This is a genomic window from Pseudomonas siliginis (assembly GCF_019145195.1).
GTDB lineage: Bacteria > Pseudomonadota > Gammaproteobacteria > Pseudomonadales > Pseudomonadaceae > Aquipseudomonas > Aquipseudomonas siliginis.
In genome coordinates this window covers 56853-285025 of the sequence record NZ_JAHSTW010000009.1, presented here as the reverse complement: position 1 = coordinate 285025, position 228173 = coordinate 56853, and the positions used below count along the sequence as shown (strand labels likewise).

Annotated in this window: 204 protein-coding genes, 4 tRNA genes and 3 pseudogenes (2 of these 211 cut by a window edge); 117 read left to right on the top strand and 94 right to left on the bottom strand. The window is 60.0% G+C overall.

Annotation, left to right across the window (positions count from 1 at the left end; translation table 11 throughout):
- Positions 1 to 152: the end of an anti-sigma factor antagonist RssC gene (gene rssC / locus KVG87_RS19330; RefSeq protein ID WP_003226553.1), read on the top strand. 331 nt of this gene lie to the left of the window's left edge; the window shows 152 of its 483 coding nt (coding positions 332–483); the start codon falls outside the window, past its left edge; it ends in the stop codon at positions 150 to 152.
- A gap of 214 nt (positions 153 to 366) precedes the next feature.
- Here the strand turns inward: rssC and tal are convergent, their stop codons facing one another.
- On the bottom strand, positions 367 to 1293 hold the full coding sequence (gene tal, locus KVG87_RS19325) for a transaldolase (protein ID WP_016775468.1): 927 nt from the start codon (positions 1291 to 1293) through the stop codon (positions 367 to 369).
- Positions 1294 to 1495: 202 nt separating this feature from the next.
- On the bottom strand, positions 1496 to 2452 hold the full coding sequence (locus tag KVG87_RS19320; protein WP_217852124.1) for a glycosyl hydrolase family 5: 957 nt from the start codon (positions 2450 to 2452) through the stop codon (positions 1496 to 1498).
- A 289-nt stretch (positions 2453 to 2741) separates the two neighbouring features.
- On the opposite strand from KVG87_RS19320, the gene KVG87_RS19315 reads away from it, so the two are divergent.
- From KVG87_RS19315 to KVG87_RS19280, 8 genes are all read left to right on the top strand, one after another.
- A complete protein-coding gene (locus KVG87_RS19315) occupies positions 2742 to 3182 on the top strand; it encodes a low molecular weight protein-tyrosine-phosphatase (RefSeq protein WP_123441997.1) in 441 nt (146 codons plus the stop codon).
- A 39-nt stretch (positions 3183 to 3221) separates the two neighbouring features.
- Entirely contained in the window at positions 3222 to 5444 is a 2223-nt protein-coding gene (locus KVG87_RS19310; RefSeq protein ID WP_110603456.1) for a polysaccharide biosynthesis tyrosine autokinase, read from the top strand.
- 40 nt (positions 5445 to 5484) lie between these two features.
- A complete protein-coding gene (locus KVG87_RS19305; protein ID WP_217852122.1) occupies positions 5485 to 6567 on the top strand; it encodes a glycosyltransferase in 1083 nt (360 codons plus the stop codon).
- A 15-nt stretch (positions 6568 to 6582) separates the two neighbouring features.
- A complete protein-coding gene (locus KVG87_RS19300) occupies positions 6583 to 7695 on the top strand; it encodes a polysaccharide pyruvyl transferase family protein (protein WP_056791471.1) in 1113 nt (370 codons plus the stop codon).
- Positions 7692 to 8924, top strand: a complete 1233-nt coding sequence (locus tag KVG87_RS19295; RefSeq protein WP_217852120.1) for an oligosaccharide flippase family protein — start codon at positions 7692 to 7694, stop codon at positions 8922 to 8924. The genes KVG87_RS19300 and KVG87_RS19295 overlap by 4 nt, the downstream gene beginning before the upstream one ends.
- A complete protein-coding gene (locus KVG87_RS19290; RefSeq protein WP_024013616.1) occupies positions 8915 to 10018 on the top strand; it encodes a hypothetical protein in 1104 nt (367 codons plus the stop codon). Before KVG87_RS19295 ends, KVG87_RS19290 begins: the two co-directional genes overlap by 10 nt.
- A gap of 12 nt (positions 10019 to 10030) precedes the next feature.
- Positions 10031 to 11077: an acyltransferase family protein gene (locus KVG87_RS19285; protein ID WP_136493871.1), complete on the top strand. Its 1047-nt coding sequence runs from the start codon at positions 10031 to 10033 to the stop codon at positions 11075 to 11077.
- A gap of 109 nt (positions 11078 to 11186) precedes the next feature.
- Complete coding sequence (locus KVG87_RS19280; RefSeq protein WP_217852118.1) at positions 11187 to 12320, top strand: SGNH/GDSL hydrolase family protein; 1134 nt, start codon at positions 11187 to 11189, stop codon at positions 12318 to 12320.
- 114 nt (positions 12321 to 12434) lie between these two features.
- Here the strand turns inward: KVG87_RS19280 and KVG87_RS19275 are convergent, their stop codons facing one another.
- On the bottom strand, positions 12435 to 12848 hold the full coding sequence (locus KVG87_RS19275) for a mannose-1-phosphate guanylyltransferase (RefSeq protein ID WP_016770593.1): 414 nt from the start codon (positions 12846 to 12848) through the stop codon (positions 12435 to 12437).
- A 31-nt stretch (positions 12849 to 12879) separates the two neighbouring features.
- The gene (gene galU / locus KVG87_RS19270) at positions 12880 to 13713 is read right to left on the bottom strand and encodes a UTP--glucose-1-phosphate uridylyltransferase GalU (RefSeq protein WP_024013613.1); all 834 of its coding nucleotides are present in this window, start codon (positions 13711 to 13713) and stop codon (positions 12880 to 12882) included.
- A 387-nt stretch (positions 13714 to 14100) separates the two neighbouring features.
- On the opposite strand from galU, the gene galE reads away from it, so the two are divergent.
- From galE to KVG87_RS19240, 6 genes are all read left to right on the top strand, one after another.
- Entirely contained in the window at positions 14101 to 15117 is a 1017-nt protein-coding gene (galE, locus tag KVG87_RS19265) for a UDP-glucose 4-epimerase GalE (protein ID WP_217852116.1), read from the top strand.
- A 230-nt stretch (positions 15118 to 15347) separates the two neighbouring features.
- Positions 15348 to 15584 (top strand): hypothetical protein, encoded by a 237-nt coding sequence (locus tag KVG87_RS19260; RefSeq protein WP_016775457.1) that lies wholly within the window; start codon positions 15348 to 15350, stop codon positions 15582 to 15584.
- Positions 15585 to 15675: 91 nt separating this feature from the next.
- Positions 15676 to 16791: a polysaccharide biosynthesis/export family protein gene (locus KVG87_RS19255; RefSeq protein ID WP_172667912.1), complete on the top strand. Its 1116-nt coding sequence runs from the start codon at positions 15676 to 15678 to the stop codon at positions 16789 to 16791.
- Between the two features lie 12 nt (positions 16792 to 16803).
- Positions 16804 to 17469: a YjbF family lipoprotein gene (locus tag KVG87_RS19250; protein WP_217852114.1), complete on the top strand. Its 666-nt coding sequence runs from the start codon at positions 16804 to 16806 to the stop codon at positions 17467 to 17469.
- Entirely contained in the window at positions 17466 to 18227 is a 762-nt protein-coding gene (locus tag KVG87_RS19245; protein WP_217852112.1) for a capsule biosynthesis GfcC family protein, read from the top strand. Before KVG87_RS19250 ends, KVG87_RS19245 begins: the two co-directional genes overlap by 4 nt.
- A complete protein-coding gene (locus tag KVG87_RS19240; protein ID WP_024013608.1) occupies positions 18224 to 20302 on the top strand; it encodes a YjbH domain-containing protein in 2079 nt (692 codons plus the stop codon). Before KVG87_RS19245 ends, KVG87_RS19240 begins: the two co-directional genes overlap by 4 nt.
- A 474-nt stretch (positions 20303 to 20776) precedes the next feature.
- On the opposite strand, the gene KVG87_RS19235 is transcribed toward KVG87_RS19240, so the two are convergent.
- The 3 genes from KVG87_RS19235 to KVG87_RS19225 all read right to left on the bottom strand — a co-directional run bounded on the left by KVG87_RS19235 (position 20777) and on the right by KVG87_RS19225 (position 24240).
- Complete coding sequence (locus tag KVG87_RS19235) at positions 20777 to 22171, bottom strand: undecaprenyl-phosphate glucose phosphotransferase (RefSeq protein WP_217852110.1); 1395 nt, start codon at positions 22169 to 22171, stop codon at positions 20777 to 20779.
- 391 nt (positions 22172 to 22562) lie between these two features.
- Positions 22563 to 23222, bottom strand: a complete 660-nt coding sequence (locus KVG87_RS19230; protein ID WP_041477289.1) for a winged helix-turn-helix domain-containing protein — start codon at positions 23220 to 23222, stop codon at positions 22563 to 22565.
- 277 nt (positions 23223 to 23499) lie between these two features.
- On the bottom strand, positions 23500 to 24240 hold the full coding sequence (locus tag KVG87_RS19225) for a winged helix-turn-helix domain-containing protein (RefSeq protein ID WP_217852107.1): 741 nt from the start codon (positions 24238 to 24240) through the stop codon (positions 23500 to 23502).
- 491 nt (positions 24241 to 24731) lie between these two features.
- Between KVG87_RS19225 and KVG87_RS19220 the strand changes: the two genes are divergently transcribed.
- Positions 24732 to 25565 (top strand): undecaprenyl-diphosphate phosphatase, encoded by an 834-nt coding sequence (locus KVG87_RS19220; protein ID WP_016775449.1) that lies wholly within the window; start codon positions 24732 to 24734, stop codon positions 25563 to 25565.
- On the opposite strand, the gene KVG87_RS19215 is transcribed toward KVG87_RS19220, so the two are convergent.
- Both KVG87_RS19215 and dusA read right to left on the bottom strand, forming a co-directional pair.
- A complete protein-coding gene (locus tag KVG87_RS19215) occupies positions 25566 to 25985 on the bottom strand; it encodes a DUF2388 domain-containing protein (protein ID WP_225930939.1) in 420 nt (139 codons plus the stop codon). It abuts the gene before it with no gap.
- Positions 25986 to 26012: 27 nt separating this feature from the next.
- The gene (gene dusA, locus KVG87_RS19210) at positions 26013 to 26999 is read right to left on the bottom strand and encodes a tRNA dihydrouridine(20/20a) synthase DusA (protein WP_130929004.1); all 987 of its coding nucleotides are present in this window, start codon (positions 26997 to 26999) and stop codon (positions 26013 to 26015) included.
- A 649-nt stretch (positions 27000 to 27648) separates the two neighbouring features.
- Here dusA and lepB point away from each other — a divergent pair.
- From lepB to rimA, 4 genes and pseudogenes are all read left to right on the top strand, one after another.
- Positions 27649 to 28446 (top strand): signal peptidase I, encoded by a 798-nt coding sequence (gene lepB, locus KVG87_RS19205; RefSeq protein WP_217852105.1) that lies wholly within the window; start codon positions 27649 to 27651, stop codon positions 28444 to 28446.
- A gap of 630 nt (positions 28447 to 29076) precedes the next feature.
- A pseudogene (locus KVG87_RS26300) lies at positions 29077 to 30153 on the top strand (methyl-accepting chemotaxis protein); the annotation flags it as partial.
- The gene (locus tag KVG87_RS26295) at positions 30139 to 31011 is read left to right on the top strand and encodes a methyl-accepting chemotaxis protein (RefSeq protein ID WP_370695147.1); all 873 of its coding nucleotides are present in this window, start codon (positions 30139 to 30141) and stop codon (positions 31009 to 31011) included. The pseudogene KVG87_RS26300 and the gene KVG87_RS26295, both read left to right, overlap by 15 nt.
- A gap of 142 nt (positions 31012 to 31153) precedes the next feature.
- On the top strand, positions 31154 to 31963 hold the full coding sequence (gene rimA, locus KVG87_RS19195; RefSeq protein ID WP_217852101.1) for a S6 modification regulatory phosphodiesterase RimA: 810 nt from the start codon (positions 31154 to 31156) through the stop codon (positions 31961 to 31963).
- Between the two features lie 58 nt (positions 31964 to 32021).
- Here rimA and KVG87_RS19190 read toward each other — a convergent pair whose 3' ends face one another.
- From KVG87_RS19190 to KVG87_RS19155, 8 genes are all read right to left on the bottom strand, one after another.
- A complete protein-coding gene (locus tag KVG87_RS19190; RefSeq protein WP_217852099.1) occupies positions 32022 to 32441 on the bottom strand; it encodes a DUF6691 family protein in 420 nt (139 codons plus the stop codon).
- Between the two features lie 2 nt (positions 32442 to 32443).
- Positions 32444 to 32878, bottom strand: a complete 435-nt coding sequence (locus tag KVG87_RS19185) for a YeeE/YedE family protein (protein ID WP_217852097.1) — start codon at positions 32876 to 32878, stop codon at positions 32444 to 32446.
- Positions 32879 to 33068: 190 nt separating this feature from the next.
- Positions 33069 to 33854, bottom strand: a complete 786-nt coding sequence (locus tag KVG87_RS19180) for a transporter substrate-binding domain-containing protein (protein ID WP_217852095.1) — start codon at positions 33852 to 33854, stop codon at positions 33069 to 33071.
- 58 nt (positions 33855 to 33912) lie between these two features.
- Positions 33913 to 34782, bottom strand: a complete 870-nt coding sequence (copD, locus tag KVG87_RS19175) for a copper homeostasis membrane protein CopD (protein ID WP_217852093.1) — start codon at positions 34780 to 34782, stop codon at positions 33913 to 33915.
- 3 nt (positions 34783 to 34785) lie between these two features.
- Entirely contained in the window at positions 34786 to 35160 is a 375-nt protein-coding gene (gene copC / locus KVG87_RS19170; protein WP_217852091.1) for a copper homeostasis periplasmic binding protein CopC, read from the bottom strand.
- A 32-nt stretch (positions 35161 to 35192) separates the two neighbouring features.
- Positions 35193 to 36062, bottom strand: coding sequence for a copper resistance protein B (locus tag KVG87_RS19165; RefSeq protein ID WP_302467810.1), 870 nt, complete (start codon positions 36060 to 36062; stop codon positions 35193 to 35195).
- An 11-nt stretch (positions 36063 to 36073) separates the two neighbouring features.
- Positions 36074 to 37771 (bottom strand): copper resistance system multicopper oxidase, encoded by a 1698-nt coding sequence (locus KVG87_RS19160; protein WP_217852087.1) that lies wholly within the window; start codon positions 37769 to 37771, stop codon positions 36074 to 36076.
- A gap of 102 nt (positions 37772 to 37873) precedes the next feature.
- Positions 37874 to 38344: a hypothetical protein gene (locus KVG87_RS19155; protein ID WP_041477268.1), complete on the bottom strand. Its 471-nt coding sequence runs from the start codon at positions 38342 to 38344 to the stop codon at positions 37874 to 37876.
- A gap of 164 nt (positions 38345 to 38508) precedes the next feature.
- Between KVG87_RS19155 and KVG87_RS19150 the strand changes: the two genes are divergently transcribed.
- Positions 38509 to 39177, top strand: coding sequence for a ribonuclease T2 family protein (locus KVG87_RS19150; protein WP_217852085.1), 669 nt, complete (start codon positions 38509 to 38511; stop codon positions 39175 to 39177).
- Between the two features lie 177 nt (positions 39178 to 39354).
- Here KVG87_RS19150 and KVG87_RS19145 read toward each other — a convergent pair whose 3' ends face one another.
- On the bottom strand, positions 39355 to 40212 hold the full coding sequence (locus tag KVG87_RS19145; RefSeq protein WP_217852083.1) for a LysR substrate-binding domain-containing protein: 858 nt from the start codon (positions 40210 to 40212) through the stop codon (positions 39355 to 39357).
- A 109-nt stretch (positions 40213 to 40321) separates the two neighbouring features.
- On the opposite strand from KVG87_RS19145, the gene KVG87_RS19140 reads away from it, so the two are divergent.
- From KVG87_RS19140 to KVG87_RS19130, 3 genes are all read left to right on the top strand, one after another.
- Positions 40322 to 41029: a haloacid dehalogenase type II gene (locus tag KVG87_RS19140; protein ID WP_217852081.1), complete on the top strand. Its 708-nt coding sequence runs from the start codon at positions 40322 to 40324 to the stop codon at positions 41027 to 41029.
- An 11-nt stretch (positions 41030 to 41040) separates the two neighbouring features.
- A complete protein-coding gene (locus KVG87_RS19135) occupies positions 41041 to 41814 on the top strand; it encodes an aldolase (protein ID WP_217852079.1) in 774 nt (257 codons plus the stop codon).
- Positions 41815 to 41988: 174 nt separating this feature from the next.
- A complete protein-coding gene (locus KVG87_RS19130; RefSeq protein ID WP_217852077.1) occupies positions 41989 to 43557 on the top strand; it encodes a sensor domain-containing diguanylate cyclase in 1569 nt (522 codons plus the stop codon).
- Between the two features lie 159 nt (positions 43558 to 43716).
- On the opposite strand, the gene KVG87_RS19125 is transcribed toward KVG87_RS19130, so the two are convergent.
- Entirely contained in the window at positions 43717 to 44070 is a 354-nt protein-coding gene (locus tag KVG87_RS19125; protein WP_041477257.1) for a hypothetical protein, read from the bottom strand.
- A 189-nt stretch (positions 44071 to 44259) separates the two neighbouring features.
- Here KVG87_RS19125 and KVG87_RS19120 point away from each other — a divergent pair, with 189 nt between their 5' ends.
- From KVG87_RS19120 to KVG87_RS19060, 13 genes are all read left to right on the top strand, one after another.
- Entirely contained in the window at positions 44260 to 44700 is a 441-nt protein-coding gene (locus KVG87_RS19120; protein ID WP_016775423.1) for a carboxymuconolactone decarboxylase family protein, read from the top strand.
- 113 nt (positions 44701 to 44813) lie between these two features.
- Positions 44814 to 44984, top strand: a complete 171-nt coding sequence (locus KVG87_RS19115) for a hypothetical protein (RefSeq protein WP_217852075.1) — start codon at positions 44814 to 44816, stop codon at positions 44982 to 44984.
- Between the two features lie 617 nt (positions 44985 to 45601).
- Positions 45602 to 45979, top strand: coding sequence for a c-type cytochrome (locus tag KVG87_RS19110; RefSeq protein ID WP_076563620.1), 378 nt, complete (start codon positions 45602 to 45604; stop codon positions 45977 to 45979).
- Between the two features lie 82 nt (positions 45980 to 46061).
- The gene (locus KVG87_RS19105; RefSeq protein ID WP_217852073.1) at positions 46062 to 47240 is read left to right on the top strand and encodes a 4-hydroxybenzoate 3-monooxygenase; all 1179 of its coding nucleotides are present in this window, start codon (positions 46062 to 46064) and stop codon (positions 47238 to 47240) included.
- 45 nt (positions 47241 to 47285) lie between these two features.
- Positions 47286 to 47999 (top strand): glutamine amidotransferase-related protein, encoded by a 714-nt coding sequence (locus KVG87_RS19100; RefSeq protein WP_071173006.1) that lies wholly within the window; start codon positions 47286 to 47288, stop codon positions 47997 to 47999.
- An 87-nt stretch (positions 48000 to 48086) separates the two neighbouring features.
- Entirely contained in the window at positions 48087 to 48689 is a 603-nt protein-coding gene (locus KVG87_RS19095) for a LysE family translocator (RefSeq protein ID WP_076567678.1), read from the top strand.
- 31 nt (positions 48690 to 48720) lie between these two features.
- Positions 48721 to 49533 (top strand): glutamate racemase, encoded by an 813-nt coding sequence (murI, locus tag KVG87_RS19090; RefSeq protein ID WP_076563617.1) that lies wholly within the window; start codon positions 48721 to 48723, stop codon positions 49531 to 49533.
- 91 nt (positions 49534 to 49624) lie between these two features.
- The gene (locus KVG87_RS19085) at positions 49625 to 50236 is read left to right on the top strand and encodes a glutathione S-transferase family protein (RefSeq protein ID WP_110646935.1); all 612 of its coding nucleotides are present in this window, start codon (positions 49625 to 49627) and stop codon (positions 50234 to 50236) included.
- A 156-nt stretch (positions 50237 to 50392) separates the two neighbouring features.
- Positions 50393 to 51916, top strand: coding sequence for an anthranilate synthase component I family protein (locus KVG87_RS19080; RefSeq protein WP_217852071.1), 1524 nt, complete (start codon positions 50393 to 50395; stop codon positions 51914 to 51916).
- Positions 51897 to 52502, top strand: a complete 606-nt coding sequence (locus tag KVG87_RS19075; protein ID WP_217852069.1) for an anthranilate synthase component II — start codon at positions 51897 to 51899, stop codon at positions 52500 to 52502. The genes KVG87_RS19080 and KVG87_RS19075 overlap by 20 nt, the downstream gene beginning before the upstream one ends.
- A gap of 85 nt (positions 52503 to 52587) precedes the next feature.
- Entirely contained in the window at positions 52588 to 53079 is a 492-nt protein-coding gene (locus tag KVG87_RS19070; protein ID WP_217852067.1) for a sigma-70 family RNA polymerase sigma factor, read from the top strand.
- Positions 53080 to 53119: 40 nt separating this feature from the next.
- Positions 53120 to 54097, top strand: a complete 978-nt coding sequence (locus KVG87_RS19065) for a FecR family protein (RefSeq protein WP_217852065.1) — start codon at positions 53120 to 53122, stop codon at positions 54095 to 54097.
- A gap of 98 nt (positions 54098 to 54195) precedes the next feature.
- On the top strand, positions 54196 to 56622 hold the full coding sequence (locus KVG87_RS19060) for a TonB-dependent siderophore receptor (protein ID WP_217852063.1): 2427 nt from the start codon (positions 54196 to 54198) through the stop codon (positions 56620 to 56622).
- Between the two features lie 85 nt (positions 56623 to 56707).
- Here KVG87_RS19060 and KVG87_RS19055 read toward each other — a convergent pair whose 3' ends face one another.
- The gene (locus KVG87_RS19055) at positions 56708 to 57859 is read right to left on the bottom strand and encodes an MFS transporter (protein WP_041477246.1); all 1152 of its coding nucleotides are present in this window, start codon (positions 57857 to 57859) and stop codon (positions 56708 to 56710) included.
- Between the two features lie 244 nt (positions 57860 to 58103).
- On the opposite strand from KVG87_RS19055, the gene KVG87_RS19050 reads away from it, so the two are divergent.
- The gene (locus KVG87_RS19050; RefSeq protein ID WP_217852061.1) at positions 58104 to 59084 is read left to right on the top strand and encodes a diaminopimelate epimerase; all 981 of its coding nucleotides are present in this window, start codon (positions 58104 to 58106) and stop codon (positions 59082 to 59084) included.
- 128 nt (positions 59085 to 59212) lie between these two features.
- Here KVG87_RS19050 and codA read toward each other — a convergent pair whose 3' ends face one another.
- The 4 genes from codA to KVG87_RS19030 all read right to left on the bottom strand — a co-directional run bounded on the left by codA (position 59213) and on the right by KVG87_RS19030 (position 63614).
- Entirely contained in the window at positions 59213 to 60448 is a 1236-nt protein-coding gene (gene codA, locus KVG87_RS19045) for a cytosine deaminase (RefSeq protein ID WP_071172997.1), read from the bottom strand.
- A 13-nt stretch (positions 60449 to 60461) separates the two neighbouring features.
- Positions 60462 to 61733: a cytosine permease gene (gene codB / locus KVG87_RS19040; protein WP_217852059.1), complete on the bottom strand. Its 1272-nt coding sequence runs from the start codon at positions 61731 to 61733 to the stop codon at positions 60462 to 60464.
- Between the two features lie 359 nt (positions 61734 to 62092).
- Positions 62093 to 62449 carry a 6-carboxytetrahydropterin synthase QueD gene (gene queD / locus KVG87_RS19035; RefSeq protein ID WP_007915588.1) on the bottom strand — a complete coding sequence of 119 codons (357 nt, stop codon included), beginning with the start codon at positions 62447 to 62449 and terminating at the stop codon, positions 62093 to 62095.
- A gap of 85 nt (positions 62450 to 62534) precedes the next feature.
- Complete coding sequence (locus KVG87_RS19030; protein ID WP_217852057.1) at positions 62535 to 63614, bottom strand: patatin-like phospholipase family protein; 1080 nt, start codon at positions 63612 to 63614, stop codon at positions 62535 to 62537.
- A gap of 291 nt (positions 63615 to 63905) precedes the next feature.
- On the opposite strand from KVG87_RS19030, the gene KVG87_RS19025 reads away from it, so the two are divergent.
- From KVG87_RS19025 to KVG87_RS19010, 4 genes are read left to right on the top strand one after another with little or no spacing between them, the layout of a single operon-like run.
- The gene (locus KVG87_RS19025; protein ID WP_016775414.1) at positions 63906 to 64214 is read left to right on the top strand and encodes a PepSY domain-containing protein; all 309 of its coding nucleotides are present in this window, start codon (positions 63906 to 63908) and stop codon (positions 64212 to 64214) included.
- A complete protein-coding gene (locus tag KVG87_RS19020; RefSeq protein ID WP_016775413.1) occupies positions 64214 to 64525 on the top strand; it encodes a PepSY domain-containing protein in 312 nt (103 codons plus the stop codon). The genes KVG87_RS19025 and KVG87_RS19020 overlap by 1 nt, the downstream gene beginning before the upstream one ends.
- A 3-nt stretch (positions 64526 to 64528) precedes the next feature.
- Positions 64529 to 65197: a response regulator transcription factor gene (locus tag KVG87_RS19015; RefSeq protein ID WP_016775412.1), complete on the top strand. Its 669-nt coding sequence runs from the start codon at positions 64529 to 64531 to the stop codon at positions 65195 to 65197.
- On the top strand, positions 65194 to 66507 hold the full coding sequence (locus KVG87_RS19010) for a sensor histidine kinase (protein ID WP_217852054.1): 1314 nt from the start codon (positions 65194 to 65196) through the stop codon (positions 66505 to 66507). Before KVG87_RS19015 ends, KVG87_RS19010 begins: the two co-directional genes overlap by 4 nt.
- Before the next feature lie 131 nt (positions 66508 to 66638).
- On the opposite strand, the gene KVG87_RS26290 is transcribed toward KVG87_RS19010, so the two are convergent.
- Both KVG87_RS26290 and KVG87_RS26285 read right to left on the bottom strand, forming a co-directional pair.
- On the bottom strand, positions 66639 to 67394 hold the full coding sequence (locus KVG87_RS26290) for a methyl-accepting chemotaxis protein (RefSeq protein WP_371699990.1): 756 nt from the start codon (positions 67392 to 67394) through the stop codon (positions 66639 to 66641).
- 102 nt (positions 67395 to 67496) lie between these two features.
- A pseudogene (locus KVG87_RS26285) lies at positions 67497 to 67643 on the bottom strand (HAMP domain-containing protein); the annotation flags it as partial.
- A gap of 1553 nt (positions 67644 to 69196) precedes the next feature.
- Between KVG87_RS26285 and KVG87_RS19000 the strand changes: the two are divergent.
- The gene (locus tag KVG87_RS19000) at positions 69197 to 70513 is read left to right on the top strand and encodes a Na+/H+ antiporter family protein (RefSeq protein ID WP_056791374.1); all 1317 of its coding nucleotides are present in this window, start codon (positions 69197 to 69199) and stop codon (positions 70511 to 70513) included.
- Between the two features lie 200 nt (positions 70514 to 70713).
- Complete coding sequence (ctpM, locus tag KVG87_RS26410; RefSeq protein WP_217852050.1) at positions 70714 to 72396, top strand: methyl-accepting chemotaxis protein CtpM; 1683 nt, start codon at positions 70714 to 70716, stop codon at positions 72394 to 72396.
- A 134-nt stretch (positions 72397 to 72530) separates the two neighbouring features.
- On the opposite strand, the gene KVG87_RS18990 is transcribed toward ctpM, so the two are convergent.
- Positions 72531 to 73466: a LysR family transcriptional regulator gene (locus KVG87_RS18990; RefSeq protein WP_217852048.1), complete on the bottom strand. Its 936-nt coding sequence runs from the start codon at positions 73464 to 73466 to the stop codon at positions 72531 to 72533.
- 113 nt (positions 73467 to 73579) lie between these two features.
- Here KVG87_RS18990 and KVG87_RS18985 point away from each other — a divergent pair, with 113 nt between their 5' ends.
- The 3 genes from KVG87_RS18985 to KVG87_RS18975 all read left to right on the top strand — a co-directional run bounded on the left by KVG87_RS18985 (position 73580) and on the right by KVG87_RS18975 (position 74948).
- A complete protein-coding gene (locus tag KVG87_RS18985) occupies positions 73580 to 74065 on the top strand; it encodes a DMT family transporter (protein WP_217852046.1) in 486 nt (161 codons plus the stop codon).
- Positions 74066 to 74068: 3 nt separating this feature from the next.
- Positions 74069 to 74521, top strand: a complete 453-nt coding sequence (locus KVG87_RS18980; protein WP_016775406.1) for a DMT family transporter — start codon at positions 74069 to 74071, stop codon at positions 74519 to 74521.
- 259 nt (positions 74522 to 74780) lie between these two features.
- Complete coding sequence (locus tag KVG87_RS18975) at positions 74781 to 74948, top strand: metallothionein (RefSeq protein ID WP_016775405.1); 168 nt, start codon at positions 74781 to 74783, stop codon at positions 74946 to 74948.
- Positions 74949 to 74970: 22 nt separating this feature from the next.
- Here the strand turns inward: KVG87_RS18975 and KVG87_RS18970 are convergent, their stop codons facing one another.
- Complete coding sequence (locus KVG87_RS18970; RefSeq protein ID WP_016775404.1) at positions 74971 to 75243, bottom strand: hypothetical protein; 273 nt, start codon at positions 75241 to 75243, stop codon at positions 74971 to 74973.
- A 49-nt stretch (positions 75244 to 75292) separates the two neighbouring features.
- Entirely contained in the window at positions 75293 to 75520 is a 228-nt protein-coding gene (locus KVG87_RS18965; RefSeq protein ID WP_016775403.1) for a DUF6555 family protein, read from the bottom strand.
- Positions 75521 to 75666: 146 nt separating this feature from the next.
- Here KVG87_RS18965 and KVG87_RS18960 point away from each other — a divergent pair, with 146 nt between their 5' ends.
- From KVG87_RS18960 to mnmH, 10 genes are all read left to right on the top strand, one after another.
- Complete coding sequence (locus KVG87_RS18960; protein ID WP_217852044.1) at positions 75667 to 76431, top strand: AraC family transcriptional regulator; 765 nt, start codon at positions 75667 to 75669, stop codon at positions 76429 to 76431.
- Positions 76432 to 76658: 227 nt separating this feature from the next.
- On the top strand, positions 76659 to 76832 hold the full coding sequence (locus KVG87_RS18955) for a DUF1427 family protein (protein WP_073471384.1): 174 nt from the start codon (positions 76659 to 76661) through the stop codon (positions 76830 to 76832).
- A 31-nt stretch (positions 76833 to 76863) separates the two neighbouring features.
- Positions 76864 to 77820, top strand: coding sequence for a quinone oxidoreductase family protein (locus KVG87_RS18950; protein ID WP_217852042.1), 957 nt, complete (start codon positions 76864 to 76866; stop codon positions 77818 to 77820).
- 172 nt (positions 77821 to 77992) lie between these two features.
- Positions 77993 to 79996, top strand: coding sequence for a type VI secretion system tip protein TssI/VgrG (tssI, locus tag KVG87_RS18945; RefSeq protein WP_217852040.1), 2004 nt, complete (start codon positions 77993 to 77995; stop codon positions 79994 to 79996).
- Complete coding sequence (locus tag KVG87_RS18940) at positions 79993 to 80859, top strand: DUF4123 domain-containing protein (protein WP_217852038.1); 867 nt, start codon at positions 79993 to 79995, stop codon at positions 80857 to 80859. The genes tssI and KVG87_RS18940 overlap by 4 nt, the downstream gene beginning before the upstream one ends.
- On the top strand, positions 80856 to 84440 hold the full coding sequence (locus tag KVG87_RS18935) for a toxin VasX (protein WP_217852035.1): 3585 nt from the start codon (positions 80856 to 80858) through the stop codon (positions 84438 to 84440). Before KVG87_RS18940 ends, KVG87_RS18935 begins: the two co-directional genes overlap by 4 nt.
- The gene (locus KVG87_RS18930) at positions 84430 to 85545 is read left to right on the top strand and encodes a hypothetical protein (protein ID WP_217852033.1); all 1116 of its coding nucleotides are present in this window, start codon (positions 84430 to 84432) and stop codon (positions 85543 to 85545) included. The genes KVG87_RS18935 and KVG87_RS18930 overlap by 11 nt, the downstream gene beginning before the upstream one ends.
- A 231-nt stretch (positions 85546 to 85776) precedes the next feature.
- Complete coding sequence (locus tag KVG87_RS18925; RefSeq protein ID WP_217852030.1) at positions 85777 to 86886, top strand: hypothetical protein; 1110 nt, start codon at positions 85777 to 85779, stop codon at positions 86884 to 86886.
- 172 nt (positions 86887 to 87058) lie between these two features.
- Positions 87059 to 88093: a selenide, water dikinase SelD gene (selD, locus tag KVG87_RS18920; RefSeq protein WP_217852028.1), complete on the top strand. Its 1035-nt coding sequence runs from the start codon at positions 87059 to 87061 to the stop codon at positions 88091 to 88093.
- Positions 88093 to 89196, top strand: coding sequence for a tRNA 2-selenouridine(34) synthase MnmH (mnmH, locus tag KVG87_RS18915; protein WP_217852026.1), 1104 nt, complete (start codon positions 88093 to 88095; stop codon positions 89194 to 89196). Before selD ends, mnmH begins: the two co-directional genes overlap by 1 nt.
- A gap of 134 nt (positions 89197 to 89330) precedes the next feature.
- Here the strand turns inward: mnmH and KVG87_RS18910 are convergent, their stop codons facing one another.
- Positions 89331 to 90005 (bottom strand): hypothetical protein, encoded by a 675-nt coding sequence (locus KVG87_RS18910; RefSeq protein WP_024013504.1) that lies wholly within the window; start codon positions 90003 to 90005, stop codon positions 89331 to 89333.
- A gap of 282 nt (positions 90006 to 90287) precedes the next feature.
- Between KVG87_RS18910 and KVG87_RS18905 the strand changes: the two genes are divergently transcribed.
- Together KVG87_RS18905 and hemB are read left to right on the top strand one after the other, a co-directional pair.
- Positions 90288 to 90986, top strand: coding sequence for a glutathione binding-like protein (locus tag KVG87_RS18905; protein WP_041477217.1), 699 nt, complete (start codon positions 90288 to 90290; stop codon positions 90984 to 90986).
- A 255-nt stretch (positions 90987 to 91241) separates the two neighbouring features.
- Positions 91242 to 92216, top strand: coding sequence for a porphobilinogen synthase (gene hemB / locus KVG87_RS18900; protein WP_016775388.1), 975 nt, complete (start codon positions 91242 to 91244; stop codon positions 92214 to 92216).
- A 96-nt stretch (positions 92217 to 92312) separates the two neighbouring features.
- Here hemB and KVG87_RS18895 read toward each other — a convergent pair whose 3' ends face one another.
- The 3 genes and pseudogenes from KVG87_RS18895 to KVG87_RS18885 all read right to left on the bottom strand — a co-directional run bounded on the left by KVG87_RS18895 (position 92313) and on the right by KVG87_RS18885 (position 96813).
- Positions 92313 to 92756, bottom strand: a complete 444-nt coding sequence (locus KVG87_RS18895) for a hypothetical protein (protein WP_217852024.1) — start codon at positions 92754 to 92756, stop codon at positions 92313 to 92315.
- A gap of 122 nt (positions 92757 to 92878) precedes the next feature.
- Positions 92879 to 94406 (bottom strand): annotated as a pseudogene (locus tag KVG87_RS18890) (FAD-dependent oxidoreductase).
- Positions 94407 to 94608: 202 nt separating this feature from the next.
- On the bottom strand, positions 94609 to 96813 hold the full coding sequence (locus KVG87_RS18885) for a TonB-dependent receptor (RefSeq protein WP_217852022.1): 2205 nt from the start codon (positions 96811 to 96813) through the stop codon (positions 94609 to 94611).
- Positions 96814 to 97079: 266 nt separating this feature from the next.
- Here KVG87_RS18885 and KVG87_RS18880 point away from each other — a divergent pair, with 266 nt between their 5' ends.
- The gene (locus KVG87_RS18880; RefSeq protein ID WP_217852020.1) at positions 97080 to 98162 is read left to right on the top strand and encodes a DUF1615 domain-containing protein; all 1083 of its coding nucleotides are present in this window, start codon (positions 97080 to 97082) and stop codon (positions 98160 to 98162) included.
- A 70-nt stretch (positions 98163 to 98232) separates the two neighbouring features.
- Here KVG87_RS18880 and KVG87_RS18875 read toward each other — a convergent pair whose 3' ends face one another.
- From KVG87_RS18875 to KVG87_RS18820, 12 genes are all read right to left on the bottom strand, one after another.
- On the bottom strand, positions 98233 to 98634 hold the full coding sequence (locus tag KVG87_RS18875; protein WP_125918125.1) for a hypothetical protein: 402 nt from the start codon (positions 98632 to 98634) through the stop codon (positions 98233 to 98235).
- Positions 98635 to 98766: 132 nt separating this feature from the next.
- Positions 98767 to 99459, bottom strand: a complete 693-nt coding sequence (locus tag KVG87_RS18870; protein ID WP_217852018.1) for an anti-sigma factor — start codon at positions 99457 to 99459, stop codon at positions 98767 to 98769.
- Entirely contained in the window at positions 99456 to 99983 is a 528-nt protein-coding gene (locus KVG87_RS18865; protein ID WP_217852016.1) for a sigma-70 family RNA polymerase sigma factor, read from the bottom strand. Before KVG87_RS18865 ends, KVG87_RS18870 begins: the two co-directional genes overlap by 4 nt.
- Before the next feature lie 161 nt (positions 99984 to 100144).
- Complete coding sequence (locus tag KVG87_RS18860) at positions 100145 to 100666, bottom strand: DUF3455 domain-containing protein (RefSeq protein ID WP_016775383.1); 522 nt, start codon at positions 100664 to 100666, stop codon at positions 100145 to 100147.
- A 170-nt stretch (positions 100667 to 100836) separates the two neighbouring features.
- The gene (locus KVG87_RS18855) at positions 100837 to 102471 is read right to left on the bottom strand and encodes an ABC transporter ATP-binding protein (RefSeq protein WP_264082223.1); all 1635 of its coding nucleotides are present in this window, start codon (positions 102469 to 102471) and stop codon (positions 100837 to 100839) included.
- A 1-nt stretch (position 102472) separates the two neighbouring features.
- Positions 102473 to 103495 carry an ABC transporter permease gene (locus KVG87_RS18850; RefSeq protein WP_217852012.1) on the bottom strand — a complete coding sequence of 341 codons (1023 nt, stop codon included), beginning with the start codon at positions 103493 to 103495 and terminating at the stop codon, positions 102473 to 102475.
- Positions 103495 to 104559, bottom strand: a complete 1065-nt coding sequence (locus KVG87_RS18845) for a microcin C ABC transporter permease YejB (RefSeq protein ID WP_217852010.1) — start codon at positions 104557 to 104559, stop codon at positions 103495 to 103497. Before KVG87_RS18845 ends, KVG87_RS18850 begins: the two co-directional genes overlap by 1 nt.
- A 1-nt stretch (position 104560) precedes the next feature.
- Positions 104561 to 106426 carry an extracellular solute-binding protein gene (locus KVG87_RS18840; RefSeq protein WP_217852008.1) on the bottom strand — a complete coding sequence of 622 codons (1866 nt, stop codon included), beginning with the start codon at positions 106424 to 106426 and terminating at the stop codon, positions 104561 to 104563.
- Between the two features lie 228 nt (positions 106427 to 106654).
- Positions 106655 to 109366 carry a TonB-dependent receptor gene (locus KVG87_RS18835; protein ID WP_217852005.1) on the bottom strand — a complete coding sequence of 904 codons (2712 nt, stop codon included), beginning with the start codon at positions 109364 to 109366 and terminating at the stop codon, positions 106655 to 106657.
- A gap of 211 nt (positions 109367 to 109577) precedes the next feature.
- Positions 109578 to 109979 carry an ExbD/TolR family protein gene (locus KVG87_RS18830; protein ID WP_041477201.1) on the bottom strand — a complete coding sequence of 134 codons (402 nt, stop codon included), beginning with the start codon at positions 109977 to 109979 and terminating at the stop codon, positions 109578 to 109580.
- Entirely contained in the window at positions 109979 to 110686 is a 708-nt protein-coding gene (locus KVG87_RS18825; RefSeq protein ID WP_041477200.1) for a MotA/TolQ/ExbB proton channel family protein, read from the bottom strand. The genes KVG87_RS18830 and KVG87_RS18825 overlap by 1 nt, the downstream gene beginning before the upstream one ends.
- Positions 110687 to 110731: 45 nt before the next feature.
- Positions 110732 to 111556: a TonB family protein gene (locus KVG87_RS18820; RefSeq protein ID WP_217852003.1), complete on the bottom strand. Its 825-nt coding sequence runs from the start codon at positions 111554 to 111556 to the stop codon at positions 110732 to 110734.
- 1072 nt (positions 111557 to 112628) lie between these two features.
- Here KVG87_RS18820 and KVG87_RS18815 point away from each other — a divergent pair.
- Positions 112629 to 113252: a glutathione S-transferase N-terminal domain-containing protein gene (locus KVG87_RS18815; RefSeq protein WP_073471360.1), complete on the top strand. Its 624-nt coding sequence runs from the start codon at positions 112629 to 112631 to the stop codon at positions 113250 to 113252.
- A gap of 178 nt (positions 113253 to 113430) precedes the next feature.
- Here the strand turns inward: KVG87_RS18815 and KVG87_RS18810 are convergent, their stop codons facing one another.
- Positions 113431 to 113871, bottom strand: a complete 441-nt coding sequence (locus KVG87_RS18810) for a CBS domain-containing protein (RefSeq protein ID WP_056788691.1) — start codon at positions 113869 to 113871, stop codon at positions 113431 to 113433.
- A 358-nt stretch (positions 113872 to 114229) separates the two neighbouring features.
- On the opposite strand from KVG87_RS18810, the gene KVG87_RS18805 reads away from it, so the two are divergent.
- Positions 114230 to 116590 (top strand): DNA polymerase II, encoded by a 2361-nt coding sequence (locus KVG87_RS18805; RefSeq protein ID WP_217852001.1) that lies wholly within the window; start codon positions 114230 to 114232, stop codon positions 116588 to 116590.
- Here KVG87_RS18805 and KVG87_RS18800 read toward each other — a convergent pair.
- The 3 genes from KVG87_RS18800 to KVG87_RS18790 form a co-directional block, all read right to left on the bottom strand.
- Positions 116555 to 117025 carry a DUF1810 domain-containing protein gene (locus KVG87_RS18800; RefSeq protein WP_217851998.1) on the bottom strand — a complete coding sequence of 157 codons (471 nt, stop codon included), beginning with the start codon at positions 117023 to 117025 and terminating at the stop codon, positions 116555 to 116557. The two genes, KVG87_RS18805 and KVG87_RS18800, sit on opposite strands and share 36 nt — an antisense overlap.
- Before the next feature lie 24 nt (positions 117026 to 117049).
- Positions 117050 to 117871, bottom strand: a complete 822-nt coding sequence (locus KVG87_RS18795) for an aldo/keto reductase (protein ID WP_217851996.1) — start codon at positions 117869 to 117871, stop codon at positions 117050 to 117052.
- Between the two features lie 247 nt (positions 117872 to 118118).
- On the bottom strand, positions 118119 to 119267 hold the full coding sequence (locus KVG87_RS18790) for an aldose epimerase family protein (RefSeq protein ID WP_076563577.1): 1149 nt from the start codon (positions 119265 to 119267) through the stop codon (positions 118119 to 118121).
- Positions 119268 to 119512: 245 nt separating this feature from the next.
- Between KVG87_RS18790 and KVG87_RS18785 the strand changes: the two genes are divergently transcribed.
- The 3 genes from KVG87_RS18785 to KVG87_RS18775 all read left to right on the top strand — a co-directional run bounded on the left by KVG87_RS18785 (position 119513) and on the right by KVG87_RS18775 (position 122033).
- Positions 119513 to 120262: a hypothetical protein gene (locus KVG87_RS18785; RefSeq protein ID WP_217851993.1), complete on the top strand. Its 750-nt coding sequence runs from the start codon at positions 119513 to 119515 to the stop codon at positions 120260 to 120262.
- Between the two features lie 235 nt (positions 120263 to 120497).
- Positions 120498 to 121283, top strand: coding sequence for a sulfite exporter TauE/SafE family protein (locus KVG87_RS18780; protein ID WP_071172964.1), 786 nt, complete (start codon positions 120498 to 120500; stop codon positions 121281 to 121283).
- 186 nt (positions 121284 to 121469) lie between these two features.
- Positions 121470 to 122033 (top strand): DUF4174 domain-containing protein, encoded by a 564-nt coding sequence (locus KVG87_RS18775; protein WP_016775365.1) that lies wholly within the window; start codon positions 121470 to 121472, stop codon positions 122031 to 122033.
- Between the two features lie 322 nt (positions 122034 to 122355).
- Here KVG87_RS18775 and ampC read toward each other — a convergent pair whose 3' ends face one another.
- Positions 122356 to 123522, bottom strand: a complete 1167-nt coding sequence (gene ampC / locus KVG87_RS18770) for a class C beta-lactamase (RefSeq protein WP_217851991.1) — start codon at positions 123520 to 123522, stop codon at positions 122356 to 122358.
- Between the two features lie 160 nt (positions 123523 to 123682).
- On the opposite strand from ampC, the gene KVG87_RS18765 reads away from it, so the two are divergent.
- Positions 123683 to 124555: a LysR family transcriptional regulator gene (locus KVG87_RS18765; protein WP_217851988.1), complete on the top strand. Its 873-nt coding sequence runs from the start codon at positions 123683 to 123685 to the stop codon at positions 124553 to 124555.
- A 151-nt stretch (positions 124556 to 124706) separates the two neighbouring features.
- Here KVG87_RS18765 and gudD read toward each other — a convergent pair whose 3' ends face one another.
- On the bottom strand, positions 124707 to 126050 hold the full coding sequence (gudD, locus tag KVG87_RS18760; protein ID WP_217851986.1) for a glucarate dehydratase: 1344 nt from the start codon (positions 126048 to 126050) through the stop codon (positions 124707 to 124709).
- A 25-nt stretch (positions 126051 to 126075) separates the two neighbouring features.
- Positions 126076 to 127422 carry an MFS transporter gene (locus KVG87_RS18755; RefSeq protein ID WP_024013478.1) on the bottom strand — a complete coding sequence of 449 codons (1347 nt, stop codon included), beginning with the start codon at positions 127420 to 127422 and terminating at the stop codon, positions 126076 to 126078.
- 355 nt (positions 127423 to 127777) lie between these two features.
- Between KVG87_RS18755 and KVG87_RS18750 the strand changes: the two genes are divergently transcribed.
- Positions 127778 to 128491, top strand: coding sequence for a FadR/GntR family transcriptional regulator (locus KVG87_RS18750; protein WP_016775357.1), 714 nt, complete (start codon positions 127778 to 127780; stop codon positions 128489 to 128491).
- A gap of 91 nt (positions 128492 to 128582) precedes the next feature.
- Positions 128583 to 128813, top strand: a complete 231-nt coding sequence (locus tag KVG87_RS18745) for a hypothetical protein (protein ID WP_217851984.1) — start codon at positions 128583 to 128585, stop codon at positions 128811 to 128813.
- 158 nt (positions 128814 to 128971) lie between these two features.
- On the opposite strand, the gene trhP is transcribed toward KVG87_RS18745, so the two are convergent.
- Positions 128972 to 130300, bottom strand: coding sequence for a prephenate-dependent tRNA uridine(34) hydroxylase TrhP (gene trhP / locus KVG87_RS18740; protein ID WP_217851981.1), 1329 nt, complete (start codon positions 130298 to 130300; stop codon positions 128972 to 128974).
- Positions 130301 to 130456: 156 nt separating this feature from the next.
- Between trhP and KVG87_RS18735 the strand changes: the two genes are divergently transcribed.
- A complete protein-coding gene (locus tag KVG87_RS18735; RefSeq protein WP_217851979.1) occupies positions 130457 to 131518 on the top strand; it encodes an AI-2E family transporter in 1062 nt (353 codons plus the stop codon).
- Here KVG87_RS18735 and KVG87_RS18730 read toward each other — a convergent pair.
- The 3 genes from KVG87_RS18730 to KVG87_RS18720 all read right to left on the bottom strand — a co-directional run bounded on the left by KVG87_RS18730 (position 131515) and on the right by KVG87_RS18720 (position 132605).
- Positions 131515 to 131697, bottom strand: coding sequence for a hypothetical protein (locus KVG87_RS18730; RefSeq protein ID WP_041477171.1), 183 nt, complete (start codon positions 131695 to 131697; stop codon positions 131515 to 131517). The genes KVG87_RS18735 and KVG87_RS18730 overlap by 4 nt on opposite strands.
- A 103-nt stretch (positions 131698 to 131800) precedes the next feature.
- A complete protein-coding gene (locus KVG87_RS18725) occupies positions 131801 to 131995 on the bottom strand; it encodes a hypothetical protein (protein WP_056789862.1) in 195 nt (64 codons plus the stop codon).
- Positions 131996 to 132224: 229 nt separating this feature from the next.
- Positions 132225 to 132605, bottom strand: coding sequence for a hypothetical protein (locus KVG87_RS18720; protein WP_024013471.1), 381 nt, complete (start codon positions 132603 to 132605; stop codon positions 132225 to 132227).
- A 243-nt stretch (positions 132606 to 132848) separates the two neighbouring features.
- Here KVG87_RS18720 and KVG87_RS18715 point away from each other — a divergent pair, with 243 nt between their 5' ends.
- Complete coding sequence (locus KVG87_RS18715; protein WP_217851977.1) at positions 132849 to 133667, top strand: shikimate 5-dehydrogenase; 819 nt, start codon at positions 132849 to 132851, stop codon at positions 133665 to 133667.
- A gap of 200 nt (positions 133668 to 133867) precedes the next feature.
- Positions 133868 to 134386: a cupin domain-containing protein gene (locus tag KVG87_RS18710; RefSeq protein ID WP_197891482.1), complete on the top strand. Its 519-nt coding sequence runs from the start codon at positions 133868 to 133870 to the stop codon at positions 134384 to 134386.
- Positions 134387 to 134514: 128 nt separating this feature from the next.
- On the opposite strand, the gene KVG87_RS18705 is transcribed toward KVG87_RS18710, so the two are convergent.
- Positions 134515 to 135159 carry a YceH family protein gene (locus KVG87_RS18705; RefSeq protein WP_041477166.1) on the bottom strand — a complete coding sequence of 215 codons (645 nt, stop codon included), beginning with the start codon at positions 135157 to 135159 and terminating at the stop codon, positions 134515 to 134517.
- 125 nt (positions 135160 to 135284) lie between these two features.
- Here KVG87_RS18705 and KVG87_RS18700 point away from each other — a divergent pair, with 125 nt between their 5' ends.
- The gene (locus tag KVG87_RS18700) at positions 135285 to 135794 is read left to right on the top strand and encodes a DUF1993 domain-containing protein (RefSeq protein ID WP_016775348.1); all 510 of its coding nucleotides are present in this window, start codon (positions 135285 to 135287) and stop codon (positions 135792 to 135794) included.
- A gap of 158 nt (positions 135795 to 135952) precedes the next feature.
- On the opposite strand, the gene sstT is transcribed toward KVG87_RS18700, so the two are convergent.
- Positions 135953 to 137185, bottom strand: coding sequence for a serine/threonine transporter SstT (gene sstT, locus KVG87_RS18695; protein WP_024013468.1), 1233 nt, complete (start codon positions 137183 to 137185; stop codon positions 135953 to 135955).
- Positions 137186 to 137492: 307 nt separating this feature from the next.
- On the opposite strand from sstT, the gene KVG87_RS18690 reads away from it, so the two are divergent.
- On the top strand, positions 137493 to 138650 hold the full coding sequence (locus KVG87_RS18690) for an MFS transporter (RefSeq protein ID WP_016775346.1): 1158 nt from the start codon (positions 137493 to 137495) through the stop codon (positions 138648 to 138650).
- Here KVG87_RS18690 and nhaR read toward each other — a convergent pair.
- Positions 138645 to 139544 (bottom strand): transcriptional activator NhaR, encoded by a 900-nt coding sequence (gene nhaR / locus KVG87_RS18685; protein WP_217851975.1) that lies wholly within the window; start codon positions 139542 to 139544, stop codon positions 138645 to 138647. The genes KVG87_RS18690 and nhaR overlap by 6 nt on opposite strands.
- Positions 139545 to 139677: 133 nt before the next feature.
- Here nhaR and KVG87_RS18680 point away from each other — a divergent pair, with 133 nt between their 5' ends.
- Both KVG87_RS18680 and KVG87_RS18675 read left to right on the top strand, forming a co-directional pair.
- Positions 139678 to 139920: a hypothetical protein gene (locus KVG87_RS18680; RefSeq protein ID WP_024013465.1), complete on the top strand. Its 243-nt coding sequence runs from the start codon at positions 139678 to 139680 to the stop codon at positions 139918 to 139920.
- 29 nt (positions 139921 to 139949) lie between these two features.
- Complete coding sequence (locus tag KVG87_RS18675) at positions 139950 to 140699, top strand: TerC family protein (RefSeq protein WP_056788748.1); 750 nt, start codon at positions 139950 to 139952, stop codon at positions 140697 to 140699.
- A gap of 126 nt (positions 140700 to 140825) precedes the next feature.
- Here the strand turns inward: KVG87_RS18675 and KVG87_RS18670 are convergent, their stop codons facing one another.
- The gene (locus tag KVG87_RS18670) at positions 140826 to 140990 is read right to left on the bottom strand and encodes a hypothetical protein (protein ID WP_164488349.1); all 165 of its coding nucleotides are present in this window, start codon (positions 140988 to 140990) and stop codon (positions 140826 to 140828) included.
- A gap of 235 nt (positions 140991 to 141225) precedes the next feature.
- On the opposite strand from KVG87_RS18670, the gene KVG87_RS18665 reads away from it, so the two are divergent.
- From KVG87_RS18665 to KVG87_RS18655, 3 genes are all read left to right on the top strand, one after another.
- Entirely contained in the window at positions 141226 to 141897 is a 672-nt protein-coding gene (locus tag KVG87_RS18665) for a C39 family peptidase (protein ID WP_217851973.1), read from the top strand.
- Between the two features lie 90 nt (positions 141898 to 141987).
- Positions 141988 to 142194, top strand: coding sequence for a DUF6021 family protein (locus tag KVG87_RS18660; protein WP_041477158.1), 207 nt, complete (start codon positions 141988 to 141990; stop codon positions 142192 to 142194).
- Positions 142195 to 142206: 12 nt separating this feature from the next.
- Positions 142207 to 142413, top strand: a complete 207-nt coding sequence (locus KVG87_RS18655; protein ID WP_217851971.1) for a hypothetical protein — start codon at positions 142207 to 142209, stop codon at positions 142411 to 142413.
- 54 nt (positions 142414 to 142467) lie between these two features.
- On the opposite strand, the gene pbpG is transcribed toward KVG87_RS18655, so the two are convergent.
- Together pbpG and folD are read right to left on the bottom strand one after the other, a co-directional pair.
- Positions 142468 to 143406 carry a D-alanyl-D-alanine endopeptidase gene (gene pbpG, locus KVG87_RS18650; protein WP_073471341.1) on the bottom strand — a complete coding sequence of 313 codons (939 nt, stop codon included), beginning with the start codon at positions 143404 to 143406 and terminating at the stop codon, positions 142468 to 142470.
- A gap of 229 nt (positions 143407 to 143635) precedes the next feature.
- Complete coding sequence (gene folD / locus KVG87_RS18645) at positions 143636 to 144490, bottom strand: bifunctional methylenetetrahydrofolate dehydrogenase/methenyltetrahydrofolate cyclohydrolase FolD (RefSeq protein WP_016775338.1); 855 nt, start codon at positions 144488 to 144490, stop codon at positions 143636 to 143638.
- Between the two features lie 275 nt (positions 144491 to 144765).
- Here folD and KVG87_RS18640 point away from each other — a divergent pair.
- From KVG87_RS18640 to KVG87_RS18590, 11 genes are all read left to right on the top strand, one after another.
- A tRNA-Arg gene (locus KVG87_RS18640) sits at positions 144766 to 144842 on the top strand.
- Positions 144843 to 144874: 32 nt separating this feature from the next.
- Positions 144875 to 144950, top strand: a tRNA-His gene (locus KVG87_RS18635).
- A gap of 57 nt (positions 144951 to 145007) precedes the next feature.
- Positions 145008 to 145092, top strand: a tRNA-Leu gene (locus KVG87_RS18630).
- A 77-nt stretch (positions 145093 to 145169) separates the two neighbouring features.
- A tRNA-His gene (locus KVG87_RS18625) sits at positions 145170 to 145245 on the top strand.
- 402 nt (positions 145246 to 145647) lie between these two features.
- The gene (gene tig / locus KVG87_RS18620; RefSeq protein ID WP_016775337.1) at positions 145648 to 146958 is read left to right on the top strand and encodes a trigger factor; all 1311 of its coding nucleotides are present in this window, start codon (positions 145648 to 145650) and stop codon (positions 146956 to 146958) included.
- Positions 146959 to 147050: 92 nt separating this feature from the next.
- Entirely contained in the window at positions 147051 to 147686 is a 636-nt protein-coding gene (clpP, locus tag KVG87_RS18615; protein WP_016775336.1) for an ATP-dependent Clp endopeptidase proteolytic subunit ClpP, read from the top strand.
- 112 nt (positions 147687 to 147798) lie between these two features.
- Complete coding sequence (gene clpX / locus KVG87_RS18610) at positions 147799 to 149082, top strand: ATP-dependent Clp protease ATP-binding subunit ClpX (RefSeq protein ID WP_016775335.1); 1284 nt, start codon at positions 147799 to 147801, stop codon at positions 149080 to 149082.
- Positions 149083 to 149245: 163 nt separating this feature from the next.
- Entirely contained in the window at positions 149246 to 151642 is a 2397-nt protein-coding gene (lon, locus tag KVG87_RS18605; RefSeq protein WP_016775334.1) for an endopeptidase La, read from the top strand.
- Positions 151643 to 151791: 149 nt separating this feature from the next.
- Complete coding sequence (locus tag KVG87_RS18600) at positions 151792 to 152064, top strand: HU family DNA-binding protein (RefSeq protein WP_016775333.1); 273 nt, start codon at positions 151792 to 151794, stop codon at positions 152062 to 152064.
- A gap of 227 nt (positions 152065 to 152291) precedes the next feature.
- Entirely contained in the window at positions 152292 to 154163 is a 1872-nt protein-coding gene (locus KVG87_RS18595) for a SurA N-terminal domain-containing protein (protein ID WP_110646902.1), read from the top strand.
- 746 nt (positions 154164 to 154909) lie between these two features.
- Positions 154910 to 155764 (top strand): DUF2242 domain-containing protein, encoded by an 855-nt coding sequence (locus KVG87_RS18590; protein ID WP_041477151.1) that lies wholly within the window; start codon positions 154910 to 154912, stop codon positions 155762 to 155764.
- Positions 155765 to 156175: 411 nt separating this feature from the next.
- On the opposite strand, the gene KVG87_RS18585 is transcribed toward KVG87_RS18590, so the two are convergent.
- Both KVG87_RS18585 and KVG87_RS18580 read right to left on the bottom strand, forming a co-directional pair.
- Entirely contained in the window at positions 156176 to 157216 is a 1041-nt protein-coding gene (locus tag KVG87_RS18585; protein ID WP_217851969.1) for an AraC family transcriptional regulator, read from the bottom strand.
- A 3-nt stretch (positions 157217 to 157219) separates the two neighbouring features.
- The gene (locus tag KVG87_RS18580) at positions 157220 to 158350 is read right to left on the bottom strand and encodes a nitrilase-related carbon-nitrogen hydrolase (protein WP_217851967.1); all 1131 of its coding nucleotides are present in this window, start codon (positions 158348 to 158350) and stop codon (positions 157220 to 157222) included.
- A 208-nt stretch (positions 158351 to 158558) separates the two neighbouring features.
- Here KVG87_RS18580 and KVG87_RS18575 point away from each other — a divergent pair, with 208 nt between their 5' ends.
- From KVG87_RS18575 to KVG87_RS18565, 3 genes are all read left to right on the top strand, one after another.
- A complete protein-coding gene (locus tag KVG87_RS18575; protein ID WP_217851965.1) occupies positions 158559 to 160598 on the top strand; it encodes an NADPH-dependent 2,4-dienoyl-CoA reductase in 2040 nt (679 codons plus the stop codon).
- 162 nt (positions 160599 to 160760) lie between these two features.
- Entirely contained in the window at positions 160761 to 161684 is a 924-nt protein-coding gene (locus KVG87_RS18570) for a 1-aminocyclopropane-1-carboxylate deaminase/D-cysteine desulfhydrase (protein ID WP_217851963.1), read from the top strand.
- A gap of 256 nt (positions 161685 to 161940) precedes the next feature.
- Positions 161941 to 162453, top strand: a complete 513-nt coding sequence (locus KVG87_RS18565) for a hypothetical protein (protein ID WP_217852170.1) — start codon at positions 161941 to 161943, stop codon at positions 162451 to 162453.
- An 87-nt stretch (positions 162454 to 162540) separates the two neighbouring features.
- On the opposite strand, the gene phnX is transcribed toward KVG87_RS18565, so the two are convergent.
- Positions 162541 to 163368, bottom strand: coding sequence for a phosphonoacetaldehyde hydrolase (gene phnX / locus KVG87_RS18560; RefSeq protein ID WP_217851960.1), 828 nt, complete (start codon positions 163366 to 163368; stop codon positions 162541 to 162543).
- A 138-nt stretch (positions 163369 to 163506) separates the two neighbouring features.
- The gene (locus tag KVG87_RS18555; RefSeq protein WP_217851958.1) at positions 163507 to 164616 is read right to left on the bottom strand and encodes a 2-aminoethylphosphonate--pyruvate transaminase; all 1110 of its coding nucleotides are present in this window, start codon (positions 164614 to 164616) and stop codon (positions 163507 to 163509) included.
- A 113-nt stretch (positions 164617 to 164729) separates the two neighbouring features.
- Between KVG87_RS18555 and KVG87_RS18550 the strand changes: the two genes are divergently transcribed.
- Positions 164730 to 165590 carry a LysR substrate-binding domain-containing protein gene (locus KVG87_RS18550; RefSeq protein WP_217851956.1) on the top strand — a complete coding sequence of 287 codons (861 nt, stop codon included), beginning with the start codon at positions 164730 to 164732 and terminating at the stop codon, positions 165588 to 165590.
- Between the two features lie 96 nt (positions 165591 to 165686).
- On the opposite strand, the gene KVG87_RS18545 is transcribed toward KVG87_RS18550, so the two are convergent.
- Entirely contained in the window at positions 165687 to 166559 is an 873-nt protein-coding gene (locus KVG87_RS18545) for a LysR family transcriptional regulator (RefSeq protein ID WP_122612111.1), read from the bottom strand.
- A gap of 271 nt (positions 166560 to 166830) precedes the next feature.
- Between KVG87_RS18545 and KVG87_RS18540 the strand changes: the two genes are divergently transcribed.
- Together KVG87_RS18540 and KVG87_RS18535 are read left to right on the top strand one after the other, a co-directional pair.
- The gene (locus KVG87_RS18540; protein ID WP_217851954.1) at positions 166831 to 168156 is read left to right on the top strand and encodes an MFS transporter; all 1326 of its coding nucleotides are present in this window, start codon (positions 166831 to 166833) and stop codon (positions 168154 to 168156) included.
- Positions 168157 to 168228: 72 nt separating this feature from the next.
- Positions 168229 to 169620 carry an FAD-dependent oxidoreductase gene (locus KVG87_RS18535; protein WP_217851952.1) on the top strand — a complete coding sequence of 464 codons (1392 nt, stop codon included), beginning with the start codon at positions 168229 to 168231 and terminating at the stop codon, positions 169618 to 169620.
- Between the two features lie 8 nt (positions 169621 to 169628).
- Here the strand turns inward: KVG87_RS18535 and KVG87_RS18530 are convergent, their stop codons facing one another.
- Positions 169629 to 171017 (bottom strand): type VI secretion system Vgr family protein, encoded by a 1389-nt coding sequence (locus tag KVG87_RS18530; RefSeq protein ID WP_217851950.1) that lies wholly within the window; start codon positions 171015 to 171017, stop codon positions 169629 to 169631.
- 221 nt (positions 171018 to 171238) lie between these two features.
- Here KVG87_RS18530 and KVG87_RS18525 point away from each other — a divergent pair, with 221 nt between their 5' ends.
- The gene (locus KVG87_RS18525) at positions 171239 to 171943 is read left to right on the top strand and encodes a YebC/PmpR family DNA-binding transcriptional regulator (protein WP_073471330.1); all 705 of its coding nucleotides are present in this window, start codon (positions 171239 to 171241) and stop codon (positions 171941 to 171943) included.
- Between the two features lie 102 nt (positions 171944 to 172045).
- Here the strand turns inward: KVG87_RS18525 and KVG87_RS18520 are convergent, their stop codons facing one another.
- From KVG87_RS18520 to KVG87_RS18505, 4 genes are all read right to left on the bottom strand, one after another.
- Positions 172046 to 173359, bottom strand: a complete 1314-nt coding sequence (locus tag KVG87_RS18520) for a leucine-rich repeat-containing protein kinase family protein (protein ID WP_217851948.1) — start codon at positions 173357 to 173359, stop codon at positions 172046 to 172048.
- A gap of 219 nt (positions 173360 to 173578) precedes the next feature.
- On the bottom strand, positions 173579 to 174709 hold the full coding sequence (gene zapE, locus KVG87_RS18515) for a cell division protein ZapE (protein WP_217851946.1): 1131 nt from the start codon (positions 174707 to 174709) through the stop codon (positions 173579 to 173581).
- Positions 174710 to 174806: 97 nt separating this feature from the next.
- The gene (locus KVG87_RS18510; protein WP_122703728.1) at positions 174807 to 175562 is read right to left on the bottom strand and encodes an anti-sigma factor family protein; all 756 of its coding nucleotides are present in this window, start codon (positions 175560 to 175562) and stop codon (positions 174807 to 174809) included.
- Complete coding sequence (locus tag KVG87_RS18505; RefSeq protein ID WP_041477125.1) at positions 175559 to 176065, bottom strand: sigma-70 family RNA polymerase sigma factor; 507 nt, start codon at positions 176063 to 176065, stop codon at positions 175559 to 175561. The genes KVG87_RS18510 and KVG87_RS18505 overlap by 4 nt, the downstream gene beginning before the upstream one ends.
- A 156-nt stretch (positions 176066 to 176221) precedes the next feature.
- On the opposite strand from KVG87_RS18505, the gene KVG87_RS18500 reads away from it, so the two are divergent.
- Together KVG87_RS18500 and KVG87_RS18495 are read left to right on the top strand one after the other, a co-directional pair.
- On the top strand, positions 176222 to 177328 hold the full coding sequence (locus KVG87_RS18500; protein WP_076563551.1) for a catalase family peroxidase: 1107 nt from the start codon (positions 176222 to 176224) through the stop codon (positions 177326 to 177328).
- On the top strand, positions 177325 to 177870 hold the full coding sequence (locus KVG87_RS18495) for a cytochrome b (protein WP_217851944.1): 546 nt from the start codon (positions 177325 to 177327) through the stop codon (positions 177868 to 177870). The genes KVG87_RS18500 and KVG87_RS18495 overlap by 4 nt, the downstream gene beginning before the upstream one ends.
- A gap of 59 nt (positions 177871 to 177929) precedes the next feature.
- Here KVG87_RS18495 and KVG87_RS18490 read toward each other — a convergent pair whose 3' ends face one another.
- The gene (locus tag KVG87_RS18490) at positions 177930 to 179081 is read right to left on the bottom strand and encodes a M14 family metallopeptidase (RefSeq protein ID WP_217851942.1); all 1152 of its coding nucleotides are present in this window, start codon (positions 179079 to 179081) and stop codon (positions 177930 to 177932) included.
- A 95-nt stretch (positions 179082 to 179176) separates the two neighbouring features.
- Here KVG87_RS18490 and KVG87_RS18485 point away from each other — a divergent pair, with 95 nt between their 5' ends.
- Positions 179177 to 179395 carry a hypothetical protein gene (locus KVG87_RS18485; RefSeq protein ID WP_217851940.1) on the top strand — a complete coding sequence of 73 codons (219 nt, stop codon included), beginning with the start codon at positions 179177 to 179179 and terminating at the stop codon, positions 179393 to 179395.
- A gap of 104 nt (positions 179396 to 179499) precedes the next feature.
- Here KVG87_RS18485 and KVG87_RS18480 read toward each other — a convergent pair whose 3' ends face one another.
- Complete coding sequence (locus tag KVG87_RS18480; RefSeq protein ID WP_217852168.1) at positions 179500 to 179898, bottom strand: DUF6124 family protein; 399 nt, start codon at positions 179896 to 179898, stop codon at positions 179500 to 179502.
- Positions 179899 to 180028: 130 nt separating this feature from the next.
- On the opposite strand from KVG87_RS18480, the gene KVG87_RS18475 reads away from it, so the two are divergent.
- Positions 180029 to 180688 carry a LexA family protein gene (locus tag KVG87_RS18475; protein WP_038861876.1) on the top strand — a complete coding sequence of 220 codons (660 nt, stop codon included), beginning with the start codon at positions 180029 to 180031 and terminating at the stop codon, positions 180686 to 180688.
- Positions 180689 to 180731: 43 nt separating this feature from the next.
- Here KVG87_RS18475 and KVG87_RS18470 read toward each other — a convergent pair whose 3' ends face one another.
- The 4 genes from KVG87_RS18470 to KVG87_RS18455 all read right to left on the bottom strand — a co-directional run bounded on the left by KVG87_RS18470 (position 180732) and on the right by KVG87_RS18455 (position 186489).
- On the bottom strand, positions 180732 to 182681 hold the full coding sequence (locus KVG87_RS18470) for an acetyl/propionyl/methylcrotonyl-CoA carboxylase subunit alpha (protein ID WP_217851938.1): 1950 nt from the start codon (positions 182679 to 182681) through the stop codon (positions 180732 to 180734).
- Entirely contained in the window at positions 182681 to 183493 is an 813-nt protein-coding gene (locus KVG87_RS18465; RefSeq protein ID WP_217851936.1) for a gamma-carboxygeranoyl-CoA hydratase, read from the bottom strand. Before KVG87_RS18465 ends, KVG87_RS18470 begins: the two co-directional genes overlap by 1 nt.
- Positions 183494 to 183613: 120 nt before the next feature.
- The gene (locus tag KVG87_RS18460) at positions 183614 to 185218 is read right to left on the bottom strand and encodes a carboxyl transferase domain-containing protein (protein WP_217851934.1); all 1605 of its coding nucleotides are present in this window, start codon (positions 185216 to 185218) and stop codon (positions 183614 to 183616) included.
- A 107-nt stretch (positions 185219 to 185325) separates the two neighbouring features.
- Positions 185326 to 186489, bottom strand: coding sequence for an isovaleryl-CoA dehydrogenase (locus KVG87_RS18455; protein ID WP_016775311.1), 1164 nt, complete (start codon positions 186487 to 186489; stop codon positions 185326 to 185328).
- Between the two features lie 300 nt (positions 186490 to 186789).
- Here KVG87_RS18455 and KVG87_RS18450 point away from each other — a divergent pair, with 300 nt between their 5' ends.
- The gene (locus KVG87_RS18450) at positions 186790 to 188487 is read left to right on the top strand and encodes an AMP-binding protein (RefSeq protein WP_217851932.1); all 1698 of its coding nucleotides are present in this window, start codon (positions 186790 to 186792) and stop codon (positions 188485 to 188487) included.
- A gap of 655 nt (positions 188488 to 189142) precedes the next feature.
- Here KVG87_RS18450 and KVG87_RS18445 read toward each other — a convergent pair.
- The 3 genes from KVG87_RS18445 to KVG87_RS18435 form a co-directional block, all read right to left on the bottom strand.
- Positions 189143 to 190042: a hydroxymethylglutaryl-CoA lyase gene (locus KVG87_RS18445; protein ID WP_041477111.1), complete on the bottom strand. Its 900-nt coding sequence runs from the start codon at positions 190040 to 190042 to the stop codon at positions 189143 to 189145.
- A gap of 145 nt (positions 190043 to 190187) precedes the next feature.
- On the bottom strand, positions 190188 to 190589 hold the full coding sequence (locus KVG87_RS18440; protein ID WP_041477108.1) for a MerR family transcriptional regulator: 402 nt from the start codon (positions 190587 to 190589) through the stop codon (positions 190188 to 190190).
- Positions 190590 to 190787: 198 nt separating this feature from the next.
- Positions 190788 to 191717: a LysR family transcriptional regulator gene (locus KVG87_RS18435; protein WP_056788837.1), complete on the bottom strand. Its 930-nt coding sequence runs from the start codon at positions 191715 to 191717 to the stop codon at positions 190788 to 190790.
- A 171-nt stretch (positions 191718 to 191888) separates the two neighbouring features.
- Here KVG87_RS18435 and KVG87_RS18430 point away from each other — a divergent pair, with 171 nt between their 5' ends.
- On the top strand, positions 191889 to 193118 hold the full coding sequence (locus KVG87_RS18430) for an acyl-CoA dehydrogenase (protein ID WP_016775307.1): 1230 nt from the start codon (positions 191889 to 191891) through the stop codon (positions 193116 to 193118).
- Between the two features lie 121 nt (positions 193119 to 193239).
- Here the strand turns inward: KVG87_RS18430 and KVG87_RS18425 are convergent, their stop codons facing one another.
- Complete coding sequence (locus tag KVG87_RS18425; protein WP_217851930.1) at positions 193240 to 194574, bottom strand: substrate-binding domain-containing protein; 1335 nt, start codon at positions 194572 to 194574, stop codon at positions 193240 to 193242.
- A gap of 189 nt (positions 194575 to 194763) precedes the next feature.
- A complete protein-coding gene (gene xthA, locus KVG87_RS18420) occupies positions 194764 to 195576 on the bottom strand; it encodes an exodeoxyribonuclease III (protein ID WP_095182083.1) in 813 nt (270 codons plus the stop codon).
- Positions 195577 to 195899: 323 nt separating this feature from the next.
- Between xthA and KVG87_RS18415 the strand changes: the two genes are divergently transcribed.
- The 7 genes from KVG87_RS18415 (at position 195900) to KVG87_RS18385 (ending at position 207159) form a co-directional block, all read left to right on the top strand.
- The gene (locus KVG87_RS18415; RefSeq protein WP_041477100.1) at positions 195900 to 196550 is read left to right on the top strand and encodes a GNAT family N-acetyltransferase; all 651 of its coding nucleotides are present in this window, start codon (positions 195900 to 195902) and stop codon (positions 196548 to 196550) included.
- Positions 196551 to 196616: 66 nt separating this feature from the next.
- Complete coding sequence (locus KVG87_RS18410; protein ID WP_217851928.1) at positions 196617 to 198344, top strand: autotransporter assembly complex protein TamA; 1728 nt, start codon at positions 196617 to 196619, stop codon at positions 198342 to 198344.
- Complete coding sequence (locus KVG87_RS18405; protein WP_217851926.1) at positions 198341 to 202015, top strand: translocation/assembly module TamB domain-containing protein; 3675 nt, start codon at positions 198341 to 198343, stop codon at positions 202013 to 202015. Before KVG87_RS18410 ends, KVG87_RS18405 begins: the two co-directional genes overlap by 4 nt.
- A 235-nt stretch (positions 202016 to 202250) precedes the next feature.
- Complete coding sequence (locus tag KVG87_RS18400; RefSeq protein WP_056788847.1) at positions 202251 to 202733, top strand: MarR family winged helix-turn-helix transcriptional regulator; 483 nt, start codon at positions 202251 to 202253, stop codon at positions 202731 to 202733.
- The gene (locus KVG87_RS18395; RefSeq protein ID WP_217851924.1) at positions 202723 to 204192 is read left to right on the top strand and encodes an efflux transporter outer membrane subunit; all 1470 of its coding nucleotides are present in this window, start codon (positions 202723 to 202725) and stop codon (positions 204190 to 204192) included. The genes KVG87_RS18400 and KVG87_RS18395 overlap by 11 nt, the downstream gene beginning before the upstream one ends.
- Positions 204193 to 204207: 15 nt before the next feature.
- A complete protein-coding gene (locus tag KVG87_RS18390; protein WP_129999561.1) occupies positions 204208 to 205410 on the top strand; it encodes an HlyD family secretion protein in 1203 nt (400 codons plus the stop codon).
- Between the two features lie 219 nt (positions 205411 to 205629).
- The gene (locus tag KVG87_RS18385; RefSeq protein ID WP_071172913.1) at positions 205630 to 207159 is read left to right on the top strand and encodes a DHA2 family efflux MFS transporter permease subunit; all 1530 of its coding nucleotides are present in this window, start codon (positions 205630 to 205632) and stop codon (positions 207157 to 207159) included.
- Between the two features lie 122 nt (positions 207160 to 207281).
- Here the strand turns inward: KVG87_RS18385 and lpxH are convergent, their stop codons facing one another.
- Together lpxH and KVG87_RS18375 are read right to left on the bottom strand one after the other, a co-directional pair.
- Positions 207282 to 208034 carry a UDP-2,3-diacylglucosamine diphosphatase gene (lpxH, locus tag KVG87_RS18380; protein WP_122612127.1) on the bottom strand — a complete coding sequence of 251 codons (753 nt, stop codon included), beginning with the start codon at positions 208032 to 208034 and terminating at the stop codon, positions 207282 to 207284.
- A complete protein-coding gene (locus KVG87_RS18375; protein WP_076567676.1) occupies positions 208031 to 208537 on the bottom strand; it encodes a peptidylprolyl isomerase in 507 nt (168 codons plus the stop codon). The genes lpxH and KVG87_RS18375 overlap by 4 nt, the downstream gene beginning before the upstream one ends.
- A 251-nt stretch (positions 208538 to 208788) precedes the next feature.
- Between KVG87_RS18375 and KVG87_RS18370 the strand changes: the two genes are divergently transcribed.
- Positions 208789 to 210486: a glutamine--tRNA ligase/YqeY domain fusion protein gene (locus tag KVG87_RS18370; protein WP_024013424.1), complete on the top strand. Its 1698-nt coding sequence runs from the start codon at positions 208789 to 208791 to the stop codon at positions 210484 to 210486.
- Positions 210487 to 210504: 18 nt separating this feature from the next.
- Entirely contained in the window at positions 210505 to 211887 is a 1383-nt protein-coding gene (gene cysS, locus KVG87_RS18365; protein ID WP_073471310.1) for a cysteine--tRNA ligase, read from the top strand.
- Between the two features lie 198 nt (positions 211888 to 212085).
- Here cysS and KVG87_RS18360 read toward each other — a convergent pair whose 3' ends face one another.
- Complete coding sequence (locus tag KVG87_RS18360; RefSeq protein WP_217851922.1) at positions 212086 to 213921, bottom strand: sigma-54-dependent Fis family transcriptional regulator; 1836 nt, start codon at positions 213919 to 213921, stop codon at positions 212086 to 212088.
- Positions 213922 to 214305: 384 nt separating this feature from the next.
- On the opposite strand from KVG87_RS18360, the gene KVG87_RS18355 reads away from it, so the two are divergent.
- The 6 genes from KVG87_RS18355 to KVG87_RS18330 are packed head-to-tail and all read left to right on the top strand — an operon-like array spanning position 214306 to position 220258.
- Positions 214306 to 215400 carry an ABC transporter ATP-binding protein gene (locus tag KVG87_RS18355; RefSeq protein ID WP_016775291.1) on the top strand — a complete coding sequence of 365 codons (1095 nt, stop codon included), beginning with the start codon at positions 214306 to 214308 and terminating at the stop codon, positions 215398 to 215400.
- On the top strand, positions 215400 to 216512 hold the full coding sequence (locus KVG87_RS18350) for an ABC transporter ATP-binding protein (protein ID WP_016775290.1): 1113 nt from the start codon (positions 215400 to 215402) through the stop codon (positions 216510 to 216512). The genes KVG87_RS18355 and KVG87_RS18350 overlap by 1 nt, the downstream gene beginning before the upstream one ends.
- Positions 216509 to 217375: a carbohydrate ABC transporter permease gene (locus KVG87_RS18345; protein ID WP_007912484.1), complete on the top strand. Its 867-nt coding sequence runs from the start codon at positions 216509 to 216511 to the stop codon at positions 217373 to 217375. The genes KVG87_RS18350 and KVG87_RS18345 overlap by 4 nt, the downstream gene beginning before the upstream one ends.
- A gap of 9 nt (positions 217376 to 217384) precedes the next feature.
- Positions 217385 to 218185: a carbohydrate ABC transporter permease gene (locus tag KVG87_RS18340; protein ID WP_073471306.1), complete on the top strand. Its 801-nt coding sequence runs from the start codon at positions 217385 to 217387 to the stop codon at positions 218183 to 218185.
- Between the two features lie 10 nt (positions 218186 to 218195).
- Positions 218196 to 218468, top strand: coding sequence for a DUF2160 domain-containing protein (locus KVG87_RS18335; protein ID WP_038861868.1), 273 nt, complete (start codon positions 218196 to 218198; stop codon positions 218466 to 218468).
- Positions 218469 to 218515: 47 nt separating this feature from the next.
- Positions 218516 to 220258: an ABC transporter substrate-binding protein gene (locus KVG87_RS18330; RefSeq protein WP_016775286.1), complete on the top strand. Its 1743-nt coding sequence runs from the start codon at positions 218516 to 218518 to the stop codon at positions 220256 to 220258.
- 267 nt (positions 220259 to 220525) lie between these two features.
- On the opposite strand, the gene KVG87_RS18325 is transcribed toward KVG87_RS18330, so the two are convergent.
- The 8 genes from KVG87_RS18325 to nuoH form a co-directional block, all read right to left on the bottom strand.
- Positions 220526 to 220783, bottom strand: coding sequence for a hypothetical protein (locus KVG87_RS18325; RefSeq protein ID WP_217851920.1), 258 nt, complete (start codon positions 220781 to 220783; stop codon positions 220526 to 220528).
- Between the two features lie 131 nt (positions 220784 to 220914).
- Complete coding sequence (gene nuoN, locus KVG87_RS18320; protein ID WP_024013420.1) at positions 220915 to 222378, bottom strand: NADH-quinone oxidoreductase subunit NuoN; 1464 nt, start codon at positions 222376 to 222378, stop codon at positions 220915 to 220917.
- Between the two features lie 7 nt (positions 222379 to 222385).
- Positions 222386 to 223918: an NADH-quinone oxidoreductase subunit M gene (gene nuoM, locus KVG87_RS18315; RefSeq protein WP_016775285.1), complete on the bottom strand. Its 1533-nt coding sequence runs from the start codon at positions 223916 to 223918 to the stop codon at positions 222386 to 222388.
- A 39-nt stretch (positions 223919 to 223957) separates the two neighbouring features.
- On the bottom strand, positions 223958 to 225811 hold the full coding sequence (nuoL, locus tag KVG87_RS18310; RefSeq protein ID WP_024013419.1) for an NADH-quinone oxidoreductase subunit L: 1854 nt from the start codon (positions 225809 to 225811) through the stop codon (positions 223958 to 223960).
- Positions 225808 to 226116: an NADH-quinone oxidoreductase subunit NuoK gene (gene nuoK, locus KVG87_RS18305; protein ID WP_003180046.1), complete on the bottom strand. Its 309-nt coding sequence runs from the start codon at positions 226114 to 226116 to the stop codon at positions 225808 to 225810. The genes nuoL and nuoK overlap by 4 nt, the downstream gene beginning before the upstream one ends.
- Before the next feature lie 3 nt (positions 226117 to 226119).
- Positions 226120 to 226620, bottom strand: coding sequence for an NADH-quinone oxidoreductase subunit J (nuoJ, locus tag KVG87_RS18300; RefSeq protein WP_007951462.1), 501 nt, complete (start codon positions 226618 to 226620; stop codon positions 226120 to 226122).
- Between the two features lie 9 nt (positions 226621 to 226629).
- Positions 226630 to 227178 (bottom strand): NADH-quinone oxidoreductase subunit NuoI, encoded by a 549-nt coding sequence (gene nuoI, locus KVG87_RS18295; RefSeq protein ID WP_016775283.1) that lies wholly within the window; start codon positions 227176 to 227178, stop codon positions 226630 to 226632.
- 11 nt (positions 227179 to 227189) lie between these two features.
- Positions 227190 to 228173 carry the 3' portion of an NADH-quinone oxidoreductase subunit NuoH gene (gene nuoH / locus KVG87_RS18290; RefSeq protein ID WP_016775282.1) on the bottom strand. Its footprint extends 24 nt past the window's final position, so the window shows 984 of its 1008 coding nt (coding positions 25–1008); its start codon lies off the right edge, out of view; it ends in the stop codon at positions 227190 to 227192.

Here is a 228173-nt window from a genome sequence, read left to right as displayed (position 1 = left end):
GCCCGGAGTGCCTGGACGACCTGCCGGATCAGGACCAGTCCGAAGAAGTGGTGCGAATCAAGGTGCTGGAAGCGCACAAGATTCTCATGGGGCTGAACGATTCCAATCGTGAAGCGTTTCATGATCTGGTCAATGCCCTGGAAAGACACTGATCTCATGAATTGATGGTGTCTGGGCTGGCCTCATCGCGGGCAAGCCCGCTCCCACAATGATCGCGTGAAACCTCAAACTTAGGTTCTCCACATACCCTGTGGGAGCGGGCTTGCCCGCGATGGCGTCGGGTCGGTCGATACATTTATCAGTGCAGGCAAAATGAAAAAGGGCGAACCCTCACAGGTTCGCCCTTTTTGCATTCTACAAATCAAATCACAGCTTGGCCTGCAGCAATGCTTCCAGTTTTTCCTGATCGCGGGCGAACTGACGGATGCCTTCAGCCAGTTTCTCGGTGGCCATCGCGTCCTCGTTGGACAACCAGCGGAATTGCGCTTCGTTGAGGCTCAGACGAGCTTCACCGGCATTGCCCGGCGCCAGTTTGCGTTCCAGCTTGCCGGTGTCGGCGGCGAGCTTCTCCAGCAGTTCCGGGCTGATGGTCAGGCGATCGCAGCCGGCCAGTTGCTCGATCTGATTGATGTTACGGAAGCTCGCGCCCATGACCACGGTCTTGTAGTCGTTGGCCTTGTAGTAGTTGTAGATGCGCGTCACCGACTGCACGCCCGGATCATCAGCGCCGGTGTAGTCGTTGCCGTTGGCTTTCTTGTACCAGTCGTAGATGCGGCCCACGAACGGCGAAATCAGGAACACGCCGGCATCGGCGCAGGCGGCGGCCTGGGCGAAAGAGAACAGCAGGGTCAGGTTGGTCTGGATGCCTTCCTTCTCGAGGATCTCGGCGGCGCGGATGCCTTCCCAGGTCGAGGCGATCTTGATCAGCACGCGGTCGCGGCCGACGCCGGCCTTGTCGTACAGCTCGATCAGACGATGCGCACGCTTGAGGATCGCATCCTGGTCAAAGGACAGGCGCGCATCCACTTCGGTGGAGATGCGGCCCGGAACCACGTTGAGAATTTCCTTGCCCACTGCGACGCCGAAACGGTCGCTGGCCAGGCCGACATCGCCCTTGCAGTCGCGAACGCAATCGTTCAGCAGTTCGGCGTAACCGTGAATGGCCGAAGCCTTGAGCAGCAGGGAAGGGTTGGTGGTGGCATCGGTCGGTTTGACTCGGGCGATCGCTTCGAAGTCGCCAGTGTCGGCAACCACGGTGGTGAACTGTTTGAGTTGTTCCAGCTTGGAAGTCATGGGCGTGCTCTATCCTATGGGTCTGAAGACATTACCCGAGCGCTGACGGGCACTCAAGGGTGCATTCGTGGATCGATGGCCCCTGCGGCAACAACCTGAAAACGATTGTTTGAAAGGCGGGGCGCGGTGTCGCTGAATACGATGCCAAAACAGCCCACAGGTTCAAAGCAACCGACCTGTGAACAGACCGGTTGCCCAAGGTTTACTCAGCGTTCAACAGACCTTCTACCGACAAGCGTGCCGGTTTTGGCTGGCCGTCAGAGGTGAGAAAGCCGAAGTTCTTCTCGCGATCGTTGCTGCCCGAATCACTGTTCCGCCATTCATAGATAGAGGTCAGCGGAATATTGAGGCGTTTAACGTCGGTAATAAACGCGTTGATCTTGGTCGCTTGCCCCTCAGGACCACCGTTGGAAGCGAGGGCCGAAACCCCCCATTCACTGATGACCCCCGGCAGATTGAAGTTCTGCTGGATGAAGGTCTGTGCGTTGCTGATCTGCGTGGCGGTCATCCCATAAGGATGATACGAAACCGCGTTGAGGCATTTTGGGTAATCGCTGACGATACTTTTCATCGCCACCGTCGACGCCGAGCCTGCGCTTGGAGGCCGGGCGAAGCCGAAACCGACCCGTGGAGTCGTCTGCGGCTGACCTTCGAAGGCCTTGCACATGCCGGCCATGAACGGCACGAAGGTGGTATCGAAATTGCGCGTCGGCCAATAGGTTTCCAGATCCGGCTCGTTCCAGATTTCGATCGCCACCAATTGCGAACTCCAGGTTTTTTCCAGCCCGGTCACGGTGTTGGCGAACTTACCGCCGGCGGCGTTCAGCTCCTCCGGCGAAGTGGCCGGCAGTGCCTTGATTGCGCGCACCGTCAGCAGCACCGGCAGCCCGGCGGAAGCGGCGGCGGCGAAGGCGTCGCTGACCTGTTTCTGATAAGTCTTGGCGGTGAGGCTGTCGCTCCACACGCCGAAGCGCACAAAGCTGAAGCCTGCGGCCTTGATTTGCGCGGCATCGGCGGCGGTGAAGCTCTGGATTTTCACCTGCACGCCGATGGTTTTCGCTGGAAGGTTGGGGAACAGCTCACTGGCGTGAACCTGGCTGGCGGCACCGAGCGCCATCAGGGCGAGGGCGGCGAGTTTATTGCGCTGTGCTGTTTTCATGTCTGCTCTCCTGAAGAGAATGACAACTACGAATATTTATCCCGTTACTCAATTTCCGATAACGGTGATGGCACTAAGTGCGCGAATGTTATTTTTTGTCAGGAAAACAGCAACTGAAAATCACAGTTATTTTTAGTCCGCTAATTGTGGTTGGGGCGGCTTAAAACGCTGTGGTACTTAATGTTCCTGTACTAACAGGGCGAAGCTATTTCTGAGTGCAGGAAAGTCGTGAGTGTTCATTAACTTTCACGGCATGTTGGCTGTTTGATATTACACAGGAAAGCAAGACTTGTTCAAAAAGATCCTCGTTGTCTGCGTGGGCAATATATGCCGAAGTCCGACGGCTGAACTGCTGCTGCGCAACGCGCTGGGCCCGTCCGCCATCACGGTGTCCTCTGCCGGCCTGTCCGCCCGCGTCGGCGAGGGCGTGGAAGCCTCGGCGCGGCAGGTTCTCGAAGAGCACGGGCATTGCGCCGAGGCCTTCAAGGCGCGGCAACTGACCTCGGACATCGTCAATGACTCGGACCTGATCCTGGTCATGGAAAAGACCCACGTCAATCAAGTGCTGAAGATTGCCTCGCACGCCCGAGGCAAAGTGTTTCTGCTCGGCAAGTGGCAGAGCGAGCGCGAAATACATGATCCGTATCGTCAAGGCAAAGCCGCGTTTATTCATGCCCACGCATTGATTGAAGATGCTGTTAGTTCATGGGCAAAGCGTCTCGGGCATTGATGAATCTTCTTCAGAACAGTAAATGGTAAGAACAGACTTATGCAGTTACCGTCCGTAATCGGCACCCGCGACAATGATCAAGACAGTATTGATCTGCTCGGCATCTTCGGCAGCTTGATCGACCAGAAGTGGCTGATCGGCGCGCTGACCGGTGCCTTCATGGTCACCGGCGTCGCCTATGCGGTTCTGGCGACGCCCGTGTACCTGGCGAACGCGCTGGTGCAGGTCGAACCGAAAAAGAACGACATGCTCGGTTTCTCCGACCTCAACAGCATGCTCGGCGGGCAATCGCCGTCGGTGACCGAAATCGGCATCATCAAATCCCGCGCGGTGATCGGCAAAACCGTTGACGACCTGCGCCTGGATATCGACGTCACCCCCAACACGTTCCCGTTGATCGGCGGCTTTCTTTCGCGGCGTTATCGCGGAGACAGCGAGACCAGCGTCGCGCCGCCGCGTTTCGGTTTGAACAGTTACGCCTGGGGTGGCGAGCGTCTGGAGTTCAACCGGCTGCAATTGCCGAAAGACCTGCTCGGCAAGAAACTCACCCTGATCGCCGGCGAGCAGCAGCGTTTTCAACTGTTCGATGAAAACGACAATCTGCTCGCCGAAGGCGTGGCCGGCGAAGCGTTTGCCAACGACGGCGTAGAAGGGCAGATCGCGCACTTGTCGGCCAACCCCGGCACGCGTTTTCAGGTGGTGCGCAATCCTCGCATCGTGACCATTCAGGGCTATCAGGACGCGCTGGATATCTCCGAACAAGGCAAGGAGTCGGGGATCATTCGTCTGGCGCTGGCCAGCTCCGACGCGGCCGAAGCGGTGAAGATTCTCAACAAGATCGCCTCGCTCTACGTCGAACAGAACGTACGGCGCACCTCGGCGGAAGCCGCGCAGAGCCTGGCCTTCCTGCAAAGCCAGTTGCCCCAGGTCAAGCGTGATCTGGCCAAGGCCAGCGACGCCTTGAATGCCTACCAGACCCACGGCAAGACCGTGAACATCTCGCTGGAAACCCAGTCGGTGCTGGGCCAGTCGGTGGCGCTGGAAACGCGCATTTCCGAACTGAAAATGCAGCAGGCCGAGCTTGATCGCAAGTTCACCAAACAGCACCCGGCCTATCGCGCCTTGATGACGCAGATCGGCGAATTGACCCAGCAGCAGAAATCCCTCGAAGGCAAGGTTCAGGACTTGCCGGCCACCCAGCAGGAATTGCTCAACCTGACCCGCGACGTCGAGGTGGCTTCGCAGATCTACACGCAGTTGCTGAACAAATCCCAAGAGCTCGACATCGTCCGCGCCGGGGCCGTCGGCAACGTGCGCCTGATCGACACTGCCGATGTCGACCTGACCAATCCGATCAAACCGAAGAAACCACTGATCGTGCTGATCGCGACATTGCTCGGCGCGTTTGTCGGCGTGGCGCTGGTGCTGCTGCGCAAATCCCTCAGCCGAGGCCTTGAAGGTCCGGAGGGCATTGAGCAGTTGGGCCTGCCGGTTTACGCGTCGATTCCCTACAGCGCCTTGCAGGAAGAAGAGGACAACAAAAAGGGCCGCGCCCGCGACGGGGTCGACAAACCTGCGTACCTGCTGGCGCTGCGCAACCCGACCGATCTGTCGATCGAATCGATCCGCAGCCTGCGCACCTGCCTGCATTTTGCCGGGCTCGATTCGACCAACAACCGCATCATGATTTCCGGGCCGAGCCCGCAGGTCGGCAAGACCTTCGTCTCGTCCAACCTCGCGGCGGTCATGGCCCTCAGCGGCCAGCGCGTGGTGCTGATCGATGCCGACATGCGCAAAGGGCATCTGCACAAAACCCTCAACACGCCGATCAGCAATGGTTTGTCCGACCTGCTGGTCAAGCGCTGCACCCTCGAACAGGCGATCAACAAGGTCGAAGTCGACAACCTGCATTTCATCAGTCGGGGGCAAGTGCCGCCCAATCCTTCCGAGCTGCTGATGCACGCCAACTTCCGCGAACTGCTGGCAGAACTCAGCGAGCGCTACGACCTGGTGATCATCGACACGCCGCCGCTGTTGGCAGTGACCGATGCCGCCATCGTCGGTCGCGAGGCCGGCATCAGCCTGATCGTCACCCGCTTCGGGGTGAACCCGGCCAAAGAGATCGAACTGACCATTCGCCGCTTCGCCCAGAACGGCATCGAGTTGAAAGGCGCGGTGTTCAACGGCGTCGAGAAGCGTGCGGCCAGCTATTACGGCGGCACCGGCTATTACAACTACGAATACGCGTCCGACAAATCCTGATGGTTGCCGATTGTTCTTTCCTGTTTGAAGTGGGTGAGTTGTGAAAAAAATACTGCACGTGGCAGAGACGATCAAAGGTGGCGTGGCGACGGTGATCCGCACGATCTCGGCATCGCCCGAAGACGACGCGGCGAATTATCAACTGGTCTACCTGGTCCCCGAGGATCAGGCCAAAGAGCTGCACGGCATCGCCCCGCAGCAGGTGCGCACCTTTCCACGCAGCGGTCGCAACGTGCCATCGCTGCTGCGTTTCGCTTGGCGCCTGAGCCAGGTGCTGCTCAAGGAAAAGCCCGACGTCGTGCATTTGCACAGCACCTTTTCCGGGGTGATCGGCCGTGTTGTGTGCGTGCTGTTGCGACCATGGCGCAAGCCGAAAATCGTCTACTGCCCGCATGCGTTTTCGTTCCTGATGGAAAGCTCGCCGTCCAAGCAGAAGGTCTATGCGTGGATCGAACGCGTGCTGCAGAAAGTCACCGATGTGATCATCTGCGTCAGCCAGTACGAGCTGGATAAAGCCGCGCGCTTCGGCATCGAGCGCAAGCGCATGAAGCTGATCTACAACGGCATTCATCACAAGGATGACGCGCCGAAAAGCGTTGGCGCCGAGCCGATTCATCTGCTGTTCGTCGGGCGCCTGGATTACCAGAAAGGCTTCGACGTGCTGCTCAAGGCCTACGCCAAGGTCAACCGCAACGACCTGAAACTCACCGTGGTCGGCAGTGCGGTCAACGAGGACTCTGTCGAGTGCCCGCCGATGGATTCGGTCGAGTATCTGCCGTGGGTGACGCCGAGTGAAGTGCAGGCGCTGTATCAGAAAGCCGATGCGCTGATCGTGCCGAGTCGCTGGGAAGGCTTTGCCATGGTGCCGCTGGAAGGCATGGCCATGGGGCTGCCGGTGATTGCCAGCAACTGCACTTCACTGCCGGAACTGGTCACCAACGAAGTATCCGGCTACGTCTTCCCCTCCGGCGATCACCAGGCGCTGGCCGACGTGTTGACGATCATCCAGAAGCCGCGCCTGCTCGACCTCGGCAATGAAGGCCGGAGCATTGTCCGCGAACGCTTCAGCGCCGCGTTGATGATCCGCCAGACCTACGACCTGTATCACGCTCCCACTTATTAAGTAGAACTCAAGCTTATGAACGTAACGATTTTGCATGGCTACAGTGCGTCCAACTCCGGTGACGGTCTGCTCGTCGATCTGGCCATTGCTCTGGTGCAGCGTAACTTCGGTGACGACACCGCGATCAGTGTCGTGGCGTCCGACCCTGAGTCGTTCAACTATCTGCCGCACCCGCGTTTCGATGCGCCGGTGATGGCGGCCAAGGGTCTGGGCCGGGTCAAGCAAGCGGTGTTTCTCAATCAGTCCTACGCCGGGCTCGCCGATCTGCTGAAGAAGACCGATCTGATCGTCGGTGTTGGCGGCGGTTACATGCGTTCGAAAAGCGCCTTCGAACACATCAAGCTGAAGCTCGGCCACGCCAAGCAACTGGAAACCGCGATTCTCAGCAAAGTGCCGTCGGTGTACCTGCCGCAGAGCATCGGCCCGTTCCACGGTGAGAGCAGCAAGATCGTTGAACACTACGCCAGCGCTGATGCGGTGTTCGTGCGTGACAACCGTTCCTCGGCAATTTTTGATGCTTGCGAAAACGTCTACCGCGCGCCGGATCTGGCGGTGCAGTCGCTGGCGAGCAAGATTCTTCAGCAACCGAAATTCACCCGCTGTGCCGCCTCGCCGGCGACGGTTTGCGTGGTGCTGCGCAAGCCGCCGGAGTGGAGCAAAGAGAAGAAGGTCGCCTACGTGGCCAATCTGAAACTGCTGCTGCAGCGTCTGAAGAACAAAAGCAAAGTGGTCTGCGCCGTGCAAAGCGCGGTGCGGGGCAACGATGACGGCGCGTTCTACCGCGAGCTGGGCATCAACGAAAATCTGCTGTCGCTGAAGGCAACCATCGCCAAATACCAACCGGACCTGGTGATCTCGGTGCGTCTGCACGGCGCCATCGAATCGCTGCTCTCCGGCGTGCCGGCGTATCACATCAGCTACGAGCGCAAAGGCTTTGGCGCCTATCAGGACATGGGCGTCGAGGACTGGGTGATCAACGGCGGCGATATCGACGTCGACACCATCATCAACACCGTTTACGCGCCCAATGCCTTGGCGGATTTCGGCAAGCGCCTGACCGACACTTGCCGCGAGATCGAGGCGAAAACCGTGGCCATGGACGAAATCATCAAGGGTGTCGTTCGATGATATTTCGGCTGTTGCTTCGCGGCGGAGCCTTGGGCGCGAAGTTCTTGCTGGTGTTGGCCATCACCCATTACCTCGGTTACGAGGCGCTGGGCTTTTACGGTGTGGTGGTCGCGGCTTCGCTGATCGCATCGAAGTTCTACAGCGTCGGCTTCAGTTCCGAAATCAACCGGCTGATCAGCGTCGGCGGCAGTTCGCGGCGGGTGGTCGACAAGGTTCTGCTGCTGTATCTGGCGGTGGGGCTGTTGTTGTCGGTGCTGACCGTGCTGATCTATTCGCTGTTCCAGTCGGTGGAAGCGACCGCCACGCTGATCCTGTGCGTGACGCTGGTGTTGCTCACTGAGCACCTGTCGTTCGAAATCAATTCCTTCGTGTTTTCTGCGCAGAAAGCCACCGCCGGCGCTCTGCTGTTCTTCATCAAGACTGGCCTGTGGGCGGTGTTGGCAGTGGGCGGCATGGTGCTCGGCTGGGTCGCGGGCATCGTCAGTGTGTTGTGGCTGTGGGTCGCCGCCAACGTGATGGTAATCATCGCCGGTTATTTGATCGTGGTGAACGTGCACAAGGGCCGCGAAGCCGCGCCGCTGGACACCGCCACGGTGTGGAAGGCCGGGTTGCCGTTCTATCTTGGCACCGGTCTGATCGCCCTGAGTCAGTACGCCGAGCGCTTTCTGATCATCGACCTGGAGCCTTACGCCAGCCTCGGTAAATACGTGTACGCGTGGTCAGCGGCCAACACCTTGCAGGCATTGTCCTATGCGGTGGTGGCAGTGGTCGGCATTCCGGTGCTGGCCAAGCGTTTCCAGGCCGATCAACAGGCGTTCACGGTCAGGCAACTGTTCGTCAACAAATGGGTGATGCGCTCGCTGGTGGTCTCCGCCGTTGTGGCCGTGGCGATCTATGTGTTTTTCAATGTGCTGCTCGATTACGTCGCCGCCAGCGTGCCGCGTCCGGATAACGCGCTCCTCGCGGTGCTGATCTTTTCGTTCGCCTTGCGGGCGATTGGCGACATTGTCTGGGGCGGTTTGATTGCCTCGAAAAACAGCCGGGTGTCGCTGGCCAGCGCGGCGCTCTGCCTGCTGATTTCAGTGCCGGTCAGCTATGTGCTGATCAAGCATTACTCGATCTATGGCGCGGCGTGGGGCAATGTTTTCGCCATCGTCGTGCAGCTCAGTGTGATTGCAGTGTTGACCCGTGTCACCGGCGCGAAAAAGGCTGCGCTGTCATGGGCCTGAAATTGCCGCGCATCGAGTTTCGTGGGCGCAAATTCGATTCGTCGATTTCCTTTCTGATCCTGTTCACCGGGCTGTTTCTGTCAGTGGCGATGCCGTTGCTGGTGCCGCGTGATCCGGGGCCGGATGCGATGACCTTGTGGTCTTCGTATGCGCGTGCCGACAACTGCAATTTCTGGAATCCGTTCTCGCCGGATCGCTCGTCCTACGAGTGTTCGGCGTTCCTGCTGCGGCCTACCGGGATCAACCTGACCAATGCCTGGGCCTACGGCATGTTCTGCAATTTCTTCCTCACTGCGATTCCGGTGGTGGTGTTTCGGCGCATGCCGCTGACCATTTTCGGCACCCTGTGCCTGTGGGGCATCGTGCGCTCGTTTTTCCTCGAGAACCTGACCAAGGAAATCATCGTGTCGGTGGCGGTGTTGAGCATTCTGCTCAGCGCATTGACGCGCAAATATCGCGGCGGTTTTTTTCTTTCAGCGGTGATTTACGGCGTGTTGATCCGGCCGTACTGGATCCTGTTTTCGCTGTCGTGGGTCGGCGTCTGCGTGATGAAAAAGTACGTCTCGCGCTTCACCTTCTTTCTGATGCTGTTCCTGTTTTATCTGGCGGTGGCCATGGCCATTCAGCTGGCGCTGGGCTTTCCGGTGTCATCGATCCGGGCGAGCAACAACGAGCTGCGCACGGCGGGCGAGGAGGGCTCGAAGTCGCTGATCGTTTCGTGGCTCAGCGGCAGTGACTTCGTCTCCCAGGCGCTGGACTCGATGATCATTTTCTTCCGCCTGTCGTTTCCGGTTGAGCTGATTTTGCTGTCCGGGCCGGGGCAGGTGATCTTCGTTGCGCTGATGATCATGACCGCGCTGCTGCTGTTCAAAGTCATCACTTCGACCGACTACAAGGGCGCGCCGATCCAGACCAAACCCAAGGAACTGATCGCGATTCCGCTGGCGTTTCTGTTGGTGCAAGGCTTGTTCGAGCCGGACTTCGGCTCCTTCGCCCGCCACTTCTCGATGGTCGTGCCGGTGTTGTTCGTTGGCCTGGGCTTGATGCTGCGCGCGAACAAACCGGCGCAGGTCGAATCAAGAATTCTCACTTAAGGCAGGTGCTCTATGTCGAGCAAGAAAAAATCCCTGGAGATCGAAACCCTGCGCGGCCTGGCGTGCCTGCTGCTGGTGCTCTATCACGTCATCGGCCCGCTGGGAGGCGGCTTGAAGATCGACATCGGCTCGCCGTTCCGGGTCATCGCCGACTCGATGGTGTACGTGCGCATGCCGCTGTTCACGTTCATCTCCGGCTACATCTATTCGATCTACAAGATTCGCGGCAATGACTTTTCCGCCTTCTTCGTCGGCAAGGTGCGCCGGTTGATCGTGCCGCTGTTCTGTGTCGGCGTGCCGTTCTCGGTGCTGCAAGCGGTGGGGCCGGGGGTGAACAAGGACGTCGGCGTGATCGATGCGTTGTTGTCGTTCTGGGTGCCGATCAACCACTTCTGGTTCCTGCAGGCGGTGTTCAGTATTTTCATCTTCGTCGGTTTGCTGGAGTGGCGCGGCCTGCTGCGTTCGGCGACGCGGTTGTATGGCTTGTTTGCGTTTGCGGCGGTGTTGTTCCTGCTGCCGCCGTTGCCGCTGGATGCGTTCGGTATCAACGGTGCGATTTACCTGCTGCCGTTTTTTGTTGCAGGGATGATCGGTCAAGAAAATGTCGATGTTTTGAAACAGCGTTTCAAAGTGATCGGGCCGCTGCTGTTTGTGTTGATTTCACTGACGCTGTTGTACGTCGCGGCGATCGATCGTGAGCTGATTGTCGATCGCCGCAGCCTGATTGGTTTGACGGTGGGTTGTGTGTCTTGCATCGCGTTGCTGTCGAGTGACATGCGCTCGAAAGCGCTGACCTGGCTCGGCGGGTATTCCTATGCGATTTTCCTTTTTCATGTGCTGTTCGCAGCGACCTCGCGGTTTGTCCTCGGGCGCCTCGGCGTGAAGGATGAGAGCTTGCTGGTGCTTGGTGGTCTGAGTTGTGGATTGCTCGGGCCGGTGCTGTTGGCGATGGTGTTCAGCCGGTTCAATTTCACCTCGGTGTTGTTCCTTGGCGAACGTGCGGCGAAGAAGAAAGCACCGGTGATTGTCGCTCCGGTGGTGCAGACGCAGAACAGCTGAAAGCTTCGCGAGCAGGCTCGCTCCCACAGAGATTGTGTGAATTGCACAAGGTCTTTTGTGGGAGCGAGCCTGCTCGCGAAGGAGCCATCCCGGACAAAGGAAATATTCAATGATGCCAGTAGACGCCCCTCAACCCGTCGCCACCTCGGCCATCACGATAGACGATGCCCGCCAGCGCTTTGCGCAGTGGCGCGAGGGCAAGGCCGGCAAGGTGCTGGCGGTTTCGGTGATCGGCGACAGCTACACCGCCGGGCAGGATTTCTACCTGAACAAGCTGGTGCAGCGAGTGGCCGCCGAGGTGGGTTTCGCCGGCCCCGGTTACGTCGGTTTCAACCACGGCGCGGCGCTGGGCGGCACGCACTTCAAATACACCCGCAGCAGCGACAAATACTTCGGTGGCGGCTGGAAGGTTTCCGATTTGGGCCAGGCCAGCCCAGACAGTCGCACGATCAGCGGCAAGCCGGGCGCCTGGTTGCAAGTCGATGCCAGCCCTTCGCCGCGCATCGATACCACGGTCACTCAGGCGAAACTGTTGTATCTGGGCAATGGCGAATCCGATGAGTTGCGCTATCGCTGGTCGCCCGCGCAAGCCTGGCAACCGTTGAAACTCGCAGGCTCAGGCGTTCAGGAAGTCGCGCTAGCGGGCGTTCCATCAGCCGCAGACTGGTCATTCAGACTGGAAGTGGTGAAGGGCGCGCCCACGTTGTTCGGCCTTTGGATGACGAATGATGAGAAGGGCATTCGGGTGTCGAAACTGGCGGCCTCCGGCGCGGCATCGGCGGATTTCTATCACGCCGATCGACAGTGGCAGACGCAATGGAAAGCGGTGGTGTCGAAGATCCCGGCCGACGTTTACCTGATCATGCTCGGCGGCAACGATCAGGGCTTCGGTGTCAAACCTGCGCAGTACCTGCAAAACGTTCAGGGCCTGGTGAGTATGCTGCGCGAGATTCAGCCGGCGGCGAGCATCAACCTGATCATGCGCCAAGACACCACGCGCTCCAGCGCTTATCCGATGTCGGCCTATGCGCAGGTGCTCGAGCCGTGGGCGCGTGAACAGCAGCTCGGTTTTGCCAACCTGCAATGCGCGTTCGGTCCCGACGTTAAACGCTACGCCAACGCGATGATCGGCCCGGACAAGATTCATCCGTTGCCGGCCACGGGCGGGAAGGTGATTGCCGATTATTTTTATGGCTGGATCATGGGGCACGAGACTGGGTGCGGCAGCGCTGCAAAAATTTGAATGTGGGAGCGAGCCTGCTCGCGAAGGCGCCGTGTCAGATACCGAAATGCTGACTGTGCCGCCGCTTCGCGAGCAGGCTCGCTCCCACAATGGATCGGCGTGACGCCCGGGTGATCAGGCGTCGTGCTTGAAGGCGTCGATGAGCCCCAGCAGTTCGTCAAGCTTGCGCGGCATCAACCGCGCATCACAGCGCGTCTCGACGTTGATGATGATCGCCGGATCATTGCAGCAGATGCGCACGCGAAAACGCCAGTCGCTGAAGATCACTTTCAGGCCATCGCGGTCATCCATTTCCAGCGCCTGTTCTCCATACAACGCCTTCAGGTGCGCGAGCAGCGGATAGGGATCGCGCAGCGGCCGGCGAATATCGCCGGACGCAGGAAACACACCGATCCGCTCCACCAGCAAAATCGTGCCCAGCCAGGTTTCGTTGGCGCTGGGCAGCGGTTGATGGCGCGACAACCAGCTCATCACCCCGAGGTTGCCCACCTCACGTTCAATCTCTGTCGAATGTTGTGCAATGTTCATGGTTGCCTGCCTCTGGTGGTGGGGAGCCGTCTCAGCGGCCCTTGAGGTACACGTTGTCGTAGCAGAAATTGGTCGCCTGCAAGTAACCCTCGGCATCGCCGCAATCGAAGCGCAGGCCTTTGAATTTGTAGGCCAGCACGCAGCCGTTCTGCGCCTGTTTCATCAGTGCGTCGGTGATCTGGATTTCGCCGCCCTTGCCCGGTTCGGTGTCGGCGATCAGGTCGAAGATGTCCGGGGTGAGGATGTAGCGCCCGATGATCGCCAGGTTCGATGGCGCGTCCTGCGGCGCCGGTTTTTCCACCATGTTGTTGACCCGGTAGATGCCCTCGGAAATCAGCTCACCGGCAATCACGCCGTACTTGTGAGTCTGGTCGGCCGGGACTTCCTGAATGGCGACGATCGAGCAACGGAATTTCTTGTACAGCTGGATCATCTGCGACAGCACACCGTCGCCTTCCAGGTTCAGACACAGGTCGTCGGCCAGCACCACGGCAAACGGCTCGTCGCCGATCAATGGGCGACCGCTGAGAATGGCGTGGCCCAGGCCTTTCATTTCCACCTGACGGGTGTAGGAGAAGGTGCAGGTGTCGATCAGCTCGCGGGTGCCGGCGAGGAATTTCTCTTTCTCGGTGCCACGGATCTGGTGCTCGAGTTCGTAGCTGATGTCGAAGTGGTCTTCCAGCGCGCGCTTGCCCCGGCCGGTGACGATGGCCATGTGTTGCAGGCCGGCGTCCCGTGCTTCTTCAACGGCATATTCGATCAACGGCTTGTTGACGATCGGCAGCATCTCTTTCGGCATGGCTTTGGTCGCCGGCAAGAAACGCGTGCCGTAACCGGCAGCGGGGAACAAACATTTACGAATCATAAAAGTATCCTGGACAGTCATGGAACACAGGCGACGGTTGCGCACCACAAAGTGGCGGCAAGTTTCAATGATTATTGAAGGCTTACTTTAATACCCGAGTCAGGTTGTTGCTGGCAATTAGTTGCGCTGTTAAAAAGCGCTAATGTTATGAGATGTCGACTACTTGGTTATTAGTTATTTTTAGTCGGTATCTGTCGATAGTGATAAGTGTCCAGGGAGTGCTAATAAGTACCCGTCAAACAGTTTGACCGGCAAAAATAATTATTGCCAGTGGTTGAACTAAATTTGTTTGAGGTTGTTGTCGCCCTGTTTGTGTGAATTGCTCCGCATCTCCACCAGGCATGGCTTGACACGCTACCGGGTATTTATTCAATGACGGACCGCGCTATGAAGATTCTGGTAACGGGTGGTGCCGGCTATATCGGCTCGCATACCACACTTGCATTGCTTGAAGCAGGTTATGAAGTTGTCGTTCTGGATAATCTTTGTAACAGCAGCGACGCAGCACTTCACGCCGTTGAAGCCATTTGCGGCAAAAGTGCATGGATGATTCGCGGCGATGTTTGTGATCGGCCGCTGCTCGACCGGATTTTCCGCGAGCATGAGATCGACGCCGTGCTGCATTTCGCCGGGCTCAAAGCCGTGGGCGAGAGTGTGCGCAAGCCGCTCGAATACTACGAAACCAACGTCGGCGGCAGCATCACTCTGTGTCAGGCGATGGCAGCGGCGGGGGTGTTCCGGCTGGTGTTCAGTTCCTCGGCGACGGTGTACGGCGAGCCTGAAGAGATGCCGATTCGCGAGGATTTTCCTACAGGCAATCCCACCAATCCCTACGGCCAGTCCAAGCTGATCGTCGAGAACGTGCTGCGCGACCTGAGCCTCGCCGAGCCGCGCTGGAGCATCGCGCTGCTGCGCTATTTCAACCCGATCGGCGCTCACGCCAGCGGGCACATGGGCGAAGACCCCAACGGCATCCCGAACAATCTGGTGCCGTATATCAGCCAGGTTGCCGTCGGCAGCCTGCGTGAGCTGTCGATCTTCGGTAATGATTACCCGACCGCCGATGGTACCGGCGTGCGCGATTACATTCATGTCGTCGATCTGGCGGATGGGCATTTGAAAGCGTTGCAGTCGATCAGCGAGCGCACCGGCATTCACACCTGGAACCTCGGCACCGGCGATGGCTACAGCGTGCTGCAAGTGCTGCATGCCTTCGAACAGGCCTGCGGGCGGCCGGTGCCGTATCGGATGATGCCGCGCCGCGCCGGTGATATCGCCGAGAGTTTTGCCGATGCTTCGAAAGCGGCGAAAGAACTCGGCTGGAAAGCCACGCGCAACTTGCAGGACATGGTTGCCGACACTTGGCGCTGGCAATCGAATCATCCCAATGGTTATTCGCGATGATGGCCATTTAGTCCGATGTTAGTTTCAGTCAGGTTGTTAGATAACGTCGGGAAATTACACTGGCAATGCCTTTTGCAAGTCCGTAGATATAAACCTGCCGTTCGACTTTAGCAGTTGCACAGGACTGTGAAAGAACAACGGATCTTGTTCGCGCTCTTTGCGGACTTGAAAGCTACCAGCTCTGACACAGATCTGTTTTTTAACAGTTCGAATGTTAGAAAGGAGTTGTTATGAAAAAAGTGATGGCAGTTGCCCTGTTGACGATGTTGAGCAACTGGGCTGCCGCCGCTGAAGCGCCGTTGACAGCGGTAACCAATGTAGGTGGCAGTGTGGCGGCTTCGCAAGCGCCCGCGGCCAGTACTGCAATGGTTGCCAGTGCTGTAGCGGCGTCCAACAGCGGTGGCAGTGCCAACGGCGGTACCACCGGTACGACGGGTACCACCGGTACAACCGGCACGCATAACTAACAGGAACATTTGTTAGTGCAGTACAGAGTCGCCCGACGCAAGTCGGGTGACTTTGTTTTTTGGATTCGCCCTTGAATAGCGTAGTGCCATTATGACTCGTAGTGTTTATCTTTTAATGTTGGCAAGTCTCGCTTTGCAAGGTTGCATGTTTTCCCCCGGCCAGTACCTGAGCACCAGCGATATCACCCGCCAGGGTGCCAGCGAAAGCAGTCGGGTAGAGCTGATTCCGATCACCCCGAAGCTGATCGCCATGAACCGCGCCACGCAAAAGCGTGAGTCACTGCCGGCGGAGCTGCTGGTAACGCCGGCGGAATATCGCATCGGCAACAATGACGTGCTGTACATCACCGTCTGGGATCACCCGGAGCTGACTGCCCCCTCCGGCGCGCAACAACAGATCGATGCCAACGGCCGTCTGGTGCGCTCCGATGGCACGCTGTATTACCCGTTCATCAAGGAAGTCCAGGCCGCCGGCCGGACTATCCAGCAACTGCGCGCGGACATCGAACAGCGCTTGTCGGCATTCATCGCCGAGCCGCAGGTCGACGTTGCAGTATTGCGCTTCGCCAGTCAGAAAGTCGTGGTCACCGGCGCCGTGACGAAGGCCGGCCCGCAAGCGATTTCGACCAATCCGTTGAGCGTGGTCGAGGCTCTCGGTTCCGCCGGCATCGACACCAACAATGCTGACTTGTCCGGGCTGTTGCTGACGCGCAACGGGCGGGTTTATCCGCTCAATCTCGACTCGCTCAATCAGCAGGATTCCGAACTGCAGAACGTCTACCTCAAGGGCGGCGATCAGCTGTATCTGCCGTACAACGACAACAAGCGCATCTACGTCATGGGCGAAGTCAACCAGCCGCGCGCGCTGAGCTTCAAGACCGCAACCATGAATCTTTCCGACGTGCTCGGTTCGGTCGGTGGCCTGAGTCAGACCAGTTCCAACGGCAACGCGGTGTACGTGATTCGCGGCGTGGAAAATCTCGACGTCGAGCCGGCGAAGATCTATCAGCTCGAAGCCGAATCGCCGACCGCCATGGCGCTGGCCTCGCACTTTCAGGTGCGGCCGCAGGATGTCGTCTACGTCGGCCCGGCCAACGTTACGCGCTGGAACCGTTTCATCAGTCAGTTGGTGCCGTCGGCGTCGATTGTCGGCACCGGGGCTTCGGCAGCGAAGAACTGGAGCGAATACAGCAACAACAGCAAATAAGGCCGCCCGACTGTGAACCTATTGAAAGTGGGCGTCTGCCTGATGGCGGCCTCGTTGCTGTGCGGATGTAACCCGCTGATGAGCGCATCGCTGAACAACCTCAAGGCCGCCGTCGTCGGCCCCGACGAGGTTGATGTGACAGCGGCCGAAGTCGCCGGGGTCAACTACCCGCAACTGAAACTGACCACACCGTCCGGCTCAGGCGTGCTGGCGCTGGTGCGCGAGCGCGAAGACCTGCAATTCTGGGTCGCCTCCGGCAAGCAGGTTTTGCTGCTGCGCGATGGCCTCGCCGTGCGCAGCATCGGCCTCGGCCTGCAAGGTGATCTGGATGGCACGCGGCTGGCCGATGACTCGCCGTTCAAGCAAGGCCTGCATCACGTCGCCGATGGCTTCACCACACGGCGCTGGATCGATCTGTACAAAGGCCAGGAAGTCGGCGTGATCGTCAACAGCCGCTTTTCGCGCCGTTCCACCGAGACCCTGGAGATTCTTGACAAGCCTTACTCGGTGCTGCGCGTCGATGAACAGATTGACGCGCCAGCCATCGGCCTCAGCGCGACCAACCGTTACTGGGTCGACCCGCGAGACGGTTTCATTCTGCAAAGCGAGCAACAACTGACCTCGCAACTGCGCGTGAAGCTGGTGCAATTGACTCCTGACCGCAGGCATCTGCCGTGAAGCGCTTAAGCATTTTGGCTGCGGGTCTTTTGCTGATCGCTGGGGTGAGTCAGGCCGCCGTCATCGTGTCCGGCGACGTCGCCAATCCCGGGCCGATCGCATTGCCGCCGGGTGGACGCCTGTTCGATGTGATCAGCGAAGCCGTGCCCAATGCCGAAGGCTATTGGCTGGCGGGCGGCTTGTTGCGCCAGTCGCTGGTCGAGGAACAGACGCGGCTCAAGGTTGGTGTGCTGTTCGATCTCGAGGTGCTGCAGCGCATGGCGACGCTGTTTGATCGGCCAAGCCGCGCGGCACTGGCACAGCGCGTTGCTGAAGAAGTCCAACAAATGCCAGTGACCGGACGGCAGATCGCTGACCTCGATCCGGTGGCGGTGGAAGTCGGCTTCGCGCGCAACATTCGTCTGGATGACGGCGATCGGCTGATCTATCCGAAACGGGTTGATGAAGTGCAGGTGTTGGGCGCGGTCACCGAGCCGTGCCACCTGCCGTACCAGCCATTGCAGGAGGCCCGCGAATATCTCGAAGGCTGCTCGATTCTCGACGATGCCGAGGCCGATTACCTGTGGTTGATCCAGCCCAACGGCGTCTTGCGGCGCGTCGGCATCGCGCACTGGAATCGCGAGTCCGGGCAGTTTCCGGTGGCCGGCAGCAGGATTCTGGTGCCGATAAAAAATGATGATCTTGATCCGCCTCTTCCTGAATTGAATCAGCAGTTGGCCGAATTCATTGCCACGCAGCTGGCCGAGGTGGTTCGTTGAAGTTACGTTTTGCAGCTGTGTTGTTATTGCCCTGCGGTCTGGCTCACGCCGAGCCGCGCATCACCCAGAATGACTTCGGTGGCGCCGGTCTGTTGCAGACGCCGACGGCGCGCATGGCTCCGGCGGGGGAGTTGAGCGTCAACGCCAACCGCACCGACCCGTACAGCCGCTACAGCGTGTCGTTGCAACCGCTGGACTGGCTCGAAGGTTCGTTTCGCTACACCGCTATCACCAACCGGCCCTACGGCTCGGAGGCCCTCAGCGGCAGCCAAAGCTACAAGGACAAGGCGGTCGACGCCAAAGTGCGCCTGTGGCAGGAAAGCCACTGGGCACCGGAAGTGGCGCTGGGCTTCCGAGATATCGGTGGTACCGGTTTGTTCTCCAGCGAATTCTTCGTCGCCAACAAGCGCTTCGACAATTTCGATTTCAGTGCCGGCATCGCCTGGGGCTACATCGGTAATCGCGGCGACTTCGACAACCCGCTGGGCTACGTCAGCAATCGCTTCGATACGCGCCCGGCGCTGGAAGGCACCGGTGACGTCAACTCCGGCGCGTACTTTCGCGGCAAGCCTTCACTGTTCGGTGGCGTGAGCTACCAGACGCCGTGGGATCGGCTGAGCCTGAAGCTGGAATTCGAAGGCAACGACTACAAGAACGAGCCGAAGGACAACGAGATCAAACAGGACTCGCCGATCAACCTTGGCGCGGTGTTCAAGGTGACCGATTCGATCGATCTCAGCGCTGCGTGGGAACGGGGCAATACGGCGATGTTCGGCGTGACCTTTCACACCAATTTCGTCAGCCGCAAGGCACCGGCCAAAACCTACGATCCGACCCCCGAACCGCTGCCGGCGAAGGCGCCGACGACCTCGATGGAACAGGTCAACTGGGCCGATGTGTCGCGGCGTTTGCAGCAGAATGCCGGATACAAGGTCGAGCGCATCAGCCAGCGCGATTCCGAACTGATCGTCTATGGCGAGCAGCAGCGTTATTTCCATTCGTCCAAAGCCGTTGGCCGCGCGAGCCGGATTCTCGACAACAGCGTCAACGACGACATCGACTGGTTCACCGTGGTCAACAAGCGCTATGACTTGCCGCTGGAAGAAACCAGCCTGCCGCGCCAGACCTTTCGCGAAGTGATCAACAACGAAGAACCGTTGGAGGCGCTGCACCGCACCACCGAAATCAACCCGGCGATGCCGCACAACGAGAAAACCCTCTACACCGAAGCGCCGCAGCATTTCAGCTATGGCGTGGGTCTGGGCTTCAAGCAGAACGTCGGCGGCCCGGATGGTTTGCTCTATCAATTCAGTGCTGATGCGGACGCTGAATATCGCTTCAACCGCAACACCTGGTGGAGCGGTTTGCTCAGCGCCAACCTGGTCAACAACTTCGACAAATTCGTCTACGACGCGCCGAGCGGATTGCCCCGCGTGCGCACGGATTTGCGCCAGTACCTGACCACCTCAAACACGACCATGCCGTTGTTCCAGCTCAGCCATGCCGAGCAGTTGGACAAGGATCTGTACGGCATGGTGTACGGCGGCTATCTGGAGTCGATGTTTGCCGGCGTCGGCGCGGAAGTGTTGTTCCGCCCGACCGGCGAACGCTGGTCGCTGGGCGCGGACCTGAACTGGGTGCGCCAACGCGATTTCGATCAGGGTTTTGCCTTGCGCGATTACTCGGTAGTGACCGGGCATATCACCGGCTATACCGACCTGCCGTTCGATACGCTGGCGGCGGTCAGTGTCGGTCGCTATCTGGCCGGGGATTGGGGCACCACCGTGGACATCTCGCGCGAGTTTTTTAACGGCGTGCGCGTCGGTGCCTGGGCGACCATCACCACGGCCAGCAGCGCGGAATATGGCGAAGGTAGTTTCGACAAAGGCCTGTACCTGTCGATCCCGTTCGACGAAATGATGAGCATGTCGACCATGCGCCGCGCCAACCTGGTCTGGGCGCCACTGACCCGAGATGGCGGCGCCAGACTGAGCCGCAGCTATCAACTGCACTCGATGACGGATAGCCGGGAAGGGGACATGTTCTATCGCAACTTCGAGAAGATTACCGAGTAAGCGCCAGGGTCCGGGCGCAACTCGAACCCTGTGGGAGCTGGCTTGCCAGCGATAGGGCCGCTCAATTACAACTCCATTGCCTGGGCTAACGCTATCGCTGGCAAGCCAGCTCCCACATGCGGCTTGTGTTACACCGCAATTATCGACCCAATCCCTAATCCCTGTGGGAGCTGGCTTGCCAGCGATGGGGCCGCTCAATTACAACTCCATTGCCTGGGCTAGCGCTATCGCTGGCAAGCCAGCTCCCACATGCGGCTTGTGTTACACCGCAATTATCGACCCAATCACTAATCCCTGTGGGAGCTGGCTTGCCAGCGATGGGGCCGCTCAATCACAACTCCATTGCCTGGGCTAACGCTATCGCTGGCAAGCCAGCTCCCACAATGATCCTGTGTGGTTGAGCAATACTGGTTACCCAAATCCCGCCCACAAAAAAGGGGACTTTCGTCCCCTTGTGATCTGCAGCGCTGAACCTCAGTAAATATCCTTTGACAACAACGTAAACGGCGTCTTCACGAGGATCTTAAGATCCAGCCACAACGTCCAACTGTTGATGTATTGCAGGTCGATCTCGACACGCTTTTGCATCTTGTCGATGGTGTCGGTCTCACCGCGGCAGCCGCTGATCTGCGCCAGGCCAGTGATGCCCGGTTTGATTCGGTGACGGGCCATGTAAGCGAGGATCTTGCCCGAGTAGTAATTGTTGTGCGCCACCGCATGCGGCCGTGGACCTACCAGCGCCATATGCCCCTGCAACACGTTGAACAGTTGCGGCAACTCATCCAGCGAAGTGCGGCGAATAAAACGGCCTACTGCGGTGATGCGCGAGTCATTACGGCTGGCCTGTTTCACTTCACGGTCATCGTGAACACGCATCGAGCGGAATTTCCAAACCTTGATCACCTTGCCGTTCCAGCCATGGCGGTCCTGCTTGAAAAACACCGGGCCGGGCGAGTTGATTTTCACCGCCAGAGCGATGATCAACAGCAGCGGACTCAGCGCAATGATCGCCAGGAACGCCACGGTTTTCTCAACCAGACTCTTGCTCAGGGCAGCGGTCGGGCGGCTGGTCAGCGGGCTTTCGTTGAGGTAAATCGCCGGCAGGCCGTCCACGACTTTCACCGAATGATTGAGCAGGGTCAGGCTGTTCAAGTCCGGCACCCATACCACATCGACGTTGGCCCCGAGCAAATCGACATACATCGCTTCGATCTTCGCGGCTTCGCATAGCGGCAGTGTGATGTACAAGCGACGGATATCGTGGGCTTCGATCAGCTCGAGCAACTCGTCCTGAGCGCCAACGACACGCGGTGCATCCGAGGCGAGAACAGGTTTGTCACCGTTGCTGACCAGACCGATCAGCGGCAGGTTTTCCAGTTGGCTGAGTTTTTTCGCCAGGCCCAACGCCAGTTCGCCGGTGCCGACAATCAGCGTGCGGTGTTCGCTTTTACGCGAACGCTGGTAGAACTTGGAAAACGCATGCAGCGGAGCGTAGAGGAACGCCTGACCGAGGAAGCCATACACCGCCCAACTCAGAATCACCTGACGGGAAAACAGCTCATCGGCCTGGCAGACAAACGCGATGCACGCCAGCGCGGCCATGGTCATCGACCAGCCCATGAACAAGCGGCCGAGGCCGGTCAGGTAGTTGTCGCGTTTGCGATAAACGCCGCTGAATGTGTAAGCCGGCACCGAAGCCAGAACGGCGAGGGTGGCGCACATTCGGTAGTAGAACGCGACGGTGCCGGTGTGCTGTTCAGCGAGGATGAACAGCAGCGTCACAACGAAGGCCTGTGCCAGCGCCCATTGGCCCCAAAAGGTCAGTCCCTTGAGGCCCGTGCTTCGATTAATACTGAGAGAAAGATCCATACGATATCCCCAAAAGACGTCCATTCAGGTTTCAACAGTTGAAAGCCGAGTTGTTATGCAGACTTATTGTTTTTGTTTTAGCGAGTGTCTTGAGGTAACAACATCGAGAGCCGAACTGTCGTCAGCCAATAGACTAAGTTATTGTCGGGAATGGTGTCTGACGAGTTCTAACAAGATGGCACAATGCCAACTTTTTAATATTTAAATAGAAGGTTGTTAGAAAAGGTCGTAGAGCGGGGGATGAAAAGGCGAGGGCGTATTTGTTACTGTTGAAGGGTGGAGGCAGGGAAGCTTTTATCGAATCAGGGAGGGTAAACCCAAACAGAGTGCTCTTCTTGTTGTTGTAGTCGCACTTTATATCTGTTTGTCTCGGTTTGTGTGTCGCTTGTGATTAAGCGACGACTTCCTGGATCAGGCAATATCCGCGATTTCTTACGGCTCGGAACAATCGCTCGCCATTACTCGCACTCTTGAACTTGTCCTGCAATCGGCTCAGGCACATTTCCAGGCCACGGTATTGCTCGGGTTCCCGACCAATGCTGATGATCAAGTCATCACGACTGACCACGCGCTCTTCATGGCTCAGCATTTTCCTGACCAGAGCGGTTTCCAGGCCAGTCAGGCTGATCGCAACATTGTCCTTGAGCAGAACGCCTTGTTCATCGTCAAGATGCCAGGTATCGCTGCAAGGCTCAGTGCTCTCGCTGACATTGGAGATATGCGCGCGTTCTGCACTGCGGGTCGGGAAGCTTTGAAACGGATTGTCTGTCTGCGCGGCTCGCCATTCATTTTCAAGAGTGGCCAGTATGCGTTGAGTATCATGTTCGATACTGCGCGCAACATTCTTTCGGCTGAGGCTTGGGTAACTGAACTCCATGACCATCGGGGCGGAAGAGGGCGAAGCAACACCTTCAACAAACATTTGTGCCTGCGACGTGCCAAACGAATTGAAACGCTCGCTGGACAAGATACTTTCCAGTTCACGTTGCGACGTTGTGCTGTGCGTCACAACAACAAAATATTTTCTGGGGAGGGTTGTACTCGTTTCCATGTCTCTCTCCTAAATACACACCAAAATTGGCTAAAAGATAAATCGGCAGGCGAGCAATGACTTCCTCGGAAGTAATCGTAGGCAGGGTTCTGGCCGAAAATGGCCATCGATAAATTCCACTCGATCTGCTGCTATGTTATGGAGTTTTATTGTTATGTGGCGTGATGCCGTGCTCATTCAAGTGCTTGAGTTTTAATAAGTATGAGGCGCAATTGGAACGATATGGCTGCATCAGACGATCCTTCGTACGTATGCAAAAGGGAAGACTGCCCGAGACTCAGGCAGTCGATATCAGGCCTCGCATCAGGCGATAGCCGTAGCCGCGGATGCTCTGAATCGCGTTTGTACCATACATGTCCTTGATTTTTCCACGCAAGCGACTGATTGATTTTTCCAGTGCCCGAGGGTCGTAGAAATTGGCGTTGAGGCCCATGATGCTGGCGATTTCATCATGACTCAGAATGTGATTGCCGGTGTGCGCAAAGGCCTCGAGGATCTTCATTTCGGCGAAAGAGATATCCAGTTTGCGCCGACTGTCCATCAGGCAGATCCGCGTCGGATCAAGCGTCAGATTGATATCTCGTTGCCAGTCTTCGCTGTTGAAGAACTCCGCCAACAAGTCTTCGCTGTCATCGCTCAATGTGTTGAGCTTGATACAGGCATCCGCCCCGGCGAGGAAATATTTGATCTTGTTGACGGCGCCGCGGCCGGTGACAATTGCGCAAATAAGCGGCTTCAAGTTGTCATCGCGCAGGTTCTGCACCAGGGCTAGATTTTCTTCGATAGCTTGTGGATTATCGATGATGACGAAAATGGCGCGGTAGGAACCGATGTAACCGTGCTGCTTATATGAACTAGTGAAAGCACCTGTTTCCAGGATCATATCGGGCTGCACGTGCTTTGCGATCAGCGATCTGAAATGATCAGCCACACCCAGTGTACGACCCAGAGCAAGAACACCGGATTCATCATTTGTCGGGCGCGGACTTCTCGTCGCCAAGTTCCCTGAGAGCATCATGCGTTGACTCGAATTAGGTGCTGACATCGGGATGTTAAAGCACCGGTTCTTATCTGTGACTGACAATTGGTAACATTTGCGCGGATTTTAGACGTGTCTCCCGAGATTTCTAACAATAACTAAGCTTTTCAAGCTTTTAGTTGATTTTCTCGGGGTTGTGAACTAGCGCGTAGATGATGGCTATATGCAATGGTGCCACTATTTTGAGCTTGTGGCGATGGCTTTGTCTATGTCCTTTTGCCACTGATTGGCCATGTCAACAATGTGTGAGGTTGATCACACTTCATATCTGAACTGAAATATTTGTTGTAATAGATGTAAATTTTTTCCGTTTAGTTCGTCGGCCGACGATTACTAACAGCTCTTGAGTCTAACTCTGCATAAACCCTATTCTTCCGGATCGGCGAATCGCTGTATGCATTACTTCAGATACTCAACCCCTGAGTGTTATTGAACCGGTCGCTCACCCTGAGTGCTCTGACGGAGGATTAATGGATTTCTGGACCCTTTTCCAGGTATTGATATTGGGCGCGGTAGAAGGCTTGACCGAGTTCTTGCCCATCTCGAGTACCGGCCACCAGATTATTGTCGCCGACCTGCTCGAGTTTGGCGGCGAACGCGCCATGGCGTTCAACATCATTATTCAACTGGGGGCCATTCTGGCTGTGGTCTGGGAATTTCGTCCGAAGATCTTCGAAATCGTCAAAGGCCTGCCCACCGAGCGCAACGCGCAACGTTTCACCCTTAATCTGCTGATCGCGTTTTTCCCGGCCGTTATCCTCGGCGTGTTATTCGCCGACGCGATTCATGAATACCTGTTCAACCCGATCACCGTTGCGGTGGCCCTGGTTGTTGGCGGCATCGTCATGTTGTGGGCCGAACAGCGCAGCCATGTAGTCAGCGTCGAACATGTCGACGACATGCGCTGGTCCCACGCGTTGAAGGTCGGTTTCGTACAATGCCTGGCAATGATTCCCGGCACCTCGCGCTCCGGCTCGACCATCATCGGCGGGCTGCTCTTCGGCCTTTCGCGCAAAGCCGCCACCGAGTTCTCGTTCTTCCTCGCCATGCCGACCATGGTCGGCGCCGCTGTGTATTCCGGCTACAAATACCGCGACCTGTTCCAACCCAACGACCTGCCAGTCTTCGCCCTCGGCTTCGTCACCGCGTTCATCTTCGCCATGATCGCCGTGCGTGGCCTGCTGAAATTTATCGCCAACCACAGCTATGCCGCGTTCGCGTGGTACCGGATCGGTTTTGGTTTGTTGATTCTGGCAACCTGGCTGTTTGGCTGGGTCAACTGGACCGCCGCAGCGGCCGCCTGATCACTGCGCGCTGATCAACGCCGCCACGGCAAGATCGTTTAACGTCGAATCCGACGACTCCTGACGAAAGCGCTGCAAGGCCGAGGTGAAATACGCGGCTTGCAGCATGCCGTCGCTGGCCAGATAGAGTCGCGCGTCTTCTTGCTCCTCGGCAGAGTAAACACGCTTGTGACTGTCGGTCGTTTCCTGGCTAGACGAAATAGGTGCGAGGATCAAAGACACCAAAGTGAAGCCGGAAAGCTGCGTCACCTCCCACGGCGTATCGGTACGGCCCATGCAAAAGCCATCGCAGTGCGCATAAACGTTGGAAGTGAAGCTGAACAAAGCGAGGAGGGTGAAACGCTTGAAACCTGAAAAAATAAACGCGGGCATAAACAAAAGACATCCTGTCAGTACATCAAAATACCGGGCAACGCTCATGCGCCGCCCGCACACTCAAACCATCAATCAACGACCTTCAAGCAACTCAGCCGCCTGATCCAGCAACGCCAGCGGATCCTTGGCCTTGTGAATATCCACCGACAACAGCTGCCGGAATTTCCGCGCCCCCGGGAACCCCGTGCCCAGGCCCAGCACATGGCGCGTGATGTGATGCATCGCCCCACCGGCCAGCAGATGTTCGGCGATATACGGCCGCAATTGCGCCAGCGCCTCAGCCCGACTGATCACCGGCGCGGTACTGCCGAACAGTTGCTGATCCACCTCCGCCAGTAAATACGGATTGTGATAAGCCTCACGCCCGAGCATCACGCCATCGAAGGTCTGCAAATGCTCATGGCAGGCTTCCATGGTCTTGATCCCGCCGTTCAGCACAATCTCCAGCTCCGGAAAATCCGCCTTCAACTGCGCCGCGACGTCATAACGCAACGGCGGAATGTCACGATTCTCCTTCGGCGACAACCCCTCCAGAATCGCAATCCGCGCATGCACGGTAAAACTCGTGCACCCGGCATCCCGCACAGTCCCGACGAAATCGCACAACTCGGCATAACTGTCGCGCCCGTTGATGCCGATCCGGTGCTTCACCGTCACCGGAATCGACACCGCATCACGCATCGCCTTCACACAATCGGCCACCAACTGCGGATGCCCCATCAGGCACGCGCCGATCATGTTGTTTTGCACACGATCACTCGGGCAGCCGACGTTCAGGTTCACCTCGTCGTAACCGTGCTCCTGAGCCATGCGCGCGCAGGCGGCGAGATCGAGCGGAACACTACCACCGAGCTGCAACGCCAGCGGGTGCTCGGCTTCGTTGTGACGCAGGAAACGCTCGTGATCGCCGTTGAGCAGCGCGCCGGTGGTGACCATTTCGGTGTAGAGCAGGGCGTTCTTCGACAGGAGGCGTAGGAAGAAACGGCAATGGCGGTCCGTCCAATCCATCATGGGGGCGACGGAGAAGCGGCGTGAGAGTGGGGCGGGTTGTAGGGACATGTGAGGAATCTGGATCAAGAAGGCGAAGGCGCAAGAGTTTATCAGGTCTGCGAACAGGCAAAGGCTTGCGAGGCGCTGTTTGTGGTTTGAACTGGGCTCCGACGCGCTCGGCCTGATGGGAGGAAGTGTATTTCTGCCTGTTTTCTGTCCTTCAGTATCCGTTTAAACGATTGCGCAGGCGCTTGTTTAAATCTGACTGGTGAAAGTCATCCGAAGCCTACCTTGTCTTGCGCCTCCCCCTACACCTAAGACAGAATCCGCCGGCTTGTGCGTCTAGCCTGCGGGTTTTATCGTCTCCGGGTCACTGAAAACAGTGATCGGGTTTGGTAGCCCGTCTCCGTCAGAAGCACAAGACTACTGTCTTGCGAGGGCGTTTCTCGTCTTCGTTTTATGGTGGTCATGCGCGGGGTGTCTTCGGATGCGCCGGGGTTCCCGACGACCGGTCTACCAAGCTGCGTATGGCCTCCACCCTTCGTTTGGTAGCGAGAGTGATGGCTCCTTTTCGTTCATCCGTCAGGAGTTGTACAGCCTGCAATTGCGCACGACCGGTTATTTTTCCGCTAAATAACCCCCACTGCATTGCCCGTAGCGCCCTATTGGCTGAATAGGCCGGGCGCTTGATTGTTAGCTATTTACGTGAAGAGAATTTATGTCTACTCCTGATAAGCCGAAGTTGCCGCTGCAAGCATTTGTGATGTCGTGCCTAGTGGCCGGCTGGGGCCTGGTGTATGCCGGTCAGGTGAAGTGGGCGGTGCGTGTTGCCGCTTTGCTTTATCTGGGGGTGATTTTACTCGGTGTCTGCGGGGTGCCTGCCACGCCATTGGGCCTGTATGTCTTCGCTACGTTTATCGTCCTGGTGAAACTCGGCTCGGCCATGGCGGCTGCGATATCGGTGCGTAGAAACGACCGTCCGGTGAACAGCCCCAGCACCCGTTTCCATGTGCTTTACGTGGTGGCGCTGGTCATCTTTACGCTGGTTCTTTTCGGTCCATTGCGAGGCCCGACGCTAGGGTTCAAGACTTACTTGATCCCCTCCGGCTCGATGGTTCCGACCCTTTCGATCGGTGACTATATCGTCACCAACATGCGCATCGACGCGCCGCAGGTGGGCGACATTGTGGTGTATCGCTATAACGGCACGGAGGCGGTCAAACGTGTGGCAGCAGTGGGTGGCGACACCTTGTCGATTGTTGACGGTAAGGTCATTCGCAACGGCGAAAACATGGGGCTGTTCTTTGCGCCGCCAGAGCGCGTGAAGGATCCTCGTTATCTGCAAACGCCGCAGACGGTGGTCGAGAAAGATCATGTTTATCTGCTCGGCGATAACCGCGACAGCAGTAACGACAGCCGCTTTATGGGTCAGGTCGCAGTGCAGGACATTACCGGTAAAGTCACCGGAATCTGGTATTCATCCGATCGATCGAGGATTGGCACAGCCTTTCAATGAACACAAAAGCCGTCACCTTAAGGTGACGGCTTACGCTTGCAGATCTAGCCAAACTGCCCCGCCGACTCAACCGCAGATTTCGGCTTCCTCAACCGGGTCCGCTGGTAAGCAATCCAAACCATCACTGCATGGCCCTCAAGGCAATCTGCGTGTACCCATGCCCACCACACGCCACACGCCACACACCACACACCGGACGCGTCGAGGCAGTGATTGCGTGGTCAGGCATTTGAATCCGCATTTTCAATCCCCTTTCACGCCAGTGGCGATGTGCCATAGGTCATGATGGCAATGCGTCATCACGCCACTCAAAAAGTTCAACGTTTATACAAAAATATAAAGTTGTACAAGTTTTCCCAAAATTAATAGCATCCCTCCAGACACCTTTGCTGAAACGATAAATCCAGCGTGCAAATGCTCTGTTTGCGACGTGAAGGGTTTGTCTGCCGGTGCTCGCATCGCGGATTTATCGACGCGTCCACAGCATCGGCATTTGCATTTCAGGGACAGCTGGAGCGTCCCGTATTACGCCTTGGATGACGACCCCCGAATGTCTGGACGGTGACTGTGGTTACCGGAGATCAATTTTTTTGTGCCTGGCGTTTCGCGTCAGGACGTTTGAGGCTGAATATGGCAGTAGCATCGAATTTCCTCGGTGACATCAAAGTTTCCCGCAAGCTGGGAACCGGCTTCGGCATTCTTCTGCTGGCCGTTTTGGCGGTTGCCTTCATTGGCTATAACAGCAACAGCGTGCTGGTTGATCGCTTGAGTACCACGCGTCTGATCGGCACGTTGAATGACGCTACGCAAAATATGCGTCTGTCCGAGAAACAGTACGAAGCCGCCGCTGACGCAGCGTTCGCCGAGTCCTATAACGCGCAGTTGAATGTCTTGCAGGGTCTTGTGAGCAAGGCGCTGGACACCTTGACCCGTGCTGAAAACCAGCAAGCTTTGAAGGCTTTGCAAGCCACGATTGTTGCCTACGACCTGAAGGTCAAACGGCTGATCGCTGCCGATCAGTCGACCACGGATGCGCTGAAACCGCTGACGGCGCTGTCGGACAAGTACGCGCAAACTTTTGCCGGCATGCTTGAAGGCACCACGACCAGTGCCTTGGCGTCTGCCGATGGTGAACGCGTTCGGGAGCTGCGCACGGTGGCCGATTTGCGCAATGGCATGACCACTTTTCGCCTGATGTTGCGTCGTTACATTGCGGTGCCCAACGACGTGAACAAAAAACTGCTGATGGAAACCATCGATACCTTCTTGAGTGATATCAGCAAGGCGCGCACCAGCCTGCCGACGGCGCTGTCGAGCCAACTGGAAGAAGCCCACGCCGGCATGCGGCGTTATCGCGAAGTACTGGTGGAAGTGGCCGGGCTGTTTGAGCAGAAGCAGAACATGCGCGAGCAGGTCGACCAGGAAAGCAAGGCGATGGACAAGATCATGAGTGGCCTGATGGACACCCAGCAGCGCCTTGCGCGTGAGGATCAGCATTCGGCTTTTATTCAGATGGCGGTATTGACTGCGCTGGCGCTGGTGATCGGGCTGTTGGCTTCGGTGGTCATCTCGCGCCAGATCACTGCGCCGCTGGCGCTGACGGTTGATCTGGCACGACGCATTGCCAAAGGCGACCTGACGGTCCAGGCCAGGTCTGCGCGCAAAGATGAGTTGGGCGATCTGCAAAATGCGATGCAGGAGATGGCGCAGAACCTGAACACGCTGGTGCAAGGTATCGGCAATGGCGTCACGCAGATTTCCACCTCTGCGGAAAAGCTCTCGGCCATGAGCGAGCAGACCAGCGCAGGTGTACGTCAGCAAAAAAGTGAAGTGGATCAAGTTGCCACGGCGATGCACGAAATGGCTTCGACGGTGCAGGAAGTTGCGCGTAACACCACCGATGCCTCAGCTGCCGCGACCCTCGCCGATCAGCAGGCGCGCCATGGCAGCACGGTGGTCAAGCAGGCGACGGTGCAGATCAGCGAACTTGCCATGGCCATTGAAGAGTTGGGCGGTGCGATGAATGTGCTGACTCAGGACAGCGAGCAGATCGGCAAAGTCATCGATGTGATCAAAGCCGTCGCCGAGCAGACCAATCTGCTCGCGTTGAACGCCGCTATTGAAGCCGCGCGGGCGGGTGAGCAGGGTCGTGGTTTTGCTGTGGTGGCAGACGAAGTGCGCTCGCTGGCACAGCGCACGCAGGACTCGACCAAGGAAATCGAAGCGCTGATCGTCACCCTGCAACAAGGCACACAAGCGGCCGCGACGCTGATGACCTCAAGCCGCGAACGCACCCTCGATACGGTGGTACTGGCGCAGAAAGCCGAATTGGCGATTACCGAGATCAATCAGTCCATCGGTACGATCCAGGAAATGAGTCTGCAGATCTCGGCCGCCGCTGAGCAGCAAAGTGCCGTGGCCGACGAAATCAACCGCAGCATTGTCAGTGTGCGTGATGTGGCTGACCAGTCGGCTGTCGCCAGCGAAGAAAGCGCGGCGGCGACGATCGAATTGGCGTCCCTGGGGCAGGACCTGCAGCGAATGACCGCGCATTTCCGCACCTGATCTTTTCAACTTGGCGCACGCGGTGCCTTTCAACTATTCAGGCGCCGCAGGGCTACAGTTATTGCCTTGTTTGCAGATAACTAAGGCCAGCAGCTGTTTTATTTATCGCCATGGAAGGTTGCACGCCGTCATCAGGTGGTTCATGACCGACTTTCCAAAATCATTCGCGTCTCCCGGTGGCTGCCAGGGCTGTAGGAACAAAGGTGTGCCAGAGATGGATTTCGCCTTCGCTTTCCAGCCCATTGTGGACCTGCGCGATCAAACGACGTTTGCCCATGAAGCGTTGGTTCGCGGCGTGAACGGCGAAGGCGCCTTGTCTGTCCTCGAGCAGGTGGACGATCAGAACCGTTACCGATTCGATCAACTGTGTCGTGTGCGGGCGATTTCCACGGCGGCTGACTTGGGCATGACGCAGTACCTGTCGATCAACTTTCTGCCGAATGCCGTTTACCGGCCGGAGATGTGTATCCGCAGCACGCTGGAAGCGGCGCGCACATACGGCTTTCCGCTGGAGCGGCTGATCTTCGAGGCTGTGGAAGGCGAGCACGTCGAAAGCAACAAACACTTGATGAATATCTTGCGTGAGTATCGTGAGTTTGGTTTCAAGACGGCCATCGACGACTTTGGCGCAGGCTATTCCGGACTTAATTTGTTGGCGGATTTTCAACCGGACCTGATCAAGCTGGATATGGCGCTGATCCGCAATATTCACCGTGACCGCGTACGCCAGACCATCGTGCGCAACGTGGTGAACATGTGTAGAGAGTTGGGCGTGGAAGTGATCGCCGAGGGCATAGAAAATGCCGAGGAAAGAGACTTTCTCGCCGATTGCGGCATTTATCTGATGCAGGGCTACTGGTTCGCCAGGCCCTCGTTCAAATCGTTGGCGCAGATCTCGACGAGTGCGTGGCAGGGGAGATCATCCAATCCGCGATCTTGTGCAAAACATTGATCACCACCAACACTGGCTGCCGTGGATGCCCTGCGCCTGAATGCCGGTTGTTCTGCGGTCACGGGTTGCGTCGGGTTTCCAGCAGCGTAAATATCCCCATGCCTGCGAGCATCGCCAATACGAAAACGATTGCCTGCCAGTGGCCCGTCAACAGGATGGTCACTGCCGGGCCAGGGCAGATGCCGGCTATCCCCCAACCGACCCCGAACAGCAGGCTGCCACCAACCAGTCGTCGGTCCAGCTCTTTTCGGGCGGGTAGTTGCATGGGGTTGCCCAGTACCGATCTGCGTTGCCGGCGTGCCCAGGTCAGCGGGCCGATAGCGATGGCAATGGCGCCCACCATGACCAATGCCAGCGAGGGATCCCAGGCCCCGGCCACGTCGAGGAACGCCAGAACTTTCGTCGGATTGGCCATGCCCGCCAGAAGTAATCCGACGCCGAACAGCAGGCCGGCCAGGAATGCATTCAGTTTGAGCACGTTCAAACTCCCGTCAGATGGCGCAGGACAAACACGGTGAGGAACCCGCTGAGCATAAAGCAGGCAGTGGCGAGCATCGAACGTGGCGAAAGGCGCGATATGCCGCAAACGCCATGGCCGCTGGTGCAACCTGAGCCGTAGCGTGTGCCAAGCCCTACGAGTAACCCTGCGAGAATCAGCCCTGACCAGCCGCTCTGGAACTCGATCGGCGGTAACGCCTTGAACAATCCCCACAGCAGTGGCGCCACCAACAGGCCAAGGATGAACAGCGCCTTCTCACTGGCGCCTTCACGGTTGCGTTGCAGCAGGCTGCCGATCAGGCCGCTGATGCCGGCAATACGTCCATTGCCGACCACGAACAGGCTTGCGGCCAGGCCGATCAGCGCGCCGCCGGCAAGGGAAGACCAAGGCGTGAAATTGAGCCAGTCGACATTCATGGGATGCCTCGAGAGCAGTAGCGGTGGATGTGCGGTATGCATCGCGGCGGAAGCGAACGTGTCGCTGTGATTTCAGTGTAGGCCTTGTCTGCTTTTTGGAATTACGGCTGCCACTTTTCTCCACCGCGTGCCGACCGCGTGCATTGAGCGAACCGTTCCCTAAACGCGCGCGGTGGCCTGGTTCAGTGGCTTATTGCGGCACCGCAATCCACTCACTCAACGTCTGCTGATACTTGCCAGTGACCTTGCTCAAATGCAGCCACTGATCGACATACAGTTTCCAGCTGATGTCGTCGCGCGGCAGCAGGTAAGCCTTCTCGCCGTATTGCATGTATTGATGCGGATTCACCGCGCACAAACCGGGTTTGAGTTTCTGCTGATACAGCGCTTCCGAGGCGTCGGTGATCATCACGTCGGCTTTGTTGTCGAGCAGTTGCTGGAAGATCGTCACGTTGTCGTGCAGGGCCAGCTGTGCCTTGGGCAGGAAGGCGTGGACGAAGGCTTCGTTGGTGCCGCCGGCAGGTTCCACCAGGCGCACGTTGGGCTGGTTGATCTGGTCGATGGTCTGGTATTTGGACTGGTCGGCGCAGCGCACCAGCGGGATCTTGCCGTCGGTGTCGAGGGTGTTGCTGAAGTAGGCTTTTTTCTGCCGTTCCAGTGTGACCGAGATGCCGCCCATGCCGATGTCGCACTTGCCGGCCTGCATGTCGGGCATCAGGGTTTTCCAGGTGGTCTGCACCCATTGCACCTTGACGCCGAGGCTGTCGGCCAGGGAGCGGGCCATGCTGATGTCGATGCCTTCGAAGTCGCCATCGTTGCGCTTGAAGGTGTAGGGCTTGTAGTCGCCGGTGGTGCAGACACGCAACTGGCCTTGTTGCTGGATGCTGTCGAGGTGGGACGAGGCCGGGTCGGCGTGAGCGCCAGTCGCCAGGGTCAGCAGGCCGCCGAGGATCATCGTGCTTTTTAGTGTTGTCATTGAGATCGGGCTTCTGAAAGGGAAGGTGACCCAGTGTAGTGAAAGCCTTCCACGGGTGTCATCCCGGGTCCGGACTCAATGTGCCCAGCCACGCCACCAGCGCCACGATCAACAGGGCAAGGGCCAACTCCATCACCACACTGCGCCGCAGCGCGTTCGCGGCGATGAGGTGCTGGCCGTCGCGCAGCGATCGTTGCAGTGACGGTCCAAGATGAAAGCGGTTCAACGCAGCCAGCACCAGCATCACGGCAAACGCCAGCACCTTGATCGCCAGCAGCTGTCCGTAGGTGCCGAACAGCACTCCGTCGAGCCTTGGGCCGACGATGAAAAGATAATTCATCACGCCGGTGACCGACACCGTCAGCACGATCAACGCGCCCACCCATTCGAAGCGTTTCACTGCATCGGCTATCAAGCGAAGGCGTGTGTCACCGATTCGCCCGCTCGCCATCAACACCAGCGCCAGTAAGGCACCCAACCACGCTCCCGCCGCAAGCAAGTGCAAGATGTCGCTGAGAAAGTGCCAGAACCGCAGCCATCCTTCGTCCATCGCTCCGTGCCCGCTCCATGCCAGCGAAGCGAGGGCAATGGCGCCTGCCAACGACGCTGGCCACAGACCCGGCCGGATCACTACGATGGCCAGCGCTGTCATCCGCAGCGCCCACGCCAGGCCGACGTCTGTTTCCAGCAGCATCATCTGCAGGTGCGGCCACAATGCCGCGAGCTGTGTTTCGCCACTCATGGCGCGGGTCATCAGCACCAGCCCGGCCACCGACAGTAACGCGCCTGTCACTGCCATGCCCCACAACAATGGACGGAACCGCAGCAACGCGTTGAAGCTGTACAAGCCAAACAACGCCAGTCCGAACAACAGCAGCAAATCCACGTACAAGGCGAACCGCAGGATGATGTTGAGCAGGTCCGCCATTGTTCACTTCACTTTGAACGTGACGTTACCGCTGATCGGGTGCGTGTCGGCGGACACCGCGCGCCACTGCACCTGATAGGTGCCGGCAGGCAGCGGGGCGAGCGGGGTGATCAGCATGGTTTTCGGATCGCTGCTGGCGCTGACTTTGGCTTTCATCGGCATCGGCGAGTGAGCCATGCCACCCATCTCGGTCATTACCAGTTTGGCCCCGGAGAATTGCGTGACCAGATTCTCGGAAAAGTGCAGCTCGATCCTGGTCGGCGCGGCACCTTCCGCGCCTTCGGCCGGCGTTGACGAAAGCAGTTTCGGGTGGGCCTGGGCGAGGGTGCTCAGGAGCAATCCGCTGGCGAATATCAGGGGCAGGGTTAATGTGCGCATGCAAGGTCTCCGATTTGTTTTTTTAGAAGAATTCAGAACCACAGCCTGACCCCGAGGACCAGGCGCGCCTCACTGCGATCCTCGTCTTCTTCGCGGGCATAGTCGGCGGTGTTGCCGTAAGTGCGATTCCACGTCACGCCGATATAAGGCGCAAATTCGCGGCGGATTTCATAACGCAACCGCAGGCCCGCCTCGGTATTGGACAACCCTGAGCCGATGCCTCGCTGCGGATCGTTTTTGCCGTAGATATTCAGTTCAGCGGTCGGCTGCAGGATCAGTCGATTGGTCAGCAGGATGTCGTAGTCGCCCTCCAGCCGTACCGCACTCTGGCCGCCCTCGCCGAGGAAAGCCGTGGCTTCGGCCTCGAAGTTGTACAGCGCCATGCCCTGCACGCCGAACGCGGCCCAGGATTGCGGTGCGCCGGGTTTGAAGTCCTGACGCACGCCGCCGACCACGTCCCACCACGGTGAAATGGCGTGGCCCCACAGCGCTTGAATTTCCGCGTCTTCGGTCTTGCCGTTGTTGCGCTCGCCTTCAGAGCGCAGCCACAACCGATCGGTATCCCCGCCGATCCAGCCGGACAGATCCCAGGCCACAGCGCTGCCGTCATCGGCGTTCTGCCATTCGAGTTTGTCGGCAAGAAGGTAGCTGTTTATAACGCTGTCATGCACCTGATGACCGCCGGGGCTGGTGAACACCGCAGCGCGGTCGGCGTCGGTCACGGGCGGAATCGGCGTGCGGCTTTCGCTGGGCGCGGCGGGCTGCATCATGCCGTCGTCCATGCTTTGCATTGCCGAATGATCCATCCCGGGCATCTGGCTGTGGTCCATGCCGTGCATGGCGTCGGCGGCCATGGCGGAGGTGCCGGCTAGCAGCAGCGGAAACACGCTGAGTCGAGTCATGATGGACCTCTTCATTCTTCCACCCGCACTTCGCGGAACATGCCCGTTTCCATGTGATAAAGCAGATGACAGTGATAGGCCCAGCGGCCGAGGGCGTCGGCGGTGACGCGATAGCTGCGGCGGCTGCCGGGCGGCATGTCGATGGTGTGTTTGCGCACCTGAAAGTTGCCGTTTTCGTCTTCCAGATCGCTCCACATCCCGTGAAGGTGGATCGGGTGGGTCATCATGGTGTCGTTGACCAGCACCAGGCGGATGCGCTCGCCGTATTTCAGCCGTAAAGGCTCGGCATCAGAGAATTTGATGCCGTTGAACGACCAGGCGAATTTCTCCATGTGGCCGGTCAGGTGCAGCTCTATCGTGCGGCTCGGATCGCGGCCGTCCGGGTCTTCGAAGGTGCTGCGAAGGTCGGCGTAGGTCAGCACTCGGCGGCCGTTGTTGCGCAGGCCGAGGCCCGGATCGTCGAGCTTTGGCGCGGTGACCATGGCCTGCATGTCCACCAGCGGATTATTGTTTTCACTGTCGGGATGGGCTTGCATCGGGCCCATGGTGGAGTGATCCATGGCGCTCATGTCCATGCTGCCGTGATCCATGCCGCCCATGCCCATGTCGTCCATGCTCACCAACGGACGCGGATCCAGCGCCGGCACTGCTGCCGACATGCCGGCGCGTGTGGCGAGAGTGCCACGGGCGTAACCGCTGCGATCCATCGCCTGGGCGAAGAGGGTATAGGCCTCGGTTTCAGGTTCAACGATCACGTCATAGGTCTCGGCCACTGCGATGCGCAGTTCATCGACGCTGACCGGTTTGACGTGCAGGCCATCGGCAGCCACCACCGTCATCTTCAGTCCCGGAATACGCACATCGAAATAGGTCATGGCCGAGCCGTTGATCAGGCGCAGGCGCAGTTTTTCGCTGGGACGGAACAGCCAGGTGAAGTTGTCATCGGGGGCGTGGCCGTTGATCAAAAAGGTATACGTGGCGCCACTGACGTCGGCGATGTCGGTGGGGTTCATGTTCATTTGCGCCCACATCGTGCGATCGGCAACCGTGGCGCCCCAGCCTTTCTCACCGACATCGTTGATAAAGTCGCCGACGGTGCGTTTGTGGAAGTTGTAGTAGTCGGACTGCTTTTTCAGGGTCTTCATCAGGCTGGCCGGGTCTTCGTCGGTCCAGTCGCTGAGCATCACCACGTAGTCGCGATCGTACTGGAACGGTTCCGGCTCTTTGGCCTCAATGACCAGCGGCCCATAGACGCCGGCCTGCTCCTGTAAGCCGGAATGGCTGTGATACCAGTAGGTGCCGTGTTGCCGAACCTTGAACTGGTAAACGTACACGCCCCCCGGTTCGATGCCATGGAAACTCAGACCCGGTACGCCGTCCATGTTCGCCGGCAGCAGAATGCCGTGCCAGTGAATCGAGGTGTCGGCGGTGAGCCGGTTACGCACCCGCAGCGTCACGGTATCGCCTTCGCGCCAGCGCAACAGCGGGCCGGGCAGGCTGCCGTTGATGGTCATCGCCGTGCGTGCGGAACCCGTGAAATTGACCGGAGTTTCGCCGATGAACAACTCGAATTCGTTACCGCTCAGTTCGTTGACGGGCGCGGCGCCGTTCAGCGCCCAGACCGGTGTCCGCCAGAGCCCGAGGCCACCCAGTAAACTACCGGCGGCCAGGCCTTTGACAAAAGTGCGTCTTGTGAGAATGGAAGGCATGCGCTGGAAATCCCCGTCTGGCTCATGACAGAGAGACTAGCCAGCCCCGGCTTTCAGTTGGCTGAGGCAAACATTACAGTTTTGTCAGTTAACCCGGACGGCTTACAGGCCCAGCCCTTGCTGCACTACTTGCAGCAGATTGTTTTCCGTCAGCGCAATCGCATCCAGCTCCTGGCCGGTCTCGATAGTCTGCAACCACCAGTGACTCTCGCCATGCTCGTCGACCGTGCGCAGCAACGACTGATCGCGCCCCGGTACCTTGATCTCGACACGTCCGCAACCGTCCTCGGTAAACCGCGCAATCGGATCGAACATCAAACTGTGATGGTTGGCTTCGATCACCAACTGGTCGATCGCGTAATCGTGGCTTTCGCCGTCCGGCGAACTTTCGCAAACGTGCGTAGGATTTCGCCGAATCTTCAGTCCTACTTCGGTGACTGGTTGCAGCCAGCCCTCAATGCGGTGGTACAAGTCGTACACCTGAGCAGGCCAGCAATCGATTTCCAGCGCCGCATCAGCCTGGGTGTGCCGTGTCTGCTTGAGTCTGGCGGCGAGTTCGTCTGCTTTACTCATGTCGGTTCCCTTGTTGGATGTCTGCCTGTTCAGCGTAGACCTTTGCACGGCGCAGGGCCTTGCCTTGCGTCATGCGCTTGCAATACAAGCGTGTCGAAATCAGCACTGGCCAGGTCTGGCCAACAACGAAAACCACGGACGCAGGCGTCCCAAGGAACGGGTTAATGAAAAAGCTGTTTACAATTCTGGCGCTAATCGCGCTGACGGCCGGTAGCATCGGCATGAGTTCGGCGCGTCAGCCGGCGTCGAACAAAATGCAGGCCGAATCGGTGGCGGGGGTGTTCGACTACTACCTGCTGGCGCTGTCCTGGTCGCCGACCTTTTGTCTGACGCACAAGGACGATGCGCAGTGCACCGGCAAGGGTTACGGTTTTGTCCTGCACGGTTTGTGGCCGCAATACGCCAAGGGCGGCTGGCCGCAATCCTGTCCGCCGCTGACCAGGCTATCGGCGGCAGAAACCAGCAAGGGCCTGACGATGTACCCGACGAAAAAACTCCTTGATCACGAATGGTCCAAGCACGGCACCTGCAGCGGTCTGGGCGCGGAGGGCTATCTGGACAAGTCCGATCAGGCCCTCGGCGCGGTGAAGATTCCGCAGGCGTTACAGCCGTTCGGCTCGACGTCGTACTACTTCGAAGCGCAAGAGATTGTCGATCTGTTTCGCAAGGCCAATCCGGGTATTCCCGAGGATGGAATTGCGGTGATTTGCAGCGGCCCGCAGCTGTCGGAAGTGCGGGTGTGCATGGACAAGGATTTGCAGTTCGGCGCGTGTGGCAAAGGGGTGAAGACTCAGTGCCGGGCGGGGGATATTCGGGTGCCGCCGGTACGGTGAACCATCCGTAATGAGCCAGGGAAAACAGGCGCTCCCGTGAGCGCCTGTTTTTTTGGCCTGAGGATTTGGAAATGTGAATATGAATACGATCCACGCTACTACTCAAACACCATGAACATCCCCACCGCCGACCTCCTCCGCGAAATCAACAAACCCGAATAAAGATCCTCGGGGGATTCAGGCAAATCCCCCCGCATCCACCCCCAATTCCCCACGCAAAAACTCCACCAGCCCCCGCTGCAACCCACTCAATACCCCCTCGCGGCTGACCAGCGCCAGTTCCGTCGGCGCCAACTCCGGCAGATCCCTACACACCTCATGCTCTGGCAATAGCGCCGAAACCGGCAAAACCGAAATCCCTAACCCAGACGCTACCGCCGCTTGAATCCCGGTCAGGCTGTGGCTGCCGAACGCCACTCGCCACGGTCGCTGCGCCACATCGAGCAGGCGAATCGCCCGTTGTCGGTACAGGCAGCCCTGCGGAAACAGCGCCAGCGGCAGCACACCGCTGGAGGTGTCGAAGTCGGTGCCTTTGACCCAGACCAGTCGTTCCGGCCAGGTGGCCCATGCCGGGCCGCTGTCGGGTTCGCGTTTGATCAGGGCAATGTCGATGTCGCCGGCGTCGAGGCGTTGGCGCAGGTCGAGGCTCATGCCGCTGATGGTTTCCAGGCGCGCCTGCGGATGGTTGCGGGTAAAACCGGCGAGGATCAACGCCATGCGCCGGGCGTCGAAGTCTTCCGGCATGCCGATGCGCAGCACTTCCAGGTCGACGTCGCTGGCCAGCGCTTGCGTGGCTTCGGCGGACAGCGCCAGCAATCGGCGCGCGTAGTGGATCAGCAGTTCGCCGTGTTCGGTGACCGCGACGTTCACTCCGGTGCGGTCGCGCAGGAGTAGCGGGTGGCCGACCAGATCTTCGAGTTTGCGCACCTGCTGGCTGACCGTCGATTGGGTGCGGTGCACACGTTCCGCAGCACGGGTGAAGCTGCCTTCGTCGACCACGCAGACAAAGGTTTTCAGCAATTCCAGATCCAGCATGGCGGCGTTCCTGATAGTTGATTTGCGAATGACGATGGCGTGTTTATTTAATTTCACACTATCACCGCACGCTCATAAGCTGAAGTCCTCACTCTGGAGGAATCGACCGATGACCTTGAACAACACGCCACGCCCGCAATGGCTGACCTTCGATTGCTACGGCACGCTGATTCAGTGGGATGAAGGGCTGAAAGCCGTGGTCGAGAAAATGCTCAGCGACAAGGGCGAGCACACAGTCGACGCCACTAAGTTGATCGAAGTCTACGACCGTCACGAGCACTGTCTCGAACAAACGCCGCCGCACCGTTCCTTTCGCGAACTCAGCACCCTCGGCCTGCAACTGGCGTTGGCAGAATTGGGCTTGCCGAGTCAGCCCGAGGACAGTCAACGCCTGGCGACAGCCATCCCGAACATGCCGCCATTTGCCGAAGTGGTCGACACCCTCGCGCAGCTCAAAGCCATGGGCTTCAAGCTATGCATTGTCTCCAACACCGACGACGACATCATTGCCGGCAACGTTGCGCAGCTCGGCGGCCATATCGACCGGGTGATCACCGCGCAACAGGCTGGCGCCTACAAGCCGGCGCCGCGCCTGTTCGACTACGCTCATGAGCAATTGGGCGTGACCCGGGATGAAGTGGTGCACATCTGCGCCAGCCCCATGCTCGATCACACGGCGGCGCGGGACATGGGTTTTCGTTGCGTGTGGATCGATCGCGGCACGGGTCGTCAGTTGTTGCCGGACTATCGCCCCGACGCGATCCTGTCCAGCCTCGATCAAGTGCTGCCGCTGTTCAAATCCCTCGGCTGGACCTAAGGAGGATTGCCATGGCTCATATCTTGAGCGGCACTGGCAAAGCCAGACCAACCGCAACGTTGAACCTGGACACCGAGGCGATCATCACCGCCCGCGACGAACTCGCTGCGTGCTTTCAACTGGCCGCGCTGCATGGGCTGGAGGAGGGCATCTGCAATCACTTTTCGGCGATGCTGCCGGGGCATGATGATCTGTTTCTGGTCAATCCATACGGCTACGCTTTTTCGGAAGTGACCGCGCAAAATCTGCTGGTCTGTGACTTCGCCGGCAACGTGGTCGATGGCGAAGGCGAGCCCGAAGCGACCGCGTTCTACATCCACGCGCGCCTGCACAAACAACTGCCACGGGTAAAAGTCGCGTTCCACACGCACATGCCGCACGCCACCGCGTTGTGCCTGCTACAAGGCCCGCCGCTGCTCTGGCTTGGGCAGACTGCGCTGAAGTTTTACGGGCGCACAGCGGTGGACGAGGATTACAACGGCCTCGCACTGGACGCATCCGAAGGCGATCGCATCGCCAGCGTCATGGGCGACGCCGACATTCTCTTTCTGAAAAACCACGGGGTGATTGTCGCCGCGCCGACCATTGCCGAAGCTTGGGACGATCTGTATTACCTGGAACGCGCTGCGCAGGTGCAGCTGCTGGCCATGGCCACTCAGCGCGAATTGAAACCGGTGCCTCATGCGATTGCGCAGCGCGCCTATGAGCAAATGCGTGAAGGCGATGCGCAAAGTGCTCGCGCGCACCTGACCAGCGCGATGCGGCGGCTGGCCCTGCACAACTGATTAACCGTAAAGAAGCAATCGTAAATAAATCGACGAAAAGCGATCATCCAAACTCGCGAGGCGCCGATAACTGGGCGGGAGGCGGGCGTTTGCCCGGTACATCCCGGTGGGCTAGGCTCACACATACAAGGGTTTCGGGCTCGCGCCCCTGTCGTACCTGCCCAGGACATGCTTTTGCCAATCCCCAATCACGATCCGCATCAGGCCCCCGGCACGCTCAAACGGTTGCCGCTACGCAAAGCGGCGGTGCTGTTTATCGTTACGGTGAGCCTGTGCCTGTGCGGTCTGCTGTACCTGCAACTGGAGCAGTCGCGGCGTCAGGATCTGGCGGTGGCGAAAATGGCCTCGGGCAACCTGACCCGGGCCATGGCGCAGCAGGCCGAGGACACTGTGCGGGCGGCGGATCTGGTGATGACCAGCCTGGTCGACTGGATTCAGGACGATGGTTACGGGGCGGCGCAGCGCCCTCGGTTACAGCGGATCTTCGCCCGCCGCGCGCAGCAACTGGATCAGTTGCATGGCATCTTTCTCTTCGATCGCGAAGGGCAGTGGGTCATTACTTCGTTCGCCGATCTGCCTCGTGGCAATGGCGTGGCCGATCGCGACTATTTCAAGTTCCATCAGCAGAATGCGTCGACCGTTGCGCGCATTGGTCCGGCGATTCGCAGCCGCGAAAACGGCGAGTGGATCATTCCGATTTCCAGACGCGTCAACGACCAGCTCGGCAATTTTCAGGGCGTGCTGATGGCCGGCATCCGCATGTCGTACTTCGATCAGTTCTTCAAAAGCTTCAGCCTCGATGACAGCGGCATCATGTTTCTGGCGCTGACCGACGGCACCTTGCTGGCGCGACGGCCCTTTGATGAGTCGCTGATCAACACCTCGGTGGCCCACGGCGAGATCTATCAAACCTTGCTGCCGAACGCTAACGCGGGCACGGCGATGCTCAATTCCGTGGTCGACGGTGTGACCCGCTTATATGGCTATCGCCAGCTCGCCTCGTATCCGCTGGTGGTCTCTGCTGCGACTTCGCAAGACACGATTCTGCAGGGCTGGTATGACCGCGCCTTTCAGTCCAGCGTGATTGTCGCGCTGGTGATTCTCGGGGTTGGCCTGTTCGGCTGGGTGTTCATTCATCAGGTGCGCGACGGCGAGCGTATCGAGAGAAATCTGCGCAAGGCGCAACTGGCGCTGGAGCAGATCGCCACCCACGACAGCCTCACCGGATTGGCCAATCGACGCTTGTTCGAGCGCTCGCTGGACATCGAGTTTGCCCGGGGCGCGCGCCAGGTCAGTCCGGTCAGCCTGATCATGCTCGATATCGATTTCTTCAAGCGCTACAACGACGCTTACGGACATGTCGCCGGCGATCAATGCCTGGCGCAGGTAGCCCAAGTGGTGAAGGCCTGCTGCCAGCGCAAGTCGGATCTGGCGGTGCGTTACGGTGGTGAAGAGTTCGCTGTGCTGTTGCCGGATACGGACATCAACGGCGCGCTGGCGATAGCCGGGCAGATTCGCCGCAGCGTGATCGACAAACACATCATTCACAGCGGCTCGCCGACCGGTTATCTGACCGTGAGCCTGGGCTGTTATTCATTTATTCCGCATGGCAACGATAGCCCGCAGGTGTTTATCCAGCGCGCGGACGCGGCTTTGTATGAGGCGAAAAATGCCGGGCGCAATCGCGCGGCGGTGTTTACAGCTGATGAGGGTTTTGCCGAGCTGATGCGGTCGGATCGCTGATTCTTTCAGTCAACAGAAATAAAAAGTGGGAGCGAGCCTGCTCGCGAATCGGTGTGTCAGCGTGCATCAAGGTTGGCTGACAGACCGCTTTCGCGAGCAGGCTCGCTCCCACATTGGGTCCTGATGTATGCAGGACTATCTGGGATGGCTCTTGTTCGTTCAGCTGCCCGTGCCACCGCCCGCACCACCCGTGCCGCCGCCGGCCGAACCGGTCCCGCCACCCGCGCCGGAACCCGAACCACTGGCGCCGCCATTGGTGCCCGTGCCAGTGCCCATGCCCGAACCAGTTCCTGTCCCTGTCCCGGTTCCTGTGCCAGTTCCGTTATTGGTTCCACCAGAATTGCTGTCAACGGAAGGCGAGCCCGGCGTGCTGTCTGGCGGCATGGTCGAGCTGCTGGCGCCGCCGGACTTGGTGCCCGTCGCATCGGTGCTGTCATTGGCAGCGAAGCTGGCGGCGGATGCCGTGGCGAGCAGGCCGGCCAACAATAACGAAGTGAATTTGCGCGTCATCATGGTACGTCTCCTGATAAAGGGGATTACCTGATATTGGTCAGGCGCACTGAAACCTTGGTGCCCGTCGAGTGACGAGCGGTCAGTCGCCGCGCCAAGTGGCCTACCGTTCTTCTGCAATATTGGCTATTTGCCGAACCACCCCCGGGGACTAACGTAGCCACACATTCAATCGCTACCCCGGAGCCCACCATGCAACCTCGTGCCGATTTCTACACCGCTTCCCCTGATGCCATGAAAGCGATGATGGCGCTGGAAAATGCCGTCTCGAAACTGTCGCTGGAAAAGAGCCTGCTCGAACTGGTCAAGCTGCGCTCTTCGCAAATCAACGGCTGCGCATTCTGCATCGACATGCACACCGCAGACGCCATCAAGGACGGCGAAACCCCGCGTCGTCTGTTCGCCGTGACGGCATGGCGGGAAGCGCCGTTCTTCAGCGAGCGTGAACGCGCCGCGCTGCTGTGGACCGAATCGCTGACGCAACTGAGTCTGACCCACGCGCCGGACGAAGACTATGAAGTCGTCGCTGCGCAGTTTTCGCCGAAGGAACTGGTTGACCTGACGGTGGCGATCAACACCATCAACGGCTGGAATCGCCTGGCAGTGGGCTTCCGCAAACTGCCGCAGGCCTAAGCTGCCCACAATCCCCTGAAGGAGCTGCGGAAGGCTGCGATAATTTGATCTTGTCTTTAAAAAGCAAAGTCAAAAGCTCGCAGCCTGCGGCAGCTCCCGCAGGCGGGGCATCAATGCCCGTGCGCTCGGCGCTCTTGCGCATCAATGGCGCCATCGCTGTGGCGATGATGAAGCAGACCGTGATCATCACCGGCCAGCATGGCGCCGGTGCCTTGGAACCGGTCAGTCATCACGGCTGCGCTTTGGCGATCGCTTGGGTACGGCTGGCGCGTTGCTGGGCTTGATGTATGCCTGGTTGATCGGCATGGGTCTGATGCACGCCGGCCGGTTTCAGGGTTTGGGAGAAACACTGATGGTCTGTAGCGCTTGGGCGTTGGCGCTGACCATTCAGACCACAGAACTTTGATTGCTCCAGGACATTTTCAGTGTTGTCAATTTGATTATCAGGTGTTGACATATTCTGAAACAAGTGTGAGATTAGTCGCCGTGAGTAAGGATGTACTCATCGCTATAGATCAGACTATGAACGGCTCAAGGGATTGGCATGTTTCATCTCATCGCATTACTTATCTGTTCGCCTCCGCATGCCTTTACCGTCAAGGCAGTCAATCGTTGCTCTGTTTTTCTTCTGCGCTGTAGCAATAGTTATTCTTCAACCCTCGGCGCGGGAAAATTTCTTACCGACCGGTAATTCCGGAAAATAACCAGATCCTGGAACTCGTTCGTTTCTTTTTGGAAGCGCGCGATACGTTTTGGTAACCGGAATAAAAGAAGCGACCAACAAGTTATCGTGGGCCGCCTGCATGTCGGATGAAGTCTTTCGTCTGGTTTTTGACAAGCCTTGATTACGCTGGAACAAGGTCGTTCATATCCATCGGTACAAATAGGCAGCATCAAAAATATGAGTAAGAAAGTCACTGTGTTGCTGAGTTTGGTATTGGCTGCGCAAACATCCGTCTCCATCGCGGATAACGCTAACGGGAAAAAACTGTATCTGCAGCGATGCGCAGTTTGCCACGGAGCAGACATCAGAGGGACAGGTCCCTTGGCGAACAAAAGCAATCCGGCGACTCCTGATCTTACTCTGCCAGGTTTCAGAAAAAGACTTGATGAATATCCGGGGGTTATCGTTTCGTCGGTGATACTTCGGCCCAGCGGGAATTTGATCCCGAAAACATTGCGAGAAAACGGCGTAAAGATACCGCCACATGCGTGGAGTATTAACGACCTTCGTGATTTGCATCAGTACATGAGCAGTGTGATTTTCAGGAAGAACTGATTTCGACATGGATGGCGAAGGCAGCGTCCCGGCCATTTGAATTGTGTTTGCTTTAAGCCTTATTACTCAGAGGGACAACCCTATGCGGACAAAGGTTGCAATCGTTGGAGCAGGGCCGGCTGGATTAATGTTGGGGCAACTGCTTTCTCAGATGAATATCAGCAATATCATTGTTGAAAGCCGATCCAGGGAATACGTCGAGGGACGCAGTCGTGCGGGTCAGATTACACCCGCGACTGTCCGCATCCTGACACAAAGTGGTGTGGGTGAAAGAGTTCATGCTGAAGGGATGAAACATTCCACCCTGCAGTTCCATTACGACGGATCTACCCGTGAACTGGATTTCGAGGCACTCACCGGGCAAACCGTAATGATTTACGGGCAACAGGAAATCATCAAGGATCTCGTCGCAGCAAGGTTGCGGACAGAGTATCCGCTGCTGTTTGGCGCTGCCGATGTCCAAGTGCATGGCACTGATGGTAACTCGCCTTCGGTGACGTTCCGACATGACGGCAGGCAGCAGAGTGTTGAATGTGATTTTGTTGTCGGCTGCGACGGCTTTCATGGCATTTGCCGGCCGCAAATCGCTGACGCACTAACTTGTTATTCCCATGCTTACCCGTTTGCATGGCTGGCGGTACTCGCCGAAATGACGCCAATTGCCAAGGATGTCATCTTTTCCAGCCACGAAACCGGGCTGGCATTGTTCACCATGCGCTCGGCGAAGGTTTCAAGAATTTATCTGCAATGTTCTCCGGACGAAGATCCCAATGAATGGTCTGCCGCGCGCATCTGGGATCTCTTGCAATCGCGGATTGAAGGGCGGCCGGAGAAAGTTGACGGCGGGGCCATTATTGAAAGAAGTATTGTGCAACTGAGAAGTTTCGTTGCCGAAAAAATGCAAAAGGGCAGGTTGTTCCTCGCGGGCGATGCCGCGCACATCGTGCCGCCTACTGCTGCCAAGGGGCTTAACCTGGCTGTCTCCGATGCCAATATTCTGGCTCGTGGCTTCGAGCATTTTTATGCCAGCGACAAGGACGATCTGTTGCTGTCGTATTCCGGCATTGCGTTGAAACAGGTGTGGCGGGATGTGCAATTTTCCCATTCGATGGCGATGTTGCTGCATCGTTATGACGACAATGCTCAATTCCACAGACGACTTCAAATAGCTGAACTTGACCGCATTCTCGGCACTGGCCCGGCGGCGCAGAATTTCGCCGAACTGTGGGTGGGCAGTCCTCCCTTCACCGCGTCGATTTAAATCAGGCCTGGATCAAGTTGATCAGTGAACACATGGAGTTGTGCAATGGGTCAAACACGCAAGGTCTTGATTATTTTGCATCAGGGACACTCGACGCCCGGCCGCGTAGGCGTCCTCCTGAATCAAATGGGATTTGAGCTGGATGTCCGCCGACCACGATTCGGTGATCCGCTTCCGCAGTGCATGGCAGAGCACGCGGGCGTGGCCGTTTACGGCGGCCCGATGAGCGCTAATGATAACGACGCTTATATTCGCGACGAGATCGACTGGTTGGCCAAGCCGTTGAAGGAAGGCAAGCCTTTGCTGGGTCTTTGTCTGGGCGGGCAAATGCTGACTCGGCACTTGGGATCGCGCGTCTACCGACTGGATAGTGGGATAACCGAGGCCGGTTATTACCCGATAACACCGCTGGCTGCTGCTCACGAGATAACGGCTGACGCCTGCGCTCCTTTTCCAGACCATGTCTATCAATGGCACAGCGAAGGCTTCGATCTGCCGCCAGGCGCTACGCAGCTAGCCGAAGGTTCGACCTTTCCGGTTCAGGCCTATCGATATGCAACTAACGCCTACGCTCTGCAGTTTCACCCGGAAGTGACTTACGAGACGATCGACCGTTGGGCAATGCTCGGTGGCGAACGACTCAAAGCGCCGGGTACCCGGCCTGCAGCCGAACATACTGCCGGTTGGCATCAATATGATTGCGCGGTGGCGACCTGGATCAAAGCGTTTCTTCCCAAATGGATCGGATCGCCTGCTTGAGAACTGAAAGTCCGAGTATCAAAACCTGACTGAATAACTTCAATAAATATTGTCTTGAATTCGCGACTTATGCGGGGATTGCGCGGTATGGATTTTCAACTTTGGATACTGTTTTGCGTAGTATTTCTATCGGCCGCGATACTTCCCGGGCCGAATGTTGCCTTTTCCATGGCACAAGCCCTGGATCATGGTTTCAAGGAATCGTTTCCAGCTGCCATTGGTTTCGGCCTGGCCAGTGGCGGGCACGCCGTTATTGTTTTGTCCGGTCTGGGGATATTGGTAAGAGATAACCCCGGTATTTTGTTCTGGCTGAAATGGGTGGGCGTTGTTTACCTGCTCTATCTCGCTGTTAAAGCGCTGCGTTCGCATACCCAGGTTGCAGTTGCCACTTCGCGCAAGCGAACCCCTCTGCAAATGTTTACCGGAGCGATGATCGTTTCGTTTACAAATCCCAAGGGGATATTGACCAACATCATCTTGTTTCCAACGTTCATCGATAACGCCTTGCCGTATATTCCGCAGTGCATTGCATTGGTGTCGACGGCAATATTCATCTCTACCACAGTATATGCACTGTATATGCTCATGGCGGGGCATGCGGCGAAGATTCTTCGCACAAAACGCCAAATGAGTGTGGTAACAGGGGTTTTATATATCGGCGTCGCTGCGGCCATTGCGACAACTATCTGAAAACTTACGGGTATTCAAGGAGGGATTCGGATTGATTGGCGTATTTGATTTCGGCAGCGGTGGTTTAACGGTAATGCGCGCGTTTGAGTCGGTCCTGCCCGATGAGCAGTTCGTCTATTTGGGTGATCATGGAAACGCACCTTATGGCAATGATGCAGTCGACGATATCCATGATCTTACCCAGGCCGCCATTACTCGCCTTTTCAAGTATGGCTGCTCATTAGTTGTCATCGCCTGTAACACGGCGGTTGCCACCAGTCTGCAAAGATTGCAGCAGACGTGGCTTGCTGAGGTTCATCCCGGTCGCAGGGTGATCGGCGTTGTTGCACCTGTCGCCGACAGGATCGCGAACTCTGCTTGTGATTATCCAGTGCAAAGCGTCGCGGTCTTCGCGACTCAGCACACGGTTCAGTCAAATATCTTTGCGTCGCAAATCAATAATCGGCGTGCCGATATAAAGGTGTACCAACAAGCCTGTCAGGGCCTGGCGTTGCTCATTGAACAAGGTGTGCCTGAGGACATGCTGCGCACTGAGATTCGTAAACATGTCAATGCGCTCCTGAGTGCTGCTCCACAGGTGCCAGATGTTTGCATACTGGGCTGTACGCATTATCCGATTATTGAACACCTCTGGCGCCTCGAGCTGCCGGATTCCATGCGGCTGATTTCCCAGTCCGACGCCGCCGCTGAGAGTCTGGTGGAGTATCTGAAAAGTAATCCTCATCTCTCAAGTGCAAGAGCAGGCGACAACAGGTTCTTGACGACTGGCGATAGTGCAACGGTTTCACAACGAGCCTCGTTGTTCTACGGGGCGAGGGTGGCGTTTGCACCAATTGATGCATAGCCGATTACAACAAGTTTCGCCCTTTGTTCACCAGTGTCACACGGAGTGGAGGGGGCGATGAAACGGATAGTCAATATTTCAGGAGAAAGCGATGAAACTGGTTGGCATGATGGGATCACCCTATGTTCGGCGCGTGGCCGTTTCTATGCGGCTGATGGGGCTGGAACATGAACATCGGCAGATCTCGGTGTTTCGCGATACGGATGAATTTCGAACCATCAATTCGGTGGTCAAGGCGCCGACGCTGATTTGCGAAAACGGCGAAATGATCATGGACTCATCGATGATCCTTGATTATCTGGAGGCGCAGGTCGCACCGAACCGCAGTTTGATGCCGAAGGATTCGGCGGAGCATCAAAAGGTGCTGTCGCTCATCGGGCTCGGCCTCGCGGTATGCGAAAAAGCGGTCCAGCTAGAGTATGAATACAACAAACCGGTCGCGTTTCACTACGAGCCTTGGCAAACGCGCGTCACCGAGCAATTGCATGCCGCGTTGGCGCTTCTGGAAAAGGCTGCAGCCAGCGCCAATCCTTGGCTTGCAACGGCGCAATTGTCTCAGGCCGATGTAACCGTGGCCGCCGCCTGGCGCTTCACCCAGTTCAGGGTCTCCCACTTGGTCGAGGTCCAGAACTACACAGCGCTTGCCGCTTACGCTGACCGGGTGGAGCAACTGCCCGAGTTTGTTGCTACGCCGCTGAAATAAGCGCTGTGCCTGCCCCGGTATCGGGGCAGGCCGCAACCGTCCGATTCGCAGCACCACACCCTACAAGATCCCTCTCAATCGCAATGGCAAATCTGATCGCAGGGCTTTGACGCTGTTGGCCGATCTGTTACTGCGTGATCAACCGGAGACACAAGGATGTTGAGCCTAGAAGATTTTTTTGCCTACGGCGAGGCGGGGTATACCCATGTGCCGCTTTGGCAAACCTTGTCATTGCCGCCAGAGGTGGAAGCCGTTGCGCTATACCAGGCTCTAGCCAACTGCGGGCAAGACTATCTGTTCGAAACCGGCCACTGGCACGAGGGTATGTTCGCGCCGGCGTACTCGGTGATTGGCCTGCCTTGCAGTCAGCGCGTCGAACTCGATGAGGGTGTCTTGCGCCTGTACCGTGACGGACAGATTTCGGTGACGATTGACTGTATTGATCCGTTGGCAGAACTGGGCAAGTTGCAGAAGGGCTTTCGTATACCGCAATGCCCGGGCCTGCCATGTTTCAGCGGTGGGTTCTTTGGCTATTTCGGTTTCGAAACGACTCGGCTCATTGAGTCGCGTCTGCGTCGAGTGCCGCGCAAGCCCTCTGGGTTTCAGCTGCCTGATGTATTGCAATTGATCAGCATGGATCTCGTCGTGCTGGATCACCGCGAGCATCTGGCTTATTGCATCGTGCATGAACCCCCGAAGGCGCTGGGCGATTACCAGTGTGGGCAGGATCGGCTCAACCGACTGATCGCAAATGTGCGCCCGTTGCTCGTACCGCGCGCCTCTGGCGGGCATGTGGTCGAGGTGACAACGCCGGTCGTCGAATCGGCCTTCCCGAAGTCAGCGTTCATTGAGGCCGTAGCAAGGATCAAGGACTACATCGCTGCGGGCGATGTGATGCAGGTGGTTTTATCCCAACGCATGAGCCTGCCTTTCGACGAGGACGCCGTCGCGCTGTACCGATCCCTGTCCGATCTGGGCCACACGCCTTATCGCTACTTGTTGAACCTGGGCGACTGCCAGGTGGTTGGCGCCTCTCCGGAAATGTTGTTTCGTCAGGAGCAACAAACGGTGGCCACCCGGCCAATGGCTGGTACACGCCGGCGGGGCAGTGGGGCAGTCGAAGACCACCGACTCAGGGATGAACTGCTCGCTGATCCGAAGGAAATTGCCGAGCATATGATGCTCGTTGACCTGTCGCGCAATGACCTCGGCCGATTGGCTCGCGTCGGCAGTGTGCAGGTGACGCAGTTGCTGAATGTGGAATATTTCTCCCATGTCATGCACATCGTCTCAACCGTGACCGGGCATATGCCGGACCACGTGACCGGGCTGGACCTGCTCAAAAGCATTTTCCCCGCAGGCACGCTGAGCGGGGCCTCGAAGGTGCGGGCGCTGGAGATCATTGCCGAACTGGAACCGCATTCTCGCGGGGTGTATGGCGGCGCGATCGGTTATCTCGACTGGAGCGGCCGTGCCGACCTGGCGATCGCCATTCGAACCGCACTGCTGCAAGACGCCCGTCTCTACGTTCAGGCCGGCGCCGGCGTGGTGCAGGATTCGGTAGCCGATCGTGAGTGGCAGGAAACGCTGGAGAAAAGCCAGTTGCTGCGGGTCGCCGCCGGCCGCTGTCAATCGATCGCCCAACGCCAGGAGTTGCCATATGCACTTAATGATCGATAACTACGACTCCTTCACCTACAACATCGTGCAGTACCTGGGCATGCTCGGGACTGAGGTTGAAGTGCGTCGTAATGACGAAATGACCTTGGCTGACATCGAAGCGCTGGCGCCAGAGTCTTTGATTGTCTCGCCTGGGCCGTGCTCTCCAACAGAAGCGGGCATTTCCCTTGCGGCCATCCATCATTTCGCAGGCCGTTTGCCGATATTGGGCATCTGTCTGGGGCATCAATGCGTTACCGCTGCTTTCGGCGGCGAGGTGGGCAGGGCGAGGCAGGTGCTGCACGGCAAGGTTTCCCGTATCAGTCACGACAGTCGTGACCTGTTCGACGGCTTGCCTGACGGCTTGCAAGTCGCGCGTTACCACTCTCTGGTGGCGGGTGTCTTGCCCGGCGAATTGGTGGCTACTGCGCACGTGCTGGATGACGACGGCATGCCGGGTGAGATCATGGCGCTTCGGCACCGCGACCTGCCGATCTATGGCGTGCAGTTTCACCCGGAGTCATTGATGACGCCGCAAGGTCTGGCGATGTTGGCAAACTACCTGCAACTGGTTGAGCGAACCCGGCTGACCAGGTACGCGCCCTGAGCGCTCTGTTCGAGGAATCGATTGCCTCGCCTTAATAGGAAGCATTACTATTCACACCCTTTTCTCACCACGCCGCCCATCCCCCATGCGCTCCCGCAGATCCGGCTTTTTCGAGCATTACGAAGAGTTGATCGGCACCTGGACTCGTCGCCTGCGCAATCGCGCGCAGGCCGAGGATCTGGCGCACGACACCTTTGTGCGGGTGCTCGAGGCGGATTCGGCGGCGGTGCAGCAGCCGCGTGCGTATTTGCATCAGACCGCACGCAATATCGCCGTTGACGGTTATCGGCGGGAGGACCGGCGGGGCGTCATGGAATCGGAGGCGGTCGATGACAGTGCGTCGTCGGCGGGCGATCCGGAGCATTACATGCACGCGATCCAGTTGGCCGATTCCATCGAACGCGCGCTCAGCGAATTGCCGCTCAACTGCCGCAAGATCTTTGTCTGGCAGAAGATCGAAGGCCTGACGCAGGCAGAAATCGCCGAACGCCTGGGGCTGTCCAAGAACATGGTCGAAAAGTATATGATCCGCACCCTGCGCCATCTGCGTGAGCGGCTGGATGGCTTGCAGTCATGAGCGTTCGCACCTTTTCATTCTCAGCCGGACAGGACATTCCATGATGGAAGCGGGTGATTGCGCCTGTGGGCAAACGGCGGTGCGGGAAGAGGCGGCGGCCTGGTTCGTGCGTCTGCAGGAGCCGAATGTCAGCGTCGAGCAACAGCAGCGCTTCGAGGCCTGGCTGAACGAGCATCCGCAACACCGCGAAGAATTCCAGTTGCTGCAGGGTTTGTGGACGGCGGCTGATCTGCTGCCGACGTCGCGTCTTCAGGCGCTTGCGCAAACTCCCCGCCGCGAACGTCGGCCGATGCTGCGTTATGCCGTCGCCGCGAGTGTCCTCGCCGTAGCGCTGGGGCTTGGCCTGTTCAGTGGTTTGAATCATCCGGGCGGTTACCGCGCTGAATTCGCCACGGCGCCGGGCGAGCGCAAGCATGTGGCGTTGCCGGACGGTTCGCTGATCGACCTGAACAGTCGCAGCCGCTTGCAGGTGCGTTATGAGAAGGATCGACGGGTGATCGAATTGAGCGCGGGCGAGGCGATGTTCAGTGTTGAACACGACGCCTCGCGTCCGTTTATTGTCGAAGCCGGCAGCGGCAAGGTCACGGTTACCGGCACGCGTTTCGATGTGCGCCGCGATGCCACGCAGACCCGCGTGGCGGTGGAGCAGGGCACGGTGAAGGTGCAGGGAAGTGCTGCCCCGGACAACGAGTTCATCAACCTCACCGCAGGCCTCGGCACTGCGGTCGATGCCCAAGGCCAAGTGCTGCCGGCTTACGCGGTCAACCCGGCGGAACTGACCGCATGGCGCAACGGCAAACTGGTGTTCAACAACGCCAGCCTCAGCGAGGTAGCGGCCGAAGTATCGCGCTATCGCGACAAGCCGCTGACCGTAACCCAGCCGAACGTAGCCAGCCTGCGCCTGACCAGCGTGTTCAAATCCGACGACACCGACGCCTTGCTCAAAGCCTTGCCGAGCATCCTGCCGGTGACGGTGCGCACCCTTGCCGATGGCAGTCAGGAAATAATTTCCAGATAGCATTCAGGTTTTTTCCCCGTTCATCGTCTTCCTGTTCAACTGCAACTGGTTTGCATTAACAGCCGCACACTCTTGCGATCCACAGGACTCCGTACGACGTGAACATCACCACAACCCACAATAAAAAATCCCCTTGGTTGCCACTGGCTCTCGCGCTGGCAGTCAGCGCCGCGATGCCGTTGGCGTTTGCCGCTGAAGCCATTCATATCCGCGCGCAACCGCTGGGCCAAGCCTTGAGCGAACTGGGCCAGCAAACCTCGCTGCAGGTGTTTTTCAGCCCCGAGCTGGTGGCCGGCAAACAAGCTCCGGCGGTGGACGGCGACCTCGCGCCAGAGCAGGCGCTGCGGCAGTTGCTGCAAGGCAGCGGCCTCGATTATCAGATCAATGAAGGCTCGGTGACGCTCGCCCCAGCAGCCACCTCCGCAGCCAGCAACGGCCCGCTGGAACTGGGTGTGACCGACATCAAAGTGGTCGGCGACTGGCTCGGTGACGCGGACGCTGCGGTGGTGCAGAACCACCCCGGCGCACGTACGGTGATTCGCCGCGAAGCGATGGTCGAGCAGGGCGCGATGAACGTCAGCGACGTGCTCAAGCGCGTGCCTGGCGTGCAGGTGCAGGACTCCAACGGCACCGGCGGCAGTGATATTTCCCTTAACGTCGGCGTGCGCGGTCTGACTTCGCGCCTGTCGCCACGCTCGACTGTTTTGATCGATGGCGTACCAGCGGCGTTCGCGCCTTACGGCCAGCCGCAACTGTCGATGGCGCCGATTTCCTCGGGCAACCTCGACAGCATCGACGTCGTGCGTGGCGCCGGTTCCGTGCGCTACGGGCCGCAGAACGTCGGCGGCGTGATCAACTTCGTGACCCGCGCGATCCCGGAGAAAACCACCGGCGAAATCGGCACCACCCTGGAAACCACGCAGTACGGCGGCTGGAAACACGTCGACACCGCATTTCTTGGCGGCACCGCCGACAACGGCATGGGCGTCGCGCTGTTGTATTCCGGCGTCAACGGCCACGGCTATCGCGAGCGCAACAACGGTAACGACATCGACGACGTGCTGCTCAAGACGCACTGGGCGCCGACCGATCAGGACGACTTCAGCCTCAACTTCCACTACTACGACGCCAATGCCGACATGCCCGGCGGCCTGACCCAGCGTCAGTACGACGACAAACCGTACGAATCGGTGCGTGATTACGACCAGTTCACAGGCCGGCGCAAAGACGTGTCGTTCAAGTGGATCCGCCAGATCGACGAGCGCACTCAGGCAGAAATTCTCACCTATTACACCGACAGCTTTCGCGGCAGCACCATCGCCGCGCGCGATCAGCGCACCCTCAGCTCGTACCCGCGTTCCTACTACACCCTCGGCATCGAGCCGCGCGTGTCGCGGGTGTTCGATGTCGGCCCGACCACCCAGGAAGTCAGCGTCGGTTATCGCTATCTGAAAGAGGCGATGCACGAAGAGTCGAGTCGTCTGGCGCTGGTCAACAATCAGCCGGTGGTCACGCCAACCTCCGACGGCCATGTGTTCCAGGATCGCACCGGCGGCACCGAGGCCAATTCGGTGTATGTCGACAACAAGATCGACGTCGGCAACTGGACCATCACCCCGGGCATTCGCTTCGAACACATCAGCACCGATTGGCATGATCGCGCTGTCCTCGACACCGCTGGCCGGCCGGTACCGGAGAAAAACCGCAGCATCGAAAGCAACGAACCGCTGCCAGCGCTGAGCGTGATGCATCACCTGTCCGATGCCTGGAAGCTGTTCGCCAACTACGAAACCTCGTTCGGCAGCCTGCAATATTTTCAGCTCGGCCAAGGCGGTTCGGGTGACAGCACCGCCAACGGTCTGGAGCCGGAAAAGGCCAAGACCTACGAGATCGGCACGCGTTACAACGATGATGTCTGGGGCGGCGAGGTGACGTTGTTCTACATCGACTTCGATGACGAACTGCAATACATCAGCAACGACGTCGGCTGGACCAACCTCGGCGCGACCAAGCACCAGGGCATCGAAGCCTCGGCGCACTACGACATGGCCGCCCTCGATCCGCGCCTCGATGGTTTGACCGCCAACGCCGGTTTCACCTACACCCGCGCCACCTATGAAGGCGAGATCCCCGGCTTCAAGGGCCGCGACCTGCCGTTCTATTCGCGGCAGGTGGCCACGGTCGGTTTGCGTTACGAGATCAACCGCTGGACGTACAACATCGATGGCTTCGCCCAATCGAAACAGCGTTCGCCGGGCACCGGTGTGAATGCGGATGGCAGCTTCAATGGCAACTACATCACTGAAGGCACGGCGGACGGGCAGTACGGCGACATCCCGGGTTACGTGACCTGGAACGTGCGCGGCGGCTACGACTTCGGTCCGCAGGTGTCGAACCTCAAGCTCGGTGCCGGGGTGAAGAACGTCTTCGACAAGCAATACTTCACCCGCTCCAGCGACAACAACTCGGGGATGTATGTCGGCGCACCGCGCACGTTCTTCGTGCAGGCCAGCGTCGGCTTCTGATAGAGCGCGGTGCCTTCTTCGCGAGCAGGCTCGCTCCCACATGGACCACTGAAACCCTGTGGGAGCGAGCCTGCTCGCGAAGCTTTCAGACCTTGAGGACTTTGCCGCCGATCGCCACAGCCACCAGCAATACCGCCATCAGTCCAAAGGCAAAACTCAGGCTGCTGGCATGGGCGACAAAACCGATCACTGCCGGCCCGGCGAGAATCCCTGCATAACCCAGCGTGGTAATCGCCGGCACCGCGATGCTCTCCGGCATCACCGTCTGCTTGCCCACCGCCGTGTACAGCACCGGCACGATGTTCGAGCAACCGGCGCCGACCAGCGCATACCCGACCAGCGCCGCTTGCCAGCTCGGCGCGAAGGTGGCGAGAAACAGTCCCGCCGCCGCCAACAGACCGCCGAACAGAATGATCCGCGTAGCCCCCAGCTTGCGCACGATGCGGTCACCCAGCAGACGACCAACTGTCATGGTCAGGGCAAACGCTGCGTAACCCATTCCCGCATAAGCCGTGTCGATCCCCCGTTCCTGAGCGAGGAACACTGCGCTCCAGTCCAGCGCCGCGCCTTCGGTGAGGAACACGATGAAGCACATGCCGCCGATAAACAGCACGATGCCATGGGGAATGGCGAACGCCGGGCCGGAGCTTTCGCTGCCATAGGGCAGCATGTGCGGCACGCATTTGAGCAAGGCGCCGATCAGCAAAACCACTACCACCAGCATCGCCGCCAGCGGTGTCAGGCCGAGGCCGAGCAGGGCGCTGACACCCGCCGCACCGACGATGCCGCCGAGGCTGAACAGGCCGTGGAACCCCGACATCATGTGCTTGCCGCTGGCGCGTTCAACGATCACTGCTTGCAGGTTCACCGTCGAATCTACCGTGCCGAGACCGGCGCCGAACATGAACAGCGTGGCGATCAGCGCCGGGATCGACGACACCGTCGCCAGCAACGGCAGCGCCGCGCAGATCAGCAAGGTGCCGGCGGTGGCCACACGTCGGCAGCCAAAACGCGTGGCGAGAATCCCCGCTAGCGGCATCGCCAGAATCGAGCCGACACCCAGGCACAGCAGCAATAACCCCAGCGTGCCCTCATCCAGCCCGGCCCGCGCCTTGGCGTACGGCACCAGAGGCGCCCAGGCGGCGATGCCGAGGCCAGCGATGAAAAAAGCGACGCGGGTGGACATCTGTTGCAGACGTCCGGGGACGAAGGTGTCTTGGGGGTTGAGGCTGGTCATATCGATCCTTGGCAAAAAAACAACTGCATCCCGAGTGACATTCTGACGGCGTTGAGGTTCGATCTCAGGCCTTTCGGGGCATAACGGTGAACATCCTACCCTGTGGGAGCGAGCCTGCTCGCGAAAGCGGTGGGTCAAATATGGAATTGTCGACTGACGCACCGCCTTCGCGAGCAGGCTCGCTCCCACACTGGTTTGCGGTTTACAGTCGGATTTTCGCCAGCATGGAATACGGGAACAAGGCATGACGAAGTTCTACGACGCACGCGGCAATATCTACGCTGTGGTCTCACCCCAAGCCTTGCGCGAGGTCGAGATTGCTTTGCCGGCCAGCGCCGCCGAGTGCGCCGGGTCTCGGCAGCACTGGAGCGAAGCCGCCATCGCCCTGTGCTGCCATTGGCCCGACGGCCAACGCCCGGCCAACAGCAAACCCCACCGCAGCGACGGCCTGCTGATCGGCCCGTTTCAGGCATCTGCGCCGTTCGATGTGCTGATCGTCAACACTGACGGCAGTCTCGCCGAGCGCAGCGGTAACGGCCTGACGATTTTTTCTCAGGCATTGACCGAGCAAGGCTTGATGGCGGAGCAGGGCGCCATGCTGCGCGTTCATCATGACAAGGGCGAAGCGCTGGAAACGGCGGTGACACCGGCCGAAGTCGAAGGCGTGCGCGGTTTCTGGCTCGACCTCGGTCAGCCTGGTTTCGGCCCGGAGGCTGTGGGTGCGCAGACGGTTGAAAACGCTCAGTTCAATCATCGCGACGTCAGCCATGTCCAGCCCCTGGCACAACTCGATCCCACTTGGACTCACAGCCAATTCGTCCGCATCGGCAATCCGCACTGTGTAACGCTGCTCAGCGATGCAGGCGCTTTGCCGAGCAACGAACAGATGCGTGAACCCACCCTGAACCAACGGCTTACAGCAATCGCCTATGCTATGCCCACCGGTGCCGGCAATCCCTGCCCGGCTGGCGTCAATCTGCAATGGGCCGCGCTGGCGTCGCCGCAGCAAGTCCTCGCCCGGGTATTCGAGCGTGGCGAAGGACCAACCGCGTCATCCGGCACCAGCGCCAGCGCGGTCGCGTGTGCAGCGTGGCGGGTGGGTTGGGTCGAGGCAGGGGAGGTGCGGGTGGTCATGCCGGGTGGCACCGCACCGGTTTTGCTTGAGGTTTCGCAAGGGGAGTTGCTGCGCGTCAGATTGTTTGGCACGGCGCGGTTGACCGCTTGATTCGGCCGACGCCATCGCTGGCAAGCCAGGCTCCCACAGGTTTTGCATGTGGGCCCAATCATGTGCTCAACACAAAACCTGTGGGAGCCTGGCTTGCCAGCGATGAGGCCATCAGCCCCAGCGCAATCTCAACTGAACTCCACCACCGGCATCTGCCGCTTCATTAGCACCTTGCCGCCGCGAATCGAATACAGCGGCAGGCCCTGGCTGCGGATCACTTCGTAGTCGCTGTCCGCCGAGAGAATCAGCAGGTTCGCCGGGCGACCCTGTTCCAGTCCGTAACGTTCGCCCAGGTGCATGGCTTTGGCGCTGTTGTCGGTGACCAGATCCAGCGCGCTTTGCAGGTTGCGATAACCGAGCATGTGGCAGATGTGCAAACCCGCTTCAAGCACGCGCAGGATGTTGCCGTTGCCCAGTGGATACCACGGATCGACGATCGAATCCTGGCCGAAACACACGTTCATCCCGGCTTCGAGCAACTCATTGACGCGGGTCACGCCCCGGCGTTTCGGGAAGTTGTCGAAGCGTCCTTGCAGATGAATGCTTTCGGTCGGGCAGGAAACAAAGCTGATCCCGGAATGGCCGAGCAGGCGGAACAGTTTGGCGCAGTAGGCATTGTCATAAGAACCCATCGCCGTGGTGTGGCTGGCGGTGACGCGGGCGCCCATGTCGCGGCTGCGCGCTTCTTCGGCGAGCACTTCAAGGAAGCGTGAATGCGGATCGTCGGTCTCGTCGCAATGCACATCGACCAGGCAGCCCGTGCGCTCGGCCAGGTCCATGAGGAACTTCACCGAGCTGACGCCCTGATCGCGGGTGTATTCGAAATGCGGAATGCCGCCGACCACGTCAGCGCCCATGCGGATCGCTTCTTCCATCAGCTCGCGACCGTTGCGGAACGACTCGATGCCTTCCTGCGGGAACGCGACGATTTGCAGGTCAATCAGATGACGGCTTTCCTCGCGCACTTCGAGCATGGCTTTGAGCGCGGTGAGTTGCGGGTCGGTGACGTCAACGTGGGTGCGCACGTGCTGAATGCCGTGGGCAGCCAGCGCCTGAATGGTCTTCTTGGCGCGGGTCTTGGTGTCTTCTTCGGTGATGGTGACCTTGCGCTCGCCCCAGCATTCGATGCCCTCGAACAACGTACCGCTCATGTTCCAGCGCGGCTCGCCAGCGGTGAGGGTGGCGTCGAGGTGGATGTGCGGCTCGACGAAGGGCGGCACCACCAGATTGCCGCCGGCATCGAGGTCATCCGGGCCGAGGGTCGGCGCTTCGGTCTGACGGGCGATGCTGTGGATCAGGCCGTCTTCAAGGTGCAATTCGTGCAGGCCTTCCTGGTTGCGCAGGCGGGCGTTGATGATGTGCATCAGGCAAATCCTTTTATAGGTCTTGTAGTGGTGCGCTGGCGCGACGGGCGCCGAGCATACCGGTGACGATGACATACGTTAGCGCGGCAGCGGCGATCCCTACCAGCGGCGCGACCCAGGGCGAACTGAACGCAGCGACGGTGCCCACCCCGTAGGCCCCGAGCCCCGGCCAGTTGAACGCCGGCAACCGTGCGTCGGCCAGACGCGGGTAGTGCCCGCGCCAGCGATAGAAAAAGTCAGCCATGATCACCCCGCCAATCGGCGGAATCACCGTGCCGAGCAAGATGAGATACGGCACCAGCATGTCGTACATGCCGAGCAGGGCGAGCAGAGTGCCGATCACCGCGCCACCGAGGGTCACGGTCTTGCGCCGCCCGGTCCGCAGCAGGTTGCAGCCGGCCACGGCGAAGTTGTAGATGGTGTTGTCCTGCGTACTCCAGATGTTCAGCAAGAGCATGGCCATCGCGGCCATGGCGAAACCTTGCAACAGCAGCACTTCAACCACATCCGGCTGTTGATAGACGATCGCGCCATATGCGCCGATCAGCACCATCAGGCCGTTGCCGATGAAAAAACCGATCAGGCTTGCCAGCACTGCCACTTTTGTCGAGCGCGAAAATCGCGTCCAGTTGGTGGCTTGCGTTGCGCCGCTGACGAAGGTGCCGAACACCAGCGTGATCGCTGTAGACCAGTCCAGCGAACCGCTCGGCACCACGCTGAGCAAGCCTTCGAAGCCGCCGACTTTCACGGTCGCTGCCCACATCGACAGCATCAGCAGCAACATCATCGCCGGCACCGCGATGTACGAGAGAATCTCCAGTCCGCGATAACCGATGTACGCCGTGGCGCAGAAGCCGAGGCCGAACAGCACCATCAGGACCAGCACGGTGGTTTCATCGAGATTGAAATACTTGCCGATCACCACCGCTGCCGTCGCCGTGCCCCACGCGTACCAGCCAATCTGGGTGAAGCCGAGGATCAGGTCGCTGAGCTTGCTGCCAACTTCGCCAAAACAGAAGCGGCCCATCAGCACCGAATTGAGGCCGCTCTTGAAGGCGATGTAACCCAAGCCTGCCGCGTACAGACCGAGCAGCAGATTGCCGACAATGATCACCGCCATCATCTCGGCGAAACCGAACGCAACCCCGAGCTTGCCGCCGGCAAACATGGTCGCGGTGAAAAACGTGAAGCCCAGTAACACCATCGCCGTCGAGGCCAGGCCTTTGCGCGCGTGCATGGGCACTTCACTGAGCGGGTAATCGTTGCCGGGGGCGTTCTGCGTCATGGGGCAGTCCTTGCTGGAAGGGGAAGACGCAGAAGGGTTGCAGCGGTCGTGCCAAGCGGCGCAAGTGAACGAATGTGTAGACGCGACTGTGATTTTCAGCGCGAAAGCAGTGCACTGAATGCACCAGGAGCCCAATGTGGGAGCGAGCCGTCATGGGGCTGCCCTCTTGGCGGGGAGCGGACAGCATAGGCATAAAAAAACAGCCGTGGAGGCTGTTTCTGAACTCAATCCGGCACTGAACCCTGTGGGAGCGGGCTTGCCCGCGATGGCGTCGGAACATCCAACATTGATGTGTCCGACACTCCGCTATCGCGGGCAAGCCCGCTCCCACAGGGTTTTGCAGTGGTCTTCGGATCGGCTTATTCGCCGCGATAAATGCAGCCGCTGGTGCACGTCTCATGAATGCGGATCGCGCTGAGTTCCGGCAGCAATGGCTTCATCTCATTCCAGATGAATTTGGCCAGCACTTCGCTGGTCGGGTTTTCCAGGCCAGGAATGTCGTTCAGGTAGTTGTGGTCGAGGCGCTCATACAGCGGCTTGAAAATCGCTTTGATCTCGGAGAAATCGCGAATCCAGCCAGTGTGCGGATCGAGGTCGCCGCTCAGGTGCAGCGCGACCTTGAATGAGTGACCGTGCAGGCGTCCGCACTTGTGGCCGTCCGGGACGTGCGGCAGGCGGTGGGCGGATTCGAAAGTAAACTCTTTGAAGATTTCCACGGTATTTTCGGCTCTGTTCAGATGGCGTTCGCCGCAGCGATTCGGGCAGGCGGCGAGTTTATCAGCTTGTCTTTGGCCGTGCTGACTAAAGGGTCAGCAAGCGGTCGGCGAGGCGACCGTTGGCCGTCAGTTCGAGAAATTCGTCGCCCAGTCGCCGGCTCTCGTCCATCGCCGCGTGCCAGTATTTCTGCCGGCTCGGCGCATCGCCCATAAAGCGTTTGAAGTCATTTCGATCGGGCAGTTTGCCGTAGGGCAGGCGCGCCAGATATTCCTTCGATGGCGCGACCAGCAGCACATCCTGCAGACGCTGCACCGAAGCGCGGCGCCATGGCAGGGTCTTGTCGAACCAGCCGGGAATCACTCGATCGGTGAAGTGCGGATAGAGCACGATACCGTCGCCGCTGTAGGGCAGGTCGAGGTGGTAGTCGAGCAAACCGCCGTCACGGAACGTACCCGCGCCGGCGCCGGGCAGGTCGCGTACGCCTTCCATGACCATTGGAATCGACCCGGAAGCGAGCAGGGCCTGGCGCAGGTTGCCGGTGTTGAGGGCAACGAAGTGCGAGGGGAAATCGGTCAAGGCATCAAGCGGCGGCGCCAGGCGTGGATCGTGGATGATCAGCCGTTCGAAGTGCCGCGACAGCCGTGCACGACCGCGCAGGTTGTCGGCGATCACTGAACCCAGTGCCAGACCGAGGCGCCCGCGATGGTCTTCAGCGAGGCGGCCTTGGCTTTTCACCACCATGATGTTCAGTCGGTAATCGGCGTTTTCGAGGATGCTCGCATCGCGGCCGTCGAGCAGATCATTGAGCATGCGCTGCGAGCTCTGGCTGATCTCGGCCATGGTCACGCCTTTGTTGAAATGCTGCTCGGCGTACAGCTCACCGAGGCGGCGAATGCCTTCGGCGGCGTCCGGCAGGCAGGCGCTGGCGAAGCGCCAGGAACCTACCGACGCGCCGATCAGCGAACGCTCACGCGGCGCACTCGGCAGCCACTCGCCGAACAACGCCAGATCGAGCCCCTGAATCCCCAACGCCTTCGGCCCACCGGCCGCACCGGGCAGGGTGCCGACGTCAGCGGCGTGCAAACCTTGCGCACGAATCCGCGCCATGGCCCGTGGGCCGGCCTTTATGGTGAGAGCAGGAAACTTGATGTGGATGGCGGTCATACCGGTCTCGATCGTTAGCAAGCTGGCGATTATAAGCACATGTTGCAGGCCCATGTAGGAGTGAGCCTGCCCCACAAGGGGGGCAGACGCAAACCAGTGTGGGAGCGAGCCTGCTCGCGAAAGCGGTGGGTCAGAAACATCGTTGCAGCTGACACTGCGCCTTCGCGAGCAGGCTCGCTCCCACAGGGGACCTTGCCAGCAATGGGGCACAATGATGGCCATTCAGTTTCAGTTAAGTTGACCCCGCTATGGTGCCCACCGTAAGCAACATATAAGAATTCGGAGACATCCATGAAAACCCTGACTGCCCTGACCACTGCCTCGATCCTCGGCCTTGGCGCCAACACTGCGCTGGCGCGCGATCTCGGACCTGACGAGGCGCTTCGTTTGCGCGACGCTGGTACTATCGTCTCCTTCGAGAAGCTCAACGCCATCGCGCTGGAAAAACACCCCGGTTCGGAAATCACCGAGACCGAGCTGGAGGAAGAGTACGGCAAGTTCATTTACCAGATCGAACTGCGCGACCCGAAAGGGCTGAAGTGGGATCTGGAGTTGAACGCGGTCGATGGTGAAGTGCTCAGGGATCATCAGGATACGTAATGAAGCTGAATAGTCGCGCCACCCGCCTGACGGCGCTGGCGCTGGTGTTGTTGTGCAGCACGGCCATGGCTCGCGACCTCGATCAGGACGAGGCGCTGGCCCTGCGTCGCGATGGCGTGATCCTGCCGCTGGAGCAAGTGCTGCAGCAGGCCATGGATCGCTACCCCGGCGCCAAGCTGCTGGAAGTCGAGCTGGAAGAAAAACACGACGTGTACATTTACGAAGTCGAATTGCTGACGGTCGAGGGCGTGGCGCGCGAGCTGCACCTGAAGGCCGATACCGGCGAGTTAGTCAAAGACAAGGAAGATTGATCGATGCGTTTGCTTCTGGTGGAAGACCACGTACCGCTGGCCGACGAACTGCTCGCCGGCCTGCAACGCCAAGGCTACGCAGTGGATTGGCTGGCCGATGGTCGTGACGCGGTGTATCAGGGCAGCAGCGAGCCCTATGACCTGATCATCCTCGACCTCGGCCTGCCCGGCGTGCCGGGGCTGGACGTGTTGGCGCAGTGGCGCGCGGCCGGCCTGGCGATTCCGGTGCTGATCCTCACCGCGCGTGATTCCTGGGCCGAGCGCATCGAAGGGCTGAAGGCCGGCGCTGACGATTACCTGACCAAACCGTTCCACCCGGAAGAGCTGTACCTGCGCATTCAGTCACTGTTGCGCCGCTCCAAGGGCCAGGCCAACCAGCCGACCCTGCAAGCCGCCGGCCTGCATCTGGACGAAGGTCGCCAGTGCGTGGTTCGCGACGGCGCCGACATTCAGCTGACCGCCGCTGAATTCCGTCTGCTGCGCTATTTCATGCTGCACCCCGAACAGATCCTCTCGAAAAGCCACCTCGCCGAACACCTCTACGACGGTGAGACCGAGCGCGACTCCAACGTCCTCGAAGTCCACGTCAATCACCTGCGGCGCAAGCTCGGCAAAAGCGTGATCGAAACCCGTCGCGGCCAGGGTTACCTGTTCGGCGGGCAAGCTTCATGAGATCAATCCAGCGCCGTTTGAGCCTGGGTTTGATCAGTGTGATGGTGGTCGTCGGTCTGGTACTGGCGCAAACCAGCCTGTGGTTGTTCGAAGTCGGTTTGCAGCGCTACCTCGAAGCCGGCCTGCGCAACGACAGCGAGAGCCTGCTGGTAGCGCTGGTGCGCGGCCCGCAAGGTCTGCAACTCGATGAGCGGCATCTGTCGCCGGCCTATCAGCGGCCATTTTCCGGGCATTACTTTCGCATCGATTTTTCCGACAGCCACTGGCGTTCGCGCTCGCTGTGGGATCAGGAACTGCCGCTGCTGCAACATCCGGGGCTGCACAGCAACCTGCAACTGGGCCCGGGCGGGCAACGCTTGCTGATACTGCGCTCGGACTATCGACGCCTGGGTCAATCGATCTCGATCAGCGTCGCCCAGGATTACACGCCGGTCAGCGACAGCTTCCAGCGCATGCGCCAGATCGGCCTCGGCCTGGGGCTGGCGGCGTTGCTGCTGATCCTGTTCCTGCAACGCCTGACCGTACGCCGCGCGCTGAAACCGCTGGAACGCGCGCGCGAGCAGATCGCTCAGTTGCAACAGGGCCAGCGCTCGCAACTCGACGATCAGGTGCCGGTGGAATTGGAGCCGCTAGTGGCGCAGATCAACCATTTGCTCGCCCACACCGAAGACAGCCTCAAACGCTCGCGCAATGCCTTGGGCAACCTTGGCCACGCGCTGAAAACCCCGCTGGCGGTGCTGCTCAGCCTGGCCTCCAGCGACAAGCTCGATGACCATCCCGAGCTGCGCAGGATTCTCAAGGAGCAATTGGAGCAGGTGCAGCAGCGCCTCAATCGCGAACTCAATCGCGCGCGGTTGTCGGGGGATGCGCTGCCCGGCGCGTTGTTTGATTGCGATGCCGAGTTGCCGGGGTTGCTGGCGACGCTGAACATGATTCACGGCGAGCATCTGGCCTTGAGCTACGTCGCACCATCGGGTTTGCAGCTGCCGTGGGACCGTGAGGACTTGCTCGAACTGCTCGGCAACCTGCTCGACAACGCCTGCAAATGGGCGGATGCCGAGGTGCGCTTGGGTGTGATCGAACGGTCTGACGGCTTCGCCCTGAGCGTGGAAGATGACGGCCCGGGGATTCCCGAAGAGCAGCGGTCTCAGGTGTTCAGCCGTGGCACGCGGCTGGATGAGCAGACCCACGGGCATGGGCTCGGCCTTGGGATCGTGCGGGATATCGTCGATACGTGGGGGGGCTTGCTGGTGCTGGGCGAAAGCGAGTGGGGCGGGTTGAAAGTGGTGATTGAACTGCCTAAGCGCTAATTGCCAAAACACCCTACATCCCCTGTGGGAGCGAGCCTGCTCGCGAATGCAATCTGTCAGATAAATGTTCGCTGACTGACACGACGCTTTCGCGAGCAGGCTCGCTCCCACATTGGGTTTTGCGGTGGATTCTAGACCCGGAACTGATCCATCAACCGCTGCTGCTGATTCGCCAGGCTGTTGAGTGACTGACTGACCCGCGCCGACTCGTTCGCCTGCCCGGACAGCGATTCGGTCACATCGCGAATCGTCGCCACGTTGTTATTGATCTCCTCAGCCACCGCGCTTTGTTCTTCGGCAGCGCTGGCGATCTGCAGGTTCATGTCGCTGATCACCGTCACCGCATCGCCGATCTGCCGCAACGCCGTGACAGCCTGGCCAACCTGCTCAACGCTGCCCTGAGCCTGACGATGGCTGTTGCCCATCGAACCGACCACTTCCTGCGTGCCGTTCTGCAATTGCTCGATGACCTGGCGGGTTTCTTCCACCGACTCCTGAGTGCGGCGGGCGAGGTTGCGCACTTCATCGGCGACCACAGCAAAACCGCGTCCGGCTTCACCGGCGCGGGCGGCTTCGATGGCGGCGTTGAGTGCGAGCAGGTTGGTCTGCTCGGCGATGGCGCGGATGGTTTCCAGCACCGTGCCGATCTTCTCGCTGTTCGCAGCCAGCCCTTCGACCTGAACCATCGCTGCGCTCATGTCGGCGGCGAGGGTGTCGATGCTTGCGGTGGTGCGGTCGATCACGGTCAGGCCCTGACGGGTGGCGCGGTCGGCGTCCTTGGCCGCTTCGGCGGCCTGCGCGGCGCTGCGTGCAACGTCCTGGGCAGTGGCGCTCATTTCGTGGGACGCGGTGGCGACCTGATCGACCTGACGATATTGCTGCTCCATGCCGGCGCTGGTCTGAGTGGCGATGGCCGAAGACTGGTCAGCGGTGTTGCGCGCGTCCTGCACCGAGCGTTTAACCTCGGCAATGATCGGCTGCAATTTGTCGAGGAACTTGTTGAACCAACCGGCCAATTGGCCCAGTTCGTCCTGCTTGTCATAGGCCAGACGCCGGGTCAGGTCGCCTTCGCCGCTGGCGATGTCTTCAAGCATGTGCGCCACACCGAGGATCGGCTTGGTCACGCTGCGCGCCATCAGCCACACCAGCAACAGACCGATCAGCGCGGCGAACAGGCCCAGGCTCAGTTCGATCAGCGTGCCTGAGGTATTGCTCGCATCCAGTTGCTGCTTGAGCGCTTCGGCGCGGCTGACCAGGACTTTCTCCGGCACATCGAGCAACACGCCCCATGCCGGTCCGTCGGGAATCGGCTGGAACGGCGACAGCACTTTCAACTGGCCGTTGCTGTGCAGGCTGCTCACGCCAGTGCTTGAGGCGAGCAAGCGCAGCAACTCACTGCCGCTGGCCTGATCCACCGCATCCAGACGCTGGCTGAGTTTGCCGGCATCCGGGCTGTAACCGGCGAGCAGGCCGGCGGGGCTGACGATACTGACGGCGGTCTGACCGTCGTAAAGCTTGCGGCTGGCGTTCTGGCTGATCGCTTGCAGGCTGTTGAGGTTGATGTCGACCGACAGCGAGGCGATGACTTTGCCGTTGACCTGCAGCGGGAAGACGATGCTGGTCATCAGCACTTTGTGGCCGTCGATGACATAGAAGTACGGCTCGATCACGCAGGGTTTAAGCGTGGTGCGCGGGCAGGTGAACCAGGCGTTGGCGGCCTGACCGCTGGGGCCGGTGCTGGTGTCGCTCATGTCGCTTTCCGGCAGCGCCATCGAAGTGACTTTGCCCGGGGTCGGCTGCGACCAGTACAGGGCAAAACGGCCCTTGTCGTTGCTGCCCAGCTCAGCCTGATCGGCGAACAGTTCGTCCTTGCCGTCCAGCGTGTTGGCTTCGAACACCAGCGACAGGCCGAGCAGGTCCGGGTTGGCTTGCAGCGCGGATTTGACCTGACGGGTCATGTCCTCGCGCAGATCGAAGGCATCGAGAAAGCGCTTCTCGGCCTGCTCACGCAAAAACAGTACCTGCCGCGAGAAACCGTGGCCGTACTGATAGGCGTCCATGAACTGCTGACGAATGCCGGCGGCCTGCACTTCACCTTGCGACTCGATCCGCGCCTGCGCCGACTCGGTGAGCATCTCCATGCTCGAGGCCTTGACCAGCGCCGAGCTGTGTTCCATGCGATACAGCGAAAGACCGACCAACAGGGTCACGATACCGGCCAGGCAGAGGCCGGCGAGCAGGGTGATTTTCCATTGGATGGAAAGTTGTCTGAGCGACATGGAAAACATCCTTATCCGATAAATATCTGAGACTTTGCACTGTAGCGGCCGCGTTTCGGCTTTCTTTATGCCGTGAGCGCAATATGACCGATTGCCGCATGCGGGGCCTGTGGTCCTGTGGTCCTGTAGTCCTGTAGTCCTGTAGTCCTGTGGCGAGGGGATTTATCCCCGTTCGGCTGCGAAGCAGTCGTGACACCTGCGTATAGGGTTGTTTTGAAGTTTGCCGGGGGCGGCTTCGCCACCCAACGGGGATAAATCCCCTCGCCACAGGGCTTTGACACCGCCGCCACTCTGCGGCACAGTGCGCGCCCTCTAACAAGACCCTCTGTACACATCCGCCGGCCAACCCCGGGCGGACTCATCCTGTCTGGCGGTGTGTTTTCACCCGCAGTGTTTTTTGAGGTAGTGAAATGAATGCAGTCATAGCAGCCGTCGGCGTCATGCTGATCCTCAGCCTGTCGCGCGTGCATGTGGTGATCGCGCTGATCGTCGGGGCGCTGGTCGGTGGCCTGACCGGCGGTCTGGGCATCGACGCAACACTCAAGGCGTTCAACAGCGGTCTGGGCGGCGGCGCGACCGTGGCGTTGTCCTACGCCTTGCTCGGCGCTTTCGCCGTGGCAATCGCCAAGTCGGGCCTGGCCCATGCGCTGGCCGACAAGGCCCTGGCCATGGTGGATCGGCAGCATGCAACCGGCGGCGGTAACGTCAAATGGCTGCTGATCGGGCTGCTGTGGGTGGTGGCGATTGCCTCGCAGAACATCCTGCCGATCCACATCGCATTCATTCCGCTGCTGGTGCCGCCACTTCTATACGTACTGACCAAGCTGCAACTCGATCGCCGTTTGATCGCCTGTGTCATGACCTTCGGCCTGATCACCCCGTACATGTTTCTGCCGGTGGGCTTCGGCAACATCTTCCTCAACGAAATCCTGCTGGCCAACGTCGCCCGCAGCGGCGTCGACATCAGCGGCATCAATGTCACCCACGCCATGGGTATCCCGGCGCTGGGCATGGTTTTCGGCCTGGCGATCGCGTTCATCAGCTACCGTAAGAAGCGCGTTTATGACCTGGCCAAAATCGAACAGGTCGAGCAGACGGCGGTGCACTACAACCCGCTGAGCCTGATGATCGCCGGTGTGGCCATTGCTTCGGCATTCGTGGTGCAGTTGCTGCTGGACTCGATGATTATCGGCGCTCTGGTCGGGTTCCTGATTTTCTCGGTGTCGGGCATCGTCAAATGGCGCGAGACCGATGATCTGTTCACCGAAGGCATGAAGATGATGGCGATGATCGGCTTCATCATGATCGCCGCCTCAGGCTTTGCCGAAGTGATGAAGGCCACCGGGCAGGTGCAGACGCTGGTCGAATCGTCTGCAGCCTGGATTAATCACAGCAAAGGCGTCGGGGCTTTGTTGATGCTGCTGGTGGGCTTGCTGGTGACCATGGGCATCGGTTCGTCGTTTTCCACCGTGCCGATTCTCGCAGCGATTTTCGTGCCGTTGTGCGTGCAACTGGGCTTCAGCCCGATCGCCATCGTCTGCATCGTTGGCACTGCCGGTGCACTGGGCGATGCCGGTTCGCCGGCCTCGGACTCGACCCTCGGCCCGACCTCCGGCCTGAACATCGACGGCCAGCATCACCACATCTGGGACACCGTCGTACCGACCTTCCTGCACTACAACCTGCCGCTGCTGGTGTTTGGCTGGGTGGCGGCGATGGTTCTGTAAAAAATCCACAATTGCCCAATGTGGGAGCGAGCCTGCTCGCGAAGGCGTCGTGTCAGTCGACACACAGGTTGCTGAGCCAACGCTTTCGCGAGCAGGCTCGCTCCCACAGGGGACTGGGTATTTCCCGGACTCAACTTTTGCTCCGGCGTGCCGTTAAAGCCTTTAACCACGCCAACAAAATCAAAAGAGTGAGTCCCCCGATGCGCCTGAGTCTCAAGGCTAAAGTCCTGTCCCTTGCCGTTCTGCCGGTGCTGCTCTTTGCGCTGGTCATCAGCGTGACCACGCTGTTCATCCTCCAGGAACAGGCGCGCAAGGAGGTCGAACAGACCCGCGAGCGGCTGCTCAGCGACGCCAAGGCCACCCTGCAAAGTTACGTCGCCGTGGCCATGACCACGATTAAACCGCTGTACGACGCCGCCGCACCGGGCGACGACGCGGCGCGGGCGCAGGCGATCAAATTGCTCTCGGGCATCCGCTACGGCGAGGACGGCTACTTCTTCGGCTACGACTCCGAGACCGTGCGCCTGTTCAAGGCCAACGATCCCGATGGCGTGGGCAAAAGCTTCAAGGACAACCGCGATCCGAACGGCGTCTACGTCAACCTCGGCCTGGTCAAAGTGGCCAAGGACGGCACTCACTATCTGCAATACAGCTCGCCGCTGCCGGGCAACGCCAAGGTGCTGGTGCCGAAACTCGGCTACACCGAATACCTGCCGAAGTGGGACATGGCGGTCGGTACTTCGGTCAACCTCGACGGCATCGAAGCGCAAGTGGCGCAGGTCGAGGCGCAAGTGCAGGAGCGCGTGCAAGGCGTGGTGCTGAGCATTGTCGGCGTTGCGGTGCTGGTGCTGTTGGTGATCGCGGCGGCGGGCATGCTGCTGGCCAACACCATTCTGCGCCCGCTGACCCTTATGAAAGCCAACCTCGACGACATCGCGGCGGGCGAGGGCGACCTGACCCGGCGCCTGAACATCACCAGTCAGGACGAACTCGGCGAACTGGCCGGCTCGTTCAACCGCTTCGTCGACAAGATCCACGGCCTGGTGCGGCAGATCACCGAAATGACCACGCAACTGACCGGGCTGGTCACCCAGGTCTCGGAACAGGCGCAGCGTTCCGATCAGGCCATGGAGCGTCAACGCCACGAAACCGATCAGGTCGCCACGGCGATCAACGAAATGTCCGCCGCCGCCCAGGAAGTCGCCAAGAGCGCACAGAACGCCGCCGTCGCCGCTCAGCAGACCGACGAAGAAGGCCAGAGCGCCAAGCGCGTAGTGGCGGGCAGCATCAAACAGATTCATGCGCTGGTCGACGACATCCGCACCAGCGGCGTGTCGCTGGACAGCTTGCAGCAGGACGTCAGTTCCATCGTCGGCGTCCTTGGCGTGATCCGTTCGATTGCCGAGCAGACCAACCTGCTGGCGCTCAATGCGGCGATCGAAGCGGCACGTGCCGGTGAGGCCGGGCGCGGGTTTGCGGTGGTTGCGGACGAAGTACGCGCGCTGGCCAGCCGTACGCAGATCAGCACCCAGGAAATCCAGGGCATGATCGACCGCTTGCAAGCGGGCACGCAGCAAGCGGTAGAAGCGATGCGCCGTTCCAGCGAGGCCGGCGACGGCACTTCGCAGCAAGCCAATCAGGCCGGAGCATCGCTTGATGCCATGGCGCAGTTGATCGCGACGATCAACTCGATGAACGCGCAGATCGCCAGCGCAGCGGAAGAGCAGACGGCGGTGGCCGAAGAGATCAACCGCAGCGTGCATCAGATTGCCGTGGCGGTGGACAGCGTCGCCGATGAAACCCAACTGGGCGCGCAAACGTCGCGCAGTCTGGCGGAGCTCGGGCAGCGGTTGGGCAAGCTGGTCGGGCAGTTCCGTATCTGACGCAATTCTGGAGCCCTGCATAAACCCTGTGGGAGCGAGCCTGCTCGCGAAAGCTGTGTATCAGACGCTGCTCTGATATCAGACGGACCGTATTCGCGAGCAGGCTCGCTCCCACAATTGGATTTGTGTGGGGCTTAAGGTCTGTCCCAATAGGGCACTTCGCCAAAGCACTCGACAAAAAAATCAATCACCGTCCTCACCTTCACCGACAACCGCCGGCTCCCCGGCCACAGCACGGCGATCTGCTGCGGTTCCAGGCTGTTCGACACCTGATATTCCCCCAGCACCGGCACCAGTGTGCCCTCGCGTACCGCTTCGCCAATCAGCCACGACGGAAACATCACCAGCCCCAGCCCCTGCTGAGCGGCCTGGGTCAGGGTGTCGGCGTGGTTGCCGGTGATCGGGCCTCTGACCGTGTACGGCGTCCAGTCCTCGCCATCACGGCGGAAAAACCAGCGCTGCTGACCGGCCGCGCCTTTGTAGGCCAGGCACTGATGCTGCGCGAGTTCGTCCGGGTGCTGCGGCGTGCCGTGGCGTTTGAGGTAGGCCGGGCTGGCCGCGACCTGAAAACGGTGCGGCGCCACAATGCGTGCCTGCATGCTTGAATCGTGCAGCGCGCCGATGCGAAACAGCAGGTCGGCGCCTTCCTGTAGCGGGTCGACGTAATGGTCGGTTTGCTGGATATCCAGTTGCAGCTTCGGATAGCGCGCGCAGAGCTGGCCCAGCCAGGGCGTCAGATGGCGCTGGCCGAACACCACCGGGGCGTTGATGCGCACCAGTCCGGTGGGTTCGCTTTGCTGTTCCTGCAACGCCTGTTCGGCTTCCTCCAGTTGCACCAATAGCAGCCGCGCATGGTGGCCGAGCGTGCGTCCGGCTTCGGTCGGGGTGACGGCGCGGGTGTGGCGGTAGAGCAATTGCTGGTTCAGCGCCTGTTCCATCAATTGGATCTGCCGCGAAATGGAGGAGGGCGCGACCCCTTCGCGGCGGGCGACTTCGGAAAAACTGCCGTGGTCGAGGACCGCTACAAACAGCCTTAACGCTTTGAATCCGAGTTCGTTGAGCCCGTGCATGCTGTGTCTCGCTGTGCGTGTTGCGCAAAAGTGTTGTCCGGATGCTCCCATTTATCGCACAGCGGCGCCAGCCGATAATCCGCGCCATTGTTTTTGAGCGTGGAAGGTTATGTATGCAGACGTTGGATGAAGGGGTGGTTGCTGCACCGGTAAAAAGATCGGTGTTGCGTCTGCTGTTGCTGCCACTGGTGATTCTCGCTGGCATGGGCTTGTCGGTAGAAGCCGGATTACTCGGACCGCTGGGTGAGCAGGTCGGGCATTTGTGGGCGACGTTGAGCATCTTCGGTGTGGGTTCGGCGATTCTGTTTTTGCTCTTGCTGTTCGCCGGCCCACAGAAAGGCCCGGCGCTGACCGAGTTGCCGCGCTGGCAGTTGATCGGCGGTTTTCTCGGGCCGATCTACGTGGTGGTGCTGACGCTGGCGACGCCGCATATCGGCATTGCCATGACGATGATTGCGATTTTGTCCGGTCAGGTCGGCAAGAGTGTGCTGATCGACCATTTCGGCTGGTTCGGCGCGACGCGCAAGAAGGTCAACGGCGAGCGCTGGCTGGCGTTGGGCTTGATTGTGGCGGCTTTGGTTCTGATTGCGCGGGGGTGAGTGATGGGTCTGGTGATTTTGTTGGCGGTGGTGGTATTGGCCGGTGCGGTGTTGAGTGTGCAGGCTGCGATCAATGGTCGTCTGGGTGAGACGGTGGGTGTGCTGCGTTCCAGTCTGCTGACCTTTGCGGTGGGCGCGGTGGTGACCGGGTTGTTGATTCTGTTTTTCGAGCCGGCGCAGGCGGTGAGTCTGCTTGAGGTGCCGAAGTGGCAGTTGACCGGGGCGCTGTTCGGCGTGGTGTACATGATGGTGATGGTTGGCGCGGTGCCGGTGGTCGGGACGGCTGTGGCGACGGTGGCAGTGATTGTCGGGCAGTTGGGCATGGGGATGTTGATCGACAATTTTGGCTGGTTGGGGAATCCGGCGATCGGCTTGTCTCCGAGCCGGATGCTGGCCATGGTGTGTCTGGCGGTGGCTTTGGTGTTTATGTATCGGAGTTCGCGGCAGGCGCAGTGATTTTTGAGTACATATCCGGTGCTGCGGGTGTTGCCCTCCGCTCAGCCTGCCGACAGGCTCTGAGATCAAGATCAAAAGCTATTCGAGCTAACGCTCATTGCTTTGTGCGGCGAACACCTGTGGGAGCGAGCCTGCTCGCGAAGCATCTCTGCGTCGCCCAATCTCTCAACAGTTGGCCAGCCTGCAACACCACCTTCTACACTGTCCCTTAAGGCTTGCTCGCAAGCCCCAGACAACCACCACGCAAGGAGTCTGTCCCATGTCCGATAAAAAATGCGACTGCCCGGGCTGCAACTGCACGATCAAAGAAGGCGAACATTCCTACGCTGTACACGGTAAACACTATTGCTGCGAGGCTTGCGCTCATCACCATAAGCACGGTGAAGAGTGTGCGATGAAGGGTTGCGGTTGCGCTCATCCGAAATAAGCGCGGCAAAAAAAAGTGGAGCCTAATCAGGCTCCACTTCCATTTTCAGACTGTCGTCGTCCTGTCGTTCAAAGTGCCTGACCGTGCCTTGCAAGGTTCGCCCTTCGACCTTGACCACCACAACCTTGGCTTGGTGGAGGTCTTCCGGTACCGGTGCCTGGACGCACAAGGTGAAGCGATAAGGGTCATCCGCGACCGTTTCCAGTGCGACTGCGCAATTCACCGTTTTGGTGATCTGGCCGAAGAAGGTGGTCAGGCCGTAGTCCAGTCGGGCCGGGTGATAAGTGTCGGTCATCGGTCGATTCCCCCTGTCGATTGCCAAGCCTGCGGTGAAGGCGGTGGGGTCAGTTGGTCTGGCGCCAGGTGACGTTTTCCAGACCGAATTTTTCTGCCATCGGTTTGCTGGTTTTTTGCACTTTCTCGCGGCCGAAGCGCGGGATGCGACCTACGCCCGCGTCGCAGCTTGCCCAATGCCAGGCTTCGGCGTTGTCCATTTTGTCCGAGCGGATAATGAACGACTTGGGGGTGCCATGCAGTGTGTAGTCGATGACGTAAAGTTTTGCGTTGTTCATAAAGCCCGAATTCCTCCCTGTGGTATTAAACGGATCGCGCTGTGCCGGGAAAATTCATTCGGATTGTCCGACGGTATCTATCGTTGGCGAGTGCGCGGCGTGCTGGTTACCATGGCGGCTTCGCCGACCCCCTGTGAACGCTCGCCATGGCCCTCGCCGCGCCCCCTGATCTGACCGACACCGATGTGCCCGTGCAACCGCTGGCGCGAACCTATCCGCGTGGTTTGTTCATTGAGCCGCACGAGCATGTCTGGGGGCAGTTGCTGTATGCGATGAGCGGGGTGATGTGGGTCGAAACCCCGCACGAAGCGCTGGTGGTGCCGCCGCAGCGGGCGGTGTGGTTGCCGCCGGGGGTGCCGCACGGGATCCGGGTGGTGTCGGATTTGCAGATGCGCAATATCTACCTGCGCCCGGCGCTGGCGGCGACGCTGGATGCGACAGTGCAGGTGATCGAAGTTGGTGGTCTGCTGCGCGAGTTGATCGTCGGGCTGGTGGCGCAGGGCGATGACGGCGAGGCTGAGTATTACGAGGCACTGGTCGGGCTGGCGTTGCTGGAGCTGCGGCGGGCAAGGCGTTCGCAACTGAAGATTCCGCTGCCGGATGAGTCCGACCGGCGTCTGATGAATCTGTGTCAGGCCGTGATGGCCGCGCCGTCGCTGGAGATCCCGTTCGAGCAGCATGCGCAGAACGCCGGGGCCAGCGTGCGTACGCTGGCGCGGCTGTTCAAGGACAGCCTCGGCATGGGCTTCGCCGAGTGGCGACGCCAGGTGCAGTTGGCGACGGCGGCGGCAGCGTTGATTCAGGGCGTGGCAGTGAGCGTGATTGCTCGCGAACTGGGTTATTCGCCGAGCAGCTTCAGCGACATGTTTCGCCGGGAGCTAGGGGTGGCGCCTTCGCAATTTGCTGTGTAGGAAAAATGTCTGACTTGTGAGATGCCTGTGGGAGCTGGCTTGCCAGCGATGGCGGCTTGGCATTCAACGGATATGTTGACTGACCCACCGCTATCGCTGGCAAGCCAGCTCCCACAAGGTTCTTTGTGAATTGGGGTTTTTGTCCGAAATTCAGAAGTCCTTGGCCGATACCGCTCCGCCCGTTTCCCTAGACTCTGCCCATCACTTATCGCGGCGGAGTTCCTTTCATGAACTACCTCATTTCTCTGGCCATCGGCCTGGGCGTCGGCCTGCTCTACGGCGCGCTCGATTTCCGTTCTCCCGCACCACCGGCGATCGCGCTGGTCGGTCTGCTCGGCATGTTGGCCGGTGAGCAGTTGTGGCCGCTGGGCCGGCAACTGGTCGCTGGCTGGTTGTCCTGAATTTCCCTTTTTCCTTTCGGTGGATATGCCCATGAAAGCGTTGCAATTCGATCAGACCGGCGACCTGTCTTCCCTGCGTTTCGTCGACGTTCCGACCCCGGTGCCCGGCGCCAATGAAGTGCTGGTGCAGATCAAGGCTGCCGGGCTCAACCCCAGCGATGTGAAAAACGTCCTTGGGCGTTTTCCTTACACCACACTGCCACGGGTTCCGGGGCGGGATTTTGCCGGGGTGGTGGTCGAGGGGCCACAAGCACTGATCGGTCAGGAGGTCTGGGGTACCGGGCGCGAGTTGGGCTTCTTCGCCGACGGCGCCCATGCACAATTCGTCAAACTGCCGGCCACTGGCGTGGCGCACAAACCGGCGCACCTGAGTTTCGCCCAGGCGGCCAGTCTTGGCGTGCCTTACACCACGGCGTGGGATGCGCTGGAACGCAGCCTGGTCAGCGCCGATACGCGCTTGCTGGTGATCGGCGGCGGGGCAGTGGCCACCGCGGCTTTGGCCCTGGCAAAAGTGCGCGGCGCGCAATTACTGGCGGCGGCGCGCCGGCCCGAGCAGGTCGCGGATCTGCAGCAGCAGGGCTATCAGACGATTCAACTGGATAAGCCTGAAGAGCTGGGTGCGCAGGTCAATGCGGTGTATCGCGGTGGCGCCGATGTGATCTTCGACACCACCGGCTTCTGGCTGCCCGCTTCGGTGGCGGCACTGGCGACCTTCGGTCGCATCGCCATCATCGCCGCACCGGTCGACGGCCACGTGCAATTGCCGGCGCTGGCGCTGTATCGCAAGGGCGGCTCGGTGGTCGGGATCAACTCGTTGTTGTACGGCGTTGAGGCGTGCGCGGCGATGCTCGAGCAGTTCGGGCGGTTCTTCGATGAGGACCGCTTGCCACTGCCGCAGGGCTTGGTGGAGGTGCCGCTGGCTGAAGGGCTGGCGCGCTATGAAGAGGTCAATCAGGGCGGTGGCGACAAGATCATCTTGCTGCCCTGACCACAGGGGAAAGGCATAGGATCCGGGATCATTTCCGTAGGATCCCGGCCGCTTCTCTGTGGGCCATGTCCTTTTCGCTCGCAGACCGGCAAAACAGGGAAAGGTCTGACTTCACCCATTGCAGTGCACCGTTGCACAGTCCCGTCTTTCACTCAGACACAGGGACAGGTGGATGCGCATCGCTGGCAGGCCCGTTGTTTTCACTCTCGAGATAGAAGGCGTTTCCCACGATCTTCAAGTGTTCGGTTTTCGCACCCGGGAAGTGCTCAACCAGACCTACGAACTGGATCTCGAGCTGGTCAGCGAGCGGCCCGATCTGGATCTGGAAGGCTTACTGCATCGGCCGGCCTTTCTCTGTTTCGGTGCCGACGGTAGCGGCATGCACGGGCTGGTCTATCGGGTCGGCCAGGGTGATTGCGGTGTTCGGCTGAGCCGTTACCAGATCACCTTGGCGCCACACCTTGCCTACCTCGCGCACCGGCGCAATCAGCGGATTTTCCAGAACCTGAGCGTGCCGCAGATCATCGCCAATGTGTTGAGCGATCACGGCATGCAGGCCGATGCCTGGTGTTTTCAGCTCAGCGCCGAGTACCCGGCGCGGGTGTATTGCGTGCAATACCAGGAATCCGATCTGCACTTCATCCAGAGGCTGTGCGAAGAGGAGGGCCTGCACTTTCACTTCCGCCACCGCCGTGAGGCGCACCTGTTGGTGTTCGGCGACGATCAAACGGCGTTCCTCAAACACGACGTCACGACGCGCTATGTGCAGGGCAACGGCCTGGTTGCCGATGCGCCGGTTATCGACCAGTTCACTGTGCGCCTGGAGCCACGCTCCAACATCGTCGAGCGCCGCGACTATCACTTCGAAAAGCCCGCAGTGCAGTTGGACGCCAAGGTCAGTGCAGCGCGGGTTCCGCTGCTGGAAGATTATGAGTTTCCCGGGCAGTTCACCCATCGCGAGCGCGGCAAGCACCTCAGCCAGCGTGCGCTGGAGCGCCATGGTGCCGACTATCGTCTGGCTAACGGGCGCAGCAATCAGGCGCTGATGCGCGGCGGCAGTTTCATGACCATGGCGGATTACTCGCGCGCCGACTGCAACGATTTATGGTTGCTGACCGAGGTCGAGCACATCGGCAAACAGCCGCAAGTGCTCGAGGAAGCGTTCACCGAGCAGGCTGACGCAGATGGTTTCAGTCAGGGCTATCGCAACCATTTCGTCGCGACGCCGTGGGACGTGGTGTTTCGCCCGCAGCTCAAGCATGTCAAACCGCGCGTCAGTGGCAGTCAGTTGGCGGTGGTGACCGGCCCGCCCGGCGAAGAAATCTACAGCGATGCCTACGGCCGCGTGAAAGTGCAAATGCTCTGGGATCGCGACGGCCAGCGTGATGAACAGTCAAGTTGCTGGCTGCGCGTGGCCACTGCCTGGGCGCATGACCGCTACGGCAGCGTGCAGATTCCTCGCGTCGGTATGGAAGTGCTGGTGGGCTTCACCGATGGCGATCCGGACAAACCGCATGTGCTCGCCTGCCTGCCCAACGCCGAAACCCCGGTGCCACTGGACCTGCCGGCGCAACAGACGCGCAGTATCTGGCGCAGCCAGAGCAGCCCCGGCGGCGGTGGTTACAACGAACTGCGCATCGAGGACCGGCAAGGCGCGGAAGAAATCTCCATCAGGGCGCAGCGCGACTTGGTGCAGCACGTGCTCAACGACTTGCGTGTGCAGATCGACAACCTGCACAGCCAAGTGATTGGCGGCGTCTCCAGCCTTGAGTTGCGTGACGAGGAACATCACCTGACCCACGGCAATCGCCTGACTGAACTCAAGCAGGACGATCATCTGTGGGTGCAGGGCGAGCAGCATGTGCGGGTCGCCAGCCAGCGCGTCAGTGCGGCGCAGCAGCTGCATTTCGGCGCGGGCGAGCAGGTGGTTTTCAACAGCGGCCTGCAGATCACTCTGGCTGCTGGCGGGCATTGGCTGACGGTCGGCGCCGCCGGCATTTTCAGCAGTGTGCCGGTGGTGCAGGGCGGGGCGCCGACGGTGTGTCTGCCAGCGGAACCCTTGCTGCCGGGGGCTGCGCCGTTGCTCAAGGCGACGTTCGATGCCGTGCAGCAACGGCATGCGCTGCTGACCACGCGGACCTCGCGTTGCCTGATCTGCGAGGCAGCCCAGGCATGAGCCTTTTGACGGATTGGCCCGAAGGTTTGCCGTGGGCTGAGCAGCAGGCGTTTGTGCTGCTCGATGGTGCGACGATCACGGATTTACCGGCGCAACTGCGAAGGCTCGATCCCGCCGCCAACGCTTTCGCGCTGTACGACCAGCCACCGTTTTCGGCCCTGCGTGACGTCTCGCCGCTGCTGGTGGCGCTCGCTGACGCTGACGATCCGGTGGCGCGGTTTTATCGCCAGCACGCCCAACAGGAATGGGGCGTGCTGTTGTTCAGCACCGCGCCGGCGCATGAAATCGTCGCGCATTTGCGCCAGTTGCTGATCGTCGAGTTGCCGGTCGGCTCGCCGGTGTTGTTGCGGCTGGCGGATGCCGCCGTGGCGCAGGCGCTGTTTGCCAGCGGCGATGCGAGTCTGTTCGGGCCTCTGGGGTGCGTGGTCACGGCGGATGGTGCGCGGCAAGTCTGGCACCGTCAGCGACCTCGGCACGGGCAGGGTGGGGCGCTGGTGTCGCCGTATCGGTTGAGTGCCGAGCAGGATGCCGCGCTGGATCGGGTGGATCGGCGGCGGGTGTTGCTACAAGTCGATGCGTATTTGCTTGAATATTTTCCCCGGTTTCATACCGGGGAAACCATCGCTGAACGTTGGATGCTTCTGGAACAAATCGAGGCAAAAGCCAGCGCGCTCGGCCTGAGCAGCCAATCGGAATGGCTTTACTTCGCCAACCTTGTCGCCTCTCTCAACGGCGCTGATCCGGATGAGCATCCGCAGATCCAGCACTTGCTACACGAGCCCTCCCTGCAACCGATCGGTGAGCGCTTGACGCTGGCCGTTTCAATGGCCCGCCAATGGGCGTCTGAAAGAGTCCGACCATGAACCATCCCGCCGACCTTGCGGCAGCCGCCGCGTCCAAAGCCCCGATCATCGGTCCCGCCGCCTGCCCCTTGCGCAACACCCACGTGCAACTGCTGCCCCTCGCGTACGGCGTGGTGGAAAAACCCTTCGACCCCAGCACCGAATTCACGCTGCCGTACACCCTGACCGCGCGCCCCATGGGCATCCGCCGCCTGCGCGACGGTTGGCTGTACATCGTCGACAGCCTCAGCGGTGAGCTCTACGAATATCGCGTGCTCGACGGCGTGATCAGCGCATTGCTGCATCGCGGCAAAAGCGTCAGCGAGGAGCAGCGCAGCGCCATCGAAGAACGTCCGGCGTTGATCTTCTCGCGCAAAAGCACCCTCTACGTGACCTTCGCCGACGTGCAGTTGAGCGCGGCGAAGTGCCGGCAGGTGCTGGACAGCGCGGAGGAGCGCGAGCACTTCATGCAGGCGGTCGATCTCGGCCCGGTGCATTGTCTGATCGGCGGCGAGCATCTGCTCACCGTGGCCCAGGCCAAACAGTGGCTGGCGGAAGTGGCCTGCACAGCGAAACCGCTGGCCGAGGCGGACGCCACGCGGATGTCGACGGTGCAGGTCAGCGATGCGCCGGAGCACGAACGCGAACCCTATCTGTGGGAAAACCCGCGACGTTTTCGCGAGGCGCATATCGGCGAATTTCTTGGTCGGGTGCGCGGACCTTATCAGGACGACACGCTGTTTCTGCTGGTCAACGACGACCTCGGCGTGATGCGCGATCTGGCCGATTATCAGGACCTGGTAGTCGGCTGGATCGAGCAGTGGAGCAACACCGACAACAACGAGCGCGACTATCTGCTGGCCAGTTACATCGAGTCGCTGAGCCAGTTGGGCGCTCAGGATTTCGACACCCTGGCCAAGGCCAACGACGATCCGCGCGCCCAGGCATTCTTTGCTGAACTGGAGCAATTGCCCGAACCGGATCGGGAAAATACCCGGCAGGCGCTGCTCGACTATTTGAACAAGGGTGGTGAGGTCGAGCCAGTTGCAGGCGAAGCCACGCCTGAGTTGCAACAGCTTCGCGAAAAGGCACTGGACGAGTCGCTGGCGCTGAACCGTTTCGACGGCGTCGCCCCGGATTTCACCGCACATGCTCGCGTCACCGCCGAGGCGGACCGACGCTTTTATACCCGTGAATATTTTGCTGAAGTCGCCCCGGCTGATTTCGTCGAGCGTCACCTGAGCACACTGGTCGACCTCGGCAAGGATCAGAGCCGGCGCATGAAGGACGTTCTCGACGGCCCGCTGCTCAGCGGCAAACGCGGCATCAACGATCTGATCGACCGTCCGGCGATGGACGAGGTGCTGAACAATCATCGCGACAACCTCGGACGCTGGAATCGCCTGCTCGAACGCATCACCGCCGATCGCGCGCAACTGCTGTGCGCCGGGCGTTTCCATCGCTCGGCTTGGTATTTCGACGGGCAAGTGCAGATCGATCAGGCGCTCGCCAGCGAATACGCCTGCCTCAAGGACATCGGCCGTAGCGATGCGGCCAACGAACAAATGCTCGATTACCTCGAACAACACCCGCAACTGACCCGCCCGTTGTTCTACACCTTGCCGCTGCGCTTGCAGACCGAGCAGGCCGGGCAATATTCAACGCTGTTCAACGCCGGCATGGCGATGTTCAACAACCTGCCGGACTGGCTGGCCAAGTTGCAGAGCATCGAGCAGCCGCAGCTGCCCGCGCTGGACGACCTGCCCGCACACAGTCGCGTCTTGGCGGACGCGGTGCAAGACACCTACAGCCCGGCGCTGAACCTCGGCCTGAGCCGGGCGCTGGAAGGTTTTGATCTTGCCGGCGAGAAAATCCCCGACCTCGACGAGCTGTTCCAGCGCTTGCCCAAAGCCCTGCGCCTGCGCGTGTTCGACGCCGCGCGAACCAGCGGCGTGACCTTCACCGTGTCCACCCCAGCGGAGCAAGCGGCGCTGCAAGCCACGATCAAGGAAGTGCTGCGCGAGCGCGACTACCTGAAAACCCTCAACCGCGAACGCAACCAGCTCACCCACAACAAAAACCGCCAAGGCCACAAAACCGCCCGGGCGATGGAATTGCAGGAAGAAATCGTCCGCGTGCGCACGCAACTGGCGCTGTTCGAAGGCCGCCTCGCGGCAGCGTTAAGCCCGATCGACGAACTGCCGGATCGCTCGGCGCGGCTGTACGGCGCCACCCCGGCGAAAGCGGGATTGACGGTGGTGTTTCCGCCGGCGCAGCAAGGGGAGTTGCGTGGGTTGTTGGAGAACATTCGCGCGGGGGTGGCGGGGGTTTCGAAGGCGAGTCTGGTGCGGACGGAGGGGATGGGGTTGTTGGTGGTGTTGGTGCAGGTGGTGAATTTGGTGGGGGCTTATCGAGAGGTAATGAAGCAGACGAGGGACAGGAAGAAACGGGCGGATTTTTTGGCGGCTCTTGCCGCTACAGGCGCTGCGGGATTTACCGCTGCGCAGGGGCTTGCTGATACAGCTTTGAAGGCTCGCAGCACGAGTCTAGTTGGGAGTTTGCAGCTTGAAGCGTTGCAACAGGTTCGTGTGCAAATGGGTAAGTTGCATGTTGGTTTGGGCTTTTTTACTTATTTTTTTGGTTTAAGAACTTCTATTACCAGCCTCGGAAACCAGGATCGAAAATGGCAAGACGCGATCCGCAGCGGCACTCCATCTGAGCAAAGGGCGGCTGCGCTGGCAACGTTGGGCGCTGCAGGTATGGTTGCAGCTAACGGATATGGAGCGAGTAACACTGTCTACGCTTCTTTCAAAGTGTTCACTGCACCTAATAGCTCGGCACGCACGGCCGCTTGGGCTGCAGCTGGTACACGTCTTTCTTTAGTGTTCTTTCGCTTCAATTTGGCCGGTGCGTTGTTCACCGTGCTGGAGTTCGTCGGTACTTGGCTGTTCAATCGTTACAACCTTTCTGCCCATGAGAAGTGGCTGAAAATTACGCCTTGGAGCCGTGATGACGAGATGCGCGGAGACCACTCTCTGGATGACTATCAAAATTATCTGGCGTTTTTGATACACGCTCCTTACGCCCAATCAGGACCTGATCCCAGTGACACCTGGCTGAAGACATTATTATTTGGCGCCAAACCCAGTGATATCCATTTGGTTCTGCCGAGGCTGGCACTAAATGATCTTCTGCCACCGTTAAACGGTAAACCGAGTCAACGCTTGGGAATCGGTGGCCATAGACTTGTTGCACCGCTGCATGGTCGCGGTGTGCCGCAAGTACGCAAGGAAGTCATTAGTGAGGAGATATTGAGCAGTCTGCGAATCGTGAAGTCATCGACAGATGGTTTGGTGCTTTGTCTTCAGTACCCCATCCGTCACGATTCTGACTATACGCCTGCAAAGGAAACGCTCGAACTTGCCATATGTATCCAGACCGTCAATGGCAAAGGTGGGGCGGAGTCAAGAACGCGCGTGATTCATATTGACCCTCTGGATAGCGGTCATTTTGCTGTAGTAACTTCTGGCTCGGTTAAAGACAACCCTCCGGTTTTGCTGGTAGAAACTCAATACCTCGAATGGGCTGACCATGCTGAATAATCGCAGTAATCCTCTTTCCAGTTCGGAATATGAGGGGGTTAAAAAAGCGGGCGATATTGAGCCGTTCCCAAGCGGGAAAATTACCTATCTCGCACCGTTGCCATTACCTACATCAATGCCGCCTTACGGACCTCATATCGGAGCGTTCAATGACGGATACATGGATTTTGGTCTCGGCTCACTGGAGGTATTCCCATGGCAGCTAATTTTCGGCGGAACGACCGCAGGCACTTTTATGGTGCTCGTTTTATTTCCTTTGTTCACGGGCTTGCTAGGAATTCTTTTTGGCTATGGGAACGAGGCAATTTGGGAATCAATGGTAGGTGTATTCGAAGTGGCATTGGAAAATGAGTTAATTTGCGGCCCCTTGACCCTGTTCATCGGCCTCGGCGTCTGGCACCACGTCCACAAAAAGCGCCTCTCCCTCATCCCAACCCGCTTCAACCGCCAACGCCGCGAAGTCTGCTTCATGCCCGAAGGCGCCATCGAGCCAGTCTTCGTCCCATGGGAATCGCTGTCTGCCTGGATCATCGAAGCCAAAGGCGCCACCCAGTTCGGCATCCACCGCCAATACGGCATGGGCATCGGTTTCTACCAAGGTGAAACCCTCATAAGCCAGGAATTCCAATGCGCCGGCCTGGAGCTCGCGATCAGCCATTGGGAGGCGATTCGCGGTTACATGGAGTACGAAGTCAACGACCTCAAATCAATTCAGGATTTGCAGGATCTGCAAGGCCCGGACGACCCGCCCCACGAAGGCCTGCACACTTTCCGTAACGCCCGGGCGCGGATGCATCAGCAGATCCGTGAAGGCCGCCGCTCGCGGTTGTCGGGATTTTTTTGGTACCTGTATCACGTCATGACTTTATGGACGATTCCAAACCGTTTGGTCGAATGGGAAGTGCGCCGACTCGAAAGAATCGGCAAGCAGGCGCTGCCGGAAGTCATGCGCGCCTGGTCCGAGCCGCTGCCGAAAGAGCAATGGGCCAAACCCAGTGAAGAGTTGTTGCGGCTGAGCGAACAAGTGCGGCGGATGCACAAGCGCCAGCCGCACCGGCCGATTACGCAGATTTTTGCTGAGGTTTGCAGGCGGGCTGTGGACTGATGCAGAGCAGTTTTGTGACCAGAGGGAGGGAGGTTTTTTGCCTGTTTGAGCGCCTTCGCGAGCAGGCTCGCTCCCACAGGGGACCGCGCTGGATGCGGATGTTTCGGTTGATCTTGGCCGAGGTGGGAGACCCTCGGGGTGGCGGCCATTTCTCAGTTGTTGCTACCGGGTCGGTCAAGGAAAACCCGATGGTTCTGCTGGTAGAAACTCAATACCTCGAATGGGCCGACCATGCTGAATAATCACAATGAGCCTCTTGTTGATGCGCAAAGTGAGGTGATCAGAAAAGCGGGCGATGTAGAGCCGTTTCCAAGCGGAAAGATCACCTATCTCGCACCGTTGCCACTGCCCACACCGATGCCCCCTTATGGCCCACATATCGGTGAGCTCAACGATGTTTACATGGACTTCGGATTAGGCCAGCCGCAAGTTTTCATGTGGCAAATGACGTTGGGAGGGCCATTTGCTACGTCGTTCTCGGTGCTTTTTTTATTCCCAGTTATTACTGGGTTTTTGGGGATTATTTTCGGCTATGGTCAAGAAGCCATATGGGCGTCAATGCTTGCCATCTTCGAAGAGGCTTGCGAGAACACTGTATTTACCGGGCCTTTTACGCTGTTCATCGGCCTAGGCGTCTGGCACCACTTCCATAAAAAACGCCTCTCCCTCATTCCAACCCGCTTCAACCGCCAACGCCGCGAAGTCTGCTTCATGCCCGAAGGCGCCATCGAGCCGGTCTTTGTCCCGTGGGAATCGCTGTCCGCGTGGATCATCGAAGCCAAAGGCACCACCCAATTCGGCATCCATCGTCAATATGGCATGGGCATCGGTTTTCATCACGGCGATACCCTCACCAGCCTTGAATTCCAATGCGCCGGCCTGGAGCTCGCGATCAGTCATTGGGAAGCGATTCGCGGTTACATGGAGTACGAAGTCAACGACCTCAAATCAATTCAGGATTTGCAGGATCTGCAAGGCCCGGACGACCCGCCTCACGAAGGCCTGCACACTTTCCGTAACGCCCGCGCGCGGATGCACCAGCAGATCCGTGAAGGCCGCCGCTCGCGGCTGTCGGGATTTTTTTGGTACCTGTATCACGTCATGACTTTATGGACGGTTCCCAACCGTTTGGTCGAATGGGAAGTGCGCCGACTCGAAAGAATCGGCAAACAGGCGCTGCCGGAAGTCATGCGTGCCTGGTCCGAGCCGCTGCCGAAAGAGCAATGGGCCAAGCCCAGCGAAGAGTTGCTGCGGCTGAGTGAACAAGTGCGGCGTATGCACAAGCGCCAGCCGCATCGGCCGATTACGCAGATTTTCGCTGAGGTTGGCAGGCGGGGCTGACTGGACGGTGCAGGCAGGTTCGATTGCTTTCGCGAGCGGGCTAGCTCCCACTGGAGACCACCGTACAAATGTGGGAGCGAGTCTGCTCGCGAAGGGGCCGCTCGGTCAGCACAAAAATCTGCGCTCTCGCGCTCTGCTAGAATCCGCCCCATTCATTGCCAGAGACTCTCCCATGAGCGAGCCGATTCGTCTGACCCAATACAGCCATGGCGCCGGTTGTGGCTGCAAGATTTCCCCACAGGTGCTGGAAGTGATCCTCGCCGGCAGCGGCGCACAGAACCTCGATCCGAAACTCTGGGTCGGCAACGCCTCGCGTGATGACGCGGCGGTGTATGAGATCGATGCCGAGCGTGGTGTGGTGTCGACCACCGATTTTTTCATGCCGATTGTCGATGACCCGTTCGACTTCGGCCGCATCGCCGCAACCAACGCAATCAGCGACATCTACGCGATGGGTGGCGATCCGTTGATGGCGATCGCGATCCTCGGCTGGCCGGTGAATGTGCTGGCGCCGGAAGTGGCGCGGGAAGTGATTCGTGGCGGTCGCTCGGTGTGCGACGCGGCGGGCATTCCGTTGGCGGGGGGGCATTCGATCGATGCGCCGGAGCCGATCTTCGGCCTCGCCGTCACCGGGCTTGTGGAAAAGCGCCACATGAAACGCAACGACACCGCCACCGCCGGTTGCCTGTTGTACCTGACCAAACCGTTGGGCATCGGCATCCTCACCACCGCCGAAAAGAAGGGCAAGTTGCGCGCCGCCGACGTCGGTGTCGCCCGCGACTGGATGTGCACCCTGAACAAGCCTGGCAGCCGTTTCGGCAAACTCGCTGGAGTCACCGCGATGACTGACGTCACCGGTTTCGGCCTGCTCGGGCACTTGGTGGAAATGGCCGACGGCAGCCAGTTGACCGCGCGCATCGCCTACGACCGCGTGCCGCGCCTGGACAGCGTCGAGTACTACCTCGATCAGGGCTGCGTGCCGGGCGGTACGCTGCGCAACTTCGACAGCTATTCGAGCAAGGTTGGCCGCGTGCAGGAGTTGCACAAACGCGTGCTGTGCGATCCGCAGACCAGCGGCGGTCTGCTGATTGCGGTCACGCCTGAAGGCAATGACGAGTTCCTCGGCGTCGCCGCGAAACTGGGCCTGAACCTTGCGCCGATCGGCGAACTGGTTGAGCGACAGACGAACGCGGTCGAGGTGATTTGATGCTCCGCGACTGCACCGACTACCGCGACATTTTCCTCAACGACCGGCCAATGATGGATGCCCGCGCGCCGGTCGAGTTTCACAAAGGCGCGTTCCCCGGCGTGGTCAATCTGCCGCTGATGAATGATCTGGAACGGCAGAAGATCGGCACCTGCTACAAGCAGCATGGCCAGCAGGCGGCAATCGAGCTGGGCCATCAAATGGTGTCCGGCGCAGTCAAAGCCGAGCGCATCCAGGCCTGGGCCGACTTCGCCCGGGCTCATCCCGATGGTTATCTGTACTGTTTTCGCGGTGGTTTGCGCTCGCAGATCACCCAGCAGTGGCTGCGCGACGAGGCGGGCATCGACTATCCGCGCGTCGGCGGCGGCTACAAGGCGATGCGCAGTTTTTTGATCGACACCCTTGAGCAGGCCATCGCGCAGTGTGATTTCGTTTTGCTCGGCGGCATGACCGGCACCGGCAAGACCGAAGTGCTGGTGCAGTTGCGCAACGGTGTGGATCTGGAAGGCCACGCCAACCATCGCGGCTCCAGTTTCGGCAAACGTGCCACCGGGCAGCCGTCAAACATCGATTTCGAGAATCGCCTGGCCATCGACTTTCTGAAGAAACGCGATGCCGGGATCGAGCAGTTTGTGCTCGAAGACGAGAGCCGTGTGGTCGGCAGTTGCGCCTTGCCGCTGCCGCTGTATCAGGGCATGCAGCAGTACCCGATGGTCTGGCTGGAGGATCGTTTCGAGGATCGTGTCGAGCGGATCCTGCGTGATTACGTCATCGATCTGTCGGCGGAGTTTGCTTCGCTGCACGGCGAAAACGGTTTTGCCTTGTTTTCCGAACGTCTGCTGGAAAGCCTCAACAACGTACAGAAACGCCTCGGCGGTGAGCGCCATTCGCGGATGCTGGCATTGATGGAACAGGCGCTGGCCGAGCAGGGCCGCAGCGGCGCGGTGGACCTGCATCGCGGCTGGATCGAGGGTTTGCTGCGTGAGTATTACGACCCGATGTATGTCTTCCAGCGCGAGAAGAAGGGCGGGCGGATCGAGTTTGCCGGAAAGCGGGGGGCGGTGATCGAGTATTTGCGCGCGAGGGTGAGCCAGAGGGTTTGAAGGCATTATCGCTGGCCCCATCGCGGGCAAGCCCGCTCCCACAGGTACTGTGGGTGTACATGTAATTCATACACACTCTCATACCTGTGGGAGCTGGCTTGCCAGCGATAGGGCCGGGTCAGTCAATACAAAACTCAGGTCGGGCAAGTGTCCTTGCCGTTATCCAGCCCCTGTTTGTAGACATGGCTCTGCAAACTGGCCTTGCCGTTGTGCCACTTCAGGGTCAGCACATACAGCGAATCGAAGTCATCGCCGGCCCAGTCATCGGTGATCTTCTGCCGCTCGCCCACTGCGTTGCCGGCGACCTTATTGATCAGATCCGGCAGATAACCGTGAGACCAGGCGGTGTAGATCGTCGAGTTGTGGTACTTCTCGTCCAGCAGCTCGCGGGCCAGATCGCTGGTGTCGTTGGCGGAGAACTCGATGTTCACCGGCAGGCCGAGCTTGATCGCGGCCGGGCTGATGGTCATCAGCGGACGAATGTAGCTGTAGGAATTATCCAGTTCGCCTTCCTCGACGTTGCGCGTCGGGTTGGCGGCGAACACGTAATCGGCCTTGCCGAATTTTTCCGGCAGCAGCGTCGACAGGTCGATAGCGCGGTTCAGGCCCTGGCAGTTGAGCTGGCCGAGGCCGCCTTCGGGCTTTTCCGCGTGGCGCAGGAACACCAGCGTCTGTGTGCCGTCCGCCGGTTGTGCGCGGCTTTCGCTGGATTCGAGGGACAGAAAAAGCGCGCTGACTGCCAGCAGGGAGGGCAGGGCCACGTACGCGCGATGTTTGAAACGTTTGGCGAAACTCATCAGATTCGTCATCAATTCGAGGGTTCTTCAGCAAAATCGGTTAAGGCTGACAAACCTTGGCACCGCGGGCTCCCAGCACCGGGTGTTTCCCTGTCGTGAACAGCTTCCTCTGCGAGAAAGGCATAACTCTGAGTCCTGTAACGCCGTTTGGTTCGTTCCAGGCCAGTGCGCAGCACTCTAGCGGCAACCTTTGCGGGCATGCAGGCAGGTTAGCGACAGGATGTTACGGTTCGTGTAGGCGCAGCGGCAGGCCTACTTTATGATCGGTTTTCAATTTGTGACTGGATGCTTCCAATGACCGATCTGTCTGCATTCCCGATTACTCAGAAATGGCCGGCGCAGTACCCGGACTGGATTCAGCTCTACTCCCTGCCGACCCCCAACGGCGTCAAAGTGTCGATCATGCTCGAAGAGATTGGCCTGCCGTACGAGCCGCACCGTGTCGGTTTCGACACCAACGACCAGACCTCGGCGGAATTTCTCTCGCTGAACCCGAACAACAAGATCCCGGCGATCCTCGACCCGCATGGCCCGGAAGATAAACCGCTGCCGCTGTTCGAATCCGGCGCGATCCTGATTTATCTGGCCGACAAGAGCGGTCAGTTGCTCGCTCAAGAAGGCGCGCTGCGCTACGAGACCATCCAATGGCTGATGTGGCAGATGGGCGGCATTGGCCCGATGTTCGGCCAGCTCGGTTTCTTCAACAAATTTGCCGGCAAGGATTACGAGGACAAGCGTCCACGCGATCGGTATGTCGAGGAGAGCAAACGCCTGCTGAACGTGCTCAACACCCGCCTCGAAGGCCGCGACTGGATCATGGGCGAGCGTTACACCATCGCTGACATCGCCACGTTCCCGTGGGTGCGCAATCTGCTCGGGTTTTATGAGGCGGGGGATCTGGTCGGGATTGAGAATTTCCCCAATGTCACACGGGTGCTGGAGCGGTTTCTTGCTCGCCCGGCGGTCATTCGTGGCCTGACCATCCCATCCTGACTTTCAGTTGTACACATGCCCCCTGTGGGAGCTGGCTTGCCAGCGATGAAGCCAGCACAGTCAACATCATTGGTGACTGACCTGCCGCCATCGCTGGCAAGCCAGCTCCCACAGGAATTTGAAATGTACATGCAAGATTATTACAAGCCCGGTAACGCTCTCTTGATTGATCCAGGTTTGTCCCGCACCCGCCGCAAGGCATAAGCTTCGCCCCCTACGACTTTCGTCTCATCCGCTGTTTTCAGGAAAGGCCCCATGTCCAGTCAGTTCCCCGAAGCACGTCCCCGCCGTCTGCGCCGCAATGCGAGCCTGCGCAGTCTGTTCCAGGAAACCGAGTTCAGCCTGAACGATCTGGTCCTGCCGATCTTCGTCGAGGAAGACATCGACGACTTCGTGCCGATCACCAGCATGCCCGGCGTGCAGCGCATTCCCGAGCGCAAACTGGCCAGCGAAATCGAGCGCTATGCCCGTGCCGGCATCAAGTCGGTGATGACTTTTGGCGTGTCCCATCATCTCGATGCCAACGGCAGCGACACCTGGCGCGAAGACGGTCTGGTGTCGCGCATGTCGCGCATTGCCAAGGACGCCGTGCCGGAAATGATCGTGATGTCCGACACCTGCTTCTGCGAATACACCGATCACGGCCATTGCGGCGTGATGCACAACCACGAAGTCGACAACGACCAGACTCTGATCAACCTTGGCAAACAAGCCGTAGCGGCCGCCCGCGCCGGGGCTGACGTGATCGCACCGTCGGCAGCAATGGACGGCCAGGTGCGCGCGATTCGCCAGGCGCTCGACGCCGCCGGCTTCACGCAGATTCCGATCATGGCCTACTCGACCAAATTCGCTTCGGCACTCTACGGCCCGTTCCGCGAGGCTGGCGGCAGCGCGCTCAAGGGCGATCGCAAAAGCTATCAGATGAACCCGATGAACCGCCGCGAAGCCCTGCGCGAATCGCTGCTCGATGAGCAGGAAGGTGCCGATGCGCTGATGGTCAAACCGGCCGGCGCCTACCTCGACATCATCCGCGACATCCGCCAGGCCTCGAACCTGCCACTGGCGGCGTATCAGGTCAGCGGCGAATACGCGATGATCAAATTCGGCGCCCAGGCCGGCGCGATCGATGAGGATCGCGTGGTCCGCGAAAGCCTTGGCGCGATCAAGCGTGCCGGGGCGGATCTGATCTTCACTTACTTTGCGATGGATCTGGCGTTGGCGGGGATCTGAGAAAGGAATCGCAACTTGCAGCATTGCCTATATGGAATGGTTGCTCCTTGTAGGCAGAGGCGTCAGGTTGCGATCGTCTCCATGATTCGATTTTTATCAGAAAAGAGCTTTGCTGAGTTTGACACCTAGCGACGCAGTGACATGCAGCGTTGAAGCACCAATTTTGTGTTCGATTGGATCGAAATCAGCTTTGATTACTCCACTGAAACGAGTTTTATTTTCAGAAATCGTTAGATGCAAGATTGATTGATTGGGCGATGCGTACGTCCAACCTGCATGATTTGCAAAGTAGAATGCGGCGTACTGGTAGTAGGTCGAAGGTATTTCATATGTTCCATCTTCCAGATCGCTGAAAATTTGAAATATAAAAGACCTGTCGTTGGCCTCCGTTCTCCCTCGGAACTCATATTTTACCCGCTGGGTTGAACGCAACTCGATCAAAGCAGCATTTAAAGGTTGGTGGTCGGCGACTTCGAACAGTGCGTTTAATGTTCCAGTGACCTCTATGTCTTGCACTTGGTCTGCGGTGGACAGTTCCATCTTGATTGCTCCTTGAAAACGGTAAGCAATGATTAGAGGTGGCGCTGCGCAATGCGTCTACTGTCAGAGTTGACAGGTGTTCAGGTCTTTCCGACGAATGGCTGGCCAACGAAGTGTGAAGGTCACTGAAAAGGACGGATCCCGTGATCGCGGAAGTAGCGTTCGATCACCTTCGGATCGGCGCTGCTATCGGCAATCGCCACATAGGTATCCGGCCGCAACAGATAAAATCCGTTGCGCCCCAATCCCGCCGTTTCAAACGCCGGGCGCCAGTCGAAGACGTGCAGCGGCAAGTGGTGTTCGGCGCACCAGGCGATCATCTCGTCGCTGGTGTCGCCGTACACATGCACCTGCCAGCACGGCTGCCGTAGCGGCTCGAAATTATCTCCTTCGCCATCATGCGCCCACGGCAAGCGGTCGCCGCCGTGCACGTGGCCGGCTTCACCACTGGCTCAGTGGCATGCCGCGATAGTTGAGGGTGACTTGCGAGACCGTGCGAAACAGGAATTCGCGGCTGGCTTCGAACCCGGCCATTTTCGGCAGCAGAAACGGCGCCACACGCATCCGTAGCAGATCGGCCATACGACCCTGCGCGGTGACGAAACTGAAGACCTTGTCGGTGGTGGAGACCAGTCGGCGAGCGAAGGCGATGCGCTCGGTTTCGTAGGTGTCGAGCAGTTTCGGTTCGGCACCACCGCTGAGCACGGCGGCGAGCTTCCAGGCCAGATTGATTGCATCGCCAATGCCCGTGTTCATGCCTTGGCCACCGGCCGGACTGTGTACATGGGCGGCATCGCCGAGCAGAAACGCCCGGCCGTTGCGAAAGTGCTCGGCCACGCGGTGATGCACGCGGTAGGTGGAGAACCAGTGCACGTCTTCGATATGCACTTTCAGGTGTTCGATGGCGCGGCTGCTGACGTCGGCAAATTGCAGGGTTTCGGCACGCTCGGCGCGTTCGTCACGCACCGTGCCGATCAGTCGCGCGCGGCCTTCGCCGGCCAGTGGAAACACCGCGAGAAAATCCGCTTGGTCCAGGTCCAGATGCAACTCGCCATTGAGCGCCGGGCCGCTGGCCGTGATATCGGCGACGTAGAAAATCTGCTGATAGGTGCCGCCGGGGAAGTCGGTGTCGAGGGCTTTGCGCACCACCGAACGGGCGCCGTCGCAACCGGCCAGATAGCAGGCCTGACAAACTTCCTGCCGGCCATCGGGCAGGCGCAGGTGGGCGGTGAGGGTGTCGCCGGTTTCCTCGAAGCTGTCCAGTGCGGTATTGCGCTCCACACTGACGCCGTAATCTTCGAGGCGCTCGAGCAACAGCCGTTCGTGCTCGTCCTGCGGGAAAATCTCGACAAACGCGTAGGGCGTCAGGCCTTCGCCGATGCGCTTGAGGGGCAACTGCGCGACCGGTTTGCCGTTGACCCAGAAATTCGCCGCAGCGACCTGATGGCCGCGACGCACGATGGTGTCGGCGAGGTCGAGTTGGCGATACAGCTCAAGGGTGCGTGCCTGCACGGCCAGAGCGCGGGAAGTGGTGCCTGGCGCCGAGGTCTTGTCGATGATGCGCACGCGCACGCCGAGTTTGCTCAGCCACAGCGCCAGGACCAGACCGGTCGGGCCGGCGCCGATGATCAGCACGTCGCTGCGGTTCATGGGGCTGTCCTCCTGTGGCTGTGCAGCAAGTATGGATCAGGTCGCCAGTTCCGGCCTCTTCGCGAGCAGGCTCGCTCCCACAGGGAACGCATTCCAGTGTGGGAGCGAGCCTGCTCGCGAAGAGGCCGGATCAAGCACCACAAAACCCAAAAAGGCCCCGCAACCATGAAGCTGCGGGGCCTTTTTTACGACGCGATGACGCTTAGAAGTCGATCGTCCCCGACAACTTCGCCACCCGCGGTTCACCCTGGGTCAGGTAACCGCCCTGAGCTGATTCCCAGTATTTCTTGTTCGCCACGTTCTCGACGCCGAACCGCACGGTCACGTCCTTCTCCGACACCTTGAACGCATAGCGCGCGCCCGCGTCGAAGCGGTTCCAGGTCGGCAGGCTGAGGTTGTTCGCCGCGTCGGCGTATTGCCCACCGGTGCGCAGCATCCGCGCATTCAGCGCAACGCCTTGCAGGCCCGGCACGTCCCAATCCACGCCAGCGTTGAACTGGAAGGTCGGCACGCCGATGGCGTGGTTACCGTCGTTGGCGCCGTTGAGGGTGTTTTTCAGTTCGGTGTCCATCAGGGTCAGGCCGCTGATCAGGCGCAGGCCGTCGATCGGCTCGCCGAAGACGTTCATCTCCACGCCTTTGTTGATCTGCTCGCCTTCGCGCACGTAGGTGCAAGTGGTAGCGCTGTTGATTTCGCAGTAGCCGTCGCTTGGCTGTTCGATGCGATAAACGCCCAGGCTCGCGCCGTAGGTGCCCATGTCGACCTTAACGCCCAGCTCGGTCTGCTTGGAGCGCTTCGGTGCGTAAACCTCGTTGCCGTTGGTCACGCGGAAACCGCCAGAGCTGGTCGGCGAAGTCGGCCCTTGGGCCAGGCCTTCGATATGGTTGGCGTAGAACGACACATGCTCCCACGGCTTGAACACGATGCCGTACACCGGCGTGGTGATCGATTCGTCGTAGCTCGACGAACGCGGGCCGCTGCCGTAGCTGGCGTAGCTGTAACCCTGCACCACCAGTTGCTGACGACGCAGACCGGCCGTGACCAGCAGGCGATCATCGAAGAAACCGAGGGTGTCGGAAATTGCCACGCTGCGGTTGAAGGTCTTGCCGACGATGCCCGGATCGTTGAGATCGCCACCGGCGAAGTTGCCTACCGGCGCTGGGGTAGTGATCGGGTGATAGATGTTGTTCGAGTAGCGGGTCAGGTCGAAGTCATAGGCACTGCGCTGCTCGGCCCAGATCCCGGTCAGGCCGAAATTCAGCTTGTGGCTGACCGGGCCAGTGTTGAATTTGCCGTTGAGACCGGCCATGACGCTGGTGTTGTCCTCATCATGCGGTACGAACGAGCCGGTGGTGAACGACGCGCCGCTGTTGCCGACCAGCGTGGTCGAGTTGTACCGGCCGACTTCACGGCTGTGCTTGGCGCCACCGGCGGCGTAGGCAGTCCAGTTGTCATTGAGGTCGTATTCGGCACGGAGCATGCCGAAGGTGTCTTCGATGTCGGTGTAACCCCATTTCGGCGCGTAGTTGGTGTCCGCCGATGGCGCGTCCGGGATGTGCGTGGCGGTGCCGAGGTTGACCGAGCTGCGGCCACCGTTGACGCGTTCCTTCTGATAGGCAAAGTCACCGGACACCCGCAGCGCATCGCCGCGATAATCCAGGCCGATGGCGAACAGTTTCGAGCGCTGGTTCTCGTGATCGATGCCGGTGTCGCCTTCGCGCTGCGACAGGTTGACCCGCGCGCCGAAGCGGTTGTCTTCACCGAAACGCTGGCCAATATCGAAGTGATGACCGATGCGGCCTTCGCTGTTGATGTCGGTGGTGTAACGGCGCAGCGGCACATCGCCCGCGCGTTTGGGTTGCAGGTTGACGCCGCCGCCGATGCCGGAACCGGTCGGGGTTACGCCGTTGATGAAAGCGTTGGGGCCTTTGAACACTTCCACGCGCTCCAGCGCATCGGTGGAAATGATCTGCCGGGGCAATACGCCGTACAGGCCGTTATAGGAAATATCATCGCCATTGAGCGGCAGGCCGCGAATCATGAAGACCTGCGCCTGGTTGGAGAAGCCCGAGGCCTGCCGCACCGAGGAATCGTTGAGCAGTACATCGGCGACGTTTTCCGCCTGCTGATCCTGGATCAGTTGCTCGGTGTAGGACGCCGCGCTGAACGGCACATCCATCATGTCCTGATTGCCGAGCACGCCCAACTGGCCGCCGCGCGCAACCTGACCGCCAGCGTAGACCGGGGGCAGGGCGTTGGGTGCAGGGGCTTGGGCATTGACGTTGACGTCGTCGAGCACCAGTTCTTTGCTGTTGTCTTCAGCAGCGTGAGCGGTGACGGTCAGGGAGCACAGCAGGGCGAGCAAAGTCGGGCGAAATGGAGCGCCGAGTCGAGCTGAAGCGGGCATGTCGGATACCTGGAGGCGAGCGGCCAAAGAAAAATAAGGGCGGCGCGGAACTCCTTGCGCTAATGCGACTCCAGGCGCGAATGATAGGGTTTCGCAGTAACGTTTTGCAATCAGTTTGTCATCCGTAGGAGCTGCCGCAGGCTGCGATCTTTTGATCTTGCTTTTTGCAGATCAAGGTCAACATCAAGATCAAAAGATCGCAGCCTGCGGCAGCTTCTACGGGGGTTGTGTATGGTGTTGAGGCTAATTTGATTGGATGGAGCAACATGCGATTACTCATTACTCTCGGCGCCATGCTGCTGCTCGCCGGTTGCGCCAGCCAGCGCAGCAACGAACCGGCGCCGCGTCCGCCGGCCGAAGTGAAGGCGGAAATTGTTCGGCTGTTGCCGGCAAAAACTGCCGACCGTCAGGGTTGGGCCACGGACATCCACGCCGCGTTCGCCGCGCAAGGCATCAACACCACCACCCAAAATCTGTGTTCGGTACTGGCCGTGGCCGAGCAGGAATCGACTTTCCAGGCTGACCCGACGGTGCCCGGCCTGGGCAAGATCGCCCGCGACGAAATCGACCGCCGCGCCGCCAAGGTGCACATCCCCAGCCTGCTGGTCAGCGGCGCTTTGCAAGTGCGCTCGCCCAACGGCAAGACCTACAGCGAACGCCTGAATGCGGCGCGCAGTGAAAAAGAGCTGAGCGCGATATTCGACGACTTCATCGGCATGGTGCCGATGGGCCGTACGCTGTTCGGCGGCTTCAACCCGGTGCACACCGGCGGGCCGATGCAGGTCAGCATCGAATTCGCCGAGGAGCACGCCAAGGATTACCCGTACCCGGTGGACGGCACGATCCGCCGTGAAGTGTTCAGCCGGCGCGGCGGCATGTATTTCGGCATCGCCCATTTGCTCGGCTATCCGGTGAATTACCGCGAGCCGCTGTATCGCTTCGCCGATTTCAACGCCGGCTGGTACGCCAGTCGCAATGCCGCGTTTCAGAATGCGGTCAGCCGCGCTTCCGGCATCCCGCTGACCCTGGACGGCGACCTGATTCGCTACGACTCGATCATGCCCGGCAGTACCGAACTGGCGGTGCGCACCCTCGGCAAGTCGCTGGGCATGCGCAACCCGACGATTCGCGATCAACTGGAGAAGGGCAAAACCCTGGAATTCGAAGAGAGCAAACTCTATCAGCGCGTGTTCGAACTGGCGGAGCGGGCCGAAGGCAAGGCTTTACCGCGCGCGGTATTGCCGGGGATTGTGCTGCAGAGTCCGAAGATCACCCGCAAACTCACCACTGCCTGGTTCGCCAAGCGCGTGGACGAGCGCTACAAGCGCTGCATGGCCAAGGCCGGATAAAACACGCAGACATAAAAAACCCGGCTGCGGGAGCCGGGTTTCTCTGCGGTGTTGCGCTTGCAGTCATGCATCAGGCAACACGGCGTTCGATCAGACGATCCGAACCACCTTCAGCAACGCGGCGTTCGATCAGACGATCCGAACCACCTTCAGCAACGCGGCGTTCGATCAGACGATCCGAACCACCTTCAGCAACGCGGCGTTCGATCAGACGATCCGAACCACCTTCGGCAACACGGCGTTCGATCAGACGATCCGAACCACCTTCGGCAACGCGGCGTTCGATCAGACGATCCGAACCACCTTCGGCAACGCGGCGTTCGATCAGACGATCGGAACCACCTTCGGCCAGACGGCTTTCGATCAGCTTGTCCGAACCGCCTTCGGCGATCATGGTGTGCGCCGGGGTGGCGGCGAAAGCGTTAACTGCGAAAACCGAGAAAGCGATGCTGAGAAGAGTCTGGCGTTTCATGATGGTGTGCTCCGGGGTGTTGTTGGTTGGTATGGAGCTGATGTTACGCCCGGAATTTTTTATGAGAACTTCATTGCCGTGATGGTGAACATCGACGTCGATGATGGTTGCGGACAACCGCGTAGCAGAGCCTCAGAGCACCTTCACCGCACGCCCGATCGCCTGAATCGGCCCGGTCGGTTTGCCGATCGGTGAGCCGTTGGCGCCTTCCAGCGTCAGCTCAAACAGCTGGTTCGGCTGCAACGGCGGCAGTTTGTCCAGCGGCACCGACAACGCCTGCCCCGGCTTGACCAAGCCCAATGACACCGGCCCCGACCAGCCGTCAGCCTTGGTCCAGAACTCCAGCGCCTTGTCCGCCGGCACCTCGACCACGCCCAGTGGAATCAACTGAATCTCCCGCGCATTGCTCGCCTGAATCACCCAACCCGGCGCCTTGTCCTGCGGCGCCACCAGCACCACCAGATAACTCGGTTTCGGCGCAGTCTGCGTCAGTAGCATCGTGCCCAGAATCAGCGTCGCAGCCAGGCCCGCCGCACTCAAACCGCGCCACAGTGGCAGCAGATTCCACCACGAAGTCAGTGGTTTCTTCACCGTCAGCCGTTCGAGACTGCGCTCGATACGTGGCCATAACTGCGCCGAGGGTTGCTGAGGTTCGGCCAGATCGGTCAGCTCCAGCAGACGTCGCTCCCATGCGTCGACTGCCGCGCGCAACTCAGGATCGTTCGGCAGCCGCCGTTGCGCCTCGATGCGCTGCTCGAACGACAAGGTGCCGAGCACGTATTCGCCGGCCAGTTCATCCCGTTCCTGCGCTGATTCGCCGGTCATCCCATGCACTCCCGCAAAGCATTGAGGCTGCGCTTGATCCACGCTTTGACCGTGCCCAGCGGCGTGTCGAGGCGCGCGGAAATCTGCGCGTGGCTGTAACCGTCGACGTAGGCATGGAGGATGCAGCTGCGCCGCAGCGGTTCCAGTTGCTCGAGGCAGCGATGAATGCGCGCCGAGTGAACATCGACCGCCTCATCAGGCGCGGCGGCCTCATGTTCTTCGCTGAACGGCGTTTCCCGACTTTGCTTGCGCAACTGATTCAAGGCCAGGTGCCGGGTCACGCTGAACATCCAGCCCCGCGCCGAGCCGCGCGCCGGGTCGAAGCCGGCGGCGCCGTTCCAGATCTTGATGAATGCCTCATGCACAATGTCCTCCGCCAGCGCCGTATCGCGCACCAGCCGTTTGGCCACGCCGAGCAGGCGCGGGCCTTCCTGCACATACAAATCGCGCAAAGCCGCGCGCTCGCCCCGGGCACAGGCGGCGAGGCGGGCTTCGTAATCGAAAACGGATTCGGGTAAAGGCATGGGGTGCAATCTAGCTCACATTTCCCAAACATCCAGAGGCATGGTTCCCTGTGGGAGCGAGCCTGCTCGCGAATGCGGTGGGTCAGAAAGTAATAAGGCGACTGACACTCCGTCTTCGCGAGCAGGCTCGCTCCCACAGGATTGTGCACTGCTTCCGAATATCAGTTCGCCGCCCAGAAAATATAATCCGCCTGGTACTTCACCACTTCCTGCTTGCCCTTGTTTGCCATAGTGCACTCACTGCCCGGCGCGACGCCGCCCTTGAGCGCGACACGCTGGATATAGCTGACCCCGGTCATCGCGCCTTTGCCCTCGGCCGGATTGGCCTTGACCAGTTGATAGGGCAGGTTGCCCGGGCTCGACGGTGCCACGGCGAGTTGCGTGCCGGTGACTTTCGAACCGTCCTTGGCTTGCCACGTCGCTGGCGGGCCGAAATAGGTGCCGACCTGTTTGCCGCTGCGATCATTGAGCACCGCTTTCGGGCCGACAAAGGTCCACTCGGTCTGCCCGGCCATATTGGGTTTGTCGCGGCATTCGTAGGTGATCTCGCCAACCCCGGTGGTTTCCAGAGCAATCTTGTGCCCGTCCGGCACCTTGATCGCGTCGGGATAACTGCTCTGGGCGAAGGTGGTCGCGGTGAAGGCGAGCAAACCGGTGAAGCCAATCAGCTGGGTGATGTTCATCCGATGATTCTCCGAAAAGGGTAGGGCGCTGACAGCACCAGAGTGGGCTGTTACAGGGACTACCCGTGGCGGAGGCGATTGGATGCAGTGCCGGAAAAATAAATTTCAAACACCACCGATCAAACCTGTGGGAGCGAGCCTGCTCGCGAAAGCGTCGGGCCAGCCAGCACTTATGTGACTGATGCACCGCATTCGCGAGCAGGCTCGCTCCCACAAGGTTCTTCATCAGGCTTCAGGCCGGAGGCTTTCAGGAGTTCCTGGGTGTACGGATGTTTCGGCGCAGCGAAAATCTCCCGCGACGAGCCTTGTTCAACCACCTTGCCGTCCTTGATCACCATCAAGTCATGCGCCAGCGCATGCACCACCGCCAGATCATGGCTGATGAAGAGGTACGTCAGCCCATGCCTGATCTGCAACTGGCGCAGCAACTCCACCACTTGCTTCTGCACCGTGCGATCCAGGGCCGAGGTCGGTTCGTCGAGCAGGATCAGCGCCGGTTCCAGCACCAGTGCGCGGGCGATGGAGATGCGCTGGCGCTGGCCGCCGGAAAACTCGTGGGGGTAGCGATGGCGGCTTTGCGGATCGAGGCCGACTTCCTCCAGCACGCGAATCACCGCTGCCTCGCGCTCGGCCTCGCTGCCGATGCCGTGGGTCAGCAAGCCTTCGGCGATGATCTGCTGCACCGACATGCGCGGGCTGAGGCTGCCGAACGGGTCCTGAAACACCACCTGAATCTGCCGGCGCAACGGGCGCATCAGGCGCTGATTGAGCAGGCTCAACTGCTTGTTGCCGAAACGGATATTGCCCTCTGATTCGACCAGTCGCAGGATCGCCTGGCCCAGCGTCGACTTGCCAGAACCCGACTCGCCGACGATGCCCAACGTCTTGCCGCGTTGCAGGGTAAAACTGACCCCGTCCACCGCTTTGATGTAATCCTGCTGACGGCTGAAGAGTTTTTTCGGCAGGGGAAACCACACCTTCAAATCATCGACTTCCAGCAGGTTGTGCTCGTATTCACTGGGCACTGGCGCGCCGCTCGGTTCAGCCTCGATCAACAAGCGGCTGTAAGGATGTTCCGGCGCCTGGAACAGCGTCTCGCAATCGGCCTGTTCAACGATCTCGCCTTGACGCATTACGCACACACGCTGAGCGATTCGGCGCACCAGATTGAGGTCATGGCTGATCAGCAACAGCGACATGCCGAGGCGCTGCTGCAACTCGATCAGCAGCTCAAGAATCTTCTGCTGTACGGTCACGTCCAGCGCTGTGGTCGGTTCATCGGCAATCAACAATTCCGGCTCGTTGGCCAATGCCATGGCGATCATCACCCGTTGCCGCTGCCCGCCAGAGAGTTGATGCGGATAGGCTTTAAGTCGCTGCAGCGGCTGGCGAATACCGACCAGCTCCAGCAACTCCAGGGTCCGCGCGCGAGCGGCGCGGCCCTTGAGGCCCTTGTGGATTTCCAGCACTTCGCTGACTTGCTTTTCCACCGTGTGCAGCGGGTTCAGCGAGGTCATCGGCTCCTGGAAAATCATCGCAATGCGATTGCCGCGCAGACCACGCATCTGCTGTTCACTGGCGTGCAGCAAATCCACGCCGTTATAGCGAATCGCGCCGCTGCTGCTGACGCTCTTGCCAGGCAGCAGGCGCAGGATCGAATGCGCCGTCACCGACTTGCCCGAGCCGGATTCACCGACCAGCGCCAGACACTCGCCACGGCGAATATCGAGGTTCACACCGTGCACCACTTCCTGCCCGGCGAAGGCCACGCGCAGGTCGCGGATCTCGATTAAATGGTCTTGCATGTCAGCTCCTCGGATCAAAGGCATCTCGGCACGCTTCACCGATGAAAACCAACAAAGACAGGATCAGCGCCAGGGCAAAAAACGCTGTCAGCCCCAGCCACGGTGCCTGCAGATTGCGTTTGGCCTGGCCGATCAACTCGCCCAGCGACGCGGTGCCGGCGGGCATGCCAAAGCCGAGGAAATCCAGCGCGGTCAGGGTGGCGATGGCGCCGGTGAGAATGAACGGCAGGTAGGTGAGGGTGGAAGTCATGGCGTTGGGCAGAATGTGCCGGCGCATCAGTTCGCTGTCGGTCAGGCCCAGCGCCCGCGCGGCTTTCACGTATTCGAGATTGCGCCCCCGCAGGAACTCGGCGCGCACCACGTCGACCAGCGCCAGCCAGGAAAACAGCGCCATGATCCCCAGCAACCACCAGAAACTCGGCGAGACGAAGCCGGAGAGAATGATCAGCAGATACAGCACCGGCAACCCCGACCAGATTTCCAGTACGCGCTGCCCGAGCAAGTCGACCCAGCCGCCGTAATAACCCTGTAAAGCCCCGGCGAGAATGCCGATCAACGCGCTGATGGCGGTGAGGATCAGCGCAAACAGAATCGAAATCCGCGTGCCGAAAATCACCCGCGCCAGAACATCGCGGGCCTGATCATCGGTGCCCAGCCAATTGCTCGATGACGGCGGGCTGGGCGCCGGTTCGGTGAGGTCGTAGTTGACCGTGTCGTAGCTGAACGGGATCGGTGGAAACAGCATCCAGCCGCCCTGATCCTCGATCAGTTTGTGCACATAACTGCTGGCGTAATCCGGTTGGAACGGCAACTCGCCGCCGAAATCGGTTTCCAGATAATCGCTGAGGATCGGAAAGTAAAAGGTGTCGTGGTAGCGGATCACCAGCGGCTTGTCGTTGGCGATCAGCTCGCCACCGAGGCAGATCAGGCACAGGCCGATAAACAGCCACAGTGACCAGCGCCCACGGCGGTTGGCCTTGAATTGCGCGACGCGGCGCTGGCCCAGAGGCGACAGTGTGAACATCAGGCAGTCCTCGCCGAGAAATCGATGCGCGGGTCGAGCAGGGTGTAGCAGAGGTCGCCAATCAGCTTGATCAGCAGGCCGAACAGGGTGAACAGAAACAGCGCGCCAAACACCACCGGATAGTCGCGCGACACCGCCGCTTCGTAGCTCATGCGCCCGAGGCCGTCGAGGTTGAAGATGGTTTCAATCAGCAGGGAGCCAGCGAAAAACACTTCGATCAGCGCCGACGGCACGCCGGCCACCACCAGCAGCATGGCGTTGCGAAACACGTGGCCGTAGAGCACGCGCCGCTCGGTCAGGCCCTTGGCTCGTGCGGTGATCACGTACTGCCGGCTGATCTCGTTGAGAAAGCTGTTCTTGGTCAGGATCGTCAGCGTGGCAAAGCCGCCGATCACCAGCGCCGTGACCGGCAGCACCAGGTGCCAGAGGTAGTCGCCGACCTTGCCCAATGTGCTGAGGCTGTCGAAGTTGTCCGACACCAGCCCTTGAACCGGAAACCAATTGACGTAACTGCCCCCGGCGAACACCACGATCAACAGAATGGCGAAGAGAAACGCCGGCATCGCATAACCGACGATGATCGCGGTGCTGCTCCAGACATCGAAGGCACTGCCGTTCCTGATTGCCTTGCGAATGCCCAGCGGGATTGAAATCAGGTAGGTGATCAGCGTCGCCCACAAGCCCAGCGACAGCGACACTGGCAGCTTCTGCACGATCAGGTCGGTGACCTTGGCGCCGCGAAAGAAGCTGTTGCCCAGATCCAGTTGTGCGTAGTTTTTCAGCAGCAGCCACAGGCGTTGGTGCAGCGGTTTGTCGAAGCCGTAATGGTGTTTGATTTCCTCGATCAGCGCCGGGTCCAGCCCACGGCTGCTGCGCCCGGCACCGCCGACCGCCGCGACTTCGCCGCCACCGCCCATGCTGTGTCCGCCAAAGCCTTGCAGGCGGGCGATGGCTTGTTCCACCGGCCCGCCGGGTGCGGCCTGCACGATAAGAAAATTCACCACTAGAATGCACAACAGCGTGGGGATGATCAGCAGCAAACGGCGACTCAGATAACGCAGCATGTCACTGGCCTCCCGCAAGCTGAGCGCTCATCTGCTGCGTCGTCAGCGGCCTGGCCGAAACTTCCCACCAGGTGTTGAGGCCCTCGTCATACGAAGGTTGCACGGCGGGCATGCCGAAGCGGTTCTGATACACCGTCGGCGTGCCTTTGGAGTAGTAGTTGGGAATCATGTAGTAACCCCATTGCAGCACCCGGTCGAGGGCGCGGGCGTAATGCACCATGGCTTCGCGGCTGTTGGCCTGGACCAGCCCGTCAATCAGTTGATCGATTGCCGGATCGGCCAGCACCATCGCGTTCGAGCTGCCGACTTGCGTGGCACTTTGCGAGCCGTACAGGCTGTACAACTCGCGGCCCGGGGACACGATCGGATCGCCACTGCGCGGGAAAGCGCAGACGATCATGTCGTAGTCGCGGGCGTTGAGGCGGTTGATGTATTGCGCCGAATCGATGCGGCGCAGATTGAGTGTGATGCCGATCTGCGCGAGGGTGCGTTTGAACGGCAGCAGCATGCGATCGAAGCCGCCCTGACCATCGAGAAAGGTGAATTCCAGCGGCTCGCCGGCGGCGTTGACCAGACGATTGTTTTTCGCCGTCCAACCGGCTTCGGCGAGCAGCTTCAGCGCTTGCAATTGCTTGTCGCGGACGTAGCCGCTGCCATCGGTTTTCGGCGCTTCATAGACCGTGGTGAACACCTCGTCAGGGACCTTGCCGCGCAACGGTTCGAGAATCTTCAATTCTTCGGCGTCGGGCAGGGCGCTGGCGGCCATTTCACTTTTGGGCCAGAAGCTGTTCTGACGCACGTAGAAGCCGCGCATCATCTGTTTGTTGGTCCACTCGAAATCCCAGAGCAGGCTGATCGCCTGACGCACGCGGCGATCCTGGAAGAACGGGTTCTGCAGGTTGAACACGAAGCCCTGAGCGGCGGTGGGTTTGTCCGGGGCGAGGATCGACTGTCGCAAACGACCGTCGCGCAATGCCGGGCTGTCATAGCCGACCACATAACCGGACGAGGAGAACTCGCGGTTGTAGTCGAACGCGCCGGCCTGCAACAGCTGGCGGGCGACGTCGGTGTCGCCGTAGAAATTCACCGTCAGGCTGTCGAAGTTGTACATGCCGCGACTGACCGGCAGGTCCTTGCCCCACCAGTCCGGGTCACGCTGGAAACTGATGCTGCGCCCGGCGTCGACTTTGCTCACCCGGTACGGGCCGCTGCCCAGCGGTGGCTCGAAGCCGCCACCATTGGCGAAGTCGCGGGTTTTCCACCAGTGCTCGGGCAGCACGCGCAGCGTCGCCAGATCCAGCGCGAGGGTGCGATTGAGGTTGTTCTTGAAGGTGAAACGGACCTGCCGTGGACCTTCGACCAGCACGTCCTGCACGTCGGCGTATTGCTGGCGGTAACTCAGGCTGCCCTTGGTCATCAGCAGGTTGAAGGTGTAGCGCACGTCTTCGGCGGTGATCGGCGTGCCGTCGGCAAAACGTGCCTTGGGGTTGAGGGTGAAGCGCACCCACAAACCCTCCGGATCACGCTCGATCTGCTGCGCGACGAAGGCGTAAACCGTGTAGGGCTCATCCAGCGATCGGAACGCCAGCGGCGCGTATACCCAGTCATTGACCTGCACCACCGAAATGCCCTGATCGGCATACGGCGTGATGTAGTTGTATTGACCGATCTCCATCGACGCACGGCTGAGCGAACCGCCCTTGGGCGCGTCGGGGTTAACAAAATCGAAATGCTTGAAGCCGGCCGGATACTTCGGCGCCTCGCCATACACCGTCAGCGCATAACTGCTGGCGGCCAGTGCCGAAGCGCCGGAGCACAGCAGCGCACTGCCGAGCAGCAGGCCAGCCATGTTGCGCAAAAAACTCATGAAGTCACCCTTGAAATCCCTGAAGGAACCCGGACCCCCGGTGGGAGCGAGCCTTTGTGGCGAGGGGATTTATCCCCGATCGGCTGCGCAGCAGTCGCAAGATCAACGCATGCGGTACTTCTGATGCTCCGCGTTGGCAGGTCTTGGGGGCGCTTCGCACCCCATCGGGGATAAATCCCCTCACCACAAAGGCTCGCTCCCACAGGGGGACATGTGTTCTGTTTCCGGTTAGAAGTGGTAAGTCATGCGCGCAAACAATGTCCGGCCCAGCGGGTCGGTGTAGCGCGGGTCATAGCCGCTCTGGAAGTTGTAGGCCTGGTTGGAGAACGGCGGGTTGCGGTCGAACACGTTCTTCATCCCGGCATCAACGTCGAGCACTTTGTTGAAGGTGTAGCCGGCCGACAGGTCCCACACCGAATACGAGGCCACGCGCGAATGGGTGTCGCGGTCATAGTCGTTGTAACCGGTGGTGAAGCGGTTGGTCAGCGCTGCTCGCGCCGCACCGAGGCTCCAGCTGCCGGTGAGGTTGTGCTTCCAGCGCGCGATCACGCCGTCACCCTGAAAGTCGCCGACCTTGTCGGTGAACGGGCCTTTGATGGTGCTCTGGAAGTCGTACTCGTCGACATAGGTGCCTTGCAGGCCGAGACCAAACTGACCGTACGGCGTGTTCGGGAAGCGATAGTCGAGCGACACGTCGACACCGTTGGTCTCGACGATGCCGAGGTTGGCGTTGCCGGTAACGATGTAGTTGAGCGTGCCGTCGGCGTTGCGCACGAAGCGGTCCGGGTAGGAGCCGGCCTGATCGAACACGGTGGATTCCGGGAACGGCTGGATCTGGTTGGAGATGTGAATCCACCAGAAATCCAGACCCACGGAGAGGTTGCTGATCGGCTGATAGACGAAGCCCAACGTCACGTTGCGCGCCTTCTCCGGGGCCAGATCTTCGTTGCCGCCAATCTGGTTGAGGAACTGCTGACCGCAATCGCGGCCGCCGTTGCCGCCTGGTTGCACTACGCCGCCGGTACACAGCACGGGATCGTTGTAGAAACCCTGGGTGAAGGTGATGCTGCGCGGCGAATACAGTTCATACAGCGACGGCGCGCGGAAACCTTCGCTGTAGGCGCCACGCACCACCAGCTCTTTCAACGGCTGATAACGGAACGAGTATTTCGGGTTGGTGGTGCTGCCGAAGTCGCTGTATTTGTCGTGGCGCACAGCGGCGGACAATTCAAGGCTGTCGAGCACCGGCACGTTGAGTTCGGCATAGGCGGCCTTGACGCTGCGGTCGCCCTCGACGCTGCCGGCCGGGTCGATGCCGAGGCTCTGGATGTCGCCGGCAAACTCTTCGAAGTCCTGATGGAATTTCTCCTTGCGGTACTCGCCGCCCAGCGCCAGACCGGACGGACCTGCGCCGAACCAGTCGCCGATTTCACGGCTGACGCGACCATCGAACCCGGCGACGCGACCCACGGCTGTGGAGTAGGCGCCGTGGTACGCGGCGGCATCGATGTACTGCTGGCCGGCAGCGGTCTGCGGGCCGAACGGGTTGAGCAGACCGCTGGCCAGGCCGTCAATCATCGCCTGATCGCTGACATAGCCACTGGTGACGCTGGAGACGATTTTGTTCTGGTTGTACGAGGCGCCGACGTTGTAATCCCAGCCGCCAACCAGACCATCGAAGCTCAGCAGAAAGCGTTGGCTGGTGTTCTGGTCTTTCGATTCACGCGGGCCGGCAGCGGTTTCACGCCAGTTGACATCGACCGGCTGCGTCGGGTCGAGGGCGAAATCGGTCGGCGCCGGGGTGATGCCGTTGCCGGGGTAGTAGGGCGACGATGAATCCAGGCTCAGACCAGTCAGTGGCGCCGGGCCGACGGCGACGGCGTTGTTGTTGCGCGACCAGAAATATTCAAGGTTGGCGTTGTGATCATCGCCGAGCTTGGCGGTAGTCTTGCCGAAGAACGAGGTCTTCTCGGTCTGTGGCACCAGATCGATGTATTCACGGGTGCTGAAGCGGCACAAGCCGTCGCGGGCGATCAGGTTGGGGCCGTTGCAGTTGCTGTTGGCCAACGGGTTGGTGGCGTTGCCGTTCTGGCTGTAGTTGCCGGGGAACGCGGTGCCGGAGGTCTGATCGAGACCGCGACCGGGCGCGTAGTCGGTGGCGAAGGAGCGGTCGTTGGCGTCGAGGTTCTGCTGCTTGTTGTAGTTGAACACGCCGAGGACGTTGAAGCGGTCTTCTTCCAGATCGCCGTAGCCCCAACTGGCGCTCATGTCCTTGGTCGCGCCGCCACCGCTGTGGGTCGGCGTTTCGCCGCCCAGGGTCAGGGCGCCATCGGTGAGAGATTTTTTGGTGATGAAGTTGATCACACCGCCGATGGCGTCGGTGCCGTACAGGGCCGAGGCGCCGTCGCGCAGCACTTCCACGCGCTCGATGGCGGCGAACGGGATCATGTTCAGGTCCACCGCGCCGCCGGCGGAGTTGGTGCCGGACAAGGCATTGTTGGCCAGGCGTCGACCGTTGAGCAGCACCAGAGTCTTGTTCGCGCCGATGCCGCGCATGTCGGCAAACGACGCACCGCCAGTGGCCGCGCCGACGGAGCCGGCGCTGTTGTTGATCGACTGGCTGCCGGTGATGCGCTGCACCAGTTCGGCGGTGGTGGTCACGCCCTGTTTGCGCAGTTCCTCAGCCTTGAGAATGGTGATCGGCACCGCCGTTTCCGCATCGACCCGGCGAATCGCCGAACCGGTCACTTCGACCCGTTGCAGTTGCGTGGTCGGCGCCGCCACCACAGCGGCTGCCGGCGTGGCGCTGTTGTCGTCCTCGGCCGCTTGCACGGTCCCGGCGCCCATCCCCATGGCCACCAGATACAGCGGAACGAAACGGTGGCGAGACATCGTTGCCACCAAAGGTTTGAGCGTGAAGCGTGGAGTGTTCATCAGCATGGTTGTTTCCGATTTTCAGACGTTATCGAATTGGCCTTGTGAGCCGCTCATTGCTCCGCTTCCGGTGATACCGCGCGCGGAAAACCACTTTCTTCAAGCAAGCCGATCCCCTCCGAAGACGCGTGGCGTTTTTTCGGTCGGCCGGGTGCGACGGGATTTCTTTTTTTCAGCGGCGCCGGGCGGGTGTTTCAACACCCATCCGGCACCGCACTCAGTGGGTGGTCATCACCGAAATCTTGCTGATGCCAGAGCGCTCGATCGATGCCATGGCCTTGGCCACCTGGCCGTAATTGACGGCGGCATCGGCCTGCAACTGCACGCGCACGTCGGCGTCCTTGGCCTTGACCTCCTTGAGACTGGCCTCAAGGGATTCCGGGGCCAGTTCGGTCTTGGCCAGATAGAACTTGCCATCCTGATCGACGCTGACCACCACTGGGTCTTTCTTTTCGGCAGGGGCCACGGCGTCGGTTTTCGGCAGGTTGACCTTGATCGCGTTGGTCATTAGCGGCGCGGTGACAATGAACACCACCAGCAGTACGAGCATCACGTCGACCAGCGGCGTGACGTTCATTTCGCTGAGCACTTCATCGCTGTCTTGAGTGGAAAACGACATCAGCTGGCCTCCCGCACGGCGGTGGTGCTTTTGCTGGCAATGGCCTGGCGGCTGATGGAAAAGGCACTGCGTGAGGCGAGGGCGTCGAAGTCGTGGGCGAAGTCGTCCATGTCCGCCGAGGCGAGTTTCAGCCGACGCAGGAAGAAGTTGTAGATCAGCACCGCCGGCACCGCGACGGCGATGCCCACGCCAGTGGCGATCAGCGCGTGGCCGATAGGCCCAGCGACCGCCTCAAGGCTGGCCGAGCCGGTTTCGCCGATGCTTTGCAGGGCTTCCATGATTCCCCACACGGTGCCGAACAGGCCAATGAACGGCGCGGTGCTGCCGATACTGGCGAGAATCGCCTGGCCGTTCTCCAGCGAGCGACGTTCTTTCTGGATCTGCTGGCGCAGGTTGCGTTCCAGGCGATCGGAACGGTTGATGGTGTGCGCCAGTTGCTGCGTGGTGCGCGGCGAATCTTCCACCAGCAGGGCTTCGAAACCGCTGCTGGCGATGCGCGCCAGCGAGCCCGGATACTGGCTGGCGTGTTCAGCGGCGGTGAGCAGGTCCGGCGCGCTCCAGAAGGCTTTGGCAAACTGCTTGTTCTGCGCTTTCTGGCGCAGGTACTGGGCCGACTTGACCAGCAGGATCGCCCAACTGACCACGGAAAACAGCACCAGACCCCAGAGCACACCGGGGACAATCATCGAAGACAGTGAATCGTTCATGGCTACACCTCGCTTGCGTTAATCAGTAATGAGTCGGTTGTGCCGTCATTGCGGCAATTTGAAATCGATGGTCTGGGTGGCGAAGCCGTCGATCGGCGTGTCACCGCGCTTGGCGGGAATGAACTTCCAGTTCTTCACCGCCGCGACGGCCGCCTCATCCAGTTGCGGCTTGCCGCTGGACTTGGTCACCGTCACGCTGCCGGCACGGCCGTTGGCCAGCACCTGAATGCGCAGCACCACGCTGCCTTCCCAATTGCGGCGCAGCGCCAGCGACGGGTATTCCGGCGGCGGGTTGCCAAGGCTGGCCAGGCCGGAAATCGCCGCCGATTCCTTGACCGGAGCGGGCGCAGCAGGTGGTGCCGGTGGTGCGCTCGGTGTTGTCGGCGCCGCAGGTGCGGCAGGTTGCGCCGGGGCCGGCGGCGCTTTCGGTGGCTCGACTTTCTTCACCGGTTTGGGTTTCTCGACCGGTTTTGGTTTTTCGATTGGCTTGGGCTTCTCCACCGGTTTGGGCGGCGGCTTGACCGCGTCCTCGTCTTCCACCGGCTGCTCGGGTTCCGGCGGCGGTGGAGGCGGGGGCGGCGGTGGTGGTTCCGGTGTTGGCGGGGCCGGAGGCGTCGGGCTGGTCAGCTCGACGGTCATTTCCGGAATTTCCGGCGGCGTCGGCAGTGGCTCCGGCCGCGCCTGATGGAAGAACCACCACGCGCCGCCGTGTATCAGCGCCGACACGGCGATCAGCAAGAGCATCTGTGGTTTGTTCAACCCGCCGGGTCGTGACGTATTGGCTGTAAACGCCGGCCTGCCCGTTGCCGGCGGGACCGGCGCTTGCCGCAACGGCCCCGGCAGGGTTTTGTGCTTTACCGCATCGTTCATTAAAGCTCCCTCGGGTCAGATGAAGGGCAATAAGGTGCCGTCCGAACATATGGCTGATGTTCGAGTGAGTGGGTGCAACTTTCTTCAAGGTGTACGCGGGCCGATAGTTGGACTATCTGTTTAAACGGCCTCGAACAAACTTAATGGCTTAGTAGCATCTATATCGATTGTTCATTATCCATTCCGTGGCTTGTTGTTGTGTGGAGTCGTGAGCTGTCTCAGGTTTGTTACAGTTTGCAACAGGTGTGCCAGATGTTGCTGAAACGGGTTGAACGCATATCTTCGGTGTTACTGATGTCGCATTTATATAAGTTTCAGTTTCGCCCACTGTTTATTCGGCGCGAAGCGGTCCTCAAGTCCTCGCAGAAGGGCTTTTTCCAGAGCGAGTCAGAGGGAACGCTGTATCACGCCAATCGGCGGGATAGAGCGGCTGCTCGGTGATCAGGCTTAGCACCTATCGGTGCGTAGCGAATCGATTTGGTGCAGGTCAGTCATTCAGCGGTTCACAGGACATGTTCCTTATTTTGATTCTGGAGTATTGGTTAACTGCATCACATTCGGGCGTGCGCTTTTGGTGCAACTTCAATGACGGAAAGTCATTGTTCGACAATCTTGTTGTTGTGCCTTTTATTAATTTTCGTATTTAAAAAATAAATAACACTTGGCGCCCGGCGATCGCTCGATCGCCAGGCACGCAAAGTGTGCATTGGGTTTCAGGTAATAAAGGAGAAACGCGCCAGGCTGAATAGGCTCGGCTGAACTTGGGGCTGGATTTGCGAGTGAGTGGGGTATGTCGTACGGCGGAGCATTTGAAGATTCACGGGTGAACTCCTTATTGCCAGCTCGGACAGGCGAACTTTTGGTTCGCTGTCGCACCTTACAAGAACGCGGATAGCGTTCGATGAATGCTCTTGGTGCGGGATGGGCACCGCCAGCGCTGATTGGCGAAGGTTGATTTCGCAAGTCGGCAGTGCATGGGAAAAACGTGCCAATCACGACACATATGCAGAATTTTCTACGTCAGGCCAGCCAGCCATCTACCCTGTGCAAAGGCCTTATCGGGGGAACGGACATGTACCAGCTCTACGGGCACAAGAATTCCGGCGCGGCTGCCATCGAGGCGGCACTGGAGTTGTGCCAGATCGCCTATCGCTTCATTGATACCGAAGCCAGCGCCGAGGCCGACGAGGCGCTGGGCAAACTCAATCCGCTGAAACAGATACCGACCCTGCAACTGCCGGACGGCAGCGCCATGACCGAAAGTGCGGCGATCCTGATTCACCTGGGCCTGACGTTTCCCAAGTCCGGCCTGCTGCCGAGCAAGGCAGCCGATCGTGATCAGGCGATTCGCGGCCTCGCCTATATCGTCAGCAATTGCTACGCGGCGGTCGGCATCATCGATTACCCCGAGCGCTGGCTGAGCACGCCCGACGAGAGCGCACGGCAAAACCTGATCGCCGGCACCCGCCAGCGCCTGCACTTCAGTTGGGAGGTATTCGCCGATCAGTTTTCCGGGGAGCTGTATCTGGATGATGAAACGCCCGGTGCACTGGATGTGCTGGCGGCCGTGGTGAGCCGCTGGGCCGGCAGCCGCGAACACCTGCGCCAGACCCGCCCGGGCTTTTATGCTTGGCTGCAAAGGATCGACCGACACCCGGTGCTGGCACCGGTGTTTGAGCGGCATTGGCCGGCCTGACAGGCGAGATCGTTCCCACGCTCTGCGTGGGAACGCCTCAACGGACGCTCCGCGTTCGGCTTTAGAGGGACGCGGAGCGTCCCAGGCTGCATTCCCACGCAGAGCGTGGGAACGATCATCACTGACCTGGCGCATTCGCGAGCAGGCTCGCTCCCACAAGGGGATCACGGCGGTGGGCTCAGTCGCCGCGAATGTACTGCTCCAGCTGTTTGATCAGCTCGGCCTGTTCGGCAATCGCTTCCTTCACCAGATCGCCGATCGACAACAGGCCGATCAACTTGCCGTCCTCGACCACCGGCAAGTGGCGCAGGCGTTTGTCCGACATGATGCCCAGGCAGGTGTCGACGGTTTGTCGGGTATCCACGGTGATCACGTCCTTGACCATGATGTCGCGTACTGGCGTGCCCACCGAAGAGCGCCCGTGCAGTACCAGTTTGCGTGCGTAGTCGCGCTCGCTGATGATGCCGACCACTTTGTCGTCTTCGACCACCAGCAAGGCGCCGACGTTTTTCTCGGCCATCTTCATCAGCGCTTCGAGCACCATGTGATCGGGTTTGATCTGGTGCACTTCCTGATTTTTCTGATCTTTGAGCTTGAGCAGTTGGGCGACGGTCTTCATGGCGGTTACTCAGGTGTTGTCGTTGTTCATCAAGCATCGTAGACCCAGCCGCGCAGAGCAAGGTGGCAAAGCGGCAGTTAGCGTGCAAAAAACGCCATTTGCCGGAAAAAACATCTTTGTATCGGTGAATGAAGCATCTGTGGCGAGGGGATTTATCTGTAACAAGGGGGATTATCTGTGGCAGAGGACTTATCTGTGGAGATGGGATTTATCTGTGGCGAGGGGATTTATCCCCGCTGGCCGCGAAGCGGCCCCGCTTTTAATGAAAGGGCCTGCTGCGCAGGCCAAAGGGGATAAACCCCCTAGCCACAAATGGCGCGTAGAATGCCGGCCACTTCCAATTTTCGAGGTCGCATTGGTGGATTTACAGCAGGGCTTCGTCCTGACCCGGCATTGGCGCGATACGCCGGCCGGCACCGAAGTCGAGTTCTGGCTGGCAACGGACGCCGGGCCGCGCCGCGTGCGTCTGGCGCATCAGCCGTCGGTCGCATTTATTCCCGCCGCACAGCGAGAAGCAGCCGAGCGTCTGCTGCACGATGAAAAGAATGTAGAGCTGCGACCGTTGGCCTTGCTCGATTTTCAGCATCGTCCTGTGCTCGGTCTGTATTGCCAGCAGCACGGCCAGTTGATGCGCCTCGAAACCGCGCTCAACCGCGCCGGCGTCGACGTCTTTGAAGCCGACGTGCGCCCGCCGGAGCGCTATCTGATGGAGCGCTTCATCACCGCGCCGGTGCTGTTTGGCGGCACGCCTGATGCTGACGGCGTACTGATCAACGCCCAACTGAAACCCGACCCCGATTACCGGCCGAAACTGCGCCTGGTCTCACTCGACATCGAAACCACCGAAAACGGCGAGCTGTATTCCATCGCTCTGGAAGGCTGTGGCGAGCGCCAGGTGTACATGCTCGGCGCGCCGAATGGCGACGCGAGCATTGTCGATTTCGACCTCGAGTACTGCGACTCGCGCACGCTCATTCTGAAGAAACTCAACGACTGGTTCGCCCGCCACGACCCCGACGCGATCATTGGCTGGAACGTCGTGCAGTTCGATTTGCGCATCCTTCACGAACACGCGCGGCGTCTTGGCGTGCCGCTGAAGATCGGTCGTGGCGGCGAAGAAATGCAGTGGCGCGAGCACGGCAGCCGCAATCACTACTTCGCCTCGGCAGCGGGGCGGCTGATCATCGATGGCATCGAGTCGTTGCGTTCGGCGACCTGGAGTTTTCCCTCGTTCAGCCTGGAAAACGTCGCGCAGACCCTGCTCGGCGAAGGCAAGGCGATCAATAACCCATACCAGCGCATGGACGAGATCAACCGCATGTTCGCCGAGGACAAACCGGCGCTGGCCAAGTACAACCTCAAGGACTGCGAACTGGTCACGCGGATCTTCGCCAAGACCGAACTGCTGACGTTTTTGCTCGAACGCGCCAGCGTTACCGGTTTGCCGGCCGACCGCAGCGGCGGTTCCGTCGCCGCGTTCACCCATTTGTACATGCCGTTGATGCACCGTCAGGGCTTCGTTGCACCCAATCTGGGCACCAATCCACCCCAGGCCAGCCCCGGCGGGTTTGTCATGGATTCACGGCCGGGGCTTTACGAATCGGTGTTGGTCCTCGATTACAAAAGCCTTTACCCGTCGATCATCCGCACCTTTCTGATCGACCCGGTGGGCTTGATCGAGGGCCTGCAACACCCGGACGACGCTGACTCGGTGCCGGGCTTCCGTGGCGCCCGTTTCTCGCGCACCCGCCATTGCCTGCCGTCCATCGTGGCGCGGGTGGCCGAAGGGCGCGAAACCGCCAAGCGCGAGCACAATGCGCCGCTGTCCCAAGCGCTGAAGATCATCATGAACGCCTTCTACGGCGTGCTCGGCTCCAGTGGTTGCCGTTTTTTCGATACCCGGCTGGCCTCGTCGATCACTTTGCGCGGCCACGAAATCATGCTGCGCACCCGCCAGTTGATCGAAGAACAGGGCCACGCGGTGATTTACGGCGACACTGATTCAACCTTCGTCTGGCTGCGCCGCCTGCACGGCCAGGAAGAAGCAGCGCAGATCGGCCACGCGCTGGTCAAGCACGTCAATGATTGGTGGAGCGCGCATGTGCGCGAGGAATACGGGCTGGAAAGCGCGCTGGAATTGCAGTTCGAGATTCACTACAAGCGCTTCCTGATGCCGACGATTCGAGGCGCCGAGGAGGGCAGCAAGAAGCGCTACGCCGGTCTGGTCACCCGCGCCGATGGCAGCGAGGAAATGGTCTACAAGGGCCTGGAAACCGTGCGCACCGACTGGTCGCTGCTGGCGCGGCAATTTCAGCAGGAGCTGTATGAGCGGATTTTTCAGCGCAAGCCGTATCAGGATTACGTGCGCGACTACGTGCGCAAGACGCTCGCTGGCGAGTTCGACGATCGGCTGATCTACCGCAAGCGTCTGCGCCGCACTCTCGACGATTACGAACGCAACGTACCGCCGCACGTCCGCGCGGCGCGGCTCGCCGACGACTACAACGCCGAGCAGGGGCGGCCCCGGCAGTATCAGAACGGCGGCTGGATCAGCTACGTCATCACCCTGGCCGGCCCGGAGCCGCTGGAAGTACGCCGCGCCGCCATCGACTACGACCACTACATCACTCGGCAGCTGCAACCAGTGGCGGATGCGATTCTGCCGTTTGTCGACGACGACTTCTCAACCCTGATCGGTGGGCAGCTGGGCCTGTTTTGAGTCGAGCAATTGCAGCGTCCATTCATCGAGAATGCCGTGGAAGTAACGCTCCAGTGCCTGATGGAACAGACTGTCCTCGGCGCTGAACTGGGCGAACAGGGTCATCGAAGAATGAAATTTCAGGTCATCGGGGTGGCCAAACATTTCTGCAATCGAGCGCTGCGGCACATTCAGCACCAGTTGCGTGCAGGTGCGCAGCCGCGCCCCGAGCAGGTCGTGGGCCAGATAAGCCTGGGCTTCTTCGGCTGAACCAATGGCGAAGCGTCGGGCCATCTCGCTGCCGCCCAACCCGGCGAATTGCGGGAAGACGAACCACATCCAGTGGCTGCGCTTGCGGCCGGTCTCGAGTTCACGCTGGACCCGGTCGAACACCGGGTCCTGTGCCTGGACAAAACGTTGCAGGTTGAACGGGTCGTGCAGATCTGTGCTTCTCATGGCGAAGCCCTCGCAGTCGGCAGCTCAGACCATGGCCAGGCGCTGCTTGCGTTGAGGCGCCGGGAACACCTTGTCCAGCGCCGCCAGATCCCCGGCGTCCAGTTGCAGTTGGGCCGCCTCGGCATTGAGTTGCACATGCTCCGGGCGCACAGCCTTGGGAATCGCAATCACGCCGTCCTGACGCAGCAGCCACGCCAGCGAAACCTGCGCCGGGGTGGCGTTGTAACGACTGGCAATGTCTTGCAGAACTGGCTCGGCGAGCATCGCGCCGCCCTGGCCGATCGGACAGTACGCCATCAACGGCAGGCGCTGATGCTGGCACCACGGCAGCAGATCGTATTCGATACCGCGCTCTTCGAGGTTGTACAGCACCTGATTGGTGGCGCAGGCCGAGCTGGAGAGTTCTTCGAGGTCGTCGACATCGAAATTCGACACCCCCCAACGGCCGATCTTGCCGTCCTCGCGCAGGCGTTCGAAGGCTTCGACGGTTTCCTCCAGCGGATACTGACCGCGCCAGTGCAGCAGATACAGATCGATGTAGTCAGTGCCGAGCCGACGCAAACTGCGCTCGCAGGCTTGCGGGATGCCCTGGCGGCTGGCGTTGTGCGGGTAGACCTTGCTGACCAGAAAGACTTGATCGCGCAAACCGGCGATGGCTTCGCCGACCACCGTTTCGGCACCGCCCTCGGCGTACATCTCCGCGGTGTCGATCAGGCTCATGCCCAGCTCGATGCCCGTGCGCAGCGCTGCCACTTCACGGCTGTGCGCCGAACGATCCTCGCCCATGCGCCAGGTGCCCTGACCAATTACGGGAACCTGCACGCCAGCCAACTCAAGGGTACGCATTCAAACCTCCTGCCTTAAAGAGTCGATATCTTTAGTGGGCAGCAGGATAGAGCAAGGGTTCCCGGAAGGAAGGAGGAGTCAAGGATGAAACCGGTCAATCGTGGCGAGGGGATTTATCCCCGCTGGGCTGCGAAGCAGCCCCAAAAACCTGCAATAGAACGCTGTCTGATACAGCGCGTGTTGCAGGATCAGGGCTGCTTCGCATCCCAACGGGGATGAATCCCCTCGCCACGGGGAGCATGGCAGGTTACTTGGCGGAGAACTTGAGGATTACGCTGTGGGCGTAAGTCTGCCCCGGATCAAGCCGCGTGCTCGGGAAGTCTGGCTGGTTCGGCGAATCCGGATAGTGCTGGGTCTCGAGGGTGAATGCGCCCCAGTGCGGATAGACCTTGCCACCCTTGCCCTTGACCGTGCCGTCGAGGAAGTTGCTGGTGTAGAACTGCACGCCCGGCTCGCTGGTGAACAGTTGCAGGACGCGTCCGGATTGCGGGTCGCTGACTTCGGTGGCGAGCTTGCTGACATCGCCCTTGGTGTCCAGCGCCCAGTTGAAATCGAAGCCGCCCTGTTTCGGCTCGGCGAATTTCAGCTGCGGATGATCAGCCTTGATGTGCGTGCCGATCGCCGTCGGTTTGCTGAAGTCCATCGGCGTACCGGCCACAGGCGCCAGCTCCCCGGTCGGGATCAGTTTCGCGGTGACCGGCGTGTAATGGCTGGAGTTGATCATGGCGACTTGCTTGAGAATATCGCCATTGCCGGCACCGGCCAGGTTGAAGTAGCTATGGTTGGTCAGGTTGAGCACGGTCGGCTTGTCGGTGCTGGCCTTGTAGTCGATGCGCAGCTCGTTGTTGTCGGTCAGGCGATAGGTGACTTCGGTGGTCAGATTGCCCGGGAAGCCCATCTCGCCGTCGGCCGAGAGGTAGGTCAGGGTTACGCCAACCGAATCCTTGTCCTTGGTTTCTTTGGCCTTCCAGACTTTCTTGTCGAAACCTTCGGGGCCGCCGTGCAGGGCGTTGGATTTGTCGTTCTGCGGCACTTGATAGCGCTTGCTATCGAGTTCGAAAGCACCTTCGGCCAGGCGGTTGCCGAAACGGCCGATGGTCGCGCCGAAGTACGCGGTGCCTTTCTGATAGCCCTGCACATCGTCAAAACCCAAGACGACGTCGTCGAACTTGCCGTGTTTGTCAGCGACTTTCAGCGCTTGCAGGGTCGCGCCGTAGGTGATCACGGTGGCTTGCATGCCGTGGCTGTTGCGCAGGATGTACTGTTCCACAGGCGTGCCGTCATTGGTTTTGCCGAAGGCTTTGTGTTCGGCGGTCAGGCCCGCCGCGTTGGCGGAAAGGGTAGCGATCATCAGGGACAGTCCGAGGCCGGAGAGCAGGTGACGGGATTGAAGCATGGTTGACCTTCCTTTTTGTTGTTGTTTTGAGAAAACGCAATTAGTCAGGCTATTGAATATTTCGCAGAAGATTTATAGCGGATTTACCGCTGTTGGCAAATATAAAGTCCGACTAATTGATATGGCGAAAAGCGCCGAAGGTCGGCTCACCGCCCGGGCACTGCACTTTTTCGCAATCGGCGGCTCTATGCATGGCCAGGATGCGGTGACTCCCGCCGCACAGGAATGTGCCTGTCCGAGACTTCATGCCGAGTGTTTTTGCCCTGATCACCGTCGCTCACCGCCGCCCGTGCCTGCTGCTGGCCAGCCTGTTGTCGCTGTTGCTCAGCGGCTGCAGCCACCAGAACGGCAATGGATTTTTCAATCAGATACGTGAAGGGCAGCCGCAGGAATTTCTGCAGACCAGCGTCGACCGCATGGCCACCCTGGCGATGCGCGACAACCTCGACAGCCTTTACCGGCTGATGGGCAAGCTCTACCTGCGCAACCCGGAAGAACTGCGCAAATCCGGTTTCCTCACCGTCAACGCCGCCGTGAAACAGGTGCGTCTCGCTGTCGAGCAACAGCAGCCATTGCCCGTGCTGGGCGGGCGCAAGGATCTGGCGGCGCTGAGCTATGCGATGAGCCCGGAATTCCTCGGCGACCGCGTCGGCGCCTTCATCTATGCAATCGGCAGCATGCTGGTCACCGCTCACGGCAATCGCACCGAGTTCTACATGACCGACGCGATCAACCCGACGTTCGTGCACAACGCGGCGCGCAACATCGAAAAAGCCATGTGGATCTTGTCGCAACGGCAGAACAAGGAAGGTCAGCCGTTGCTGTTCTCCAACGAAATCTCGGAGGAGGGCAGCAACCTCAGCTTCGCCACCGAATTCAGCAAAATCGTCGCGCGCCTGGATCTGCTCACGCAGATGCTCGATGAGCGCTATCGCAGGATCGGCCTGAATTACGCGCAAAGCCTGCTGTTCTTGAATTTCCTGCCGGTGCAGTGAGCCCGGCAGGTTTTCTGTAGCGCCAGGGGCCACTGTGGGAGCGAGCCTGCTCGCGAATGCGTTGCGTCATTCAACTCATCGGTCGGCTGACACCCCCTTCGCGAGCAGGCTCGCTCCCACAGGTAACTGCAGCAAATTCGATATGGCATAACGATAGACCGCATCGATATATGTGGTTATAAGAAAAATCGCTATGCTGCGGGCCAGATTTTCCTGTCGTTTTCTGGACGTTTGAATGGAATTGGCAAATTTCGGCCTGGTGATTGCCGGGCTGGTGGTGGGGTTTATCGTCGGCATGACCGGTGTCGGCGGTGGTTCGTTGATGACGCCGATCCTGCTGTGGTTCGGCATCAACCCGGCGACGGCGGTGGGTACCGACCTGCTGTACGCTGCGATCACCAAATCCAGCGGCGTCCTCGTTCACAGGAAGAACAAGAACATCGACTGGGCCATCACCGGCTGGCTGACCCTCGGCAGTGTGCCGGCCGTGGCCATGACCCTGTGGTTCCTCAGCACCCTGCACACCGCGCCGGACGCGATGAACGCCATCATCAAGCAGGCGCTCGGCTTCGTCCTCTTCGCTACTGCCCTGGCAATCTTCTTCAAGAAACGCTTGCTCGAATTCGCCCACAAACGCGCCGGCGGCAACTACAACCCGAGCGGTTCGCGGCTTAACGTGATGACGGTGATCACCGGTCTGATCCTCGGTACCATGGTCGCCCTGACCTCGATCGGCGCCGGCGCACTCGGCACCGTTGCCTTGTTCATCCTCTACCCGCTACTGCCAACCCGCCGCCTGGTCGGCACCGAAATCGCCCACGCCGTACCCCTGACCCTCGTCGCCGGCCTCGGCCACGCAAGCATGGGCAACATGGACTGGGGCGTGCTGGGTTTCCTGCTGATGGGCTCGCTGCCAGGCATCTGGCTCGGCAGCCACCTGACCGGACGCATCTCCGACGAAGTCCTGCGCCCGTGCCTGGCGACGATGCTGGTGTTGATTGGTTATAAGTTGGCGTTCTGACTCAGCCTGGAGAAAACACTTCCTGTGCAGCGGCCGTAGGGAGGTGCCGATGATCGCTTACGTCATGTTGCGCAAAGTTCTCCCTGACCTAAGCTTCTGACAGGGCAATGCCTTTTTGCCAGACACCGCCGGAACAATCGCCACGATGCGCAATCAGTAGTGCGTGGATATCAAAAGGAGATGCGCATGCTCATCAGGTCCCTGACCCTGACCCTCTTGCTGGCAATCGCTGGCCCCCTGTTCGCCGCCGACAGCGATTCACCCCTGGCCGGGGACGTGGGCCGCGCCCGCCCGCTGATCGTGATTGCGCAAAGCACCGTCGACCCGGTCTGGCTGAGCCTGAAAAAGTCACTGGAAGACCCGGCCAACAAAAAGGGCGTCACCGACCGCAACATCAAGGTCTACACCATCCTCAGCATGTCCGGCCAGCTCGACGGCAAGGACATGGGCCAGCAGGACACCATGGCCCTGCTGCGTTCGCTGAAGCTCGGCGCGGGGGCTTATCCAAAAGTGTTCCTGGTGGGCAAGGACGGCGAAACCAAGCTCTCCGCCTCGGGTGATGAAGCCAAGGCATTGAGCCTGGCGAAAATCTTCGAAACCATCGACGCCATGCCCATGGCCGAAAAAGAAGCCGCCGCTGCGGCCGCCGCCGCACAAACGCCTGCCGCCACCGAGCCGGAACCGGCCAAAGGCGCGAAGGGCAGCAAACCGGCGAAACCGAGCAAACCGCCGCAGATGCCGGATGATTGATTGATTGATTGATTGATTGATTGATTGATTGATTGCGCGTTGCATGAGTGAAGCAAAATCCCTGTGGGAGCTGGTAGACCAGCTCCCACATTTTTTTGTGAAATACACAGTTCAAATGTGGGAGCGAGCCTGCTCGCGAAAGCGGTTTTTCAGGCGCTGAAAGGTGACTGATCGAGCGCATTCGCGAGCAGGCTCGCTCCCACAAGTCATCTTCTGATCGAAAGTTGTTGCAGCCTGCGAAACCTCCAACGTTAACCGAGTGAAAACCCGATCCTGTAGAAGCTGCCGCAGGCTCGGGCCGCGATCGGACGATCTTTCACTCCTAATCCGCCAACGCCGCGAAAACCGTATGCGCAATCTTCACCCGTTCGGCATTCGGGTAGTTCTTGTTGGCCAGAATCACGATGCCCATGTCCCGCGACGGGACGAACGCCACATACGCGCCAAAGCCCCGCGTAGATCCGCTTTTGTTGAACAGCACATTGGCCGGTTCAGCTTGCGGTGGGGTCAGCCACTCGACTTTGTGCGGTTCCATGGCCATGGGGGTCGAGTTGCCGTTTTGCAGTTTTTCCAGGCTGATCGGGTAGGCGTAGCGCTCCCAGCCCAGGCCTTGGGTCATGTCGCCGACGCGGTAATAACCGATGTGGGTGTTGGCGATGGCTTGGTGCAGATCAGGCGCAAGGCTGGCCGGTTTCAGCTGTGCCTGAACGTAACGCAACAGGTCGGCGGCGCTGGTTTTGATGCCGTAGGCCTCGGCGTCAAGGGCACCGGGGCTGACGCGCACTGGTTGGTCGGCGCTGTCGTAGCCTTGGGCGTAAAGCTTCGACTGCGCTGGCGGCACGCTGAGGAAAGTGTGCTGCAAGCCGAGTTTCGGCAGCAGGGTTTGCGTCATTGCCTGGTCGAACGGCTGGTCGAGGCTTTTCGCCGTCAGGTAGCCGAACAGGCCCAGGCTCGGGTTGGAATACAGGCGATGGCTGCCGGCGGGAAATTGCGGTTTCCACTGTTGGTAATAGCCGAGCATCTTGTCGGAAGAATCCGCCTCAGCAGGAAATTGCAACGGCAGACCGCCAGCACTGTAGGTGCCCAGTTGCAGCACGCTGATGTTGTCGAAGGCGCTGTCCTTGAGCTCCGGCCAGAGTTGGCTGGCCTTGCTCGACAGGTCGAGTTTGCCTGTGGCCTGGGCGTAACCGGCGAGGGTGGCGGTGAACGTTTTACTCACCGAGCCGACTTCGAAGAGGGTGTTTTCGCTGACCTTTTGCCTGGTGTCTTTAGCGGCGACCCCGTAGTTAAAGTAATGCGCCTGGCCATTCAGGGTGATCGCCACGGTCAGCCCGGGGATGTTGTTTTGTTGCATCACTGGGGTGACGGCTTGGCTGACCAGTGCCTGCAATTGCCCATCGGTCGGCGTCGCGGCATGGCAGGTAACGCTGCCGAAGAACAGTGCGAAAGCGCTGTGGGAAAAGACCTTGCTCGGTTTGAAGGAACACATGAGTGAATCACTCTCCATGAGTGTCGTTTGTTGTATCCCGCTACACTGCGGGTGATTTTTTCATCGGGCGGCTGATCAGCGCGGTTAATTTAGGCACTTTGCCGACCTTCGACAAACGATGAAAACTCGCACGAAGCCTTAGAAAAATTTGGGACAACCCATGATTCGACCGCAACTGCCGCTCAACGCTCTGCGCGCGTTTGAAGCCTCGGCACGTCATCTGAGCTTCACCCGCGCCGCCGTCGAACTGTGCGTAACGCAGGCAGCGGTCAGCCATCAGGTCAAAAGCCTGGAAGCGCAGCTCAACCTGACCCTGTTCAAGCGCCTGCCCCGTGGGCTGATGCTGACCAGTGAAGGCGAAACCTTGCTGCCGGTGCTCAGCACCTCATTCGACCACATTGCGCAGATGCTCGAGCGTCTGGCCGGTGGGCAGTATCGCGACATGTTGACGGTCGGCGCAGTGGGCACGTTTGCCGTGGGCTGGCTGTTGCCGAGGCTGGCGGACTTTCGGGCGAAATATCCGCTGATAGATTTACGCCTGTCGACCCATAACAACCGGGTCGATGTGGCGGCGGAAGGGCTGGATTATGCGATTCGGTTCGGCGCTGGCGCCTGGCATGGCATTGAGGCGACACGCTTGCTCGATGCGCCGTTGTCGGTGTTATGCGTGCCGGAGATTGCCCGGCAACTGCACGCGCCGGCGGACTTGTTGCAGCAGACCTTGCTGCGTTCCTATCGCACCGATGAATGGCCGCAGTGGTTTCACGCAGCGGGCCTGGCGACGCAGGCCGCGCCACCGCAAAGCATCGTCTTCGATTCGTCGCTGGCGATGATGGAAGCGGCATTGCAGGGCGGCGGCGTGGCGTTGGCGCCGCCGCTGATGTTCGCCCGGCAACTGGCGGCTGATGCGATTTGCCAGCCGTTTGCGATCGAGATCATCACCGGCAGTTACTGGCTGACGCGGTTGCAGTCGCGAGCGGAAACGGTGGCGATGAAAGCGTTCAGAACCTGGTTGCTGCAAATTTCTGCCTGATTCACCTCATTCCCTGTGGGAGCTGGCTTGCCAGCGATGGGGTCGCAATGGCCAACATTGATGCTGGCTGACCCACCGCTATCGCTGGCAAGCCAGCTCCCACAGGTTTATCAGTTGAATTACAGGGCCGGGCTTTAATCCTCGATTTTTCTCACCGCACCAGACACGGCCGTTTGTTATCGAATTTCCACCCCGGAATCAGGAACTGCATCGCCACGCTGTCGTCCCGCGCGCCGAGGCCCATGCCTTTGTACAGTTCGTGGGCCTTGGCCACTTGATCCAGATCCAGCTCCACGCCCAGTCCAGGTTTCTGCGGCACTTGCACGCAGCCGTCGACAATTTGCAGCGGTGCCTTGGTCAGGCGCTGACCGTCTTGCCAGATCCAGTGGGTGTCGATGGCGGTGATCTCGCCGGGTGCGGCAGCGGCGACGTGGGTGAACATCGCCAGAGAGATATCGAAGTGGTTGTTGGAGTGCGAGCCCCACGTCAAACCCCATTCATGACACATCTGCGCGACGCGCACCGAACCCTGCATGGTCCAGAAGTGCGGGTCGGCCAGCGGGATGTCCACTGACTGCAACTGAATCGCGTGGCCCATTTCGCGCCAGTCGGTGGCGATCATGTTGGTCGCGGTTTTCAGTCCGGTGGCGCGGCGGAATTCAGCCATGACTTCGCGCCCGGAATAACCGTTTTCCGCGCCGCACGGATCTTCGGCGTAGGCGAGTACGTGGTGCTGATCGCGGCACAGACGAATCGCCTCTTTCAGCGACCATGCGCCGTTCGGATCGAGGGTGATTCGCGCTTCAGGGAAGCGCTCGGCCAATGCCGTGACCGCTTCGATTTCGGCATCGCCACTGAGCACGCCGCCCTTGAGTTTGAAATCCTTGAAACCGTACTTGGCGTGCGCCGCCTCGGCCAGACGCACGACCGCTTCGGCGGTCATGGCTTTCTCGTGACGCACACGGAACCAGTCGTTGTCGGCGTCCGGTTCGCTGCGATAGGCCAGATCGGTTTCGTGTTGATCGCCGACGTAGAACAGATAACCGAGCATCTTCACTTCGTCGCGTTGCTGACCTTCACCGAGCAGCGCCGCCACCGGCACGTCCAGATGTTGGCCGAGCAGGTCGAGGAGGGCGGCTTCCAGGCCGGTGACCGCGTGAATGGTGATGCGCAGGTCGAACGTCTGCAGACCACGGCCACCGGCATCGCGGTCGGCGAAGGTCTGGCGCACCTGGTTGAGGATCTTCTGGTAGGTGCCGATCGGGCTGCCGACCACCAGATTGCGCGCGTCCTCCAGGGTCTGGCGAATACGCTCGCCACCGGGCACTTCGCCGACGCCGGTGTGGCCGGAGTTGTCCTTGAGGATGACGATGTTGCGGGTGAAAAACGGCCCGTGGGCGCCGCTCAGGTTGAGCAGCATGCCGTCGTGACCGGCCACCGGAATGACCTGCATGTCGGTGATGATCGGAGCTTTGGCGGTGTCATGAACAGTCATTGTTGTTTTCCTTGTCGAGACGTAGTCAGGCGTGTTTCGGCGCGGCGTCGGCCACAGCCTTTTCAGCAGCGGGTTTGGGCGTGGTGCGCGCGGCGAAGACGATGATTGCGGCGATGATCGAGGTCGCGGCCAGGCCATAGAGGCCGCCCTGGATCGAGCCGGTGTGTTGCTCAAGCAGACCGAAGGTGGTCGGTGCGACGAAGCCGCCGAGGTTGCCCACCGAGTTGATCAGCGCGATCACTGCCGCCGCGATGCGTGCATCCAGATAAGCCTGGGGAATCGGCCAGAACAGCGACGAGGCGGATTTGAAACCCAGCGCCGCAAAGCAGATCGCGACGAAGGCAAAGATCGGCCCGCCAGTGGTGGACATGAACATCCCCGCTGCGGCGATCAACAGGGCAGTGGCGACCCACGCTTGCTGATGTTTCCACTTCGCCGACAGCGAGGCGAAGGCGTACATGCCGACGATCGACAGCAACCATGGAATCGAGTTGAACAGGCCGACCTGCACGTCGCTGAGTTCGCCCATCTTCTTGATGATGCTCGGCAGCCAGAAAGTCGCCGCATAAATGGTCAGCTGAATGAAGAAGTAGATCAGGCAGAACAGAATGATCTGTCGGTCCTTGAGCAGTTTGCCCAGCGACGGCCGGATCGGCGTCGCCGCTTCACGGGCCTTTTGCTCGTCGTCGATGGCGCTGACCAGTGCATCCTGTTCGGCGCGGCTCAGCCATTTGGCGTCGTGGGGTTTGGCATCCAGCCAGAACCAGACAAACACGCACAGGCACACCGAGAACATTCCCTCAATGAAGTACATCCACTGCCAGCCGTGCATGCCCAGCCCATTGATCTGCAGGAGCAGACCGGACAGCGGACCGGAGATCAGCGAGGCCACGGCCGAGCCGCTGAGGAAAATCGCGATCGCCTTGCCGCGCTCAACGCCTGGCAGCCAACGGGTGAAGTAATAAATCACCCCGGGAAAGAACCCGGCCTCGGCGACACCGAGCAGAAAACGCAGGATATAGAAGTGGGTTTCGTTCTGGATGAAGGCCATGCAGGCCGCGACTATGCCCCAGGTGAACATGATGCGGGTCAGCCAGATGCGTGCGCCGACTTTTTGCAGAAGCATGTTGGACGGCACTTCGAACAGCGCGTAGCCGATGAAAAACAGCCCGGCGCCGAAGCCGTAGGCGGCAGCACCAATACCCAGATCGGTTTCCATGTGGGTGCGGACGAAGCCGATGTTCACCCGGTCAATGTAATTGACGATGAACATGATCACGAAGAGCGGCAGGACGTGGCGTTTGACTTTGGAGATGGCTGAAGCGAGCGTCGGATCGACGCTGTCCTGCATCCCGGAGATGGAGGTTTTCACTGATGTTTCTCCCACTGATTATTTTTATGCGGGTAGGACTGTGTGCTGCGTTGTTGCTAGACATCATACAACCGTAATTTTTTGTCCTACAAGTGGGGAGGGGCGATTAAATTCTTCTGATTGTTCGGTTTCTTATGCGAAAACAAGATTTAAGCTCGTATTTATTGATCGTTGAGCCAGTCGAGCGGAGCGCTTTTTTGAGATATGAATGGTAGTGCATGATGGCAGGCGATCGAAAATATTCGACGTAATTGAGTGTTGTCATACAAGTTGATGGCCCATCGACCGCTAAAATCCATCTCAACCGTCATTCCGCAGTGCTACGATCGGCAAGCCCCGATCACCGGAACCGATCATGCAAGAAGACCTCGACGCGCCCGCGCGCAAACGCACGCACAACCTCGCTCATGACCTGGTGGAAAAGCTCACCCAGAGCATCCTGCTCGGACAACTGTCGCCCGGTGACAAGCTGCCTTCGGAGAACTCCATCGTTCAGGAGCACGGCGTCAGCCGCACGGTGGTGCGCGAGGCCATTTCCAAGTTGCAGGCCTCGGGGCTGGTCGAGACGCGCCACGGCATCGGTACTTTCGTCATCGAGCGCGCAGCGGAGCAGGGCCTGCGCCTGAACGTCGACACGGCGCTCGGCGTGCGCAGCATTCTCGAGTTGCGCATGGGCCTGGAGACGCAAGCGGCGGCGCTGGCGGCGCAGCGGCGCAGTGAGCAGCAGGTGCAGCAGATGCGTCAGGCGCTGGACGACTATCAACGGCTGCTGGCAAACAATGACAGCTGCGTGGAGGCCGATCGGCGTTTCCATCTGCTGATCGCCGAGGCCACCGGTAACGCTTGCTTCAGCGAGATCATGCAGCACCTGGGCAGTGCGATGATCCCGCGCAATCGCCTGAATGCCGCCGAGCGCGGCGCGGCGGATCTGAGCAAGCTCGGGCACTTGGCCAATCTGGAACACGAGGCGATTCTGAATGCGATCAAGCGCCAGGACGCCGATGCCGCCCGCGCCGCGATGTGGCTGCACCTGACCAACAGTCGCGATCGCTTTATCGCCCAAGGCTGATGCCGCTGGTCTGATCTATCGCACGCCGTCAAAGGTCGCGCTTCCAAACAATACGCCCCGGATAATCCGGGCCAGTATTGTGAGGTGCAGCATGGCTGATGACTCGCTTGTTCCCGGTGGCATGGCGCCCACCGACCAGACCCGCCCCGTATCCGGCACTGACGAGCCGACCCTGAGCGATCACGACGCACCGCCGGGCATGGACCCGGGCCGCGACCCGTTGAGCGATGCCGACCGCCCGGATGACTGGAAGGATCCGCCGGATGACGAGGATGTGCCGCCAGCGGATGAGCCGACGCCGTTGTCGGATGATTTGCGCTGAGGTCTGGTTTTTTGGTGAGGTTGCCGGCCTCTTCGCGATCAGGCTCGCTCCCACAGTGGATGACACAAACTCCCTGTGGGAGCGAGCCTGCTCGCGAAGACGGCATCGGCTTCGCAGCAAATCACGGCCATGCTGCGAGTGCCAGACAAGATCGCCAGTCAACCAACACGCAAATCCCGCATCAACAACCCAAAGCGCAAATCCACCGCGTCCGGTATCGGCACGTACACCGTATGCCCATCCCCCGGCGCCACCTCGATCGCTTGGCCGCCGACACTCTGCAATTCATGCAGATCAAAATGGAAATTGCCCTTGGGCGTCATCAGTTCCAGATGATCGCCCACGGCAAAACGATTCTTCACTTTCACTTCGGCCAGGCGATCCCGGCGCTCGCCGGTCAGCTCGCCAACGAACTGCTGACGCTCCGACACCGAACTGCCGTGCTGATAGTTCTGATATTCGTCGTGCACATGGCGGCGCAGAAAACCTTCGGTGTAGCCACGCTGGGCCAGCGATTCCAGATCCAGCATCAGGCTGCGATCAAATTCGCGCCCGGCCACGGCATCATCGATCGCGCGGCGATATACCTGGGTGGTGCGCGCGCAGTAGAAATGCGATTTGGTCCGGCCTTCGATCTTCAATGAATGAACACCCATGCGCGTCAGGCGCTCGACATGCTGCACCGCGCGCAGATCCTTGGCGTTCATGATGTAGGTGCCGTGTTCGTCTTCGAACGCCGGCATCAATTCGTCGGGGCGATTGGCTTCCTGGAGCAGGAAGACTTGATCGGTCGGTGCGCCGAGACCCAGCGTCGGCTCGGGCTGAAAGGTCTGGACGATCTCGCCGAGCTGGTTTTCCGTGGCTTCTTGCGCCGTGTACTTCCAGCGGCAGGCGTTGGTGCAGGTGCCCTGATTGGCATCGCGTTTGTTCATGTAACCGGAAAGCAGGCAGCGCCCGGAATAGGCCATGCACAGCGCGCCATGCACGAACACCTCCAGCTCCATGCCCGGCACCTGTTCGCGGATTTCACCGATTTCTTCGAGGGACAGTTCGCGCGACAGAATGACCCGGCTCAGCCCCTGTTGCTGCCAGAACTCGACGCTCGCCCAATTCACCGTGTTGGCCTGCACCGAAAGATGAATCGGCATCTGTGGAAAATGCCGGCGCACCAGCATGATCAGGCCCGGGTCGGACATGATCAGCGCATCCGGTGCCATCTCGATCACTGGCGCCAGATCCTTGAGAAACGTCTTCAGCTTGGCGTTGTGCGGGGCGATGTTGACCACAACGTAGAAACGCTTGCCCTGCGCCTGCGCCTCACGGATGCCCAGCGCCAGGTTGGCATGATCGAACTCGTTGTTGCGCACCCGCAGGCTGTAGCGCGGCTGGCCGGCGTAGACCGCATCGGCGCCATAAGCGAACGCGTAACGCATGTTTTTCAGGGTGCCGGCGGGGGCGAGAAGCTCGGGGGCGATGAGAGTTGGCATTTGGGTGTCGGTCGCAAAAGCCGCGCAGGGTAGGGCAGCTGTTGCGAGGGTTTATTGATCTGGATCTATGCTCCATGAATAAACATGGCACTCGCGCGCTCGGCGGCTGACTAAGTGGGGCGGGCGTGCGTGACGCCTGACTGACATGGACCGGATATGAACGAAAAGAGTCTGCAATTCAAATCCCTGACAGTGCTGCTGGTGCTGGTCACGGTGGCCTTTATCTGGATTCTGCTGCCGTTCTACGGCGCGGTGTTCTGGGCTGTCATCCTCGGCATTCTGTTTGCGCCGGTACAGCGCAGTTTGCAGCAGAAGTTCGGCTGGCAACGCAACGTGACGTCGCTGTGCACCTTGAGCCTGTGCCTGGTGGTCGCGATTCTGCCGGTGATCATCGTCAGCATCCTGCTGGTCCAGGAAGGCGCGACGGTCTACAAGAACATCGAAAGTGGCGAGCTGGATATTGCTGCCTATCTGGCGCAGTTCAAGCACAGCCTGCCGCCGTACTTTCAGCACTTGCTCGACCGCTTTGGCATGGGCGAACTCGACAGCTTGCGCGAGAAGATCGTCAAAGCGGCGATGCAGGGCAGCCAGGTGCTGGCGACTCAGGCGTTCAGTTTCGGCCAGGGCACGTTCGAATTCGTGGTGAGCTTTTTCATCATGCTCTATCTGCTGTTTTTCTTTCTGCGTGACGGCCCCGAGCTGGCGCGCAAGATGCGCACTGCCGTGCCGCTGGAAGAAAACCACAAGCGCCGCCTGCAACTGAAGTTCAACCGCGTGGTGCGTGCCACGGTCAAGGGCAACGTGGTCGTGGCCGTGACCCAAGGCGCGCTGGGCGGGCTGATTTTCTGGTTTCTCGACATTCCCAGCGCATTGCTCTGGGCGGTACTGATGGCGTTTCTGTCGCTGTTGCCAGCGGTGGGCGCGGGGATTGTCTGGGCGCCGGTGGCGGTGTACTTCCTGCTCAGCGGCATGATCTGGCAGGGCGTGGTGCTGGGCTTGTTCGGCGTATTCGTGATCGGCCTGGTCGACAACGTGCTGCGCCCGATTATGGTGGGCAAGGATACGAAAATGCCCGATTACCTGATTCTGGTTTCCACCCTCGGCGGCCTCGCGGTCTTCGGCCTCAACGGCTTTGTGATCGGGCCGCTGATTGCCGCATTGTTCCTGTCGAGCTGGGCGCTGTTCGTCGAGACCAAGCCCAAGGTGCAACTGCCCTAAGCGTGAAACGTGCTGCTGGCGACCTGTTGCGACAAGGCCTGCGCTGCTGGTAACGAGGTGAGCGGGCCGCTGATCGGCTCGCCATCGCGCACCAGATACCAGCAAGCGAGCAAACCGGATGCACGCAGCGAAGCGGGAACTGCGCTGCCGATCACCGACATGATTTGAACCTGTGCCATGGGGAAACCTCCATCAAACTGATGGGGCTACCTTAGGGATTTGCCGGCACGACGGACAATCAACGCTTTCGATAGTGGTCATTGATGCCAGTGAGGTCTGGCGTCATTCGACCACTTGATCGAGCATGTGCATGACTTCGCGCTCATTGAGCAGGCCCTTGTGCACCAGGTTTTCGGCGAGCAGGGACAGCAGCTTGGCGCAGCGATGGCCTTCCAGGTGCTTGAGCTCGGTGAGCGCGCTGTACACCTTGTTCGAGGTGCACAGACCGACGATGCGGTGCGGGTTTTGTGTGGGCATACAGTCGTCCTTGTTGTTATCGATCTGTTGTTTACGGACGGATTCAGATTGCGGTTCCGTCATGACAAAGCGGTGACCGTTTGATGAAAAAAGCCCAACGGTCGATTCCATCATGCCGACTTTAGCTGCTCGAACTGTCCTCACAGCGACCTTGGCGAGATTTTTTCAGACGTTGGCCGACCAGCGGTCATAAAAAAGCCCCGCTTGAAAACGGGGCTCTGTGTTGCGCTTACCAGCGTGGACCGCCGTAGTAGCCATGCGGGCCGCCGTAGTAGCCGTGGGGGCGACCGTAATAACCGCGAGGCGGGCCGTAGTAGACGGGGGCCGGCTGCACGTAGACCGGTTGCTGCACATAAACCGGCGCCGGCTGGTAATAGACCGGCGGTGGCGGTTGCTGCACGTAGACCGGTTGCGGCTGTACATAAACCGGCTGCTGCTGCACGTACACCGGCCGATCCTGGTTGATCAGTGCCGAGCCGATGATGGCCGAGCCGACGATCGCGCCAAACACTGCAGGGCCCTGCCAGCCATGGCCACCACCCGCTTCAGCCTGGCCGGTGACGGCAAGTGCGCCAATCAACAAAGCCATGATGGGAAGTTTACGAATCATGATAAGTCCTCGGTTCTTCGACCCGGCGCCGCGGCCTGAATCAGGCCCACAGTTGTCGCGGGGATACAGCTAAGACAGCAAAATTGCGAAATTCAGCACAGCCGCTGGGTAAATTTTGTGTAAGGTCTGTAGCGGCTTCTTTACCCGGCAGCGCGGCGCCACAGACAAGCCTCAATGATGATTCAGAACCCGGTGGGCTGGCCAATCCCGTCCATCCGAAAGTGCGTTTGAAGGAGAAGTTTCATGCAGATGAACCCGAACAAAGACACCCAACTGTGCATGTCCCTGTCGGGGCGCCCGGGGAATTTCGGTCTGCGTTTTCACAACCATTTGTATGAACAGCTGGGCCTGAATTTCTACTACAAGGCGTTCAGCAGCCAGGACCTGACCGGCGCGGTCGGTGGCATTCGGGCACTGGGCATTCGCGGCTGCGGCGTGTCGATGCCGTTCAAGGAAGCCTGCATTGCGCTGGTCGATGAGCTGGATGCGTCGGCGGCGGCGATCCAGTCGATCAACACCATCGTCAACACTGGCGGCCACCTCAAGGCCTACAACACCGATTACATCGCCGTCGCGCAATTGCTGGAAAGCCACGCGGTGCCGAAGGATTCCACCTTCGCGCTGCGTGGCAGCGGCGGCATGGCCAAAGCGGTGGCCAGCGCCCTGCGCGATGGTGGCTACAAGAACGGTTTGATGGTCGCCCGTAACGAGCGGGCCGGGCGCGCCCTGGCGGATTCGCTGGGTTATCGCTGGCAGGCCGAGCTGGGTGACGAGCGCCCGCAGATGCTGATCAATGTCACCCCGGTAGGCATGGACGGCGGGCCGGAGGCGGGGCAACTGGCGTTCGAGCCTGAAGTGATCAAAGCGGCTGAGACTGTATTCGACGTGGTGGCGATCCCTTCGGAGACGCCGCTGATCGTGCGGGCGCGGGCCGAGGGCAAGCGAGTGATTACCGGGCTTGAGGTGATTGCGATTCAGGCGCTGGAGCAATTTGTCCTGTACACCGGGGTGCGGCCGAATGAGGCGCAGTTTGCGGCGGCGGTGGATTTTGCGCGCAGCTGATTGATCTTTTAGTGGCTGGGCTGGCCTCTTCGCGAGCAGGCTCGCTCCCACAGATTGAGCGTGTTCCTCCAGTTGGAATGCGATTGAAGGTGGGAGCGAGCCTGCTCGCGAAGGCCGCGCTGCGGTTCTGGATCACTATCTATAATCCTCGCCAGCACGCACAGACGTGCTCATCACAAAAACCATAACCGAGGCCGCCCATGCATCCGCCCATCCTCAATCTCAACGAGGTCGAACTCGAAGCCCTTCCCGAAGCCCTGGCCCCTGAAGGCGACACCGCCGGGCGTTATCAGCAGCGTATCGCGCGGATCGGTCAGCAACTCGGTGCGCAGAAACTCGGTTATCGCCTGTATGCACTGCCAGCGGGCATGCGCGGCAGTCCATTCCACAGCCATCGGGTCAATGAGGAGATGTTCTACGTGGTGGCCGGGGAGGGCGAGGTGCGGTTGGGAGGCGAGCGTTTTCCGATCCGCGCCGGTGATGTGATCGCCTGCCCACCGGGCGGACCCGAGAAGGCGCATCAGATCATCAATACCAGCGCGGGCGAACTGCGTTATCTGGCGGTGAGCACTCAGCAGCAGCCGGAGATCTGCGAGTACCCGGATTCGAACAAGTATGCGGTGATGGATAATTTCACGGTGGATGCCGAGGGCAATGCCTCGGGCTTTGTAGCTGTCGCGCGGCAGGTGGATGGGGTGGATTATTGGGATGGGGAATAAAATCTGAAATTCGCAGATGTCCCCTGTGGGAGCGAGCTTGCTCGCGAAGGCGGCGGGTCATTCAAGATCGTGGTGACTGACACTACGCTTTCGCGAGCAGGCTCGCTCCCACAGAGGTTCTGTTGCGATTATTCGAGGCGGGCCAGGCGTTCTTCCAGCGCTGCGATCCGCGCTTCCAGTTCCTCGATACGCTCCAGGGAAACGCCAGCGCTCGAGCGCTCCCCAGGATTCTGCCGTGCCGCCAATATCGCCTCGATATCCGCCGGATCGCCCAAGGCATGGGTGTAGCGATCCTCACGCTGCCCGGCCTGACGCGGAATCAACACCGCCAGGCCGCGTGCGATCAGGCGTTCAAGCTGATGCACGACCTGCTCGGCGTCCTCGAACTCGTGCATGCGCCCGCTGCGGGTCAGCAGTTCGTTGACGGTCTGCGGACCGCGCAGAAACATCAAACCCGTCAGAATCACCTGTGCCGGCACCAGTTCCAGCGCCTTGTCTACCTTGTGCTCCCAGCGGTCGGCACGGCTGCCCATCACCAGCCGGGTGAAACCACGACCCTCCAGCGCCCGCAGGCTCTGCCCGACCTGACCCTGATTGAGGTTCATTACCGGTTCGCGACTGGTTTTCTGATTGCAGGCCAGCACCAGCGCGTTGAGGGTCAGCGGATAGGTTTCCGGGCTGGTGGCCTGTTTTTCGATCAGCGCACCGAGAATGCGGATTTCCGTGGCATTTAACCGTGGCTGTTCGGAGGTGGATTCTTGTTCGTTGCTCATCGCGCGTTCCCTCTGCAGTCGAAGCCGCCTAGCCTAATCCTTGCCAAACAAAAGGCAAGCCGTGTGCTCATCAAGCATGGCTATAATCGCCACCACGTATTACCCAGCCATCACATGAGATTGCCATGACCATTTCACTGTACGCCGCATCCGTCCCGGTTTTTCAACAAATGCTCAACGCCCTGAGCGATGTGCTGAAAAAGGCCGAAGCCCACGCCAGCGCGAAAAACATCGACCAGAGCGTCTTCCTGCAAGCGCGTCTGTACCCGGACATGTTCCCACTGGTGCGTCAGGTGCAGATCGCCGTGGATTTCGCCAAAGGCGTGTCGGCGCGTCTGGCCGAAGTCGAACTGCCGAAGTACGACGACACTGAAACCACCTTTGCCGAGCTGCAAGCGTTGATCGCCAAGGTCCTGGCCTTCATCGGCGAGATCAAGCCAGAGCAGATCGATGGCAAGGAAGGCATCGAAATCGTGACCCGTCCGGGCACGCCGAAGGAGAAGCGCTTCAGTGGTCAGGCGTATCTGCTGACTTACGGCCTGCCGCAGTTCTTCTTCCACGTCACCACCACCTACGCGCTGCTGCGTCATAACGGTGTTGAAGTGGGCAAGCGCGATTACATGGGCGCGTTCTAAAAACCCGGATACGAAAAAGCCCGCCAAGGTTCGCGCCTTGGCGGGCTTTTGTTTTTCTGTGGGAGCGAGCTTGCTCGCGAATGCGGCGTATCAGGCGATATTAATGCTGAATGTCTCGCCCCTTTCGCGAGCAGGCTCGCTCCCACAAGGTAAGGCGGTTACGCCGTACGCTGAGCCTTCTCTTCCTCGCCCAGGCAAGCTGCCGCTGTAAACAGCACGTCAGTCGACGAGTTCAGTGCGGTCTCCGCCGAATCCTGCAGCACGCCAATAATGAAGCCCACCGCCACGACCTGCATGGCAATCTCGCTCGGGATGCCGAACAGGCTGCACGCCAGCGGAATCAGCAGCAGCGACCCACCTGCCACACCCGAAGCGCCACAGGCGCAAATGGCTGCGACGACGCTGAGCAGGATCGCGGTCGGAATGTCCACTGCGATGCCTAAAGTGTGCACCGCCGCCAGGGTCAGCACGGTAATGGTGATCGCCGCACCGGCCATGTTGATGGTGGCGCCGAGCGGGATCGATACCGAGTAGGTGTCTTCGTGCAGGCCCAGGCGCTTGCTCAATTCCAGGTTGACCGGAATGTTCGCCGCCGAGCTGCGGGTGAAGAACGCGGTGATGCCGCTTTCGCGCAGGCACATCAGGGTCAACGGGTACGGATTGCGGCGCAGCTTCCAGAACACGATCAGCGGGTTCATCACCAGCGCGACAAACAGCATGCAGCCCAGCAGCACCGCCAGCAGGTGCGCGTAGCCGAGCAGCGCGCCGAAACCGGAGGTGGCCAGTGTCGAAGCGACCAGGCCGAAAATGCCCAGCGGCGCGAAGCGAATGACCACGCGGACGATCACGGTGACGCCGTTGGACAAGTCACCGAGCACTTCGCGAGTGGTGTCGCCAGCGTGGCGGATGGCAATGCCCATGCCGATCGCCCAGGCCAGAATGCCGATGAAGTTGGCATTCATCAGCGCGCTGACCGGGTTGTCGACGACGCTCAGCAACAGGCTTTGCAGGACTTCGCCGATGCCGCCGGGCGCAGTCACGGCAACGTTCTCGGTGGACAACACCAGATTTGACGGGAACGCCATGCTGGCGACCACGGCCACCACCGCAGCGCTGAATGTACCCAGCAGGTAGAGGAACAGGATCGGCCGGATGTGGGTTTCCTGACCGTGCTTGTGGTTGGCGATCGAGGCCATCACCAGCACGAACACCAGAATCGGCGCCACGGCTTTCAACGCCGAGACAAATACCTTGCCGATGAACGCGGTGGACTTCGCCAGCTCCGGTGCAATCAGGGCCAGGGCAATACCGGCGATCAGACCAATGACGATCTGGCTGACCAGACTCAGGCGTTTCAGGCGTTGCAGTAACGAAGGGGATGAAGCGGTCATAGCGGCATCTCTGTTTTTTATAGGGTGCGAAGCGTCGTGGGCAGTCACGAAACGCCTGTCGAAGTGACATCAACGCCGCCAAACGGCACGTTGAACAGCTGTACGATTTTCAGGGCGCGGACTTTATCACAGCGTAGGCGTGAACCTTCAGGCCTGTGACGATCTGCCACCGGATCGGCCCGGCAGATCGGCAGTTTTGGGCAACTCAGTGCCGGCACAGTCTGTTAAGCTTCGCCATCCTCATTTTCAAGTTCTGCCAGCGGGCCTCCGGGTCATCGCTGGTGTCGTCGTTTTGCTGGAGTTGCGCATGCTGTTGCCTATTCTTCTGTTGTCCGCCGCCGGGTTCACGGTGCTGACCACGGAATTCGTCATTGTCGGCCTGTTGCCGGCGATCGCCCGAGACCTCGAAGTCAGCATCCCGCAAGCCGGGCTGCTGGTGACCTTGTTTGCCTTTACCGTGGCGCTGTTCGGCCCATTCCTGACCGCGTATTTCGCCCGTTTCGAACGGCGCAAACTGTTCATCAGCATCCTGATCATGTTCGGTCTGGCCAATACCGTTGCAGCGTTGGCGCCGAATATCTGGGTGATGGCCATCGCACGGTTGATTCCGGCGTTGGGTTTGCCAGTGTTCTGGGCATTGGCCAGTGAAACCGCCGTCGACATCGTCGGCCCGGATTTCGCCGGCCGCGCCATCGCCAAGATCGGCTTCGGCATCGTCTGCGCCACTGTGTTCGGCATTCCGGTCGGTACGCTGATTTCCGACGCGTTCGGCTGGCGCAGCGCATTCGGCATCCTGGCGTTGATCGCGTTTGCCAAAGCCTTGCTGCTATTCGTCTACCTGCCGAAAACCAGTCTGCACCAGCATCAGGTCAGCTTCCGTTCGCAGTTCAAGATCCTGCGCAGCCCGCTGATGCTCGGCCATATCTTGTTGTCGATTCTGGTGTTCAGCGGCATGTTCACCGCTTACACCTACCTTGCCGACATCCTCGAACGACTTGCCGGTTTCAACGGCACCGTGGTCGGCTGGTGCCTGATGGCCTTCGGCGCAGTCGGGCTGGTCGGCAACTCGCTCGGTGGGCGAGCGGTGGATCGGCATCCGCTGGGGGCGTCGGTGTTGTTCTGTGCGTTCATGATCGCCGGTATGGTTTCGCTGGTGCCGAACATTCATTCGCCAGTGGGTCTGGCGGTGGCGATGGGCATCTGGGGCGTGACTCAGGCGGCGTTGTTCCTGGTCAGCCACGTGCGCCTGATGAAAGCCGCGCCGGAAGCGCCGGCCTTCGCCGCGTCGCTGAACATCGCCGGGGCCAATCTCGGCATCGGCCTGGGCGCGATGGTCGGCGGCCGGGTGATCGACACTGCCGGCCTGGGCTTCCTGGGCTTTGCCGCTGCCGGCTTCATTTTGCTTTCGGTGTTCCTCGCCATGGTGCTGATGACGCTCAAGCCGCGGGAAGTCTGCGCTTCATAACCCGGTAAACAGCTCGCGTCGGGCACCTTCGGTAATCGCTACGATGCCAGGGTGCTTGACCTTGCGTTCCACCGAAATGGCATAGAACGACTCGCTCACCGCGTCGGTCTGGCCGATCAACTCGACGCCGTACTGGCGCTTCACTTCCTCGGCAATCACGCTCGGGCCGATAAAGATCCCGCTGCCGGATTGGCCGAAGGCCTGCATCAAAGCACTGTCATCGAACTCGCCGACGATCTGCGGCTGGATCTGCTGTTCGGCGAACCAGCGCTGCAAACGACTGCGCACCACGGTTTCCGCGCCGGGAATCAACAGCGGCGCGCCGTGCAGGCTGAGCGGGAAATCCTGGCCATATTTCGCGGCGAGTTCGGCGGTGGCGAAAAAACTGATTCCGCACTCACCGAGCTTCTGGCTGTAGCCTTTGATGTCCAGATGCGAAGGCATCGGGCTGTCGGAAATCACCAGATCCAGACGCTGAATGGCCAGATCGGCGAGCAGGCGTTCGAGTTTGTCTTCGCGACAGGTGATGCGCAGCGGCTCGCTCAATTCCATGGTCGGCGCGATCAGGCGATAAACAATGGATTTGGGTACCACGTCGGCCACGCCGACGCGAAAAAGGATCTGCTGCTCGTTGGGCTGCGCACGCAGCATCAGCTCCAGCTCGCCGCCCAGCTGAAACATCTGCTCGGCGTAGGGCAGGGCCTGACGACCTGCTTCGGTGAGCTCCAGCTGCCGGCCAACGCGGCGAAACAACTCCACGCCATAGGTTTGTTCAAGCAGTGAAATCTGTCCGCTGATGGTCTGTGGCGTCAGGTTCAGTTGCTCGCAGGCGCGGACAATGCTGCCGGTTTTGGCCACAACCCAGAAGTAGTGCAGTTGTCGATAATTGAGCATAGCGGTCGCCACTTCGTGAAAACCGAAGTATAGCCGCTAAAAATACGAATTTTCCTGAAGTGTTCATCTCCCTAGAATGCCCAGCCATCGACGGCCGGTGTGTGCGCCTGTCTGTTTATTCGAAGGAAACTTTATGAAATACACATTTCCCGCAGTGATGTTTGCGTCTTTACTGGTTCTGGCCGGTTGCGACCAGGCGGAAAAAAGCGCCCAGCAACTGATGGGCGCGGCGGCTGAAACCGCCAAACAAGCAATCGACGACACCCATAAAGCCGCCGAGCAAGCGCTCAGTGATGCCACCGGTGGTTTGATCGAGAAAAAAGAAACACCGGAAAAACAAGCGGAAGAATCCGAATCTTCCTCCAAGACCATCTAAACCGTCTTACACAGAGTCAGGACTGACCCATGGAATATCTGTTAGAACTCGCCGCCAGCCCCACCGCTTGGGTTGCTTTGGCCACACTGGTGGTAATGGAAATCGTGCTTGGCATCGATAACCTGATCTTTATTTCGATCCTGACCAACAAACTGCCCGAACAGCATCGGCAGAAGGCGCGCCGTATCGGTATCGGCATGGCCCTGATTCTGCGTCTGGCCCTGTTGAGCACCATCGCGTTCATCGTGCAGTTGACCGAGCCTGTGATCGAAATTCTTGGCCAGGCGTTCTCCTGGAAGGACATGATCCTGATCGCCGGTGGCCTGTTCCTGGTGTGGAAAGCCACGACCGAGATCCATCACAGCATGGACCCGTCGCCGGAAGACCCGAAGACCGCGACTTCCACCGTAACGCTTGGTTTTGCCGCGGCTATCGGTCAGATCCTGATGCTCGACATGGTGTTCTCGATCGACAGCATCATTACCGCTGTCGGCATGACTGAACACTTGCCGATCATGATCATCGCGGTGGTGGTGTCGGTGCTGGTGATGCTGCTCGCGGCTGATCCGCTGGCCAAGTTCATCAACGACAACCCGACCGTGGTCATGCTGGCGCTGGGCTTCCTGATCATGATCGGCATGACGCTGATCGCTGAGGGCTTCGGCGCCCACGTACCGAAAGGCTATGTGTACGCGGCTATGGCGTTCTCGGCCGGTATCGAAGTGTTGAACATGCTGTCGCGCCGGGCGAAGCAGAAGAAGGTTGTTCAGCAGGCGTAATTGCTGAGAACACAAAAAACCGCCTGGGCTGGTTGAGCTCAGGCGGTTTTTTTATTCACCTTTTGCTGAGTTATCGAGAGCGCGCTGCTGCTTAGCGCTCTCATGAGGGAAGGACCTTGTTGGTCTTCAATGCGCAGCAGCGTGCCGCACTGGATGCTTCTCTGTTTTCTCAACCGGCATCGTCTGCACCGGATGATGCCGCCGCGAAATCCGCAGCACACCCCACAACATGGCAGTCGCCACGGCCAGCCAGCCGGCTATCAACATCACAATGGTCATGGTCAGGCTCATTAGTGCCTCCTCTTCGCCCTGCGTCGGGCGCTCGCTTTTCGCAATTCGCTCTATTTCAGTGACAGTCTAGTCAATGGGGTGTTTCAAGCTATTGACCAAAGGTCGTTAGTTACCAATCAGTTTGCTCTATGCAATCGCCCGCTCTGCGGTTTAAGGCTATACCGCAGGCGGGTGCGGCTCTATGATCGCTGGCGTTGCCGGAACACGATGACCGGCGTCTGGAAGAGAGTGATTGATGGTGCAGGTATTTTCTCGAGTGCGTGGAGCGTTGCTTGCCGGCGCTTGCGCGGTGTTGCTGAGCGGATGTGCGGGCAACGTAGCGCCAGAAGTCAAACGCTTGCCGGAGCGGGTTGAACTCAGCGGCACTTTTTATCGTGGCGAAGCCAATCAGAGCGGGCCACAGGTGCTGGCAAGCCTGCTGTCGCAACAAGGCATCGTCATCACCCCGGGCCTTCTGGAGAAACCGCTGCACTTGCCGGGCGCTGAGGACAAGTTGCAGCAGAACATGCAGAACCTCGCCCGGGAATATGGCCTGGTGGTTTATCCGCTCGACAGCAAGCTGCCAGCCTTGCTGACCCAGGTCGCAGCGGGCTATCCGGTCATGGTGCGTTTCAGCGAAGGTTCGGCATTCTGGGCCGAGCCGCGTTACGCGATCCTGTCCGGCTACGACCGCAACAAACAGAAGGTTCTGCTGCGCGCCGGCATGAACCGTCGGCAGTTGATGGATTTCGGCAGCTTTGAAGCAGCGCTCGAAAAGGCCGGTGGCTGGGCAATCCTGATTCAGAAACCGTCGCAGATCCCGGCAGCCGTCGACCGCTCCCGTTGGCTGAAAGCCGCCGATGAACTGGCCCAGGCCGGTGAAGAAAACGCTGCGGCGCAGGCGCGAAAGGCTCTGGCCGCGCAATAAGCCTCCGTTCGTCATCTGCCGGGCACGACTGCGCCCGGCCAGCCTCTGAAGATTAATGCCCGTGCTTCGCGGGTGAATCAAGGAGGCAACATGGCAGATTCCCAAACCCCGAAAGGCCCACACTCGTCCGAACATTCCTCGGGCGATGATCTGGGCTTCGATCCGGATTCGCCGGACCTCGACGATCCGCAAGTTGATCCGGTCGGTCCGGCGAAAGCCCCGCTGGATGTCGAGCCTGGTGAAGATCCGAAGAAACCGGCCAAGCCCTATGATCCGTTAGCCGATCTGAAACCTTGATGTGAGGTGCGTATGAGTACCGATTCAAGCTTCGATGACCGCAAACCTGACAGCGTACCGACCACGCCGGAGCCGGAGGTTGATCCGGTGCTGGACCCGGACAGCCCGATGCGCGACCCGATGGCGCGGCCAAATGTGCTGACGCCGGAGGTTTCGCCAGAGCCGAGCTCGGGCGACGGCATCCCCGATGACGACAAAATGCCGCTGCCCAACGACTGATGCGCAGACGAAAAAAAGCCCCGAACATTCGGGGCTTTTTCATGATTGCTGGATTTACTTCGCCGCCTCGACCACGCCGCTCTGACGGCTCTTGAGGTTCTTGTCGGCTTTGTACTGCTGTGCCACCGCTGGAACACTGGCGCTGCGCCCGGTTTCCACCCAGCTGCGGATACGGCTGGCGTCGGCAAAATGCGTGTATTTGCCAAACGCATCGAGAATCACCAAGGCGACCGGACGGTTGCCCATCTTCGTCACCAGCACCAGGCAATGGCCGGCCGGGTTGGTAAAACCGGTCTTGGTAATCTTGATGTCCCAATCGGCCTTATTGACCAAGTGGTCGGTATTGCGGAAGCCCAAGGTGTAGTTGGGCTTGCGGAACGCCACGGTCTTTTCCTTGGTGGTGGTCAGTTGCACCAGAAGCGGTTGCTTGTGCGCGGCCACCAGCAATTTGCTCAGGTCGCGGGCGGTGGAAACGTTGCGCTCTGACAGCCCGGTTGGCTCGACAAAGTGCGTGCTGGTCATGCCCAGCGCCTTGGCCTTGGCGTTCATTGCCGCAATAAAAGCAGCGTAGCCACCCGGATAGTGGTGCGCAAGGCTGGCGGCGGCGCGGTTTTCCGAAGACATCAAGGCGATCAGCAGCATCTCGCGGCGCGGCAGCTCACTCTTGAGTTTGACGCGGGAGAACACACCCTTCATTTCCGGAGTGTTCCTGATGTCGACATCGATCCATTCGTCCATGTTCTGTCGAGCTTCCACCACGACCAGGCCAGTCATCAGCTTGCTGACGGAAGCGATCGGCACGATCACGTCAGGGTTGCTGGAATAGATGACTTTATTGGTCTGCATATCCATGAGCAGGGCGCTGCCGGACGCGATCTTCAATGTCGAAGCGTCACGTGGAGCAGCGGTGGTTTCCGCAGCGTTGATCGTTGGCGTGATGAATGTGCCTGTAACAGCAAACAACAGGCTCAGAATCGAGAGACGAATTTTCACGCGGGCGAACTCTAAAAGGTTGGATATACCGTTAGTTGTAACGGGTTATTTCTTAAAACCGGCGCATTTTAGGAGTATGGCTGAAGAACTGTCGATGGTTGTTTGAAAGACCTGAAAATCTCGTGAAAAGGCCTGTAAAAAGAGCGGTTTCCGGCGAACGGTTGAAGTTTTTTCTCAGGCATGAAAAACCCCGCACGAGGCGGGGTTCTGGTGCAGCGGAAAAATTCGATCAGACGTGCAGTGTTTCTGCGGCGTAGAGCGTGTTTTCCAGCAGGCAGGCGCGGGTCATCGGGCCAACGCCGCCCGGTACCGGGGTGATCCAGCCGGCGCGGGGCAGGGCGGTTTCGTAGACAACGTCACCGACCAGTTTGCCGTCGTCCTGACGGTTGATGCCGACGTCGATCACGATCGCGCCTTCCTTGATCCACTCGCCCTTGACCAGGCCCGGCTTGCCGGCGGCGACGACCACCAGATCAGCACGGCCGACGTGGCCCGCCAGATCCTTGGTGAAGCGGTGAGTCACGGTGACGGTGCAGCCGGCCAGCAGCAATTCCATGGCCATCGGGCGACCGACGATATTGGAGGCGCCAACGACTACCGCATCCATACCGTAAAGATCAGCGCCAGTGCTTTCCAGCAAAGTCATGATGCCTTTCGGGGTGCAGGGGCGCAGCAGCGGGATGCGCTGGGCCAGGCGACCGACGTTGTACGGGTGGAAGCCGTCGACGTCTTTATCCGGGCGAATGCGTTCCAGCAGCTTGGACGCGTCGAGGTGTTCGGGCAGAGGCAATTGCAGGAGAACGCCGTCGATAGCCGGATCGTCGTTGAGGCGATCGATCAGATCGGTCAGGGCGTCCTGAGTGGTGTCGGAGGGCAGGTCGTAGGCTTGAGAGAGGAAGCCAACCTCTTCACAGTCTTTACGCTTGTGCGAGACATAAACCTGAGAGGCAGGATCGCTGCCGACCAGGATCACCGCGAGGCCGGGGGTGCGCAGGCCTTGCTGGCGACGCTCGGCAACTCGTTGGGCGATCTGCTGGCGCAGGCTGGCGGCGATCGATTTGCCGTCGATTAGTTGTGCAGTCATTGCGCGTGATTAACCATCGAGAGGGGAAAAAATGAGAACGCATTCTCGCATGTCGAGCGGTGAGGGCAAAGGCGCTTGGTCAGCAAATTCCTCTAACTCCTTTAATTAAATGAATTTTTTTCAAAAAGGATTTGACGACCTTTGGAGCCCTCTATACTATTCGTCGCACTTGTCGGGCACAGCCTAGCACTGGTTAAGAAGGTGAAGCGGAATCGAGGTTCTGCGACACTGGAAAGCACTTAGTTTGTAGTCCTTTAAGAGTACAGATTAACAAGGCGCCCGTAGCTCAGCTGGATAGAGCATCCGCCTTCTAAGCGGATGGTCGCAGGTTCGAGTCCTGCCGGGTGCGCCATTAGGCAGCTTTGGCACAAGTAACGCGATATGGTGGGCGTAGCTCAGTTGGTAGAGCACGGGATTGTGACTCCCGTTGTCGTGGGTTCGATCCCCATCGTCCACCCCATATTTCGAAAGGCGCCAGATTTAACGGTCTGGCGCCTTTGCTTTAAAAGCTTCATCCGCGGATGTGGTGGAATTGGTAGACACACTGGATTTAGGTTCCAGCGCCGCGAGGCGTAAGAGTTCGAGTCTCTTCATCCGCACCAAATAAAGCTTCATCTGTGCCTAGGGCCTGATGAAGTTTCGACAAAGAAGTTGTTTGGCTTTTTTGTTACGCAATATGGTGGGCGTAGCTCAGTTGGTAGAGCACGGGATTGTGACTCCCGTTGTCGTGGGTTCGATCCCCATCGTCCACCCCATATTTCGAAAGGCGCCAGATTTAACAGTCTGGCGCCTTTTTTTGTTTTAGCGGTTTCGAAAACCGGCCATGGCCGATTTCGAAGCGCAGGGCAGGGCACTTCATCGCTTTTAAAGGATCGGATGACGCTGAACTGCTCGTCGTTCCGGTTTTGCCGGAACGCCTGTCGGGGCCTATCTGGTAGTTGCTTCTATATATAGAAGCGTTGTTGCAGAGCCCTGACGTGATCGCTTGTATTCGCCAGTGGAGTGCACGGCATTCGTGCGGCGCTCCCTATAAATTGCCTGCTGTTTTTTTACCCGTTTCCAGTAGGGTGACTTCTTGAGTTTGACCCACTAGAATGCATGCCCTTGATTCTGGGGTCGGAAACGGCCGGCTAACGTCTGTGCAACGAGGAATATCCATGCAAGTTTCTGTTGAAAATACTACTGCTCTCGAGCGCCGCATGAGCGTCACCGTGCCGGCAGAGCGCATCGAGACTCAGGTCAACAAGCGTCTGCAGCAGACTGCCCAAAAGGCCAAAATTGCTGGCTTCCGTCCAGGCAAAGTGCCAATGAGCGAAATCAAGCGCCGTTTCGGTGCTGATGCGCGTCAGGAAGCGGTAGGCGACGTCATCCAGTCTTCCTTCTACGAAGCTGTGGTCGAGCAGAAGCTCAACCCTGCCGGTTCGCCTTCGATCGAGCCAAAGTCGCTCGAAGCGGGCAAGGATCTGGAATACGTTGCTGTATTCGAAGTCTTCCCTGAGTTCACCGTTGCTGGCTTCGAAGGCATCACCGTTGAGCGTCTGAGCGCTGAAGTGGCTGACGCTGACCTGGACAAGATGCTCGACATCCTGCGCAAGCAGAACACCCGTTTCGAAGTGGCCGACCGTGCTGCGCAGAACGAAGATCAGCTGAACATCGATTTCGTTGGCAAGGTTGACGGCGAAGTGTTCGCTGGCGGCTCCGCCAAGGGTACTCAGCTGGTGCTGGGTTCCGGCCGCATGATCCCGGGCTTCGAAGAAGGCCTGGTTGGCGCTAAGGCTGGCGAAGAACGCGTTCTGAACCTGACCTTCCCTGAGGACTATCAGAACCTGGACCTGGCTGGCAAAACCGCCGAGTTCACCGTGACCGTCAACACTGTGTCCGAGCCTAAGCTGCCTGAGCTGAACGAAGAGTTCTTCGCTCAATTCGGCATCAAGGAAAGCGGCATCGACGGTTTCCGCACCGAAGTTCGCAAGAACATGGAGCGTGAACTGCGTCAGGCGATCAAATCCAAGGTCAAGAATCAGGTAATGGACGGTCTGCTGGCCACCAACCCGATCGAAGTGCCAAAGGCTCTGCTGTCCAACGAAGTTGACCGTCTGCGCGTGCAGGCTGTTCAGCAGTTCGGCGGCAACATCAAGCCAGACCAACTGCCGGCCGAGCTGTTCGAAGAGCAAGCCAAGCGCCGCGTCGTGCTGGGCCTGATCGTTGCTGAAGTGGTCAAGCAGTTCGATCTGAAGCCTGATGAAGCTCGCGTTCGCGAAATGATTCAGGAAATGGCTTCCGCTTACCAGGAGCCAGAGCAGGTCGTGTCGTGGTACTACAAAAACGAGCAGCAACTGAACGAAGTGCGTTCGGTTGTGCTGGAAGAACAAGTTGTGGATACTGTTCTGCAGAAAGCTAGTGTGACCGACAAATCGGTCTCCTACGAAGAAGCAGTCAAGCCGGTAGAAGCTCCAGCAGCCGACTGATTGATTTTGCGTTAGAAGTGCACACCATAAGCCAGCTCTCGAGCTGGCTTATGCGTATTCAAGACATAACTATTTGGGAGCGACTGCAGAGCATGTTCCGTAATTCTTATATTCAGCAGAACTCTGATATCCAGGCCGCCGGCGGCCTGGTCCCGATGGTTGTCGAGCAGTCCGCTCGTGGCGAACGCGCCTACGACATCTACTCGCGCCTGCTCAAGGAGCGAGTGATCTTTCTGGTGGGCCCGGTAGAGGACTACATGGCCAACCTGATCTGTGCGCAACTGCTGTTCCTTGAAGCGGAAAACCCGGACAAGGACATCCATCTGTACATCAACTCGCCGGGCGGTTCGGTGACTGCAGGCATGTCGATCTACGACACCATGCAGTTCATCAAGCCGAACGTGTCAACCACCTGCATAGGTCAGGCCTGCAGCATGGGCGCATTCCTGCTCACCGCAGGTGCACCGGGCAAGCGTTTCTGCCTGCCGAACTCGCGCGTGATGATTCACCAGCCACTGGGCGGTTTCCAGGGCCAGGCGTCGGACATCGAAATCCACGCCAAGGAAATCCTCTTCATCCGCGAGCGTCTGAACATGCTGATGGCCAAGCACAGCGGCCGTACTCTGGAAGAAATCGAGCGCGATACCAATCGCGACAACTTCATGAGTGCCGAAGCTGCGAAGGAATACGGCCTGATCGACGAAGTGATCAACCAGCGTCCAGCTTAATATAAGCAGCGCAAAACAGGCCTGATCGGCATGTCCGATCAGCGGCGGGCTTGAAAAAGCCCGCAATAGCCTTCATCTTGTGTTGCAAGCCTATCGGATTTGGATCGAACGAATGACTGACACCCGCAACGGCGAGGACAACGGCAAGCTGCTCTATTGCTCCTTCTGTGGCAAAAGCCAGCATGAAGTGCGCAAATTGATTGCCGGCCCCTCGGTCTTTATCTGCGACGAGTGCGTCGACCTGTGCAATGACATCATCCGCGAGGAGGTGCAGGAAGCACAGGCCGAAAGCAGCGCGCATAAATTGCCTTCGCCTAAAGAAATCAGCGGCATCCTTGACCAGTACGTCATTGGTCAGGAGCGTGCAAAAAAGGTTTTGGCCGTAGCGGTGTACAACCACTACAAGCGCCTGAATCAGCGTGACAAAAAGGCTGACGATGTCGAACTCGGCAAGAGCAACATCCTGCTGATCGGCCCGACAGGCTCCGGTAAAACCCTGCTGGCCGAAACACTGGCCCGCTTGCTGAACGTTCCGTTCACCATCGCTGACGCAACTACCCTCACCGAGGCTGGTTACGTGGGTGAAGATGTCGAGAACATCATTCAGAAGCTGCTGCAGAAGTGCGATTACGACGTAGAGAAAGCCCAGATGGGCATTGTCTACATCGATGAAATCGACAAGATTTCCCGCAAGTCCGACAACCCGTCGATCACCCGTGATGTTTCCGGTGAAGGCGTGCAGCAGGCCTTGCTCAAGTTGATCGAAGGCACGGTCGCTTCGGTACCGCCGCAAGGTGGCCGCAAGCATCCGCAGCAGGAGTTCCTGCAGGTCGACACCCGTAACATCCTGTTCATCTGCGGTGGTGCGTTCTCCGGCCTGGAAAAGGTCATTCAGAACCGTTCCACCAAAGGCGGCATCGGCTTCAACGCCGAAGTGCGCAGCAAGGAAGAGGGCAAGAAAGTCGGTGAATCCCTGCGTGAAGTCGAGCCTGACGATCTGGTCAAGTTCGGTCTGATCCCGGAATTCGTCGGTCGTCTGCCGGTCCTGGCGACACTGGACGAGCTCGACGAGGCTGCGCTGATGCAAATCCTCACCGAGCCGAAAAATGCTCTGACCAAACAGTATGCCAAGCTGTTCGAGATGGAAGGCGTGGATCTGGAATTCCGTTCCGACGCGCTGAAATCGGTCGCCAAGCGTGCCCTGGAACGTAAAACCGGTGCCCGTGGCCTGCGTTCGATTCTCGAAGGTGTATTGCTCGACACGATGTATGAAATCCCCTCGCAGTCCGAGGTGAGCAAAGTCGTGATCGATGAAAGCGTGATCGAAGGCAAGTCCAAGCCACTGTATATCTACGAAAACAGTGAGCCGACGGCCAAGGCAGCGCCGGACGCGTAAGCGTTCACAGCGCCGCAACAAAGAAGGGGCCTTCGGGCCTCTTTTTTTTTAAGTCGTTTTTTACCTCCGCTTTGCGCTTGTTTTTTTTCGAGGCAGCCCCCATCTTGGTTTCAAGCTTAATTCCATCTGATTACGGCCATACGGCCGCCGTAGAGGCGAAATCATGAAGACAACCATCGAATTGCCTCTCCTGCCATTGCGTGATGTCGTGGTTTATCCGCACATGGTTATCCCGCTGTTCGTGGGGCGCGAGAAATCCATCGAAGCCCTCGAGGCAGCGATGACGGGTGACAAGCAGATTCTGCTGCTGGCCCAGCGAAACCCGGCTGACGATGATCCCGGTGAAGACGCTCTCTATCGCGTAGGTACAATTGCCACGGTTCTGCAACTGCTGAAGCTGCCTGACGGCACCGTCAAGGTTCTGGTCGAAGGCGAGCAGCGTGGCACTGTCGAGCGCTTCAGCGAAGTCGATGGCCACTGCCGCGCCGAAGTGTCTCTGATCGAAGAAGTCGACGCCGCCGAGCGTGAGTCGGAAGTCTTCGTGCGCACACTGCTTTCGCAGTTCGAACAATACGTCCAGCTGGGCAAGAAGGTTCCGGCTGAAGTCCTGTCGTCGCTCAACAGCATCGATGAGCCCGGTCGTCTGGTCGACACCATGGCCGCGCACATGGCGCTGAAAATCGAGCAGAAGCAGGAAATCCTCGAGATCATCGATCTGTCGGCCCGTGTCGAGCACGTGCTGGCACTGCTGGATGCCGAAATCGACCTGCTTCAGGTTGAAAAACGCATTCGCGGTCGCGTCAAAAAGCAAATGGAGCGCAGCCAGCGCGAGTACTACCTGAATGAGCAGATGAAGGCCATTCAGAAAGAACTCGGCGACGGCGACGAAGGCCACAACGAAATCGAAGAGCTGAAAAAGCGCATCGATGCTGCTGGCCTGCCGAAAGACGCGCTAGCCAAGGCGACTGCCGAGCTGAACAAGCTCAAGCAGATGTCGCCGATGTCGGCTGAAGCCACCGTGGTGCGTTCCTACATCGACTGGCTGGTGCAGGTGCCGTGGAAGGCGCAGAGCAAAGTACGCCTCGACCTGGCCCGTGCAGAAGACATTCTCGACGCCGATCACTACGGCCTCGAAGAGGTCAAGGAGCGCATCCTTGAATACCTCGCCGTGCAGAAGCGCGTGAAGAAAATCCGTGGCCCGGTGTTGTGCCTGGTCGGTCCTCCAGGCGTGGGTAAAACCTCGCTGGCGGAATCGATTGCCCACGCCACCAATCGCAAATTCGTGCGTATGGCCTTGGGCGGCGTGCGTGACGAAGCGGAAATTCGTGGTCACCGCCGGACCTACATCGGTTCGATGCCGGGAAGATTGATTCAAAAGATGACAAAGGTGGGCGTACGCAACCCGCTGTTCCTGCTCGATGAAATCGACAAAATGGGCAGCGACATGCGTGGCGATCCGGCTTCGGCGTTGCTGGAAGTGCTTGATCCTGAGCAAAACCACAACTTCAACGATCACTATCTGGAAGTCGATTACGACCTGTCCGATGTGATGTTCCTGTGCACCTCGAACTCGATGAACATCCCGCCAGCGCTGCTGGACCGGATGGAAGTCATCCGTCTGCCGGGTTACACCGAAGACGAGAAGATCAACATCGCCGTGAAATACCTCTCGCCTAAACAGATCGCCGCCAATGGCCTGAAGAAGGGCGAGCTGGAGTTCGATGAGGAAGCGATCCGCGACATCATCCGTTATTACACCCGTGAAGCGGGCGTGCGGGGCCTTGAGCGACAGATCGCCAAGGTCTGCCGCAAGGCAGTCAAAGAGCATGCGCTGGAAAAACGTTTCTCGGTAAAAGTGACAGCTGATCTGCTCGAGCATTTCCTCGGCGTGCGCAAGTTCCGCTACGGCCTGGCCGAGCAGCAGGATCAGGTGGGGCAGGTGACTGGCCTGGCGTGGACTCAGGTTGGCGGTGAATTGCTGACCATCGAAGCCGCAGTGATTCCGGGTAAAGGTCAACTGATCAAGACCGGTTCGTTGGGTGATGTGATGGTCGAATCGATCACTGCCGCACAGACCGTGGTGCGCAGCCGGGCGAAAAGCCTGGGCATTCCGCTGGACTTCCACGAGAAGCGCGACACGCACATTCACATGCCGGAAGGTGCTACGCCGAAAGACGGCCCAAGTGCTGGCGTCGGTATGTGCACGGCGCTGGTCTCGGCTTTGACCGGTATTCCGGTGCGCGCCGATGTCGCCATGACCGGTGAGATCACTCTGCGTGGGCAAGTGCTGGCAATTGGCGGTTTGAAAGAAAAACTGCTGGCGGCACATCGTGGCGGAATCAAGATTGTGATTATTCCGGAAGAAAACGTCCGCGATCTGAAGGAGATTCCTGACAATATCAAGCAGGATCTGCAGATCAAGCCGGTTAAATGGATTGACGAGGTCCTGCAAATTGCGCTGCAATACGCGCCGGAGCCCTTGCCGGATGTGGCTCCGGAGATAGTTGCCAAGGACGAAAAACGCGAGTCTGATGCCAAGGAAAGAATTAGCACGCATTAATACGTTTTAGCCTGGGGGGCTTTCCTTGACAGCATTTTAGAGCCCTTGTTATAAAGCGGCTCTTAAGTGTCTGTAGGCCATTCAGCACTCGTTTTTGCTTTCACCAAAAAACTTAGAAACATCTCAAAATAGATATAAGGGGACTTAGAGTGAACAAGTCGGAACTGATTGATGCTATCGCTGCATCCGCTGATATCCCGAAAGCTGCTGCTGGCCGTGCGCTGGACGCTGTAATCGAATCCGTCACTGGCGCTCTGAAGGCTGGCGACTCCGTTGTTCTGGTTGGTTTCGGTACCTTCTCCGTGACTGACCGTCCGGCTCGTACCGGTCGCAACCCGCAAACTGGCAAGTCTCTGGAAATCCCGGCTGCCAAGAAGCCAGGTTTCAAAGCCGGTAAAGCGCTGAAAGAAGCTGTTAACTGAGTTTCCAGGTTTTTACCCATCCGGGTCGGGGTCAAGCCTGACTTGGCAGCGGAGCGGTAGAGCAGGTGGCTGAAAGAGCCACCTGTAACGCCGGGATCGAGGGTTCGAGCCCTGTCCGCTCCGCCAGTTACGAGAAGGCGCATCCTCGGATGCGCCTTTCTTCTATCCGGATTCTACCCACGCTCCACGGTTGCCTAAATTGAAGTTCAACCGTTTCTGGGGGACGCATGCTGCAGAATATCAGGGACAATTCACAAGGCTGGATTGCCAAGACCATTATCGGGGTCATCGTTGCACTGATGGCCCTGACCGGTTTCGATGCCATTTTCCAGGCCACGACTCACAAGAACGAGGCGGCCAAGGTCAACGGTGACGAAATCAGCCAGAACGAGCTGAGCCAGGCCGTTGATATGCAACGCCGTCAGCTGATGCAACAGCTGGGCAAGGACTTCGATGCTTCCTTGCTCGACGAAAAGATGCTGCGCGAATCGGCGCTCAAAGGCCTGATCGACCGCAAGTTGCTGCTGCAAGGCGCCGAACAGGCGAAGTTCTCGTTCTCCGAAGCCGCGCTGGATCAAGTGATCCTGCAAACGCCTGAATTCCAGGTCGACGGCAAGTTCAGCTCCGAGCGCTTCGACCAGGTGATCCGTCAGCTGGGCTACAGCCGCATGCAGTTCCGCCAGATGCTGGCTCAGGAAATGCTCATCGGCCAATTGCGCGCTGGCGTTGCCGGCAGCGGTTTCGTCACCGACGCCGAAGTGCTGGCATTCGCCCGTCTGGAAAAACAGACCCGTGATTTCGCCACTCTGAACGTCAAGGCCGACCCGGCTGCGGTCAAGCTGACCGATGACGAGGTCAAGGCTTACTACGACGAGCACGCCAAGGAATTCATGACACCGGATCAGGTGATCATCGATTACGTCGAGCTGAAGAAGTCGTCGTTCTTCGATCAGGTCGCGGTCAAGGATGAAGATCTTGAGGCGGCGTATCAGAAAGAGATCGCCAACCTGGCGGAACAGCGTCGTGCCGCGCACATCCTTATCGAAGTGAACGACAAGACCACCGAAGCGCAGGCCAAGGCGAAGATCGACGAAGTCCAGGCGCGTCTGGCCAAGGGCGAGAAGTTCGAAGCGCTGGCCAAGGAGTTCTCCCAGGACCCGGGTTCCGCCAACAATGGTGGTGATCTCGGTTACGCCGGTCCTGGCGTTTACGATCCGGCCTTCGAAAAGGCTCTGTACTCGCTGTCGAAAGACCAGGTGTCCGAGCCGATTCGTACCGACTTCGGTTATCACCTGATCAAGCTGTTGGGCGTGGAAGCGCCTGAAGTGCCGACCCTGGCCAGCCTGAAAGACAAGCTGACCCGCGAGCTGAAAGCCGCGCAGGTCGAGCAGCGTTTTGTTGAGGCGACCAAGCAACTGGAAGACTCGGCGTTCGAAGCCTCTGACCTGGCGCAGCCAGCAGCGGATCTGAAACTGACCGTGCACACTTCCAAGCCGTTCGGCCGTGAAGGTGGCGAAGGTGTTGCCGCCAACCGTGCCGTGGTCACTGCCGCGTTCAGCCCGGAAGTGATTGATGAAGGTGCCAACAGCACCGCCATCGAGCTGGATCCGGAAACCGTGATCGTGCTGCGTTCCAAGGAGCACCTGAAGCCTGCGCAACTGCCGCTGGAAAGTGTGAGCGCGGCGATCCGTACTCAACTGACCAAGGAGCACGCCAGTGCCGAGGCCAAGACCCGTGCCGAGAAGCTGATCGCTGATCTGCGCGACGGCAAGGCGCCGCTGGACAAGGCCATCGATGGCCAGAACTGGAAGATCACCGAAGCGGCCACCCGTGGTCAGGAAGGGGTTGATCCAGCTGTGCTGCAGGCACTGTTCCGTATGCCGAAGCCGGCTGCCAAGGACAAGCCGACGTTCTCCAGTGTTACGTTGCCGGATGGCAGTCTGATGGTTGTGCGACTCAACGGTGTTAACGAAGCTGCCGCGCCGACTGATGAAGAGAAGGCGCAATATCGTCGCTTCCTGGCTTCCCGTGAAGGGCAGCAGGACTTTGCGGCGTATCGCAAGCAGTTGGAAGCTGAGGCGGAGATCGAGCGGTTCTGATCTTTTGACTGACGTTTGAAGGAGCCCCGGCCTGGTTGGTCGGGGCTTTTTTGTTTTTGGTGGCTTGGCGGCCTTTGGGCCGGCCATGCTCTGGGTGGTTTGGGTGAATATCCGTTTCTTCGGGTGCGGCGGCTGGCGGTTTCGCCCTTACGGCGAGGCACTTTTTCCAGACGCCGAAAAAGTACCCAAAAAGGCTTGCTCCTACGTTCGGCCCTCGCAGGCTCGGGTTCCTTCGCTGCGGGATCGATCCGGGCGCAGCGGCTCCGGTTTGCTTCGCTGCACCTCCTTCCGCTGTGTCTGGCTGCGCCAGACGGTCGCTACGCTCCCACGCCCGGATCAATCCCTCCGCTCAGCCTTCCGACGTCGCCGGTGGATCAAAAGCAAGATCAAAAGCACTCGAGCTTGCGCTCATTGTGGAGTGGGGCGGCTTTGCCGCGGGCAGCTGCGCTGCTTTGCTTTTCTGTGGGAGCGGGCCTGCTCGCGAAAGCGGCCTGACAGCCGACCTGATTCTTGGATGTACACCGTCCCTTGGCGTTTAGAACACTTCGGGCGGCTAGGGTGTTATGGCCGTCGAGCCGACAAGCCACGGCGAAATTGCGCGCGTTGATCGATCATTTGTCCACGCGGCTTTTTCCCGGCGCTCATGACCGGTAAAGTTGTAACCGATTCTTGACACTATTCCATGCGCCATGGGGCGACGATCTGTTGCACAATACGCCCCGGACTGTTTTCCCTCAGGATGTTCAATGTTGATTTCCACTCCCATGCGTGTTGTCGGGCTGGCGCTTTTGTTGACTGCGGTGGCCGGTTGTTCGAAGGACAAGCCGATCTATGAGCATGAGAACTTCGATGATTCCGGCACCTTTTCGCGCAATTACCCGGTAACCGACACCGCCAGTTGCGAAGCGGCCCGGCGCGCGTTGCTCAGTCAGGGCTACATCATTACCAGCAGTGATCCCAAACTGGTCAGCGGGCACAAGAGCTTCCAGCAGACCGGCGAGACGCACCTCGAGATCAGCTTCAACGTGGTCTGCGCCGAAGATGGCAGCGCCGGGCATCATGCGACCGTGTTCGCCAACGCCTTGCAGGACCGTTATGCGCTGAAGAAGACCAACAACTCGGCCAGCCTCGGGGTTGGTGTGTTGGGCTCGGTGTCGATGCCGATCGGCTCCTCGGACGACTCGATGGTCAAGGTCGCCAGTGAGACGGTCATTGCGCAGAAGTTCTACGAGCGTTTCTTCACACTGGTGGAGCAGTTCTTGCCCGCCGATGCGAAGAAAGCTGCACACATCGAAGAAAAGCCGAAAGCCGATCTTGGTGTGCCAGAACCAAAAGCGGCACCTGCACCTGCGCCTCTGGCGCCGACACCTGCAGCAGAACCGGCCCCCGCGCCGGCTGCGGAACCAGCACCGGCCCCGGTTGAAGCCGCGCCAGTGAGTTCCGAGCCGGTGGTACCGCCAGCGGAGTCGACGCCGATTACGCCTGCGCCAGCGCCCGTGGAAGAGCCAGCGCCGGCCAGCGAAACCATCACCCCGCCGACCAACCCGGATATTCCGCCACCATCCGAGCCGATTCCGGCGATGCCTGCGTCGGGCCAATAAGAAACCAAGCGAAACCCTGTGGGAGCGAGCAGGCTCGCTCCCACAGTGGTTTTCGGGTTGGCTTAAAATCTGGTTACACACCTGCGGCATCATCGCCGCGATAAATCCCCAACCACCTGCTACGTTTTATTCATGAAGGCCGCGTTTCACTTTTCCTTCATACGGGCACTTTATGCTCGGGCCACAGGTCGATTGATCAGGCCATTTTCACAGCGAGCGGTTTGGGGGATTCATACGATGGATGAGTATCAGGAAGAACTGCTCGAATACCAGGCCTTTGAACTGGATCAACCAGAGCCGGCTGACGACGCGACGGAACTATAAGCTTCAAGCTTCAAGCTTCAAGCTTCAAGCTTTAAGCTTTGGGCTGTGCTTGGCTCTCGCTCTCGCTTGCAGCTTGCAGCTTGCACCTCACGCTCCTGAGCGATGACTGCGCCGGAACTCGCCGGGCGTCTGATTACTCCAGCGCTTGAATGCGCGTTGGAAGGCTTCAGCTGAGGCGAAGCCCAGCAGGTAGGCGATCTCGCCGAACGCCAGTTCGGTGTCGCGGATGTAGGTCATTGCCAGGTCGCGGCGTGTGTCATTGAGGATCGCGCGAAATTGCGTGCCTTCCTCAGTGAGCTTGCGCCGCAAGGTCCAGGTCGGCAGTTTCAGGCGTGCCGCGACTTCCTCGAGATCCGGCTCGCGGCCGCCGTTGAGCAGCGGGCCGAGCAACTGAGTGATTCGCTCGCGCAGGCTGCGGGTGCGGGTCAGTTGTTCCAGCTCCCGCTCGCACAATTGCAGCAGATGTCGCCAGGTGCTCGGGCAATGTTCAGGGTTGCGCAGGGCGAGACTGCTCAGGTTCAGGCGCAGTTGGTTGCGCTCGGCGCTGAACTGGATCGGGCAGTCACCGAGCATTGTGTAGGCTTCGCGGTAATCCGGCGCTTCGAATTCGATTTCGATTCGCTCGGCGCGCAACGTTTCGTCGCACAGGCTCGACAACTGATGCAGCCAGCCGGCGAGGATCGAGTCGACCACGAAGCGGTTATAGGCGTTGTACGGGCTGATCGAGTAGAAGCGCAACCAGGCACCGTTGGCGTCTTCGTGGAAACTGGACTGCCCGCGATAGTTCGAGCCGTAAAGCGGCTCGAAGCGCGTCAGGCAGCGGGCCGCTTCACGCACGGTGGGTGCTTGCGCCGCAGTGATGCCGGCCAGCCCAGCCTGATTCAAGCGGATCATTCGGCCCATGCGCAGGCCCAGAGCCGGGTCACCGGTGAGTTGAATCGCCGCATGGCCCAAGCGCATGTATCGGGGGATCGACAAGCGCGCCCCGGCCTCGGCCAGTCGCGCGGCATCAAGGCCATATTGTTCAAGCAGAGGCAGCGGATCGACGTCGTGGCTGCGCACGGCGTCGGCCAGACTATGGACGAAACCCACCGACAAATCCCCGAGGCGCATCGGCTGCGGCTTCATGGTTTACAGCCAGACGTTCAGCAAGCGCGCACCACGGGCCTCGCCATCGGCGAACTGCTGGCCGTTGCTGCTGAGGAAGCTTGTGCCGGTACTCGACTTGTCCCAGAACTGCCCACGCATGAACACACTGACGCCGGCAATCGCGCGGCTGCTCGGTGGTTGTGCGGTGAGGGTCAATCGGTGCCAGGCCTGACCTTCGCTGAGGTCGCCGGGCTTGAGGCTGACCGAGCCCGGCGTGCTCGAGCCCTTGTAGCCACGCCATGGCTTGTCCCAGGCGCCTTGGCCAATAACCTGCGCCGGCACGGCCACCAATTGCGCGCCTTGCTCATCGAGGGTGCGGTAGTTGGCGGGGTACCAGCTGTCACTGCCGATCAGGATGCCCAAGCGTCCGGCCGGTGTGTCGACGACCTGGATGGCGTGTTTGTCTTCGGCCTGAATCACACCTTGCTGATCGAAGATCGGATGCATCTGCCGCTGCGGCTGGCCCAACGGTACGCCGTCGCGACCAAACACCACGCTGCTGTTGAACAGGGCGCCGCTGCCGGGCCTGAGCCGGCCGTCGCGGATGCTTGGCTCCGGCAGCACGATGGAGCCGGCCACCAGGGTGACCTGGAACTCCTTGGCCAGACCGCCGAACAGCGCCTGGTAATCCTTGGCCATGGCCTTCGCTTTCATCCGCAGATAAGCATCGTCCAGCCGTTGCTCGCCCTTGGCCCGCAGCCACGCTCGGGCAAACAGCAGTGGATTGCTCGCCGCCAGCCAGTTCATTGCCTCCGCCAGCGTTGGCGCCTGATACAACTCGTCTTTCTCGCCGCTGATCATCAGCCAGGTGCCGACGTGCTCGGGCAACACCACCACGGTTTTTTCGTTGAGCAAGCCCTGATCGCGGGCCTGCTGCAGATACGCCGCGAGTTTGCGGTGCAGGCGTGCGGAGCTTTGGTAATCGGTGGGGAACAGTTCGGGCTGGATGCCGAGCAGATTGCCACGGTCGCCGGGCGTGCCCTGATTGACGGCGAGCTTGATGCGCAGGTCCGACAGGTAATGTCCCGCCGGCCGGTCTGCCGCCCACATGGCGTAGGTGGTCAGGGCGGCAACGAGGGCCATGGAGAAAAACAGATACAGAAGTTTGCGCATGAAAACCAACAACAGCCGGGTACAGGATGTGCCGACTAGGGTAGGGCCCATGGCCCGGGTTGCCAAGGGGCGCTGTGCATTTGGATCAATAACTTGTCAGTTACGGTCATTGAGTGACAGCGGTGCGACTCTTAGTCTGTCGAACATGACTGACGGGGGACGCAGAGCTCCCGCAACTTTTCCGTGATCGCTCGTTGTGGAGTTACCGATGACCGCCGCTCATTACCCGCATTTGCTGGCCCCGCTGGACCTGGGATTCACCACGCTGCGCAACCGCACCCTGATGGGCTCGATGCACACCGGCCTGGAAGAAAAGCCGGGCGGCTTCGAACGCATGGCGGCGTACTTCGCCGAACGTGCCCGTGGCGGTGTCGGCCTGATGGTCACCGGCGGCATCGGCCCGAATGACGAGGGCGGCGTGTATTCCGGCGCGGCCAAGCTCACAACTGAGGAAGAGGCGCTCAAGCACCGCATCGTCACCCGCGCGGTGCACGAGGCGGGCGGCAAGATCTGCATGCAGATTCTCCACGCCGGCCGCTATGCCTACAGCCCGAAACAGGTAGCACCGAGCGCGATTCAAGCGCCGATCAACCCGTTCAAGCCCAAAGAGCTGGACGAAGAGGGCATCGAAAAGCAGATCAGCGATTTCGTCACCTGCTCGGTATTGGCGCAAACCGCCGAATACGACGGCGTCGAGATCATGGGTTCGGAAGGTTACTTCATTAACCAGTTCCTCGCCGCGCACACCAACCACCGCACCGACCGCTGGGGTGGCAGCTACGAAAACCGCATGCGCCTGCCGGTAGAAATTGTCCGTCGTGTGCGCGAAGCGGTCGGGCCGAATTTCATTATCATCTTCCGCCTGTCGATGCTCGATCTGGTCGAAGGTGGCAGTACCTGGGACGAAATCGTCATGCTGGCCAAAGCCATCGAGCAGGCCGGTGCGACCATCATCAACACTGGTATCGGCTGGCACGAAGCGCGGATTCCGACCATCGCCACCAAGGTGCCGCGTGCAGCGTTCAGCAAGGTTACGGCCAAGTTGCGCGGCTCGGTGAGCATCCCGCTGATCACCACCAACCGCATCAATACCCCGGAAATTGCCGAGCAGATTCTTGCCGATGGCGATGCCGACATGGTCTCTATGGCCCGACCATTCCTCGCCGATCCGGACTTCGTCAACAAAGCCGCCGAAGGCCGCGCCGACGAAATCAACACCTGCATCGGCTGCAACCAGGCGTGCCTCGACCACACCTTTGGCGGCAAGCTCACCAGTTGCCTGGTCAACCCGCGTGCCTGCCACGAGACCGAACTCAATTACCTGCCGGTGCAGCAGATCAAGAAAATCGCCGTGGTCGGTGCCGGTCCTGCCGGCTTGTCTGCCGCCACCGTGGCCGCCGAGCGCGGTCATCAGGTGACGTTGTTCGATTCGGCCAGTGAGATCGGTGGCCAGTTCAACATTGCCAAGCGCGTACCGGGCAAGGAAGAGTTTTTCGAAACCCTGCGCTACTTCAACCGCAAACTGCAAACGACGAATGTCGAGGTGTGCCTGAACACCCGCGTCGACGTGGCCAAGTTGGTTGAAGGCGGCTACGACGAAATCATTCTCGCCACCGGTATCGCCCCGCGCGTGCCGGCGATTCCGGGCGTCGAGAATGCCAAGGTGCTGAGTTATCTGGACGTGATCCTCGAGCGCAAACCGGTCGGCAAGCGTGTCGCGGTAATCGGTGCTGGCGGGATCGGTTTCGATGTCTCGGAATTTCTCGTTCATCAAGGCGTAGCCACCAGTCTGGATCGCGCGGCGTTCTGGAAAGAGTGGGGCATCGACACGCAACTGGAGGCCCGTGGTGGTGTGGCGGGCATCAAAGCGGCACCGCATGCGCCGGCCCGTGAGGTGTTCCTGTTGCAGCGCAAGAAGACCAAGGTCGGCGACGGTCTGGGCAAAACCACCGGCTGGATTCATCGCACCGGTCTGAAGAACAAGCAGGTGCAGATGCTCAACAGCGTCGAATACCTGAGCATCGATGACCAAGGCTTGCACATTCGCATCGGCGAAAGCGGTGAGCCGCAACTGCTGGCGGTGGACAACATCGTGATCTGCGCGGGGCAGGATCCGTTGCGTGAGTTGCACGACGGTCTGGTTGAAGCCGGGCAGAACGTGCACTTGATCGGCGGCGCGGATGTCGCGGCGGAGCTGGACGCCAAGCGGGCGATCAATCAGGGTTCGCGGCTGGCGGCTGAGTTGTAAACACACCGCATCACCTGCGGGAGCGAGCCTGCTCGCGAAAGCGGAGCGTCAGCTACGAAGATTTCGCCTGACACGACGCCTTCACGAGCAGGTTCGCTTCCAAACAGCAGGTTTTTTGCGACTGCTGTTAAGATGCCGGCTCTGCAAACAGAGCCGGCATTTATGCTTTTGCCTCCCCCCGACTGGCTAGCCCAAGCCCCCCTCGAACCGCTCCGTCTAGACTGGCTGGCAGACGCCGGCATCGAGGTCGCGATCCTGCGCCTGGACCGCATCGACCCGCTGATCAGCGGCAACAAGTGGTTCAAACTCGTCGAACACCTCAAAGCCGCCGAGCGTGCCGGCGCCGAGGGCATCATCAGTCTCGGTGGTGCACATTCCAATCATCTGCACGCGCTGGCGGCGGCGGGCAAACGGCTGGGTTTCAAAACCGTGGGACTGCTGCGCGGGCACCCGCAGGACACGCCGACAGTGCGGGATCTGCAAGCGTTTGACATGCAGTTGCATTGGCTCGGTTACGCCGGCTATCGCGCGCGGCACGAAGCGGGATTCTGGACGCCATGGCAGGCGCAATATCCGACGCTGCATGCAGTGCCCGAGGGCGGTGGTGGCGTGGCCGGCGCACTGGGCTGCGCAGCGATCAGCCAGCAGGCCGAAAAGCAATTGGCCAAGCTGGGCTGGAATGATTTCGACGCCTGGTGGCTGGCCTGTGGCACCGGCACGACACTGGCCGGTCTGGCGCTCGCCGAGCAAGGCAAGCGCGTGGTGTACGGTGCTCTGGCGGTACCGGATGATCACGGCGTAGCGCCGAACATCGAGTCGATCCTCGCGCACGCCACCGAGCCTGCGGCGGACTATCAACTGGTCGACGCCAGCCGTGGTGGTTTCGCCAAAGTTGACGAGGCGTTGCTGACCTTCATCGATGAGACCGAGCAAGCCAGCGGCATCCCTTTTGAACCTCTGTACACCGGCAAGGCCTTGCTGGCGCTCAAGCAGCATGTCGAGTCAGGCGAATTCGCCATCGGCACGCGTCTGATCTTTACCCACACGGGGGGCTTGCAGGGGCGACGCGGATTTGCAATGACATAGCCGATGGACGCGATCAGTACATGCCAGCGTTTCGGCGTAATGATATTTGCAACACACAAAAGTCTTGTTTGTACGGTTTATTATTTCTGCTTATTTAAAGTTGTTGGTGTGCGTTGATCTGTGGGCGTAACTCTATGTTGCTTATATCTTGTAGGTTCTTTTGATTTGAATAGTTTGTTGTGCGTGATTATTGTTGGTTCGGCTCTTTAGTTTGTTATTAAAGATCATAATTATATTTGTAAATTTGAGTGTGAATATGAAAAGTCCGATCTCCAAGCCTCGCCCCACTACCACTACACCAAAGCCAGTGGCGCCAACCAAACCCGTAGCACCGACCAAACCAGTGGCGCCAACCAAACCGGTAGCCCCAACCAAACCAGTGGCGCCGACCGCACCAGTAGCGCCGGTCGATACCAAGCGTCCGCCAATGCCATGGCCGACCCTTAACATCAACATCGATCCGGTGGCCTTGATTACGCTGATTCAAACACTCGGTGCGACCGTCAATGTCGATGGTTCGACCACACTGCCTGACGGTAGCGTGGTTGACGTTGATAAGACTTCGATCAAGCGTCCCGACGGCATCATTCAATATGACGACGGCCGGGTAGAGTATCCGGATGGACGGATCGTATGGTCTGATAATACCGTTGAATATCCGGATGGCCGTATTGTCTGGGAAGATGGTACTGAACAATTGCCTGACGGAAGCGTTAAACATCCCGATGGTAGTGCGTACGACGCAGAGGGCAACCTTGTTTCAGAGTAAGTAATAACCGGGCAATATATTTATTCAAGACAGTGCAAAAAAAACACCGCTGATTGTCATGGATCAGCGGTGTTCCGGTTATCGGCCTCAGGCGTTTTGCGGCATCTCACCGTTGGCCAGACGCTTGTTGATGTCGGCGATCACTTCCGGCAGATCGCTGATGGTGTCGATCATGTAATGCGGCCGCGAACTTGCGAACAGCGCGTGGATGCGCTTGCGCTCGCTGGCCAGTTCATCGCTGCCCAGCGCGCGGAAACCCTCATAATTCAGACCCAGCGCGTTGCCCGAGCAAATCAGCGCAACCGTCCACATGCCGGCCCGGCGGCCTTCGAGAATGCCCGGCACGGTGTCGTCGATCTTCACGCACGCTGCAACATCGTCGATGCCCAGAGCGATCACGTTGGCCAACGCTTGCGCCGGCCATGGACGACCGTTTGGCACTTCGTCGGTGGCGACCACGTGGTCGGCGACGTAGCCGTTGCTGGCGGCGAGTTCGACGACTTTGTCCATCACCGCTTTCGGGTAGCCGGAGCAGGAACCGATCTTGATCCCTTGCGCGCGCAGTTGGGCGATGGCGTCCAGCGCGCCGGGAATCAGTGCCGAGTGCTCTGCGATTTTCTCGATCTGCAACGGCATGAAGCGGTTGTAGATAGCGGTGACGTCATCGTCGGTCGGCGTGCGACCGAATACCTTGCGATAACGCTCGGCCACTTGCGGCTGATCACAGAGGGTGCGGATGTGATCCCACTTGCCCATGCCCATCGGGCCACGGGCCTCTTCAATCGACACCTGCACATCGAACTCGGCGAAGGCTTCGACGAAGATCTGCGTCGGCGCGAACGAGCCGAAATCGACCACGGTACCGGCCCAGTCGAGGATCGCGGCTTGCAGCTTGCTTGGATTGGTGTAGTTCATGGCGATGAATTCCTGAGTTGTAATGCAGTTCAAATGTGGGAGCGAGCCTGCTCGCGAAAGCGGTCTGACAGCGCATGTGTCGCCTGGGACGACGCTTTCGCGAGCAGGCTCGCTCCCACAGGGGATTTTTGGTGGGGCTCAGATGTCGAGCACTTCCATCTCGCGCAGCACTTCACCCACTGCTGCCACGGCCTGGCGCATTTCGTCCGGGGTGACGTGGCCGATGCAGCCGACGCGGAAAGTTTCGACCTGGGTCAGCTTGCCGGGGTAGAGGATGTAACCCTTGGCCTTGACCCGCTCATAGAAGTCCTTGAACTGGTAGCGCGGATCCTGCGGGGCATGGAAAGTGGCGATGATCGGCGCCTGAATCGCCGCCGGCAGGAAGCTGCGCAAGCCGAGCTTGTTCATCTCTTCCATCAGCGCCTGACAGTTCGCCGCATACCGCGCATGCCGCGCCGGCAGACCGCCTTCTTCGCTGTATTGCAGTAATGCTTCGTGCAGCGCCGCGACCACATGCGTGGGCGGGGTGAAGCGCCATTGCCCGGTTTTCATCATGTAGGCGTGCTGGTCGTACAGGTCCATCGCCAGCGAGTGCGAGTTGCCAGCCGCGGCGGCCAGCGATTCCTTGCGGGCGAAGACAAAACCCATCCCCGGTACACCTTCTAGGCATTTGCCTGAGGCGGCGATCAGCGCGTCGAACGGCACTTTTTGCGCGTCCACCGGCAATGCGCCGAAAGAGCTCATGGCGTCGATGATCAGACGTTTGCCGTGTTGCGCGACGACCTCGGCGATTTCTGCCAGCGGATTGAGAATGCCGGTGCTGGTTTCGCAGTGGATCAGCGCCACGTGGGTGATGTCAGCGTCGGCGCGCAGCAAGCGGTCGACGTCGGCGGCGGTGGTCGGCTCGTCTTCGGCGGTTTCGAAGGTGCTGAACGAGCGGCCGAGCACTTCGCAGATCTTCGCCAGGCGCTTGCCGTAAGCGCCGTTGATCAGCACGAGGATTTTGCCATCACGCGGTACCAACGTGCCGATCGCCGCTTCGACGGCAAAGGTGCCGCTGCCCTGTAACGGTACGCAATGGTGGCTGGCGGCGCCGTTGAGGATGGCCAGCAATTGCTCGCACAGGCTGGCGGTCAGCTGGTTGAAGCGGTCATCCCACGAACCCCAGTCGACCATCATGGCCTGGCGGGTGCGGGCCGAAGTGGTCAACGGGCCGGGAGTGAGCAGAGTCGGTGCGGCGGTACTCATTCGTGTGTCCTCGCGAAAACGCTGTGGGATGAAGCTACGGGGCCTACGTTGCAATTCGCCGCTGCATCAATCAAATTGTTTGTTGTTATGCCAGCCATCAGTGAGGGTTATCCATGAATCTGTTTCAGCTGCGCGCCTTCGATGCCGTGGCCCGCGAAGGCAGCTTCACCCGCGCGGCTGCGCGGTTGTTCATCAGCCAGCCGGCGGTCACCGGACACATCAAGGCACTGGAAGAGCACTACCAGATCACCTTGCTGCGGCGCACCGCGCGACGGGTGGAACTGACCGAGGAGGGCACCAAACTGGCGGCGATCACCCGCGCCATGTTCGGCCTGGCCGAGGAAGCGCAGACGCTGCTCGAGGCCAATCGGCAATTGTTGACCGGGCGTCTGGAGGTGGCGGCGGATGGGCCGCACATGGTTATGCCGATGTTGGCAAGTTTGCGCGCGCGCTATCCAGGGATCACCGTCAACCTGCGTCTGGGCAATGCCCAGGAAACCCTGGCGGCACTGTTGTCGGAGCACGCCGATGTCGCGGTGCTGACCGAGGTCGAGCCGCGCAAGGGCCTGCATCTGCAAGCGCTGAGCGAATCGCGGATCTGCGCGTTGGTGCCGGAGGGGCATCGCTGGGCGAATCGCTCCGCTGACGTAAAACTCAAGGAGCTGGACCAAGTGATCATGGTTCTGCGCGAGCCGACTTCGATTACCCGGCGCACGTTTGATCAAGCGTGTGCACATGCGTCGATTCAGCCGCGGGTGTTGCTGGAGCTGGACAGTCGCGAGGCGGTGACCGAAGCGGTCGCGGCCGAGTTGGGTGTCGGTGTGGTGTCATCGGTGGAGGTCAGTCACGACCCGCGCGTGGTGGCGATCCCGATTGCCGGGGAAGGGCTGGTGAACCGGCACATGATTGGCTGCATGGAGCGCCGGCGCGAGTTGCGCTTGATTCAGGCGTTTTTTGATCTGGCGCCAGACTGAAAACCGAGGCGACTTTTTCGCGAGCAGGCTCGCTCCCACACTACAGAGCGCGGTCCCATGTGGGAGCGAGCCTGCTCGCGAAGGGGCCGATACTGTTTACACAAGACTCTCGCGAACCATATCGAGAAACGTCGCCACCACCCGCCGCGAACTCTGTTCGCGCAAGCACACCAGGGTTTCGGTCAGGCGCCTCGTGCAGTCGGTGATCGGCAACGCGCAGACCCGTGAGTCGGCGCCGAACTCCGCCGCTGAAACCACACCAACCCCGATCCCCACCACCACGGCTTCGCGCGCCGCTTCCCGACCTTCAACCTGAATCGCCGGGCGGATGCGCAAACCTGCGCGGGCCATTTCCTCTTCCAGGGTCTGCCGGGTCACCGAACCGATCTCACGCAGCACCAGTGGCGTGTCATCCAGATCGGCCAGACAGATCGATTCGCGCTCGGCCCACGGATGATTGCGCGAAACGAACGCCACCATCGGATCGTTGCGCAACGGCACACACAGCAAGCGTTCATCGGTTACGTCGCGGCCGAGCAGCGCCAGATCGGCCTGATAGTTGAACAGGCGAAACAGCGATTCATCGGTATTGCCGGTTTCGATTTTCACGCTGATCCCCGGGTAGCGCTCGCAGAACCGCGCGATCTGCGGCAACACGTGGATCGGCGCGTCCACCGCGAGAATCAGGCTGCCGGTCTGCAGGGCCTGGGATTCTTGCAGCAATTCCTGCGCTTCGGCTTCGATCACGAACAGGCGCTGGGTGATCGCCAGCAGGCGCTCGCCAAGGTCGGTCAGGCGTACGGAACGTTTATTGCGGTGAAACAGCAGCACGCCGAAGCGTTCTTCGAGTTTGCGTACTTGGTCGGAAATCGCTGGTTGCGTCAGATAAAGCCGCTCGGCGGCGCGGGTGAAGCTGCCATGGACGGCCACAGCGTGAAACGCTTTGAGTTGGGCGTGAGAGACAGACATGGTGGCTCCAGTAACAAGCTCGGCTTATTTGTGAAATACGATAAATCGATTTTATTTATTAAACAGTAATTGCTTTGATCGGCTCACGCCATCGCTGACTGCTCGGTCGAACAGCAGCGCTGGCCCATGAGCCTGTGCGTGCAACAGCAGACTCATCTGACCGCTATCGCCGAAGGGAAGGGGCGGTAACGCAGTGCTCAACAATAAAAAACACAGGCGTTTTTCTTAATCGATTCTGCCGGCACACTCACACCCTGAGGTCAGAACCACCATGAACAAGCACATCGGCACCCTGGCGCGTTGGCGCGTGCAGATCTTCGCTATTACCTGGCTCGCGTACGCCGCGTTCTACTTCACCCGCAAAGCGTTTTCGGTGGCCAAACTGGGCATCGCCGAAGACCCTGATTTCACCCTCGACAAAATGGCCATGGCCAACCTCGACGCGATCTACCTGGCGGCGTATGCCCTCGGACAGTTCACCTGGGGCATGCTCGCCGATCGCTTTGGTCCGCGAGTGGTGGTGCTTGGCGGTTTGCTGATATCCGCCGCTGCGGCGCTGGTGATGGGCAGTTTCGCTACATTGCCGATCTTCGCCACGTGCATGTTGATTCAAGGTTTGGCGCAGTCCACTGGCTGGTCCGGGCTGTGTAAAAACCTTGGCAGCTTCTTCCCGTCTGAGCAGCGCGGGCGGGTGCTCGGCTTGTGGAGTTCCTGTTACGCGTTTGGTGGTCTGGTCGCCTCGCCGTTCGCCGGCTGGTGGGCCTACACGCTAGTCGGCACCTGGCACGCGGCATTCATCTCCAGCGCGGCGGTGGTCGCGGTGGTGGCCGTGCTGTTCTTTGTCTTCCAGCGCAACAAACCGGAAGACGTCGGCTTGCCGGCGGTGGAGCCCGAGCCGGAACTGACCGCCGAAGAAACCGCAGCCAACAGCAAAATCAGCATGTGGGAGCCGTTGAAGGAAATCCTGCGCAACCGCACGGTGCTGGTGCTGGGCCTGGCGTATTTCCTATTGAAACCGGCGCGCTACGCGATTCTGTTGTGGGGGCCAGTGATTGTTTTCGAGCAGATGCCCAGTGTCGGCAAGGTCGGCGCGGCGATCATTCCCACCGCGTTTGAACTGGCCGGATTGCTCGGGCCGATCATGATCGGCCTGGCCTCGGACAAACTCTTCGGCGCTCGACGCATGCCGGCCTGCGTGCTGAGTCTGCTGGCGCTGACCGTGACGCTGGCGTTGTTCATGGCTGCGCTGAACACCGGCAGCGTGTTGTTGGTCGTCGCGTTGCTGTTCGTCATGGGCCTGACGTTGTATGGCCCGGACTCGATGATCAGCGGTGCGGCCGCCATCGATTTCGGCAAGGCCAAGGCCGGCGCCACCGCCGCCGGTTTCGTCAACGGCTGCGGCTCCGTTGGCGCGGTGCTCGGCGGTTTGCTGCCGGGCTACTTCGACTCGGTGACGGTGTTTATCGTCTTCGCCGGATGCGCGCTGTTCTCGGCGCTGGTGCTGATTCCGCACTGGAACAGTCGGCCGGTCGGCGTGATGGAGCCGCGCGCGGCGATCCCCAACTGCCCGCTGAGCGTCAAACCGCTGCGTTCCTGAAACCCTTCGCCCCGTGGCCTGCTGCGCGGTGCGCGGCAGGCTGCGTCGTGGCTTTCTGACTGGAGATTTCCCATGCGACCGTTCTGGCTCGAGCAAGCCTTGCAGGCCGACCCATCCGAGCAGTGTCCACCGCTGCAAGGCGAGGTGCGCACGGATGTGTGCATCGTTGGCGGCGGCTACACCGGATTGTGGACGGCAATCATGCTCAAGCAGCAAAACCCGGAGTTGGATGTGCTGCTGATCGAAGCAGACATCTGTGGTGCCGGCGCCAGTGGCCGTAATGGTGGTTGCGCACTGTCATGGTCGGCCAAGTATTTCACCCTAGAGCGCTTGTTCGGCGTCGAAGAAGCGGTGCGTCTGGTCAGGGAATCGGAGCGCAGCATCCATGCGATCGGCGAGTTCTGCGAGCAGTACGGCGTCGATGCCGACTACCGCCTCGACGGCACGCTGTACACCGCGACCAATCGCGCCCAGGTCGGCGCAACTGATGTGGTGATCGCGGCGCTGGAGCGTAACGGCATCAACTCGTTCAGCCAGCGCCCGCTCGCCGATGTGCAGCGCATGGCTGGTTCAGCAAAACATCTGGAGGGCTGGTTTTCCCCGGCGGCTGCCAGCGTGCAACCGGGCAAACTGGTGCGCGGTCTGCGCGGGGTGGCGCTGCAATTGGGCGTGAAAATCCATGAGGGTACGGCGATGACCGGACTGGAAGAGGGCCGCCCGGCACGTATCCACACGCCCGGCGGCAAGGTCATCGCCGACCGCGTGGTGCTGGCGATGAATGCGTGGATGGCCCGCGCGTTTCCCCAGTTCGAGCGCAGTGTGGCGATCGTTTCCAGTGACATGCTGATCACCGAACCGCGCCCGGACCTGCTGCAGCAAATCGGTTTGACCAGCGGCGTCAGCGTCCTCGATTCGCGGATCTTCGTGCACTACTACCACAACACCCCGGACGGCCGGATCATGCTCGGCAAGGGCGGCAACACCTTCGCCTATGGCGGGCGGATGCTGCCGGTGTTCGATCAGCCGTCGCCTTATGCCGGATTGCTCAAGCGCAGTCTCGCGGATTTTTTTCCGGCGTTCGCCGAGGTCAAAATCGACGCGACGTGGAACGGCCCGTCGGATCGTTCGGTGACCGGTTTGCCGTTCTTCGGCCAGATGAGCTCGGCGGGCAACGTGTTTTACGGCTTCGGTTATTCCGGCAGCGGCGTCGGCCCGTGTCACATGGGCGGGCAGATTCTCGCCGCGCTGGTGCAGGGCCTGGATAACCCGTGGACCCGTTCGCCGCTGGTCAACGGGCCGCTGGGTTATTTCCCGCCGGAACCGATTCGCTACCTCGGCTCGCTGATGGTGCGCAACGCCATCCGCCGCAAGGAGCGCGCCGAAGATCACGGGCGCCGGCCTCGGCATCTGGACGTGCGCCTGGCCAAGTTCGCGGCGGCGGCGGGCAAGGCGGACAAAGGCTGAGGCGCCGATCAATGCTCGGCGCGGTGGCTCAGCCAGTCGAGCAACAGGCTGTCGCGCGCGGGTTCTGATTCGCGCTCCGGTGGCTGGCGTGCGTGGCTGAGGCACAGGATCGGTCGGTCCGGATCACTGTCGAGGAAACTCACCCACACTTCACTGCCGGCACGCGGTAATTGATCGACCGCGACTGGGCCGCTGAGCCGGCTCATGGCGATCGGCAGCCACAGGGCGTCGCTGGCGGATTTATCCTCAGCCGGCCACAGGCTTACAGCGACGCAGCCGTTTTCGTCCACTTGCGCAGGTTGCCCAGGCGCACCCGCCACTTTCGCCAAGTGATAACCGGCAATATTCGGGCGAGCTTGTTTGAGTGGCGGACGGAAATCGGTCGACCAGGGCTGCGCAGTGAAGTCGTTGTGATAACGCTGAACGCTTGGCGCCGGATCAAGGATCGAAGGGTGCTGCCCGTGGTGGCGCACCGCGCTGATCAGCCATTGTTCGTTGAAATGATGAATCGGGTGGTCGGCCACAAGCAGCAGTCGTCCACTGAGCAAATCGCTGCAATCACTGCGCCCGTGAATGGAGCGCAACTGGCAGCGTTGGCGTTGCAGATGACGTCGGCTGCGTTGTTCGGCGTGCAGACGTTCCGGCGATCGCGCGGGCATCGGCAACTCGGTCGAGACCTCGTTGGCGGCTTCGGCATTGCCGGTTGGCTGACCGCGATTGCGCACCGCATGCAGCATCGGTACAGGCGCCGCGCGATGCTGTTGATAGAGCGCGCTGACGCAGGGCGATGGTGGTTGCTCATCAGCATTGAAAGGGATTTCGACCGGTTCCTGCGGCAGGCTCATGCTGTCGTCGGCGAACACCACGACATGTCCGTCCGGCCCATGTTCGAAGTGATAGTGGATGCCTTCTTCTTCGCATAGCCGCTGCAGCAGTGCCAGATCGCTTTCTTCGTACTGAATGCAAAACGCCCGCGGCGGGTAGTGACCGACGCTCATTTCAATGCGGTAGCTGTGCGCTGGCAGGGCATGTTCTTCGAGCAGTTGTTGAATGATCTGCGGCGCACTCAGGTGAGTAAACACGCGGCGCTTGTGCGTTTGCGCCAGTTGCTGCAGATGCGGCACCAGAATCAGTCGATAGCCGACCCGATGGGTCCCGCGATGTTCGCAGCTGGCGCTGGAAATGACGCCGTGGAACCCGTGCTGCTCACTGAGCCGCAAAAAGGCTGGCCTGTGCAGGAAGGATCCCGGGACGATGGCCGGGGCCAGTCCGAGCAGTTCGATGTCGAAACGGTAAGGCTGGTTCAGCGCTTCCTCGCCGCGAAAACGCACCACCGGCAGGCGCAATCCGCTGTCGGTCAGCGTAAGGGTGAAGGGACTTTCCTTGTCATTGAGCATTCGAGCAGGCCCTGTCAGGCGATACGGGGTTTCAAGGGTACGAAACCGTCGGGCTGAATGGTCATGTCAAAGGCGCTTTTCAGAATCCCCCTACATGCTTTGGTGAAGATGTCGATTCCGTCGGCTGTTTTTTTGGTCGATTGCCGACTTTAGGCCGTATAAACTTGCCGCCACGCGTCGGCCAATAGATGTCTCGGCGCCACAGATCAAGAGAGTGAGTAATGGGCGCACAGTGGAAGGTTAAACACAAAGAAGCGGCAGCCAACGCCAAAGGCAAGATCTTCGGCAAACTGGTGAAGGAAATCACCATTGCTGCACGCAACGGTGCCGATACCGCCACCAACGCACACCTGCGTCTGGTGGTCGAGCAGGCGAAGAAAGCCTCGATGCCAAAAGAAACCCTCGATCGCGCGATCAAGAAAGGCGCCGGTCTGCTGGGTGAAACCGTGCAATACCATCGCGTGACCTACGAAGGCTTCGCGCCGCATCAGGTGCCGCTGATCGTCGAATGCGTCACCGACAACATCAACCGCACCGTCGCGGAAATTCGTGTGGCGTTCCGCAAGGGCCAGTTGGGCGCTTCGGGTTCGGTGGCGTGGATGTTCAACCACGTCGGCATGATCGAAGCCTCGCCGGACAGCCCGGATGCCGATCCGGAAATGGCTGCGATCGAAGCCGGTGCCCAGGATTTCGAGCCGGGCGAAGAGGGCGCGACGCTGTTCCTCACCGACCCGACCGACCTCGACGCCGTGCAGAAAGCCCTGCCGGAACAAGGCTTCACCGTGCTCTCGGCCAAGCTCGGCTACCAGCCGAAGAACCCGGTCAGCGGCTTGAGCGACGAGCAGATGGCTGAAGTCGAAGCGTTCCTCGAAGGCCTCGACAACCATGATGACGTGCAGGACATGTTCGTCGGTCTGGCTGGCTGATCTGTCGCGCCAGGAATGACCTCTTCGCGAGCAGGCTCGCTCCCACATTTGCAATGCATTCCATTGTGGGAGCGAGCCTGCTCGCGAATGACTGCGCAGCGGTCAAAGATTCTCCAGCACCTCGATTACTTCGCTAAACCCCGGCCGCCCCAGCACATCCGCCTGACAGCAACGTCGTTCCAGCGCCTCCAGTTGCGCGCGCCGCTCCGTACTCAATCCTGAGTCGACACGCTCCAGCAATTCCCCCAACAACACACCGAACGCACGGACTTCCAGGCGCTGCAATGCGCGCGTCTGCACATCATCGCGGGTGGCATGAAACGACGCCGCGCCGAAATCCCCCAGCAGACAATCGCCCTGATCGTTCAACAGAATGTTGTGGCCATACAGATCGCCGTGGGTAATGCCTTGGTGGTGCAGGTGCTCGGCCGCTGAGGCGATGCCTTTGGCGACGCGCAGGGCAACCTCGGCGGAGAACCGGCAATCTTCGGCATAGACGTCCCGCGAGCACGAGGCCAGGCTCGGCAAGCCGGCGAGATTGCCGAAGCTCGGATCTATCAACTGCATTACCAATCCCTGCTGTTGATCGGGATGGCCGCTGATGCGCCCTTCGACGCGGATCAGGTTCGGGTGCAGGCCTGCGGTGATGCAGGCGTTCATCTCATGCAACGGCGAACCGTCGCTGGTCATCTCGCCTTTGTACAGCTTCACCGCAACCGCGTGCGCCGTGCCGTCGTCACGCTGCCAGACCGCCCGGGAAATCACCCCGGAAGCGCCTTCGCCCAGTTGCTGTTCAAGGCGCAGCGCCGACCAGTCGATCAGCGGCGTGGCCTCAAGGGCAGCGGCATCGGCTTCGGTCTCCAGCGGATTGCCGGCGTAGGCCAGCCAGGTCAGGCTCGGCAAGGTCAGCAACCACTGCGGCAGTTCGCTGAGTTGATTGGCAGCGATGCGGAGCAATTCCAGCCGATGGCAGTGACGCAGGGAGTCTGGCAGCGATTGCAGACGATTGCCGGCGAGCATGAGCTTCTGCAGAGCGCGGCGTTCACCGAGTTCGCTGGGCAGGCTTTCGATGCGGTTATCGGTGAGGATCAGCCAGCGCAGCGACGGCGGCAGGGCGGCACCGGGCACATTGACGATAAGGTTGGCCTTGAAGCCGACCATGGTCAGCGCGGTGCACTGGCCGAGGCAGGCTGGCAGTTCGCTGAACTGGTTGTCGGAGCAGAACAGCACGCGCAGGCGGGTCAGGCGATGCAGGTCAGCGGGCAGGCTGGATAACGCGTTGCCGCTGAGGTTGAGCACTTCCAGCGTGTCGGCCAGTTGGAAAATTTCGTTGGGGAACTCGGTCAGCCCGCAAGACAGGTCGAGGCGGGTAATGCCGGACAGCTCGCCGGCGCGCAGTTGAGCAAGGGTGTGCATGTCTGGTTTCGCTATTGATCGGTGGAGCGACGCGGGGGCGCTGGAATGGGCGACATGATAGCGGTAAAGCGGATGCTGAACGGATTTTGAGTTGTCCCGGGATCTTGTGGGAGCGAACCTGCTCGCGAAAGCGGTGTATCAGTTAAATGAACTCTGACTGACATACCGCTTTCGCGAGCAGGCTCGCTCCCACAGGGCTCGTTCTCACAGGGTGGGGAGTCAGTTGGGTTCGTGGATTGCCTGCAATTGCCCCAACCGGCTGCGCGTGCGCGCCAGGTCAATGGCGTGACCTTCCAGGCTCTGGCCCAGCGGTAACTGGCCGAGCAAGGTCAGGTGTTTGTCCTGATCGTAGAGCACGTCGATCAGATTGATGAAGCGCTGCTGCACGGCGATCGGACACTCGCCGAGCTGCGGCAGGTCATCGATGATCCACTGGTCGAAACGCTGGCACAGCTGCAGATAATCCATCACTGCCGTCGGCTGTTCACACAGGTCGTTGAAGGTGAACGCGACTCGCCGGCCTTGGCAAAAACGGGCCTGAAGCTGGCGCTTGCCAACCTCGAGGGCAAGGGCAGGCGCATCGGCTGGTGGCAGGTTCAGGGCCTGACGCTGGGCTGTTGAAGCCGGCCAAACGTAATGTCCTTGGGTAAACACTTGATGCGTGTGTTGGCGGTTGAGTGCGCGGTAGTCGTGGGCGCCGCCGACTTCCATCACTTGCATGCGCGTGTTGATCAGCTCGATCACCGGTTTGAAGCGCGCGTGATACAGCGGATTGGGCAGCAGGCCCTCGGGTGCATAGTTGGAGGTCACCAGCAGCATGATCTGCCGTTTGAACAGGGCCTTGAACAGCCGCGTGATCAGCATCGCATCGCCGATGTCATGCACGTGAAATTCGTCGAAACATAACACCCGGCAATCTTCCAGCAACTCATCCAAGGTGATTTCCAGCGCGTCTTCCTCCTGGCGGTGACGGAACATGCCGTCGTGCAACCGAGCGAAGAACTGATGGAAATGCAGGCGGCGTTTGCGCGTGATCGGCAGCGCCTGGAAGAAACCGTCGAGCAACCAGCTCTTACCGCGCCCGACGGCGCCGTACAGGTACAGACTCGGCGGGGTGTGGCCGCTGTCGCCGAGCAGCACGCTGGCTTGCTGCGCCATGCAGTCGATGACTTGCTGCTGACTGCGGCTGAGGGTGTAGCCCTGGTTTTTGGCCTCGTCGCGGAAATAATCGCGGATGGTCGCGGCGTGAGCATCGTGCCCGGCGCTGGCGGGCAGGCCTTTGCCGAACAGGCGGCGCAGCAACGGCCAGCGTTGGCTCAGTCGTGATCGTTTCGGCGTTCGGGCGGGCACGCGGGACAGGCTCCTGGTTTCTCAGACCGGCTCCACAGCGAGCGCGGTGGCCCCAGTGTAACCAGAGCTCGGGCGTCGGCTCCATGAAATATCACCATCAGAACGGTGGCGATTGCTTGAGCAACTCTGCTGCCGGCGAGTCGGTCGGGCTGACCACCGCATAGTTATAGCCCGGCCCTGACCAGTAATCGGCCTGCAGATCGCCATCGCTGCGCGAGCCACGCGGCAGCAGGGTGTTTTTCGGCCCCGGTGGACGCAGGTAGAAACTGACCTTGTGACCGCTGCCATCCTCATACATCACCATCGCCGCCGCGCCTTCATCGGTGCTGAGCAAACGCCCGCTGACCGGCTCGAATCCGGCAGCTTTCAAGTCCGGCAAGCGCCCGGCACCGCTGAAGTAGCGGTCGAGCCAACGCTGCATGTCGCCGTCGCTGTCGACCTTGTAATCGGCGGGCAGTACGCCTTGCTGGGCGATCAGGCGATAGGCTTGCAACGCGTCAGTCATCGGCAATTGCGCAGGGCGCACCAGGGTCATTTCCCGTGCCTGCCAGCCACTGAAACCACCAATGCTCACGGCAATCAGCAACACCGCCGCGCTGGCCAGGTGGCGACGAGACTGCTGGCGGCGGCGCTGGCGAATCATCATCGGGTCGAGCGCCGGATTGGCCGGTTGCTGCAACGCGCCACTCAGCGCTGCGCGCAACTGCTGGGCGTCGCGTTGCCAGGCGCGCACCTGCGCCGCTTCTTCAGGGTGGCTGGCCAGCCAGGTCTCGAGCACGCGCCGATCGGCGTCGCTGAGCTGGTGGTCGACGTAGGCGTGCAAATCACGTTCGCTGGGAGGCAGGCTGATCATTTGAGTATCCGCAAGGAAGGGCTGCTGATTTCGCCGTCGCTGAGTTGGCGCAAGGCCTGGCGGGCGCGGGACAGGCGCGACATCACGGTGCCGATCGGGGCGCCGAGGATTTCGGCGACCTCTTTATAGGACAAGCCTTCCACCGAGACCATCAGCAACAAAGCGCGCTGTTCGGTCGGCAGGCGTTCGAAGGCTTGCAGGGTCGACTGAGCAATCACCGTGCGTTCCACCGACGGCTCGGCATCGTCGCGACCGGTGAAAAATTCCAGCATCCGCGCATAGCGCCGCGAACGACGGTGCGCATCGAGAAATTGCCGATAGAGGATCGCAAACAGCCAAGCGCGCAAGTCGCCGTCAGCGCGTTTTTCGCCCCAGGCCGACAGCGCCCGCTCGAGGCTGGCCTGGACCAGATCGTCAGCGCTGCTGCTGTTGCGCGTCAAGGACACGGCAAAGCGGCGCAATCTGGGAATGATTTCTCTCAACTGTTCGTCGAATTCGCTCATGAATTTCTGCTGGTCGCTACGCTGTGGACTAGGAAGACGCCCGTCAGCGCAGGTTATTCCCCGTGCGCAAAAATAAATACCGCGCCGTGGAATAAACCCGGACGGGGTGCGTCTTGCTGACTCTTTCCACTTGTGGCCGATGGCCTGGAGATATTCATGGTTGATCGCTCGTCCCCCAACGCTGCACCGCCCGGCAGGCCGCCGCGAGAGCCACTGAGCGCCGCGAGCCTGGTTTTACGTCTGGGCGGCATTGCCGTGATTGTCGCCGCCGTGGCCGGGGCTTTTGCCTACGTGCATGGCAACCTTGATCCACAACGATTGACGCCAAAAGCGCTGGTGGATGTGCTGGAGAAGAACAACGGCGTGCATCCCGGCTTTCGTCGCAATCACGCCAAGGGCGTGTGCGTGATAGGCCATTTCGAAAGCAGCGGCGAGGCGCGCGCGTTCTCCACGGCACAGGTGTTCAACCTGCCGCAGACGCCGGTGGTGGGGCGTTTTGCCTTGCCGGCGGGCAATCCCTATGCGCCGGACAGCGCCGTACCGATCCGCAGTCTGGCGCTGCGCTTCACCCAGGCGAACGGTCAGCAATGGCGCACCGGCATGAACAGCATGCCGGTGTTTCCGGTGGGCACGCCTGAAGCGTTCTACCAATTGCAGCAGGCGCAGTCGCCGGATCCAGCCACTGGCAAGCCCGACCCGACGAAGGTGCCGGCGTTCTTTGCTGCACACCCGGAAGCCGTGCCGTTCCTGACGTGGGTGAAGACCGCCAAGCCTTCGGCCAGCTACGCGACCGAAACCTATAACAGCATCAATGCGTTCTATCTTGTCGATGGCAACGGTAAAAAGCAGGCCGTACGCTGGAGCATGACCCCGTTGGCGCAGGACGCGGCGGGTGCCACGGCTCCTGAAGGCGCGGACTTTCTCGAGAAGGATCTGGTGCACCGCCTGGCCGCCGCACCTTTGCGCTTCCAGTTGAACATCACCCTGGCCAACGCCGACGACCCGGTCAACGATGCCAGCAAGACCTGGCCCGCAGATCGCAAGGTGCTGAACGCCGGGACTTTGGTGCTGGAGAAAACCCAGCCGCAGTTGAGTGGCGAATGCCGTGACATCAACTACGACCCGCTGGTGCTCCCGGCCGGGATTCAAGGCTCGGAAGATCCACTGCTGGCCGCGCGTTCTGCCGGCTATGCCGATTCATACCTGCGTCGCACCAGCGAAGTCAGCCAGTTGCCCGCCGCCAAACAGGAGGCTCGTCCATGAGCAAGCAACCGACGCATTTCGTTTTGCTGGCGCGCCTGCTGCACTGGCTGATGGCGCTGATGATCATCGCCATGCTGTTTATCGGCGCGGGCATGGTCACTTCGGTGTCGTCTCGCCATGAATGGCTGATTCATCTGCACAAGCCACTGGGCATCGCGATCCTGGCGCTGGTGATCGTGCGCCTGCTGGTGCGCTTCACCACCCGCCAACCGCCGCTGCCGGATGATCTGCCGGGCTGGCAGGTGCTGGCAGCCAAGGCTTCCCACGTCTTGTTGTATGCGTTGATGCTGGTGTTGCCGTTGCTCGGCTGGGCGATGATCAGTGCGTCGGGCGAGCCAGTGATGCTGACGTCGTCGCTGCATCTGCCGTCGATTGTGCCGGCCGATGCGCAACTGTTTGCATTGCTGCGCAAATCCCATGGCTATCTGGCGTATCTGCTGTTTCTGACGGTGCTGCTGCACTTGGCGGCGGCGCTGTTTCATGGCTGGGTGCGGCGTGACGAAGTGCTCGACAGCATGTTGCGCGGGCGCGATCGCGGCTGACCGCTTAAAGCAAAAGATCGCAGACAGGCTGCGATCTTTTGTTGTTGCAGGGGAGGGGATCAGCGCAGGGTGTCGACCATGTCGGCGAAGGTGGTCAGCACATCCTTGCCCAATTGCTTGGAACGTTTGCCCGACCAGCCGGTGATCTTGTCCGGGTGGTCGTCGTGGTCCTTGAACGGCATCTCCAGGGTCAGCGACAGGCAGTCGAATTTCTGCCCGACGCTGTTGCACGCCAGCGTCATGTTGGCCTGTCCCGGTTCGTCGCGGGTGTAGCCATAGGTGGTCTGGAAGTCTTTGGTGGTGTGCTTCAAGTGGCTGCGGAAATGCTCTTCAAGCTTTTCGATGCGCGGTGTGAAGCCGGGGTTGCCTTCACAGCCGGCGGTGAAAACGTGAGGTATGGTTTCGTCGCCGTGTACGTCGATAAACGCATCGACGCCATGCTTTTGCATCTGCTGCTGAACGAACAGCACTTCCGGGCTGATGTCCTGACTGGCGCTCTGCCACGCCCGGTTCAAGTCCTGGCCCATGGCGTTGGTGCGCAGGTGGCCGTGGAAGGCGCCGTCCGGATTCATGTTCGGCACCAGATACAGATCGGCGCTGGCCAACAGTTTGTTCAGTACCGGATCATCCTGGCGCTCCAGACGCTCGATCACACCTTCCATGAACCATTCAGCCATGTGCTCGCCCGGATGCTGCTGGGCGATGATCCAGATCTTGCGCTGGCCTTCGGCACCGGTGCCTTTGCGCAGCAGCTGAATGTCGCGGCCCTCGACACTTTTGCCGGTCGCCAGCAATTCGGTGCCAGCCTTGCTCAGCGCTTGCTCGATCAACCAGTCATGGCGGCCGCGGCTGTAGGGTTCGAAGTAGGCGAACCAGGCGTGGGTCTGTTCGGCTTCGAGGCAGAAGCGCAGGCTGTCGCCTTCGAAGCTGGTGGGGATGCGGAACCAGTTGACGTGATCATACGATGCCACCGCTTGATAGCCCGGCCAGCCTTTGCTGTAGGTCGATTGGCTGGCGTTGACCAGACGAAACCAGTGTTCCTGATGCACATGCAGGCCGCTGGCCTTGAAGTGGAACCACTGAAAATGAGCGCTGCGCGTATCCGGGCGGATGGCCAGGACGGGACTGAGCGGGTTGCTGATGTCGATGACTTGGATATTGCCGCTGTCGAAATTGGCGCTGATGTCGAACGAAGATTTGGCCACGGTCATGGTCGGTTCCTGATCAGGATTTTTATGACCGGTACTTTACACGCAGGCAGGGCTGAAACCGAGGGGAATCGCGGGTGTAGCGGGGGGCGTCTTCCGTGACGCGCCAGCAGCTTAGAGGCTATGCGATTGATTCTCAAGTGCTGATTGTCATTAGTTTCGCCCAATGTGGCCGGGCTCGGCTTGCCAATCAATATTCTTTTGATATTATCCGCGCCATCGAATTTGCAGCACCCAAAGACTTCATTAGCCTGAAGACACAAGCCCGAAAAACGGGCAAAAAAAGACCCGGCAAAAAGCCGGGTCAAAAACCGTGATTAGCCTGATGAGGAGATAGTCCAGAAGACCGACCTAAGGTCTCTGGTCCATCGACTGATCTCGCGACCAGCTGCTTGCAATAATAATCATTATCATTTGCAAGTCAAATGTTTTTATCTGCGCGATGGGAAAATTCTTTCCTGTCCGCCCGTACCTTGTCCGCCGTGACTTCGTCGTTGTCGATCGAATGGTCGACCATAGCCCGCGCCATATCCACCATGTGCACCACCGAAAAGGCCAGATCGCGACTGGTGCCTTGCAGGTTTTCTGCGGCCTTGAACGCGGTGGCGGCCGCACATCGCAACAGATCCGAGGCATGCACCAGCGCTTCCTCGCCGCTGAGATGGTTTTTGACATCGAAAAAACGTTCGTCCGTCTCGGATTTCGAAACAGTCGGTTTCAAGTAGTAGTCCAGCGCGCGCTGTGCGGCGGCATTGCCTTGAGGGGAGGTGAAGCTGGTGTCGATTTGCAGATCGGGCAGGTCTTTGCTGCTGATATTCATCATGAAACGTCACTCCATGTTCGATTGAAAGTCCGTTGCCCTAGGATAGTACCGCCTGTATTTGTGACTAGGATTTAAATACTACAATATGTGTTTTGCCGGTCGAAGACGTCCGCGTAAGGTGCGGCACATGGATAAATGGATTGAGTTGGTCAAGGCCAAGATGAGTGAACTCAAAGTCACTCAAACAGAGCTCGGAGAGCGCGTCGGCATGTCCCAGGGCGGGATCGGTCATTGGCTGAACAAGCGTCGCGAACCCGGTGTTACCGAAATGAACCGTGTGCTCAAGGCGCTGGGAATGGACTTCCTCGAAGTCGTCCTGGTGATCCGCGAACCGCAGCCGACGCCGGAAGACGAGATGCCGCTGGCGCAGAAGTACAACCCGTACTTCCGTTATCCGGTCTGCGATTGGCGTGCACCGTGCGAAGTGCGTGACACTGCGGCGAGCTATCCCGGAGCATCAGCGAAGCAGCGCTTCGAACTGACGGATTACCACGCTCGTGGCGGTGCCGCGTTCTGGCTGACGGTGACGGGGGATTCGATGACCGCGCCGAGCGGCCAGAGCATTGCCGAGGGCATGCTGATTCTGGTCGATCCGGAGTTGGAGGCAGTGCCTGGCAAACTGGTGATTGCCCAGTGGCCGGACAGCGAAGAAGCGATTTTCCGCAAACTCGACGAGCAGGCCGGCCAGCGCTACCTGGTGCCGCTCAATCCAACCTGGCCGAAAACCCTGCTCACCGATGAATGCCGGATCATCGGCGTAGTGGTTCAGGCAACGGCGCGTTACTGAACCGATCGATCCTCGCGCAAGGCCAGGATCGATCCTTTTTATTTCATCCCTCTTCCAGTTCAACCAAAGCGCTGCCTTCACTGACCATATCGCCTTCCTGGCAATACAGCGCTTTGATCACACCGGCCTGCGGCGCACGGATGCTGTGTTCCATCTTCATGGCTTCAAGCACCACCAGTTGCGCCCCGGCCTCAACCGACTGTCCCGTTTCGACCAGCACGCGTACGATGCTGCCGTTCATTGGCGCGGTCAGACCGCCCTGATGGCTGTGGCTGGCCTCGACGGCACTGATCGGATCGAACGCTTCGATGCGCCGCAACTCGCCGTCCCATTCCAGATACAACGCGCCAGCCTGACGAATCGCCCGTAGAGTGCGGCGCACGCCGTCATGCTCGACGATTAGTGCTTCGCCCAGCAGTTTTGCATGGGCCGCAGTTCTCAAGGTCAACGCGCGATCCTGTCCCTCGCAACTCAAATGCAAGGTGATTTGCGCCGGCAAACCTGCGCGCAAACCACTGCCGCAAGACCAGGGCGAGGCGGGATCATCCGCCCGCGCACGCTGCGGCAGACTCTGCGCAAACGCCTGCGCCGCCGCCTGCCAGAACTCATCGCTCAACGTGCCTGGTGCGGGCAGCAATTGCTCCTGATAGCGCGGAATAAACCCGGTATCCAGCTCTGCCGCCGCAAACGCCGGATGCGCGATGATCCGGCGCAGGAAATTGATGTTGGTCTTCAGCCCGCCAATCGCAAACTCGTCGAGCATGCTCAACAGACGCAAGCGCGCCTGTTCGCGATCTTCACCCCTGGCAATCAGCTTGCCGAGCATCGGGTCGTAGAAGGGCGAAATCTCATCACCTTCCTCGACCCCGCTGTCCACCCGCCGCCCCGCGCCCTGTGCCGATTCGCGATACAAGTCCAGACGCCCGGTGGCCGGCAGGAAGTCATTCGCCGGATCTTCGGCATACAAGCGCACTTCAATCGCGTGACCATTGAGCGGCACCTGCGCCTGAGTGATCGGCAGCGCTTCCCCACGGGCGACGCGAATCTGCCAGGCGACCAGATCGAGCCCGGTGATTGCTTCGGTCACCGGGTGCTCGACTTGCAGCCGCGTGTTCATCTCCATGAAGAAAAACTCGCCGCGCGCATCCAGCAAAAACTCCACGGTACCGGCGCCGACATAACCGATCGCCTGCGCTGAACGCACGGCCGCTTCGCCCATTGCCCGGCGTAGCTCGGGCGTCAGGCCCGGCGCCGGGGCTTCTTCGACGACTTTCTGGTGACGACGCTGGATCGAACAATCGCGCTCGTTGAGATACAGGCAGTTGCCGTGCTGATCGGCGAACACCTGAATCTCCACATGACGTGGCTTGAGCAAATACTTTTCCACCAGCATCCGCGAGTCGCCAAACGACGATTGCGCTTCGCGCTGCGCCGAGGCGAGGGCTTCAGCCAGTTGGCTGACATCCTCGACGACTTTCATGCCTTTACCACCGCCGCCGGCCGTAGCCTTGAGCAGCACCGGATAACCGATGCGTTCGCAGGCTTCGCGGAAGGTGTCGAGGTCCTGCGCCTCGCCGTGATAGCCCGGCACCAAAGGCACACCGGCCTTTTCCATCAATGCTTTGGCGGCGGATTTGCTGCCCATCGCATCGATGGCCGAGGCGGGCGGGCCGAGGAAGATCAGCCCGGCGGCTTCGATGGCGCGGGCGAATCCAGCATTCTCCGAGAGAAAACCGTAGCCGGGATGAATCGCCTGGGCACCGCTGGCCTTGGCGGCGGCGATCAATTTATCGATTTGCAGATAACTCTCGGCAGCCTTGCTGCCGCCCAGATCGACGCGTATATCGGCTTCCCGGCTGTGCCGCGCATCGCGGTCGGTGGCGCTGTGCACGGCGACGGTGGTCAGGCCCAAGGCCTTGGCGGTGCGCATCACGCGGCAGGCGATTTCGCCGCGGTTGGCCACCAATAGGGTGGTAATCACAGGTGCGCTCATCAACGCGACTCCTTGGTGGATGCGGCTTGCCAGCTCGGCGGGCGCTTTTGCAGGAAGGCGCGCAAGCCTTCCTGGCCTTCAGGGCTGACGCGAATCCGTGCGATGGCATTTTCGGTGTAGCGGCGCAGGGCCGGGGTCAGCGCGCCGTTGCCGACTTCGCGCAGCAAGTCCTTGCTGGCGCGCATGGCCGCGGGGCTGTTGAGCAGCAGGTTGTCGATCCACTGTTCGACCTGTTGCTCCAGTTCAGCCGCAGGATAGCTTTCGGCGAGCAAGCCGATCTCCCGCGCCCGCTGCCCGCTGAAGCGCTCGGCCGTCAGCGCATAACGCCGCGCCGCCCGCTCACCGATCGCCTGCACCACGAACGGACTGATCACGGCCGGTGCCAAGCCGATGCGCACTTCCGACAGGCAGAACTGCGCGTCATCGGCGCCGATCGCCATGTCACAGCAACTGATCAAGCCCAGCGCGCCACCGAACGCCGCGCCTTGCACCACGGCCAGCGTGGGGATTTTCAGCTTGGCGAGGTTGTACATCAGCTCGGCCAGCTCGCGGGCGTCATCGAGGTTGGTGTGGTAATCGAGTTCTGCCGATTGCTGCATCCACGCCAGGTCGGCGCCCGCACTGAAATGCTTGCCGCGCCCGCGCAGCAGCAGGAAGCGCAGGCTCGAATCGCTGGCGACCTTGTCGAGAGCGAGGATCAGTTCGCGGATCATCTCGGCGTTGAACGCGTTGTTTTTCTCCGCGCGATTGAGCCATAGCGTCGCGAAACTGCGTGGATCGGTTTGCAGTTCGAGGGTATTGAAGTCGCTCATATTCATCTGTCTCCACGGTTCTTGTGGGAGCGAGCCTGCTCGCGAAAGCGGGGTATCAGTCGATCTATCCGCTGCCTGACAGAGCGCATTCGCGAGCAGGCTCGCTCCCACAAAAAAACATCACATCCGGAACACGCCGAAGCGGCTCGGTTCGATTGGCGCGTTCAGCGACGCGGACAAGGCCAGGGCCAACACGTCGCGGGTCTGCGCCGGGTCGATGACGCCGTCGTCCCACAGCCGAGCGCTGGAGTAGTAGGGATGACCCTGTTCTTCGTACTGATCGAGAATCGGCTGCTTGATCTCGGTCTCCTGCTCGGCGCTGAACGCCTGACCGCTGCGTTCCGCCTGTTCGCGTTTGACCTGCACCAGCACACCGGCGGCCTGTTCGGCGCCCATCACGCCAATCCGCGCGTTCGGCCACATCCACAAAAAACGCGGATCGTAAGCGCGCCCGCACATGCCGTAGTTGCCGGCACCGAAGCTGCCGCCGATGATCACGGTGAATTTCGGCACCTTGGCGCAGGCCACCGCAGTCACCAGTTTCGCGCCGTGCTTGGCGATGCCGCCGGCTTCGTATTTCTGGCCGACCATGAAACCGGTGATGTTCTGCAGAAACAGCAGCGGGATGCCGCGCTGGCAGGCCAGTTCGATGAAGTGCGCGCCTTTCTGCGCGGCTTCGGCGAAAAGGATGCCGTTATTCGCCAGAATCGCGATCGGATAGCCGTGCAAGTGAGCGAAACCGCAGACCAGCGTGGTGCCGAACAGCGCTTTGAATTCATCGAACACCGAGCCGTCGACCAGCCGCGCAATCACTTCGCGCACATCGAATGGCTGCTTGGCGTCGGCCGGAACCACGCCGTACAGCTCGTCGCTGGCGTACAGCGGCGCGATCGGCGTGCGTTGCTGCACCTCGCCGAGCTTGCGCCAGTTGAGGTTGGCGACGCTGCGGCGGGCGAGGGCGAGGGCGTGTTCGTCATTCTCGGCGTAATGGTCGGCCACGCCGGAGGTCTTGCAGTGCACATCGGCGCCGCCGAGGTCTTCGGCGCTGACCACTTCACCGGTCGCGGCTTTTACCAGCGGCGGGCCGGCGAGGAAAATCGTCGCCTGGTTGCGCACCATGATCGCTTCGTCTGCCATCGCCGGCACATACGCGCCGCCGGCGGTGCACGAGCCCATGACCACGGCGATCTGCGGGATGCCCATGGCGCTCATGTTGGCCTGATTGAAGAATATCCGCCCGAAATGCTCGCGATCCGGAAACACTTCGTCCTGACGCGGCAGGTTGGCGCCACCGGAATCCACCAGATAAATGCACGGCAGGCGATTCTGCTGGGCGATGGTCTGCGCGCGCAGGTGTTTTTTCACGGTGAGCGGATAATACGAGCCACCTTTCACCGTCGCGTCGTTGGCGACGATCATGCACTCCACGCCTTCGACGCGGCCGATCCCGGCGATCACCCCGGCAGCCGGGACGTCTTCGCCATACACGGCGTGAGCCGCCAGTTGGCTGATTTCGAGAAACGGCGATCCCGGATCGAGCAAGCGATTGATGCGCTCGCGCGGCAGCAATTTACCCCGCGAGGTGTGGCGTTCCTGCGCTTTGACACCGCCACCCTGCGCCACTTGGGAGAGCAAGGTGTGCAGCGCGTCGACCTGTTTGAGCATCGCCGCGCTGTTGGCGGCGAACTCCGCTGAACGCGGGTTGAGCTGAGTGTGCAGAATCATGGGGCTTACTCCGTAAGCAGCTTCTAGCTACAAGCGGCAAGCTGCAAGTCGGGGCAAGAGCGTGGATCTCTTGCAGCGTGTAGCTTGCGGCTTGCAGCTGACGAAATTCATTTCGTCTCGTTGAACAGTTCGCGGCCGATCAGCATGCGGCGGATCTCGCTGGTGCCGGCGCCGATTTCGTAGAGCTTGGCGTCGCGCAGCAGGCGGCCGGCGGGGAATTCGTTGATGTAGCCGTTACCGCCGAGAATCTGGATCGCGTCGAGGGCCATTTGCGTGGCGCGTTCGGCGGTGTAGAGGATCACCCCGGCCGCGTCCTTGCGCGTGGTTTCGCCGCGCTCGCAAGCCTGGGCCACCGCGTAGAGATAGGCGCGGCTGGCGTTGAGCTGGGTGTACATGTCGGCGACTTTGCCCTGGATCAGCTGGAATTCGCCGATGCTCTGGCCGAACTGCTTGCGGTCGTGGATGTACGGCACGATCAGGTCCATGCACGACTGCATGATTCCGGTCGGGCCGCCGGAGAGCACCACGCGTTCGTAATCGAGGCCGCTCATCAGCACTTTCACGCCACCGTTGAGCACGCCAAGGATGTTCTCTTCCGGTACTTCGACGTCATCGAAAAACAGCTCGCAGGTGTTGGAGCCACGCATGCCGAGCTTGTCGAACTTGTTGCTGCGGCTGAAGCCTTTCCAGTCACGCTCGACGATGAATGCGGTGATACCGTGGGGGCCTTTTTCCAGGTCGGTCTTGGCGTAGATCACGTAGGTATTGGCGTCCGGACCGTTGGTTATCCAGGTTTTGCTGCCGTTGAGGACGAAGCGGTCGCCGCGTTTGTCGGCGCGCAGCTTCATCGAGACCACATCTGAACCGGCGTTGGGCTCGCTCATCGCCAGGGCGCCGACGTGCTCGCCGCTGATCAGTTTCGGCAGGTATTTGCTTTTCTGTTCGTGATTGCCGTTGCGGTTGATCTGGTTGACGCAGAGGTTGGAGTGCGCGCCATAGGACAACGCCACCGACGCCGAGCCACGGCTGATTTCTTCCATCGCCACCACGTGCGCCAGATAACCCAGACCCGCGCCGCCGTACTCTTCCGGCACGGTGATGCCGAGCAGACCCATGTCACCGAATTTTCGCCACATGTCGGCGGGGAACAGGTTGTCGTGATCGATCTGCGCGGCGCGCGGGGCGATCTGATCGGCGACGAAGGACTGCACCTGATCGCGCAGCATGTCGATGGTTTCACCGAGGGCGAAATTCAGGGATGGATAGCTCATGTGGCACCTTTTGGCTTTTTTATCGGGTGGAGCGCACGACGAATCGGCGTTCAGCTTTACGTTAACGTAAAGCTTCCACAGTTCGACTGTCAATCGGCTTTACGTAAGCGTCAACTTGGGCGAGAGTAAGGGCAGTTCAGGATCAGATATCGGTTTGTTTCTGGTGGGAGCGAGCCTGCTCGCGAAAGCGCTGTATCAGTCGCCCTAAAGGGTGAATGACGCAGCGTATTCGCGAGCAGGTTCGCTCCCGCAGGGATTCAAAACCGGGAAAACCCACTAATAAAGACAATAGGGGTCGTCATGGATCAACCCAGTGCAAACCCGCAGCGCAGCTACACCCGTGGCTCTCAGGACAAAGCCCTGCTGGCGATGACCATCGATCAGCGCTTCGATCAGACTGTCGCGCAATACCCTGACGGCGAGGCTTTAGTGGTGCGCCATCAGCAGTTGCGTTACTCCTGGCGGCAACTGGCCGAAGCGGTGGATGAGCAGGCCAGGGCCTTGCTCGCGCTGGGCTTGCAGACCGGCGATCGCCTCGGCATCTGGGCGCCGAATTGTGCGCAGTGGTGCATCACCCAGTTCGCCACGGCGAAGATCGGCGTGATCCTGGTCAACATCAATCCCGCCTACCGCAGCTCCGAACTCGAGTACGTGCTCAAGCAATCCGGCTGCCATTGGCTGGTCTGCGCGGGTGCGTTCAAGACCTCGAATTACCACGCAATGCTCCAGAGCCTGGCGCCAGAATTGGCTGAGCACGCCATCGGTCAGCTGCGTAGCGAACGCCTGCCGGAGTTGCGCGGCGTGATCAGCCTCGATGCCAATCCGCCGCCCGGTTTTCTGCCGTGGTCGCAGCTCAGCAATCTGGCAGTCAGCGTCTCGCCCGATCAACTGCGCGAACGCAGCGCCAGCCTGCATTTCGATCAACCGGTGAACATCCAGTACACCTCCGGCACCACCGGTTTTCCCAAGGGCGCGACCCTCAGTCACTACAATATTCTCAACAACGGTTACATGGTCGGCGAAAGCCTCGGCCTGACGGCTGCCGATCGTCTGGTGATTCCGGTGCCGCTGTATCACTGCTTCGGCATGGTCATGGGCAACCTCGGTTGCGTCACCCATGGCAGCACGATGATTTACCCCAACGACGCTTTCGATCCGGCGCTCACCCTGCAAGCGGTGGCCGAAGAAAAAGCCACGGCGCTGTACGGTGTGCCGACCATGTTCATCGCCATGCTCGATCAGCCGCAGCGGCAGACCTTCGACCTGTCGAGCCTGCGCACCGGGATCATGGCCGGCGCCACCTGTCCGATCGAGGTCATGCGCCGGGTGATCAACGAAATGCACATGAGCGAAGTGCAGATCGCCTACGGCATGACCGAAACCAGTCCGGTGTCGTTGCAGACCGGGCCGGCGGATGAGCTGGAGTTGCGTGTCACCACGGTCGGGCGCACCCAGCCGCAGCTGGAAAGCAAGATCATCGACACCGCCGGCAACCTTGTGCCGCGCGGCACCATTGGCGAATTATGTACGCGCGGCTACAGCGTGATGCTCGGTTACTGGAACAACCCGCAGGCTACCGCCGAAGCCATTGATGAGGCGGGGTGGATGCACACCGGCGACCTGGCGAGCATGAACGAGGAGGGCTACGTCAACATCGCCGGGCGTAACAAAGACATGATCATTCGTGGCGGCGAGAACGTTTACCCTCGTGAGCTGGAGGAATTCTTCTTCACTCATCCGGCGGTGGCGGACGTGCAGGTGATCGGTATTCCGTGCTCGCGCTACGGTGAGGAAATCGTCGCCTGGATCAAATTCCACCCCGGCCACAGTGCCTCGGAGCTGGAGCTGCAAACCTGGTGCAAGGAACGCATCGCCCATTTCAAGACACCGCGTTACTTCAAATTCGTCGACGCGTTTCCGATGACGGTGACGGGGAAGATCCAGAAATTCAGGATGCGTGAGATCAGTATCGAGGAGCTGAAAATAACCGAGCGGTAACCTAAACCCTGTGGGAGCTGGCTTGCCAGCGATGGCGTCAGGTCAGCCAGCATCAATGTTGAATGTTCTACCGCAATCGCTGGCAAGCCAGCTCCCACAGGGATTGGGGTGGTTTCAGGAATTGCAGAAAGCACAAAGGGGAGCCGAAGCTCCCCTTTAATTTGTCGTTGCGTGCTCTTTTTATTATTGAGGGTCGGTCTGTTGTTGTTTTTGGCAACCGTGGCCCTGTACAGCTTTTTTTGGCGACCCCCATTCGGGGTCAAGAGCAAACGTATTTTTTTGAGCGCTGATCTGCTTTCTCGTTTAACGATCCAACCGATTCGGGAGCTACCTGAAGGTAGTTTTATTGTTCTCTGCCCGGTTGCGGGTCACTCCTGAGAGCACCCTGAAAAGCACACCTTCTCCAAAAAAATCTGTTAGCTGCGTCTCTGCCGTGTTGTTCTTGTTATGTCAGAGTCGTTTCGTCTTGTTTTTATTGGTTTGCGGCTTTTTATTCTTGTTATGCGATAGAGATAGCAGGTGTCGTGCCAACTTTTAAAAACCTTTAAAAATCAATGGCTTAACTTTTTCAGGCTTTTTCGACTCCAGGCAAAGCCAGACAATTTGTTTCCGTGTTACTCGCTTTTGCCCACATCGCTGACGCAGCGGTAACACCTCACTGCGCGCTGCGCGCCTTCGCCACCCGCGAACCGCTCGGGCGGCCGAGCACTGCGCTGATCTGCTGGCCCGCGGCAATCAAGGCGTCCAGGTCGATACCGGTCTCGATGCCCAAGCCATTGAGCAGGTACACCACGTCCTCGGTGGCAACGTTACCGCTCGCGCCTTTGGCGTACGGGCAGCCGCCGAGGCCGGCGATAGAGCTGTCAAACACCGCAATGCCTTCGAGCAGGCTGGCGTAGATGTTGGCCATGGCCTGGCCATAGGTGTCGTGGAAATGCCCGGCGAGTCTGTCCCGTGGCACCTGCGCCGAGACCACCTCGAACAGGCGTCGGGTCGCGCCCGCCGTGCCGGTGCCGATGGTGTCGCCCAGCGACACTTCGTAGCAGCCCATCGCGTACAGCTCGCGCGCGACCATCGCCACTTGCTCCGGCGCAACGGTGCCTTCATACGGGCAGCCCAACACACAGGAAACGTAACCGCGCACGGTAACGCCGTGTTGTTTGGCGGCCTCCATGATCGGCGCAAACCGCGCCAGGCTCTCGCTGATCGAGCAATTGATGTTGCGCTGCGAGAACGCCTCGGAGGCGGCGGCGAACACCGCGACTTCCTTGACCCCGGCGGCGAGCGCGTCTTCAAAGCCGCGCAGGTTCGGCGCCAGCGCGCCATAGGTCACGCCGGGCTTGCGCTGGATCTGCGCAAATACCTCGGCGGAGCCGGCCATCTGCGGCACCCACTTGGGCGAAACGAAACTGCCGACTTCGATATAGCCGAGCCCGGCGGCACTCAGCGCATCGACCAGTTGCACTTTGTCAGCGACGCTGATCGGTTGGGCTTCGTTCTGCAGGCCATCGCGCGGGCCGACTTCGATCAGGCGTACTTGGGAGGGGAGGGACATGGGTGGGACCTGCTTCGTGGATTCGTGGTGATCCCTGTGGGAGCGGGCTTGCCCGCGATGAGGCCGGAACATCCTGCAATGATGTTGACTGACCCGACGCCATCGCGGGCAAGCCCGCTCCCACAGGGAAAGGTGTATTGGCAGACTACTGGGCTATTTGCTGGCTCTTGAGCGTCTGCTCCAACGCCTGTACGCAGCGCTCTTCGGCAGTGTCCAGCTCAAGCTTCATCTGTTCGATATCCAGCAACTGCTGTTCGAGCTGTTCGCGACGTTCGCTGATTTTCGCCAGCATGCTGTTGAGCTGTTTAGTGTTACCGCCGGACGGGTCGTAGAGTTCGATCAGCTCGCGGCATTCGGCCAGGGAAAAACCGATGCGCTTGCCGCGCAGGATCAGCTTCAGAGTGACCTTGTCGCGCGGCGAATAGATACGTTCCTGGCCACGACGCTCGGGGCTGAGCAGGCCTTGCTCTTCATAAAAACGGATCGCCCGGGTGGTGATGTCCAGCTCGCGGGCGAGATCGGAAATGCTGTAGGTCTGACTGCTCATGAAAGCGCTCGGAAAAGGGGCATGGCGCTAAGCTAATCGGTGGTTTACGTTTACGTCAAGGCTCAAGATCCTCGCTGCGTTTGCCGGCCTATTCGCGAGCAGGCTCGCTCCCACACTGAATTGCATTTCACCGGAAGGAATGCAGTCGAATGTGGGAGCGAGCCTGCTCGCGAAGAACGATAACGCGGTAAAAAAGCCCTACACCTTCTCCAGCTTCTTCTCCTGCGCCGTCACCTGCTGGCACAACTCGATCATCTGCTCGCGCATCCAGCGGTTGGCCGGGTCCTGGTCGGTGCTTTCGTGCCAGTACAAATGCGTTTCCACCGACGGCACATCATTCACCGGCAAATTGAACGACTGCAAATCATGGCGGCGGGCGAAGCGTTCCGGCACGGTCATGACCATGTCGGTCTGCTGCATCACTTGCGAGGCCATCAGATAGTGCTGCGAGCGCAGGGCGATCTTGCGCTGGATGCCCATTTTGCCCAGCGCCAGATCGACATAACCCAGACCGCTGCGCCGGCTGGAGATATGGATGTGAGTCAGCGACAGGTAGTCATCGAGGCTGAGTTTTTCCTTGCCCGCCATTGGATGGCCCTTGCGCATGGCGCAGACGTAACGGTCGTCCATCAGCTTGACGTGGCGCACCTGCGGGTCGGTGTTGAGCGGCGCATCCACGGCGAAATCCAGACGCCCGGCCGCGAGTTCCTTGGTGGTTTCCCGGCGTTTCGACAGAAAGCTTTCGATGATCACCGTCGGCGCTAGGCGGCGCAGGCGCTGGAACAGGGGCGGCAGAATGATTGCCTCCGTCAAATCGGTCATGCTGATGCGGTAAGTCTTGGCCGCCTGCGCCGGGTTGAAGATGCGGCTTTCCTGCACCGACACGCGCAGCAGCGACAGGGCGTTGCGCACCGGGCCGATGATGTTCTGCGCCATCGGCGTGGGCACCATGCCTTGGGCAGTACGCACGAAGAGCGGGTCGTTGAAGGTTTCGCGCAACCGCGCCAGGGCGTTGGACACCGCCGGCTGGGTGATGCCGACAATCTGCCCGGCGCGGGTCAGGTTGGCTTCGGTGTAGATCGCGTCGAAGACGATGAAAAGGTTCAGGTCGACCTTGCTCAGATTCATAACGCGGCTTCTCTTGTTATTAAGTGCAAGTGTTTTGGGGCTGACGATCAGCGGATCATATATTGGTGATGAATGTTTATACACGCCGAGAATAGGCTAGGTAAATGATCAGCGCTGTTCTAGCATCGATTGCATGACTTGAACAACCTCTGCCCGAGAAGGTAACTACCCATGGATTTCGCTTATTCGCCCAAGGTTCAGGAACTGCGTGAGCGCGTGACTGCGTTCATGGACACTTACGTTTACCCGGCCGAAGCGGTGTTCGAACGCCAGGTCGCCGAGGGCGATCGCTGGCAGCCGACCGCGATCATGGAAGAGCTCAAGGCCAAGGCCAAGGCTGAAGGGCTGTGGAATTTGTTTCTGCCTGAGTCCGAGCTGGGCGCCGGCCTGAGCAACCTCGAATATGCGCCATTGGCGGAAATCATGGGCCGTTCCCTGCTCGGGCCGGAGCCGTTCAACTGCTCGGCGCCGGATACCGGCAACATGGAAGTGCTGGTGCGCTACGCCAACGAAGAGCAGAAACAGCGCTGGCTCGAGCCGCTGCTACGCGGCGAGATCCGTTCGGCGTTCGCCATGACCGAGCCTGATGTGGCGTCTTCCGACGCGACCAACATGGCCGCCCGTGCCGTGCGTGATGGCGATCAGTGGGTGATCAACGGCAAGAAATGGTGGACCTCCGGTGCCTGCGATCCGCGCTGCAAGATTCTGATCTTCATGGGCCTGAGCAACCCCGACGCGCCGCGTCACGCCCAGCACTCAATGATCCTCGTACCGGTTGATACCCCCGGGGTGAAGATCGTCCGGCCGCTACCGGTGTTCGGTTACGACGACGCACCGCACGGTCACGCCGAAGTGCTGTTCGATAACGTGCGAGTGCCGTACGAAAACGTCCTGCTCGGTGAAGGACGCGGCTTCGAAATCGCTCAGGGTCGCCTTGGCCCAGGCCGCATTCACCACTGCATGCGTTCGATCGGCATGGCCGAGCGTGCACTGGAACTGATGTGCAAACGCTCGGTGAGCCGCACCGCATTCGGCAAACCACTGGCGCGTCTGGGCGGCAACATCGACAAGATCGCCGACTCACGGATGGAGATCGACATGGCGCGTCTGCTGACGTTGAAAGCGGCGTACATGATGGACACCGTCGGCAACAAAGTGGCGAAAAGCGAGATTGCGCAGATCAAAGTGGTGGCGCCGAATGTCGCCTTACGGGTGATCGACCGGGCGATCCAGATGCACGGCGGGGCAGGGGTGTCGAACGATTTCCCGCTGGCCTATATGTATGCGATGCAACGCACCCTGCGTCTGGCTGACGGCCCCGACGAAGTGCACCGCGCGGCGATTGGCAAGTTCGAGATCGGCAAGTATGTGCCGAAGGAAATGCTGCGTAGCGGCCAGTAACACCGCGTCGCCTCATTCGCGAGCAGGCTCGCTCCCACAAGATTTGTGCACGCCACAGATCCAATGTGGGAGCGAGCCTGCTCGCGAAAGGGCCTGTACATTCAGCACATCGACATCAGGATCAGAACACCCAAACCTCAACCCGCCGGTTCTTGATCCGCCCTTCATCCGCGCTGTTGGTCGCCACCGGCATCAGCGCACCAAAGCCGCGGACTTCGCGCATGACCACACCGTTTTTGACCAGCTCACGCCGCACCGCCATCGCCCGTAGCTTCGACAGCAGATCGGCCCGCGCCGGGTCATCCTTGAGATCACCAAACCCCACCAGCGTCACCGCCCGTTCGGTCTTGCCATTGCGCTTTATATAGTCGAGCACCCGCGCCAGATCCTGCCGCGCCTTGTTGTCCAGACTGGCGCTGCCCTCGGCAAAACGGAAATTCACTGTCAGACGCTGGGCATGCCGGCTGAGAGATTGATAACCCTCGGGCATCAGCGCATTCGGCGCCACGCTCATGGCTTGTACGGTCTGGCTGACAAAACCGCTGGCCGCGACGACCGCCTGTCCCTGTGGGCTCTGGGCAAAGCTGGCCAACGCCTGTGCCCACGGATTGCGGCTGTCCGGCGGCAGATAAAAGAACAAGCGCCGCGACAGCGGATAGTCTTCGGTGGCGATCAGACTGTTCAGCGGCAGCATCGCTTGCGAGGCGCCGTCGGCAATCGCTACGGCTTTGGCCTGACGCACGTAAGGCAAGCCGATGAAGCCGATACCTTGCGGGTCGGCGCTGACGGCGTCGGACAATTGCTCGCTGGATTCGAAACGTTTCGCCGCGCTGCTCAGACTTTTCCCTCGCCGGCTCAGGACCAGTTCCTTGAACGTGTCGTACGTCCCCGATTGATCATCCCGCGCATATAAGTGTATGGCGCCGCCACGGCCACCGATGTCTTCCCAGGTTTTCACTTCGCCGGCAAAAATCCGCGCCAGTTGCTCGGTGTTCAACTGCTCAAGCGGGTTGGCCGGGTTGAGGATGATCGCCAGGCCGTCGATGGCAATGACTTGCTCGGCCGCCGGACTTTTCAGATCGCCGAGGGCTTGCAGGGCAAGCAGTTCGCTGTCCTTGATCTCACGGGAAGAGGCGGCCAGATCGGCGCTGGCGTTTTTCAATGCAGTGAAGCCAGTGCTGGAACCGTGGGCGGCGACTTCGATGACCACGCGTTGCCCTTGTGCGGTCTGGCCGACGATGCGTTGTTCGTTGGCGGTGTCCGGGGTTTCGCGGTGGATTTTCAGCAGGCCTTGTTCCTGCAACAGGCCTTCGACCAGCGCCGGGCCGAGTTCGGCGCCGATGGTGTTGGAGCCCTGAATGCGTAAAGCCGGGCCGTTTTCGGGGATCGGCAGGGCGACGGCGGATACCGACAGCCAGCCGCTCAACAGGAAAACGCAAAGAACACGCAGGGTCATGCCGGCACCGAATCAAGCCAAGGGGATTGCCGGGGAGATTAAGTCAGGCGCGTGACCGAAATATGACAGGGGATTACCTGTGGGAGCGAGCCTGCTCGCGAAGGCGGCGTGTCAGTCGAAAAATTCGTCGCTGATCCACCGCATTCGCGAGCAGGCTCGCTCCCACAATGAAAATTCCCTCAGGCTGGATCAGGCCAGCTCAAGCCAGATTGGCGCATGATCCGACGGTTTTTCCATGCCGCGCAGTTCGTAGTCCACGCCGGCATCCTTGACCCGTGGCAGCAGGCCATGGGACGCCAGAATTACATCGATGCGCAGGCCACGCTTCGGTTCATCTTCAAAGCCACGGCTGCGATAATCGAACCAGCTGAACATGTCGCTCACGTCGGGATTGAGGTGACGGTAGCTGTCGGTCAGGCCCCAGTTTTTCAGGCGCGCCATCCACTCGCGTTCTTCCGGCAGGAAGCTGCATTTGCCGGTTTTCAGCCAGCGCTTCATGTTGTCCGGGCCGATGCCGATGTCGCAGTCTTCCGGGGAAATGTTCACATCACCCATCACCACCAGTGGCTGTTCATTGTGGAACTGGCTTTCCAGCAGCGCTTGCAGGTCGCTGTAGAAACGCTCCTTGGCGGGGAATTTGGTTGGGTGGTCGCGGCTTTCACCTTGTGGGAAATAGCCGTTCATGATCGTCACCGGCACGCCGTTGGCATCGGCAAAAGTGCCCCAGATAAAGCGCCGTTGCGCGTCTTCTTCATCGGTGGCAAAGCCTTTATGGATGGCGATCGGTTCGTTGCGCGAGAGCAGGGCGACACCGTAATGGCCCTTCTGGCCATGGAAGTGCACGTGGTAGCCGAGGGCGCGGATGTCGTCGTGGGGGAACTGGTCGTCGTGGACCTTGGTTTCCTGCAGGCCGATCACGTCGGGCTGATGTTTTTCGATCAGCGCTGCCAGCTGATGCGGACGGGCACGCAGTCCGTTGATGTTGAAGGAAACAATCTTCATGGTCGGCAGTCCTGGCAAAAGGGCGATGCTAGCTGACATGGGGGAGATGGGCCAGTGTGGGACAAATCAATTTCACCTGTGGGATTTGTAGCGCTTGTCCCGGCCCCATCGCTGGCAAGCCAGCTCCCACAGGTTTCTGTGGTGTATGTAAATGTTGTGAACGACGCAGACACTGTGGGAGCTGGCTTGCCAGCGATGAGGCCCGCCCAGTCGATGAAGATCCGAGGCTGGTCTAACCTGTCAGGGGAACCACCACATCCGCCCAAGGTTCGTACCAACAAGCGCGCCAGCCTCCGAGCGCGCCCCCGGGGAGAATCACTGCAATGCCTGAAACCCAGACCGCCGTTGCCGACATCCACATGCTCGACCGCGGCTATTCGCGCGAAGCCCGCTCGTTGCTGTATCAGGCCTATCGCCACGAGCCGACCTTCGGCTACCTGTTCGAAGCCGAACGTCCCGGCTATGAACAACGGGTGCGCGCGACGGTGCGCGAGCTGGTCAAACAGCATTTTCTCCAGGACCTGCCGGCGATCGGCCTGTTGGTCAACGATCGCTTGATCGGCATCGCCCTGATCGCACCGCCGCAACGGCGCCTGGGCGTTACCGAAAGTTGGGCGTGGCGCTTGCGCATGGTGCTCAGCACCGGTTTTCGCTGCACCCGGCGTTATCTGGAATACCACGATGCCGTGGCTGCATGCGTGCCGGGTGACTCGGTGCACATGCTGCCGCTGCTCGGTGTGCACCCGCAGTTTCAGGGCAAGCACTACGGCGAACAGTTGCTCACCGCCGTGCACAACTGGTGCGCCGTTGATGAAACCTCGCAAGGCGTGGTGCTCGACACCGGCAACCCACGCTACCTGGAATTCTATAAAAGGCAGGGTTATCAGGAGATCGGCGAGGTTGCCGTCGGGCCGGTGCGCGAACACGTATTTTTCCATGCCAATCCGCAGGTGTTACAAACAGCAACGGGATAATGATCGAACTTCTTCACAAATTACCTGTTCTATCAGGCTCCCGAGCCCGTGATAGCATCCGCGCCTATGAAGTTTCCACGAAGATTTACCAGCGGCGTGCTGATGCTGTTATCCAGCTGCGCGGCGCTGGCGCAAAGTGAATTGGATGTACGGATCAAGCCGTCCAACGATGAACTCAAGGCCAATATAGAAGGCTATATCGGCAGCCTCGGCGATCGCGACGAAGAAGCCTTGCTGCGTTTCAGTCGCGGCGCCGAAGAGCAGGCGCGCAAAGCGGCGCAGGCGTTGGGCTACTACCAGCCGCAGATCGACAGTGACGTCAAGGGCGGGGAAAAACCGCGTCTGGTGCTGAACATCGATCCCGGCGAGCCCATTCGCCTGCGCAACGTCACCGTGCGCGTCGACGGCCCGGCGGCCTCGCTGAAATCGTTCCGCGTACCGAAAGGCGACCTGCTCAAGTCCGGCGCCGTGCTCAACCATGGCCGTTACGAAGACGCCAAACGGGTGATCCAGAACCAGGCCTCGCGCTTCGGTTACTTCAGCGGCCATTTCACCAGCCAGAAGCTCATGGTCGATCCCCGCGCGGGCGTGGCCGACATCGAATTGATCTACGACAGCGGCCCGCGCTATGCGCTGGGCAAAGTCAGTTTCGAGGGCGACACGCCCTTCGACGAAGACCTGCTGCAACGCATGGTGCCGTTCAAGGCAGGCGAACCCTACGATTCGGAACTGATCGCCGAACTTAATCGCGACCTGCAATCGAGCGGCTATTTCGAAGGCGTGCGCGTCGACGCGGCACCGACGGCAGCGCAGAACGATGTGATTCCGGTCGCCGTCAAACTCGACACGCGCAAGCCGCGCACGATGGGCCTGGGCCTCGGTTATTCGACCGACGTCGGGCCACGGATCAAGGCCAACTGGACGCGTCACTGGGTCAACCCGCAGGGCGACAGCTATGGCTGGGAGGCCGAACTTTCGGCGCCCCGGCAGAACGTCGGGCTGTTCTACGACATCCCGCTCGACCCGCCATTGACCGACAAACTGCGCTGGGCCGGCGGCTATCAGTTCGAAGACATCGAAGGCTCCGACACCCTCAGCAAGCTGCTGACGTTCGGCCCGGAATGGCACAGCAAGTTGCCCAGCGGCTGGCAGCGGGTGATCTCGCTGAAATGGCAACGTGAAGAATACGAACTCGGCGACGACTCCGGCCTGAGCACGTTGCTCATGCCCGGCATCAGTTATTCGTACCTCAAAAGCGACAACCGCATCGACCCGCGCAACGGCTATCGCCTGAGCTTCGAAAGCAAAGTGGCCAAGGAAGGCCTCGGTTCGGACAACAACCTTTTATACGGCACCGCGCTGGTCAAGGGCCTGACCACGGTGTTCGACAGGCACCGCCTGCTCGGCCGCGTGCAGGTCGGCGGCAGCGCCACCAACGGCTACAACTCGATTCCGCCATCGCTGCGCTTCTTTGCCGGTGGCGATCAGAGCGTGCGCGGTTACGACTATCAGAGCCTGTCGCCGAAAAACTCTGACGGCGACCGCATCGGTGGCCGCTACATGATTGCCGGCAGCGTCGAGTATCAGTATTCGATCGCCGAGAAATGGCGGGTCGCGACCTTCGTCGACCAAGGCAACTCTTTCAACAAACTCGAACTGCCCGACCTCAAGACCGGGGTCGGTGTAGGTGTGCGCTGGGTCTCGCCGGTCGGGCCGATTCGCCTTGACCTGGCCCATGCGCTGGACGACGACGGCGGCATCCGGCTGCATTTTTCCATGGGGCCTGAGCTGTGAAGCGTGGTGTGAAAATAACGGCGCTGACGCTGTTGGCGCTGGTCATGTTGATCGTCCTGAGCCTGGCTGCACTGCTTGGCACGCAGGCCGGCAGCCGTTGGGCGCTGGGCCTTGTACCTGGCTTGAGCGTGGAGAATTTCCACGGTCGCCTCGCTGGGCAGTGGAGTGCCGATCACCTGGTGTGGCAGCAGGACACAAGCCGCGTCGAGCTGAACAAGGCGATCTTCGCCTGGTCGCCACTGTGCCTGACGCGCATGACCTTGTGCATCGATCAGCTCAAGGCCGAGCAGGTAATCCTGCAATTCCCGCCGAGCGAAGAAACCACCGAGAGCGGCCCGATCACACTGCCGGACCTGCAATTGCCGTTGGCCATTGAACTGGGCGATGTCGAAGTCGGCAGCCTGTTGTTCAACGGCAGCGAACAGCTCAAGGGCTTGCAACTGGCGGCGCACTGGACCGCTCAGGGCCTGCAGATCGACAGCGTGAAATTGCAGCGCGACGAGCTCAGCCTGAACCTGTCCGGCCTGCTGCAACCGAGCGGCAACTGGCCGCTGACGATTCAGGGCGATTTGACTTTGCCGTCTCCCGGCAGCGAGCCGTGGACGCTGGCGCTGAAAGTTGAAGGCGATCTGCTGAAAACCCTCAACCTGCACGCCGACAGCCGTGGCTACCTCGACGGCCAGTTGAACGGTGAACTGCAAGCGCTGGCGGAAAACCTGCCGGCCAAGCTGCGCATCACCAGCGACGCGTTCAAACCCAGCGCCGATCTGCCGGACACCCTGCAATTCAATCAGCTTGTGCTCACGGGCGAAGGCAACCTGAAAAACGGTTATCAACTGCTCGGCAACGCCACGCTGCCCGCCGAAAAATCGCCAGTGGCGCTGCTGCTCAAGGGCAAGGTTGACGCCAATGGCGCGCAGATCGCCGGCCTCGACCTCAATGCCAACGACACGCAAAGCCTCAAACTCACCGGCAACGTCGACTGGAGCATGGGCCTCAGCGCTCAGGCCAATATCAACTGGCAAGACTTCCCGTGGCACCGGCTCTATCCGGAAATCGACGAGCCGCAAGTGACGTTGCGCACCTTTACCGGCGAAGTGTCCTACACCGACGGCCAGTACCTCGGTAATTTCGACGCCGCGCTGGATGGCCCGGCCGGCGCGTTCACCTTGAGCAGTCCGTTCAGCGGCAGTCTGGAACAGATCGCCTTGCCGCAACTGGTCATGCAGGCCGGGCAGGGCAAGGCCGAAGGACACGTGAATGTGCGCTTCGCCGACGGCATCGCCTGGGATACCGCGCTGGACCTGTCGGCGCTCAACCCGGCGTACTGGGTCGCGGAGCTGCCGGGTACGCTGGCCGGGCCGTTGCAGAGCAAAGGCGAGATGAAGAATGATCAGCTCAGCCTCAGCGCCAACCTCGATCTCAAAGGCAAATTGCGCGGTCAGCCGGCGGTCCTCCAGGCCAAGGCTGACGGCGCGGGCGAGCGGTGGAATCTCAATGCCCTGCAGATCCGCCTCGGCGACAACAGCATCAATGGCAAGGGCAGCCTGCAGGACAAACTCGGCGGACAGATCGACATCAAGCTGCCGCGTCTGGCCCAGTTGTGGCCGCAATTGCGCGGGCAGGTCAACGGTCAGGTCAACGTCGCCGGCACGCTGAAGGCGCCGCAGGGCAAGCTCGATCTGCAAGGTTCGCAACTGGCCTTCCAGGACAATCGCCTGCAAAGCCTCAACCTCGACGCCACGCTCGACAGTGCGCAGCGGGCGAAGATCAATCTCAAAGGCAGCGGCATTCAGGCCGGCGATACTTCGCTCGGCACCCTGACCGCCAGTGCTCAGGGCGATATCAAAAGCCAGAAACTCAATCTCGACCTGATCGGACCGAAGCTGAAACTGGCGCTGGGGCTGGACGGCAATCTGGACAAGGGCAACTGGCGCGGACGCTTGGCCAGTGGCGACATTCAGGCCGGTGGCCAGGACTGGAAGCTGCAAAGCCCGTCCAGACTTGAACGCCTGGCGGACGGCCAGATCAATTTCGGCGCGCATTGCTGGCTGTCCGGCAATGCCAGCCTGTGTGGCGAAGACCAGCGCCTGATGCCCGAGCCGAAGCTGCGTTATCACCTCAAACAATTCCCGATCGAAAGCCTTGCGCAATGGCTGCCCAAAGACTTCGCCTGGCAGGGCCGACTCAACGCCGATCTGCAACTGGACTTGCCGGCGAGCGGCCCGAACGGCGTGGTCAGTGTCGATGCCAGTGGCGGCACCCTGCGCGTGCGCGACAAGGATCGCTGGCTGGATTTCCCCTACCAGACCCTCAAACTCAGCAGCAAGCTCACGCCCAAGCGCGTCGACACCGAGCTCAATTTTATCGGCGGCAAACTTGGCGAATTGCTGGTGCAGGCGCAGCTCAATCCGCTGCCGAAAAACAAACCGCTGAGCGGCTCGTTCCGCCTCTCTGGCCTCGACCTGTCGGTGGCGCGGCCGTTCGTGCCGATGGTGGAAAAACTCACCGGCCGGCTCAACGGCAGCGGCACTATTTCCGGTGGCCTGCTCGCGCCGCTGGTCAACGGCACTGTGCAGCTCAGCGATGGCGAAGTGTCCGGCGCCGAACTGCCGATGGAGCTGCAGAATCTGCAACTGACTGCAGCGATCGCCGGCGAAGCGGTGCGCTTGGACGGCGGCTGGAACAGCGGCAAGACTGGCAAGGGCAGCCTCAACGGCAACGTCGCCTGGGGTCAGGCACTGGTGGTCGATCTGGCGCTCAAGGGCTCGCAATTGCCGGTCAGCGTCGAACCCTACGCCAAGCTTGAAATGGCCCCGGATCTGAAGATTTCCATGGCCGGCGATGAGCTGAAAGTTGCCGGCAAGGTGCTGGTGCCGAAAGGCGAAATCACCGTGCGCGAGCTGCCGCCATCGACGGTAAAAGTCTCCGACGACACGATCATCGTTGGTGCGCAGACCGAAGAGGGCAAACCACCGATCGCGATGAAAATGGACATCGACGTGATCGTCGGCCAGGACAAGCTGAGCTTTGCCGGTTTCGGCCTGACCGCCAATCTGCAAGGTCAGGTGCACATCGGCGACAACATGGACACCCGTGGCGAACTCTGGCTCAACGACGGCCGCTATCGCGCCTACGGCCAGCGCCTGACGGTGCGTCGTGCGCGCCTGTTGTTCGCCGGCCCCATCGACCAGCCGTATCTGGACATCGAAGCGATCCGCCAGACCGACGACGTCATCGCCGGTATTCGCCTGAGCGGCAGCGCCGAACAGCCGACCACGCAGATCTTCTCCGAACCGGCGATGAGTCAGGAACAGGCGCTGTCGTACCTGGTGCTGGGCCGCCCGCTGAGCACCAATGGCGAAGACAACAACATGCTCGCGCAAGCCGCGCTGGGCCTGGGCCTGATGGGCAGCGCCGGGGTCACCAGTGGTCTGGCCAAGGATCTGGGCATTGAGGATTTCCAGCTCGACACCCAAGGCAGCGGCAACGACACCAGCGTCGTCGCCAGCGGTAACATCTCGGAAAAACTCAGCCTGCGCTATGGAGTGGGTGTATTCGAACCGGCCAGCACCATTGCCCTGCGCTACAAGCTGAGCAAGAAGGTCTACGTCGAAGCGGCGAGCGGCGTGGCGAGTTCGCTGGATATTTTCTACAAGCGGGATTTCTAGAGCGCATCTGCTCATTTGAACCGAGTCGCACCCTTCGCGAGCAGGCTCGCTCCCACATTGGGACGCGTTTTCCCTGTGGGGGCGAGCCTGCTCGCGAATGCGGTCGCTCTCGCGATAAAACCCAGCCCACTGGTCAACTAATTACCAAGCCCCCTAACTATTGCGTTGACATTCGCTGCCTAAGCAGTAACATCTCGACATACATTCACTGCCTAGGCAGTTATCAGGTCGAGCCATGAAGCATTTCACCCCGGAAGAATTCAAACATTGCCACCTCGGCCTGTTGCTCGGTCGTGCCGCACTGCTCAAGGACCGGATCATCGATACCCATATGGAACCTCACGGCATCACCGCCGCGCAGTTCAAGGTGTTGATCATCATGGCCCAGTTCGGCGTCGACACCCCGGCTGAGCTGTGCCGGCATCTGTCGCTGGACAGCGGGTCGATGACGCGCATGCTCGATCGTCTCGAGCAGAAGGCTTTTCTGCTTCGTCAGCGCAGCGAAGGCGACCGCCGTCAGGTGCAGTTGAAGCTGACCGAGCAGGGCCAGCAACTGGCTGATCGTCTGCCGCACATCGGTGCCGATGCGATGAATGAGCTGGCCGGCGCGATCTCCCGCGAAGAGCTGAAAACCCTGGAATACATCCTCAAGAAAATCCTCCTGGCCGCCGGTGACCCGATCACCGTCCAGCGTTTGGGTGAACACAATGAACGCTGAAATCATGCGCAGCAGCCTGACGCTGTTGCTGTCGGCGATGATCCTCGCCGGTTGCGCCAATTACAGCGGCCTCGACACCGAAGGCCAGCGCCTCGACGCCGCGCAATTGAAGACAGCGCAGTCTCTGCGAGGCGTCACCCTGTCGCCAGCGGCGTGGCCGAAAAGCGATTGGTGGAGCAGCCTCGGTGATCCGCAGCTCGACGGCCTGATCCGCGAAGCCCTGCGCGACAGCCCGGACATGCAGATCGCCGCAGCCCGCGCCCATCAGGCCAGTGCCGCCGCCTATGCCGCCGATGCCGAGCGTTATCCGACCCTCGACGCTAGCGCCGGTATCAGCCGTTCGCGGCTGGCTCGTGATCAGGATCCGCTGGGGCAGGGCGGTGCCTATGCGACGGTGCGCAATGTCAGCGCCGGTTTCAATTACAACTTCGATTTGTGGGGCGGCCAGCGCGATGCCTGGGAAGCCGCCCTCGGCGAGGCTCGCGCTGCTGAAGTCGACCGTCAGGCCGCGCAGCTGACACTTGCCGCTGACGTCGCCCGTGCGTATAGCGATCTCGGTCAGGCGCACATCGTTTACGACCTTGCCAGCGAGGACCTCAAGCGCACCCGGCAAATGCTCGACCTCAGCCAGCGCCGCTTGAGTTCGGGAATCGACAGCCAGTACCAGTTTCAGCAAACCCAGAGTCTGGAAGCCAGTTCTCAGGCCAGCCTGATCGACGCGGAAAAACGCCTGAACAGCGCGAAAATCGCCTTGGCGGTATTGCTCGGCAAAGGCCCGGATCGTGGCAACGAAATCGCTCGACCAAAAGTCCTGCAAGCCAGCGCCGTGGCGGTGCCGTCGGTGTTGCCGGCGGAACTGCTCGGCCGCCGCCCGGATCTGGTCGCGGCGCGCTGGCGTGTCGAGGCGGCGAGCAAAGACATCGATGCGGCGAAAACCCGTTTCTATCCCAACCTCAATCTGTCGGCCTCGGCCGGCGCCGAGTCGTTGCTGGGTGATGCGATGTTCGGTTCGGCCAGCCGCTTCTTCAACATCGCGCCGACCGTGTCGTTGCCGATTTTCGATGGCGGACGCTTGCGCGCCAACCTCGATGCCCGCGACGCCGATTACGATCTGGCGGTGGCGCAGTACAACAAGAGCCTGGTCAAAGCCCTGGGTGATGTCGGCGATACCATCAACCAGCTGCGCGATATCGGCCGGCAGATCGGCGCGCAGCAACACGCCACCGACATCGCTCAGGATTCTTACAACACCGTCGTCCAGCGTTACGGTTCCGGCATCGGCAACTACCTGGACGTGCTCAGCATCGAGCAGCAATTGCTCCAGGCCCAGCGTCAGCTGGCGACCCTCAATGCCGAGCAGATCGACCTGTCGATTCAACTGATGCAAGCGCTGGGCGGCGGCTTTCAGGGTGAAAACCTGAACGCAGCCAACGCCAGCCCAGCCTCGTCGCACCCATAATTCAAGGTATTTGTCATGGCCACTGCCGAAAACACCCAAGCTCAAGACAACACCCCGGACACCGGCAACCCGCGCAAACGCAAGGTGATGCTGCTGGCCCTCGCTGTGGTGGTCCTGCTCGCCATTGCCGGCGTCTGGGCCTATCACGAGTTCATCGGGCGCTTTAACGAAAGCACCGACGATGCCTACGTCAACGGCAACGTCGTGGAGATCACGCCGCTTGTCACCGGCACCGTGGTCAGCATCGGTGCCGACGACGGGGATCTGGTCCAGGAAGGCCAGGTGCTGGTCAACTTCGACCCCAACGATGCCGAAGTCGGCCTGCAAAGTGCCAAGGCGAAACTGGCGCGCACCGTGCGTCAGGTGCGCGGCCTGTATAGCAACGTCGACGGAATGAAAGCCCAGGTCAACGCGCAGCAGGCCGAAGTGCAGAAGGCCCAGGACAACTACAACCGGCGGAAAAATCTCGCCCAGGGCGGGGCGATTTCCCAGGAAGAGCTGTCCCACGCCCGCGACGACCTGACCTCGGCGCAGAACGCCTTGGCTAACGCCAAACAGCAACTGAAAACCACCAGCGCACTGGTCGACGACACCGTGGTCTCGTCGCATCCGGACGTAATGTCGGCGGCTGCCGATCTGCGTCAGGCCTACCTGACCAATGCGCGCAGCACCTTGATCGCGCCGGTCACCGGTTACGTCGCCAAGCGCACCGTGCAGCTCGGCCAGCGCGTACAACCGGGCACCGCATTGATGGCGGTGATTCCGCTGGATCAGCTGTGGATCGACGCCAACTTCAAGGAAACCCAACTGCGTGACATGCGCATCGGTCAGCCAGTCGATATCGAGGCCGATATTTATGGCAGCGACGTGAAATACAGCGGCACCGTCGACAGCCTCGGTGCCGGTACCGGCAGCGCATTTGCCTTGCTGCCGGCACAGAACGCCACCGGTAACTGGATCAAGATTGTTCAGCGTGTGCCGGTGCGTATCCACATCAATGCCGAAGAGCTGGCCAGGCACCCGCTGCGTGTCGGTCTGTCGACCAATGTCGAGGTCAATCTGCACGACCAGAGCGGCCCGGTGCTGGCCCAGCAACCGCCGCAAAAGGCTTCGTTCAGCACCAATGTGTATGACCGCCAACTGGCCGAAGCGGACGCGATGATTGCCCAGTTGATTCACGACAACAGCGCAGCAGCGGGCAAGACCGCACAGCGCTGAGAGCACACCGGATCAGAAGCAGGCTCTGTGGTGAGGGGTTATCTGTGGCGAGGGGATTTATCCCCGCTGGACTGCGCAGCAGGCCCGTTTTTCCTGAGCCAAAAGAGGGGCCGCTTCGCGACCCAGCGGGGATAAGTCCCCTCGCCACAAGGGCCTGCTACCACAGGGCCGCCTGTGTTCATCAGGCCGCAGCGACCATCAGGTTTCATAGGATTCACAATGAGCAATAACGCTTCTTTCACGCCGCCCAGCCTGTTGCTCAGCACCATCGGCCTGTCGCTGGCGACGTTCATGCAAGTGCTCGACACGACCATCGCCAACGTGGCGCTGCCGACGATTTCCGGCAACCTTGGGGTGAGTTCGGAGCAGGGCACCTGGGTCATCACTTCGTTTGCCGTGAGCAACGCGATTGCGCTGCCGCTGACCGGTTGGCTCAGCCGCCGCTTCGGCGAGGTGAAGCTGTTTCTGTGGGCGACGATGCTGTTTGTGCTGGCGTCGTTTCTCTGCGGTATCTCGACTTCGATGCCTGAGCTGATCGGCTTTCGCGTGCTGCAAGGCTTGGTCGCCGGGCCGCTGTACCCGATGACGCAGACGCTGTTGATCGCGGTGTATCCGCCGGCGAAACGCGGGATGGCCCTGGCGCTGCTGGCGATGGTCACGGTGGTCGCGCCGATTGCAGGGCCGATTCTCGGCGGCTGGATCACCGACAGTTACAGCTGGCCTTGGATCTTCTTTATCAACGTGCCGATCGGCATCTTTGCGGTGATGGTGGTGCGTTCGCAACTGGCGAAACGGCCGGTGGTGACCAGTCGCCAGCCGATGGATTACGTCGGCCTGATCACGCTGATCATTGGTGTCGGCGCGTTGCAGGTGATCCTCGACAAGGGCAATGACCTGGACTGGTTCGAGTCGAATTTCATCATTGTCGGCGCGGCGATTTCCGTGGTCGCGCTGGCGGTGTTCGTGATCTGGGAAATGACCGACCGCCATCCGGTGGTCAACCTGCGCCTGTTCGCCCATCGCAACTTCCGCATCGGCACGCTCGTGCTGGTGCTGGGTTATGCCGGGTTCTTCGGCATCAACCTGATTCTGCCGCAGTGGTTGCAGACGCAAATGGGCTACACCGCGACTTGGGCCGGTCTGGCGGTGGCGCCGATCGGGATTCTGCCGGTGCTGCTGTCGCCATTTGTCGGCAAATACGCGCACAAGTTCGACCTGCGTCTGCTCGCCGGCATTGCGTTTCTGGCGATTGGCCTGAGCTGCTTCATGCGTGCCGAGTTCACCAACGAGGTCGACTTCCAGCACATCGCGCTGGTGCAGTTGTTCATGGGTATCGGTGTGGCGCTGTTCTTCATGCCGACTCTGAGCATTCTCATGTCGGACTTACCGCCGAGCCAGATCGCTGACGGCGCAGGCCTGGCGACTTTCCTGCGGACGCTGGGCGGTAGCTTTGCGGCCTCACTGACCACGTGGATCTGGATTCGCCGGGCCGATCAGCATCATGCGTATATGAGCGAAAGCATCAGCACCTTCGAGCCGGCAACGCGCGAGACGTTGAATACGTTAGGTGGGGCGAGTCAGTCGGCGTATGCGCAGATGGATCAGATCCTCACGAGCCAGGCGTACATGCTCTCCACCGTGGATTACTTCACGTTGCTGGGCTGGGGGTTCATGGGGTTGATTCTGATCGTGTGGCTGGCTAAGCCGCCGTTTGCCGCCAAGGCCGGGCCTGCTGCCAGCGGGCATTAACCTGAAACGCAGCACCTGTGGGAGCGAGCCTGCTCGCGAAAGCGGTGTGTCAGACACTCGACTGCTGAGTGACACACTGCATTCGCGAGCAGGCTCGCTCCCACAGGGCTTTGTGTTTGGCTTTAAATCGTGGGGGCGGGGAGGGCTGGTGGCGGGGCGAAGTCGAACGGCGCCAAGGCATACCCGCTCTCATCCACCTGCAACGCCCAACCCTGACGATCCCAATCCCCCAGCACAATCCGCTTCGCCGCTTGTTCACCAAGCTGCAACTTGTGAATTGCCGGGCGGTGGGTGTGGCCGTGGATCAGAGTCTTCACGCCGAATGCCTGCATCACTCGCGGAATCTCTTCCGGGGTGACATCGACAATGTCATTGGCCTTCATCCGCGTCTGTGCGCGGCTTTCGCTGCGTAGCTTGCGCGCCAGTTTGTGGCGGCTGCTCAGCGGCAGGTGACGGAGGATGAACAGGGTGATCGGGTTGCGCAGGTAGCGGCGCAGCTTCATGTAGCCAACGTCGCGGGTGCACAGGCTGTCGCCGTGCATCAGCAGCACCGGCTCGCCGTAGAACTGCACGACACTCGGATCCTTCAGCAAGGTGCATCCGGCCTGTTTGCAGAAGGCCTTGCCGAGCATGAAATCGCGATTGCCGTGCATCAGAAAGATGGCCGTGCCGCTGTCGCTCAAGTCGCGCAGGGCCTGGCAGATGGAACGCTGGAAGGGCGTCATGGCGTCGTCGCCAATCCATGCCTCGAAGAAGTCGCCGAGGATGTACAACGCACTCGCCGAGCGGGCGCGTCCGGCGAGCAAATCCAGAAACGCCCGGGTAATGTCCGGGCGCTCCTCTTCCAGATGCAAGTCTGAAATCAGCAATATCACGCTGCGATGATCTCGGCTTTCTCGATGATCACGTCGTCTGCTGGTACGTCCTGGTGGCCGGCCTTGGAAGTGGTCGACACGCCTTTGATCTTGTCGACAACGTCGGTGCCGGCGGTCACTTTACCGAATACCGCGTAGCCCCAGCCCTGGACGTTCTTGCCGCTGTGGTTGAGGAAGGTGTTGTCGGCGACGTTGATGAAGAACTGCGCCGATGCCGAATGCGGCTCCATGGTGCGGGCCATGGCGACGGTGTATTTGTCGTTGGAGAGACCGTTGTCCGCTTCGTTCTGGATGCTTGGACGCTTGTCTTTCTTTTCTTTCATGCCAGGCTCGAAACCGCCGCCCTGGATCATGAAGTTGCCGATGACGCGGTGGAATACGGTGTTGGTGTAGTGACCGGCGTTGACGTACTCGATGAAGTTGGCAACGGTGATCGGCGCCTTTTCAGCGTTCAGTTCGATGACGATGTCGCCATGGTTGGTGGTCAGTTTGACTTGAGTCATGGTCATTACTCTTCATAGGGAATTCGTGGTTCTGGGACATTGAGCCCCACAACCGGTTCAGCCTGCTTCGGCCAAGGTGCGCAGTTTAGCGTGACAGGCGCGAATTTCGAGGCGGTTTTTCATTTCCCGGCGATTAAATGCGTGCCTTTATAAGAGCTGCTCTGTCAGGCCCTTGACAGCATCGGCTATGATAGCGGCTTTGTTTTGTCTGGCCCCTCTTTGCGGCCGCGCACCTGTACGTCAAGGATCCTATGAGCAAGCCCACTGTCGACCCTACCTCGAATGCCAAGTCCGGCCCTGCCGTGCCGGTCAACTTCCTGCGGCCGATCATCCAGGCAGACCTGGACTCGGGCAAGCACACCCAGATCGTGACTCGCTTCCCGCCGGAGCCCAACGGCTACCTGCACATCGGCCACGCCAAGTCGATCTGCGTCAACTTCGGCCTGGCCCAGGAGTTCGGTGGCGTCACGCACCTGCGTTTCGACGACACCAACCCGGCCAAGGAAGATCAGGAATACATCGACGCCATCGAAAGCGACGTCAAATGGCTGGGCTTCGAATGGTCCGGTGAAGTGCGCTACGCCTCGCAGTATTTCGACCAGTTGCACGACTGGGCCGTCGAGCTGATCAAGGCCGGCAAGGCCTACGTCGACGACCTGACCCCGGAGCAGGCCAAGGAATACCGTGGCAGCCTCACCGAGCCGGGCAAGAACAGCCCGTTCCGTGACCGTTCGGTTGAGGAAAACCTCGACCTGTTCGCGCGCATGAAGGCCGGTGAATTCCCGGACGGCGCGCGCGTGCTGCGGGCGAAGATCGACATGGCTTCGCCGAACATGAACCTGCGCGACCCGATCATGTATCGCATCCGCCACGCGCATCACCACCAGACCGGCGACAAGTGGTGCATCTACCCGAACTACGACTTCACCCATGGCCAGTCGGACGCCATCGAAGGCATCACCCATTCGATCTGCACCCTCGAGTTCGAAAGCCATCGCCCGCTGTACGAGTGGTTCCTGGAGAACCTGCCGGTGCCGGCGAACCCGCGCCAGTACGAGTTCAGCCGTCTGAACCTGAACTACACGATCACCAGCAAGCGCAAGCTCAAGCAGCTGGTGGACGAGAAGCACGTCAATGGCTGGGACGATCCGCGCATGTCCACGCTGTCGGGCTTCCGCCGCCGTGGCTACACGCCGAAATCGATCCGCAACTTCTGCGAAATGATCGGCACCAACCGTTCCGACGGCGTGGTCGATTTCGGCATGCTCGAGTTCAGCATCCGTGACGATCTCGACCACAGCGCCCCGCGCGCGATGTGCGTGCTGCGTCCGCTGAAAGTGGTCATCACCAACTACCCGGAAGGCCAGGTCGAAAACCTCGAACTGCCACGCCACCCGAAAGAAGACATGGGCGTGCGCGCGCTGCCATTCGCCCGGGAAATCTACATCGACCGCGAAGACTTCATGGAAGAGCCGCCGAAGGGCTACAAGCGCCTGGAACCGGCTGGTGAAGTGCGTCTGCGCGGCAGCTACGTGATCCGCGCCGATGAAGCGATCAAGGACGCCGATGGCAACATCGTCGAACTGCGTTGCTCGTACGACCCGGACACCCTCGGCAAGAACCCGGAAGGGCGCAAGGTCAAAGGCGTGATCCACTGGGTGCCGGCCGCCGCCAGCGTCGAGTGCGAAGTGCGTCTGTACGATCGCCTGTTCCGTTCGCCGAACCCGGAAAAAGCCGAAGACAGCGCCAGCTTCCTCGACAACATCAACCCTGACTCGCTGCAAGTGCTGACCGGTTGTCGCGCTGAGCCATCGCTCGGCAACGCACAGCCGGAAGACCGTTTCCAGTTCGAGCGCGAAGGCTACTTCGTCGCGGACCTGAAGGACTCGAAACCCGGTCAGCCGGTATTCAACCGTACCGTGACCCTGCGTGATTCGTGGGGCCAGTGAGTGAGTCAAGGAACTAACGTGCTAACGATCTACAACACGCTCACCAAGAGCAAAGAAGTCTTCAAGCCGCTGGATGGCAACAAGGTGCGCATGTACGTCTGCGGAATGACCGTGTACGACTACTGCCACCTCGGCCACGGCCGCAGCATGGTCGCGTTCGACCTGGTGACGCGCTGGCTGCGCTTCAGCGGTTATGACCTGACTTACGTGCGCAACATCACCGACATCGACGACAAGATCATCAATCGTGCCCGCGAGAACGGTGAATCGTTCGAAGCGCTGACCGAGCGCATGATCGCCGCGATGCACGAAGACGAAGCGCGCCTGAACATCCAGAAGCCGGACATGGAACCGCGCGCCACCGATCATATCGCCGGCATGCACGCGATGATCCAGACCCTGATCGACAAGGGCTACGCTTACGCCCCGGGCAATGGCGACGTGTACTATCGCGTCGCCAAGTTCATGGGCTACGGCAAGCTGTCGCGCAAGAAGATCGAAGATTTGCGCATCGGCGCGCGCATCGAAGTCGATGAGTCGAAACAAGACCCGCTCGACTTCGTCCTGTGGAAAGCTGCCAAGCCGGGCGAGCCGAGCTGGGAATCGCCCTGGGGCGCCGGACGTCCGGGCTGGCACATCGAGTGCTCGGTGATGTCGACCTGCTGCCTCGGTGAGACTTTCGATATTCATGGCGGCGGCAGCGACCTGGAGTTCCCGCACCACGAAAACGAAATCGCCCAGAGCGAAGCGGCCACCGGCAAGACCTACGCCAATGCGTGGATGCATTGCGGCATGATTCGCATCAATGGCGAGAAGATGTCCAAGTCCTTGAACAACTTCTTCACCATCCGCGACGTGCTCGACAAGTACCACCCGGAAGTCGTGCGTTACCTGCTGGTATCGAGCCACTACCGCAGCGCGATCAACTACTCGGAAGACAACCTCAAGGACGCCAAGGGCGCACTGGAGCGTTTCTACCATGCGCTGAAAGGCCTGCCGAGCGTGGCGCCGGCCGGTGGCGAAGCGTTCGTCGAGCGTTTCACCACGGTGATGAACGACGACTTCGGCACCCCTGAAGCCTGCGCCGTGCTGTTCGAGATGGTGCGCGAGATCAACCGTCTGCGCGAGAGCGATCTTGATGCAGCGGCGGGGCTGGCGGCACGTCTGAAAGAACTGGCGAGTGTGCTGGGCGTGTTGCAACTTGAGGCCGATGACTTCCTGCAGGCCGGCGCTGAAGGGCGGGTCGATGCGGCTGAAGTCGATGCACTGATTGCGGCGCGCCTGGCAGCTCGGGCGGCGAAAGACTGGGCCGAGTCGGACCGGATTCGTGATCAGCTGACGGCGATGGGTGTCGTGCTGGAAGATGGCAAGGGTGGGACTACCTGGCGTCTGGCTGACTGATAGCCTTACCTGTTACAGACAAAACCCGCCTTGTGCGGGTTTTGTTTTTTCTTCCTCAGGACCAGCGTTGACAGGGCGGACGCCTTCGCGAGCAGGCTCGCTCCCACAGTGGATTTTCGCCATGTCCGTTTTCCGTGCACGACACAAATGCCGTGTGGGAGCGAGCCTGCTCGCGAAGAGGCCCGTCCAGAAAACTTGTCATTCAGCCTGCCGCAACCGCTTGTAAAGCGTATTCCGACTGACTCCCAACCGCCGCGCGAGATGCGAAATATTCCCCCCGGCCGCCTTCAACTCCCTGTTCAACGCCTCGACATCATTCAAATCCAGCCCCAGCGGCGCCGCTGTTTCCACCGGCTCCATCTCCAGGTCGACAAAAAAATCATCCGGCAAATGCTCAGGCCGCACTGGTTGTTCCTCGGCCATGGCCAGCGCCACCTGCATCACGCTGCTGACCTGACGCAAATTCCCCGGCCACGGGTGCTTTTCAAACAGCTCCAATACCTCCGGGCTCAGCCCCGCCCATTGCGTCGGCTCGCGATGTTGCTCCCACAGCCGTTTGAACAGCGCCTGCTTGTCACTGCGCTCGCGTAACGGCGGCAGCTCCAGGGTCAGGCCGCCGATGCGGTAGTACAAATCCTCGCGAAAGCGGCCCAGTTGTACCTGCTCGCGCAACGAACGGTTGGTCGCGGAAATGATCCGCAGATCAACCGGGAACAACTCGCTGCTGCCCACCGGCTGCACGCAACGCTCCTGCAACACGCGCAACAAACGCGCCTGAGTTGGCAGCGGCATGTCACCGATCTCGTCGAGAAACAGCGTGCCTTTGTCGGCCTTGCGGATCAGGCCGATGCTGCCTTTCTGGTTGGCCCCGGTGAACGCGCCTTTCTCGTAACCGAACAATTCGGACTCGACCAGTTCAGCGGGGATCGCTGCACAGTTCACCGCGATGAATGCCTGTTTTTGCCGGGAGCTGGCTTGGTGCAAGGCTTTGACGAACACTTCCTTGCCGACGCCGGTTTCACCGTGGATCAACAACGGAATGTCTTTTTCCAGCAAGCGCTCGGCCTGGCGCACGGCTTTTTCCACGCGACTGTCGCCGAAATGCAGCGTATTGAGGCTGATCGCACTGGCTGGCGCAGGCTTGTCCTCGGCGGCAAACACCCGCGCTTGCACCGGCGCCTGTTTCGGCCGTTTCAGCAAGCACTGGAAACGGTTGCGTCCGGAGGTCTGCAGGGCGAATGGCAAACCCTCGGGCTGATTGATCAACTCCAGCAGCGACACCTTGAACAGGCTTTCAACGCTGACTCGGGACAAACGCACACCGAGCAAATTATCGGCGCGGCGATTGGCCGACAGCACCTGTCCGCTCTCATCGAAAATCAACAACCCGGCCCACTGGCTGTCGAGGTTGTTCAACCCGGTGTTGAAAGTCAGTTGAAAATGCTGGCCATGGAACAGGTTGAGGATCAGCCGGTTTTCCACGGTCTGGCTCATCATCTTGACCATGCCCAGAGTGTGCGAGGGCGGCAGGTAGCTGTCGCTGGAGACATCGAGCACGGCGATGAGCTTGCGCTCGGCGTCGAAAATCGGCGCGGCGGAGCCGGTCATGAAGCGGTTGGCCTTGAGGAAGTGTTCATCGTGTTCGATGTGCACCGCCTGCTCACAGGCCAGTGCGGTGCCGATCGCGTTGGTGCCGCTGCTGCGCTCCATCCAGCTCGCCCCGGCCTGAAAGCCCCGGGCCAGATTCGGTTCGATAAAGCGCTGCGTACCCCACGAGGTCAGCACCTGGCCCTGATTGTCGGCGAGCATGATCAGGCAGTTGGAATTGCTGAGGATGTTTTCGTAGTAGGGCAGGACTTCCTGATGCGTGGTCTGCACCAGCGAATGATGGCTGTCGAGCAACCGCGCAATGCCGGCGGCGGGCAATTGATCGAAGGCCGGGGCGCTCTGGTGGTCGAGGCCGAACGCGCGGCAACGTTGCCAGGAGGTCTGGACGATCGCGTCGTGGGACAGCGGCGAAGCAGGTGCGGCCATGGGGGCGAGCCTCTGAGTGCAGCGATTTTATTATTGTTATGAGCCCGATCTTCAAAACTACACAAATCCCCATGTGGGAGCGAGCCTGCTCGCGAAAGCGTCGGTTCAGTCAATGGATTCATTGAATGACACACCGCTTTCGCGAGCAGGCTCGCTCCCACAGGGGATCCATTTTGCATTCAGGATTGGGCAAAAGCGTGCATAGAGTGTTGTTCACTATTGTTCATTGTCAATCACCCCGACTGTTCAAAAGTGTTCAGCTGTGAACGCCGCTTGCCCCCGTAAACACTGCTTCTCAAGACAAATCAAGCACTTGCCATTTCTGGCACGAATGTCGCTCTGTTGCTCCGGTCGCTTGACTCCAAAAATAACAAAGGCCGAGCCATGTCACTCACCCTGGAGCACGTCAGCCGTACCGTCGAGGGCCAGATCTGGATCGACGATGCGTGCCTGAAATTCGAACCCGGATCCTTCAACGTTCTGCTCGGGCGCACCCTGTCCGGCAAGACCAGCCTCATGCGCCTGATGGCCGGCCTCGACAAGCCTGACAGCGGCCGCGTGCTGATGAACGGCGTCGACGTCACCCAGCGCCCGGTGCGGCTGCGCAACGTGTCGATGGTCTATCAGCAGTTCATCAATTACCCGACCATGACGGTGTTCGAGAACATCGCCTCGCCACTGCGTCAGGCCGGCATCTCGAAAGAGATCATCCACAGCAAGGTGCAGGAAACCGCACGCATGCTGCGCATCGAGAAGTTCTTGCAGCGCTATCCGCTGGAGCTCTCCGGCGGGCAGCAACAGCGCACGGCCATGGCCCGCGCGCTGGTCAAGGATGCTGAGCTGATCCTCTTCGACGAGCCGTTGGTCAACCTCGACTACAAGCTGCGCGAAGAGCTGCGTCAGGAAATGCGCGAGCTGTTCAAGGCCCGCCACACCATCGCCATCTACGCCACCACCGAACCCAACGAAGCGCTGGCCCTCGGCGGCACCACCACCATCCTGCACGAAGGCCGGGTGATCCAGAGCGGGCCGTCGACCGAGGTCTATCACCAGCCGCAGTCGGTGCTCGCCGCTGAATTGTTCTCCGAACCGCCGATCAACCTGATGCCGGGACGCATTGCCGGCAACGAAGTCAGCTTTGCCAACTTCGTCCACTTCCCGCTGAACGTCGATCTGCGCCCGGTAGGCGAGGGCGAGTTCCGCTTCGGCGTACGCCCGAGTCATATCTCGCTGGTGCCGAGCAACGATGACGATCTCGAACTGGCGGTGACCGTCGAGGTCGCCGAAATCAGCGGTTCGGAAACCTTCCTGCATGTGCGCAACGAGCATTTCCTGCTGGTGCTGCACTTGCCGGGTGTTCATGAATACGACGTCGATGCGCCGATCCGCATCTATATCCCGACCCACAAACTGTTCGTTTTCGATGCGCAGGGCCGTCTGGTGCAAGCACCGGGCCGGCGTGTCGCGAGGGTTGCCTGATGGCCGAAATCCGTTTGCAGCACCTCGCCCACAGCTACAGCAAAACCCCGAGCGGCGCCGAGGATTATGCGATCCGCGAGATGGATCACGTCTGGGAGCAGGGTGGCGCCTATGCTTTGCTCGGCCCGTCCGGTTGCGGCAAGTCGACTTTGCTCAACATTATTTCCGGCCTGCTCAGCCCGTCCCAGGGCCACGTGTTGTTTGACGGCAAAGCGGTCAACGACCTCACGCCGGAGAAGCGCAACATCGCCCAGGTTTTCCAGTTTCCGGTGGTCTACGACACCATGACCGTGTTCGACAACCTCGCTTTCCCGCTGCGAAACCAGGGCATGGCCGAGGCGAAAGTGCACAGCAAGGTGCAGGAAATTGCCGAAGTGCTCGACCTGCAGAATCTGCTGAGCAAAAAAGCGCGCAATCTCACCGCCGACGAAAAGCAGAAAGTCTCCATGGGCCGTGGCCTGGTGCGCGATGACGTCTCGGCAATCCTCTTCGATGAGCCGCTGACGGTGATCGACCCGCACCTGAAGTGGAAACTGCGGCGCAAGCTCAAGCAGATCCACGAGCAGTTCAACATCACCATGGTCTACGTCACCCACGATCAACTGGAAGCCTCGACCTTCGCTGACAAGATCGCGGTGATGTACGGCGGCCAGATCGTCCAGTTCGGTACGCCACGGGAATTGTTCGAACGGCCGAGCCACACCTTTGTCGGCTATTTCATCGGCAGCCCGGGGATGAATCTGATCGAGGTGCAGCCGCAGCCCGGTGGCGTCGGTTTCGCCTCGACGCACTTGCCGTTGTCCGACGCCTTGCAGCGCCATATCGAGCACGGCCAGTGGAAAAATCTCAAGGTCGGCATCCGCCCCGAGTTCATTCATGTGTGGGACGAGCCGTTTGACGACGCGATGCAGGCCAAAGTCGTACACGTCGAAGACCTCGGCACCTACAAGATCATGACTCTCAACCTCGACGGCGCGCCTTTGAAAGTGCGCCTGGCAGAAGACAAGCCGGTACCCCAGGGCACCGCGTACATCAGTTTCCCGGCGCAATGGCTGATGGTCTATGCCGACGAATTTCTCCTGGAAGTCAGCGACGAGGAGGCGCAGCCATGAACAAAGTGCAGAACAACAAGGCCTGGTGGCTGGTGTTGCCGGTGTTCCTGCTGGTGGCGTTCAGTGCGGTGATCCCGATGATGACCGTGGTCAACTATTCGGTGCAGGACATCTTCGACCAGTCCAGCCGCTACTTCGTCGGCGCTGACTGGTACAAGCAAGTGCTGCTTGATCCGCGTCTGCACGACTCGCTGCTGCGCCAGTTCATCTATTCAGCCTGCGTGCTGCTGATTGAAATCCCGCTGGGCATCGCCGTCGCGCTGACCATGCCGACCAAGGGCCGCTGGTCCTCGGTGGTGCTGATCATTCTGGCGATTCCGCTGCTGATTCCGTGGAACGTGGTCGGCACCATCTGGCAGATCTTTGGCCGCGCGGACATCGGCCTGCTCGGTTCCAGCCTCAACGCGATGGGCATCAGCTACAACTACGCGGCCAACACCATGGACGCCTGGGTGACGGTGCTGGTGATGGACGTCTGGCATTGGACTTCTCTGGTCGCGCTGCTGTGTTTCTCCGGCCTGCGGGCGATTCCCGACGTCTATTACCAGGCCGCGCGCATCGATCGCGCCTCGGCGTGGGCTGTGTTCCGCCACATTCAGTTGCCCAAGCTGAAAAGCGTGCTGCTGATCGCGGTGATGCTGCGCTTCATGGACAGTTTCATGATCTACACCGAGCCGTTCGTGCTCACCGGTGGCGGGCCGGGCAATGCCACGACGTTCTTGAGTCAGACGTTGACGCAGATGGCTGTAGGGCAATTCGACCTCGGTCCGGCAGCGGCGTTTTCGCTGGTGTACTTCCTGATCATCCTGTTGGTGTCGTGGCTGTTCTATACCGCCATGACGCACTCCGACGCCAACCGCTGAGGCCCGGCCATGAGCAAGAAAAAGCTTATTCCGTTGCTGGTGTACATCCTGTTCCTGCTGGTGCCGATCTACTGGCTGTTGAACATGTCGTTCAAGAGCAACACCGAAATCCTCGGCGGCCTGACGCTTTTCCCACAGGAATTCACGCTGGCGAACTACAAGGTGATCTTCACTGATCCGAGTTGGTACACCGGCTACTTGAACTCGCTGTATTACGTCAGCCTCAACACGGTGATTTCCCTGAGCGTGGCGTTACCGGCGGCTTACGCGTTTTCACGCTATCGTTTCCTCGGCGACAAGCATCTGTTCTTTTGGCTGCTGACCAATCGCATGGCGCCGCCGGCGGTGTTCTTGCTGCCGTTCTTTCAGTTGTATTCGTCGATCGGCCTGTTCGACACGCATATCGCCGTGGCTTTGGCGCACTGCCTGTTCAACGTGCCGCTGGCGGTGTGGATTCTGGAAGGTTTCATGTCCGGCGTGCCCAAGGAGATCGACGAAACGGCCTACATCGACGGCTACAGTTTCCCCAAGTTCTTCGTGAAGATTTTCATCCCGTTGATCGGTTCCGGTATCGGCGTCACGGCGTTTTTCTGCTTCATGTTTTCCTGGGTCGAGCTGCTGCTGGCGCGCACGCTGACCTCGGTCAACGCCAAACCGATTGCGGCGGTGATGACGCGCACGGTGTCGGCGTCGGGGATCGATTGGGGCGTGCTGGCAGCGGCGGGGGTGTTGACCATCCTGCCGGGCATGCTGGTGATCTGGTTTGTACGCAACCACGTGGCCAAGGGATTTGCCCTCGGTCGGGTATGAGGAGCTGATGATGGAATGGATGAGCTGGACGACACCGACCGCCGCGTTCTTCATCGGCATCGGTCTGATTCTGGTGGGCATGACCACCTGGGAATTGCGCTCGCCGAGCATTCTGCGGCGCGGGTTTCTGCCGATTGCCACCACCCGTGGCGATCGCTTGTTTATCGGTCTTCTCGGCAGCGCCTACCTGCATTTGCTGGTAATCGGCGTCACCGACTGGAGCATCTGGGTGGCGTCCGCGTTGTCCCTGGTGTGGCTGTTGGCTGTGATGCGTTGGGGCTAGTCGAATCGTTCGGCAACGCGGCTCCACAACTTAAACAGGAGGTCTCTATGTTCGATAAAAACAATAAGCTGCGACATAGCATTTCATTGGCAGCCATGCTGGCACTCAGCGGTTTGAGCGCATCTGCCTGGGCCGACGCCTATGAAGATGCTGCGAAAAAATGGATCGGCAGCGAGTTCAAGCCCTCGACCCTGACGGCCGAACAGCAGCTTGAAGAACTGAAGTGGTTCATCAAGGCCGCCGAGCCGTTTCGCGGCATGGACATCAAGGTCGTTTCCGAGACCCTGACCACCCACGAATACGAGTCCAAGGTGCTGGCCAAGGCCTTCAGCGAAATTACCGGGATCAAACTCACACACGACCTGCTGCAGGAAGGCGACGTGGTCGAGAAAATGCAGACGGTGATGCAGTCGGACAAGAACATCTATGACGGCTGGGTCAACGATTCTGACCTGATCGGCACGCACTTTCGCTACGGCAAGACCGAATCGATCACCGACCTGATGGCCAACGAAGGCAAGAACTTCACTTCGCCAACCCTCGACATCAAGGACTTTATCGGCATCTCCTTCACCACCGCGCCCGACGGCAAGATCTATCAACTGCCCGACCAGCAATTCGCCAACCTGTACTGGTTCCGCGCCGACTGGTTCGAACGCGCCGATCTGAAAGCCAAGTTCAAGGAAAAATACGGCTACGAATTAGGCGTGCCAGTGAACTGGTCGGCCTATGAAGACATTGCCAAATTCTTCAGCGAAGACGTCAAGGAAATCGACGGCAAACGCGTCTACGGCCACATGGATTACGGCAAGAAAGACCCGTCGCTGGGCTGGCGTTTCACCGATGCCTGGTTCTCCATGGCCGGTGGCGGCGACAAGGGACTGCCCAACGGCTTGCCGGTGGACGAGTGGGGCATCCGCGTCGAGGACTGCCACCCGGTCGGCTCCAGCGTGACCCGTGGCGGCGACACCAACGGCCCGGCGGCGGTGTTTGCTACCACCAAATACGTCGACTGGCTGAAGAAATACGCGCCACCGGAAGCGGCCGGCATGACCTTCTCCGAGTCCGGCCCGGTGCCATCGCAGGGCAACATCGCCCAGCAGATCTTCTGGTACACCGCGTTCACCGCCGACATGACCAAACCCGGCCTGCCGGTGGTCAACGCCGACGGCACGCCGAAATGGCGCATGGCGCCGTCGCCTAAAGGCCCGTATTGGGAAGAGGGCATGAAGCTCGGCTATCAGGATGTGGGATCGTGGACGTTCATGAAATCCACGCCTGAGAAACAGAAACTTGCGGCGTGGCTGTACGCGCAGTTCGTCACGTCGAAAACTGTTTCGCTGAAGAAAACCATCGTCGGTCTGACACCTATTCGCGAGTCGGACATCAACTCGCAGGCGATGACCGATCTGGCGCCGAAACTCGGTGGTCTGGTCGAGTTCTATCGCAGCCCGGCCCGCGTGCAATGGTCGCCGACCGGTACCAACGTGCCGGACTACCCGCGTCTGGCGCAACTGTGGTGGAGCCATATCGCCGAAGCCGCCAGCGGCGAGAAGACCCCACAACAGGCGCTTGATGGCCTGGCCAAGGATCAGGACCGCATCATGGAACGCCTCGAACGCTCCAAGGCCCAGGCCACTTGCGCACCGAAAATGAACCCGGAACGCGATGCGCAATACTGGTTCGATCAACCGGGCGCACCGAAGCCGAAACTGGCCAACGAGAAGCCTAAGGGCGAAACCGTGAGCTATAGCGAACTGCTGAAGTCCTGGGCGGATGCGCGCAAGTGACGTTGGAAGTGTAAGAAGCGAACGGCACCGGAAGGTGCCGTTTTTTTTGCTGCCTGATCTGCCGCTTTCGCGAGCAGGCTCGCTCTCACAATGGATAGGTCTGCTCAAAAACATCCGATGACACCTTAGGTCCCTGTGGGAGCGAGCCTGCTCGCGAAAGCGGTGGGTCAGCCGACGCATTTTTAACTGACATGACGTCATTGCGGGCAGGTTCACCTCCAAGCGGGATATCTGTAGAAATGACGGATTAAGGAACCACCGGTAGCTTTAGCTTTCGAAGGAGTCCAGCAAGGCGTCAGGCAGTGGTGCATCAAAGTCATCGGAAGTTTTGTATCTGCCCTTCATTAAACCAATACGTTTTACCGGCGGTTTCTCCTCGGTTATTTCGCTTTGGCGTTGCTCAGTCAATGTGCCTGAATCATCCGACAACTCTGAAATGATATTGCGCTTCATGGTTCGTGAATCTCCATTTGATAGGTGATTCTCAAATTTAACCGCAATTACCTTCTGCGCTATATCAGCCATTGCTCACTCCTTTGAAGGCAAATTCCTGAAAAGGAGAGAGCGTTTAAGGTCAAAAAGATCGCAGCCTTAAATCCCACAAAAAACGGCACCCGAAGGTGCCGTTTCCATTTCCAGCCAGATCAGCCGAGCAATCAGCCCGCCAGACCCGCCTGTTGTACCAGCACCAGCAACGGCTGCGGGTACACGCCCAGGAAGAATGCGACCAGGGCGATGGCCAGCAGCATCACGCCGCCTGCCTTCTGTTCCCAGTGCAGCTGGGCGTCGTGGCGACGCAGGTTTGGCTCGATCAGGTACAGGGTGACCATCACGCGCAGGTAGTAGAAGACGCCGATGGCGCTGCCCAGTACCAGTGCGCCGACCAGCCACCACTGACGCGTTTCGACACCGCTGGCGATGATGTAGAACTTGCCGATGAAGCCGGCGGTCAGCGGGATGCCGGCCAGGGACAGCATCATCACGGTCAGTACGGCGGTCAGGTACGGACGGCGCCAGAACAGGCCGCGGTATTCGTACAGGGCGTCAGCGTCGCGGCCGTTGTAAGGCGAGGACATCAGGGTGATCACGCCGAAGGCGCCGAGGCTGGTGATTACATAAGTCACCAAGTACACACCGATGGCTTCCACCGCCAGACCCTTGCTCGCCACCAGCGCGATCAGCAGATAGCCGAAGTGCGCAATCGACGAGTAACCGAGCAGACGCTTGAGGTTGCTCTGGGTCAGGGCCAGCAGGTTACCGAACAGGATCGAGGCGACCGCGATAACGCTGAGCACATCGCTCAGCACACCACTGCTGGCAGCAGGGGAGAGCTGGAACAGACGCACCATCACCGCAAACACTGCGACCTTCGAAGCGGTAGCGAGGAACGCCGCCACCGGTGCCGGTGCACCTTCGTAGACGTCCGGCGTCCACAGGTGGAACGGTACCAGCGACAGCTTGAACGCCAGACCGATCAGCATCATGCCCAGGCCCAGTTGCGCCAGCGGGCTTGGCAGGCCGGTCGCGGCCAGGGCCTGACCGATGCCGACGAAGCTCAGCGAACCGGCGTCGGCGTAGAGCAGCGCCATACCGAACAGCAGGAACGCGGAACCGGCAGCCGACAGCACCATGTACTTGATGCCGGCTTCCAGCGAACGCTTGTTGAAGAAGGCGTAAGCCACCAGACCGTAGACCGGTACCGAGAGCAGTTCCAGACCGATGAACAACCCGGCCAGGTGCTGCGCGCTGACCAACACCAGACCACCGGCGGCGGCCATCAGGATCAGCAGGTACAGTTCTTCGCGATTGCCCGGGTAGCCCGAACCGCCATCACCCAGATAGGCGTGGGCGAGGGTGACGCAGGCGAGGGTGGCGACCAGGATCATCGCCATGTACAGGCAGGCAAACGCGTCGATCTGCAGCAACGGGGTCACGGCCAGAGGCGCGACTTTCAACGCAGGCAGGATCGACAGCAGGGCCAGGTTCAGACCCGCCACCGAAATCAGGAAGGTCTGCGAGTGGTTGCGGCGCCAGGCGATTGCCAGCATCACCACGATAATGGTGAGGCTGGTGATCAACAGTGGCGCAAGCGCAATAAAGTGTTGAATCGTGAATTCCATAGCGCTCTTACCGGGCCGAAGCGAGTTGAGAGAAGGCGGTGCCGAGCCACTGCTGCACGCCATGCATGGTGGCGGCAGAGGTGTCGAGGAACGGTTGCGGGTAGACGCCGAGGTAAATCAGCAATACCGCCAGACCGAGCACCATGATCAGTTCGCGCGCGTCCATGCCGTGCAGCACCGCGTCGGATTTCGACGGGCCGAAGTAGGCACGGTGGATCATGATCAGCGAGTAGACCGAACCGAACACCAGACCGGAAGTGGCAATCGCCGTGACCCATGGAGCGCTGGCGAAGGAGCCGATCAGGATCAGGAATTCGCCGACAAAGTTACCGGTGCCCGGCAAGCCCAGCGACGCCGCAGCGAAGAACAGGCTGATGGCCGGCAGGTAAGCGATACGCGACCACAGACCGCCCATCTCACGCATGTCACGGGTATGCAGACGCTCGTACAACTGACCGCTGAGGATAAACAGCGCCGCTGCCGACAGACCGTGCGCCAGCATCTGGATCACTGCACCTTGCAGCGCCAGTTGGCTGCCGGAGTAGATGCCGATCAACACGAAGCCCATGTGGGAAACGGAAGAGAAGGCAATCAGACGCTTGATGTCGGTTTGTGCGAACGCCAGGAACGCGCCGTAGAAGATCCCGATCAGACCGAGGGTCATGGCGATCGGCGCGAACTCCGCCGAAGCGTTCGGGAACAGCGGCAGGGCGAAACGCAGCAGGCCGTAGGCCGCGGTTTTCAGCAGGATACCGGCGAGGTCGACGGAACCGGCAGTCGGCGCCTGGGCGTGAGCATCAGGCAGCCAGGAGTGGAACGGTACGACGGGCAGCTTGACCGCGAAAGCGATGAAGAAGCCGAGCATCAGAATGTACTCGGTGGTCATCGACATCTTGGTTTTCAACAGGTCGGCGTAGTTGAAGGTAATCACGCCGGTGTTGTTGAAGTTGACCAGCACCAGACCGAGGATCGCCACCAGCATGATCAGGCCGGACGCCTGAGTGAAGATGAAGAACTTGGTCGCTGCGTAGATCCGGGTTTTCTTGCCGTCCGAAGAACTGTGACCCCAGAGCGCGATGAGGAAGTACATCGGCACCAGCATCATTTCCCAGAAGAAGAAGAACATGAACAAGTCGAGGGCGAGGAACACGCCGACGACGCCGCCCAGGATCCACATCAGGTTCAGGTGGAAGAAGCCAACGTGACGTTGAATCTCTTTCCACGAGCAGAGTACCGAGAGGATACCCAGCAGACCGGTCAGCAGGATCATCAACAGCGACAGGCCGTCGAGGGCCAGGTGCACGTTGATGCCGAAACGCTGGATCCAGACATGCTTGAACTCAAGCGCCCAGGTCGGATCGGCGCCCGGCGCCGGTGCGAATGAATAGTCACCGTGGGCCCACAGCCAGAGGCCGAGCGCGAGTTCCAGGGTCATGGTCAACAGCGCAATCCAGCGCGGGAGGGTAGCGCCGAAGCGCTCACCCATCCAGCACAGCAGGCCGCCGATGAAGGGGATCAGGATTAGCCAAGGCAGAATCATGACGGGCTCGTTTCCTTTCGCAAATTCGCAAGGTTCATATCAGACCGCTACCAGCACGATGGCGCCGATCACCAGCACGGCACCAGCAGCCATCGAGGCGGCGTACCAACGCAGTTGACCGGTCTCGGTGCGGCTCAGGGCAGTGTGACCACCCTTGGCCATACGCGGGATCAGACCGATGGTCTGGTCGAGCGGGTCTTTGCGCAGTACATGGCTGATCGCAAGGTACGGCTTGACGAACAGTTTGTCGTAGATCCAGTCGAAGCCCCAGGCAGCGAACCACCAGGCCGAAAGGAAACGGCCGATGCCGCTGTTGGCGATCGCCGTGACGAAGCGACGCTTGCCGAGGAACAGCAGCGCTGCCAGCAGGATACCGGCCAAGGCGATGGCGCCCGAGGCGATTTCCAGACTGTGCTTGGCTTCGCCACCGGCATGGCCGACGCTTTGCGGCAGTACGCCGTGCAGCGGTGGCACGATCATCGCGCCGACGAAAGTCGACAGCACGATCAGTACCGACAGAGGCAGCCAGTGGGCAATGCCGTGGCCGGCGTGGGCTTCGGTCTTGGCTTCACCGTGGAACGCGATGAAGATCAGGCGGAAGGTATACAGCGAAGTCATGAACGCACCGACCAGACCTGCGTAAAGCAGACCCTGGTTGCCGCTGGCGAACGCTTCCCAGAGGATTTCGTCCTTGGAGTAGAAGCCTGCGGTAACCAGTGGCAGAGCGGCCAGCGCGGCACCACCGACGATGAAGCTGGCGTAGGCCAGTGGCAGTTTCTTCCACAGACCGCCCATCTTGAAGATGTTCTGCTCGTGGTGGCAGGCAACGATCACCGCACCGGAAGCAAGGAACAGCAGGGCCTTGAAGAAGGCGTGGGTCATCAGGTGGAAGATCGCGCCTTCCCAGGCACCAACGCCCAGCGCCAGGAACATGTAGCCGATCTGGCTCATGGTCGAGTAGGCGAGGATACGTTTGATGTCGGTCTGCACCAGCGCGGCAAAACCGGCCAGCACCAGGGTCACGCCACCGACGATGCCGACGAGGTGCAGGATGTCCGGCGCCAAGGCGAACAGACCATGGGTACGGGCGATCAGGTAGACACCGGCGGTGACCATGGTTGCGGCGTGGATCAGTGCCGAAACCGGGGTAGGGCCGGCCATCGCATCCGCGAGCCAGGTTTGCAGCGGCAGCTGCGCCGATTTACCGACAGCACCGCCTAGCAGCATCAGGGTTGCCAGAACGATCCAGAAGTCACCGACCTTGAAGTGCTCAGGCGCACGCACCAGCAGTTCCTGGACGTTCAACGTGCCCAGTTGCTGGAACAGGATGAACAGGCCGATGGCCATGAACACGTCGCCGATACGGGTGACGATGAATGCCTTGAGTGCGGCGTTACCGTTGTTGCGGTTGCTGTAGTAGAAACCGATCAACAGGTACGAGCACAGGCCCACGCCTTCCCAACCGAAGTAGATGAACAGCAGGTTATCGCCGAGGATCAGGAACAGCATGCTGGCGATGAACAGGTTGGTGTACGAGAAGAAGCGCGAGTAACCGTCTTCGCCACGCATGTACCAGGACGCGAACAGGTGGATCAGGAAGCCGACGCCGACGACCACACCGAGCATGGTCACCGACAGGCCATCCAGGTACAGCGCGAAGTTCGGCTGGAAACCTTCCACCGACATCCAGCGCCACAGCACCTGGGTGTACACGCCACCTTCCGGCGGCGCGACGTTGAATTGCCAGATCACGTAAGCGGTGACGATGGCCGACAGGCCGATCGAACCGACACCGATCAGCGCCGAGAGGTTTTCCGAGAAGCGGCCGCGCGAGAACGACAGCAACAGGAACCCGATCAGAGGGAATACGAAAGTCAGAAAGAGTAGGTTCATCCGCGCATCTCACTGGCAGCGTCGATATCGAGCGTGTGGAAGCGGCGATACAGCTGCAGCAGGATCGCCAGACCAATACTGGCCTCGGCTGCGGCAAGGCTGATCACCAGGATGAACATGATCTGTCCATCCGGCTGCGCCCAGCGGGCGCCCGCAACGATGAAGGCCAGGGCAGAGGCGTTCATCATCACTTCCAGACTCATCAACACGAACAAAATGTTGCGGCGGACCATCAGGCCGACCAGACCAAGGCAGAACAGGATGCCGGCAACGGCTAAACCATGTTCGAGAGGGATAGCAGGCATGTCTTACTCCTTCGCCTCGTTACGGCCCAAATGGAACGCCGTGACGGCTGCGGCGAGCAGCAGCATCGAGGCGAGTTCGACCACCAGCAGGTACGGGCCGAACAGGCTGATGCCCACGGCTTTCGCGTCTACGGTGGTGTGGCCGATGGCCTGGCCGCTCTGGTGAGCGAACAGCACATACAGCAGTTCGGCCAGCAGCAGCGCGGCAAGAATCACCGGTCCTGCCCAGATGCCGGGCTTGAGCCAGGTGCGTTCCTGCTGCACCGAGGCGGGACCCAGGTTGAGCATCATCACCACGAACACGAACAGCACCATGATGGCGCCGGCGTAGGCGATCACTTCCAGCACACCGGCGAACGGCGCGCCGAGGGCGAAGAAAGTCATGGCCACGGCGATCAACGAGATGATCAGGTAGAGCAGGGCGTGCACAGGGTTGGTGTTGGTGACCACACGCAGCGTGGACACCACAGCAATACCCGATGCGAAATAGAAAGCGAATTCCATCGTTCTTCCTTAAGGCAGCAAGCTCTTCACGTTGATCGGTTCGGCTTCGTTCTGCGCAGCGCCTTTTGGCTTGCCAGCGATTGCCATACCTGCAACACGATAGAAGTTGTAATCAGGGTTTTTGCCGGGGCCGGAGATCAGCAGATCTTCTTTCTCGTACACCAGGTCCTGACGTTTGAACTCGGCCATCTCGAAATCCGGGGTCAGCTGGATCGCGGTGGTCGGGCAGGCTTCCTCGCAGAGACCGCAGAAAATGCAGCGCGAGAAGTTGATCCGGAAGAAGTCCGGGTACCAGCGACCGTCTTCGGTTTCAGCTTTCTGCAGCGAGATGCAACCCACCGGGCAGGCCACGGCACACAGGTTGCAGGCTACGCAGCGTTCTTCGCCATCGGGGTCGCGGGTCAGGACGATGCGGCCACGGTAGCGCGGCGGCAGATAGACCTGCTCTTCGGGGTATTGCAGGGTGTCGCGCTTGCGAAAGCCGTGGCCGAAGACCATGACCAGGCTGCGCAACTGGGTACCGGTACCCTTAACGATGTCGCCAATATATTTGAACATGGGTCAAATCCTCACTGAACCGCAACCGCAGGCGTGTTCATCAACACAACCGCAGCGGTCACCAGCAAATTGATCAGGGTCAGTGGCAGGCAGAATTTCCAGCTGAAATCCATCACCTGGTCATAACGCGGACGCGGGATGGAAGCGCGCAGCAGGATGAACAGCATGATGAAGAACGCGGTCTTCAGTGCGAACCAGACGAAGGACAGTTGCGGCAGGATGCCGAACGGACCGTGCCAGCCACCGAAGAACAGGGTGACCAGCAGCGCCGAGATCAGGATGATGCCGATGTATTCACCGACGAAGAACATGCCCCATTTCATACCGGCGTATTCAATGTGGTAACCGTCGGCCAGTTCCTGTTCCGCTTCCGGCTGGTCGAACGGGTGACGGTGAGTCACGGCGACGCCGGCGATGAAGAAGGTACAGAAGCCGAAGAACTGCGGAATGATGAACCACAGGTTCTGCGCCTGGTACTCGACGATGTCGCGCATGTTGAACGAGCCGACCTGCACCACGATGCCCATCAGGGCCAAGCCCATGAACACTTCGTAGGACACGGTCTGCGCCGAGGCACGCAAGCTGCCGAGCAGGGCGAACTTGTTGTTGCTCGACCAGCCGGCGAACAGCACCGCGTACACCGACAGACCGGCCATGGCGAAGAAGAACAGCAGGCCGATGTTCAGATCCGCCACGCCCCAGGTCGGGGTGATCGGGATGATCGCAAAGGCGATCAGCAGGGCGGACATGGCCACCACCGGCGCCAGGGTGAAAATCACCTTGTCGGCGAACGGCGGGGTCCAGTCTTCCTTGAAGAACATCTTCAGCATGTCGGCGGCGATCTGGAACATGCCGAACGGGCCAACGCGGTTCGGACCGTAACGGTCCTGCCACCAGCCCAGCAGACGACGTTCGACAAAGCTGAGCAAGGCGCCTGCGACCACCACGGCCAGCAGGATCACGATGGCTTTGATGACCGTCAGGATCACATCGAT

What these genes read in the sequence shown, in the direction of transcription:
- tal (WP_016775468.1), bottom strand. Translation starts at nt 1,293, where the DNA reads ATGACTTCCAAGCTGGAACAACTCAAACAGTTCACCACCGTGGTTGCC.
- KVG87_RS19320 (WP_217852124.1), bottom strand. Translation starts at nt 2,452, where the DNA reads ATGAAAACAGCACAGCGCAATAAACTCGCCGCCCTCGCCCTGATGGCG.
- KVG87_RS19310 (WP_110603456.1), top strand. Translation starts at nt 3,222, where the DNA reads ATGCAGTTACCGTCCGTAATCGGCACCCGCGACAATGATCAAGACAGT.
- KVG87_RS19300 (WP_056791471.1), top strand. Translation starts at nt 6,583, where the DNA reads ATGAACGTAACGATTTTGCATGGCTACAGTGCGTCCAACTCCGGTGAC.
- KVG87_RS19295 (WP_217852120.1), top strand. Translation starts at nt 7,692, where the DNA reads ATGATATTTCGGCTGTTGCTTCGCGGCGGAGCCTTGGGCGCGAAGTTC.
- KVG87_RS19290 (WP_024013616.1), top strand. Translation starts at nt 8,915, where the DNA reads ATGGGCCTGAAATTGCCGCGCATCGAGTTTCGTGGGCGCAAATTCGAT.
- KVG87_RS19285 (WP_136493871.1), top strand. Translation starts at nt 10,031, where the DNA reads ATGTCGAGCAAGAAAAAATCCCTGGAGATCGAAACCCTGCGCGGCCTG.
- KVG87_RS19280 (WP_217852118.1), top strand. Translation starts at nt 11,187, where the DNA reads ATGATGCCAGTAGACGCCCCTCAACCCGTCGCCACCTCGGCCATCACG.
- KVG87_RS19275 (WP_016770593.1), bottom strand. Translation starts at nt 12,848, where the DNA reads ATGAACATTGCACAACATTCGACAGAGATTGAACGTGAGGTGGGCAAC.
- galU (WP_024013613.1), bottom strand. Translation starts at nt 13,713, where the DNA reads ATGATTCGTAAATGTTTGTTCCCCGCTGCCGGTTACGGCACGCGTTTC.
- galE (WP_217852116.1), top strand. Translation starts at nt 14,101, where the DNA reads ATGAAGATTCTGGTAACGGGTGGTGCCGGCTATATCGGCTCGCATACC.
- KVG87_RS19260 (WP_016775457.1), top strand. Translation starts at nt 15,348, where the DNA reads ATGAAAAAAGTGATGGCAGTTGCCCTGTTGACGATGTTGAGCAACTGG.
- KVG87_RS19255 (WP_172667912.1), top strand. Translation starts at nt 15,676, where the DNA reads ATGACTCGTAGTGTTTATCTTTTAATGTTGGCAAGTCTCGCTTTGCAA.
- KVG87_RS19235 (WP_217852110.1), bottom strand. Translation starts at nt 22,171, where the DNA reads ATGGATCTTTCTCTCAGTATTAATCGAAGCACGGGCCTCAAGGGACTG.
- KVG87_RS19230 (WP_041477289.1), bottom strand. Translation starts at nt 23,222, where the DNA reads ATGGAAACGAGTACAACCCTCCCCAGAAAATATTTTGTTGTTGTGACG.
- KVG87_RS19225 (WP_217852107.1), bottom strand. Translation starts at nt 24,240, where the DNA reads ATGATGCTCTCAGGGAACTTGGCGACGAGAAGTCCGCGCCCGACAAAT.
- KVG87_RS19220 (WP_016775449.1), top strand. Translation starts at nt 24,732, where the DNA reads ATGGATTTCTGGACCCTTTTCCAGGTATTGATATTGGGCGCGGTAGAA.
- KVG87_RS19215 (WP_225930939.1), bottom strand. Translation starts at nt 25,985, where the DNA reads ATGAGCGTTGCCCGGTATTTTGATGTACTGACAGGATGTCTTTTGTTT.
- dusA (WP_130929004.1), bottom strand. Translation starts at nt 26,999, where the DNA reads ATGTCCCTACAACCCGCCCCACTCTCACGCCGCTTCTCCGTCGCCCCC.
- lepB (WP_217852105.1), top strand. Translation starts at nt 27,649, where the DNA reads ATGTCTACTCCTGATAAGCCGAAGTTGCCGCTGCAAGCATTTGTGATG.
- KVG87_RS26295 (WP_370695147.1), top strand. Translation starts at nt 30,139, where the DNA reads ATGCAGGAGATGGCGCAGAACCTGAACACGCTGGTGCAAGGTATCGGC.
- rimA (WP_217852101.1), top strand. Translation starts at nt 31,154, where the DNA reads ATGACCGACTTTCCAAAATCATTCGCGTCTCCCGGTGGCTGCCAGGGC.
- KVG87_RS19185 (WP_217852097.1), bottom strand. Translation starts at nt 32,878, where the DNA reads ATGAATGTCGACTGGCTCAATTTCACGCCTTGGTCTTCCCTTGCCGGC.
- KVG87_RS19180 (WP_217852095.1), bottom strand. Translation starts at nt 33,854, where the DNA reads ATGACAACACTAAAAAGCACGATGATCCTCGGCGGCCTGCTGACCCTG.
- copD (WP_217852093.1), bottom strand. Translation starts at nt 34,782, where the DNA reads ATGGCGGACCTGCTCAACATCATCCTGCGGTTCGCCTTGTACGTGGAT.
- copC (WP_217852091.1), bottom strand. Translation starts at nt 35,160, where the DNA reads ATGCGCACATTAACCCTGCCCCTGATATTCGCCAGCGGATTGCTCCTG.
- KVG87_RS19165 (WP_302467810.1), bottom strand. Translation starts at nt 36,062, where the DNA reads ATGACTCGACTCAGCGTGTTTCCGCTGCTGCTAGCCGGCACCTCCGCC.
- KVG87_RS19160 (WP_217852087.1), bottom strand. Translation starts at nt 37,771, where the DNA reads ATGCCTTCCATTCTCACAAGACGCACTTTTGTCAAAGGCCTGGCCGCC.
- KVG87_RS19155 (WP_041477268.1), bottom strand. Translation starts at nt 38,344, where the DNA reads ATGAGTAAAGCAGACGAACTCGCCGCCAGACTCAAGCAGACACGGCAC.
- KVG87_RS19150 (WP_217852085.1), top strand. Translation starts at nt 38,509, where the DNA reads ATGAAAAAGCTGTTTACAATTCTGGCGCTAATCGCGCTGACGGCCGGT.
- KVG87_RS19145 (WP_217852083.1), bottom strand. Translation starts at nt 40,212, where the DNA reads ATGCTGGATCTGGAATTGCTGAAAACCTTTGTCTGCGTGGTCGACGAA.
- KVG87_RS19140 (WP_217852081.1), top strand. Translation starts at nt 40,322, where the DNA reads ATGACCTTGAACAACACGCCACGCCCGCAATGGCTGACCTTCGATTGC.
- KVG87_RS19135 (WP_217852079.1), top strand. Translation starts at nt 41,041, where the DNA reads ATGGCTCATATCTTGAGCGGCACTGGCAAAGCCAGACCAACCGCAACG.
- KVG87_RS19125 (WP_041477257.1), bottom strand. Translation starts at nt 44,070, where the DNA reads ATGATGACGCGCAAATTCACTTCGTTATTGTTGGCCGGCCTGCTCGCC.
- KVG87_RS19120 (WP_016775423.1), top strand. Translation starts at nt 44,260, where the DNA reads ATGCAACCTCGTGCCGATTTCTACACCGCTTCCCCTGATGCCATGAAA.
- KVG87_RS19115 (WP_217852075.1), top strand. Translation starts at nt 44,814, where the DNA reads ATGCCCGTGCGCTCGGCGCTCTTGCGCATCAATGGCGCCATCGCTGTG.
- KVG87_RS19110 (WP_076563620.1), top strand. Translation starts at nt 45,602, where the DNA reads ATGAGTAAGAAAGTCACTGTGTTGCTGAGTTTGGTATTGGCTGCGCAA.
- KVG87_RS19105 (WP_217852073.1), top strand. Translation starts at nt 46,062, where the DNA reads ATGCGGACAAAGGTTGCAATCGTTGGAGCAGGGCCGGCTGGATTAATG.
- KVG87_RS19100 (WP_071173006.1), top strand. Translation starts at nt 47,286, where the DNA reads ATGGGTCAAACACGCAAGGTCTTGATTATTTTGCATCAGGGACACTCG.
- KVG87_RS19095 (WP_076567678.1), top strand. Translation starts at nt 48,087, where the DNA reads ATGGATTTTCAACTTTGGATACTGTTTTGCGTAGTATTTCTATCGGCC.
- KVG87_RS19085 (WP_110646935.1), top strand. Translation starts at nt 49,625, where the DNA reads ATGAAACTGGTTGGCATGATGGGATCACCCTATGTTCGGCGCGTGGCC.
- KVG87_RS19080 (WP_217852071.1), top strand. Translation starts at nt 50,393, where the DNA reads ATGTTGAGCCTAGAAGATTTTTTTGCCTACGGCGAGGCGGGGTATACC.
- KVG87_RS19075 (WP_217852069.1), top strand. Translation starts at nt 51,897, where the DNA reads ATGCACTTAATGATCGATAACTACGACTCCTTCACCTACAACATCGTG.
- KVG87_RS19070 (WP_217852067.1), top strand. Translation starts at nt 52,588, where the DNA reads ATGCGCTCCCGCAGATCCGGCTTTTTCGAGCATTACGAAGAGTTGATC.
- KVG87_RS19065 (WP_217852065.1), top strand. Translation starts at nt 53,120, where the DNA reads ATGATGGAAGCGGGTGATTGCGCCTGTGGGCAAACGGCGGTGCGGGAA.
- KVG87_RS19055 (WP_041477246.1), bottom strand. Translation starts at nt 57,859, where the DNA reads ATGACCAGCCTCAACCCCCAAGACACCTTCGTCCCCGGACGTCTGCAA.
- KVG87_RS19050 (WP_217852061.1), top strand. Translation starts at nt 58,104, where the DNA reads ATGACGAAGTTCTACGACGCACGCGGCAATATCTACGCTGTGGTCTCA.
- codA (WP_071172997.1), bottom strand. Translation starts at nt 60,448, where the DNA reads ATGCACATCATCAACGCCCGCCTGCGCAACCAGGAAGGCCTGCACGAA.
- codB (WP_217852059.1), bottom strand. Translation starts at nt 61,733, where the DNA reads ATGACGCAGAACGCCCCCGGCAACGATTACCCGCTCAGTGAAGTGCCC.
- KVG87_RS19030 (WP_217852057.1), bottom strand. Translation starts at nt 63,614, where the DNA reads ATGACCGCCATCCACATCAAGTTTCCTGCTCTCACCATAAAGGCCGGC.
- KVG87_RS19025 (WP_016775414.1), top strand. Translation starts at nt 63,906, where the DNA reads ATGAAAACCCTGACTGCCCTGACCACTGCCTCGATCCTCGGCCTTGGC.
- KVG87_RS19020 (WP_016775413.1), top strand. Translation starts at nt 64,214, where the DNA reads ATGAAGCTGAATAGTCGCGCCACCCGCCTGACGGCGCTGGCGCTGGTG.
- KVG87_RS19015 (WP_016775412.1), top strand. Translation starts at nt 64,529, where the DNA reads ATGCGTTTGCTTCTGGTGGAAGACCACGTACCGCTGGCCGACGAACTG.
- KVG87_RS19010 (WP_217852054.1), top strand. Translation starts at nt 65,194, where the DNA reads ATGAGATCAATCCAGCGCCGTTTGAGCCTGGGTTTGATCAGTGTGATG.
- KVG87_RS26290 (WP_371699990.1), bottom strand. Translation starts at nt 67,394, where the DNA reads ATGGAGCAGCAATATCGTCAGGTCGATCAGGTCGCCACCGCGTCCCAC.
- KVG87_RS19000 (WP_056791374.1), top strand. Translation starts at nt 69,197, where the DNA reads ATGAATGCAGTCATAGCAGCCGTCGGCGTCATGCTGATCCTCAGCCTG.
- ctpM (WP_217852050.1), top strand. Translation starts at nt 70,714, where the DNA reads ATGCGCCTGAGTCTCAAGGCTAAAGTCCTGTCCCTTGCCGTTCTGCCG.
- KVG87_RS18990 (WP_217852048.1), bottom strand. Translation starts at nt 73,466, where the DNA reads ATGCACGGGCTCAACGAACTCGGATTCAAAGCGTTAAGGCTGTTTGTA.
- KVG87_RS18985 (WP_217852046.1), top strand. Translation starts at nt 73,580, where the DNA reads ATGCAGACGTTGGATGAAGGGGTGGTTGCTGCACCGGTAAAAAGATCG.
- KVG87_RS18980 (WP_016775406.1), top strand. Translation starts at nt 74,069, where the DNA reads ATGGGTCTGGTGATTTTGTTGGCGGTGGTGGTATTGGCCGGTGCGGTG.
- KVG87_RS18975 (WP_016775405.1), top strand. Translation starts at nt 74,781, where the DNA reads ATGTCCGATAAAAAATGCGACTGCCCGGGCTGCAACTGCACGATCAAA.
- KVG87_RS18970 (WP_016775404.1), bottom strand. Translation starts at nt 75,243, where the DNA reads ATGACCGACACTTATCACCCGGCCCGACTGGACTACGGCCTGACCACC.
- KVG87_RS18965 (WP_016775403.1), bottom strand. Translation starts at nt 75,520, where the DNA reads ATGAACAACGCAAAACTTTACGTCATCGACTACACACTGCATGGCACC.
- KVG87_RS18960 (WP_217852044.1), top strand. Translation starts at nt 75,667, where the DNA reads ATGGCCCTCGCCGCGCCCCCTGATCTGACCGACACCGATGTGCCCGTG.
- KVG87_RS18955 (WP_073471384.1), top strand. Translation starts at nt 76,659, where the DNA reads ATGAACTACCTCATTTCTCTGGCCATCGGCCTGGGCGTCGGCCTGCTC.
- KVG87_RS18950 (WP_217852042.1), top strand. Translation starts at nt 76,864, where the DNA reads ATGAAAGCGTTGCAATTCGATCAGACCGGCGACCTGTCTTCCCTGCGT.
- tssI (WP_217852040.1), top strand. Translation starts at nt 77,993, where the DNA reads ATGCGCATCGCTGGCAGGCCCGTTGTTTTCACTCTCGAGATAGAAGGC.
- KVG87_RS18940 (WP_217852038.1), top strand. Translation starts at nt 79,993, where the DNA reads ATGAGCCTTTTGACGGATTGGCCCGAAGGTTTGCCGTGGGCTGAGCAG.
- KVG87_RS18935 (WP_217852035.1), top strand. Translation starts at nt 80,856, where the DNA reads ATGAACCATCCCGCCGACCTTGCGGCAGCCGCCGCGTCCAAAGCCCCG.
- KVG87_RS18930 (WP_217852033.1), top strand. Translation starts at nt 84,430, where the DNA reads ATGCTGAATAATCGCAGTAATCCTCTTTCCAGTTCGGAATATGAGGGG.
- KVG87_RS18925 (WP_217852030.1), top strand. Translation starts at nt 85,777, where the DNA reads ATGCTGAATAATCACAATGAGCCTCTTGTTGATGCGCAAAGTGAGGTG.
- selD (WP_217852028.1), top strand. Translation starts at nt 87,059, where the DNA reads ATGAGCGAGCCGATTCGTCTGACCCAATACAGCCATGGCGCCGGTTGT.
- mnmH (WP_217852026.1), top strand. Translation starts at nt 88,093, where the DNA reads ATGCTCCGCGACTGCACCGACTACCGCGACATTTTCCTCAACGACCGG.
- KVG87_RS18910 (WP_024013504.1), bottom strand. Translation starts at nt 90,005, where the DNA reads ATGACGAATCTGATGAGTTTCGCCAAACGTTTCAAACATCGCGCGTAC.
- KVG87_RS18905 (WP_041477217.1), top strand. Translation starts at nt 90,288, where the DNA reads ATGACCGATCTGTCTGCATTCCCGATTACTCAGAAATGGCCGGCGCAG.
- hemB (WP_016775388.1), top strand. Translation starts at nt 91,242, where the DNA reads ATGTCCAGTCAGTTCCCCGAAGCACGTCCCCGCCGTCTGCGCCGCAAT.
- KVG87_RS18895 (WP_217852024.1), bottom strand. Translation starts at nt 92,756, where the DNA reads ATGGAACTGTCCACCGCAGACCAAGTGCAAGACATAGAGGTCACTGGA.
- KVG87_RS18885 (WP_217852022.1), bottom strand. Translation starts at nt 96,813, where the DNA reads ATGCCCGCTTCAGCTCGACTCGGCGCTCCATTTCGCCCGACTTTGCTC.
- KVG87_RS18880 (WP_217852020.1), top strand. Translation starts at nt 97,080, where the DNA reads ATGCGATTACTCATTACTCTCGGCGCCATGCTGCTGCTCGCCGGTTGC.
- KVG87_RS18875 (WP_125918125.1), bottom strand. Translation starts at nt 98,634, where the DNA reads ATGAAACGCCAGACTCTTCTCAGCATCGCTTTCTCGGTTTTCGCAGTT.
- KVG87_RS18870 (WP_217852018.1), bottom strand. Translation starts at nt 99,459, where the DNA reads ATGACCGGCGAATCAGCGCAGGAACGGGATGAACTGGCCGGCGAATAC.
- KVG87_RS18865 (WP_217852016.1), bottom strand. Translation starts at nt 99,983, where the DNA reads ATGCCTTTACCCGAATCCGTTTTCGATTACGAAGCCCGCCTCGCCGCC.
- KVG87_RS18860 (WP_016775383.1), bottom strand. Translation starts at nt 100,666, where the DNA reads ATGAACATCACCCAGCTGATTGGCTTCACCGGTTTGCTCGCCTTCACC.
- KVG87_RS18855 (WP_264082223.1), bottom strand. Translation starts at nt 102,471, where the DNA reads ATGCAAGACCATTTAATCGAGATCCGCGACCTGCGCGTGGCCTTCGCC.
- KVG87_RS18850 (WP_217852012.1), bottom strand. Translation starts at nt 103,495, where the DNA reads ATGTTCACACTGTCGCCTCTGGGCCAGCGCCGCGTCGCGCAATTCAAG.
- KVG87_RS18845 (WP_217852010.1), bottom strand. Translation starts at nt 104,559, where the DNA reads ATGCTGCGTTATCTGAGTCGCCGTTTGCTGCTGATCATCCCCACGCTG.
- KVG87_RS18840 (WP_217852008.1), bottom strand. Translation starts at nt 106,426, where the DNA reads ATGAGTTTTTTGCGCAACATGGCTGGCCTGCTGCTCGGCAGTGCGCTG.
- KVG87_RS18835 (WP_217852005.1), bottom strand. Translation starts at nt 109,366, where the DNA reads ATGCTGATGAACACTCCACGCTTCACGCTCAAACCTTTGGTGGCAACG.
- KVG87_RS18830 (WP_041477201.1), bottom strand. Translation starts at nt 109,979, where the DNA reads ATGTCGTTTTCCACTCAAGACAGCGATGAAGTGCTCAGCGAAATGAAC.
- KVG87_RS18825 (WP_041477200.1), bottom strand. Translation starts at nt 110,686, where the DNA reads ATGAACGATTCACTGTCTTCGATGATTGTCCCCGGTGTGCTCTGGGGT.
- KVG87_RS18820 (WP_217852003.1), bottom strand. Translation starts at nt 111,556, where the DNA reads ATGAACGATGCGGTAAAGCACAAAACCCTGCCGGGGCCGTTGCGGCAA.
- KVG87_RS18815 (WP_073471360.1), top strand. Translation starts at nt 112,629, where the DNA reads ATGTACCAGCTCTACGGGCACAAGAATTCCGGCGCGGCTGCCATCGAG.
- KVG87_RS18810 (WP_056788691.1), bottom strand. Translation starts at nt 113,871, where the DNA reads ATGAAGACCGTCGCCCAACTGCTCAAGCTCAAAGATCAGAAAAATCAG.
- KVG87_RS18800 (WP_217851998.1), bottom strand. Translation starts at nt 117,025, where the DNA reads ATGAGAAGCACAGATCTGCACGACCCGTTCAACCTGCAACGTTTTGTC.
- KVG87_RS18795 (WP_217851996.1), bottom strand. Translation starts at nt 117,871, where the DNA reads ATGCGTACCCTTGAGTTGGCTGGCGTGCAGGTTCCCGTAATTGGTCAG.
- KVG87_RS18790 (WP_076563577.1), bottom strand. Translation starts at nt 119,267, where the DNA reads ATGCTTCAATCCCGTCACCTGCTCTCCGGCCTCGGACTGTCCCTGATG.
- KVG87_RS18785 (WP_217851993.1), top strand. Translation starts at nt 119,513, where the DNA reads ATGCCGAGTGTTTTTGCCCTGATCACCGTCGCTCACCGCCGCCCGTGC.
- KVG87_RS18780 (WP_071172964.1), top strand. Translation starts at nt 120,498, where the DNA reads ATGGAATTGGCAAATTTCGGCCTGGTGATTGCCGGGCTGGTGGTGGGG.
- KVG87_RS18775 (WP_016775365.1), top strand. Translation starts at nt 121,470, where the DNA reads ATGCTCATCAGGTCCCTGACCCTGACCCTCTTGCTGGCAATCGCTGGC.
- ampC (WP_217851991.1), bottom strand. Translation starts at nt 123,522, where the DNA reads ATGTGTTCCTTCAAACCGAGCAAGGTCTTTTCCCACAGCGCTTTCGCA.
- KVG87_RS18765 (WP_217851988.1), top strand. Translation starts at nt 123,683, where the DNA reads ATGATTCGACCGCAACTGCCGCTCAACGCTCTGCGCGCGTTTGAAGCC.
- gudD (WP_217851986.1), bottom strand. Translation starts at nt 126,050, where the DNA reads ATGACTGTTCATGACACCGCCAAAGCTCCGATCATCACCGACATGCAG.
- KVG87_RS18750 (WP_016775357.1), top strand. Translation starts at nt 127,778, where the DNA reads ATGCAAGAAGACCTCGACGCGCCCGCGCGCAAACGCACGCACAACCTC.
- KVG87_RS18745 (WP_217851984.1), top strand. Translation starts at nt 128,583, where the DNA reads ATGGCTGATGACTCGCTTGTTCCCGGTGGCATGGCGCCCACCGACCAG.
- trhP (WP_217851981.1), bottom strand. Translation starts at nt 130,300, where the DNA reads ATGCCAACTCTCATCGCCCCCGAGCTTCTCGCCCCCGCCGGCACCCTG.
- KVG87_RS18735 (WP_217851979.1), top strand. Translation starts at nt 130,457, where the DNA reads ATGAACGAAAAGAGTCTGCAATTCAAATCCCTGACAGTGCTGCTGGTG.
- KVG87_RS18730 (WP_041477171.1), bottom strand. Translation starts at nt 131,697, where the DNA reads ATGGCACAGGTTCAAATCATGTCGGTGATCGGCAGCGCAGTTCCCGCT.
- KVG87_RS18725 (WP_056789862.1), bottom strand. Translation starts at nt 131,995, where the DNA reads ATGCCCACACAAAACCCGCACCGCATCGTCGGTCTGTGCACCTCGAAC.
- KVG87_RS18720 (WP_024013471.1), bottom strand. Translation starts at nt 132,605, where the DNA reads ATGATTCGTAAACTTCCCATCATGGCTTTGTTGATTGGCGCACTTGCC.
- KVG87_RS18715 (WP_217851977.1), top strand. Translation starts at nt 132,849, where the DNA reads ATGCAGATGAACCCGAACAAAGACACCCAACTGTGCATGTCCCTGTCG.
- KVG87_RS18710 (WP_197891482.1), top strand. Translation starts at nt 133,868, where the DNA reads ATGCATCCGCCCATCCTCAATCTCAACGAGGTCGAACTCGAAGCCCTT.
- KVG87_RS18705 (WP_041477166.1), bottom strand. Translation starts at nt 135,159, where the DNA reads ATGAGCAACGAACAAGAATCCACCTCCGAACAGCCACGGTTAAATGCC.
- KVG87_RS18700 (WP_016775348.1), top strand. Translation starts at nt 135,285, where the DNA reads ATGACCATTTCACTGTACGCCGCATCCGTCCCGGTTTTTCAACAAATG.
- sstT (WP_024013468.1), bottom strand. Translation starts at nt 137,185, where the DNA reads ATGACCGCTTCATCCCCTTCGTTACTGCAACGCCTGAAACGCCTGAGT.
- KVG87_RS18690 (WP_016775346.1), top strand. Translation starts at nt 137,493, where the DNA reads ATGCTGTTGCCTATTCTTCTGTTGTCCGCCGCCGGGTTCACGGTGCTG.
- nhaR (WP_217851975.1), bottom strand. Translation starts at nt 139,544, where the DNA reads ATGCTCAATTATCGACAACTGCACTACTTCTGGGTTGTGGCCAAAACC.
- KVG87_RS18680 (WP_024013465.1), top strand. Translation starts at nt 139,678, where the DNA reads ATGAAATACACATTTCCCGCAGTGATGTTTGCGTCTTTACTGGTTCTG.
- KVG87_RS18675 (WP_056788748.1), top strand. Translation starts at nt 139,950, where the DNA reads ATGGAATATCTGTTAGAACTCGCCGCCAGCCCCACCGCTTGGGTTGCT.
- KVG87_RS18670 (WP_164488349.1), bottom strand. Translation starts at nt 140,990, where the DNA reads ATGAGCCTGACCATGACCATTGTGATGTTGATAGCCGGCTGGCTGGCC.
- KVG87_RS18665 (WP_217851973.1), top strand. Translation starts at nt 141,226, where the DNA reads ATGGTGCAGGTATTTTCTCGAGTGCGTGGAGCGTTGCTTGCCGGCGCT.
- KVG87_RS18660 (WP_041477158.1), top strand. Translation starts at nt 141,988, where the DNA reads ATGGCAGATTCCCAAACCCCGAAAGGCCCACACTCGTCCGAACATTCC.
- KVG87_RS18655 (WP_217851971.1), top strand. Translation starts at nt 142,207, where the DNA reads ATGAGTACCGATTCAAGCTTCGATGACCGCAAACCTGACAGCGTACCG.
- folD (WP_016775338.1), bottom strand. Translation starts at nt 144,490, where the DNA reads ATGACTGCACAACTAATCGACGGCAAATCGATCGCCGCCAGCCTGCGC.
- tig (WP_016775337.1), top strand. Translation starts at nt 145,648, where the DNA reads ATGCAAGTTTCTGTTGAAAATACTACTGCTCTCGAGCGCCGCATGAGC.
- clpP (WP_016775336.1), top strand. Translation starts at nt 147,051, where the DNA reads ATGTTCCGTAATTCTTATATTCAGCAGAACTCTGATATCCAGGCCGCC.
- clpX (WP_016775335.1), top strand. Translation starts at nt 147,799, where the DNA reads ATGACTGACACCCGCAACGGCGAGGACAACGGCAAGCTGCTCTATTGC.
- lon (WP_016775334.1), top strand. Translation starts at nt 149,246, where the DNA reads ATGAAGACAACCATCGAATTGCCTCTCCTGCCATTGCGTGATGTCGTG.
- KVG87_RS18595 (WP_110646902.1), top strand. Translation starts at nt 152,292, where the DNA reads ATGCTGCAGAATATCAGGGACAATTCACAAGGCTGGATTGCCAAGACC.
- KVG87_RS18590 (WP_041477151.1), top strand. Translation starts at nt 154,910, where the DNA reads ATGTTGATTTCCACTCCCATGCGTGTTGTCGGGCTGGCGCTTTTGTTG.
- KVG87_RS18585 (WP_217851969.1), bottom strand. Translation starts at nt 157,216, where the DNA reads ATGAAGCCGCAGCCGATGCGCCTCGGGGATTTGTCGGTGGGTTTCGTC.
- KVG87_RS18580 (WP_217851967.1), bottom strand. Translation starts at nt 158,350, where the DNA reads ATGCGCAAACTTCTGTATCTGTTTTTCTCCATGGCCCTCGTTGCCGCC.
- KVG87_RS18575 (WP_217851965.1), top strand. Translation starts at nt 158,559, where the DNA reads ATGACCGCCGCTCATTACCCGCATTTGCTGGCCCCGCTGGACCTGGGA.
- KVG87_RS18570 (WP_217851963.1), top strand. Translation starts at nt 160,761, where the DNA reads ATGCTTTTGCCTCCCCCCGACTGGCTAGCCCAAGCCCCCCTCGAACCG.
- KVG87_RS18565 (WP_217852170.1), top strand. Translation starts at nt 161,941, where the DNA reads ATGAAAAGTCCGATCTCCAAGCCTCGCCCCACTACCACTACACCAAAG.
- phnX (WP_217851960.1), bottom strand. Translation starts at nt 163,368, where the DNA reads ATGAACTACACCAATCCAAGCAAGCTGCAAGCCGCGATCCTCGACTGG.
- KVG87_RS18555 (WP_217851958.1), bottom strand. Translation starts at nt 164,616, where the DNA reads ATGAGTACCGCCGCACCGACTCTGCTCACTCCCGGCCCGTTGACCACT.
- KVG87_RS18550 (WP_217851956.1), top strand. Translation starts at nt 164,730, where the DNA reads ATGAATCTGTTTCAGCTGCGCGCCTTCGATGCCGTGGCCCGCGAAGGC.
- KVG87_RS18545 (WP_122612111.1), bottom strand. Translation starts at nt 166,559, where the DNA reads ATGTCTGTCTCTCACGCCCAACTCAAAGCGTTTCACGCTGTGGCCGTC.
- KVG87_RS18540 (WP_217851954.1), top strand. Translation starts at nt 166,831, where the DNA reads ATGAACAAGCACATCGGCACCCTGGCGCGTTGGCGCGTGCAGATCTTC.
- KVG87_RS18535 (WP_217851952.1), top strand. Translation starts at nt 168,229, where the DNA reads ATGCGACCGTTCTGGCTCGAGCAAGCCTTGCAGGCCGACCCATCCGAG.
- KVG87_RS18530 (WP_217851950.1), bottom strand. Translation starts at nt 171,017, where the DNA reads ATGCTCAATGACAAGGAAAGTCCCTTCACCCTTACGCTGACCGACAGC.
- KVG87_RS18525 (WP_073471330.1), top strand. Translation starts at nt 171,239, where the DNA reads ATGGGCGCACAGTGGAAGGTTAAACACAAAGAAGCGGCAGCCAACGCC.
- KVG87_RS18520 (WP_217851948.1), bottom strand. Translation starts at nt 173,359, where the DNA reads ATGCACACCCTTGCTCAACTGCGCGCCGGCGAGCTGTCCGGCATTACC.
- KVG87_RS18510 (WP_122703728.1), bottom strand. Translation starts at nt 175,562, where the DNA reads ATGATCAGCCTGCCTCCCAGCGAACGTGATTTGCACGCCTACGTCGAC.
- KVG87_RS18505 (WP_041477125.1), bottom strand. Translation starts at nt 176,065, where the DNA reads ATGAGCGAATTCGACGAACAGTTGAGAGAAATCATTCCCAGATTGCGC.
- KVG87_RS18500 (WP_076563551.1), top strand. Translation starts at nt 176,222, where the DNA reads ATGGTTGATCGCTCGTCCCCCAACGCTGCACCGCCCGGCAGGCCGCCG.
- KVG87_RS18495 (WP_217851944.1), top strand. Translation starts at nt 177,325, where the DNA reads ATGAGCAAGCAACCGACGCATTTCGTTTTGCTGGCGCGCCTGCTGCAC.
- KVG87_RS18490 (WP_217851942.1), bottom strand. Translation starts at nt 179,081, where the DNA reads ATGACCGTGGCCAAATCTTCGTTCGACATCAGCGCCAATTTCGACAGC.
- KVG87_RS18480 (WP_217852168.1), bottom strand. Translation starts at nt 179,898, where the DNA reads ATGAATATCAGCAGCAAAGACCTGCCCGATCTGCAAATCGACACCAGC.
- KVG87_RS18475 (WP_038861876.1), top strand. Translation starts at nt 180,029, where the DNA reads ATGGATAAATGGATTGAGTTGGTCAAGGCCAAGATGAGTGAACTCAAA.
- KVG87_RS18470 (WP_217851938.1), bottom strand. Translation starts at nt 182,681, where the DNA reads ATGAGCGCACCTGTGATTACCACCCTATTGGTGGCCAACCGCGGCGAA.
- KVG87_RS18465 (WP_217851936.1), bottom strand. Translation starts at nt 183,493, where the DNA reads ATGAGCGACTTCAATACCCTCGAACTGCAAACCGATCCACGCAGTTTC.
- KVG87_RS18460 (WP_217851934.1), bottom strand. Translation starts at nt 185,218, where the DNA reads ATGATTCTGCACACTCAGCTCAACCCGCGTTCAGCGGAGTTCGCCGCC.
- KVG87_RS18455 (WP_016775311.1), bottom strand. Translation starts at nt 186,489, where the DNA reads ATGAGCTATCCATCCCTGAATTTCGCCCTCGGTGAAACCATCGACATG.
- KVG87_RS18450 (WP_217851932.1), top strand. Translation starts at nt 186,790, where the DNA reads ATGGATCAACCCAGTGCAAACCCGCAGCGCAGCTACACCCGTGGCTCT.
- KVG87_RS18445 (WP_041477111.1), bottom strand. Translation starts at nt 190,042, where the DNA reads ATGTCCCTCCCCTCCCAAGTACGCCTGATCGAAGTCGGCCCGCGCGAT.
- KVG87_RS18440 (WP_041477108.1), bottom strand. Translation starts at nt 190,589, where the DNA reads ATGAGCAGTCAGACCTACAGCATTTCCGATCTCGCCCGCGAGCTGGAC.
- KVG87_RS18435 (WP_056788837.1), bottom strand. Translation starts at nt 191,717, where the DNA reads ATGAATCTGAGCAAGGTCGACCTGAACCTTTTCATCGTCTTCGACGCG.
- KVG87_RS18430 (WP_016775307.1), top strand. Translation starts at nt 191,889, where the DNA reads ATGGATTTCGCTTATTCGCCCAAGGTTCAGGAACTGCGTGAGCGCGTG.
- KVG87_RS18425 (WP_217851930.1), bottom strand. Translation starts at nt 194,574, where the DNA reads ATGACCCTGCGTGTTCTTTGCGTTTTCCTGTTGAGCGGCTGGCTGTCG.
- xthA (WP_095182083.1), bottom strand. Translation starts at nt 195,576, where the DNA reads ATGAAGATTGTTTCCTTCAACATCAACGGACTGCGTGCCCGTCCGCAT.
- KVG87_RS18415 (WP_041477100.1), top strand. Translation starts at nt 195,900, where the DNA reads ATGCCTGAAACCCAGACCGCCGTTGCCGACATCCACATGCTCGACCGC.
- KVG87_RS18410 (WP_217851928.1), top strand. Translation starts at nt 196,617, where the DNA reads ATGAAGTTTCCACGAAGATTTACCAGCGGCGTGCTGATGCTGTTATCC.
- KVG87_RS18400 (WP_056788847.1), top strand. Translation starts at nt 202,251, where the DNA reads ATGAAGCATTTCACCCCGGAAGAATTCAAACATTGCCACCTCGGCCTG.
- KVG87_RS18395 (WP_217851924.1), top strand. Translation starts at nt 202,723, where the DNA reads ATGAACGCTGAAATCATGCGCAGCAGCCTGACGCTGTTGCTGTCGGCG.
- KVG87_RS18390 (WP_129999561.1), top strand. Translation starts at nt 204,208, where the DNA reads ATGGCCACTGCCGAAAACACCCAAGCTCAAGACAACACCCCGGACACC.
- KVG87_RS18385 (WP_071172913.1), top strand. Translation starts at nt 205,630, where the DNA reads ATGAGCAATAACGCTTCTTTCACGCCGCCCAGCCTGTTGCTCAGCACC.
- KVG87_RS18375 (WP_076567676.1), bottom strand. Translation starts at nt 208,537, where the DNA reads ATGACTCAAGTCAAACTGACCACCAACCATGGCGACATCGTCATCGAA.
- KVG87_RS18370 (WP_024013424.1), top strand. Translation starts at nt 208,789, where the DNA reads ATGAGCAAGCCCACTGTCGACCCTACCTCGAATGCCAAGTCCGGCCCT.
- KVG87_RS18360 (WP_217851922.1), bottom strand. Translation starts at nt 213,921, where the DNA reads ATGGCCGCACCTGCTTCGCCGCTGTCCCACGACGCGATCGTCCAGACC.
- KVG87_RS18355 (WP_016775291.1), top strand. Translation starts at nt 214,306, where the DNA reads ATGTCACTCACCCTGGAGCACGTCAGCCGTACCGTCGAGGGCCAGATC.
- KVG87_RS18350 (WP_016775290.1), top strand. Translation starts at nt 215,400, where the DNA reads ATGGCCGAAATCCGTTTGCAGCACCTCGCCCACAGCTACAGCAAAACC.
- KVG87_RS18345 (WP_007912484.1), top strand. Translation starts at nt 216,509, where the DNA reads ATGAACAAAGTGCAGAACAACAAGGCCTGGTGGCTGGTGTTGCCGGTG.
- KVG87_RS18340 (WP_073471306.1), top strand. Translation starts at nt 217,385, where the DNA reads ATGAGCAAGAAAAAGCTTATTCCGTTGCTGGTGTACATCCTGTTCCTG.
- KVG87_RS18335 (WP_038861868.1), top strand. Translation starts at nt 218,196, where the DNA reads ATGGAATGGATGAGCTGGACGACACCGACCGCCGCGTTCTTCATCGGC.
- KVG87_RS18330 (WP_016775286.1), top strand. Translation starts at nt 218,516, where the DNA reads ATGTTCGATAAAAACAATAAGCTGCGACATAGCATTTCATTGGCAGCC.
- KVG87_RS18325 (WP_217851920.1), bottom strand. Translation starts at nt 220,783, where the DNA reads ATGGCTGATATAGCGCAGAAGGTAATTGCGGTTAAATTTGAGAATCAC.
- nuoN (WP_024013420.1), bottom strand. Translation starts at nt 222,378, where the DNA reads ATGGAATTCACGATTCAACACTTTATTGCGCTTGCGCCACTGTTGATC.
- nuoM (WP_016775285.1), bottom strand. Translation starts at nt 223,918, where the DNA reads ATGATTCTGCCTTGGCTAATCCTGATCCCCTTCATCGGCGGCCTGCTG.
- nuoL (WP_024013419.1), bottom strand. Translation starts at nt 225,811, where the DNA reads ATGAACCTACTCTTTCTGACTTTCGTATTCCCTCTGATCGGGTTCCTG.
- nuoK (WP_003180046.1), bottom strand. Translation starts at nt 226,116, where the DNA reads ATGCCTGCTATCCCTCTCGAACATGGTTTAGCCGTTGCCGGCATCCTG.
- nuoJ (WP_007951462.1), bottom strand. Translation starts at nt 226,620, where the DNA reads ATGGAATTCGCTTTCTATTTCGCATCGGGTATTGCTGTGGTGTCCACG.
- nuoI (WP_016775283.1), bottom strand. Translation starts at nt 227,178, where the DNA reads ATGTTCAAATATATTGGCGACATCGTTAAGGGTACCGGTACCCAGTTG.